Origin of the sequence: Tautonia sp. JC769 (assembly GCF_040717455.1) — a bacterium.
Classification (GTDB): Bacteria; Planctomycetota; Planctomycetia; order Isosphaerales; family Isosphaeraceae; genus Tautonia.
In genome coordinates, this window is record NZ_JBFEFH010000001.1 from 56,642 (window position 1) to 287,327 (window position 230,686).

The 230,686-nt window shown below is 67.7% G+C and carries 182 protein-coding genes, 2 tRNA genes, 1 other RNA gene and 1 riboswitch (1 of these 186 only partly in view); of the genes, 102 read left to right on the top strand and 83 right to left on the bottom strand.

Annotated features, from left to right (window positions below):
• Positions 1-47 precede the first annotated feature (47 nt).
• Positions 48-3,104, bottom strand: coding sequence for a proline dehydrogenase family protein (locus tag AB1L88_RS00245; RefSeq protein WP_367094614.1), 3,057 nt, complete (start codon positions 3,102-3,104; stop codon positions 48-50).
• 287 nt (positions 3,105-3,391) lie between these two features.
• Between AB1L88_RS00245 and AB1L88_RS00250 the strand changes: the two genes are divergently transcribed.
• The 7 genes from AB1L88_RS00250 to AB1L88_RS00280 all read left to right on the top strand — a co-directional run bounded on the left by AB1L88_RS00250 (position 3,392) and on the right by AB1L88_RS00280 (position 10,120).
• Positions 3,392-3,742, top strand: coding sequence for a hypothetical protein (locus AB1L88_RS00250; protein WP_367094615.1), 351 nt, complete (start codon positions 3,392-3,394; stop codon positions 3,740-3,742).
• Between the two features lie 213 nt (positions 3,743-3,955).
• Entirely contained in the window at positions 3,956-5,083 is a 1,128-nt protein-coding gene (locus AB1L88_RS00255) for an acyltransferase (protein WP_367094616.1), read from the top strand.
• 52 nt (positions 5,084-5,135) lie between these two features.
• Positions 5,136-5,286, top strand: a riboswitch (SAM riboswitch).
• Between the two features lie 295 nt (positions 5,287-5,581).
• Positions 5,582-6,856 (top strand): threonine synthase, encoded by a 1,275-nt coding sequence (gene thrC / locus AB1L88_RS00260; RefSeq protein WP_367094617.1) that lies wholly within the window; start codon positions 5,582-5,584, stop codon positions 6,854-6,856.
• 126 nt (positions 6,857-6,982) lie between these two features.
• On the top strand, positions 6,983-7,255 hold the full coding sequence (locus AB1L88_RS00265) for a ubiquitin-like small modifier protein 1 (protein ID WP_367094618.1): 273 nt from the start codon (positions 6,983-6,985) through the stop codon (positions 7,253-7,255).
• A gap of 150 nt (positions 7,256-7,405) precedes the next feature.
• Positions 7,406-8,458, top strand: a complete 1,053-nt coding sequence (locus tag AB1L88_RS00270) for a ThiF family adenylyltransferase (protein ID WP_367094619.1) — start codon at positions 7,406-7,408, stop codon at positions 8,456-8,458.
• Between the two features lie 83 nt (positions 8,459-8,541).
• Positions 8,542-9,699: an aminotransferase class V-fold PLP-dependent enzyme gene (locus AB1L88_RS00275; RefSeq protein ID WP_367094620.1), complete on the top strand. Its 1,158-nt coding sequence runs from the start codon at positions 8,542-8,544 to the stop codon at positions 9,697-9,699.
• Between the two features lie 160 nt (positions 9,700-9,859).
• Positions 9,860-10,120, top strand: coding sequence for a hypothetical protein (locus tag AB1L88_RS00280; RefSeq protein WP_367094621.1), 261 nt, complete (start codon positions 9,860-9,862; stop codon positions 10,118-10,120).
• Positions 10,121-10,504: 384 nt separating this feature from the next.
• On the opposite strand, the gene AB1L88_RS00285 is transcribed toward AB1L88_RS00280, so the two are convergent.
• The 6 genes from AB1L88_RS00285 to AB1L88_RS00310 all read right to left on the bottom strand — a co-directional run bounded on the left by AB1L88_RS00285 (position 10,505) and on the right by AB1L88_RS00310 (position 16,406).
• Complete coding sequence (locus tag AB1L88_RS00285; protein WP_367094622.1) at positions 10,505-11,254, bottom strand: BON domain-containing protein; 750 nt, start codon at positions 11,252-11,254, stop codon at positions 10,505-10,507.
• A 382-nt stretch (positions 11,255-11,636) separates the two neighbouring features.
• Positions 11,637-11,957, bottom strand: coding sequence for a hypothetical protein (locus AB1L88_RS00290; protein WP_367094623.1), 321 nt, complete (start codon positions 11,955-11,957; stop codon positions 11,637-11,639).
• Positions 11,958-12,295: 338 nt separating this feature from the next.
• Complete coding sequence (locus AB1L88_RS00295; RefSeq protein ID WP_367094624.1) at positions 12,296-13,402, bottom strand: hypothetical protein; 1,107 nt, start codon at positions 13,400-13,402, stop codon at positions 12,296-12,298.
• A 230-nt stretch (positions 13,403-13,632) separates the two neighbouring features.
• Positions 13,633-14,340, bottom strand: coding sequence for a CAAX prenyl protease-related protein (locus AB1L88_RS00300; RefSeq protein WP_367094625.1), 708 nt, complete (start codon positions 14,338-14,340; stop codon positions 13,633-13,635).
• 185 nt (positions 14,341-14,525) lie between these two features.
• Positions 14,526-15,188, bottom strand: a complete 663-nt coding sequence (locus tag AB1L88_RS00305) for a hypothetical protein (RefSeq protein ID WP_367094626.1) — start codon at positions 15,186-15,188, stop codon at positions 14,526-14,528.
• Positions 15,189-15,353: 165 nt separating this feature from the next.
• Entirely contained in the window at positions 15,354-16,406 is a 1,053-nt protein-coding gene (locus AB1L88_RS00310; protein ID WP_367094627.1) for a DUF1559 domain-containing protein, read from the bottom strand.
• 145 nt (positions 16,407-16,551) lie between these two features.
• Between AB1L88_RS00310 and AB1L88_RS00315 the strand changes: the two genes are divergently transcribed.
• A complete protein-coding gene (locus tag AB1L88_RS00315; protein WP_367094628.1) occupies positions 16,552-17,739 on the top strand; it encodes a tetratricopeptide repeat protein in 1,188 nt (395 codons plus the stop codon).
• Between the two features lie 43 nt (positions 17,740-17,782).
• Here AB1L88_RS00315 and AB1L88_RS00320 read toward each other — a convergent pair whose 3' ends face one another.
• Positions 17,783-18,253 carry a hypothetical protein gene (locus AB1L88_RS00320; protein WP_367094629.1) on the bottom strand — a complete coding sequence of 157 codons (471 nt, stop codon included), beginning with the start codon at positions 18,251-18,253 and terminating at the stop codon, positions 17,783-17,785.
• Between the two features lie 263 nt (positions 18,254-18,516).
• Here AB1L88_RS00320 and AB1L88_RS00325 point away from each other — a divergent pair, with 263 nt between their 5' ends.
• The 3 genes from AB1L88_RS00325 (at position 18,517) to AB1L88_RS00335 (ending at position 22,033) form a co-directional block, all read left to right on the top strand.
• On the top strand, positions 18,517-19,956 hold the full coding sequence (locus AB1L88_RS00325) for a redoxin domain-containing protein (protein ID WP_367094630.1): 1,440 nt from the start codon (positions 18,517-18,519) through the stop codon (positions 19,954-19,956).
• A 69-nt stretch (positions 19,957-20,025) separates the two neighbouring features.
• Complete coding sequence (locus AB1L88_RS00330; protein ID WP_367094631.1) at positions 20,026-20,835, top strand: PhzF family phenazine biosynthesis protein; 810 nt, start codon at positions 20,026-20,028, stop codon at positions 20,833-20,835.
• Positions 20,836-20,968: 133 nt separating this feature from the next.
• Complete coding sequence (locus AB1L88_RS00335) at positions 20,969-22,033, top strand: Ldh family oxidoreductase (protein WP_367094632.1); 1,065 nt, start codon at positions 20,969-20,971, stop codon at positions 22,031-22,033.
• A 96-nt stretch (positions 22,034-22,129) separates the two neighbouring features.
• Here AB1L88_RS00335 and AB1L88_RS00340 read toward each other — a convergent pair whose 3' ends face one another.
• From AB1L88_RS00340 to AB1L88_RS00415, 16 genes are all read right to left on the bottom strand, one after another.
• Entirely contained in the window at positions 22,130-23,890 is a 1,761-nt protein-coding gene (locus tag AB1L88_RS00340; protein ID WP_367094633.1) for an SPFH domain-containing protein, read from the bottom strand.
• Positions 23,887-25,560, bottom strand: coding sequence for an SPFH domain-containing protein (locus AB1L88_RS00345; RefSeq protein ID WP_367094634.1), 1,674 nt, complete (start codon positions 25,558-25,560; stop codon positions 23,887-23,889). The genes AB1L88_RS00340 and AB1L88_RS00345 overlap by 4 nt, the downstream gene beginning before the upstream one ends.
• Positions 25,561-26,218: 658 nt before the next feature.
• Entirely contained in the window at positions 26,219-27,076 is an 858-nt protein-coding gene (locus tag AB1L88_RS00350; RefSeq protein ID WP_367094635.1) for a serine/threonine-protein kinase, read from the bottom strand.
• A 192-nt stretch (positions 27,077-27,268) separates the two neighbouring features.
• A complete protein-coding gene (locus AB1L88_RS00355) occupies positions 27,269-28,006 on the bottom strand; it encodes a hypothetical protein (RefSeq protein ID WP_367094636.1) in 738 nt (245 codons plus the stop codon).
• Positions 28,007-28,041: 35 nt separating this feature from the next.
• Complete coding sequence (locus AB1L88_RS00360) at positions 28,042-28,884, bottom strand: sugar phosphate isomerase/epimerase family protein (RefSeq protein WP_367094637.1); 843 nt, start codon at positions 28,882-28,884, stop codon at positions 28,042-28,044.
• Complete coding sequence (gene rnd, locus AB1L88_RS00365; protein ID WP_367094638.1) at positions 28,881-30,119, bottom strand: ribonuclease D; 1,239 nt, start codon at positions 30,117-30,119, stop codon at positions 28,881-28,883. Before rnd ends, AB1L88_RS00360 begins: the two co-directional genes overlap by 4 nt.
• A 226-nt stretch (positions 30,120-30,345) precedes the next feature.
• Positions 30,346-34,125, bottom strand: a complete 3,780-nt coding sequence (locus AB1L88_RS00370; RefSeq protein WP_367094639.1) for a CHAT domain-containing protein — start codon at positions 34,123-34,125, stop codon at positions 30,346-30,348.
• Positions 34,122-34,895, bottom strand: coding sequence for an alpha/beta fold hydrolase (locus AB1L88_RS00375; RefSeq protein ID WP_367094640.1), 774 nt, complete (start codon positions 34,893-34,895; stop codon positions 34,122-34,124). Before AB1L88_RS00375 ends, AB1L88_RS00370 begins: the two co-directional genes overlap by 4 nt.
• A gap of 131 nt (positions 34,896-35,026) precedes the next feature.
• A complete protein-coding gene (locus AB1L88_RS00380) occupies positions 35,027-37,060 on the bottom strand; it encodes a hypothetical protein (RefSeq protein WP_367094641.1) in 2,034 nt (677 codons plus the stop codon).
• A 7-nt stretch (positions 37,061-37,067) separates the two neighbouring features.
• Entirely contained in the window at positions 37,068-37,442 is a 375-nt protein-coding gene (locus AB1L88_RS00385; protein WP_367094642.1) for a hypothetical protein, read from the bottom strand.
• A gap of 153 nt (positions 37,443-37,595) precedes the next feature.
• Positions 37,596-39,830 carry a S9 family peptidase gene (locus tag AB1L88_RS00390; protein ID WP_367094643.1) on the bottom strand — a complete coding sequence of 745 codons (2,235 nt, stop codon included), beginning with the start codon at positions 39,828-39,830 and terminating at the stop codon, positions 37,596-37,598.
• 57 nt (positions 39,831-39,887) lie between these two features.
• On the bottom strand, positions 39,888-40,889 hold the full coding sequence (locus tag AB1L88_RS00395; RefSeq protein ID WP_367094644.1) for an aldose 1-epimerase: 1,002 nt from the start codon (positions 40,887-40,889) through the stop codon (positions 39,888-39,890).
• Between the two features lie 99 nt (positions 40,890-40,988).
• Complete coding sequence (locus AB1L88_RS00400) at positions 40,989-41,486, bottom strand: hypothetical protein (protein ID WP_367094645.1); 498 nt, start codon at positions 41,484-41,486, stop codon at positions 40,989-40,991.
• Positions 41,487-41,566: 80 nt separating this feature from the next.
• Positions 41,567-42,739: a glycosyltransferase family 1 protein gene (locus AB1L88_RS00405; protein ID WP_367094646.1), complete on the bottom strand. Its 1,173-nt coding sequence runs from the start codon at positions 42,737-42,739 to the stop codon at positions 41,567-41,569.
• A 157-nt stretch (positions 42,740-42,896) separates the two neighbouring features.
• The gene (locus AB1L88_RS00410; RefSeq protein WP_367094647.1) at positions 42,897-44,084 is read right to left on the bottom strand and encodes an NAD-dependent epimerase/dehydratase family protein; all 1,188 of its coding nucleotides are present in this window, start codon (positions 44,082-44,084) and stop codon (positions 42,897-42,899) included.
• A 434-nt stretch (positions 44,085-44,518) separates the two neighbouring features.
• Complete coding sequence (locus AB1L88_RS00415; protein WP_367094648.1) at positions 44,519-44,935, bottom strand: response regulator; 417 nt, start codon at positions 44,933-44,935, stop codon at positions 44,519-44,521.
• A gap of 233 nt (positions 44,936-45,168) precedes the next feature.
• Here AB1L88_RS00415 and AB1L88_RS00420 point away from each other — a divergent pair, with 233 nt between their 5' ends.
• The 5 genes from AB1L88_RS00420 to AB1L88_RS00440 all read left to right on the top strand — a co-directional run bounded on the left by AB1L88_RS00420 (position 45,169) and on the right by AB1L88_RS00440 (position 56,060).
• A complete protein-coding gene (locus AB1L88_RS00420; protein ID WP_367094649.1) occupies positions 45,169-48,615 on the top strand; it encodes a PVC-type heme-binding CxxCH protein in 3,447 nt (1,148 codons plus the stop codon).
• Positions 48,616-48,739: 124 nt separating this feature from the next.
• Positions 48,740-49,405 carry a carbonic anhydrase gene (locus AB1L88_RS00425; protein ID WP_367094650.1) on the top strand — a complete coding sequence of 222 codons (666 nt, stop codon included), beginning with the start codon at positions 48,740-48,742 and terminating at the stop codon, positions 49,403-49,405.
• A 185-nt stretch (positions 49,406-49,590) separates the two neighbouring features.
• Positions 49,591-52,443, top strand: coding sequence for a VCBS repeat-containing protein (locus AB1L88_RS00430; protein ID WP_367094651.1), 2,853 nt, complete (start codon positions 49,591-49,593; stop codon positions 52,441-52,443).
• Positions 52,444-52,758: 315 nt separating this feature from the next.
• The gene (dacB, locus tag AB1L88_RS00435; protein WP_367094652.1) at positions 52,759-54,504 is read left to right on the top strand and encodes a D-alanyl-D-alanine carboxypeptidase/D-alanyl-D-alanine-endopeptidase; all 1,746 of its coding nucleotides are present in this window, start codon (positions 52,759-52,761) and stop codon (positions 54,502-54,504) included.
• Between the two features lie 179 nt (positions 54,505-54,683).
• The gene (locus AB1L88_RS00440) at positions 54,684-56,060 is read left to right on the top strand and encodes a cobyrinic acid a,c-diamide synthase (RefSeq protein WP_367094653.1); all 1,377 of its coding nucleotides are present in this window, start codon (positions 54,684-54,686) and stop codon (positions 56,058-56,060) included.
• Between the two features lie 21 nt (positions 56,061-56,081).
• Here AB1L88_RS00440 and AB1L88_RS00445 read toward each other — a convergent pair whose 3' ends face one another.
• From AB1L88_RS00445 to AB1L88_RS00465, 5 genes are all read right to left on the bottom strand, one after another.
• The gene (locus AB1L88_RS00445) at positions 56,082-58,145 is read right to left on the bottom strand and encodes a hypothetical protein (protein WP_367094654.1); all 2,064 of its coding nucleotides are present in this window, start codon (positions 58,143-58,145) and stop codon (positions 56,082-56,084) included.
• Between the two features lie 186 nt (positions 58,146-58,331).
• Positions 58,332-59,762: a DUF1501 domain-containing protein gene (locus AB1L88_RS00450; RefSeq protein ID WP_367094655.1), complete on the bottom strand. Its 1,431-nt coding sequence runs from the start codon at positions 59,760-59,762 to the stop codon at positions 58,332-58,334.
• Between the two features lie 49 nt (positions 59,763-59,811).
• Positions 59,812-62,361, bottom strand: a complete 2,550-nt coding sequence (locus AB1L88_RS00455; protein WP_367094656.1) for a DUF1549 domain-containing protein — start codon at positions 62,359-62,361, stop codon at positions 59,812-59,814.
• Positions 62,362-62,587: 226 nt separating this feature from the next.
• Complete coding sequence (locus AB1L88_RS00460) at positions 62,588-62,929, bottom strand: hypothetical protein (RefSeq protein ID WP_367094657.1); 342 nt, start codon at positions 62,927-62,929, stop codon at positions 62,588-62,590.
• Positions 62,930-63,199: 270 nt separating this feature from the next.
• Positions 63,200-64,255, bottom strand: a complete 1,056-nt coding sequence (locus tag AB1L88_RS00465) for a DUF1559 domain-containing protein (protein ID WP_367094658.1) — start codon at positions 64,253-64,255, stop codon at positions 63,200-63,202.
• Between the two features lie 520 nt (positions 64,256-64,775).
• Between AB1L88_RS00465 and rbsD the strand changes: the two genes are divergently transcribed.
• On the top strand, positions 64,776-65,174 hold the full coding sequence (gene rbsD / locus AB1L88_RS00470) for a D-ribose pyranase (RefSeq protein WP_367094659.1): 399 nt from the start codon (positions 64,776-64,778) through the stop codon (positions 65,172-65,174).
• Between the two features lie 441 nt (positions 65,175-65,615).
• On the opposite strand, the gene AB1L88_RS00475 is transcribed toward rbsD, so the two are convergent.
• Positions 65,616-66,287 carry a DUF1080 domain-containing protein gene (locus tag AB1L88_RS00475; RefSeq protein WP_367094660.1) on the bottom strand — a complete coding sequence of 224 codons (672 nt, stop codon included), beginning with the start codon at positions 66,285-66,287 and terminating at the stop codon, positions 65,616-65,618.
• 79 nt (positions 66,288-66,366) lie between these two features.
• A complete protein-coding gene (gene uvrA / locus AB1L88_RS00480; RefSeq protein ID WP_367094661.1) occupies positions 66,367-69,204 on the bottom strand; it encodes an excinuclease ABC subunit UvrA in 2,838 nt (945 codons plus the stop codon).
• Between the two features lie 128 nt (positions 69,205-69,332).
• Here uvrA and AB1L88_RS00485 point away from each other — a divergent pair, with 128 nt between their 5' ends.
• The 9 genes from AB1L88_RS00485 (at position 69,333) to AB1L88_RS00525 (ending at position 74,401) form a co-directional block, all read left to right on the top strand.
• Positions 69,333-69,614: a MoaD/ThiS family protein gene (locus AB1L88_RS00485; RefSeq protein WP_367094662.1), complete on the top strand. Its 282-nt coding sequence runs from the start codon at positions 69,333-69,335 to the stop codon at positions 69,612-69,614.
• Positions 69,615-69,689: 75 nt separating this feature from the next.
• Positions 69,690-70,130 (top strand): molybdenum cofactor biosynthesis protein MoaE, encoded by a 441-nt coding sequence (locus AB1L88_RS00490; protein WP_367094663.1) that lies wholly within the window; start codon positions 69,690-69,692, stop codon positions 70,128-70,130.
• A gap of 81 nt (positions 70,131-70,211) precedes the next feature.
• The gene (moaA, locus tag AB1L88_RS00495) at positions 70,212-71,207 is read left to right on the top strand and encodes a GTP 3',8-cyclase MoaA (protein WP_367095040.1); all 996 of its coding nucleotides are present in this window, start codon (positions 70,212-70,214) and stop codon (positions 71,205-71,207) included.
• A gap of 18 nt (positions 71,208-71,225) precedes the next feature.
• Entirely contained in the window at positions 71,226-71,645 is a 420-nt protein-coding gene (locus tag AB1L88_RS00500; protein WP_367094664.1) for a hypothetical protein, read from the top strand.
• 110 nt (positions 71,646-71,755) lie between these two features.
• On the top strand, positions 71,756-72,322 hold the full coding sequence (locus AB1L88_RS00505; protein ID WP_367095041.1) for a sugar O-acetyltransferase: 567 nt from the start codon (positions 71,756-71,758) through the stop codon (positions 72,320-72,322).
• 176 nt (positions 72,323-72,498) lie between these two features.
• Positions 72,499-72,921 carry a YkgJ family cysteine cluster protein gene (locus AB1L88_RS00510; RefSeq protein WP_367094665.1) on the top strand — a complete coding sequence of 141 codons (423 nt, stop codon included), beginning with the start codon at positions 72,499-72,501 and terminating at the stop codon, positions 72,919-72,921.
• Positions 72,918-73,490: a hypothetical protein gene (locus tag AB1L88_RS00515; protein WP_367094666.1), complete on the top strand. Its 573-nt coding sequence runs from the start codon at positions 72,918-72,920 to the stop codon at positions 73,488-73,490. The genes AB1L88_RS00510 and AB1L88_RS00515 overlap by 4 nt, the downstream gene beginning before the upstream one ends.
• Before the next feature lie 60 nt (positions 73,491-73,550).
• Positions 73,551-73,952 (top strand): HU family DNA-binding protein, encoded by a 402-nt coding sequence (locus tag AB1L88_RS00520; protein WP_367094667.1) that lies wholly within the window; start codon positions 73,551-73,553, stop codon positions 73,950-73,952.
• Between the two features lie 215 nt (positions 73,953-74,167).
• Positions 74,168-74,401, top strand: coding sequence for a hypothetical protein (locus AB1L88_RS00525; RefSeq protein ID WP_152051901.1), 234 nt, complete (start codon positions 74,168-74,170; stop codon positions 74,399-74,401).
• A 150-nt stretch (positions 74,402-74,551) separates the two neighbouring features.
• Here AB1L88_RS00525 and tal read toward each other — a convergent pair whose 3' ends face one another.
• Positions 74,552-75,703 (bottom strand): transaldolase, encoded by a 1,152-nt coding sequence (gene tal / locus AB1L88_RS00530; RefSeq protein ID WP_367094668.1) that lies wholly within the window; start codon positions 75,701-75,703, stop codon positions 74,552-74,554.
• Positions 75,704-75,826: 123 nt separating this feature from the next.
• A complete protein-coding gene (locus AB1L88_RS00535; protein WP_367094669.1) occupies positions 75,827-77,077 on the bottom strand; it encodes a VCBS repeat-containing protein in 1,251 nt (416 codons plus the stop codon).
• A gap of 314 nt (positions 77,078-77,391) precedes the next feature.
• On the opposite strand from AB1L88_RS00535, the gene AB1L88_RS00540 reads away from it, so the two are divergent.
• The gene (locus AB1L88_RS00540; protein WP_367094670.1) at positions 77,392-78,126 is read left to right on the top strand and encodes a peptidase; all 735 of its coding nucleotides are present in this window, start codon (positions 77,392-77,394) and stop codon (positions 78,124-78,126) included.
• A gap of 27 nt (positions 78,127-78,153) precedes the next feature.
• On the opposite strand, the gene AB1L88_RS00545 is transcribed toward AB1L88_RS00540, so the two are convergent.
• Entirely contained in the window at positions 78,154-78,489 is a 336-nt protein-coding gene (locus AB1L88_RS00545) for a hypothetical protein (protein WP_367094671.1), read from the bottom strand.
• 440 nt (positions 78,490-78,929) lie between these two features.
• Between AB1L88_RS00545 and AB1L88_RS00550 the strand changes: the two genes are divergently transcribed.
• Complete coding sequence (locus tag AB1L88_RS00550; protein WP_367094672.1) at positions 78,930-81,803, top strand: hypothetical protein; 2,874 nt, start codon at positions 78,930-78,932, stop codon at positions 81,801-81,803.
• Positions 81,804-81,926: 123 nt separating this feature from the next.
• Here the strand turns inward: AB1L88_RS00550 and AB1L88_RS00555 are convergent, their stop codons facing one another.
• Positions 81,927-83,240: a Gfo/Idh/MocA family oxidoreductase gene (locus AB1L88_RS00555; RefSeq protein ID WP_367094673.1), complete on the bottom strand. Its 1,314-nt coding sequence runs from the start codon at positions 83,238-83,240 to the stop codon at positions 81,927-81,929.
• Between the two features lie 119 nt (positions 83,241-83,359).
• Positions 83,360-84,400, bottom strand: a complete 1,041-nt coding sequence (locus tag AB1L88_RS00560; protein WP_367094674.1) for a glycoside hydrolase family 5 protein — start codon at positions 84,398-84,400, stop codon at positions 83,360-83,362.
• A 230-nt stretch (positions 84,401-84,630) separates the two neighbouring features.
• Here AB1L88_RS00560 and AB1L88_RS00565 point away from each other — a divergent pair, with 230 nt between their 5' ends.
• Both AB1L88_RS00565 and lpxA read left to right on the top strand, forming a co-directional pair.
• A complete protein-coding gene (locus AB1L88_RS00565; protein WP_367094675.1) occupies positions 84,631-85,677 on the top strand; it encodes a Gfo/Idh/MocA family oxidoreductase in 1,047 nt (348 codons plus the stop codon).
• Positions 85,678-85,862: 185 nt separating this feature from the next.
• Complete coding sequence (gene lpxA / locus AB1L88_RS00570) at positions 85,863-86,687, top strand: acyl-ACP--UDP-N-acetylglucosamine O-acyltransferase (protein ID WP_367094676.1); 825 nt, start codon at positions 85,863-85,865, stop codon at positions 86,685-86,687.
• Positions 86,688-86,793: 106 nt separating this feature from the next.
• On the opposite strand, the gene AB1L88_RS00575 is transcribed toward lpxA, so the two are convergent.
• Positions 86,794-87,204, bottom strand: coding sequence for a hypothetical protein (locus AB1L88_RS00575; protein WP_367094677.1), 411 nt, complete (start codon positions 87,202-87,204; stop codon positions 86,794-86,796).
• 220 nt (positions 87,205-87,424) lie between these two features.
• Here AB1L88_RS00575 and AB1L88_RS00580 point away from each other — a divergent pair, with 220 nt between their 5' ends.
• From AB1L88_RS00580 to AB1L88_RS00605, 6 genes are all read left to right on the top strand, one after another.
• On the top strand, positions 87,425-88,012 hold the full coding sequence (locus AB1L88_RS00580) for a hypothetical protein (RefSeq protein WP_367094678.1): 588 nt from the start codon (positions 87,425-87,427) through the stop codon (positions 88,010-88,012).
• Positions 88,013-88,216: 204 nt separating this feature from the next.
• Complete coding sequence (locus AB1L88_RS00585) at positions 88,217-88,711, top strand: hypothetical protein (RefSeq protein ID WP_367094679.1); 495 nt, start codon at positions 88,217-88,219, stop codon at positions 88,709-88,711.
• A gap of 17 nt (positions 88,712-88,728) precedes the next feature.
• A complete protein-coding gene (locus AB1L88_RS00590; RefSeq protein ID WP_367094680.1) occupies positions 88,729-89,844 on the top strand; it encodes a hypothetical protein in 1,116 nt (371 codons plus the stop codon).
• A gap of 23 nt (positions 89,845-89,867) precedes the next feature.
• On the top strand, positions 89,868-90,998 hold the full coding sequence (gene ribD / locus AB1L88_RS00595) for a bifunctional diaminohydroxyphosphoribosylaminopyrimidine deaminase/5-amino-6-(5-phosphoribosylamino)uracil reductase RibD (protein ID WP_367094681.1): 1,131 nt from the start codon (positions 89,868-89,870) through the stop codon (positions 90,996-90,998).
• Positions 90,999-91,204: 206 nt separating this feature from the next.
• On the top strand, positions 91,205-91,897 hold the full coding sequence (locus AB1L88_RS00600) for a redox-sensing transcriptional repressor Rex (RefSeq protein ID WP_367094682.1): 693 nt from the start codon (positions 91,205-91,207) through the stop codon (positions 91,895-91,897).
• Between the two features lie 77 nt (positions 91,898-91,974).
• Positions 91,975-92,046 (top strand) — tRNA-Gln (locus tag AB1L88_RS00605).
• A gap of 117 nt (positions 92,047-92,163) precedes the next feature.
• Here the strand turns inward: AB1L88_RS00605 and AB1L88_RS00610 are convergent.
• A complete protein-coding gene (locus AB1L88_RS00610) occupies positions 92,164-93,309 on the bottom strand; it encodes a sialidase family protein (protein ID WP_367094683.1) in 1,146 nt (381 codons plus the stop codon).
• 149 nt (positions 93,310-93,458) lie between these two features.
• Between AB1L88_RS00610 and AB1L88_RS00615 the strand changes: the two genes are divergently transcribed.
• The gene (locus AB1L88_RS00615) at positions 93,459-94,043 is read left to right on the top strand and encodes a methylated-DNA--[protein]-cysteine S-methyltransferase (RefSeq protein WP_367094684.1); all 585 of its coding nucleotides are present in this window, start codon (positions 93,459-93,461) and stop codon (positions 94,041-94,043) included.
• Here the strand turns inward: AB1L88_RS00615 and leuD are convergent.
• From leuD to AB1L88_RS00640, 5 genes are all read right to left on the bottom strand, one after another.
• A complete protein-coding gene (gene leuD / locus AB1L88_RS00620; protein ID WP_367094685.1) occupies positions 93,998-94,669 on the bottom strand; it encodes a 3-isopropylmalate dehydratase small subunit in 672 nt (223 codons plus the stop codon). The two genes, AB1L88_RS00615 and leuD, sit on opposite strands and share 46 nt — an antisense overlap.
• Positions 94,670-94,723: 54 nt before the next feature.
• Positions 94,724-95,329 (bottom strand): toll/interleukin-1 receptor domain-containing protein, encoded by a 606-nt coding sequence (locus tag AB1L88_RS00625; protein WP_367094686.1) that lies wholly within the window; start codon positions 95,327-95,329, stop codon positions 94,724-94,726.
• Positions 95,326-95,772 carry a toll/interleukin-1 receptor domain-containing protein gene (locus AB1L88_RS00630; protein ID WP_367094687.1) on the bottom strand — a complete coding sequence of 149 codons (447 nt, stop codon included), beginning with the start codon at positions 95,770-95,772 and terminating at the stop codon, positions 95,326-95,328. The genes AB1L88_RS00625 and AB1L88_RS00630 overlap by 4 nt, the downstream gene beginning before the upstream one ends.
• 44 nt (positions 95,773-95,816) lie before the next feature.
• Positions 95,817-97,226: a 3-isopropylmalate dehydratase large subunit gene (leuC, locus tag AB1L88_RS00635; protein WP_367094688.1), complete on the bottom strand. Its 1,410-nt coding sequence runs from the start codon at positions 97,224-97,226 to the stop codon at positions 95,817-95,819.
• Positions 97,227-97,458: 232 nt separating this feature from the next.
• The gene (locus AB1L88_RS00640) at positions 97,459-98,499 is read right to left on the bottom strand and encodes a DUF1559 domain-containing protein (RefSeq protein WP_367094689.1); all 1,041 of its coding nucleotides are present in this window, start codon (positions 98,497-98,499) and stop codon (positions 97,459-97,461) included.
• Positions 98,500-98,537: 38 nt separating this feature from the next.
• On the opposite strand from AB1L88_RS00640, the gene AB1L88_RS00645 reads away from it, so the two are divergent.
• Positions 98,538-98,915: a hypothetical protein gene (locus tag AB1L88_RS00645; protein WP_367094690.1), complete on the top strand. Its 378-nt coding sequence runs from the start codon at positions 98,538-98,540 to the stop codon at positions 98,913-98,915.
• Positions 98,916-99,001: 86 nt separating this feature from the next.
• Here the strand turns inward: AB1L88_RS00645 and AB1L88_RS00650 are convergent, their stop codons facing one another.
• From AB1L88_RS00650 to lipB, 3 genes are all read right to left on the bottom strand, one after another.
• Positions 99,002-99,178 (bottom strand): hypothetical protein, encoded by a 177-nt coding sequence (locus AB1L88_RS00650; protein ID WP_367094691.1) that lies wholly within the window; start codon positions 99,176-99,178, stop codon positions 99,002-99,004.
• A gap of 83 nt (positions 99,179-99,261) precedes the next feature.
• Positions 99,262-100,185, bottom strand: coding sequence for a lipoyl synthase (gene lipA / locus AB1L88_RS00655; protein ID WP_367095042.1), 924 nt, complete (start codon positions 100,183-100,185; stop codon positions 99,262-99,264).
• A 19-nt stretch (positions 100,186-100,204) separates the two neighbouring features.
• The gene (lipB, locus tag AB1L88_RS00660) at positions 100,205-100,939 is read right to left on the bottom strand and encodes a lipoyl(octanoyl) transferase LipB (protein ID WP_367094692.1); all 735 of its coding nucleotides are present in this window, start codon (positions 100,937-100,939) and stop codon (positions 100,205-100,207) included.
• Positions 100,940-101,433: 494 nt separating this feature from the next.
• Between lipB and purE the strand changes: the two genes are divergently transcribed.
• From purE to AB1L88_RS00685, 5 genes are all read left to right on the top strand, one after another.
• The gene (purE, locus tag AB1L88_RS00665) at positions 101,434-101,889 is read left to right on the top strand and encodes a 5-(carboxyamino)imidazole ribonucleotide mutase (protein WP_367094693.1); all 456 of its coding nucleotides are present in this window, start codon (positions 101,434-101,436) and stop codon (positions 101,887-101,889) included.
• Positions 101,886-103,055: a 5-(carboxyamino)imidazole ribonucleotide synthase gene (locus tag AB1L88_RS00670; RefSeq protein WP_367094694.1), complete on the top strand. Its 1,170-nt coding sequence runs from the start codon at positions 101,886-101,888 to the stop codon at positions 103,053-103,055. Before purE ends, AB1L88_RS00670 begins: the two co-directional genes overlap by 4 nt.
• 87 nt (positions 103,056-103,142) lie before the next feature.
• Complete coding sequence (locus AB1L88_RS00675; protein ID WP_367094695.1) at positions 103,143-104,159, top strand: VWA domain-containing protein; 1,017 nt, start codon at positions 103,143-103,145, stop codon at positions 104,157-104,159.
• A 70-nt stretch (positions 104,160-104,229) separates the two neighbouring features.
• Positions 104,230-106,041: a VWA domain-containing protein gene (locus AB1L88_RS00680; protein ID WP_367094696.1), complete on the top strand. Its 1,812-nt coding sequence runs from the start codon at positions 104,230-104,232 to the stop codon at positions 106,039-106,041.
• Positions 106,042-106,103: 62 nt separating this feature from the next.
• On the top strand, positions 106,104-107,471 hold the full coding sequence (locus AB1L88_RS00685; RefSeq protein WP_367094697.1) for a hypothetical protein: 1,368 nt from the start codon (positions 106,104-106,106) through the stop codon (positions 107,469-107,471).
• Positions 107,472-107,653: 182 nt separating this feature from the next.
• Here the strand turns inward: AB1L88_RS00685 and AB1L88_RS00690 are convergent, their stop codons facing one another.
• Complete coding sequence (locus AB1L88_RS00690) at positions 107,654-108,865, bottom strand: DEAD/DEAH box helicase (protein WP_367094698.1); 1,212 nt, start codon at positions 108,863-108,865, stop codon at positions 107,654-107,656.
• A 339-nt stretch (positions 108,866-109,204) separates the two neighbouring features.
• Between AB1L88_RS00690 and AB1L88_RS00695 the strand changes: the two genes are divergently transcribed.
• A complete protein-coding gene (locus AB1L88_RS00695) occupies positions 109,205-109,414 on the top strand; it encodes a hypothetical protein (RefSeq protein WP_152051877.1) in 210 nt (69 codons plus the stop codon).
• A gap of 260 nt (positions 109,415-109,674) precedes the next feature.
• A complete protein-coding gene (locus AB1L88_RS00700) occupies positions 109,675-110,007 on the top strand; it encodes a hypothetical protein (RefSeq protein WP_367094699.1) in 333 nt (110 codons plus the stop codon).
• Between the two features lie 298 nt (positions 110,008-110,305).
• Here AB1L88_RS00700 and AB1L88_RS00705 read toward each other — a convergent pair whose 3' ends face one another.
• The 3 genes from AB1L88_RS00705 to AB1L88_RS00715 all read right to left on the bottom strand — a co-directional run bounded on the left by AB1L88_RS00705 (position 110,306) and on the right by AB1L88_RS00715 (position 114,687).
• Entirely contained in the window at positions 110,306-111,121 is an 816-nt protein-coding gene (locus tag AB1L88_RS00705; protein ID WP_367094700.1) for a TatD family hydrolase, read from the bottom strand.
• Positions 111,114-111,605 carry a transcriptional repressor gene (locus AB1L88_RS00710; protein WP_367094701.1) on the bottom strand — a complete coding sequence of 164 codons (492 nt, stop codon included), beginning with the start codon at positions 111,603-111,605 and terminating at the stop codon, positions 111,114-111,116. The genes AB1L88_RS00705 and AB1L88_RS00710 overlap by 8 nt, the downstream gene beginning before the upstream one ends.
• Positions 111,606-111,801: 196 nt before the next feature.
• Positions 111,802-114,687 (bottom strand): VCBS repeat-containing protein, encoded by a 2,886-nt coding sequence (locus tag AB1L88_RS00715; protein ID WP_367094702.1) that lies wholly within the window; start codon positions 114,685-114,687, stop codon positions 111,802-111,804.
• Between the two features lie 730 nt (positions 114,688-115,417).
• Between AB1L88_RS00715 and nusA the strand changes: the two genes are divergently transcribed.
• The 9 genes from nusA to AB1L88_RS00760 all read left to right on the top strand — a co-directional run bounded on the left by nusA (position 115,418) and on the right by AB1L88_RS00760 (position 129,018).
• Positions 115,418-117,208, top strand: a complete 1,791-nt coding sequence (nusA, locus tag AB1L88_RS00720; RefSeq protein WP_367094703.1) for a transcription termination factor NusA — start codon at positions 115,418-115,420, stop codon at positions 117,206-117,208.
• Positions 117,209-118,666: 1,458 nt separating this feature from the next.
• Complete coding sequence (gene infB, locus AB1L88_RS00725) at positions 118,667-120,562, top strand: translation initiation factor IF-2 (protein WP_367094704.1); 1,896 nt, start codon at positions 118,667-118,669, stop codon at positions 120,560-120,562.
• A 132-nt stretch (positions 120,563-120,694) separates the two neighbouring features.
• Complete coding sequence (gene rbfA / locus AB1L88_RS00730; protein WP_367094705.1) at positions 120,695-121,144, top strand: 30S ribosome-binding factor RbfA; 450 nt, start codon at positions 120,695-120,697, stop codon at positions 121,142-121,144.
• 53 nt (positions 121,145-121,197) lie between these two features.
• Positions 121,198-121,992, top strand: coding sequence for an endonuclease (locus AB1L88_RS00735; RefSeq protein ID WP_367094706.1), 795 nt, complete (start codon positions 121,198-121,200; stop codon positions 121,990-121,992).
• Between the two features lie 264 nt (positions 121,993-122,256).
• A complete protein-coding gene (locus AB1L88_RS00740) occupies positions 122,257-122,733 on the top strand; it encodes a fasciclin domain-containing protein (protein ID WP_367094707.1) in 477 nt (158 codons plus the stop codon).
• A 323-nt stretch (positions 122,734-123,056) separates the two neighbouring features.
• A complete protein-coding gene (purL, locus tag AB1L88_RS00745; RefSeq protein ID WP_367094708.1) occupies positions 123,057-125,999 on the top strand; it encodes a phosphoribosylformylglycinamidine synthase subunit PurL in 2,943 nt (980 codons plus the stop codon).
• 22 nt (positions 126,000-126,021) lie between these two features.
• Positions 126,022-126,834, top strand: coding sequence for an NYN domain-containing protein (locus tag AB1L88_RS00750; protein WP_169973942.1), 813 nt, complete (start codon positions 126,022-126,024; stop codon positions 126,832-126,834).
• A 277-nt stretch (positions 126,835-127,111) separates the two neighbouring features.
• The gene (gene purQ, locus AB1L88_RS00755) at positions 127,112-127,873 is read left to right on the top strand and encodes a phosphoribosylformylglycinamidine synthase I (protein ID WP_367094709.1); all 762 of its coding nucleotides are present in this window, start codon (positions 127,112-127,114) and stop codon (positions 127,871-127,873) included.
• A gap of 20 nt (positions 127,874-127,893) precedes the next feature.
• Positions 127,894-129,018, top strand: coding sequence for a glycoside hydrolase family 18 protein (locus AB1L88_RS00760; RefSeq protein WP_367094710.1), 1,125 nt, complete (start codon positions 127,894-127,896; stop codon positions 129,016-129,018).
• A gap of 124 nt (positions 129,019-129,142) precedes the next feature.
• Here AB1L88_RS00760 and AB1L88_RS00765 read toward each other — a convergent pair whose 3' ends face one another.
• Positions 129,143-130,309 (bottom strand): NADH:flavin oxidoreductase/NADH oxidase, encoded by a 1,167-nt coding sequence (locus AB1L88_RS00765; protein WP_367094711.1) that lies wholly within the window; start codon positions 130,307-130,309, stop codon positions 129,143-129,145.
• Between the two features lie 143 nt (positions 130,310-130,452).
• Positions 130,453-131,379 carry an alpha/beta hydrolase gene (locus AB1L88_RS00770; RefSeq protein WP_367094712.1) on the bottom strand — a complete coding sequence of 309 codons (927 nt, stop codon included), beginning with the start codon at positions 131,377-131,379 and terminating at the stop codon, positions 130,453-130,455.
• A gap of 378 nt (positions 131,380-131,757) precedes the next feature.
• On the opposite strand from AB1L88_RS00770, the gene AB1L88_RS00775 reads away from it, so the two are divergent.
• Positions 131,758-131,964, top strand: coding sequence for a hypothetical protein (locus tag AB1L88_RS00775; RefSeq protein WP_367094713.1), 207 nt, complete (start codon positions 131,758-131,760; stop codon positions 131,962-131,964).
• A gap of 39 nt (positions 131,965-132,003) precedes the next feature.
• On the top strand, positions 132,004-132,240 hold the full coding sequence (locus tag AB1L88_RS00780) for an OsmC family protein (protein ID WP_367094714.1): 237 nt from the start codon (positions 132,004-132,006) through the stop codon (positions 132,238-132,240).
• A gap of 300 nt (positions 132,241-132,540) precedes the next feature.
• Here the strand turns inward: AB1L88_RS00780 and ssrA are convergent.
• The 5 genes from ssrA to AB1L88_RS00805 form a co-directional block, all read right to left on the bottom strand.
• Positions 132,541-132,910: a transfer-messenger RNA gene (ssrA, locus tag AB1L88_RS00785) on the bottom strand.
• Between the two features lie 190 nt (positions 132,911-133,100).
• Complete coding sequence (locus tag AB1L88_RS00790; protein WP_367094715.1) at positions 133,101-134,123, bottom strand: DUF1559 domain-containing protein; 1,023 nt, start codon at positions 134,121-134,123, stop codon at positions 133,101-133,103.
• A 284-nt stretch (positions 134,124-134,407) separates the two neighbouring features.
• On the bottom strand, positions 134,408-135,385 hold the full coding sequence (locus tag AB1L88_RS00795) for a DHH family phosphoesterase (RefSeq protein ID WP_367094716.1): 978 nt from the start codon (positions 135,383-135,385) through the stop codon (positions 134,408-134,410).
• 237 nt (positions 135,386-135,622) lie between these two features.
• Positions 135,623-136,234, bottom strand: a complete 612-nt coding sequence (locus AB1L88_RS00800) for a DUF4149 domain-containing protein (RefSeq protein ID WP_367094717.1) — start codon at positions 136,232-136,234, stop codon at positions 135,623-135,625.
• A gap of 57 nt (positions 136,235-136,291) precedes the next feature.
• On the bottom strand, positions 136,292-137,065 hold the full coding sequence (locus AB1L88_RS00805) for an SDR family oxidoreductase (RefSeq protein WP_367094718.1): 774 nt from the start codon (positions 137,063-137,065) through the stop codon (positions 136,292-136,294).
• 128 nt (positions 137,066-137,193) lie between these two features.
• Between AB1L88_RS00805 and AB1L88_RS00810 the strand changes: the two genes are divergently transcribed.
• The 5 genes from AB1L88_RS00810 (at position 137,194) to AB1L88_RS00830 (ending at position 144,896) form a co-directional block, all read left to right on the top strand.
• Entirely contained in the window at positions 137,194-137,697 is a 504-nt protein-coding gene (locus AB1L88_RS00810; protein WP_367094719.1) for a dUTP diphosphatase, read from the top strand.
• 138 nt (positions 137,698-137,835) lie between these two features.
• Positions 137,836-138,504: a Holliday junction branch migration protein RuvA gene (gene ruvA, locus AB1L88_RS00815; protein WP_367094720.1), complete on the top strand. Its 669-nt coding sequence runs from the start codon at positions 137,836-137,838 to the stop codon at positions 138,502-138,504.
• A gap of 153 nt (positions 138,505-138,657) precedes the next feature.
• Positions 138,658-139,653 carry a Holliday junction branch migration DNA helicase RuvB gene (ruvB, locus tag AB1L88_RS00820; RefSeq protein ID WP_367095043.1) on the top strand — a complete coding sequence of 332 codons (996 nt, stop codon included), beginning with the start codon at positions 138,658-138,660 and terminating at the stop codon, positions 139,651-139,653.
• 80 nt (positions 139,654-139,733) lie between these two features.
• Positions 139,734-140,741: a YihY/virulence factor BrkB family protein gene (locus AB1L88_RS00825; protein WP_367094721.1), complete on the top strand. Its 1,008-nt coding sequence runs from the start codon at positions 139,734-139,736 to the stop codon at positions 140,739-140,741.
• A gap of 1,293 nt (positions 140,742-142,034) precedes the next feature.
• Positions 142,035-144,896: a right-handed parallel beta-helix repeat-containing protein gene (locus tag AB1L88_RS00830; protein WP_367094722.1), complete on the top strand. Its 2,862-nt coding sequence runs from the start codon at positions 142,035-142,037 to the stop codon at positions 144,894-144,896.
• A gap of 178 nt (positions 144,897-145,074) precedes the next feature.
• Here the strand turns inward: AB1L88_RS00830 and AB1L88_RS00835 are convergent, their stop codons facing one another.
• Positions 145,075-147,321: a redoxin domain-containing protein gene (locus tag AB1L88_RS00835; RefSeq protein ID WP_367094723.1), complete on the bottom strand. Its 2,247-nt coding sequence runs from the start codon at positions 147,319-147,321 to the stop codon at positions 145,075-145,077.
• Between the two features lie 262 nt (positions 147,322-147,583).
• Between AB1L88_RS00835 and AB1L88_RS00840 the strand changes: the two genes are divergently transcribed.
• The 5 genes from AB1L88_RS00840 (at position 147,584) to AB1L88_RS00860 (ending at position 152,013) form a co-directional block, all read left to right on the top strand.
• Positions 147,584-148,309: a radical SAM protein gene (locus tag AB1L88_RS00840; RefSeq protein WP_367094724.1), complete on the top strand. Its 726-nt coding sequence runs from the start codon at positions 147,584-147,586 to the stop codon at positions 148,307-148,309.
• A 43-nt stretch (positions 148,310-148,352) separates the two neighbouring features.
• Positions 148,353-148,736, top strand: coding sequence for a hypothetical protein (locus AB1L88_RS00845; protein WP_367094725.1), 384 nt, complete (start codon positions 148,353-148,355; stop codon positions 148,734-148,736).
• Positions 148,729-149,265, top strand: coding sequence for an RNA polymerase sigma factor (locus AB1L88_RS00850; protein WP_367094726.1), 537 nt, complete (start codon positions 148,729-148,731; stop codon positions 149,263-149,265). The genes AB1L88_RS00845 and AB1L88_RS00850 overlap by 8 nt, the downstream gene beginning before the upstream one ends.
• A 163-nt stretch (positions 149,266-149,428) precedes the next feature.
• Positions 149,429-150,187 (top strand): hypothetical protein, encoded by a 759-nt coding sequence (locus AB1L88_RS00855; protein WP_367094727.1) that lies wholly within the window; start codon positions 149,429-149,431, stop codon positions 150,185-150,187.
• 59 nt (positions 150,188-150,246) lie between these two features.
• A complete protein-coding gene (locus AB1L88_RS00860; protein ID WP_367094728.1) occupies positions 150,247-152,013 on the top strand; it encodes a hypothetical protein in 1,767 nt (588 codons plus the stop codon).
• A 299-nt stretch (positions 152,014-152,312) separates the two neighbouring features.
• Here the strand turns inward: AB1L88_RS00860 and AB1L88_RS00865 are convergent, their stop codons facing one another.
• The 5 genes from AB1L88_RS00865 to AB1L88_RS00885 form a co-directional block, all read right to left on the bottom strand.
• Positions 152,313-154,475 carry a c-type cytochrome domain-containing protein gene (locus AB1L88_RS00865; RefSeq protein ID WP_367094729.1) on the bottom strand — a complete coding sequence of 721 codons (2,163 nt, stop codon included), beginning with the start codon at positions 154,473-154,475 and terminating at the stop codon, positions 152,313-152,315.
• 123 nt (positions 154,476-154,598) lie between these two features.
• The gene (locus tag AB1L88_RS00870; protein WP_367094730.1) at positions 154,599-157,046 is read right to left on the bottom strand and encodes a DUF1549 domain-containing protein; all 2,448 of its coding nucleotides are present in this window, start codon (positions 157,044-157,046) and stop codon (positions 154,599-154,601) included.
• A gap of 132 nt (positions 157,047-157,178) precedes the next feature.
• Positions 157,179-159,629 carry a PPC domain-containing protein gene (locus tag AB1L88_RS00875; protein WP_367094731.1) on the bottom strand — a complete coding sequence of 817 codons (2,451 nt, stop codon included), beginning with the start codon at positions 159,627-159,629 and terminating at the stop codon, positions 157,179-157,181.
• A 93-nt stretch (positions 159,630-159,722) separates the two neighbouring features.
• Positions 159,723-160,334, bottom strand: coding sequence for a Uma2 family endonuclease (locus tag AB1L88_RS00880; RefSeq protein ID WP_367094732.1), 612 nt, complete (start codon positions 160,332-160,334; stop codon positions 159,723-159,725).
• A 99-nt stretch (positions 160,335-160,433) separates the two neighbouring features.
• Complete coding sequence (locus AB1L88_RS00885; protein ID WP_367094733.1) at positions 160,434-161,735, bottom strand: DUF1501 domain-containing protein; 1,302 nt, start codon at positions 161,733-161,735, stop codon at positions 160,434-160,436.
• Positions 161,736-162,655: 920 nt separating this feature from the next.
• Between AB1L88_RS00885 and AB1L88_RS00890 the strand changes: the two genes are divergently transcribed.
• The 11 genes from AB1L88_RS00890 to AB1L88_RS00940 all read left to right on the top strand — a co-directional run bounded on the left by AB1L88_RS00890 (position 162,656) and on the right by AB1L88_RS00940 (position 176,818).
• Positions 162,656-164,635, top strand: coding sequence for a M1 family metallopeptidase (locus AB1L88_RS00890; protein WP_367094734.1), 1,980 nt, complete (start codon positions 162,656-162,658; stop codon positions 164,633-164,635).
• Positions 164,636-164,688: 53 nt separating this feature from the next.
• Positions 164,689-165,717 carry a cobalamin-independent methionine synthase II family protein gene (locus tag AB1L88_RS00895; protein ID WP_367094735.1) on the top strand — a complete coding sequence of 343 codons (1,029 nt, stop codon included), beginning with the start codon at positions 164,689-164,691 and terminating at the stop codon, positions 165,715-165,717.
• Between the two features lie 55 nt (positions 165,718-165,772).
• Positions 165,773-166,627 (top strand): MBL fold metallo-hydrolase, encoded by an 855-nt coding sequence (locus AB1L88_RS00900; protein ID WP_367094736.1) that lies wholly within the window; start codon positions 165,773-165,775, stop codon positions 166,625-166,627.
• A complete protein-coding gene (xylB, locus tag AB1L88_RS00905; RefSeq protein WP_367094737.1) occupies positions 166,624-168,162 on the top strand; it encodes a xylulokinase in 1,539 nt (512 codons plus the stop codon). Before AB1L88_RS00900 ends, xylB begins: the two co-directional genes overlap by 4 nt.
• A gap of 123 nt (positions 168,163-168,285) precedes the next feature.
• A complete protein-coding gene (locus AB1L88_RS00910) occupies positions 168,286-170,349 on the top strand; it encodes a glycosyltransferase family 39 protein (protein WP_367094738.1) in 2,064 nt (687 codons plus the stop codon).
• 154 nt (positions 170,350-170,503) lie between these two features.
• Entirely contained in the window at positions 170,504-171,739 is a 1,236-nt protein-coding gene (locus AB1L88_RS00915) for a hypothetical protein (protein WP_367094739.1), read from the top strand.
• A gap of 29 nt (positions 171,740-171,768) precedes the next feature.
• Entirely contained in the window at positions 171,769-172,461 is a 693-nt protein-coding gene (locus AB1L88_RS00920) for a hypothetical protein (protein WP_367094740.1), read from the top strand.
• The gene (locus AB1L88_RS00925; RefSeq protein ID WP_367094741.1) at positions 172,461-173,162 is read left to right on the top strand and encodes a Uma2 family endonuclease; all 702 of its coding nucleotides are present in this window, start codon (positions 172,461-172,463) and stop codon (positions 173,160-173,162) included. The genes AB1L88_RS00920 and AB1L88_RS00925 overlap by 1 nt, the downstream gene beginning before the upstream one ends.
• 72 nt (positions 173,163-173,234) lie before the next feature.
• Complete coding sequence (locus AB1L88_RS00930; protein WP_367094742.1) at positions 173,235-174,293, top strand: TIM barrel protein; 1,059 nt, start codon at positions 173,235-173,237, stop codon at positions 174,291-174,293.
• 463 nt (positions 174,294-174,756) lie between these two features.
• Positions 174,757-175,905 (top strand): Gfo/Idh/MocA family oxidoreductase, encoded by a 1,149-nt coding sequence (locus AB1L88_RS00935; protein WP_367094743.1) that lies wholly within the window; start codon positions 174,757-174,759, stop codon positions 175,903-175,905.
• Between the two features lie 67 nt (positions 175,906-175,972).
• Entirely contained in the window at positions 175,973-176,818 is an 846-nt protein-coding gene (locus AB1L88_RS00940; RefSeq protein ID WP_367094744.1) for a sugar phosphate isomerase/epimerase, read from the top strand.
• A gap of 35 nt (positions 176,819-176,853) precedes the next feature.
• On the opposite strand, the gene AB1L88_RS00945 is transcribed toward AB1L88_RS00940, so the two are convergent.
• The 3 genes from AB1L88_RS00945 to typA are packed head-to-tail and all read right to left on the bottom strand — an operon-like array spanning position 176,854 to position 179,734.
• Positions 176,854-177,258 carry an ACT domain-containing protein gene (locus tag AB1L88_RS00945; RefSeq protein ID WP_367094745.1) on the bottom strand — a complete coding sequence of 135 codons (405 nt, stop codon included), beginning with the start codon at positions 177,256-177,258 and terminating at the stop codon, positions 176,854-176,856.
• Between the two features lie 29 nt (positions 177,259-177,287).
• Positions 177,288-177,881 (bottom strand): hypothetical protein, encoded by a 594-nt coding sequence (locus AB1L88_RS00950; RefSeq protein WP_367094746.1) that lies wholly within the window; start codon positions 177,879-177,881, stop codon positions 177,288-177,290.
• 14 nt (positions 177,882-177,895) lie between these two features.
• Positions 177,896-179,734: a translational GTPase TypA gene (typA, locus tag AB1L88_RS00955; protein WP_367094747.1), complete on the bottom strand. Its 1,839-nt coding sequence runs from the start codon at positions 179,732-179,734 to the stop codon at positions 177,896-177,898.
• 372 nt (positions 179,735-180,106) lie between these two features.
• Here typA and AB1L88_RS00960 point away from each other — a divergent pair, with 372 nt between their 5' ends.
• The 5 genes from AB1L88_RS00960 (at position 180,107) to AB1L88_RS00980 (ending at position 185,282) form a co-directional block, all read left to right on the top strand.
• A complete protein-coding gene (locus AB1L88_RS00960) occupies positions 180,107-181,225 on the top strand; it encodes a polyprenyl synthetase family protein (protein ID WP_367094748.1) in 1,119 nt (372 codons plus the stop codon).
• A gap of 121 nt (positions 181,226-181,346) precedes the next feature.
• The gene (locus tag AB1L88_RS00965) at positions 181,347-182,891 is read left to right on the top strand and encodes a phytoene desaturase (protein ID WP_367094749.1); all 1,545 of its coding nucleotides are present in this window, start codon (positions 181,347-181,349) and stop codon (positions 182,889-182,891) included.
• A 14-nt stretch (positions 182,892-182,905) separates the two neighbouring features.
• On the top strand, positions 182,906-183,805 hold the full coding sequence (locus AB1L88_RS00970; RefSeq protein WP_367094750.1) for a phytoene/squalene synthase family protein: 900 nt from the start codon (positions 182,906-182,908) through the stop codon (positions 183,803-183,805).
• Positions 183,784-184,941, top strand: coding sequence for a hypothetical protein (locus tag AB1L88_RS00975; protein ID WP_367094751.1), 1,158 nt, complete (start codon positions 183,784-183,786; stop codon positions 184,939-184,941). The genes AB1L88_RS00970 and AB1L88_RS00975 overlap by 22 nt, the downstream gene beginning before the upstream one ends.
• A gap of 134 nt (positions 184,942-185,075) precedes the next feature.
• The gene (locus AB1L88_RS00980) at positions 185,076-185,282 is read left to right on the top strand and encodes a carbon storage regulator (RefSeq protein WP_367094752.1); all 207 of its coding nucleotides are present in this window, start codon (positions 185,076-185,078) and stop codon (positions 185,280-185,282) included.
• 29 nt (positions 185,283-185,311) lie between these two features.
• Here AB1L88_RS00980 and AB1L88_RS00985 read toward each other — a convergent pair whose 3' ends face one another.
• From AB1L88_RS00985 to AB1L88_RS00995, 3 genes are all read right to left on the bottom strand, one after another.
• On the bottom strand, positions 185,312-186,073 hold the full coding sequence (locus tag AB1L88_RS00985; RefSeq protein ID WP_367094753.1) for a hypothetical protein: 762 nt from the start codon (positions 186,071-186,073) through the stop codon (positions 185,312-185,314).
• A 109-nt stretch (positions 186,074-186,182) separates the two neighbouring features.
• Positions 186,183-187,025, bottom strand: a complete 843-nt coding sequence (locus AB1L88_RS00990; RefSeq protein WP_367094754.1) for an XRE family transcriptional regulator — start codon at positions 187,023-187,025, stop codon at positions 186,183-186,185.
• Positions 187,026-187,413: 388 nt separating this feature from the next.
• The gene (locus AB1L88_RS00995; protein ID WP_367094755.1) at positions 187,414-188,103 is read right to left on the bottom strand and encodes an FHA domain-containing protein; all 690 of its coding nucleotides are present in this window, start codon (positions 188,101-188,103) and stop codon (positions 187,414-187,416) included.
• A gap of 296 nt (positions 188,104-188,399) precedes the next feature.
• Here AB1L88_RS00995 and AB1L88_RS01000 point away from each other — a divergent pair.
• The 4 genes from AB1L88_RS01000 to AB1L88_RS01015 all read left to right on the top strand — a co-directional run bounded on the left by AB1L88_RS01000 (position 188,400) and on the right by AB1L88_RS01015 (position 191,756).
• Positions 188,400-188,471: transfer RNA gene (locus tag AB1L88_RS01000), tRNA-Gly, on the top strand.
• 130 nt (positions 188,472-188,601) lie between these two features.
• Positions 188,602-190,119, top strand: coding sequence for a trigger factor (gene tig / locus AB1L88_RS01005; protein WP_367094756.1), 1,518 nt, complete (start codon positions 188,602-188,604; stop codon positions 190,117-190,119).
• A gap of 218 nt (positions 190,120-190,337) precedes the next feature.
• Positions 190,338-190,988 carry an ATP-dependent Clp protease proteolytic subunit gene (locus AB1L88_RS01010; protein WP_367094757.1) on the top strand — a complete coding sequence of 217 codons (651 nt, stop codon included), beginning with the start codon at positions 190,338-190,340 and terminating at the stop codon, positions 190,986-190,988.
• A 153-nt stretch (positions 190,989-191,141) separates the two neighbouring features.
• Positions 191,142-191,756: an ATP-dependent Clp protease proteolytic subunit gene (locus tag AB1L88_RS01015; protein WP_367094758.1), complete on the top strand. Its 615-nt coding sequence runs from the start codon at positions 191,142-191,144 to the stop codon at positions 191,754-191,756.
• 119 nt (positions 191,757-191,875) lie between these two features.
• Here AB1L88_RS01015 and AB1L88_RS01020 read toward each other — a convergent pair whose 3' ends face one another.
• The 3 genes from AB1L88_RS01020 to AB1L88_RS01030 form a co-directional block, all read right to left on the bottom strand.
• A complete protein-coding gene (locus AB1L88_RS01020) occupies positions 191,876-192,298 on the bottom strand; it encodes a (deoxy)nucleoside triphosphate pyrophosphohydrolase (protein WP_367094759.1) in 423 nt (140 codons plus the stop codon).
• Between the two features lie 17 nt (positions 192,299-192,315).
• On the bottom strand, positions 192,316-193,131 hold the full coding sequence (locus AB1L88_RS01025; protein WP_367095044.1) for an enoyl-ACP reductase: 816 nt from the start codon (positions 193,129-193,131) through the stop codon (positions 192,316-192,318).
• A gap of 180 nt (positions 193,132-193,311) precedes the next feature.
• Positions 193,312-194,541: a hypothetical protein gene (locus AB1L88_RS01030; RefSeq protein ID WP_367094760.1), complete on the bottom strand. Its 1,230-nt coding sequence runs from the start codon at positions 194,539-194,541 to the stop codon at positions 193,312-193,314.
• Between the two features lie 558 nt (positions 194,542-195,099).
• Here AB1L88_RS01030 and AB1L88_RS01035 point away from each other — a divergent pair.
• From AB1L88_RS01035 to AB1L88_RS01060, 6 genes are all read left to right on the top strand, one after another.
• Positions 195,100-195,246 (top strand): carboxymuconolactone decarboxylase family protein, encoded by a 147-nt coding sequence (locus AB1L88_RS01035; RefSeq protein WP_367094761.1) that lies wholly within the window; start codon positions 195,100-195,102, stop codon positions 195,244-195,246.
• A gap of 27 nt (positions 195,247-195,273) precedes the next feature.
• The gene (locus AB1L88_RS01040; RefSeq protein ID WP_367094762.1) at positions 195,274-195,603 is read left to right on the top strand and encodes a hypothetical protein; all 330 of its coding nucleotides are present in this window, start codon (positions 195,274-195,276) and stop codon (positions 195,601-195,603) included.
• A 1-nt stretch (position 195,604) separates the two neighbouring features.
• Positions 195,605-196,282, top strand: a complete 678-nt coding sequence (locus AB1L88_RS01045; RefSeq protein WP_367094763.1) for a carboxyltransferase domain-containing protein — start codon at positions 195,605-195,607, stop codon at positions 196,280-196,282.
• A gap of 71 nt (positions 196,283-196,353) precedes the next feature.
• Positions 196,354-197,091, top strand: coding sequence for a 5-oxoprolinase subunit PxpA (locus AB1L88_RS01050; RefSeq protein ID WP_367094764.1), 738 nt, complete (start codon positions 196,354-196,356; stop codon positions 197,089-197,091).
• Positions 197,092-197,105: 14 nt separating this feature from the next.
• The gene (locus tag AB1L88_RS01055) at positions 197,106-198,044 is read left to right on the top strand and encodes a biotin-dependent carboxyltransferase family protein (RefSeq protein ID WP_367094765.1); all 939 of its coding nucleotides are present in this window, start codon (positions 197,106-197,108) and stop codon (positions 198,042-198,044) included.
• Positions 198,045-198,251: 207 nt separating this feature from the next.
• Entirely contained in the window at positions 198,252-199,547 is a 1,296-nt protein-coding gene (locus AB1L88_RS01060) for a hypothetical protein (protein ID WP_367094766.1), read from the top strand.
• Between the two features lie 5 nt (positions 199,548-199,552).
• On the opposite strand, the gene AB1L88_RS01065 is transcribed toward AB1L88_RS01060, so the two are convergent.
• The 5 genes from AB1L88_RS01065 to AB1L88_RS01085 form a co-directional block, all read right to left on the bottom strand.
• A complete protein-coding gene (locus AB1L88_RS01065; RefSeq protein ID WP_367094767.1) occupies positions 199,553-200,317 on the bottom strand; it encodes an amidohydrolase family protein in 765 nt (254 codons plus the stop codon).
• Positions 200,314-201,153 (bottom strand): amidohydrolase family protein, encoded by an 840-nt coding sequence (locus AB1L88_RS01070; RefSeq protein WP_367094768.1) that lies wholly within the window; start codon positions 201,151-201,153, stop codon positions 200,314-200,316. The genes AB1L88_RS01065 and AB1L88_RS01070 overlap by 4 nt, the downstream gene beginning before the upstream one ends.
• A 24-nt stretch (positions 201,154-201,177) precedes the next feature.
• On the bottom strand, positions 201,178-204,198 hold the full coding sequence (locus AB1L88_RS01075) for a PVC-type heme-binding CxxCH protein (RefSeq protein ID WP_367094769.1): 3,021 nt from the start codon (positions 204,196-204,198) through the stop codon (positions 201,178-201,180).
• Positions 204,199-204,263: 65 nt separating this feature from the next.
• Positions 204,264-207,845 (bottom strand): PVC-type heme-binding CxxCH protein, encoded by a 3,582-nt coding sequence (locus AB1L88_RS01080; protein ID WP_367094770.1) that lies wholly within the window; start codon positions 207,843-207,845, stop codon positions 204,264-204,266.
• 267 nt (positions 207,846-208,112) lie between these two features.
• On the bottom strand, positions 208,113-208,619 hold the full coding sequence (locus AB1L88_RS01085; RefSeq protein WP_367094771.1) for a hypothetical protein: 507 nt from the start codon (positions 208,617-208,619) through the stop codon (positions 208,113-208,115).
• A 620-nt stretch (positions 208,620-209,239) separates the two neighbouring features.
• Between AB1L88_RS01085 and AB1L88_RS01090 the strand changes: the two genes are divergently transcribed.
• From AB1L88_RS01090 to AB1L88_RS01100, 3 genes are all read left to right on the top strand, one after another.
• Positions 209,240-210,712, top strand: coding sequence for an NAD-dependent succinate-semialdehyde dehydrogenase (locus tag AB1L88_RS01090; protein WP_367094772.1), 1,473 nt, complete (start codon positions 209,240-209,242; stop codon positions 210,710-210,712).
• Positions 210,713-210,791: 79 nt separating this feature from the next.
• On the top strand, positions 210,792-211,373 hold the full coding sequence (locus AB1L88_RS01095; RefSeq protein ID WP_367094773.1) for a Uma2 family endonuclease: 582 nt from the start codon (positions 210,792-210,794) through the stop codon (positions 211,371-211,373).
• The gene (locus tag AB1L88_RS01100; RefSeq protein WP_367094774.1) at positions 211,370-213,073 is read left to right on the top strand and encodes an FAD-dependent monooxygenase; all 1,704 of its coding nucleotides are present in this window, start codon (positions 211,370-211,372) and stop codon (positions 213,071-213,073) included. Before AB1L88_RS01095 ends, AB1L88_RS01100 begins: the two co-directional genes overlap by 4 nt.
• 52 nt (positions 213,074-213,125) lie before the next feature.
• Here AB1L88_RS01100 and AB1L88_RS01105 read toward each other — a convergent pair whose 3' ends face one another.
• The 3 genes from AB1L88_RS01105 to AB1L88_RS01115 all read right to left on the bottom strand — a co-directional run bounded on the left by AB1L88_RS01105 (position 213,126) and on the right by AB1L88_RS01115 (position 217,173).
• A complete protein-coding gene (locus AB1L88_RS01105) occupies positions 213,126-213,926 on the bottom strand; it encodes an RNA methyltransferase (RefSeq protein WP_367094775.1) in 801 nt (266 codons plus the stop codon).
• A gap of 62 nt (positions 213,927-213,988) precedes the next feature.
• A complete protein-coding gene (locus tag AB1L88_RS01110; RefSeq protein ID WP_367094776.1) occupies positions 213,989-215,383 on the bottom strand; it encodes a sulfatase-like hydrolase/transferase in 1,395 nt (464 codons plus the stop codon).
• Between the two features lie 11 nt (positions 215,384-215,394).
• Complete coding sequence (locus AB1L88_RS01115; RefSeq protein WP_367094777.1) at positions 215,395-217,173, bottom strand: arylsulfatase; 1,779 nt, start codon at positions 217,171-217,173, stop codon at positions 215,395-215,397.
• Between the two features lie 189 nt (positions 217,174-217,362).
• Here AB1L88_RS01115 and AB1L88_RS01120 point away from each other — a divergent pair, with 189 nt between their 5' ends.
• From AB1L88_RS01120 to AB1L88_RS01140, 5 genes are all read left to right on the top strand, one after another.
• Positions 217,363-220,014, top strand: coding sequence for a PVC-type heme-binding CxxCH protein (locus AB1L88_RS01120; RefSeq protein WP_367094778.1), 2,652 nt, complete (start codon positions 217,363-217,365; stop codon positions 220,012-220,014).
• A 401-nt stretch (positions 220,015-220,415) separates the two neighbouring features.
• The gene (locus AB1L88_RS01125) at positions 220,416-222,242 is read left to right on the top strand and encodes a hypothetical protein (RefSeq protein WP_367094779.1); all 1,827 of its coding nucleotides are present in this window, start codon (positions 220,416-220,418) and stop codon (positions 222,240-222,242) included.
• Positions 222,243-222,400: 158 nt separating this feature from the next.
• The gene (locus tag AB1L88_RS01130; protein ID WP_367094780.1) at positions 222,401-223,078 is read left to right on the top strand and encodes a hypothetical protein; all 678 of its coding nucleotides are present in this window, start codon (positions 222,401-222,403) and stop codon (positions 223,076-223,078) included.
• Entirely contained in the window at positions 222,966-223,664 is a 699-nt protein-coding gene (locus tag AB1L88_RS01135; protein WP_367094781.1) for a protein tyrosine phosphatase, read from the top strand. Before AB1L88_RS01130 ends, AB1L88_RS01135 begins: the two co-directional genes overlap by 113 nt.
• A 28-nt stretch (positions 223,665-223,692) precedes the next feature.
• On the top strand, positions 223,693-224,097 hold the full coding sequence (locus tag AB1L88_RS01140; protein ID WP_367094782.1) for a thioesterase family protein: 405 nt from the start codon (positions 223,693-223,695) through the stop codon (positions 224,095-224,097).
• A 44-nt stretch (positions 224,098-224,141) separates the two neighbouring features.
• Here the strand turns inward: AB1L88_RS01140 and AB1L88_RS01145 are convergent, their stop codons facing one another.
• The gene (locus AB1L88_RS01145) at positions 224,142-224,618 is read right to left on the bottom strand and encodes a hypothetical protein (protein WP_367094783.1); all 477 of its coding nucleotides are present in this window, start codon (positions 224,616-224,618) and stop codon (positions 224,142-224,144) included.
• A 401-nt stretch (positions 224,619-225,019) separates the two neighbouring features.
• On the opposite strand from AB1L88_RS01145, the gene AB1L88_RS01150 reads away from it, so the two are divergent.
• Positions 225,020-227,764, top strand: a complete 2,745-nt coding sequence (locus AB1L88_RS01150; RefSeq protein ID WP_367094784.1) for a DUF1592 domain-containing protein — start codon at positions 225,020-225,022, stop codon at positions 227,762-227,764.
• A 2-nt stretch (positions 227,765-227,766) separates the two neighbouring features.
• Positions 227,767-229,110 carry a DUF1552 domain-containing protein gene (locus tag AB1L88_RS01155; protein WP_367094785.1) on the top strand — a complete coding sequence of 448 codons (1,344 nt, stop codon included), beginning with the start codon at positions 227,767-227,769 and terminating at the stop codon, positions 229,108-229,110.
• 130 nt (positions 229,111-229,240) lie between these two features.
• On the opposite strand, the gene AB1L88_RS01160 is transcribed toward AB1L88_RS01155, so the two are convergent.
• Both AB1L88_RS01160 and AB1L88_RS01165 read right to left on the bottom strand, forming a co-directional pair.
• Positions 229,241-229,696 carry a hypothetical protein gene (locus tag AB1L88_RS01160; RefSeq protein ID WP_367094786.1) on the bottom strand — a complete coding sequence of 152 codons (456 nt, stop codon included), beginning with the start codon at positions 229,694-229,696 and terminating at the stop codon, positions 229,241-229,243.
• 250 nt (positions 229,697-229,946) lie between these two features.
• On the bottom strand, positions 229,947-230,686 hold the 3' portion of the coding sequence (locus AB1L88_RS01165) for an NAD(P)H-hydrate dehydratase (protein WP_367094787.1). The gene runs 145 nt beyond the window's last position; 740 of the gene's 885 nt are visible here — the last part of the coding sequence; the start codon falls outside the window, past its right edge — the gene reads right to left on this strand; it ends in the stop codon at positions 229,947-229,949.

Here is a 230,686-nt window from a genome sequence, read left to right on the forward strand (position 1 = left end):
TGATTGCGGCTCGGGGGATGGGTCGTTTGAATCGGACGGGCATCGGCTCAGCGACGCGTCGGGGTCGGGGGTTCGCGATCGGCCAGCTCGTCGAGGTCGGGGGCGAAGCCGCGTCTCATCGTGTTCTCGGTGATCGAGCGGGCCAGCAGGAATTCGAGGAGATAGTCGGGGCCGCCGGCCTTGGTGCCGATGCCCGACATCTTGAAGCCGCCGAACGGCTGGCGATCGACGAGGGCCCCGGTGCAGGGGCGGTTGATGTAGAGATTGCCGACCCGGAGCGATCGGGAAACCCGATCGATGTGCGCGGGGCTCCGGGAGTAGAGGCCGGCGGTCAGGGCGTACTCGAGCTCGGAGGTGATGCGGATGGCGTCGTCGAGGTCTTTGGCGCGGATGACCGCGAGGATCGGCCCGAAGACTTCTTCCCGGGCGATCCGGGCCTTGGGGGCCACGTCGGCGACGATCATCGGGCCGACGTAGTGGCCGCGATCGACGAGCGGGCCGACGTCCAGCTCGGCGACGACGCGCCCCTCGGCTCGGGCAATCTGCTTGTAGGCGTTGATGCGATCGCACGCCTCGGCGTCGATGACCGGGGGGATGGCCGGGTCGGGGTCGTCGGCCGGGCCGACGGTCCAGGAGGGCAGGGCCTCGGCCAGCCGCTGCACGAAGGTGTCGTAGATGCCGTCGAGCACGACGGCTCGGGACGCGGCCGAGCACTTCTGGCCGGCGTAACCGAAGGCGCTCCGGAGCACCCCGACGACGGCCTCGTCGAGGTCGGCGTCGTCGTCGATGATGATGGCGTTCTTGCCCCCCATCTCGGCGATGACCCGCTTGACGTGGCCCTGGCCGGGCTTGGTGTCGGCGGCGACGCGGTTGATGCTCAGGCCGACGGCCTTCGACCCGGTGAAGGCGACGACGGCGGTCCTCGGGTCGTCGACCAGGGCGGCACCGACCTCCTCGCCGACGCCGGGGAGGTACTGGATGACCTCGGGAGGCGCCCCGGCCTCTCGGAGGATCTGGACGAGGTGCCAGGCGATGACCGGCGACTGCTCGGCAGGTTTCAGGACGACCGGGCATCCGGCGACGAGGGCGGCGACGGTCATGCCGCAGGGGATGGCGAGCGGGAAATTCCAGGGGGGGATGACCACGGCCACCCCCCGGCCGAAGTAGTCGAGCCGGTTCGTCTCGCCGGGCACGTCTCGGCGGCGGGGGTCGGCCAGGTCGAGCATCCGGCGGGCGTAGAACTCGCAGAAGTCGATCGCCTCGTCGATGTCGGCGGTGGCCTCGGCCCAGGGCTTGGCGCACTCGAAGACCTCCCAGGCGGCCAGCTCGAAGAGGCGGGATCGCATGATCGCGGCGGCCTTCAGCAAGACGTCGGCCCGGGTCCGGGCGGGGGTCGAAGACCAGGACGGGTAGGCCGATGCGGCGACCGTCAAGGCGCGATCGGCGTGGGAGCGATTGGCCTTCGCGGTCCGCCCGACGATGAGGGAGACGTCATTCGGGCTCTCTGAGGTGAGCCGGTCGTCGGTCCGGATGTCGTCTCGGCCGATCTGCAAGGGATACTCGCGGCCGAGCTGGGCGCGGACCTGGTCGAGGGCGGCGCGCATCCGTTCGCGATTCTCGGCCCGGGAGAAGTCGACGGGGGCCTGATTGGCGAAGGGGGGGAGCGTCCCTTCCGGCGGGGCCTCGGTCCGAGGCCGGGTGACGACGGCCCGCATGGTTCCGACCTCCAGGGGGTTGCGGAGGAGTTCCTCGACCGGCACGTCGCCGTGGGCACTGGCCCGGAGGAACGACTCGTTCGACGTGTTCTCGAGCAATCGGCGAACCAGGTAGGCCATGCCGGGCAGCATGGCGCCATACGGGGAATAGACGCGGACCCGGTGCCCTCGGCCGATCAGGGCGCGTCGGATCGGGTCGCCCATGCCGTGGAGGATCTGGACCTCGTAGGCGTCGATCGGGATCTCGCGGACCTCGGCGGCGGCCATCGCGTGGGCGAGGCTGCGGACGTTGTGGCTGCCGAAGGCCGGGCGGAGCCTCCGGTGATGGTCGAGGAGGAACTCGGAGCAGCGCTCGAAGCAGGCGTCGGTTTCCCACTTGCGGGAGTGGACGGGCAGGGGCCAGCCGACCTGCCGGGCGAGCAGGACCTCGTAATCCCAGTAGGCCCCTTTGACCAGTCGGATCGTGACGGGGGTGCCCCGGGCCTCGGCCCAGTCGCGGAGGGTGCGCAGGTCGGCCTCGGCATCGCGCAGGTACGCCTGGCAGACGATGCCGAAGTGGGGGTAGTCGCGGAACTCGGGCTCGTCGAGCGTGCTGCGGAAGATCGCGTAGGTGAGGTCCTTGTAGGCGTATTGCTCCATGTCGACGTTGACGAAGGCGCTGCGAGCGATCGCCTCGCGGAGGATCGGACGCAGGCGGCCGCGGACGCGGTCGGCCGTGGCTTCGGCGGCGGTCGGGTCGAAGCGGGGGGTGAGGCTCGTGAGCTTCAAGGAGAGGTTGACGCGGGGGATCGGGCCGAGGTGGTCGCGGTCGATCCTCGGGATCTCGGGTTCGGCGGCCAAGGGGGCTGCAAGCCCCCGGATCAGGTCGAGGCAGGTGCGCTGGTAGACCTCGGCCTCGCGGTCGGTGATGACGGCCTCGCCCAGCAAGTCGGCCGTGAAGGCCACCCCCTTGCGGCGGAGATTGAGGACGGAGCGGAAGGCTTCCTCGGGGGTGCTGCCGGTGATGAAGCGGCGGGCCATGCGGGTCGCGGCGGCCCGGGCCATACGGGCGAGCATCTTGTCGCCGACCGGCCCAGTCGGGGCCATCGACAGCGGGATGGACATGAGGCTCGGGACCCGGTCGCCGGCCTCTTCCAGATACTCGTTCAGGTGGCGGCGGACGGAGGCCGGTTCGACGAGCGTCGGCAGGGCGTCGATGAACCGGAAGAGCTGGACCTTGACCTCGGGGTCCTCCATCGTCAGGCCCATCAACTGGTCGTCCCACCAGGAGCGGTCGAAGGGGGAGGGGCCCCGGCCGATCTGGCGGAACAGGGTTCGGCCGATTTCCCGGGTGCGTTCCTCGACGGCGCGCGATCCGGGCACTGGTGGTGTTTTGACAACGGTCGCCATCTCAGGTCACCCCTTCCAGAGTCTTCGCCGGGCGGGCGTTATGAGGATTCTACGATTCGGGGAGGCGTTCGGATCGGCTCCGAGGGCGTTCGATGTCGAGAAGTCCGGGGGGAAAATCGTGCCAGGCCGGGGAAAATGCTCGCGTCCTCCGCAATCCCGGGGGTATGAATCCTGTGCAGGCCCTCTTGCCCGTGATGCGAGCCGGGGCGTCTTCTTCCCAGTCCGGGAGGAGCCCGGCCGATCGAGGGGGGAGGGATGCCGACCCTGTGGAGGCTCCGAGAATCCCAATGCGTACCCGACGATCCTGGCTGATGGTGGCGGCGACGGCGGGGGTTGCGTCGCTGGTGGCCGTGGTCCCGGCCCTGGCGGCCGAGCTGTTCGGCACGGTGAAGACGGTCAACCCGGGCGAGAAGACCCTCATCGTCGTCGAGAAGGAGACCGGCGACGAGGTGACGGTGACGGTCACCGACGAAACGGTCTTCATCAACGCCAAGGGGAAGCAGGCCAAGAAGTTCAATCTGAAGGCCTTCAAGAAGCGGGAGGGGAAGGCGAAGGTCGCGATCGAGCACGAGGACGGCGTGGCGTCGAAGGTCACCGTCACCCCCCCGAAGAAGAAGGAGGCCGGCCCGGCGGAGTGACCGGAGGGCCGGGGCTCCGGGCAAGTGCCCGGACCGACTGGCCTTGACGGTTGCGGGCGTCGCCGCGATAACCCGACGCGGCGGCGTCTGCGAACGCCGCGATGCCGGGCTTGCATGAATGCGCCTCGGGCCGCGCGACACGGATGGCGCGGCCGGAAGGGAATCCCTCGACCCGAATCGACTCGACGAACGCGCGACACGGAGGTCCCCCCGATGAGCACCGCGACGGCCCCTGCGATCGCCCCGCCGGCATCGACGAGCCCGGCGAACCCGAGGATGACCTGGATCGACACCTTCCGGGGGCTCTCGATCGTCCTGGTCGTGCTCGGCCACGTGCTCGGGGGCCTGGCCTTCGCGTCGTTCGTGCCCGAGGCGGGCAAGGAGCGGCTCTGGGCGGCGTACGACCTGTTCTACACGTTCCGGATGCCCGCCCTGTTTCTGGCCTCGGGCCTGTTCGCGGCGAGGTCGATCCGCAAGGGGTTGCCGCGATTCACGGGGGACAAGGCCCGGACCCTGGCCTATCCGTACCTGCTCTGGTCGTTGATCGCCTGGGGGAGCCATTCGCTGGTCTCGAGGATGACCAACACGAAGGCCGACCCCCTGACGCCGTTGAAGATGCTCTACGACCCGATGCAGGGGGTCTGGTTTCTCTACGTCCTGTTCGCGGTGATGATGGGCTTCGGCCTCTGGACGGCCAGGGGGGGGAGCCGCGCGGGATTCCTGGGAGTCGGGGCGGCCTTGCACCTCATCGTGCCGCTCTGGGGCGGTGCGCCGTCGATGCTGGTGCAGGTCGGACTGTTCGCCGTCTACTTCGGGCTGGGCCTGGTGCTGGCCGATCGGGTCCGGGGGCTGGGCGAGTGGCTGACGCCGAGGCGGCTCGTCTGGTTCGTCCCGCTGGCCTTCGGGCTGATGAAGGGGGCCGTGGCGCTGGGATGGGCCGAGCATGCGTGGCTGGATCTCGTCCCGGCATTGTTCGGGACACTTGGGATGTTCGGCGTGGCGATGGTGCTCGACCGCCTGCCGGGGGTCGAGTTGCTGCGGCATTGCGGCAGGCACTCGCTGCAGATCTACGTGGCGAGCGGCCATGCCTCGGTGGCGACCCGGATCCTCCTGTCTCGGGGGCTCGGCGTGGCGGGCCTGCCGATGCACATCGTCCTGGGGACCGCGGCCGGGTTGCTCGTGCCCCTGGCGCTGGTGGCGGCGTGCAAGGCGGTCGGGTTCCGCTACCTGTTCACCTGGCCGACTCCGGAGGGACACCGCGAGGGATCGAGGGCCAGGGCCGGGGCCCGGGGGCCGATCGGGGGCCATCGCCCGAGGGTCGTCGGCGCGCCGAGCCCTTGACTCGATCCCCTCCGTCGCGGTACTCTTGTGCAACTTTCTCAATCCGGCACGCATCTTATCCAGAGTGGCTGAGGGACGGGCCCTGCGACGCCACAGCAACCGATCCGCCGACCTGGGCGGATGCTGGTGCTAATTCCCGCCCACCGAGCGAGCGACCCCCGCCGGGTCGCCGTGTCGGCTGTTTTCTTGGGGAGAGATGAGATGGCCTCCAGAATCCTTCCGGCTCACGCCGCAAGGTGCTCCGGATCAGCCCTGCCCCATCGCCTCGACTCGCCTTCCTGCCCATCATTCGCTCTGGAATGAGACGGCGCTGCCGGATCGGAACGGATCATGGCACCTTGGTCCCGTCTCGGAACCGTTCCGAGGCGTGATGGCCGGTGCCCGGACCCGTGCCGGCGCTCCCGTCGTGCGGCCGAGACGCCCTCCCCCAATCAGGCGTCGACAGGGTGAAGCATGATGCCTTTGGGAGCTGCCGAGCCGACCTCGGGAGAATCTCCGGTGAGCTCCGAATTCGTCCGCGGCTTGACGTGTCGCCTCTGCGGTAAGCAGTACCCCAAGGAAGCCCTCAACTTTTGCACGGAAGACTTCGGCCCGCTCGAGGTCGAGTACGACTACGAGGCGATCGGCCGGGCATTGAGCCGCGAGGCGATCCAGCGCCGTCCCCGGACGATGTGGCGCTACAAGGAACTGCTGCCGATCGACGGCGAGCCGACCGTCGGCTTGCAGGTCGGCTGCACCCCCTTGATCAAGGCCAATCGCCTGGCCGAGGCGCTCGGCATCCGCGAGCTGTACATCAAGAACGACGCGGTCAATCACCCGACCCTCTCGTTCAAGGATCGCGTGGTGGCCGTCGCGTTGTCGAAGGCCGTCGAGCTGGGCTTCGACACGGTCGGGTGCGCCTCGACGGGGAACCTGGCCGGGTCGGTGGCCGCGAACGCGTCGGCCGCCGGCTTGAATGCCTACGTCCTGATCCCGGACAACCTGGAGCAGGGGAAGGTCCTGGGGGCGACGATCTACGGCGCGAAGGTCGTGGCGATCAAGGGGAATTACGACCACGTCAACCGGCTCTGCTCGCAGATCGCCTTCCGGTTCGGCTGGGGATTCGTCAACGTGAACCTCCGGCCGTTCTACGCCGAGGGGTCGAAGTCGATGGGCTTCGAGATCGCCGAGGACCTGGGCTGGCGGACGCCGGATCATGTGGTTGCCCCGATGGCCGGCGGCAGCCTGATCGGCAAGATCTTCAAGGCGTTCAAGGAGCTGGAAGGGCTGGGCTTCGTCGATCCGGTCAAGACCCGGATGTTCGGCGCCCAGGCGACCGGCTGCAATCCGATCACGAACACGGTGAAGACCGACGCCAAGCGCGTCAAGCCGGTCCGGGACCCGCAGACGATCGCCAAGAGCCTGGCCATCGGCGACCCGGCCGACGGCTTCTTCGCCTCGAAGCTGATGCGCGAGACCGGCGGCTGGGGCGAGGACGTGGACGACGACGCGATCGTCGATGCCATGAAGCTCCTGGCCGAGACCGAGGGGATCTGGGCCGAGACGGCCGGCGGCGTGACCCTGGCCGTGACCCGCAAGCTCATCGAACAGGGCAAGATCGACCGCGACGGGTCGACGGTCATCTGCATCACGGGCAACGGCCTGAAGACGCAGGAGGCGATCATCGACCGCATCCCGCTCCCCCCGGTCATCGCGCCGAACCTGGCCGAGTTCGAGTCGCTCGTCGGCGCGAGCACCCCCGCCGAGTCGGAACTGGCCCCGGTGGGTGCCTGAGTCTGGATGCGAGTTTGCTTCGGGTCGGGGCGGTGCCTCGGCCCGGATGCGCCCGACGCGAACGAGGCGTCGGCAGCGTTTTTCCCGAGATCTGTCGCAGTGCATTGAAGTGAGGCAGCGCCCCCGATGGCCAAGGTCAGCATCCCTACCCCGCTCCGTCCGTCAGCCGATGGCCAGGCGTCCCTCGAAGGCGCCGGTTCGACCGTCGGCGAGGTCCTGGCCGATGTCGGCCGCCAGTACCCCGACCTGCACAAGCGGCTCTTCGCGGGCGAGGGGCAGTTGCACCAGTATGTGAACGTCTTCGTGAATGACGAGGACATTCGCTTCATGGACGAGCTGGATACCCCGGTGAAGGAGAGCGACGAGATCGGCATCATCCCGGCGATCGCCGGGGGCTGACCCCATCGGACTTCCTTTCGAGGCCGGGCGATGACGGGCCGGCGGGGGACGGGGCCGCCCGTCCCCGCCGGGGTGATGGGCCCGGCCTGAGCGGCCGACCGCTTCGGAACACTTCTCTTCTCCTGAAAACGAGTTGAATCGACAACGACCATGCAACCCTTCGCCGACGTTCCCGCCGAACTCGAACGCTACAGCCGCCAGATTCGCTTCCAGAACCTGGGCGAGGACGGCCAGCGCAACCTGATCAACAGCCGGGTCACCATTTGCGGCTGCGGGGCGCTCGGCACCGTGCTGGCGAATCACCTGGTGCGGGCCGGCGTCGGCTTTGTTCGGGTCGTGGATCGCGACTTCATCGAGACGCACAACCTGCAACGCCAGATTCTCTTTGATGAGAACGACGTGGTGGACAACCTGCCGAAGGCTGAGGCGGCCGCCCGGAAGCTCCGGGCGATCAACAGCCGGGTGACGATCGAGCCGGTCGTGACGGACATCGATCATACGAACATCCTCGACCTTGTTTCCGATGCCGACCTGATCCTCGACGGCACCGACAATTTCGAGACGCGCTACCTGATCAACGACGCGGCCGTGAAGCTGGGCAAGCCCTGGGTCTTCGGCGGGGTGATCGGCAGCGAGGGGCAGACGATGACGATCCTGCCCGGCGAGACGCCGTGCCTGCGATGCGTCGTCGAGACGAGCCCCCCGCCGGGCATGACCCCGACCTGCGAGACGGCCGGGGTGCTCGGGCCGGCCGTGGCGGTGGTCGCGTCGTTCGAGGCGGTCGAGGCTATCAAGATCCTCGGCGGCAAGCATGGGTCGATCAACCGAGAGTTGATCATGTTCGACATCTGGGACTGGTCGTTCCGCCGCCTGAAGATCGCCTCGCTCAAGGGGAAGGTCGATTGCCCCTGCTGCGGGAAGCAGGACTTCGAGTGGCTCGAAGGGAGGATGGGGTCGCACACGACGGCCCTCTGCGGGCGGAACGCCGTGCAGGTGGCGGCCCGAAGGGATGCGCCGCTCGACTTCGCCGAACTGGGCGGGCGGCTCGCGCCGCTCGGGGAGGTGCGGCACAACGCGTACATGCTTCGGTTCGCGACCGAAGGATATGAGTTCACGGTGTTCCCGGATGGTCGGGCGATCATCAAGGGGACGAACGACATCGCCAAGGCCCGGACCCTGTACGCCCAATTCGTCGGGAGCTGACGACCGCCGAGGGGAGCCGCCCTCTCCGCCAGGCCGACCGCATCGCCGTCCTCGCCCGGACGATTTCTTCCTGGGAATCCCTGATGATCTATCTCGACAACGCCGCCACCAGCTTCCCCAAGCCCGAGTCGGTCTATCAGACGCTCGACCGCTTCGCCCGGACCCAACTGGCGAATCCGGGTCGGTCGGGGCACCGGATGGCGACGGAGGCCGAGCGCGCACTGGATCAGGCCCGGCACACGCTCAATCAGTTCTTCAACGGCGAGGAGCCGGAACGCTGGATCTTCACCCTGAATTGCACCGATGCGCTGAACATGGCGATCAAGGGGGTCGTCAATCCGGGCGACCACGTGATCACGTCGGATCTGGAGCATAACTCCGTCAGCCGCCCCCTGGTGGCGATGGAACGGGCCGGGATGATCTCGCTGACCCGGCTGGCCTCGCACGACGGCTACCTCGACCCCGACGAGCTGCGGGCGGCGATCACGCCGAAGACGAGGCTGGTGGCCCTGACGCACGCGGCCAACGTGCTCGGGACCGTCCAGCCGATCGAGGTCATCGCGCCCATGGTCCGGGAGGCCGGGGCGCTCCTGCTGGTCGACGCGGCGCAGTCGGCCGGGCTGGTGCCGATCGACCTGCGGAAGACGCCGATCGACTTGCTGGCCTTCCCCGGCCACAAGGGCCTGTACGGCCCGACCGGGACCGGGGCCCTCTACGTCGGTCCTCGGGCCACAATCCGGGTCTGGCGAGAGGGGGGGACGGGGGGCGATTCGAAGCACCCGGTCCAGCCGGAGGAGCTTCCCTATCGCCTGGAAGGGGGCACCCCGAACGTCCTCGGGATTGCCGGGCTGGCCGAGGGGGTCCGCTGGGTCGCCGGCCAGACGATCGAGGCGAATCGCCGGCACGAGGTCGATTTGTTGCAGCGGGTCGTGGACTGGGTCGAGGGGAACGGCGACGGCTGGCGGGTCGCCGGCCGATGGGATCCGGCCTCGCACGTCGGCGCCCTGTCGCTGATCCCTCCCGATCAGGACGTCTTCCCGTCGCAGGACCTGGCGCTCGGCCTGGACGCGAGCCACGGCATCGCCGTCCGGGCCGGCTTGCATTGCGCCCCTTATATCCACAAGGCGCTCGGGACCTATCCCGACGGGACCTTGCGGGTCAGCCCCGGGCCGTTCAACACCTCGGAAGACATTGAAACGCTGCTGAAGGCCCTGACCGAGATGACGGCCGGGGTCCTCTGATGCGGCCGACCGGCCGCGATTGCACGAAAAAGTTCGGGGTCGAGTCTTGCGAAACGCCTCTCAGGTGGCCAAGCTACTAGGCCTGGGGAGAGAGGAGACCACCTGGATTGGAACGGGTGGCGACTTCCCCGGATCGATCCTCGACTCAAGAAGGTGCACCGTGAAGGCTCTTACCTCCGGATTCTCGATCGCCGCGTTGTTTGCCGCCCTGGTCGTCCTGCCCGGTTGCGGCGGTGGCGATGAGGCGGTTCCTCCCGCCGATGACGCCGCCGTGACCGAGCCGATGCCCGGCGATTCCGCGATGCCCGGCGACGACCTGATGCTCGAAGGGACCGAGGACACCGGCGCGATGGAAGGTCCCGCCGGCGACCTCGACGCGCTCGACGCCCCGGTCGCCGAGCCGGAACCCGCGACCCCTTGATTTACCGACCGTGATTGGCTTCCGAAACCTTCGATCGATCGTTCTCTCCCCGGATTGATTGGACTGTTGGTGTCGGGACATCCCGGAATGCGAAACGGCCCGCCTCGGTCCTTGAGACCGGGGCGGGCCGTTTCGCGTGCGACCGCCTCGGGCCGGGAGGATGATTCCGGCGACCGATCGGGCGGATGATGATGAAAACGACCCGGAGGGCCGGGGCACCGCCGAAACGATGCCTGGCCCTCCGGGTTCGGAAGTGCCTCCCCCCGCCATTGCACGGGGCCCCGCACGGCAGACCGGTCCTTCGCCGAGGGCAAGCGGCCTGACGATCCGTCGGGAAACGTCTCGCCAGGCACAGGCTCGCCCGGTCGGGTCCGGGGTCCGATCTCAGTACGCGAACAAGCCGAACGGGTAGGGCGTGAAGAACGGCCGGGTGTAGTGCTTCTTGAAGTCGAGGAACCAGATGCCGTCATCCCACCGCAGCGTCACCGCGCGCCAATCGAGGGGGACTTCCGGATACGGATGGATCGGGCCGATGTTCGGCCACGCCTGCCAGGGGTAGGCCGTCGGGTAACCGACCGCCGAGAAGTTGGGGTAAGGGGCATAGCTCGGCCAGGCGTAGTTGGGGTAGCCGGGGGTCGAGGCCTGGGTGCCGCCGCCGAAACCGGCCGGGCCTTCGGGCAGCGGGCCGCCCATGCCGGCATCGCCCGCCATGGGAGCAGAGCCCATCATCGGGGCGCCGATCGGGCCGCCGTCGAAGGTGCTGCCCGAATGGAAGCCGCCGTGGGTGCCGCCGTGGGTCGCGACCTGGTACTGGGTCGGCTGGACGCTCTCGTCGTTGGAGACGAGGATGCCGTCGAGCACCGTGTTCACGCCCGGGAGATAGCGCACGCGTTCGATGGCGGCCGAACGCTGCGCGGCGTTGGAGACGGTGCCCGAGAGGGTCACCACCCCATCCTTGGCCGAGATAGAGAGTTGCTGGCCCGAGAGGGCCGGCAGCGACCGCAGGGCCGCGGCCACGTCATCGGCGGCTTGCTGGTTCGAGACACGGTCTCCGGCCATGGCCGGGGCCGCCGCGACCAGGGCCGCGGTCAGCACGCCCGATGCGATCGAAATCCGTTTCAGCATCGCGATCATTAGGTCCATCCTTTCCCGCCGATGGCCGATCGTTCTCCGGGCCCGGTCGTCGAGCGGGGAGACGACCGGTTCCCGTCGCACGCAGTCCCGGGAAGTCCGGGACTCGGCCCGGGCCGAGTCCGACGGCACCGCGCCGAGGTCGTAAGGCTCCATGTCGGGCTCTTCCGCGAATCCCTCTTGCAGACGCAGTCGCCGAGGACTGGCACCAGGAGAGCGAAAGGGAAGGACAGACGAGCCGACGAGCGAACGCTGGTGCATTGATCGGAACGAAACGGACGCGATCGGCGGGAAAAAAACCGGGGCCAGGCGGCCCCGATGAGGATGGGATCGATCAGGTAGACCTGTCCGGTCAGGGCGACCGCCTCGGCCCCCCTTTTGGGGATCAGGAGGTCGCGGTCCCCTCGGGGGCGATCCAGACCGCCTGGGATTCGGACGAGTCGCGGCCCCCTCCTACGGTCATCCCGATCAGCAGGGTCGTCATGGTCAGCCCGGCGAACAGCCCGAATTCGGAATCCTGATGGCCGCAGAAGGCTCCCGCGATGCCCAACCCCACGACCGCCACCACGAACGCCAACTGTCCGCGCTCGACCCACCGGGGTCCCGCGAATAACCGGGTCAAGCAGAGGGCGAGCACGCCGAACACCTGAAAGAGAATGACCAGCGAATCGAAGACGAAGCCGTGGTGGACCGGGATCAAGTCCATGCGCATTCCCTCCTTGGGCAGACGTTGGTCGGCGGACCGGGAATGACCCGGTGCGGACGTTCTGTGATCCGATTCCATCGCATCCTGCGTCGGAATGGCAAGAGGTGATGCTCGCCTCTCAAGCAGAGCCGGTGCCAAAGTGCGGGCGAACGCGGATTTCAGCCAGATCCCCGGCAGTTCAAGGGGAATTCTTGAGCAAAAAGAACCCCCTCGCCCGATTTATTGTCGGGGAGAGGGGGGGAATCCGAACAACATTCAGCGTCATTCTTTCAATCGATTTCACTCGGAAAAGCTGCGCAAACGTCCCGGGTTGCCCGGGCGGCCGGCTTACCTCATCCTCAGGGTCGATTCCCCTGGTTGCGGTTGCGGAGCTGTTCCATGGCCCGGCCTCCCATGCGCTTGATCTCGGAGACGCCGGTCACGTCGTTGACTTTCCACCCGCTGCGTTCCTTGCGGACATCGATGCGACGCTGCAGCGTGCTGCCGTAATCGCCTTGCTTGCGCAGGATGAAGCTGACGATGCCGGACGCGGTCGGTCGACTCATCTGGGCGACCTCGAAGCCCTCGAAGTCGTCGGCGATGGTGTTGAGTTCGTCCTCGGAGAGGCTCATCTCCCGGATGGCCTGGAAGGTCCGCCTCCGGCTGGACGTCTCGGCCTCGCGAGGCGCTCGGAGCGCGGTCGCATCGCTGAGGCCCTGGACGTCCTTGGCCTTGATGGCGTTGAGGAAGGCGTCGACGGCGCCGCGGGGGGAATCGAAATCGGCGGGCTCGGTCGAGCCGGCGGCGCCGGGGAAGCCGCCCTGTTCGCCCGGGAAGCCGCCCGGTCCCCCGGGAAATCCGGGGGGGCCGCCGGCCTCGAACCCACTGAACCCGCCTTGCGGGCCAGCCATGCCGGGCATCATCCCCTCCATCTCCATGGGAGGGGCGCCGGGCATGGCCCCGCCCTGACTCCCCATCATCGCCATCATGGGATCGGTCTGGCCGGGCTGGCCTGGGCCTCCCTGCTGAGCAGGGCCGCCGCTACGCCCTCGTTCGGCAGACGGGTCGTTCGCCGAGTTCACGGCGGCGAGCATTTCGTTCAGGGCGGCATCCCCCGCCAGGTTTCCGTCTGGAGAGGCGGTCAGGCCCCCGGCCATGGGAGAGACGGGAGGATTTTCGGCCCCCGGTTGGCCGGCGAGGGGGCTGGCCGCGCCGGGCCCGGAGCTGCCAGGACCCGGGGCGAAGCCGCCCGGGGCGCCCGGGAGAGGGGCACCTTGCGGCCCGGCAGGGGCGGCAGCCGGGGGCCCTGGGGCGGGGGGGGGGGCCGGGGCGCCGCCGAAATTCGGATCTCGCATGTCGACGACCGGGACCTCGTCATCTCCCCCCGATCCTCCGCCGCAACCCGTCACGCACAGGCAGAGGGCGATCGCCGGTAAGCCGGCCAGCCAGGCATCGATGCGTCTCATCGGTCTTCGTCCTCCTGCTCGATGGAGTGATCGGAGTCGGGAGAGCCACGGCAACGGGGAAGTGCCACGCGAGTCGTCGACTCGAACGATCGCGTGACGGTTGCGTGCTCGCCCACGTGCTCTATTATGCCGACGTTTCTGCCCGGGGAGAAGGGTTGAAACGACGATCGTCGCGTCGTCACAACGCGTTCCGTCGAGGAAGCGGCGTGATCGCGGGCCCGGGGCGTTCGTCACCAGAAATGATACTCGCCCGTGGACAGGACATAAATTCCCAGCACCAGATTGGCGACAGCATGGCTGACGACGCAGGCCGAGACGCTGCGGGTCAGGTGCAGCAACCCGGCCCAGGCGAGGCCCGTCAGCAGGGCCGGGAGCCATTCCGGGTGGACCATCATGAATGCGACGGAGGTGATGGCCGCGGCGAGGGGCGTGACCCGGCCGATCGGGACGCGACGGAAGTCATCGGGGTCGATCACCACTCGCATGAGGAACGATCGCCAGAACAGTTCCTCGAAGATCGGGACCAGGACCACCAGGCCGATTAACCGGACCGAGACGAATCCCCAGTAGGCCCCCGGGCTGAGGACATTCGGGTCGAACCCCTCACGAGCCCCTCCGCCCAGGAAGGGGAGCGGCGGATACCGTCCATCGAGTCCGACCCAGGCGGCCGTGACGACGACGCCGAGCACGATGGCCAGGAGCCAGCCGCCGACGGCGGGCGTCTTCCTCAGGTCGGCCCAGGCAGACCGGCCGAAGACCACCATGATGATCGCGGTCAGGACGGCCTTGAGGGCGTAGGCGACCGGGTACCACGTGGTTTGTCGGCCCTCCGGGATGTACGCCTCGAGCTGCGTCAACAGCAGATAGGCGAGCATCGGAGCAACGTAAGGCGCGAAGGTCCAGAGGCTCGCGACCTCGCTCTTCGAATCGGTGGACATCGGTCAATAGCCCCGCGGCGACCCTTGAACGGACAGTACCGCAGGGATCATGCGACGCAATCGACACTGGTGCAACACCCTGGCCGTCGATCGGGCACGATTGCGTCGAAGGGGGAACCGTGGTGCCGGGGCGTCCCTGCGCTCGGAACCGGAGGATGCTGGTCGGGTGGGGCGATCGCCCCGGTTCACGTCGCGGGGCTGGGATCGCCCTGGTCGGGAGGCGCATATTGGGGAGAGGCGAGCATGGCCTCGAAATGCTCGACGATCTCGGGGTGTGCCGCTCGGTGAGGCCCGAGCAGGTCTTCGGCCTGCTGGTGGATCACCCGGTTGCGACGCTCGATGATCTCGGCGACCTCGATTTTGATGAAGTCGTCGAAGGCGGCGGAAAACTTCTTCTGGAACTCGGGGTAGAACTGTTCCTCGCCGGTGCGGGCCGCGACGTCAGCCTTCAGGGCATCGATCTCCTCTCGGAGGTTTTTCCCGGTCTGGTCTTCCCAGCGTCGGATCACCTCCCGGAGATGGTCGAGTTCTTCCTCGGCGTCGAGGTTGGGCATGAACCGAGGGGGATCCTCGGTCGAGTCGCCGGCGAGGTAGGCCTCGTACCGGTCGAGGCGGTCGAGCAGATCTTCGGCGTAGTCGTACTCGAGTTGCTGATACGTCAGGCTGGTGGCGTTGATCAGCTCGCTGAGTTCGGCCTGCAGCTCGTTGAAGAGCTCGGGGTTCGATTCGATGGCCGCGGAACCGCCGGCGGACGGATCGTCATTCGCCTGCGGTCGGCAGCCGAGGGTCGGTACCAGGAGCGAGAGGAGCATCACGACGGTGGGCGATAGGGCTCGGAGAGGGCTCACGGCATGGTTACCTGAAGGCGGATGAGAGAGGTTGTGCGCCGAGGGAAAGGAGATCGACCACGACGACGGCGGATGACGGCGTTGTGGTCGATCAATCGCGCGGACTCTTGATCAAACGCGCGGGAATTCGATCGGGTTGGTCCTAATGTTTTCTCAGGATCGCGATCAATACTGATCGCTGGAGACCAGTTCGTTACCGGCTCGGGTGCTGAGCCATCGGTAGACGTCGCGATTGATGGTCTCCTTGATCCCCCGCACGCTGCCGTCGGCGAACAGGAAGTTGACGACGCCGGCATGCTGGCTGCGGTAGCCGAAGCCCACCCGCCAGTTCCGGCTGTCGCGGATCCCGTTCGCGTCGTCCGTGTGGTCGGTGACCTCGAAGTTGATGGGGACGTTGACCGTGGCGGTCGTCCCATTGGGATTCGGCCACGTGAACCAGTCGCACGATTCGAAGAGCGTCTCGCCGACGGCGAAGGTGTTGCTCGTGCCGTCGATGATGTCGCGAATGGAGGTCGTGCCCCCGGAACGATTCATGATTCCGGTATGCGTATTTCCCTCGCCGAAGCCATTTTCGCGGGCGACCGGGAGGCTGGTGGTGTACGGCCACCAGTTCGGGTCGTCGGGGTGATTGTCGCCGAGGCTCCCGACATAACTGAGCTTCGGGCCCGAGTTCAGCGCGGTGTTGTTCGTGAAGTTCCAGCCGACCCCCGTATCGACGCGGACGTATTGCGAGAAAGTGGGTGAGGGGTCGCTGGGGCACATCAACGTACTGATCGGCGTCATGGTCCCGGTGTGGTTCATCTGTGTATGCGAACCACCCGGGCCGCCGGCCACCCCGACGCTGAAATTGATCGCGTTGTAGACGGGCTGCTGTTCGAGATACGGCAGCGCCATGGCGACCCAGCTATGGCCCCAGCGCGCCTCGGGGTGGACGCCGGGAGTGGAGGCGTTGTAGACGGGCGTGGCCCGCCAGAACGAGGTGGGGAAGGCCCCCACGGTGTCGTGATAGTTGTGCAGGGCGATGCCGATTTGCTTCATGTTGTTGGTGCATTGCGCTCGCCGGGCCGCTTCGCGGGCGGCCTGGACGGCCGGCAGCAAGAGCGCGATGAGGACACCAATGATAGCGATGACCACCAGGAGCTCGATCAGGGTAAACCCGGGGGATCGAGAGGGGCTGGAGCCCGTCGTGGTCCGTCTTGGGAGAGGGGAATGGACCATGCCGAAGCGTCTCCTCTGATTCGCTTGTCAAGCCTTCATGCACGACTCATAATGAAAGGCGATTGTTATGCTGGGGTATGCGTCGACCCGAGTCAACAAAAAAGCTGTCTGAAAAATTCCTTTCCTGAGTTGGCGGATGTTCAAGATGTCGAAGGCACGATGGCTCGGATGCGCGGTCGTGACCGCGGGGGTCGTGACATGGTCGGTGGCATGGTGGCAAGGGCGGCCCGACCGGCATCTCGAGCGGGCCGAGCAATGGCTCGCGGGCGGGAATCCCAATGAGGCATTGCAGTGGCTCGATCTCCCGGCCGAGGTGCCGAGGACGCGCGATCGGGCCTTCTTGCTCCGGGCTCGGGCGGCGATCGAGCGGGGGCGCCCGTCCGACGCCGTCGGGCCGCTGGATCGGATCGATCCCGATGGTCCGCTGTCGGCCGACGTCTCGTTCTGGAAGGGCAGGACCCTGATGGCGGCGGGGCAATCGCTCCGCGCGGCCTCGTGGTTCCGGGATGCGCTGCGGAGGCGTCCCGAGCAGATCGAGACGCTTCGATGGCTGGCCGCGGCGTCTTATGAACTGGGCGACATCTCCACGGCGATCGATTCCCTCAGGGCCTTGACACGGCTCCGGCCTGACGACGCTCCCGCGTGGCGGACCCTCGGACTGATCCAGAACGAGCATGCCGAATACGAAGAGGCCCGAGACGCCTATCGGGCGTCGCTCGATGCGAGTCCGCACCAACCGGATGTGCGCATGGAACTGGCCGGAGTATTGATGGAACTCGGCCGCCATGACGAGGCGATTCGCCTGCTCGAGGCGTGCCGGGGGTGGGTCGACGAATCGGACCGGCTGGTCCTGCTGGCCCGGAGCCTGTACGAGGTGGGAGACCGGGCCGGCGCCCGGCAACACCTGGAGGAGGGGCTGGGCGCGGACCCGGGCGATGCGGCGATGCTCGCCGAGCGGGCCCGCATCGACCTGGCCGAAGGGGCGATCGTCGCGGCGGTGGAGGCGCTCGATTCGGCCCTCGCCCGGGAACCGGTCAATGCCGACTGGTTCTATCTCCGGAGCCAGGCGAACCGGCGATTGGGGGAGACGGAGCAGGCCGATCGGGATCTGGCCCGCTCCCAGGAACTCACCGAGGTGAGGACCACCATCTCTGACCTGATCCGAGCGGCCGACCGGGCTCCCGGCCAGGCCGAGGTGCGGTATCGGCTCGGGACACTCTGCCTCGAATTGAATGATTCGAAGATGGCAGCGGCCTGGTTCCAGGCCGCCCTGGCCTGCGACCCGAACCATGACGCAGCTCGGCAAGGGCTGCTCAGCCTTCAGGGGCCTTGAATTCGAGCACCCCGAGGATCTCGGCGCGGGGGCGGAACCATCCTCATTCGGTCAGGTCGATTTCGAACGTGTTCGAGCCGGGCTCGACCGTGTAGCGGAGCGGCGATTGCTCGGGATTTTCGTACTTGGCGGGGATCGCCGATCCCGCTGCGAGCGCATAGTTGAAGGTGATCGTGCCGTCGGGGTTCGGGGGGGGCGTGGTCTTCGGGGCGGTCTTGGCCTGGATGGTCACGACGTGCTGGCCGAGGACTGCGCCATCCCCGGTATTGAAGGTCGTCAGGACAAAACGGCCATTGCTGTCGATCTGGCCGATCGCGACATGGCCCGTGTCCGACCCCTTGCCCTGGGCGGGGGAGAAGACCACCGAGCCTTCCGTCAGCGGAGCACCGTTATGAGTCACCGTCCCGGAAACCTTCCCCATCGGAGGCCTCGGGCCGCCGCTCCCGCCGCACCCGATGATGGGAGTCGAGCCAACGAGGAAGAGGACCATCATCGCCGCCTGATGTTTGATCATCGCATGCGTCTCCTTCGGTCGAGCGGATCGAAGCAACCTGGCCACGAATCTATTGACCAGGAAAATTCCTCGCTGTCAACCAGCGGGCGGCCCGGCGGCGGTCGTGCCGGGGCGGACCCGCGGCGACCGATCACGGGTCGGGGAATCGCTCGGACTCGGGATCGTCTGCGAGGGACTTTGGTCTATGATAGAACCGCCGGATCGATCGTGCGGGTTTCGGCCGCACGGGGTGAGTCTGGAACGTCAGCGCTGGAGACCGTCGGATGTCCGTTGTCGAGCCGATGATCGGCCACCCCGCTCCGGAGTTCGAGCTGCCGTCTGTCTCGGCAAATCGGGGATCGGGCCGGGTCAGGCTGGGGGATTATCGAGGGCGCTGGCTGGCCTTGGTCTTCTACCCGAGGGATTTCTCGCTCATCTGCCCGACGGAGTTGACGGCCCTCGCGGACCGGGTCGATCAGTTTGACCGGATGAACTGCGCGATCCTCGGGATCAGTTGCGATTCCATCGATTCGCACCGCCGATGGCTTGCCACGGAACCGGATCGCGGGGGACTCGGGTCGCTCGCCTTCCCGCTGGCCAGCGACGAGGGAGGGCAAGTCAGCCGGCGATTCGGTGTCTATCAAGACCCCCCGGGGGTGGCCCTGAGGGGGTTGTTCCTGCTCGATCCGGACGGGCGTATTCAATATCAAACCGTTCATGCGCTGGGCGTGGGACGCCGGGCCGACGAGGTGCTCCGCGTGCTCGGTGCCTTGCAGAGCGGCGGCATGTGCCCCTCGGGGTGGGGCCTGGGAGACGAGGTGCTCGATCCGACCCGGCTGCTCGCTCCCGGTCGAGTGGTGGCGCAGTATCGGATCGAACGGCGACTGGGGGAGGGGAGTTTCGCGGCGGTCTTCCTGGCCGTCGACGAGACGCTCCGGCGCCGGGTGGCCTTGAAGGTGCTCAGGCCGGGGGCCGGTGCCCGGCCCCGGGCCTTGCTCGACGAGGCGAGGGTCGCGGCGGGGCTGAATCATCCCAATATCTGCACCGTTTACTCGATCGACGAGAGTGATGGGGTCCCGCTCATCGCCATGGAATATCTCGACGGGATTCGGCTCGACCGGCTGATCGCGTCGAGCAGGCTGACGATCGCCGAGGCGGTGGAGATCGCCCGCCAGGTCGCCCAGGGGATGGCCGCGGCTCACGAGGCGGGAGTCGTGCACGGCGACCTGAAGCCGCAGAACATCCTGGTCGATTCCTCGGGGCATGCGAAGATCGTCGATTTCGGCCTGGCGCATCGGGTTGAGCACCCGACCGATCCGATGGAGACGGTCGATCACGACGACCTCGCGGCCTCGGCCGGCCTGACCGGGACCCCGGGCTACATGGCCCCGGAACAGGTGCGCGGCGAACCGTCTTCGATGGCGTCGGACCTCTTCGCGATGGGGGCGATCCTGTTCGAACTCCTGACCGGTCGGCCGATCATCCAGGCGAGGACGATCCTCCAGGCGCTCGACGCGATCCGCAGGATCGACCCCGACTCCCTGGCCGCTCGGGTCCCGGCCCCCTTTGCTCCTCTCGTGCGAGCGGCGCTGGAACCGGAACCCGGCCGTCGCACGCTGACCATGCGGGAGATCGGCGAGCAACTGCCCCAGGCGCTCGACAGGTTTCTGACCGGTCAGCAGGATGAGGGCCCGGATCGCGAACCTTTCGGGGGCGAGGCGTAACCATCAATCACCGGGCGGGTGATAGGGACGCCCTCCGCGATCTTTTGCCGTTTCAGGAAACCAGAAGCGATGGGACAGCGAATCGTTCAGGTGGATGCGTTTGCGGATCGCCCGTTCGCGGGGAACCCCGCGGCGGTCTGCGTGCTCGACGGCCCCGCGGACGAGTCGTGGATGCAAAACGTGGCTCGGGAGATGAACCTCTCGGAGACGGCGTTCGTGTCCCCGGAGCCGACGGACGACGCCTCTGATGCCTATCACTTGCGATGGTTTACGCCAACGATTGAGGTTGATCTGTGTGGACACGCCACCCTGGCGGCGGCTCACGTGCTCTGGGAAGATCGGCATCTCCCCCTGGAAGCGACGGCGGTCTTCAACACCCGCTCGGGGCGTCTCTCGGCCCGGCGATCGGGGGATTTGATCGCGCTCGACTTTCCGTCTGAGCCGATCGAGGAACGTGAGGCGCTTCCGTCCTTGTTCGAGGCACTGGGAACGACCCCTCGATTCGTCGGGGGAAACCGGATGGACCTGCTGGTCGAGTTGGAGAATGAGGCCGAGGTCCGGGCGGTGGCCCCGGATCTGAAACGCCTTCAACGTCTTCCCATGCGGGGGTTGATCGTGACGGCGGCATCGGAGCGTCGGGGCGTCGATTTCGTCTCTCGGTTTTTCGCTCCGGCCGCGGGAGTCGATGAAGATCCCGTGACCGGCTCGGCACATTGTGCGTTGGGCCCCTTCTGGAGCGACCGACTGGGACGGGACACGATGATTGGTGAGCAGGTTTCGACCCGAGGAGGACGGGTGCATGTCCGGGTCTCGGGCGACCGGGTGGAACTGGCCGGCCGGGCGATCACGGTGATGCGAGGGGAACTGGTGGGGTCTTGAGGGTCCCGTTGGGGGTGGCGGGCAGGCGCCTTCCGGTGGCCGTTTGAAATCGCGGCATGGCCAAGTATGATCGAGGGCCTTGAGCGATGAGCGATGAGCGATCCCCCGCAAATGCCACCAGGGAGCCGATACCGTGCCGACGATCCGATCTGAGTCCCTCACCGAGTTCACCGTGCGGATCTTCGAGGCCGTCGGCGTGCCTTCCGAGGAAGCGAAGGTGGTTGCCGATGGCTTGGTGGGGGCGAACCTCCGCGGGCACGACTCGCACGGCGTGATGCGCGTGCCCCAGTATGTCGGGTTCGTCCAGGATGGGACGTATACGCCCGGCGTTCCTCTGCAGATCGAGAGCGAGGGGCCGGCCCTGGTCGTGGCCGACGGCCGCTGGGGATTCGGTCAGGTGCAGGCGCATCGATTGCTGGATCAGCTGATCCCCAAGGCCCGGGCGATGGGGATCGCCGCCGGGGCGGCGAAGGACTGCGGGCATGTCGGACGACTGGGCGAGTATGCGGAACGGGCCGCGGCGCTCGATCTCGTCTTGCTGGCCACGGTCAACAACAACGGCGCCGGCCAGCGGGTCTCCCCGCCGGGAGGGCTGGAGCCGAGGCTGGGGACGAACCCCCTCTGCGCCGCAGTGCCGACGGAGGACGGGCCGGTCGTGCTCGATTTCGGCACGAGCGTCGCCGCCGAAGGGAAAGTCCGTGTTTATCATATCAACAAGCAACCGGTGCCCGAGGGTTGGCTGCTCGACCATCAAGGGAAGCCGACCACGGACCCCAGCGTGCTCTACACGGAACCTTCGGGGTCGATCTTGCCGATGGGGGGGACGCAGGCGTACAAGGGATTCGGCCTGGCCCTGGTGCTCGACATGCTGGCGGCCGGGTTCTCCGGGGGGCGGGCCTGTCACGAGGGGGCGCCGCCGGCCCGCGGGAACAACCTGCTGTTCATCCTGCTCGATCCGGCCCGGTTCGTCGGGACGGAGTCGATGCTGAAGGAATCGACCTGCGTCTCCCGATTCGTCCGGGACACTCCCACGGCCGAGGGGGTGGACGCGATCACCTTGCCCGGAGATCCGGAACGCAGGATCATGGAGACCCGATCGCGCGACGGGATCCCGCTCTCGGACGGCCACTGGGCGAAGCTTGTCGAACTGGCCGAGGCGCTCGGCGTGGCCGTCCCTTCCCTGGCCCCCGAGGCTTGAGGATTGCCCCGTGAGGGGCGCGAAAAAACCTCGCCCGGAGCCAGAGACCCGGGCGAGGTTTGGAGGTGATTGGTGGAGCGTGGCGGAAAACGCGCCTCAGCGCTGATCCAGGCCCCGGATCGAGGCCGGTCGAGGCACGGCGGTGCTCGTTGAAGCGGGTTGGGTGTCGGGCAGGGCTTCCGGGGCGATCGAGTCGGACGCAAGCTTCCCGAGCATCGCCTGCTCGAAGCCGCGGAGGTCGGTCCAGAAGGTCCCGGGGCCGGCGTGGAAGATGCCGAGGCGGAGGGTCTCGGGCAGGTTCTCGGCGAAGAGGTACCGGTTGTACGCCTCGGGGCCGCCGAGCGTCTCGACGTAGCGCTGGTAACGCTCGGCCTCGGCGGCGTTCGTCAGCTCGACCTTCTTGGCCTCGGCCTCGCCGATCGTCGTGGTGATCTCCGCCTGGATGGCGGCGGTCTGGGCGTCGAGCTCGGCGACGAGTTTCTCGGTCTCGGCCTCGATCTGCCGGGCCTGCTTCTCACCCTCGGCCAGGGCGGAGGCAAACAGCTTCTCGGTCTCGGCGGCGACGCGACGTTCCTCGAGAGTCACCTTGGCCTTGGCCTCCATCAGGTCGCCTTCGGCCTCGGCGGTGAGCTGTTTCTGCTCGTTGGTCAACTTCACTTCCGTGGCGATCTTGGAGCGCTGGATCGGCTCGCGGACCTCGGCAGGGACGTAGATCTGGCGGGGCAAACCGAAGAGAAGCGTCATGTTCTTCTGCTTGAGGGACGCTTCCAGCTCCTCGGACGTGTCGGTCTGGAAGGCCTCCCGGCTGTCGCCGATGAGCAGATCGACGGCCCCATGCCGGGAACCGTTGATCCGGCAGATCGAGCCGATGTCCGGCAGGACGACCTGCTCCTCGACGACTTTCAGGACGTTCTGCTCCTGTTCGCTGGCCTTGCCGAAGCGTCGGATCACGTCGGGGGCCTGATCAGGGAGGATCCCCCAGATGGTCGTGAAGTCGAGGAAGATGTCGAACCCGTCCCGTGAAAGGAACCAAATCCCCTTGTCCTTGCGGTAGACCGGATCGCGGCCCAGGGGGGCTGCCGCATCGACCCCGACCGTCTCGACCTCCTGGTAGCGGGGCTTGCCGTCGGGGCCGAGCTCGGCCTCGACCGAGAGGGTCGTTTCGTTGAAGCCGATGCTCAGGATGTCGACCTGGGTGGCGTAAGGGTTCAGGTAATAGATCCCAGGTTGGAGCACGTCGTCGAGCGTCCCGCGCTGGGCGGACGTGCGGAGATCTTCCGAGCGATTGGTCACGACGCCGACATAGCCCGCCGGGATCAGCAGGGCGTCTCCGGCCTGGTGCTTGACGCCGCCATTGGTCTTCACGCAGGCCGAGACGGGGAGGATCTCGGTGTCATAGGCGTAGGAATTGATCCGGTATCGGCCCGGGGTCAACACCTTCCGCTGGATCCCGCGCTGGCCTTCGCGATCGGCGAGGTACTGGCCTTGCGGAAGCTGTTCCCCGAACTTGGCCGTGAGGACGCCGATCTCCCCCGGCTTCACGAGGGTGTCCTGAATCCGCTCGTACTTGTATTCGAGCGGATTGATGAAGTGTCGGCCCGGCCCGAGGAGGTTTTGCAGGATGCCGACCTGCTGCGGGCGGCCTCGCTCGTCCAGCTCGACGAGCGTCCCCGGGGGCGCGGTCGGGACCGAGCGGAGGGGCGGGAAGGGCCCTCGATAGGTCAGCAGGAGGCTCTCGCCGGGAGGGACCTCGACGCGGCAGACGACCCACTTCCAGGCGATCAGATAACCGCCGATGAAGAGGGCCGACAGGGTCGCGGCGGCCCCCAGCAGGCGTTGAAGCGTTCGGGGGTTCATCGGTTTGCCTCCGCGGTTCGGAAGGGATTGCTGGGGAGCGACTCGGATGCACCTGGGGCATTCCCGGCCAGCGGGTCGACGCCCGTAGATGGGTCGGGCGATCGGGGAGACGGCTCCGGAATCGGGGTCAGGTTGGGGGTCGGAGTGTCCGACACGAAGGAGCCGAAGAGTTCCATGAACGGCCCGTCGGAATTGGAGAGGATCGACTGGAACGCGGGGGCGAGTTTGCCGATGAGCACGTTCCTCGCGAGCGACCCGCCGTCTCCGCCGAAGGCCGTGACCCGCAAGGCCAGACCGGCCAGATCCGCCTCGTTCTTGAATCGGATGACGTCGGCCGAGGCCTGGGCCTCGGACCGCAGGGCGGCGGCCCGGTTCATGGCGGCTTCGAGCTGGGTCTCGGTGACGGAGAGCCGCTGCTCGGCCTCGGTCACGGCGACATCCTGGTCCTGCATGGCCTTGGTGGTCTTCTCCACGACTTCCTGCTCGGCCTCGATCAGCCGGGCCTTCTGCTCGGCGAGGAGGTTCTTGACCCGGAGTTCGGCCTGCGATTCCTGCTGGAGCTTCTCTTGCAGGAACTGTTCGAGCTGCTGCTTGGCGACCTCTCGGGCCCGGACCGGGGCCCGGATCTCCTCGGGGGCCGAGGCCGACGTGACGGCAACCTGGAGGATCTCGATGCCTTGATCCTCGCAGCGGGCCGAGAGGGTGCTCTCCAGATCCTGCTGGAACAGTTCACGGTCGTCACCCGAGATGAACTGCACGGCGTCGAGCTTCGACCCGTTCACCCGGCAGATGGATCGGGCGTACGGGGTGATGATCTTGGCGATGATCTCATCATCGATCGCGTCGCCGTTGAAATCCTCGTTGTAGAGGACGAACACCTCGGCGGCCCGCTCCTCGGACACGCGGAACGTCACGGCGCCGTCGAGCGAGATGTTGAAGCCGTCGGCCGAGAGGAAGGTGATGTCGGCGTCCTCGTTCAGCCCGAAGATCCGGGTCCGGCAATCGACCACGCTGATCCGCTGCTCGAAGGGGTTGATGAAATACTTGCCGGGGGGCAGCGTCTTGAGCTGCACGCCCCGCTCCCCTTCGTCCACCAGCACGACGTTCGGGTCCTTCTGCGACCGGCCGGAGAGCAAGGTGACGACCCCTCGGGACCCGGTCGGCACATCGACCGGGTCGAACACGAGGAACTCGGTCGCATAGGGGTTGTAGGCGACCCGTGCCCCGGCCTCGATGACGCCGGGGCGGATGCCTTTCTGGGTGTCGTCGGCGAGCACCCGGCCCTCGGGCAGCTCCTCGCCGACGAGCGAAACCATCACCGCGCACTTGCCTTCAGGGACCTGGAATTGATCCGTGATTTCCCAATCCCAGAAGAACGGGTTGTAGAAGAAGCGGCCCTCGGTCAGGACGTCGGGCTGGACCCCCTTCGAGTAGCCTCGGTCCTCGGTCCAGGCCGGGGCGATCTCCATGCCCGGTTCCAGGTTGTGCCCGACCTTGCGGACCAGGACGGCTTGTTTGCCCTTGCCGACTTCGATGCGGCATGCGCTGTAGAGGAACCAGCCGCCCACGACCAGGGCGGCGATCAGGCCGACCACCAGGCCGGACCAGCGAGAGGGTGCTCCTCTCGCACCACCACGGTCCATCGGACCGCGACGATCAATTGATGCCATCGATGTGCTCCGGGGTCGGACTCAGGAGCCAACGTGCCCCCCTCGGTTCGGGGTGAGGATCCGATCGGCTCTCGGCGGAAGTTCTTCGCCGGATGGACCAACCTATTCATCGCAACTCGATGGAATCGGCCCTCGTGGCCCGCCGAATCCGAAGAATCGACGGAATCGGAGGTCTGCGCGCAATGAAAAAGGCCCCGACACTCATCGACGGGGCCTCGCTCGGAATCAAGCGGTACGACGCGGGCAATTCGGCCGTGCCGTGACGACTCGGGGCGGCCGGTCAGAGGGGGGGCCGTCCCGATCGGATTACTTCTTGCGGTGACGGATCTTGCTGCGCATGCGGCGCTTCTTGCGACCGACCTTGCGACGGCCCTTGCCTCGACGGCGGCTAGCCATGAGCCCTCCCTTGGATTGTGTGAACGATCACCTTGGAAATCGGAGCAGAACAGGTCCCGAACCCCCTTAGCACCGAAGGGGAAGAGGTCTACTGTACCATGACGCACGGTTTCCGCTCAAGCGAGAGCCGAGGGGGTTCATCCCGATTCGATCGGACGGACCACCCCGCGGTCGGGTCGATCGGGGGAGGGAGACTCGGCGAGCGAGCGACCTCGGAGGGTTCCCGGGCGGCACGCTCGAAGCGACGGGGGAGGGACCGGGCCTATTCCAAGGCCGTCGGGTCCTCGGCCTCGGGGCCGAGTTCGGCGGCGATCGCGTCGAGGCGTTCGCGGACCTCGGACATCCCCGAAGGGCGGCGGTCGGGTTTCGGGGCGATGCACTGCATGATCAGGTCGCTCAACGATTTCGGAATCTCGGCGACCAGGGCGGCGGGGGCCTGCAATCGGGAGCGACCGAGTTTGCCGTTGTCCAGCCCCGGGATGCCGAGATTGGCATACTCGCCGGTGAACATGCGATACATCGTCGCGCCAAAGTTGTAGAGGTCGGTCTTCTCGTCTACGATCCGATCCGAAGCCTGCTCGGGGGCCATGTAGTAGGGGGTCCCCTGGACTCGGGCCTTGTCTTCGCCCCGGATCCAGGCCGTGCCGAAGTCGATCACCTTGACCTCGCCGGCCTTCGAGATCATCAGGTTGCCCGGCTTCAGGTCCCCGTGGTAGACCCCCCGGCGGTGCATGTGGGCCATCGCGTCGGCCACGCGGCGGAAGATGGCGACGAGCCTCGGGATCGGCAGCGACGCCACCTCGTCGAGCACGAAGCCGTCGACGAACTCCATCAACAATTCGATCCCCGTGGTCCGGAACCACGATTTCCGGGCCCGACAATCGAGGATCTTCAGGATGTTCGGATGGTTGAGCATCCGAGAAACCTTGAATTCCTGCGAGGCCTGATTGACGTAGATGTCGTCATCCGGCCCCTGGCGTCGGATGACCTTCAGGGCGTAACGGCGGCCGGTCGAGGTGTCTCGGATCAGCAGGATCGTGCTGCCCGCCCCGGTCCCGAGGGGGCGGACCACCTCGTAATCCATTTTCGCAAGTTGGGGAGAGGTGGTGGGTGTGGGCATGCGGTTGTGGGGCATTCGGGGCTCGGGCACTTCGCCAGCCGACGGTGCTCGGGGCGATCGGCAAGGCACGAACGAAGCCCGCCGAAGAAGGCGGATCTTACCAGAACGAGCTGCCCCGATCGAGACTCGAGATGCGTCCATGCCTCGACACACTCAGGAGCGAGGCGAAGGAGGACAGGGCGAGCGGATCGCTCAGGAGCCGATCAGCGGGTAGATGAGCCGTTCGGTCGGGTAATAGAGCAGGCGTTCGATCCAGAGGTCGGTCAGATCGTGCCCCCAGACGCCGTACGCCCCGGCGGATTCGTAGATTTTTCGGTACTGCTCGGCGAAGGCGCAGCAGATCTCCCAGGTGTTCCAGGGTTCCTCGCCGGTTTCGATCGCGAAGAGGGCCGGGATCTCGATCGGGTAGTCGATCAGGCCTCGGACCGCGACGGGGAGCGGCCGCTCGGCCAGCTGCCTGAGGTTCGGATCGACGGGCTCGCCCGCCTCGGCCGCCTGATCGGCCAGTTGCTGGAGCATCTCCTCGCGGTCGAAGTGGCTGACGGCCGCACGCTCGGCGATGCTGAAGGGCGGGAACGGGCCGGTGAAGAGATCGAACGCAGACGCCTCGGCCGCGGGATCCTCGACGAACTCGACGAGCCGGACCGCCTCCGGATCCGCCTCGAGCAGCTCCGAAGGCTCCGGCTCGATCGTCCGGTTCCAGGGCAAGGGGCCGGAGCGATCGCGCAGGAAGGCGTCAAGGTCCCCTCGATCGCTGCCGGCGCGTTCGACGAGCCGGGCGACTCGCACGGCCATCGGCTCGTCGCGGTCGCCGGGCGGGTCGAGCCCGAGGGCGCCATACGCCTGGATGATGGTCAGTTCGGGGTCGGAGGACGACCGGATCAACTGGGCGACGCGCACCGACATCGTCAGGATATCGACCGGATCCATGCGAGTGCCCCTCAATCGTCCCCGGTGGTCGCGGCTCAATCGAAGTAGCCGCACGCCTTCAGATGATCGACGCTGCGCTTGATCCGGTTGTGACGCTCGTCGAGGCCGGGCTCATCCTCGCCGCCGATCCCCTCGATCTCGATCGTGTAGGGCCCGGCGTAGCCGATGGCGTCGAGCTGCTCCCGGATCCGCCGGAAGTCGATCGCGCCGCCGTCGCCGACCGCGGGGAAGTACCAGTCTTCGGGCCGGCCGCGCGAGTCCTTCAGGTGGACGTTCCGGACGTAATCCTTGACCCGGTCGAGCTGCTCGTGCACGTCGGCGCCCGGGTTGTAATAGAGGATGTTCCCGGTGTCGTAGTTCAGGCGGACGGCGGGGTGATGGACCTCGAACATGAGGGTGAGCATCTCGTCGGCGTTCTGGGTCGGCCCCTTGTGGGTCTCCAGGGCGATGACCATGCCGAGTTCCTGGGCGACGTCGCCGACCTTGCGCAGGTTCTCGACGACGGCCCGACGCTCCTCGGGGGTGGTCGGCTGGCTGGCGCCGGAGACGACGATGTCGACGTCGAACCACTTGCGGGCGAACCGGATCCGGCGCTCGGTCAGTGCGGTCCCCTCGTCGGTGCGCATGTCGCCGCCGCCGACGTTGCAGCCGCTGACCTTGACGCCGAGGCGCTTCAGGTGGTCGCGGAACTCCGAGGCGGTGGCGTCGTCGGCCTTCTCGGTGACGACGACCTCCTCGGGGATGACCAGGCCGCCGAAGTTGTGGCCGCGGAGGGCGAGCTCCAGGTGCTCGATGCCGGCATCCCGGATCTTCTCGGCCGCGGTGCGGACGCCGGAGGGGCCGTAGCAGTTCGTGAAGCAACTGATGATGCGATTCATGGCGATCCGTCAGGCGGGTTCGATTCGAGGGACGGGTGAGAGACCACCGGCTCCAGGGCCACGGGGACCTCGGAGCCGAGGTCGTCGATGCGCAAGGCGAGGCGGCCCGAGAGGACGTCGAGCAACGCCCGGCCGCAGACCTCGGCCCGCCAACCCCGCAGGATGGCCGGCTCGCTGCCCCCGGGCTGCCCGTCGAGGTGCCAGCGGATCAAGGCCTTCAGGTCGCTGGTCGAGCCGACCAGCCCGGTCGAGATCTGATGACGGGCGGCGCAGTGGGCCATCGTGGCGTTGAGCAGGGAGGTGAGCATCGACAGGCCGGGCAGGTCGTCGGGGCGTTCTCCCGGCTCGGGCAGGCGATCCTCGGGGACGGCCAGGGCCTCGGCGATCACGTCGAGCAGCTCCCGGGACCGGGCGATCAGGGCCGGGCGGTTGAAGTCGCGCAGGGCTTCCAGGTCGCGTCTCGATTTCGGCTGGCGGCGGGCGATCCCGACGATCAGGTCATCGCGCATGATCTGACGGATCGGGCGGTTGCTGGCCCGGGCCTCCTCGACGCGCCAGTCGTACAGGCGACGGGCAATTTCCAGCGACCTGCGATTCAGGCCCCCGGCCCCGGGGAGCCGTCGCCAGCGATCCTCCTCGACCCGTCGGCGGACGGACTCGAGGAACGCGTTGAATTCGGTCTCGGCCCAGGAAAGTCGGTTGCGCTGTTCGAGCCGGTCGAGCAGATGGTCGGCCACATCGAGCAGGTGGGCGACGTCGTCCAGGGCGTACTGGACCTGGGCTTCGCTCAGGGGGCGGCGTCGCCAGTCGGTCCGTGTCTCACTCCCCGCGAGGGCGATGCCGACCGATTGATTGACGAGGTTCGTCAGCGACATCGGGTAGCCGAACCCGGCCAGCCCGGCGGCGATCTGGGTGTCGAACACGTGCTTGGGCAGGCGACCGGTGCGCAGCCGGCAAATGCGGAGATCCTCGCCCGCGGCATGCATGACGACCTCGACCGAGGGGTCGAGCACGAGTTCCCAGAGCGGATCGAGATTCAGGCCCCGCGCCAGGGGATCGACGGCGACCAGTCGCTCTCTCGAGGCGATCTGCACCAGGCACAGGACCGGCTCGAAGGTCTCCTCCGAGACGAATTCCGTGTCGAAGGCGAAGCGGCCCTGATCGCGGAGGTGGGCGATGAGTTCGGCCAGTTCGGCGTCGGTTGAGATCAAGGGTTCGAGGTGACGTCCCGGCATTGATCTTTTGGTCAGCGGTCCGTATCGGAGGGGGGTGAAGTGTCGGGGATTGCCGGCGGACGCGGTGACGATCGCTCCGACGCCGGCAAGTTCGCAGCGGAAGCGCGGCTTCCAGCATGTTTCAGGAGCCGATCTCGATCCGATGCTGGCCCGTTATCGCATGACGACGCCCCTCGTGCAAGGGCCGCACGGCATTGGCGCCGATCGGGAGCGAACGACGCTCGCATCATCGATCCGCGGGACCGGCTTCATAAAGCACGTAGCCGGCCCAGTGGACGGGGTCGGCCGTCGCGGACCGGGCCGCGAGGGTCCGGCGAGCCCGGTCGAGGGCCTCGGCGGGTGAGAGGTCTCGCGCGAGGCCTGCATGCAACGCCGAGGCGAACAGCGGAGCGGAGTCGGGCGGCGGATCCCAGAGGCTTACGATCACCGCCTCGGCCCCGGCGGCCATCCAGCAGGCGGCGAGGTCGCGCCAGGCGGTCGGCTCGGCGACCAGGGGTTTCGGCTGGTACTCCAGCCAGAGGAGAACGAGCGACCCTCGCAGATCCAGCCCGAGGATCTCGGACCCGGTCAGCCGCAATTCTTCCCGAGCGTCGGGGGCCGGGGCGTCGGAGCGGAGCACCAGTTCCGGCTCTCCGAGGCGAGAAGTGGCCGGATCGAGCAAGGCGATCGTGGAGAGATGGAGGATCCGAGGGACTCTGCCCCCCCGGATCAGCCGATCGGGGAGTCCCGTCGCATCGCTCAGGACCTCGACGCGAGTCGCCTCGGCCCCGTAAGCGGACCGGACGGCGAGCCCGAGGACCGGATCCGCCGTGGAGGCGACCAGTATCGATGCGCCGTCTGCCCCGGAGTCGCGGGGCTCGGCCCGGGACCGTCGGAGCAAGGAGAGGCTCGGCGCGTAGCGGAGCCCGGGGAGTCCTGGGGCAGTCGGGCCGGTCGCGAGTGCGTCAAGCGGCACGGCCGCCAGGGCATCATCGGGCACGACCACGAGCCGATCGACCCCCTTCATCGAGCCGAGAAACGGGCCGAGAACAGCGTCGATCAACGCCGACCCCGGCTCTCGGGCCGACTCCCGATCGGTGGGGTCCCCCCGCGTCGCCCGAGGAAGATCGGGTTCGGGGGCGAGGGCAAGTAGGGCGTCGGGCAGCGAGGCCCGCTCCAGCTCGTCGGGTCGGCCGGAGTCCCCGAGCGCGGCCCGCCAGAGCCGGGCAGCACGTCGGAGGCCCGACCGACCCATCGGGAGGGTCCGGACCAGGACGGGCTGATCGGGGCGAATCAGGAAGCCGGCCAGGGATTCCGGTCCGAGGCTCGACACGACCAGGACGGCTTCGCGATCGCCGAGGCGGAGTGATGAGAGGTCGAACGGTCGCGTCGGATCGGTCAGGGCCAATTCGCGATGCTCCGCGGCGCGACGCACCTCAAGCTGGCGGACCAGGGCATCGGCCTCCGAGTCGGCCGCCGATCGCGGATTCGCCCCGAAGGCCCTTCGTCGAGCGGCTGCGAGTCGAGGTGCCGTCGAGCCTCCCGCCGGGGCGACCAGGACCGAGGACCGGACGCGGGCTTCTCCCGACCGTTCGAACCAGGCGACCAGCGCCGCCTGATCGAGTGCTCCCAGGGCCCGATCGGGATGACCCAGGGCGAGCTGGCATCGGGCCAGTCCTCGGTAGGCCCTGCCGGCGGCGAAGCCGATCGGCCGGGAGGCCCCCCTCGTGCGGTTCTCGTCGATTTCGGTGACGAGGGTTCGGGCCGTCCGGGCGTGGAGCTCGAGGGCTTCCCCGGGACGGTCGAGCCGTTCCAGGGCCTCCGCCCGCTCCAGATCCGCCTCGATGGCCAGGTCCGATCGACCGGCCTGGCGGTGGGCCTCGGCCGCCTCCGCGAGGAGATCGACCCCGGTGGCCCGCGACGATTCGGAGGTCACGGCGAGCCGCCCGACGACGTGGAGCCTCGCGACCGATTCGGGGCCAAGGGTCGAGGTGTCTGCCGGGTATTGCTCCGGCTCCTCGAGGTCGAGCCCGGCCAGTCGTCGGACGGTGGCCCGCCGGAGCGTCCATTCGGGGTCGTCGGGGTGCTCCGACCCGAGTACGAGCGCGGCCTCGGTCCAGCGCCCCAGGGCGGCGAGGTGCCCGACACGTTCCAGGGCGGCTTCCCGGGCCAGGGCGAGCCGGTCTGTCGGAATCGGGTCCAGTCGACGAAGGAGGCGGTGGCTGGCCAGGTCGGCCGCTTCCCAGTCGCGTCGAGACACGGCAAGGGCCGCGGCGATCCGGTCGAACTCGGGGGCCTGACGGAGCACCGGGTCTTGCCTGGCGTACTGATCGACCGGGAGGAAGGCCGCCTGGGCCGCCTGCGGACGCCCCAGGGCGAGCAGCCCCCAGGCGGTCATCGCCTCGGCGATCCTGGCCTGGCGTTCCAGGCTCGGGTCGGCCTGGCGGAACAGGCCCGCGGCGCGGCGGAACTCGGCCAGGGCTTCCTCGACCCGGACGGGGCTGCCGGCCTCGCTTCGGCCGTCGAAGGAGGGGATCAGCAGGGATCCGGACCAGAGTCTCAGGTCGGCTTCGCGGTCGATCCGGCCCCGGAGCGTGAAGGATTCCCGGGCAAGCGCCAGGGGATGGCGGATCGCCAGGTCGGGCCACCCGGTTTCCTGGCGGACGGCCGCGGTCAGGGTGGCCACCTCGGCCGACGCATCGCGATCGAGGGCGGGGTCGGCTTCGAGATCGCGCACCAGGGGGCGCAGGGTGTCCAGTTCGCGGCGGTCGAGCAGGCGACGGGCCTCGGCGATGCGATCGGTCAGCCGCTGCGAGGTCGAGGTCTGGGGCGGGGCGCCCTCCGAAGCCTCGCGACCCGTCAGGGGCCGGGTGTGATAGGCTCGCCGCTGGAGGCGGAAGGCCAGGTCAGCGGCATTGTCCAGGGGAATCGGCGCGGCCGATCGCGCGAGTTCTTCCGCGTCGTAGACGAGGAGCCGGCCCGCAGCGTCTGCCAGGGCGACGCGGCGGCCGGACGGATCGGCCGGGTCGACGGCGACTCGGGTGGTCCCTTCGGCGGGAATGCCCCGGACTTCGGCAGGCCTCGGAGGGCCGTCGCGGGGGGGCCGCATGAGCAAGATCCGGTCTTCGCAGCAGACGATCAGGCCGTCGCCCCCGAGGACGGGGGCCAGGTCGACCCCCTCGGCGGGAAGCGGGAACCGCCAGGCGGGGGACCCGTCGGGCCCGATCGCTTCGAGGGCCGGGCCGTCTTCGGCCGCGCCCAGGATGCGGACGATGCGGTCGCGCACCTCCGTCACGGCCAGGGCCGGGCCGATGGGTTCGGAGGGGCCGTTCAGTTGCCTGGCCCTGCGCTCGCCCAGGCCGTCCTGGCGGAGGGCCACGATGGATCGGCCGCTGTCGAGGAAGGTCAACGCCCGGACTCCCGAGGCGCGCCCCGAGGATCGGGCTTCGGCCCGGGGGTCGCCGATCCGATCGCGGTCGGGGCGAAATCGGAGCAGGCGGCCATCTTCAAGGCCGACGAGCAGGTCGTTGGGCCCGATCGGTTCCAGGGCCACCGTGCCGACGGGGCCGCAATCGACGTGGTCGATGGGCCGGGCCATCGGCTGGGAGGTGTCCCAGAGCACCAACCCGGAAGCATCTCCCGTGACCACCCGGTCGACGGCCGAGACCGCCAGGCCGGCCAGGGCGCCTCGATCCGGGACGACAAGGCCGACGGACCGGGGGGCCGGCCCCGTGGAAGGGCGGTAGCAGGCGAACCGACCATCACCGAACAGGGCAGCCAGGCGGCGGTCGTCCGGTGAGCCGCCCCAGGCGAGGGCCTCGACGGCGGAAGGCCGACCGGCGGGAGGGGCCAGCGCACGGGGGTTCGAGACGACGAGGCCCTCGGGGCGATCGCGTGAGGCGGCATCGCCCGGGGCGCAGGCGAATCCGCCCGGCAAGGACGCCAGGATGAGCGAGATCGCCAGGATTGGCGTCCGGGCCGCTGGAGAGGAGGGCCGGCCGTCCTGGCCGGGCCGTGGGCATGTCATGTCAGTCGGTCCAGAAACGACCGGATCGCGGTATTGGTCGCGCCGGGGGCTTCCATCGGGGTGAGATGCCCGGCTTCAGGGATGACGATGAAGTCTGCGTGGTGAGCCGCCTCGGCCATCGCCCGGGCTTCGGGCTCGGGAACGATGGCATCGCTGGCCCCGGCGATGACGACCAGGGGGACGGCCAGGCGTCGGAGCACGTCGAGGCGATCGGGACGCATGGCCATGCCGCGGAGGGCACCGGCCGCGCCGACGGCAGAGGTCTGGCGGATCATGGCGACGACGTGATCGACCAGTTCCGGGCGCGAGTTCCTCGTCGTCTCGGGGATCAGCAGCTCCACCATGGCCGTGAGGGACTCGGTCGAGCCTTCCTGCTCGAGCGCGGCGGCCTTGGCCTGCCGATTGGCGGCGGCCTCGGGCTGATCGGCCCCGGCCCGGGTGTTCAGGAGCATCAACCCCCGGAGGCGATCGGGATGACGCTCCGCCATCGCCAGCGCGACGTAACCCCCCATCGAGAGGCCGCCAACGACATAAGGAGGCTCGACCCCGGCGGCGTCGAGCGTCTCGATCACGTCGTCCGCCAGATCCTCCATGGGGTAGGGGCCGGGAGGGGTCGGCGACTGACCATGTCCCCGCAAGTCAGGCGCGATGACCCGATGATGATTCGAGAGGATCCCCAGTTGCGACGACCACATGGAGCGATCGAGCGGGAATCCATGCAGCAGGACGACCGCCGGCCCCGTGCCTTGTTCGTCGAAGGACAGCCTCATGGTCGGGGCTCCTCCCCTCGTTGGCGTGCGATCGGCGATGACGACGGCCGGTTCGGCCGGTGTCATCGCTCGATCGGCGTTACGCTGGATTTCGACGGATCGCTGATTGTAGCGCGAACGGCTCGGGGCGGTCAAACATGGTGTGCCGGAGGTTCGTCCAATCCTGCCAGATCTGGCTTCGCGAAGTAGCGATCGATGAGCGACCGGGGCGGTTTCGGGGTGACCAGGCTTCCGAGAATCCCGAGGCCGAACGAGGCGACCAGTCCCCAGATCAGCGGATGGAGGCCGAACAGGTGAATCTCCTCGCTCCGCCAGCTGACATTCAACGCCGCCAGGGGGGCGGCCAGCAGCACCGGGGAGAAGAGGATGACCGTGGTGATGAATCCGCTCGCCATGGACAGCCAGGCACCGATGCGGGTCATCCGCTTCCAGTAGATGCCGAGGAAGACGGGGGCGAGGAAGGTCGCCGCGAAGCCGCCCCCGGTCATCACGATGAAGTCCTGCAAGAACCGAGGCGGGTTCAAGGCCATCAAGGTGACCAGGATGCCGCTGATGGCGGTGGTCGAGTAGCTGATGATCTTGACCGATCGCTCGGAGAGGTCGGGGTTGATGCTTCGCTGGTAAATGTCGCGCACCACCGCCGAGCTGATCAGGAGCAGGAACGAGTCGACCGTCGACATCACGGCCGCGAATGGCGCGGCGATCAGGATGCCGGCCAGCCACCAGGGGGCGACCCGGCTGGCGAGCTGGGGCATGATCTGGTCCGAGCCGGCGGTCAGCTCGGCCGGGTGGATGATCTGCTGCGCGGCCGTGAAGAGGAAGATGATCGGCAGGTAGATGCAGCCGAAATAGATCGTCACGGTGAACATCGCGTAGCGCAGGGTCTTGCTGTCGCGGAAGGCCATCAGGCGGACCATGGTCCCGGGCTGTCCTGCCCCGGAGATGGCCCACATGAAGAAGAACGAGATGGCCATGCCGATCGGGTGGAACGGGTCGCCCGCCCCGTTGCCCTTCTGCTTCAAGCCGGGGCCGAAGACCAGGTCGCTGCCGGCCCGGAGGTGGTTCGGCTCGTCCATCAAGGGGGCGGTCCCGTTGCCGGCCAGGTCGGGATAGCGATCGAGCTTCGGGATCGCGGCGGTGACCCACGCGCTGGCCTCGGGAGAGGCGTTGACGGCCTCGACCACGTCGCGAGCTGTGGCCTCGATCGTCCCCATCGGGGCGGCCAGGTTGACGTCGATCTGGATGCGGCCCTGGTCGTCTTCGACGACCTCGACGGTCAGGGGCGGGGCACCGAAGTCGGGCGCGACGGCAGGGGGCAAGGTCGTGTGATGAATGATGACGTCGGCCCCGGCCTTGCCATAATACTCGATGGCATTGTCCCGGGCCGCCAGCCCGACCACCAGGCGGGGAGGGCGTTCGGCCAGGTCCCTGGTGGCCTTGTTCAACCCGCCGACGGCCGCCATCGTGAAGGGGATCAGGATCAGGACGCCGATCCCCATGACGATCCCCTGCATCACGTCGGTCCAGACCACGGCCCGGAAGCCGCCGTACGACGTGTAGAGGATGACGGTGAAGGCGAAGAGCAGCAGGCCAAGCACATACCCGGTGTCGGCCCCTGCGATGGCGAGCAGCGGTGAGAGCAGCCCGGTTTGCTCGACCCAGGGGACGATTTGATCGCGATAGCCGGGAGTCCCCTCGAGGAGGACGTCGAGGATGATGCCACCGGCCTTGAATTGCGCGATCAGGTTCGTCAGCGTGAAGAAGACGATCACGATGGAGGCGAACAGGCCCAGGCCGGGCGAGGCGAACCGCTCGCGAATGACATCGGGGATCGTGAGTGCCCCCGCTCGCCGGGAGACCTGATTGAGCCGCTTGCCCATCAGGCCCATGGTGACCACGGGCACGATCATGTAGCTGCCGATCCACAGCGCCACGATCCAGCCGTAGGTATACACCAACGACGGGTACCCGGTGAAACTCCCCCCGCTGGCACTCGTCGCCGCGAAGGTGAAGGCCAGGGCCCAGACACCGAGGCCCCGACTCCCCAGGAAGTACTCCGCCAGGAACGATTTCTTCTGCAAGAGCCGGTTCGACAGGATCGCCAGTCCGAAGACCCCGACCATGTAACCGAGGAAGACCAAGCCGGTGGCCAGTTCGTGGGTCATGTGCGTCTCAGTCCTCGACGGCCGGATCGACCAGGTGTTCGTCCTCGCCCCGGTCCTGCGGTTCGGGGTCGTCGGTCATGTACACGAAGCAAAACCAGGCGCTGAAGACGACACACAGAATCCAGGGGACCACGATCCCCCACAACGCCCAATCGGGGATGCCCAGGCCCAGCGGCAGCGTCAGGGAGTCGGGCGTCCGGTTGTGCTGGTCGAGCGTCGGCAGCAGCGCCGAGACCTCTCCCGGCACGCGGTCGTGCCGGGTGTAGCCGTTGAGGTAGCAATACGAGACCGACCAGACCATGCAGGTGGCCCAGGCCAGCAAGATGATGAGGGCTTCCCGCTTCGAATCGCGATAAACGGGGTCGTCGTCCGGTTCGGCCATCGGCGGGCGTTCCTCGTCCTGGATGGGGGCCGGGGTCGTCGTGGGGGAGGGTCGTCTCGGGCCGGTCGGGGGAGCGTCCGGCGATTGGTTTCACACTTCTCTCACAACCAGACCGGCGATGCAATGCCCCGCCGTCACAAATGATCCGACGGCTTATTCCCGGCCCAGGTGCGTCTCGAACCACGAGGCAGTTCGGCCGAGGATTGCCCGGCGATTCTCGGCCTTGCGGGTCGAGTGGCGTTCGTCCGGGATCGGCAAAACCTCGAAGGGCTTGCCGGCCCGGATCAGCTGCGCCACGAATCGGGCCGAGTGGCGGAAGTGGACATTCTCGTCGAGGAGCCCGTGGACGAGGAGCAGGGCGCCTTCCAACCGACCGGCCTTGTCGAGCACGGTCGATTCGGCGTAGCCGTCCGGGTTGTCCTCCGGGGTCCCCATGTAGCGCTCGGTGTAGCCGGTGTCGTAGCCGTCCCAGTCCGTCACGGGGGCGATCGCCACGCCGGCCTCGAAGGTCTCGGGGGCCAGCAAGAGGCACCGGATCGTCATGTAGCCGCCGTAGCTCCCGCCCGTGATCCCGACCCGCCGCGGATCCGCCTCCGGGTAGGCCGCGGCGACGAAGCGGACGCCATCGACCTGATCGTCGACCTCGACGGTCCCCATCCTGCGATTCAAGGCCGCCTCGAACGCCAATCCTCGACGCGAGGCCCCCCGGTTGTCGCATTTCCAGACGGCAAAGCCTCGGGCCGCCAGGAACTGCGCCGTCAGGTCGGCAGTCAGTCCCCAGGAATCGGTCACGCGCTGAACATGAGGCCCGCCGTACACAAGCACGACCAGGGGCGTCGACGCTCCCGCGGGGATCGCGGCGGGTGCGTAATAGGCACCGTAGAGCGTGATGCCGTCCCGGTTCTTGAACCGGGTCAGTTGGGGTGTCGCGAGCGTCAGCTCGGCCAGTTGCGGGTCGTCACCGGCATCGGCGAGCGTGGCGAGCACCCGGCCGGATCGATCGCGGAGGGTGGTCACCGGGGGCTGCTCGGAACTCGAGACGGTCACGACCACCCTGGTCCCGTCGGGAGAGACGATCGCATCACTGCAGAAGCCTCGCCCCTCGGTGAACCGCTCGATCGGCCCGCCATCGAGCGAGACCCGGTACAGGTCGCGCTGCAATGGGGACTCCCGACCGGCCAGGAACCAGACCTCCCGGCGTTTGGCATCGAGGTGGACGACGGCATCGACGGGCCATTCGCCCGAGGTCAGCGTCCGGATCGCCTTGCCGAAGCGATCGAGCACCATCAAATGCTTGAACCCCGATCGCTCGCTGGCCCAGAGGAGCTCCCGGGTGCCTGGCACCACGGTCAGCTCGTCGTGCAGGTTGATCCAGGAGTCGGCGGTTTCCTCGACGAGCGTCGCACGCTGGCCCGATTCCAGGCCAATCCGCACCAGGCGGAGCGACCGCTGGTCCCTCGGCAAGAGTTGCACGAGCAGGTGATGCGCGTCTTCCCAGTCGACCCGGGCCAGGTAACACTCCTCGCCATCCTCCGGGAGATCGAACCAGCGGGTTTCCCCTCCCGACGAGGGGACGACCCCGAGGCGTACCGTGGCGTTGGCCGCCCCGGCGAACGGGTAGCGGTGGGTCTCCGAGACGATCTCCGCATCACCCTGATGAACAATCGTGAATTCGGGGATGGCCCGCTCGTCGGTTTCCTGATAGGCGATGTGCTCGCCGTCGGGAGACCACCAGTAGCCGGTCGCTCGCCCGAGTTCTTCCTGGGCGATGAACTCGGCCAGGCCGAAGGCTCGCCCGTCGGTGGCTCCTCGCGTCAGTTGGGTCTCGGCCCCGGAGGAGAGGTCGAGCACGAACAATTCTCCCTCGCGGACGAACGCGACCCGGTCGCCGTCGGGCGAGAATTTCGGGTCGATCTCGGGGGCCTCCGAATCGGTCAGCCGCCGCAGCGGTGCGGTCCCTTCCAGGAGGTAGAGGTCACCCTTCAGGGGGAGGATGCTCCGGTCGGCCTGGGGGGCACGGACGATCTGGCTGATCCCGGTGTCTCGAAGCCGGAGGCGTTCTCGACGGAGCGCTTCCTCCTGAGAGACGTTCTCGTCGGTATTGCCTTCATCGAGGGGGCGGGCGATGACCTCCGGAGCGGCGTCGCCGGTCGCCGAGGCTCGCCAGAGGACCCGGGCCGTCCCTTCACCTTCGGGCAGGAGATAGGAAACGAATGCCCCGTCGGCGGAGAACGCCAGGGCAGAGGGGACCGTCGTCCCGGGCGCCGGGTGGTGTGCCGCCGCGTCCAGGTCGACAGGCCGCCTGGACCTGGTCGAGGCGTCCGCCATCGCGAGCGATGCGGTGAGAACCAGGGCGGCAAGCGCGATCGGGGCGAGCATCGGCGTCATCGGCGGGTCTCGGAAGGATGGTCTCGCGGGTCGGGGACAAGGTCGGGGGGGCCTGGATCAGCACTCGGCCGTCTCCATGGTGATGCGCATGCTCTCCTGCTGCCCAGGTTTCAGGATGCGGAGCCCGGCATCGACGCCTCGCTGTTGCAGGTTGATCGCGTCGGTCGTCTGGGTATAAGGCTCGATGGCGATGATGTCGTCGCCGAACGGAGGGGTGAAGACGACGATCTCCCGGAACGGGATGGCATCGAACCCGATGCGGAACTCGGCGCCCAGGGACTCATCGATCAATCGGCAGACGACGAACCCCTCGGCGTTGTGCTCCAGGCCGGTCAGGACGGCATCGACCCGGAGCCCCTGCATCGACTTGCCCCGGCGGAAGTCGAGCGCCTCCGAAACAGGCCGGACCTCTCCGGTCGGGATCGTCTCGTCGAGGACCCACGCCTGAGACGCCGGGATCACGACCTGCGTCCGCGACAGGCTGCCGCCGCTCCCGAACGGCAGTCGGAAATACGGATGGAAGCCCAGGCCATAGGGGAGATCGCCGTCGGACTCGTTCGCGACCGTGGCGTCGAGGACGAGGGTCCTCCCGTGAAGGGCGTAGCGGAGGTCGAGGTAGCCCTCGCTCGGCCATCGAGGGCTGCCATCAGGGAAGGTCTTCGCGAGCCGATACCGGCCGCTGAGGAAGGCCCCGTCCGGCCCCTCTCCGTGGTCGGTCACTTCCCAATCGGCATCGAGCGCGAACCCGTGGATGGCGTGCGGCGGCTTGGTGAGCGGGAGTCGGTACGACGTCCCTTCCCAGTCGAAACGCCCGTGGCTGATCCGGTTCGGGAACGGGAAGAGCACGGGAAAACCATGCTTCGCCGGGTGCTGGGGGGCCTGTTCCCAGCCCGGCTCGGCCACGACCAGCGGCCGCAGCGCCCCGGCCGCCGGCAACTTCAGGTCGAACAGGTTGAACCCGAACGACGGCAGGATCGAGGCGGAGGCTTCGGAGTCCGTGTCGTTCAAGATCCAGACGGTGCGGCCACCGCGTTGTTCGGTGCGGACGTGGCAATCCATCGGGCGATCCTCCGGTGCGGTCACGAAACTCGGGTTCCGAGGCGCACTCGATTCCAACCGCCCGGGCTCGCGATGGCAAGACGATCGTGGTCGGGTCATTCAATCGAGCGAGCCGGCCGAGCTTCCCTGGAGAAACCGCTGGCGCCAGGCGTTGAGTTGCTCGACCAGGTCCTGGGCATCGAGTCCGTACGTGTCGGCCAGGCTGACCTCTCGCCGTCGACTCCGGCGGACCCAGAGGGGGATCCCGGGGTCGTCGCGATCGGCCAGGCGATAGCCGACCCAGACATACTTGCGCGGGAGCGGGATCAACTCGAACCGATCGACCTCGGACCATCGCACCCGCCGTTTTCGGAGGGGAGAGCGTTCGATGAACCCGTCGGGCCCCAACTCGATGTGGCATCGCTTGCGGTCGAGCGATTGCAGGCAGTTGACCGATCCGAGCAGGAAGAACCCGGCGCCGAGGGCCGCAGGCACCGAGGTGCCATCAGCCACGACCTTCATCAAACACGCCAGGCCGAGCATGGCACAGCCGATGGCCAGGAGGACGAACTTCCCCCGGTCGGGGAAATAGCGGACCACGTCGAAGCCTCGATCCATGAGGGAACGCCTCCTACGTCCAAGGCCTGCGAGACTGGGAATCCGGCCGGGCATCCGGGGACGCGACGCTCGCACGCCGGTCATGAGCCGGAATGGGCCGGGGGGACGGACGACTCCTCTTGCGATCGCGTCGCGATCGGCTCTCCCGAGAGGACGGACCGGTAATAGGAACGCAGCGCGTCGGTGGCGGAGGCCCAGCTCCACCGCTCGGCCTCCGACCGGGCACTTTGATGGAGTTGATCGCGATAGGAGGCCGAATCGAAGACACGTCGCGTGGCACGGGTCAAGCCATCGGGATCGGCCGGGTCGAACAGACAGCCGTTGACGCCATCGGTCACGATATCGGGAATGCCCCCCGCCCGGGCGGCGACCACCGGGCATCCGGCGGCCATCGCCTCGAGCAAGACCAGGCCGAGCGTCTCGGTCCGAGAGGGGAAGAGCAGGGCATCGGCCGAGGCGAAGGCCGACGCCAGGCGCTCCCCCCGGTAATAGCCGAGGAACCGCGTCCGGGTCCCCTGGAAGTGGCGCTTCAGCTTCTCCCGCGCCGGCCCGTCGCCCACGAGGGCGAGCGTCGCCTCGGGCATCGCCTTCAGGACGGGCCGGATCTGTTCGATCTCCTTTTCGGCGGCCAGGCGCCCCACGTAAAGGAGGAGAGGGCCGTCGGATTGTCCTCCCGCCAGCTCCGCCCGCATGGCGTCCGACTTCAATCCCGGCCGGAACAGGTCGGTGTCGACCGCCCTGGGCCAGAGCGCCAGGTTGTGAAACCCCCGGGCGTTCAGCTCGTCGATCATCGCCGTCGAGGTGCACAGGTTCAGGCGGGCCTTGTTGTGCATCGAACGGATCAGCTTCCAGCAGAGCCCTTCCAGCGCGCCGAGCTTGTAATGCTTCAAATATTTCGGCACATGGGTGTGATACGAGGCCACCAGGGGCCGGTCCCGCTTGATCGCATGCGCGACCCCGCAGGCGCCGAGCACGGCGGGATTGACCACGTGCACGATGTCCGGCTCGAACTTCACGAGCCGACTGCCGATCTTCTTGCCCGTGATCGCCAGCTTCAGCTCGGGATACAGGGCGAACGGGACCGCCGGCACGCCGATCACCCGCGCCCCCTCGAACCGCTTCGGGGCACCCGCCGGGGCGATGACGAGCACCTCGTCCCCCGCCCGTTTCAGGTGGGTGATCGTCTGCGTCAGCCGCGTGACGATTCCATCGATCTTCGGCAGGAACGTCTCGGTGAACAGCGCGATTCGCATGGGAGTAGACACATGGGGACGGTGAAACGACGGCCCGTCGATCTCGAACCGGGACCGCCAGGCCGGGCCTTGCATCGCGGACCGAGGCGGCACGCGGGCGAGGTCCAGGTGCCTCCGTCGCAAGACTCGACTCGGGCACCTGTGGCGGTTCGGCTGGTTAGCTGACCTTGACCCCTGAACCGATCTCGGCCGCCCCCGTCTTCCAGGAGACCTTCGGCAGGATCTCTTTCATGTCCACCCGATCGCGATACTTGATGGCGACATTCAGGAGGGAGTCGAGCAGGGAGTCGGACAGGTAGTGCGGCTGGAGTCCGAGGTCGAGGAGCTTCGTGTTCTTGGCGTTGTAGTAATGCTCCTCGCGCTCGACGCGGGGGTTCTCGACGTGCTCGATGGCCACGTCGAGGCCCAGCTTCGCACCGGCTTCCTTGACCTTCTCGGCCAGCTCTCCCACCGAGAATTGCTCGGTGAACTGGTTGTAGACGCGGAACTCGCCGGCGTCGGCCGGGTTGTTGCACGCGATCTCGATGCAGCGGACGGTATCCCGGATGTCGAGGAAGCCTCGGGTCTGACCCCCTTTGCCGTAGACGGTCAACGGGTGGCCGATGGCGGCCTGGATGCAGAAGCGGTTCAGGGCGGTGCCGAAGACGCCGTCGTAGTCGAGCCGGTTGATGAGGAGCTCGTCCATCTCCGTTTCTTCGGTAATCACGCCGTAGACGACCCCCTGATTCAGGTCCGTCGCCCGCAGGCCCCAGATGCGGCAGGTGAAGTGGATGTTGTGGGTGTCGTGCACCTTGCTCAGGTGATAGAACGAGCCGGGCTGCTTGGGATAGGGGAGGGTATCCTTGCGGCCGTTGTGCTCGATCGTGATGTAGCCCTCCTCGATGTCGATGTTCGGCGTGCCGTATTCGCCCATCGTGCCGAGCTTCACCAGGTGGCAATCGGGCACGATGTCGCGCATCGCGAAGAGGATGTTCAGGTTGCCGACGACGTTGTTGACCTGCGTCTCGACGGCCCGCTCCCGGCTGATCATGGAGAAGGGGGCCGAGCGCTGCTCGCCGAAGTGGACGATCGACTCGGGCTGGAAGCGGCGGATGGCGTCGGAGAGGAAGGGGTAGTCGCAGCAGTCCCCCTGGAACAGCTCGATCGGCTTGCCGGTCAGTTGTTCCCAGCGTTCGAGCCTTCGCTGGAGCGGGGCGATCGGCGTCAGGGTCTCGATGCGGAGCTGGTTATCCCAGTGCCGGCGGATCAGGTTGTCGAGGATGGCCACCTCGTGGCCTCGGTTGGCCAGGTGCAGCGCAGTGGCCCAGCCGCAGTAACCGTCTCCACCGGTGACAAGAACGCGCATGGCGATCGCTCATTCGTTGATCGACGGCCCCGAGCAGCAGAACGGGGCGAGTCGGAGTGTGATTGATTGAGAGTGAGAGAGGGTCCGGGAGATCAAGGGTCGCGCCGCGAGGTGCCGTCGGGGACTCGGCCGGGAGTCTGGAGTCTGCGACGATGCCGAGGGGGTGGACAACCTCCAGGGAGCCGGAGAGACGCGATCCCGCAAAGGCTCGCACGAAGACCGTGCCGAAGACGCAACACCTTGCAAAGAGCATCCGGATCGCGATCAATGTTGGAGCATTATGCTAGAGATCGGCTGCGGCTCTTGACAAGGCGTGTTCCGGGGGCGGACGAAACGCCCTCGAACGATCGGCGGCGTTCGTCAACGCTCGACGTCTCGCGAGGCGTGGCCGAGCGGACGCCCCGATCGCCGCCTGTCCTGACCGGTCTCGAGCCTTAGCCCTTGGACTTCGTCTTGGCCGCCCCGGTGCTCTCGGTGCCCTGGAGGATGGCATCGACCGAGCGGAGCAGCTTCTCCATCGCGAAGGGCTTGCGGATGTAATCCTTGACCCCGAGGAATTCGGCATAGGCCCGGTGCCGACTCCCCTCGTTGCCCGTGATCATGATGGTCGGGATCAGGCCCTCGGGGCGGGTCCGGAGCTTCTCCAGGACGAGGAAGCCGCTCTTGCGCGGCATCATCATGTCGAGGATGATCAGATCCGGTTCTTCCCGCTCGGCCACGGTCAGGCCGGCATTGCCGTCTCGGGCGACGAGGACCCTGTAGCCCTTGCCCTCGAGGACCGTCCGCATCGAGTCGATGATCTCGGGGTCGTCGTCCACCAGGAGGATTGTCTTGTGGGCGGTCGCGGGCATCGTCGATCGGGCTCCGTCGAGGGAAGAAACGCTCCACCGCCGGGAAGCGAGGCGCGGTTGTTGAAAGTCCCATGATAGACGTTCCGGTCGATGCCGGGCAAGGTTACGGGGGGGTGGGAGTTCACCAGAAGTGCCGTTAAGATCGAATCATTCCGCCGATCCCGGCCGGTGACGACGATCCTCCAGGTGGCCGGGAGCCCCCTCTCCTTCGCGTGATCGAGGCAAAGCGTTCCATGCATCGAGTGACGACGTCTCGGGCCTTCGCCTGCGGGCTGATGATCGGACTGGTTACCTTGACCGGCTGGAGCGGACAGGTCGGCGGCCTGGCCGTCGCGAGCGACACCGACGCGACCGGGCCGGACGCCACGCCCGCCGCCGACGAGCCGACCCGGGCCATCGCCGGGTTCCGCGTGCCTGACGGGGCCTCGATCCGCCCCTGGGCGGCCGAGCCGTTGCTGGCCAACCCGGTCGCCTTCGCGGTCGACGACCAGGGCCGGGTGTACGTCGCCGAGACCTTCCGCCTCCATGAAGGCGTGACCGACAACCGCAGTCATATGTACTGGCTCGACGACGACCTGGCCCTGACGACCGTCGAGGGCCGCGTGGCGATGTACCGCAAGCACTTCGACGACGCGACCTTCCAGAGCTACGGCGTCGCCACCGACCGGCTCCGTCTGGTCGTCGATTCCGACGGCGACGGCTCGGCCGACAGCTCGACCGTGTTCGCCGACGGCTTCGACGACGTGGCCGCGGGCATCGGCGCGGGGGTGATCGCCCGAGACGGCGACGTCTGGTACACCTGCATCCCCGACCTCTGGAAGCTCCGCGACACGACCGGCGACGGCGTGGCCGATGTCCGCGAGTCGCTCCACACGGGCTACGGCGTCCACGTCGCCTTCCTCGGCCACGACCTGCACGGCCTGATCTTCGGGCCGGACGGCAAGCTCTATTTCTCGGTCGGTGATCGCGGCCTGAACGTCGAGACGAAGGAGGGGACCCGGCTGGAGCTGCCCCACACGGGGTCCGTCCTGCGATGCGACCCGGACGGCTCGAACCTGGAGGTCGTCGCCACGGGGCTGCGCAACCCCCAGGAGCTGGCCTTCGACCGCTTCGGCAACCTGTTCACGGTCGACAACAACAGCGACGGCGGCGACCAGGCCCGCCTGGTCGACATCGTCGAGGGCGGGGACAGCGCCTGGCACATCGGCTGGCAGTACCTCACCGAGCCCGTCGCCCGGGGCCCCTGGAACGCCGAGAATTTGTGGAAGCCCGAGTCGGAGGGGAACGACGCGGCCTACCTCCTCCCCCCGCTGGCGAACTTCAGCGACGGCCCTTCGGGGCTTGCCTTCAATCCCGGTGCCGCTGGCCTCCCCGGCCGCTACGACGACCACTTCTTCCTGGCCGACTTCCGCGGCACCCCCGGCAACAGCGGCGTGCGATCGTTCGCCGTCGAAGCCCATGGCGCGAGCTTCAAGCCCGTCGATCAGCACGAATTCCTCTGGTCGATCCTCGCCACCGACGTCGAGTTCCCCCCCTCGGGGGGGATGTACGTCAGCGACTGGATCGAAGGCTGGGGCCAGCCCGGCAAAGGGCGGATCTACCACCTGACCTTCGAGAACCCGGACGACGCCGCGATCGCCGAGGTCGCCTCGTTGCTGGCCGAAGGATTCGACGGTCGATCGACGGACGAGCTGATCGGATTGCTCGGCCACGCCGATCAGCGGGTCCGGCAGCGGGCGCAGTTCGCCCTGGCCGATCGCGGAGCCGAGGCGATCGAGCCTCTGAAGAAGAGACTCGGCGACGAGGACGAGATGGTCCGGCTTCACGCACTCTGGGGGCTCGGCCAGATTGCTCGGACGGATTCGAAGGCGTTGGTCATGCTCAGCCTGCTCGACGACCCGTCCCCCCACGTGCGGGCCCAAGCGGCGAAGCTGATCGGCGACCTGTTCGTCAATCCGCCCGACGTCCCCGGCACGAGGGGTCCCTCGGCCACGAGAAGACAGCAGCAATATGCGGTACTCAGCCTCGTGGAACGCCTTGCCGACGAGGAGCCCAGGGTCCGGTTGCAGGCGGCGATCGCATTGGGCAAACACGGAGCGATCGAGGGGTTCGAGGGTCATTTCGGCGCCGTCGATGGGCTTGCTTCTATGATCCGCGAGAACGCCGACGCCGACCCCTACCTCCGCCACGCCGGGGTGATGGGCCTGCTCGGTATCGCCAATAACGAGGCGTTGGGCACCCTGGCGGAAGACGAATCCGCCTCGGTCCGGCTGGCGACCTTGCTCGTCTATCGGAGACAGCAGAATCCCGAGATCGCTCGGTTCCTGGACGATCCGGAGCCTCGGCTCGTCCTCGAAGCCGCCCGGGCGATCAACGACGCCCCCATCGACGGCGCGGCGGCGAAGTTGGCGGACCTGACGGTGAACGCCGAGATGCCGTTGCCCCTGCTGCGGCGGGTCCTCAATGCCAACCTGAAGCTCGGCGGCCCGGACGCGGCGGATCGGCTCGCGCAGGTCGCGGCGAATGACGGCATGCCGGAGACGATCCGCGTCGAAGCACTGGCCATCCTGGCCGACTGGGCCGACCCCCGCGGACGCGACCGGATCGTGGGCCTCTGGCGTCCCGTCCCGGGCCGACCGGCGGAGGAGGCGGCCGACGCCATCCGGCCGGTCGTCGCGGATTTGCTGGAGACGGGGGCCGATCCGATTCGGCTGGCCTCCGCCCGCGCGGTCGCCTCGCTCCGAATCTCTGAGGCAGGGCCGGCGCTGTTCGAACTGTTCGCGGACGACCAGGTCGAGGCCGAGGCCCGCGTCGAAGCCATCCGGGCACTGGACGCGATCGGCGACGGACGCCTCGCCGACGTGGCCCGACGGGCGACGACCGACCCCGAGGCCGCGGTGCGCACCGAAGGCTTGCGACTGCTCGCGAACCTCGACCCCGACGAGGCGCTCCCGATCCTGGAGTCGGTCCTGGAGCAAGGGACGACGGCCGAGCGTCAAGGGGCCTTCGAGACGCTCGGCCGAATGGACGCGGATCGGGCCGACGAGGTGCTGGCCCTCTGGCTCGACCGCTTCCTGGCCGGCGACCTCCCCGGCGAGGTCCAGCTTGATCTGATCGACGCGGCCGAGCGGCGGTCGGCCGAGGCCGTCCGCGATCGGCTGGCCCGGATCGAGGCGTCCCGCCCCGAGGATGACCCGCTGGCCCCGTATCGCGAGACCCTCCTGGGGGGAGACGTCCGCCGGGGTCGCGAGATCTTCTTCGAGCGGACCGAGGCCCAGTGCCAGCGCTGCCACGCGATCAACGGGCAGGGGGGGGAGGTCGGCCCGGAACTCTCGGACATCGGCGCCCGGCACGACCGGGCCTACATCCTCGAATCGATCGTCGCCCCCGACGCCCGGATCGCCGAGGGGTTCGAGACGCTCGTGATCGCCACGACCGACGGCCAGATCCTGACCGGGATCGTCAAGGACGATTCGGGAGACTCGATGACCTTGATGGATGCCGACGGCAAGACCTTCACCATCGCCACGACCGCGATCGAGGAGCGACAACGCGGCATTTCCGCCATGCCGGTCGACCTGCTCAAGTATCTTTCAAAACGCGACCTCCGCGACCTGGTCGAGTATCTTGCTCGACGGGACGGGACCGGGCCGGGGGCCCGCCGGGGGCACGGACGCTAGACGGCACGCCCCATGCGTGACTCCTCACGGACCTGCTCGCCGCCCTCCGGCGAGCACCCGGGAAGAGCTGAGCCGAGATGCTCGGGGATCGTCACCATTCGATTTCGGAAGCGAGTTGAAACTCATGCATCGACTCATCGAAGGATTGCACCGGTTCCGCGAAAGCGTTTTCCCCGACCGCAAGGCGTTTTTTGAATCGCTGGCGCAGGGGCAGAATCCGGATTTCCTGTTCATCACCTGCTGCGACTCGCGGGTCCAGCCCGACGTGGTGCTCCAGTCCAATCCGGGCGACCTGTTCATCCTGCGGAACATCGGCAATCTCGTGCCGCCCCATGGTGCCGACAACAGCGTGGAGGCGGCCGTCGAGTATTCGATCCGGGTCCTGGGGGTCAAACATATAATCGTGTGCGGACACTCCTATTGCGGGGCGATGGAAGCGTTCCTGAACCCGCAGAACCTTGCGATGTTGCCCTCGGTGGTCAAATGGCTGCAGTACGCCGACTCGACCCGGCAGATCATGGCGGAGAATTACGGGCATCTGGAAGGCAAGGAGCGGCTCGACAAGGCCATCGAGATCAATGTCCTGGTCCAGCTCGAACATTTAACGACGCTCCCCAGCGTGGCTCCCCGCCTGATGCGCGGCGAGTTGGATCTGCATGGATGGGTTTACCGGTTCGAGTCGGGTGACCTCTCTGCGTACGATCCGGAAGCCAATTGCTTCGTCGATGTCGAGAAGGCTCACCTGCCGTCCATCCGGCCGGTCCACTCCACCCCGACCGCTCCGGGATGATCGCAAAGGGGGGGATCGCGGGCGGATCGAGAAGCATTTCGAGCGCGATGCTCGATTGTCCGAGTTGGCATGTGCGTTTTCGGTGGCACTTGGTTGTTGATGCGGTGATCGGCAACTAGAGTTGGAGGGTTCGCTCCCGCTGTTCTTGCTTCCCCTCTTCCAACGAGCGTCCCTGGGGACGAGTCATGATGGCCAAGCATCGCCAACGTCGCCGCCTGCTGCTTGAGACCCTGGAGCCTCGACTCGTCCTCAGCACGGCGTTGCCCCCCGCCTTCCCCGGGGCCCCGTTGGAGATCCCGCAGTCCGGGGCGTGGGGGAACACGCCCTTCGTCGGCTCTCCCGTGGTCGCGGATCTCGACAACGACGGCCGAGACGAGATCCTCACGCCCGCCGCCGGAGGCCGCCTGATCGCCTACTCGACGGGGAGCGACGGGCGGCTGCGCGAGTTCCGCCGCTACGAGACGAACGCCCTCACCGATGTGAAGTCGACGCCGATCGTCGTCACGCGCCGCGACGGCTCGAAGATGATCGTGGCCGGGCTCAGCCGCGACGAGTTCGCGAATCCCGGTTCCCAGGAGGATGGGCGGGTTTACGCCTGGGATGCCGCCACCGGGCAGTTGCTCCCCGGGTGGCCCCAGCAGGCCGGGGTCGGCGGTGTCACGTCGCCGCTGGCCTCGGGCGACCTGACGGGGGACGGCGCATCGGAGATCATCGCCATCTCCTACTTCGGCGACGTCAGCGCGTTCCGGCAAGACGGCTCGCTGCTCTGGCGGTTCCGCAACGACGATACGATCATCTCCGGCGCCGCGATCGGCGACATCGACCGCGACGGCCGGGCCGAGGTGGTCTTCGGGTCCGACATCAGCGACAACCCCTATTTCTCGGCCGGTGGCTTCGTCAATATCCTGAACGCCAACGGATCGGCCAAGTTCCGGATCCCGACGAAGGAGGTGATCTGGTCATCTCCGGTCCTGGCGGATCTCAACGGCGACGGGTTCCTGGAAATCGTCGTCGGCACGGGCCTGAACTTCTCGAAGGTCGAGCCGGTCGGCCCGACCTTCACCGCGGCTCGCAAGGCAGAGGCCCGCCTCTTCGCCAACCAGGTGCTCGCCTACGATCATCGGGGGCAGCTCGTCCCCGGGTGGCCGTACCGGACCTGGGCCGACGGCTCGGCCGACCGCCAGGTCTACGGCTCTCCGGCCGTGGCAGACCTGACCGGAGACGGCCAGCTCGAAGTGGTGGCGGTCGATTTCGGCGGGTTCGTGCACGTGGTCCAGCCCAACGGGCAACCCTTGCCGGGGTTCGAAGGGGGCCGGCGAATTGCCCCCCCGGAGGGGTTGCTGGTCGACACCTTCACCTCGCCGATCATCGCCGACGTGAACGGGGACGGCGCCGCGGACATCCTGGTCGCGACCGACCAGTATCTCGTCGCCATGGACCGATCGGGATCGCGGCTCTGGACGCTCCAGGCCCCTCGGGGACGGAACGGGCTCCCGGGGGGGCACCCCAACGCCGCCGCCATCGGCCAAGTCGACGGCCTCGGCGGCCTCGAGCTGGTCACGGTCACTCACGTCTACGGCGAGCCGAACCCGCCGGGCATGCTCGGCGTGTACCAGCTCCCGGAGAGTCCCCTCACGCCTCCCTGGCCGATGCACCGCAAGACCCCCAGCGGTCAGGCCGCGTCTCACAGCCCGGCATTCCTGGAACGCTATGTCCGGGCGACCTTCCGGGCGCTGCTCGGCCGAGAGGCGAGCGCCTCGGACCTCTCCTTCTTCCCCCGCCTGATCCAGGCCAACATCTGGACCCCCAAGACCCTGGCCGAGACCGTCGCCCTCACCGCCGAGGCGCGTTCGGTCGTGATCCGGCAGCTCTACCAGAGCTACCTCCAGCGATCCCCCAGCCCTCAAGAACTGGCCGAGGGGCAGCAGCGGCTCGCCCAGGATCGGGCGGAGGAGCTCGCGCGATCGTTGCTGCTCTCGGACGAGTCGCTCGCCAAGACGGACGGGTCGATCGCGGGGATCCTCGGCCGATTCTACCAGACGATCCTCCGGCGGCCGATCACCGCCCGGGAGGTGGGAATCCTCGAGCCAGTCGTGCAGCAAGGTTACGTCTCGCTGCCGGAGATCGCCCGGATGCTGCTGCGATCCGAGGAGTTCGTCCTGCTGGAGATCGCCGCCCCGACGGTCATCGCCTACCGGACCGAGTTCCCCGACGCCCCGTTCGACGAGGCCGGCGTTGCGGCCGTCCTGATGGATCGCCAGGGAGGCCGGCGCGAGGAACAGATCCGGGCCGGATTGATTGCCAGCGGCGGCCGCTACGAACGGACCTCGGTCGCCGCCGGCCTGGTCCGCTCGATCTACGGCGACGTCCTGCTGCGCGAGGCGAACCCCGGCGAGGTCGCCTCCTGGATCCGGGGCTTCACCACCGGCAAGATCACTCCCCAGCAGTTCATCGCCACGATCCTCAACAGCGCCGAAGCCCGGAGCATCTACGTCCGCGACCAGTTCCGTGCCCTGCTCGGCCGAGAGCCCGACCCCGCGACCGTCGCGTCGCTGGTCAACTATTCCAGTCGAGAAGAGCTGAAACTCCTCCTGATCGGCTCGCCGGAGTACTTCGCCCGCCATGGCGGCACCAACACCGGCTTCGTCCGGGCGGTCTTCCGCGACCTGTACGGGGTGGATCCGGTCCCCCAGTCGGTCCTGGAGAACGAGGTCAGGGTCCTGAATCAAGGGCGGCAGACCCGTCCCGGGCTCGCGAGGAGCCTGTTGTTCAGCGCGATCGGCTATGAGAAGGTCGTGATCACCCAGCTGTTCCGCTACATTCCGGCCGAGGACAAGGGCGTGCTCCGCTTCCCGATCGAGAATCCCACGAGCCCGCCGAACAACCCCGATCCGGCCCTGATCCAGTCCCTCGTGGGGGCGATGCAGGCGGGAGCGACCGAGACGGACATCATTCAGTTCATGCTCGGGTCGCCGACCTATGTCGGTAAATCGGCCTACATTCGGGGGCTCTATCGCAGCCAGGGGATCCGCTTCTAATTCGCGGGCCGACGCCCTGCTTGGTGCGTGCGTCCTCGCCCCCGAGTCCCCCGATGATCCGCTGCGATTCGCGACTCTTCCCGGCCGAGTCCGGGAGTCGATGACCGGCGCCGGCGCGTCGAACCTCATCCTGGGCCGAAAAAAAACGGCCCAGGATCGGACTCCCCGAGATGGCCCACCCGAGTAAGATGGGGGCGACGGATGCCGGACGACCCCCCGTGACCGCCGGCGCTTCGCCAGCATTCCAGCATCGGCGGCCGGTACGGGTCGGGACGACGCAGGGACCAAGAGTATCCGACCCAGGGAGGAGACGACATGCGACGCAATCGCGAGGCGTGGGGAGCCTGGCTCGCGTTGCTCCTGGCGACTCCGGTGATGGCCGGGCCGGACGCGACCGCCGATCGAGTCCAGAAGATCCTGGCGACGCCGGGCTTCGAGATCGGCCATTGGGGGGTCCTGGTCGTCGATCGCGGTTCGGGGGAGGTCGTCTTCGAGCATCAGGCCGACCACCTGTTCGTGCCGGCGGAGGTCGGCCAGCTCTTCTCGGCCGCCGCCGTGCTGGAGGGCCTGGGGGGGGATTACCGATTCCAGACCCCCGTGCATCGTCGGGGCGACGTCGGGCCGGACGGCACGTTGCACGGGGACCTGATCCTCGTCGCGGTCGGCGACCCGAGTCTGGGGGGCCGGACGAGCCCTCGGGACGGCTCGCTCCTCTATCGCGACGTCGACCACACGCGAGCCGGCTCGACCCAGGGGGCCATGCTCGTCGAGGCCGACCCCCTCGCCGGCCTCGACCACCTGGCGAGGGAGGTCAAGGCGGCCGGGATCACGGCGATCACCGGCGAGGTGATCGTGGATGACCGCGCCTTCCCGGAGATCGCGATCGACGGCGGGTTGCCGTCGAAGGTGTCGGGCATCGCCGTGAACGACAACGTGATCGACGTGGTGATCACCCCCGCAACGGAGCCGGGGATGCCGGCAGGGATCACGACCGTGCCCGCGCTCCAGTTCGATGCGACCGAGGCCCGCGTCGACACCGTCGCCGAGGGAGACGCCCCCCGGATCGAAATCCGGCGCGAGGGAGCGAGGCGTGTTTCGATCCGAGGCCAGGTCCCGGTCGGCCATCCGCCGATCGTCCAGGTGTACGAGATCGAGCGTCCGGCCGACTACGCCCGGGCGGCCTTCATCGAACAACTTCGGGGACGAGGGGTGCGGGTCCCCGCGTCTCCCCTGAGCGACAACCCCTCGGGCCGTCTCCCGGCTCGGGCCGAAGTCGACGCATTGCCGAAGGTCGCGCAATACACGTCCCCGCCGCTTCGGGAATATGTCCGGGTGATGCTCAAGGTCGGCCATCATGCGCACGCCGGGCTGCTGCCCCTTGTCTTGCCTCCGGCCGACGAGGCTCGCACCCTGGCCAACGGCCTGAGGCGGCAGGGGGCGATCCTCCGGCAACTCGGGGTGCCGGGAGAAGGGATGAGCCTGACCTCGGGGGTGGGAACGCATCGATCGGACCGGCTCTCTCCCCGGGCGGTGGTGGCCCTGCTCAGGGCGATGCAGGCGCGACCCGCGGCCCAGGCATTCGAGACGGCCCTGCCGGTGATCGGCCGAGAGGGGACGGCGCTGGACATCGTGGCCGCCGAGAGCCCCGCCCGGGGGCACGGGAGGGCCCATGCCGGCACGGCCTGGACGGTGGACGAAACCTCGGGAAAGCCGTTCCTGCTGAGCAAGGCGCTCGCGGGGTATCTGGAGACCGCCTCCGGCCGGGATCTGGTGTTCGCCATCTTCGTCAACGATGTTCCGAGTTCGGGGACGACCGCCGAGCGAGGGGTCACGAACCTCTCCGCCTCGCGGGTGCTCGGCGCGCTCTGCGAGGCCTTCTACGAGGATCAGCAGCCACCCCCGCAACCGGCGGCCGTGTCGCAGGCTCGGCCGCGGTCCCGACCGGCCGACCCGCCGTCGCCGGGGCGGACCACGGCGAGTCCCGGCCGCCGGCCGGACGCGATCGAAGCGAGCGGGCGGACGGGGCGGCCGCATGGGGCCGGGCGCTCGCGGCGATCTTGACCGGGTCGGCGATCGCTCTATCATTGATGTGGCCGGGTGGCTTATTGGAGAGAATCCGGTTGATCCCTCTGTTTGACCGAGACGTGTCATCCCCCTGAGGCTTCCGCGCGGGAGGGAGTGCCAGTCGTTTTGGCAATCCACGCCCGGCGGTGCCCTCGGCGATCCTGATGAGTCCATTGATGACTCGATTGGCCCTGGCGATTCCCGGTTCCGGTCCCGATCCCGCGGCAGTCGGGATTGCGTTACTGGCCTCGATGGCCGAGCAGGGATTGCGGGTCCAGCATTTCCGCTCCTGGGCGTGCCCCATCGGCACCCGGGCGATCGGCGCCCTGACGGGCCTGCCCGGCCGCCATCTCGATGCCTGGTTGATGCCCCCCGAGGTGTGCCGGTCTGTCTTCGCCAGGGGGAGCCGATCCGCCGACCTGGCCATCATCGAGGGGACCATTGAGACGATCCCCCGACCCCTGGCCGCCTCAAGTTACGAGGAATCATGCACCTCGACCTGCGGTCGCCCCGGGGCCTTGATGCCGCTGGCCGAGGCGCTCGATGCCCCGATCGTGGCCGCGATCTCGTGCGACTGGCTCAGGCAATTCCACCTGCCGCACCTCCCGGCCCGCGTCGAGGCCGTGATCCTCGACGGCCTCTGCGACCGTCGCGAGTTCCCCGACATGCGCCGCATGGTCGAGCTGGTGCTCGGCCGCCCGGTCCTCGGCGCCTTGCCGGCCCTCCCCGAGGTGCGGGCCGCCCTCCAGGACGCCCCCCGCGATTGCCCGCTCGACCCCGATTGCGTCGCGGCCCTGGTCTCGGGGTTCCGGCAGTTCTCGGACCTCGATGCCCTGCGGCACCTGGCCTGCTCGAGGCCCTTGCCCCCCGGTTTCGAGACCGATGCCCTCGTCCCGACCGGGCCGAGGTTCAAGGTGGCCTATGCCCATGACGAGGCCTTCGGCGACTACTTCCCCGACACGCTCGAGACCCTCGAAGCCCTCGGTGCGGAACTCGTCGAGTTTTCCCCGCTGAGCGACGGGGATTTGCCGCCCGGGGTGGATCTGGTCATGATCGGCTGCGGGTTCCCCGACCGTTTCGCCGAGGAGCTGTCGGCCAACGCCTGCCTGATCGCCGCCCTCCGGGCCTGGGTCTGTCGAGGCCGGCCGATCTTCGCCGAGGGGGGAGGCTGTGCCTATCTCGGCCGATTGATGCGGCTCGGCGATCGGAACGTGCCCGGAGTGGGGGTGTTCCCGTTCGATGCGGCCCTCTTGCCGAATCCCGAGCCCCCCGCGCCGGTCTCCCGCGCCCTGATCCGATCGGGGCTGCTCGGGGAGGCCGGTACCGTCCTCCGTGGGTATCACTCGAATCGCTGGCAACTCTTGCCGGCCCCCGAACCGGACGATTGCCCGGCTCGGTCCGGATACCTGACGGCCGAGCATGATGTGTGCTTCCGTCGCAACGCGATCGGCAGCCTCATCCACCTGCACCTGGCGGCGATGCCCCAGCTCGTGTCCGGTTTCGCCGGCCTCGGTCGCCATGGGCAGACGGCTCCCCTGTTCGGCGGCCCCTGACCGATCCGATCGACCGCCCGGTCAATCCTCCTCGCCGTCGAGACGAGCCTGCTCCTGGTCGATGACCTTGATCAGGCTCTTGCGATCGAGGGACTGCCTCGCCGCCCGGAGCAGCGAGCGCCACTCCGCCAGCCGATCACCCCGATCGTTCGAGGGCCGGACCCGGTCCGTCAGCGATCGGAGCAATTCGGCCGAGGGGCCAGAGCGGACGATCTCGATCCAGATCGACGAGGCCTCCGACCAGTCATCCTCGTCCAGGGCCCGCTGGAGCAATCGCACCCGGGCCGACTCCAGCCATCGCTGCGCCGGAGGACCGAGGGACGAGCTGGGCCATCGGCCGAATTCGTCGCGGATCGCCTCGAACCGATTCCGTTGCGCCAGGGAGTCGGCAATCAGCATGTCGCGGACCGCTTGAAACGGGCCTTCGAACCGACCTCGATCGATCGCCCGGAGGGCCGAAATGGGTTCGTTTGGCGTCGGCTCCCCGCGTCGGGCCGCGTCGAGTGCGACCTGGACCGCCCAGCTCAGCACGGCGAACGGGTCGTCGAGATTCGAAGGGGCGTCGGGCAGGCCGTAGGCGGGCCAGTCGGCCAGCGGCCCCCACCGGTCGAGCCTCGGGCGAGGCGGGTTCGGGTCGAACCGAAACAGGGGATCGCCCAGATAGGCCAGTCGCCAGCAATTGCCGAAGGGAGGCAGCTCCTCGGGCATCATCCGCACGGCGGCGCCGAGGGGGACCCCGCGGGCCATCAGATCGACCAGCAGTCCCGGAGTCCGGAAGGATTGCAGGTAAGGCTCGTGGGCGGAGCCGAAATAGAGGAAGGCGCCGTTGGCCAGCCATCGGCCCGCGATGGTGCTGGCATCCGCCGGGTTCGCGGCCGAGAAACTGTGGACCTTATAGACGATCGCGGGCTCGGTCAGGGGGACGTCCCACGTCCAGCCGGTCTGCGATCGGCCGATCTTGAACTGGCGAGGGCCCCCGGACGAATTGATCATCACGAGGCCGGACCGATTGACCGGCTCGAACGCAGCGTGCCATCCCGTCAGGCCCGCCTGATCTTTATTCCGGAGCGTCGTCGGCATGAACGGCTTCAACCGATCGGCGGCCGGTGCGTGAGTGTAAGCCCCGAATTGGCGGCCGTTGGTGTCATAGCTATTGATCAGGGTCGCGCGATCGGGCTGGAGGAAGAGGCTGCACATGGCGGCGTAGGCCGAGCGGACCTCGTCGCCCAGAAGTCGGCCCGCGAACGCCCAGCGCATGCGCACCTGGTTGGGCTGGGCGACATCGAGATCACGGCCGATCAGGTCATCGAACGCGGCCGGACCCGTTTCGGCAGTGACCCCGTCCCCCTCATATCGGTAGGGGATCGGCACCGCCAGCGTCAGGAAGTCGCAATCGTCCCCAAGTCGTCGATACGAGGGGACGGCTCGGCCCACGATGGCCTGAAGCTCTCGGGCCAGTGCCTGGGCATCGGCGTTGGAGAGCAGGGTGTCGAAGCGGCCCTCGGCGTCCCATCGGATCAAGGCTTGGAACCGGCCGGCGGCCAGGGCGGCCGCGCCGGGGAGCGACCGGGACTCGGGGTTGGAGATCACGACGCCGGGCGGCGGCCGTCGAATCGTGGTCGGGGGCCGGTCGCCGGCGGTGGCGTCGCGGTCGTCTCCGGAGGCCCAGGAGCGACCGACGGCAGTCGTCGCGGCGGACCACGGGTCCGCCCCCGGGGCTGGCTTGAGCGAACCCGGGGCACGAACGATCCGGGAAGGGCGGAAGGCACGGAGGAACTTGGAGGTGTACTCCACGTCCTCGATTAAGATGGGGAACCAGTGGTCCTGGTCCCAGGTGCCGAGCACCTCGAAGAACGTCGCCGCGTCGGGCACGAGGCAGACGACGTCGACCACCTCGCGTCGTGGCCCGGTCCTCAGGTCCCAGACCGCCGCCGCCCGGCGAAGCCGCGCGAGCCTGGGGTCGTCGAGCGAGTTCGCCGGACTGGCCGTCTCGTCCTGAATCCCCGGGGCGGGCGCGACCAGCATCCCCAGGAGCAGGACGGCGAGCAGGCCCCTTCGGCATCGAATCCAGCGATCCACGGCCATCCGCGTCCCTCCGAGCCGGGCGATCCTCCGTACTGCCTCGACCACGCCCCGAGGCGTGAACACTCGGTCGAGTTTACGCCATCACCCCGGCGGTGTCTTGCCGTTGCGTTCGGAGAATCGGGCCACGCGTCGCCCCGCATCGAGCTCGGGGCGACGACGTCCCGCCGATTCTGAGGGGAGGGCGGCTCAGCCGATCAGGTCGAGCACCGGTTTGCCGAGGCCGTCCTGGGTGACGTAGAACGGGCGTTCCTCGGTCAGGATGCCGTATCGGGGAGAGATGCCGAGCAGGTGGCAGATGGTGGCGTGGAGGTCGGTCACGGTGACGGGAGGGGTGATCGAGGTGTACGGCTTCTCGTCGGAGGTCTCGCCGTGCACATACCCCTGCTTGGCGCCGCCGCCGAAGAGCAGGACCGACCCGGCGCCGGTGAAGTGCCGGTGGTGGCCGAAGTGGGCCAGTTCATTGATAATGTTCGGCTGATCGACCTGATTCGGCACGAGCTTGTCGGCCTTCCCCTCCACCAGGACCGATCGGCTGAACTCGCTGGCCAGGACGATGAGGGTCCCGTCGAGCAACCCGCGTGCTTCCAGGTCGAGCACGAGCTGGGCGATGGGGGCGTCGATCTGCTGCTTCATCTCGGCGGCCCGGGTGTGGCCGTTGTCGTGCGTGTCCCAGTTGAGGAAGGGGATATACTCGCTGGTGACCTCGACGTAACGGGCCCCGACCTCGACCAGTCGGCGGGCGAGCAGGCATCCCAGCCCGAAGCGGCCGGTATTATAAGTGTCATACGAGGCTGGGTCTTCGGTCGAGAGGTCGAACGCCCGTGAGGCCTCGGAATTGAGCAGGCGGTCGGCGTTCTCGAGCGATCGCAGGAGCGACTCCTTCTGCTCGTCGGAGCCGAAGGAGTTGACCGGGCTGGCGGCCAGCAGCTTCTGATACGCGGCGTATCGGTTGCGGAAGCGTTCCTCGGTCATCCCTGCGGGCGGGCGGACGCTGGCGACCGCGTCGGTCGGGTTGGGGACGCGGAAGGGGCCGAACTCGGTGCCGAGCACGCCTCCCGTCTGGAAGGCCTTCAGCTCCTCGGCCTCGCCGTTGCCCTCGTAACGCTGGCCGATGTCGATGTACGCCGGGACGGCCGGGTTCTGCGGGCCGAGGGCATGGGCGATCCAGGCCCCGAGGTGGGGCGCCGCCACGCTGACCGGGGGCTCGTAGCCGGTGTGCCAGTGGAACTGGTGCCTGGAGTGCAGGATCGCGCCCAGGTCTGCCGCGATGTGCGTCCGGATCAAGGTGCCGCGATCCATGACCCGGCCGATCCGCTCCAGGCCGGCGCTGAGGGAGAGGCCGTCGACGACCGTCGGCACGCTGGGGAAGGTGCTCTCGACGTCGTCGGCCTTCATGCCGGGGCGGAAGGGCGTGTGGCGCTTCGGGTCGAACGTCTCGGCATGGGCCATGCCGCCGCCCATCCAGAGCACGATGACCGCGTCGGCCTTCGCCTGGCGGCGGGCCGTCTCCAGTTCCTCCTGGCCGAGCAGCGATCCGGGGCGCTGGGCGGCCAGGGAGGCGAGGGTTGCGGCACTGGCCGTTTTCAGGAAGTCGCGTCGGGAACGGTCGGCTGCCATGATCGAATACCCCAGCGTCTGGATTCCAAAAGGGGGGGAGGCGTCGGGATCAGGGGATCAGTTGGAATTCCGGCAACATCAGGATGGCCCAGAGCAGGTCTTCCACCCCTTCGGGCGAGGGAGTCGGCCCGAGGAGCTGCCGGGCGATCCCCTCCTCCTCGGCCGTCGGCGTCCGACCGAACGATCGGCGGAACAGATCCAGGACGATGGCGTCCGGGTCGCCTTCGAGGCGGTCGAAGACGGCCTGTGCGCCTTCGGCGAGTCGGTTCGCGAGGGTCTCCCCATTGGTCATTTCGAGGGCCTGGATCGTCGAGGCGAGCGAGTCGCGACGCGTCACGACCTGCTCGCGGTTGGGACGGCCGAGGGCGGTCAGGAGTGGGTCATTGAAGGTCAGGACGGCCCGAATGGGTTCGTTTCGTTCGGGAGTCGTCTCCAGGAGCGTGGCCGAGAGGTCGATCCCCGGGTAGGTCCGAGGCGCCAGGGGAAGGACGACGGCATGCTTCCAGGAGGAGTCGTCGAAACCGGGCCGGGTCCAGTCGCCGTCGTCGGAAGGCGACCAGAGCCAGGATTCGTCCGAGCCGAAGGACCAGGCCATCTCCGAGCCGTTGAGGCCGCCGACCCAGGCGAGGAAGGCCGCCGGGTTGGGACCGGTCGCCTTGCGGACGCCTCGGCCGCGCCCGGGGTCGGGCCAGTTGGTGGCCTCGGCGGCGATCACGTTCTCTCCCCGGCGGAGGAGATGGCCGATGTCGGCGGCGACCGGACGGCTCCAGTCGTCTCCCCGGGCGACGCGCTGCCCATTGACGTAGAGGACCAGCTCGTTGTCGCAGGTGCCGGCGATCAGGGCACGCTCGGGAAGCTCATCGAGCCGGATGACTTTCCGGAGGAAGATCGTGCCGCCGGGGTCGTTCAGGTGCCGGTCGTGATGCCAGATCCAGCTCGCCGTGACGGGTGGGGCGACCGGTTCTGCGACGGCCTCCGCCCCCTCGGCCCGGGCGATCGCGGCGCGGACGGCCTGGAGCTGTCCCCCCTGGCCGCGGCCATCGACCTTGAGCATCTCGCCGGAGGCCTCCGGCCACTCGCCGGTGACGGTCGAGAAGGCGTCGAGGAATTCCTCGGCGGTCATCCGCTTGACCGACGGGCCCTGGAACGTCGAGGGTCCTCCGGCCTCCGGCTCGCCCGAGCGTTCGGCGGCGGCGAGTTGGTAGGCCCGGGAGCTGGCGATGACGGCCATCGTATGCTTCAGGTCGTGGCCGTGTCGGACGAAGTCCGAGGCCAGCCAGTCGAGGAGATCCTGGCTCCAGGGTTCCTGGTCGAGGTCGTCGAGCGGTTCGACAAGTCCCCGGCCCATCAGGTGGGCCCAGAGGCGATTGACGACCGTCCGGGCGAAGCGGCCGTTCTCGGGCATGATCAGCAAGTCGGCCAGCCGCTCCATCCGGTCGCTTCGGGGGGCGTTCGGGTCGATCGTCCCCAGTTCCGGGTAGATGAAGCCCGGCCCGGCGATCTGGCCGATCGGCCGGTCGCAGCGGTGGATCTCCAGCGACTCCTCGGCGAAGACGGCGGCCAGGGCATAGGCTTCTTCGAGTTTCCAGTGGTTGACGAAGCTGTCGTGACAGCTCGCGCACTTGAGATTCGTGCCCAGGAAGACCTGAGAGACGTTCTGGGCCGCCTGCACCGGGGGGGCCTGGCTCGCATTGACCACCCCTCGCCAGATGATCCCCTTGGTGAACCCTTCGGAGCCCGGGACCGGGCTGACGAGCTGGTGGGCGAACTGGTCGTAGGGGAGGTTCTCGTAGAGGGCCCGGTAGAGCCATTCGGTGATGGTCGATCGCCCGTCGTCGATGAAGCCGGTCCCGCGGTATTCGTTGCGGAGGACGTCGTTCCAGAAGGTCAGCCAGTGGTCGGCGTAGGCGCGACGATCGTCGAGCAGCCGCTCGACCAGCCGCTCCCGCTTGTCGGGGAGCGTGTCCTGCTCGAAGGCGTCCAGGGCTTCCGGGTCGGGAAGGAGGCCTACCAGGTCGAGCGACACCCGTCGCATGAAGGTCCGGTCGGGGACCGGCGTCCAGTCGATCGACGATCCCCGTTCGGCCAGGTGCTGGGCGATGAAGCGGTCGATGGGGTGGTCCGACGCGACCGCCTCGGAGGCAGGGGGGACTTCGGGCGATCGCGGGGCGAGCGAGGCGCGCCGGAAGCCGAAATCGACCCCCTCGGGCCAGGGAAGGCCATGCTCGATCCAGTCGCGGAGCAGGGTGACTTCCTCGGCCGAGAGGGGTTCGTCGTTGGCGGGCATCCGGTCGAGCTCGTCCTCGGAGGTGACCCGAAAAATCAGCTCGCTGTTCTCCGGGTCGCCCGGGATGGCGGCCGGGCCGCCCTCGCCTCCCCGGAGGATCGCCTCGCGATTCTCCATGGAGAAGCCGCCCCGGTACTTGCCCTGCCCGTGGCACTTGAGGCACTTCTGCTCGATGATCGGGCGAATGGTGGCCGAGAATCGGCCGTCCGCGGGGTGTGCGTGGCCCTCCTGGGCATGAACGGGGCGGGCGTCGGGAAGCCCCAGGGCGAGGCTCACGAGCAGGCAATGGCCAATGCGGAGAGAGTGCTTCACCGTCGTACCTCAAGTCTCAGTACGCAGCCCGCGGGCGAGGGGTCCGGGGAGTGGATTCGAGACGCCTCGGCAAGGTCCGTATGACCAGGACATTGTACCGAATCGGGGGCGTCTCGTCCGGATGAACGTCGGCCGGAGTGGCGGGGCGATGGGTGACTTCCTCGAATCATCCAGGAGCTTGCCGGGCGAAGAGGCGGGAGGCCAGTAGGTCATCCCGGCCGGATGTTCACTCGAGGTCGAAGTCGAAGGTGTTGCCGCCCCGCTCCACCGTGCGGGTGAGCCCGGACGTGGTGGGGCTCTGATACTTCGGGGGCAGCTTCGAGGTCAGCTCCAGGGGTTCTCCGGGCAGTGCGGTGTTCATGGCGTTGGGGTCGATGTCGGAGACGACGATCTGATATTCCCCGAGCTCGGCGCCGTCGGACGGTTCTCGGGTCTGGAGCTCATAACTCCCCCCCGGGCCGATGGTGCCGTTGGCATTCGGGCGGGCCGGATCGGTCGAGATGAATGAGATCGTCCCCGATTCCAGGGGCTGCCCCTGATAGGTGACCGTGCCGGAAACCCGTGCCATTTCCGGGCCGCTGCTCCCGCATCCCGAGAGCAGGGGCATCAGGAGGGCGAGGAAGGACGCAAGAGTGGCAACATGCCGTCGCAGTCGCTGTCCGAACATGAACGCGCGCACGAGCAAACACCTCCCAGAAGAGTGACGAAACCACCCCGGCCCCGACAGGCACGGGACCAGGGCGGGCCTTGCCAGATGACGCGAGGCAGGACAGGCCCGGAGGCATGCTGCCCTGCGCCCGCTTGATTGTGGCCTCACACGCAAAGACGACGCTCAAGATCAGTAGGCATCGGCCGAGATGATTTCTCCCTGCCGGCGGGTGCTCAAGGCCTGGTAGATATTGAAATTGATCGTGTCCTTGATGAACTTCACCGAGCCGTCGGCCATGGCGAAGTTCGCGCCGCCGGGGTGGTAGCTCCGGAAGCTGATCTGCCGGGTCCAGTTGTCGACTTGCGGCCAGGCGCCGTTGGCGCCGACCTGGCGGTAGTTGAGCGGCACGGCGGTCGAGCCGACCGACTGGTTGGCGTGGACCCAGGAATTCCATCGGGTGACGCGGCGGATCTGCTCGCCGGCGAGGAAGGTGTTCGAGGTGCCGTCGCGGACGCTTTCGATCCCGACATTCGACCCCCAGGCCCAGAAGATGCCGCTGCCGGCGGTGCCCCCGTTCTGCTGCTGCTGGTCGGAGAGGCGGTTGTGGCCCAGCTGGGGCAGTCGGCACAGGCGGCCGGTGTCGGAGCAGAGGATGAGCTGGCCGTTCCGGGAGTCACCCAGGCTGCCCGAGCAGGCCAGGCAGTTGTCCCCCATGTTGCCGACGTAGGAGGTCCCCGCGGCCGGGGAGTTCCAGATCTCGTCGGCGTTGGTCGTGTCGATGTTCTCGCTGTCGTCGCTGGGGCAGATCAAGGAGTTGATCACGGTGGTCCGGACCGTGGAGTTCTGCTGGCCCAGGTAGATCGGATTCCAGCGCCAGCCGCCGCCGAGGTTCTCGCCCCACATGATGCTGAAATTGACGGCGTTGTAGATCGATTGCTGTTCCATTTGTGGGAGCAGCAACACGAGCCAGCTCGAGTTGTTCCAGGCGAGGCCGGTCGAAGGGCCGAAGACCGGGTGCAAGTACATGCCGGTTGGGAACTTGCCAACCTGGTCATGATAGTTGTGCGCCGCCAGGGCGAGCTGCTTCAGGTTGTTGGTGCACTGGGCCCGGCGGGCCGCTTCTCGGGCGGATTGGACCGCCGGCAAGAGCAGGGCGATCAGGACGCCGATGATGGCGATGACGACCAGGAGTTCGATGAGGGTGAAGCCGCCCGAACTCGAACGCTTGCGAAACCCACTGACCATGGTCGGTTCCCTTCCTCTGCTGTGGGAAGGCCCCCAGGAGGATTGATCAGACGGGTGGGTCGACCGACATCCCGTCGGATCAGGACGCAATTCGTCGAAGCGATGTCGCGTTCCCACGATCACCGAACGAACAACGAACCCCCCTAGGCCTCTCACAAGATACGAGAGATAGGATATGTGTTTGAAGTGCCTGAATTTCGACCCAATGGAAATTAAACAACAAGCCGAGGCGGAACGCAAGGCGCGTGAGCGTGTTTTCGGTTGCCCGGTCGGCGCGTCGCGTGGCAAGCGTTTCCGGCACGATGCGACGGTGTTTCGTCATCCCCGGTCGGTGGCGGATCCCCGTCGGGCGGTCGATGGGTTGGCGGGGGGATTCGACCCGGATCGGCGGCGGGTCGAGGATGGAGAAATGGGCCGAAACTCGTTAGACTCGAACGGACCTTGAACGTCATTTTCCTGCGCTCGCGCCCCCCCGGCGTGCAGTGGCTGCGTCGTGCGAAGAGACGAGGAATCGAGACCGATGAAGAAGCGCGGCATCCTCAATCCGGCGATCTGCTCGTTACTGGCCGAGCTGGGCCATCTGGACGAGCTGCTCATCGTCGACGCCGGATACCCGCTGCCGCCGGATGGGCATGTCATCGACCTGACGCTGACCCCCGGCATCCCCCGGTTCCTCGACGTCCTCAAGGCGATCGCCGATGAGCTGGTGATCGAGGCCGTGACCGTGCCGTCGGAGATCCACGACTACAGCCCCGAGATGTATCAGCAGATCCTGAACGTCCTGGGAAGCGACATCGACGTCGATGAGGAGCCGCACCACGAGTTCAAGGAGAAAGGGCTCGAGGCCAAGGGGATCATCCGGACCGGAGAATTCACCCCCTACGCCAGCACGCGGGTCCTCTGCGGCAGCCCCTTCTGACGGTCGGATCGAGGCATGGCCGTCCCCGGAATCGACCAGCCTCTCGGGCCGTTGTTCGGCGTGCTGTCGAACTCTTTGCCGAGCGATTTGAGACGCGAGGGGGCTGATCGGGTCGGTCATTCCGACGGACGAGGCCTTTTTGCAACGCGGGTCGAATCGACTGTCGCAGCGATCAACGGATTTCGGTGTCTCCTGTATGGGTCGGTTGCTGCTAGCGCCCTGACCCATACCCCGATCGGAGCGGCTGTTGCTAGCACCCCGCTCCATTTGATCGATCGATTCGCACACGACACACCCCCGGTCCGATCGGGACGACCGGCCGGGGTGTGCCCGTGTGTGTGCCTGCCTGATGAACCTTCAGGGGCGCAAGGTCCTTCTACGTCGACCCGTCAGACTGCGAAGAACGCCGGATGTCGATCCCGGGCGGATCGACTCTCGTGTTTAGAGTGATTTCAACAACACGCGGCGGAACTCGATCCGGTAGCCCTCCGCCTCGAGACCGACATGGCCGTTGCGAACCTCGCAGGCATCCCACTCCGAGGTGACGGCCCCGTTGACCCAGAGGGCGATCCGGGGGCCGTCGAAGCTGATTTCGTAGACATTCCACTCGCCGGCGGGTTTGACCCGCTGTTCGGTCATGTCGTCTCGGGTCGAGACGCGTTGCACCTGACCATCCACGAGCGTTTGCGCGAACAGATAGCCGCCGGACGCGCCGCCGGTCTGGGCCTGGTGCCAGAGGCTACCGTCCTCGGAATTGCGGACGTAGACGCCGGAGTTGTAGCGGTCTGGCCCTTCCGTGACGGGGACGAAACGCCACTCCACGTGGAAGACGCCGTCGGTGGTCGGCCGGTCCCATCGGAGCCACTCGTGCCCCCTGTCTCCGGTGCAGACGAGCATGCCGGTGTCCGGGTCGAGCACCCACTGGGTCTCGGGGTCGAGGTCCCCCTCGGGAGGGATGGGCAGGCGGGTCCAGCCCTTCAACTCGGGTCCGGCCTCGGCGAGCAAATCAGTCCAGCCCTCCGGATCGTCCTCCAGCGCGCTCGGGGTTTCCTGAGGCAGCGACGAGAGGAGGGCCAGGATCGAGCCGAGGGTCAACGGGACGAGAATGGTCATCGAGCGGTCCCCGGGAGGTCAAAGGGAGGGATGGGTTGACGCCAGGAGGGCCCCGGTCGCGACTCGGCGGTCGAGCCGGTCAGAGGGATCGGCTCGTATGGCCGATCCCGGCCGCGGCGACGTCCTGGGGGGGGCTCATGGCGACGACGGTGCCCCCATTCTCTCCGGCATCGGGCCCGAGGTCGATGAGCCAGTCCGCGGCGCGGAGGACCTCGGGGTTGTGCTCGATCACGACCACGGTGTTCCCCAGGTCGGCCAGGCGGTTGAGGAGCCGGAGCAGGTTCGCCACGTCGGCGAAGTGCAGCCCCGTGGTCGGCTCGTCCAGGAGATAGAGCGTCCGGCCCGTGGCGACCCGGCCCAGCTCGGCGGCGAGCTTCACCCGCTGGGCCTCGCCGCCCGAAAGGGTGGTGCTCGACTGGCCCAGCGTGACGTAGCCCAGGCCGGCCTCGTGCAGGGAATCCAACCCTCGGGCGACCCGGGGGACGTTGTCGAACAGGTCGCGTGCCTCATCGACGCGCATGAGCAGGACCTCGCCGATCGATTCTCCTTTGTATCGGCATGCGAGCGTCGCCCGATCGAAGCGGAGCCCGCGGCAAGCCTCGCAGGGGATGTCGAGATCGGGCAGGAAGGTCATCTCGACGCGGCGCACCCCCTGGCCGTCGCACACCCCGCAGCGCCCTCCCTTGACGTTGAAGCTGAACCGGCCGGGTCCGTAGCCGCGCACGCGGGCCTCCCGGGTGGTCGCATAGACCCGGCGAATGTCGTCGAACAGGCCGGTATAGGTGGCCGGGGTCGATCGCGGGGTGCGGCCGATCGGCGACTGGTCGATGACGATGAGCTTGTCAACGTGTTCAAGCCCGGTGATCGCTCGATGGGCTCCGGGTTTGGGGCCGGCCTGTTCCAGGGCCCTGCGCGCCGCGTTCGCGAGGATCTCCAGCACGAGCGTGCTTTTCCCCGAACCGCTGACCCCCGAGACGCAGGTCAAGGTTCCCGTCGGGATCTCGACATCAATCGACTTCAGGTTGTGTTCGGTGGCCCCCAGGATGGTGATCGACCCGGGGCTCCGGGAGAGCCGTTCCCCGGACGATGGGGCGGGGGAGCCGCCCCCGACGAGATAGGGCAGCGTGACCGACGCGCCCGGCTCGGATTCGACCAGGGCATCGGGCGGTCCCTGGGCGACGATCGTGCCCCCTTCGGGTCCGGCCCCGGGGCCGAGGTCGAGCAGCCAGTCGGCGGCCCGGATCATCGACTCGTCGTGCTCGACGACGAGGACCGTGTTGCCCCGGTCGCGGAGGTCAACGAGGCTCTGGATCAGGCGCTCGGTGTCCCTCGGGTGGAGTCCGGCGGTCGGCTCGTCGAGCACGTAACAGACCCCGACCAGGCCCGAGCCGATCTGCGTGGCCAACCGAACGCGCTGCAACTCGCCCCCCGAGAGCGTGTCGGCCGGTCGGTCGAGGGTCAGGTAATCGAGCCCGACCCGCTCCAGGAACGTCAAGCGGCCGACCACTTCGGCAATCAACGGGGGCCCGACGCGATCCAGAGGCGGCTCGAACCGAAGCGTCTGGAGCAAGTCTCGACACCGGCCTGCCGTCAGGGCGGTGAGGACGTGGATCGGGGTTCCGTCGAGCGTGACGGCGCGTGCCTCGGGCCGGAGGCGGGCCCCCCGGCAGGCGGGGCAGGGGAGGTCGGATCGGAAGGCGTTCAGCGCGTCGCGTCGCCGCTCGTTGACCGCCTCGTACACGGCCTGCAATTCGGCGAGGATGCCGGGGAAGGGCGGTTTCCCCTTGCCGGTCGGGCCTCCTTCGAGGAAGGCGCGGAGCGCGCGAGCGGGCCAGGAGGCGAGGGGCGTCTCGTCGGTCAACGCATGGTGGTTCAGGAATGCGATGAGGCGATCGTCCGCCTGGACCTCGGCCCGGGATTTCGGCGGCAAGGCATTCCAGGCGGCGACGGCCCCCTGGGCGAGGGATCGTTCTCGGTCCGGGAGGACCAGCTCCGGATCGAACGCCGAGACGACGCCGAGGCCGTCGCACGAGGGGCACGCGCCGTAAGGGCTGTTGAAGCTGAAGGTCCGGGGCTCGATCTCGGGCAAGCCCAGGTCGCAGCGGGGACAGGCGAGGCGGGTGCTCAGGGAGCGATCGAGCCATGAGCCGTCGTCCTGCTGGATCATGAGGATGAGCGAGCCATCGCCGAGCGAGAGGGCCAGGTCGACGCTGTCGGCCAGGCGGGCCCGGATCCCCTCGCGGACGACCAGGCGATCGACCACGGCCTCGATGTCGTGCGTCTTCGTCTTGGCGAGCTTCGGCGGCTCGTCGGTCAGCTCGATCGTCTCGCCGTCGACGCGAGCCCGGATCAGGCCGGCCCGGCGGATGGCCCGGAAGGCGTCGAGATGCTGCCCCTTGCGGCCTCGGACGATGGGGGCGAGCACGATCACCTTGCGCCCGTCTCCCAGGCCGAGCGCCGAGCCGACCATCTGCTCGGCCGTCTGCGATCGGATCGGCTCGCCGCAGTCCGGGCAGTGGGGCGTCCCGGCCCGGGCGTAGAGCAGGCGGAGGTAGTCGTGGATCTCGGTGATGGTGGCGACGGTGCTCCGGGGGCTGGCGGCGCCGGATTTCTGGTCGATGGCGACCGTCGGCGGCAGGCCGTCGATGAGGTCGACCTCGGGCGGTTCGAGCTGTTCGAGGAACTGCCGGGCATAGGCCGAGAGCCCTTCGATGTAGCGGCGCTGCCCCTCGGCGTGCAGGGTGTCGAAGGCCAGCGAGCTCTTGCCCGATCCCGAGACGCCGGTCAGGACGACGAGCCGGTCGCGGGGCAGGTCGACGTCGAGGTCTCGGAGATTGTGGACCCGCGCCCCTCGGACCAGAATGGCAAGTTCCGTGTCGATCTCGGCCCGCTCCGTCCCCCCGCTCCGCTGCATCATCCGTCCGCGACTCCCGAAGGGCGATTGAACCTGACCCGGAATCGGTTCAGACTAGCCATCCGGGAATCGGGGCGGCAAGAGATCGCCCGAGCCGACCTTTCGCCGATCGCAATGCCGGAGCCGACCCCGTGACCGTGACGATCCGCCTCTTCGCCGTCGCCCGACAGCGGGTCGGAGCCCCCGAGATTCGCGTCGATCTGCCCGAGCCGGCCACCGTCGGGGACCTGAGGCGGGCCGCGGGCGAGCAGTACCCGGAGCTGGCGTTGCTGTTGCCCGCCATGATGGTGGCGGTCGAGAACGAGTATGTCGGCGACGCCGTTGCGGTCGCCGAGGGGAGCGAGATCGCCCTGATTCCCCCGGTGAGCGGGGGCTCGGCAGCGTTTGCAACCCCGCCGGCGGGGACGCAATGATCGAGCATCCGGTTTCGGATTTGATTTCCGGTCCCTGTCTTCCCGACTGGCCCCTTGCCCACGCCGTGACGACCCATGATCGCCATTACTGACCAGCCGATTGACCATGCCGCCGTGACCGACCGGGTCCGATCGACCCGAGCCGGGGCCGTCTGTACCTTCCTGGGGACGACCCGCGAATTCACCGGAGGTCGGACGACGAACCACCTCGACTACGAGGCCTATCCCGGGATGGCCGAGCGGACGCTCGAAGATCTGGAAGCCCAGGCCAGGCAGCGCTGGGACCTGATCGAGGTGGCGGTCGTGCATCGGGTCGGCCGCGTCGAACTGGGGGAGATCAGCGTGGTGGTCGCCGTCAGCTCGCCGCATCGCGTCGCCGCGTTCGAGGCCTGCCAGTGGCTGATGGATACAATCAAGCAGGTCGTGCCGATCTGGAAGAAAGAGATCTGGGCCGACGGCACCGAGGAGTGGGTCCATCCGGGCCTCGGCCCCGAATCCGGCCAGGCCGGTCCGTGAATTCTCGGCACGGATCAGGTAAGCTCGATTCAATCGAAGCACGACGTGAAAGACCGCGACCCGAACCGCGAGCTCGACGCCATGGCAACCGATCGGCTCATCGACCGCTTCGGACGGCTCCACAACAACCTCCGCATCAGCGTCACCGACCGCTGCAACATCCGCTGCACCTACTGCATGCCCGAGCAGGTGCAGTTCCTCCCGCGGGCGGACCTGCTGAGCTTCGAGGAGATCGAGCGCTTCGTCCGGGTCGCGACGACGCTGGGCATCACCAAGCTCCGCCTGACCGGCGGCGAGCCGCTCGTGCGGCGGGACCTGCCGGTCCTGATCGAGAAGTTGGCCCGGATTCCCGGCATTGTGGATGTGGGCCTGACCACCAACGGCATCCTCCTCGGGCCGATGGCCCGGACCCTGCACGGCGCGGGCCTGAGGCGGATCAACGTCAGCCTCGACACGATGGACCCCGAGCGCTTCCAGCGGCTGACCCGTCGCCCCGGATTCGAGAAGGTGATCGAAGGGATCCTCGCCGCCAGGGAGGCCGGGTTCGACCCGGTGAAGGTCAACGCCGTGGCGATCAAGGGGGAGACGGACGAGGATGTCGTCCCGCTCGCCCGATTTGCGCGTGAACACGGCCTGGAACTCCGATTCATCGAGTACATGCCCCTCGACGCCGGCAACGCCTGGGAGCGGGGCAAGGTGCTCTATGCGTCCGAGATCCTGGAGTTGCTTGCGAAGGAGATCGGCCCCCTCGCACCCGCCCCCGATCAGGACCCGAGGGCCCCGGCGGTCGATTACGATTACGCCGATGGCGGAGGCCGGGTCGGCCTGATCGCCTCGGTCAGCCGCCCGTTCTGCGGCAGTTGCAACCGCGTGCGGATCACGGCCGACGGGAAGCTCCGCAACTGCCTGTTCGCCCTCGACGAGACCGACATCCGCGCCTTGATTCGCGGCGGGGCCTCGGACCTCGACCTGGCCGTCGCCCTGCGAGACAGCGTGGCCGCCAAGTGGGAAGGACATCAGATCAATGCGGCGAACTTCATCAAGCCGGAGCGCCTGATGCACTCGATCGGCGGATGACCGCCCGGGGGTGTTGTGATGAGGCGTCGGCTCGCGAGGATTCGACGAAGGCCGATCTCCCTGGCGATCGCGGTCGTGGGGACCTTCGTCGCGGCCGGTCTTCTCACTTCAAGTAACCGGGGAGGTCGGACCGGCGCAGACCTGTTGCTCCTGGTCGGGTACGGCCTGTTCCTCGCCTGGTTCGGAACGGGAATTGCACTGGCTGCGAGGCTTCCCGCGTTTCGCCTCTACCTGGCGTCGGCGCTACTCCCGGTGGTGGGCCTCGTGATCTTCGGCCTGGGATGGCTCATCAGCCCGGAGGGGATGTTCCGGGCCTGGTCCCTGGTCGGGGGTCTGTTGCTCCTTATTCTGGGAATCAGTGCCGTCATCGGGTTCGTGACCGCGAGCATCGGTTGGTGCCACGGGTTCCGCGGCGATTGTCTCAGGCGGTCGCGATGACGATGGCCGGGGCGGCAATCACGCTTCCCGGCAACGATCGCAGATCGAGATGTGTCCCCTTCCTGGACTGGAGGAGATCCTTGGAATCGAACCGGACCGAACGCGAGAAGATGCTCGCAGGCGAACTGTATCTCGGTTTCGATCCTGACCTTGTGGCGGCTCGGAAGCAGGCCAGGGTCCTGATGGCCGCATACAACAGCTCAGGGCCGTTTGAGGAGGAGAGGCGAGGGGAACTCCTCCGACAGTTGATCGGGAAGGTGGGGGCCGGGGTCTGGGTCGAGCCGCCCTTCTCCTGCGACTACGGGGAGTTCATCGAATTCGGCGACGGCGTGTACCTGAACTTCCACTGCATCTTCCTCGACTGCAACTGGATCCGGGTCGGCGACCGGACGATGTTCGGGCCTGCGGTCCAGGTGTATACCGCGACACACCCGGTCCTGGCGGCCGAGCGGCGCAAGGGGCCGGAGATGGCGTATCCGGTGACGATCGGCAGCGATGTCTGGGTCGGCGGCGGGGCCATCATCTGCCCGGGAGTCACGATCGGGGACGGTTCGACGATCGGCGCGGGCAGCGTCGTGACGAAGGACATCCCCCCGAACGTCCTGGCGGCGGGCAATCCGTGCCGGGTGATCCGGGGACTTCCCGCTGAGGGCGTCAGGGGTGATTCGCCGTCGTGACGGGAATCGAGATCGTCGATCGGGCAACCTGGGAAAGAGACCGCCGCACGCAAACTGCTCCGAATTGACGACTTGTGATGATCGGACTTGAGCCGGGACCGCGCGATTGATATGCTCGGATCGCTGAACGTTCCGCCCGAGAACGCCTCCTCGACGCGCACCATCCCGGCCCGACCATGAACTCCGAAACCGGCGCACCCTGGTATCGAGACGGCCTGCGGTTCACCTGCACCCAGTGCGGCAACTGCTGTACGGGGGCACCGGGCTACGTCTGGGTGAATGTCGAAGAACTTCAACGCCTGGCCGACCATGTCGGGCTCTCGCCCGAGCAGTTCGGGCAGGAGTACGTCCGCCGGGTTGGCCGCCGCTACAGCCTGGTCGAGCGGCCGAATGGCGACTGCATCTTCTGGGATCGTGCCGGCGGCTGCACGGTCTACGAGGCTCGGCCGATCCAGTGCCGGACCTGGCCCTTCTGGTCCGAGAATCTCGAAACCCCCCAGGATTGGGAGGAGGTCCGGCGGACCTGTCCCGGATCCGGAAAGGGGCAATGGTTCAGCGTCGAGGAGATCGAGGCCGCCGCGTCGCGGACGGCCTCATGAGCCATCACGAGCAATCGTGCGACGAATCAACCCCGATGATCGACCCCGACCTCGTCCGGGGGCCTCTCCAGCAGCTTTATGCCGAACTCGACTCGGAGGTCGCCCGGCTCGGGCCGGTCTGCGAGCTGAGCGGTCGGTGCTGCCGGTTCCAGGAGTATGATCACACGCTCTTCGTGTCTGAAGCCGAGGCGGCGGTCCTGATCTCCGACGCCCCTCCGCCGGCTCGCCCGCTCGATGCGGGGGAGACCTGCCCCTGGCAGGATGGACACGGCCGTTGCGGCGCCCGGGCCGCTCGGCCGCTGGGCTGTCGCGTTTACTTTTGCGACCCGAAGTTCGACGGCCAGGCGGGGCCGCTGACCGAGCGCTATCTGGCTCGGATCCGGCGCCTGGTCGACGGGCTCGGCCTGCCCTGGAATTATGCAAGGATGCATACGCACCTCCACGCCGCCGTGGCCTCGGGACGACTGCGCGTCGAGCGCGCGGATCGTGGGCCTGCCGAGGCGGAGCCTGACCGCCCTGATGCGGTTCCCGTCTGGGAAGCGCTTGACATTAGTCCAAGTGACCAATAAAGTTGAGCCGAACGTCCCCCTTGGGGTCGGGCCGAGCTGCTCCCGCTGGAGACCGCCATCGTGACGAAGAAAGAGATCGTGAAGAAGATCTCCGAGGAGATCGGGCTGACGCAGCTCAAGACCAAAGACATCGTCCAGCGGACACTGGACGAGATCATCAAGACCTTGGTCGAGGAGGGTCGGATCGAGCTTCGCAACTTCGGCGTCTTCGAGGTCAAGCGACGCGCCCCGCGCAAGGCGCGCAACCCCCGGACCGGCGACAAGGTTTCCGTCCCGGCCAAGAATGTCGTGACCTTCAAGCCGGGCAAGGAAATGGAAGAACTGGTCCGCAAGATGGACCCTTCGAAACTTCCGCTGGAGAAAGACGACGGAGATTCCGATTTTGAAGGTGACGGGTCCGTCGATCCGGGTTCGAAACCCCCTCGGGTGCATTCATCCGCCGGGGCCGACGCGAAGCGCTGAGCGGTTCGCGGCGATCGGGCCGGGTCGGGACGGACAGGACGCCCATCGGGCGGTGGGCGTGCGTCGCGATGGGCGAGACCGGCTCCAGCCGGGTCGCGTCCCGATTTCGGAACGCCCCCACCGGACCGGCTCGGCTGTTGCCACGCGGTAGCAGCCGGGTGCAGGAGGATCGCCCCGGTCCGGTCGATCCCGAACGGAGGCGGGAGGTATCTCTCATGCGGAAACCGTATTTGGCCCTGGCCCTGCTGGGGGCGGTCCTCGTCACGAGCGAGGGTTGTGCGCCCGTCCCCCTGCCGCGCTACGCGGCCTATCCGCCCAGGCGAGTCGAGCAATTGCTCGTCGACTCGGAAAACCTGCGGCAAATCGGCGATGAGTGGGAACGGTTCTGGTTCCTTGACCAGCCGTCGCACATGACGCCCTTCCGGACGCACGGTGGCCTCGGTCCCTGATCGCAATGGGATCGGGTCCACCTCGGATTCGCTGTCGCACACGACGACGGCCGGCACACCTCCCAGTTCCCTGGGGGGTGGGTCGGCCGTTTCGTATGCGCCATGCGAGGGGTGATGGCCGGGTGCTTCGGCCGCGACCCTGCGATCGGGTCAGCGGGCGAATTGCTCGCGCTTCGCCCGGACGGCGGCGTAAAGGTCGTCGAAGGACTGGGCGAATTTCTCGACGCCGTCCTTCAGCAGGAAGTCGGTCACGTCGTTCAGGCCGATTCCGGCCTCGGCCAGTTGCGCGACGATGCCCTGGGCATCGGCCATCGCGGCCGTCAGCGTGGGCTGCTCGACGACGCGGCCGTGATCGCGGAAGGCGTTGTACGTCTCGGGGGGCATGGTGCTGACGGTGTCCGGGCCGATCAGCTCGTCGATGTAGAGCGTGTCCGGGTAGCTCGGGTTCTTGGTGCCGACCGAGGCCCAGAGCAGCCGCTGGACGCGGGCCCCCCTGGCGGCCAGGGCGTCCCACTCCGGCCCGGAGAAAATCCGCTCGTAGACGGCGAAGGCGTTCTTCGCGTTGGCGATGGCAGCCTTGCCCTTGAGCGATTCGAGCTGGGCCTTGCGGCCCTCGTCCGATTCCTTCGCGATCAGGGCATCGAGCCGCTTGTCGACCTCGGTATCGATCCGAGACACGAAGAAGCTGGCGACCGAGGCGATGTGATCGACCGGCTGGCCCGCGTCGACCCGGCGCTTCAGGGCGCGGACGTACGCCTGAGCCACCGCCTCATACGCCTCGACGCTGAACAGCAGGGTGACGTTGATATTGAGGCCCGCCGCCAGCGAGTCCTCAACAGCCGGGACGCATTCGGGGGTCCCGGGGATCTTGATCATCGCGTTCGGCCGGTCGAGCCGCTGCCAGTAATGCCCGGCCTCCTCGGTCGTCTTCTCGCGTTCGTGGGCCAGCAGCGGCGAGACCTCGAGGCTGACGTAGCCGTCCAGGCCGTCGGTGCGGTCGTAGACCGGGCGGAACAGGTCGAGCGCGCCCTGGATGTCGGCGACGACCAGATCCTGGTAAATCGTGTCGACGTCCGCCCCTTCGGAGACCAGGCGCCGGGTGTCGTCGTCGTAGTCGGCGCTGTGGCCGATGGCCTTTTCGAAGATCGTCGGGTTCGAGGTGGCCCCTTGCAGGCCGTCCTCTTCGATCAGGCGGGCGAGCTCCCCCTGGCGGACGAACGCGCGGCTCATGAAATCGATCCAGACGCTTTGCTTCTGGGCCTGGAGCTTTGATAAGGGGGACGAGGCAGAGGCGGTTGCCATGATCGGAACACTCCCGGTCGCGAAATTCCATCGAAGATCAGTTCCTCGGATCACCCCCCACGATACCGTAAGAGGCGACCCGAGGCGAAGGCCGGACGCGTCGAATTCGGCCGGGTTGCCGCGTCAGGGCGTCCGCGGATTTTCGAGCCAGTAGAGGCCGCTCTTGCCGGGGCAGAGCAGGTCGAGGTCGCCGTCGTCGTCGAGGTCGACGGCCATCATCTGCAAGCCGGTCCCGGCGGTGCCCCGGGGGAAATCGTTCAAGGCGTTCCGATCGCCGGCCCGGTCGGGGGGAGGGGCGTCGGTGGCCGGCTCGCCCTGATAGAGGAGCGATCGGGTCCACTGGCCCGCGTCCCGGTCGAAGCGATAGGAGGCGATGATCGGCGCATCGGTGTCGCCCGGCTCCACTTCGTGGCCGTAGATGCGGGTGCCGGTGACCAGGTGATTCCCCCGGCCGCTGCCGTCGAGGTCGGCCCAGAGCAGGGTGTGGGCCTGGTGGATCGTGTCGTCGATGAACATCGGCTCGGACCAGCCGCGGCGTCCCTCGGCGTCCTGCTGCTGCTTGATCCAGTAGAGGCCGTAGTTGTGCCCCATCCCGTAGATCACGTCGGAGAGCCCGTCGCCATCGACGTCCTTCGCGAGGATCTGGATGCCGGTGGCCATGTCGTTCGGGCGATCGGCGTGGCCGCCGAGCAAGGACCATTCGCCGTGGAAGGTCCAGGACTCGCTCAGGGGATCTTCCGGGGATTCGAACCAGCCTTTCGGCGTGAGGATGTCGACCCGCCCGTCGCCGTTCACGTCGCCGGAGCCGACCCCGTGCCCGGCCTGCTCGGTCCCCAGCTCGACCTTCGTCCACGAGGCGTTCGGGCCCGGATCGTCGAGCCGGTAGAAGACCACCACGTTGACCGGGTTCGGCAGGACTTCGGGCTGGCCGTCGCCGGTCAGGTCGACCATCCAGGCGGCCTCGCTCGGCCCCGGCAGGTCGATCTCGTGATAGGTCCAGGGCGCACCGGCCTCGCCGGGGTTCTCGACCCACCCCACGTCGCGCCCGAAATAGGAGCAGGTGACGTAATCCATCCGGCCGTCGCCGTTCACATCGACCGGCAGGGTCGCGAAACAGTTGAAGTAGGTGCCTTGCTGGGTGACGTCGCGGACCTTGTACGAGGCCTGGAAATCCGGCCCCTTGTACCAGGTCTCGCCGCAAACGACGTCGAGCGTCCCGTCACCATCGACATCGAACGCCCCGGCCGCCTCGAACGGGCTGCGGTCGTTGATCGTGTGCTTCGTCCACGCCGTCGCGTCGATCGTGCTGGAGAGGTTCGGAGAACCGACCAGCAGCGCCGCGAACATCGCCGCCTGAGAAATCAGAGCTGTCATGTGCGGAGTCCTCTCGGGTTGGTCAACGCGCTCGATCTTAACGGCTCGCCCGGCGGATTGCATCGATCGAATCGAACGCGTCGAGCGTTTGTTTCTCCCCGGCCGGCAACTCCCGGGCGGATCCGGACCCTCTGCCCGGCCGCCCTGGCTTGCGAAGCCTGGCGGCCCCGTGGTATTCAGGTTCGCGGGAGCGGCGCGAGTTCAAGGGCGCGGCGCGAGACCTTGACGGGCGGCGGTCGAGAGGCCTGTCGACGCCCGTCGGGGGGCATTCCGAGGCGATTGAATCAGCCGAGACGGCGGAGGGGACGGCGCGGATGACGTACTGCCTGGGGATTATCACGAAGGACGGTTTCGTCGTCGCGTCGGACTCGCGGACCAACGCCGGGTACGACCAGGTGAACGTCTGCAAGAAAATGCACGCGTTCGAGACGCCCGGCCAGCGCGTGTTCGTGCTGATGACGAGCGGGAGCCTGTCCTGCAGCCAGTCGATGGTGGCCTTGCTCCGGCAGGATTTCGAGCAGGGGGGCGGGCTCGCCTCGTGCGAGACGATGTACGACGCCGCTCGGGTGGTCGGCGAGAAGGTCCGCCGCGTGGCCGAGCTGGATCGCGAGGCCCTGGAACAGAGTTCCTACCGGTTCAACGTCCATACCGTGCTCGCCGGGCAGATTCGGGGCCAGCCGCACGACCTGTACCTGATCTATCCCCAGGGCAATCCGCTCCGCGCCTCGGAGGAATCGCCCTACCTGCAGATCGGCGAGTGTAAATATGGACGGCCGATCCTCGATCGAGGGGTGCGATACGAGCGGACCACGCTCGACGACGCGGCGCTCTACGCCCTGATCTCGCTCGATTCGACGATGCGATCCAACGTGACCGTCGGCCCGCCGATCGACCTCGTGCTCTACTCGCGAGACGACCTCGAAATCCGCCGCCGTCGTCGCTTCGCCGAGCGAGACCCGGACCTGGCGGCCATCCACGACCAGTGGGAGCAGGCCTTGCAGCAGGCGGTCCAGGCGTTGCCGGGCATCCGGTTCGAATCCGAATCGTGAGCATCGTCGGCCGGGCGGAGGGGGCACTCACGCCCCCTCGTCGTCCTCGTCCTCGGTCTCGTGGACTTCCCAGTCCAGGGCGTCGGCGGCCCGTCCCAGCAGGTCGAGGGCGTTCGAGGGGTCAGGGCCGTCGATTTCGGCGTGCAGGGCGACCAGGGTCGAGCCCTCCATCACCGCCAGCAGGCGGGTCCCGATCGGGTCGAGGACGATCCAGAGTTCCTCCGGATCCCTGCGATCGATCACGGGAGGGTCCCCGAGCTGTTCGAGCTGAGCGTTCCAGTCGTCGACCGATCGGGCCGGGGCATTCCAGGCGGGAATCAAGAGACGCTCGATCACGGGATTGGTCTCGTGGGTCAGGGGCATCGGGACGAGGTGCCCCAGCTTACGCGATCCTCGTACAGGAGTCTCGGGCATCCGGGCGGGGCCAAACCGGATTTCGACCCGCCGTGGACGTTCGCGGATGGCCCCGGGGTCGTCGGTCCCGGAGAACGAGGGCTTCGCCTGGGGTGGGTGTGTGCGAGCGACGAGGCGGTGGTGCCGACCTCGTTGAATTGCGGTGAAACAGATTGAATTGATGAGAATTCTCAATCAACATTGAGACGGGTTCTGGTCGATGCTTCGGGTGCGACGTTTCAAAAAGTGGTCAAACGGCCTCGCGCATTGAGACCAGAGTCGTGTCGTCGGCCCGGCGCGTTCGTTTTCCCCGCCGGGCGAATCGACGGCATGGCGGCCCTGGAATCCTTCCGGACGTGTGGCGGTGCTCGCCTTTCTCCGCCCGTCTCGCCTGATTCGGGAATATCTTGATGAATGCCTTGCCGACCGGCCCGGGCCTGGTTCGCGAACGGTTCAGCAGCCGCAGGGATCGCCCGCGCCCTCGCCCTCGCCCTCGGACGCAACTCCGACCCGCGCTGCAAACGCTGGAAGGGCGTACGCTGCTCGACGGCTCCATCGATCTCGGCTTCGGTCGGCCCGACCTCCCCGGCCGGGGGACGGCGGCGATCGCCGACCTCGCCGAGATCAGGGACATGGCCGTGGATGCCGGACGCGGCTCGGTGCTGGTGGGCACGGTCAGTCGAGGGGGGAACGATGACTTCGTCGTCCTCCGGTTCGCGTCGGACGGCCAGCTCGACACCGGCTTCGGCACGGCGGGGATGACCGTCATCCCCTTCGACCTCGGCTCGAACGCAAGCGATCGGGCTCAGGGGGTCGCGGTTCAGGCGGATGGCAAGATCCTGGTGGTCGGGGCCGTCGAGCAATCCGGCGGTCAGCGTGACTTCGGGATCGCGCGACTGCTTGCCGATGGGCGGCTCGATCCCCACTTCGGGAGGGGCGGCCGGGTGGTCGTCGGCTTCGACCGGGGTTCGACCGTGATCGAGCAGGACGAGGTCGCCCGGGATGTCGTCGTGCAGCCCGACGGCAGGATCCTGGTCGTGGGGTCGGTCGACGACGTGGGAGACAAGAACGATTTCGGACTGGTCCGGCTCCACCCCGATGGGAGCCTCGACGCGAGCTTCGCCGAGGGGGGCCGGGCCGTCGTCGCGTTCGATCTCGGTCCGTCGGTCGAGCAGCAGGATGATGACGCGACCGGTGTGGCGATCCTGCCCGATGGCCGGATCGTGGTCACCGGTTCGGTCGCGACCGCGGCGCGGCACCGCGACTTCGGGTTCGCCCGACTGCACCCGGATGGTCGTCTCGATCCCTCGTTCGGCCAGGGCGGCCGGGTGGCCCTCGGGTTCGACCTCGGGACCACCGCCGATCGCCGGCACGACGACCCGGCCGCCCTCGTCCTCCAGCCGGACGGCAAGGTCGTGGCGGCCGGGACCGTCCTCCGAGACGACGGGCAGAGCGATTTCGGCATCGTCAGGCTCAATGCCAACGGGACGCCGGATCAGGGGTTCGGCCAGGACGGCCGTGTCCGGGTCGACGTGGGGACCGGGGCGCGTGACATCGCCGTCGCGTTGGCCAGGCAGGGGGATGGGCGTCTCCTCGTCTCGGGAGAGGTCCAGAGTGCCGAGGGAGATGCAGACTTCGGGGTGATTCAACTGAGTTCCACGGGGCAACTCGTCGGCACCTTCGGCGAGCACGGCCGCGTCTTGATCCCCTTCGATCTCGGACCCCGGCCCTTCAACTCGGATCGGGCTCGAGGTGCCGCCCTGGACGGCCAGGGGGCGCTGCTGGTGGCCGGCCAGGTAGACGACGGGCAGGGCGGGCTCCTCTCCGGAATCTCCCGGATTTTCGTGGACCGGATGCCGACCACCATCGTCCGGGTCGGCCCGGTGGTGCCGAACGCCAATCGGGTCCCGGTCGCCTCGGTCGAGGTCCAGTTCAGTGAGCCGATCGTGCCGGGGAGCTTCCAGGTCTCGGCGCTCCGCCTGCTCCGAGACGGCCAGTATGTGCCGCTCGGCCCGGGAGTCAGCCTGACGACCGTCCCGCAGTCGCCGACGATCTACCGGATCGACGGCCTCGCGGACGCGACCGCCCTGTCGGGGTCCTACGAGCTGTGGGTGGATGCCGGCGGCGTGCGAGACCTGGCCGGGAACCAGGGGGTCGGCACGGCCTCGACCCCCTTCTCCGTCCGCCGCAGCGCGGTCCCGGCCGATTACGACGGGGACGGGAAGACCGATGTCTCGACCTATACCGTCATCGGCGGGGTGGGACGCTTCGAGATCTGGCGGTCGTCTGACCAGTCGTTCCGGGTCGAGGAACTGGGAGCGACGGGGGATTTCCCCGTCGACGCGGACTTCGATGGGGACGGGATCGTCGACCCGGCCGTCTTCGGTTACGACCCGTCGCGTGGTTATGCACGGTTCCTCTATCGCCGATCGACCGATGGGGCGACCCGGTCGGTTCCCTTCGGCGGCCCGTTCGACTTCCCCGTGCCCGGCGACTTCGACGGCGACGGCTTCACCGATCTCGCCGTCTATGGATTCAGCCCGAACGAAGGATTGAGCCGATTCGGAGTGATCCTGTCGGCCTCGGGCCAGGCCTTCAGCCGACCCTTCGGCGGCCCGTTCGACTTCCCGGTGCCCGGCGACTTCGACGGCGACTGGCGGACCGACCTCGCCGTGTATGGATACAGTCCAGCCGACGGATTCAGCCGCTTCGCCATCCTCCCCTCGGGCCAGAATGACCCGACGTTCTCCCAGGCGTTGGGCGCCTATCCGGTCCCGTTCGGGGGCCGGGACGACTCTCCCGTGATCGGCGATTTCGACGGCGATGGCCGCGCCGACCCTGCCGTCTACGGCTACAGCCCTCGGAACGATTACTCGAGGTTCGGGATACTCTTCAGCACCGGTCGCCCCACCGTGACCTTTCCCTTCGGGGGAGCGGGGGACGTGCCCGTTGCCGGCGACTTCGACGGGGACGGGCGGACCGACCTGGCGGTGGCCGGCTTCAGTCCCGACAACGGGTTTCACCGCTTCGGAATCCTCCCGTCGGGGGGAGCACCGGCGAGGACGATCCGCTTCGGCGGCCCTGGGGCAATCGGCTTGCCTGCCTTCCCCGGTTTGTTCCCCCTCTCGGGACGTGCCGCGACCCTGGCGTCAACGGCCTCGGACGGCAGCCTCGCCGCCGAACTGGATGAGGTGCCCCGGGCCCCTGATTGGTGGACGCGGTGGGCTTCGTCTCGCCATCGCAACCGCCTCCGATGGCTCGGGGGGATCGAGCGATCGGGTTGAGGCGGGGAGGGCACCCGGCGAGGCTGCCGGGCGCCGACAGGGTGAAGCGGCCCCGAGCCTCCGACGCGATCAAGGGCTCGGGGGGAGCTGGTTTGCGGCGCGAGCTGCCCGGGCGTGGCCTGCTCAGACCTCCGGCAATGCCCAGGGCTTGCGGTACTCCTCCCGGAAGAGGTAGCCGTTGGCGTCGTCGGAGTTGGTGAAACGTTCGGCGTCGCTGTCCCAGGTCAGGGCCTCCTGGGTCCGGAGGGCGATGTTGCCGAGGTGGCCGACCGCGGACAGCTCGTGGCCGTAGCGGAAGTTGCACGAGCAGAGCTCGCGGGACTTGATCTTGTTGAGCCACTCGCGATGGTGCCCCGGCGATCGCGGCAGGGTCGGCTCGGGCTCGACGATCTCCTCGCCGGGATTCGGGATGATGACGTAATCGTTGTAGTGTCCGTGCAGTGTCCCCTTGGTCCCCACGAATTCGATGCCGGAGGATCGGCCCCGGAATCCGTGCGGTGCGCTCGTCTGGAGGCTCCAGATGAGCTGCCAGTCGGCCGGGAACCGGTAGGCGACTTCGAGCGTGTCGGGGGTCTGGCCGTTGTCGTCGAGCGCGTAGCGGCCTCCGCTGGCGACGATGAATTCGGGGGCCGTGGCCTTCATGCCCCAGAGGACCGGGTCGACCAGGTGGCAGACGAAGTCGGAGAGGAACCCGCCGCCGTAATCCCAGAAGAAGCGCCAGTTGAAGGTGAACCGGTTCGGGTTGAACGGCCGATCGGGGGCCGGTCCGAGCCACATCTCGTAATCGCAGCCGGCCGGGGGCGTGCCGTTCTCCGGATTCCCGAGGAAGTCGCTCTTCCCGTCGCGGACCATCCAGACGCGGGCCTTGGTGATCTTGCCGAGGCAGCCGGACTGCACGATCTCGGCGATCCGGTGGTAGTTGTCGGTCGCGTGGATCAGGTTGCCCATCTGGGTGACGCGATCGTGCTTCTCCGACGCCTGGGCCACGCGGCTCCCCTCGCCGATCGACCAGGCGAGCGGCTTCTCGCAATAGACGTCCTTCCCGGCCTGGCAGGCGAGGATGCTCGGGATGGCGTGCCAGTGGTCGGGCGTGGCGATGACGACCGCGTCGATGTCCTGGCGGTCGATCACGCGGCGGAAGTCGTCGTAAACGTCCGGGTTCGCGCCGGAGGTGGAGACGGCCTCGAGCGCGTGCGGCTCGTAGACGTCGCAGACGGCGGCGATCCGGACGTCGTCGAAACGCCTGAACGTGTTGATCAGGCCGCGGCCCATGCCGCCGGTGCCGATGAACCCGAGCGTGATCTGCTCGTTCGGCCCGGGGTTTTGGGGCCTCGGGTGCGGCCCGGGGGCCGCTCCCAGGGACGTGCCGGCGGCGAGGGCACCGCCGGCCAGGGCCGTGGAAGCGAGGAAATTGCGACGCGAGATCGGATCGGTCATGGGAGTCCTCCTGGGATGAAGCTGCCCTCATAATCCCGCGCGAATCCGCCCGGGGAAACCCGCAACCGCCTCGATCTTCGAGCGAGTGATTGCCGGGTGAGACTGCTGATGCGATGGGATCACGGGCGATTCCGAGGCCCGGTCGCGGGAACCAGTGCCCGGAGTAATCCCGACCGCCACTGCCCTCGCTCGCGATCGAACGCGCCGAAGCCCGAGCCGAATTCCCAGTAGGCCCACGAGAAGCCTCGCTGCTCCGCCTGCCTGGCGATGAACGCGGTCCATTGGACGCGAGAATTCAGGTCGGCCCGAGAGTAGGCGCCGAACTCGCCGAGATAGATCGGTCGGTCGTGCTCCTTCGCCCACCCGGCCACCTGGTCGAAGGCGGTCGTGACGTCTGCCCGTTCCGAGTCCGAACCCCCCCAGGTGGTCCCGAGCCACGGATCGGAGTTCTCGACCCATTCCGCCCCTTGATGCGTGAACTGGAAGGGGTCGTAGTAATGGAAGGTGACGATGATCCGGCGGTCGTCCCCGGGCAATTGCAATGTGTCGAGGGCTCGGTAATTGTTCCAGCTCGCCGGCCCGACGATGACGATCCGATCGGGGTTTGATGATCGGATCACCCCGAGCGCCTCGACGAGCAGGGTGTTCCACCGGGCGTCGTCGAGGTTGCCGTGAGGTTCGTTGAGGATCTCGAAGACGACCGAAGGGGGGAGGCTTCGATACCGCTCGGCGACCTGCTCCCAGAGGCCCAGGAACCGCGTCCGCTCGGCCTCCGGCGCCTCGTAAAGCTCCTCGTAGTGGTGGAAATTGATCACCATCTGCAACCCGCGGGACGTCGCCTGGCGAATCGCCCAGTCGACGCGACCGAAGAACTCGGGGTCGATGGTGTAGGGGGCCTCGCGCATCGCGTGGTTCGACCAGCGGATCGGCAGGCGCACCGAGTCGAATCCGGCCTCGGCGATCGCGTCGAAATACGAGGCTTCCAGGACCATCCCCCACTCGCCCTCGTTGGGGGCTTCGAGCGCATTGCCGAGGTTGATGCCGCGACCCAATCGGCGATTCTGCTCAACCGCGGGATCCTGGGCCCGGGCCGGATGGGCGGCGACGACGGTCGCCGTGGCCGAGCAAATGATGATGACCAGTTGCGGGAATCGAGTCATGGGCGAAGGCTCCCTTGGGGTCCGACCCCTCGGTTTCGGGGTCTGGGGGTTGGGACGGGCATTGTCTCATGCAATTTGAGGGGAGAGAAGTCGTCAGGAGCGGCGTCCCCCGGCCTTGTCAGGGGGTCGAGGGCGTGCTATGGTGCCCTCCACAATAGGTCAGGGCTTCCTCGATCGGGGACCTTGTCCGGTTCGAATTCGTCTCGCGACTCTTGGGTTGGGGTGGTGCGATGGTCGGGATCGGGATCGCCGGCATCGGCTTCATGGGCATGATCCACTTCCTGGCGGCCCGCAAGCTCGCGGACGCCGGCGTGGTCGCCATCTGCAGCCGAGACCCCAAGAAACGATCGGGCGACTGGACGGGCATCCAGGGGAACTTCGGCCCGAAAGGGACGCAGATGGACCTTTCGGGGATCCATGCGTACGCCGAATTCGACGAGATGCTCGCCGACGATCGCGTGCAACTGGTCGACCTCTGCCTGCCGAACGAGCAGCACGCCGACATGGCCATCAAGGCCCTCGAGGCCGGCAAGCACGTCCTCGTCGAGAAGCCGATCGCGCTGTCGACCGACGATGCCGACCGCATGGTGGCCGCCGCCCGGAAGGCGGGCCGATTGCTGATGGTCGCCCACGTCCTGCCGTACTTCCCGGAATTCGCGTTCGCCCGCGAGGCGGTGGCCTCGGGGCGATACGGTCGGCTCAAGGCCGCGCACTTCAAGCGGGTCATCTCCAAGCCCGACTGGTCGAGCGGCGTGGCCGATCTGCAGCGGAACGGCGGGCCCGCGATCGACCTGCACATTCACGACACGCACTTCATCGGACTCGTCTGCGGCGTGCCGAAGGCCGTGCAGAGCAGAGGGGTGTCCGAGGACGGCGTGGCGCTCCACCTGACCACCCAGTACCTCTACGACGACCCCGACCTGGCCGTCTCGGCCGTCTCGGGCGCCCTGAGCCATTCGGGCCGGCCGTTCACCCACGGCTACGAGCTGTATCTGGAAGGGGCGACGCTGGCCTTCGAGGCCGCGACCCTGGGCGACCATTTCCACCTGGCGATGCCCGTCTCGGTGATCCTGCCGGACGGGAAGGTCGAGCACCCGGAACTGGGCAGCGGCGACCCGATCGACGCATTTGCCCAGGAGATCGGGGCCGCGGTCGCCGCGGTCCAGTCGGGGCAGCCCGCGGCCGAACTCTCGGGAGAACTGGCCCGACAGGCCCTCGTCCTCTGTCATGCCGAGGTGCAGAGCGCCCGTTCGGGCCAACCCGTCTCGCTGTCATGAGTGGAGCAGGGACGGGCCGATTGAAGGTGACAATCCCGTTCGGTCCTTCGCCGCGTGTCCTCCACCCGACCTCGACACGCGCTTCCGTCCAAAACAATCGCAAATCACGGTGGTCGGACTGCCGATGATTTCTTTCGCACAGGGCGACAGGATGTTGCCCGCGGCCGCAGCAGGAGGCACTGGCAATGCCGATGACACTCGCGGACTCGGAACTGATCCACCCGACGGCCGTCATTAGCGCCGAGGCCGTACTGGCCCCCGACGTCCAGGTCGGCCCCTTCGCAATCGTGGAAGGGCCGGTCTCGATCGGCCCGGGCTGCGTGATCGAAGGCCATGCCTGCCTGACCGGCCCCATGGAACTGGGGCGCGACAACTTCATCGGTCATGGCGCCGTGCTGGGCAAGGCCCCCCAGCATCGTCGCGATCCCGGCGATTCCACCCGCCTGATCGTGGGTGATGGGAACGTGATCCGGGAATACGTGACGATTCACCGGGGGACCTCGGCCCGGGGCGAGACCCGCATCGGCCATCGCAATTACCTGATGATCGGCTCCCACATCGGGCATGACGCGATCGTCGGGGACGGCTGCACCATCGTCAACGGCGCCCTGATCGGCGGCCATGCCGAGCTGCAGGACGGCTGTATCCTCTCGGCCCATGCTGCCGTGCAGCAGCACGTGCGGATCGGCCGCCTGGCGATGATCGGCGGGCTGGGCTCGACGACCAAGGATGTGCCGCCGTTCGTGCTCCTGCAGGGGTACAACGCGGTTTCGGGCCTGAATCTGGTCGGCTTGCGTCGGGCGGGCTTCTCGGTCAAGGCCATCAATGCCCTCCGCGACGCGTACCGGATCCTCTACAAGGAGGGCCGGACCCGGACGACCGCCCTGGAACGCATCGAGGCCGATCTCGGGCAGGTCCCCGAGGTGGCCGAGTTCGCGGCGTTCATTCGAGAAAGCAGTCTCGGGATCAATCCCGCCCGAGATGCCGACCGGATCCACCGGACTTTTTGAATCGACGATCGAGCCGGCGGCGAGAACCGAGGTTCGATGACTGACCAGGGTTCCTTCGACGAGCATCGACGGCGATCACTCGTCCGGGGGAACCAGGCGATCCCGATTACTCTGAACGAGGCAGGTCAGGCCCTTCGTCTTTGCTCGCACGTTCATCGGCGTGATCCGATGTCGGAGTGGTTCCGGCGTGTCGAGGGGCGGTTCCCGGATGCTCTCCGACATCGGTTCCGGACGCTGTTTTCAAGCGGGAGTGGCCGGCAATCTTGAGGGGGGGAGGGGCCTGCCCTCGATCGAGCGCGTCCTTGATCTGGCGGTACTCGTCGGTGTCGATCTCGCCCGATTCGTAAGCCTCGCGGAACAGCTCGGCCTGCTCTTCCCTGGAGTCGGATGACGGGCGGGTGAGCCGCCGTCGGTAGACCGTGATCAGCTGGATTCCCAGGGCGACGATGGCCAGCACGATGGCCATCAGGAACATTGCCTTGAGTAATTCCCAGGTCTTGTCGTCGAATGCTGGCATCGGTCCTGGATCTCGATCAGGAATGACCCGCTCGTCCCGCGCCATCGGTGCGATCGGACGACTCGGACCCGGGGACCCCTCATCGCGGGTGGTTGGCCTCGGGCGGGGTGGGCGATATACTCAAAATACCGAGCGTTGCTTGAATCGGCGAGGCTTTGCAACCGGGGATGGTCCCCGGCCGATTGCCCCTCCCGCCTCAAACTGAGAAGAGGTGGCTGTAATGTCACGATTCCGGATCGGTCTCGTCGTCGCCATCGGCTTGCTGGCCATCTCCCCGTCGGCTCGGGCTCAATTCGTCCCGAACCTGCCCCCCGGGTTCGGCTCCGGGCAATTCGACCCGTTCAGCGCCTATTACGGGTACTACCTGCCGAGGAACCAGGCCCTCGCCGCGCAGATGGCCGGTGGCTCGAACGAGGCGATCAACCTCTACTCCCAGGCGCGTCGGGCCAATGCCGAGGCGGCCCGGGCCAGCACGATCTACGAGATGGACGACCCGTACCGGATGGTCCCGCTCGAAGATCGGCCGTACACGCGGCCTCCCACCGTGCTCCTGCCCGGTCAGGCCGCCGGCCCCGGCCCCAGCGGCTATTTCGGCCGATCCCAGCGCTATTTCTACGGCGCCCGCACCGGAGCCCCCGGAGAAACCCGGGCCGCCTCCTCGGCCCGGCTCCCCCAGGCCCGTGGTGTCGGCCGCATGGGAGGTGGCCGCATGGGAGGGATGGGCGGTGGTCGGATGGGTGGTGGTATGGGTGGCGGCATGGGTGGTGTGGGACGCGGGATGGGAGGCTTCGGAGGCGGCTTCCGTTAATTTGAGACGAATTGGTCTTCCCGTCTGACCCTTGGGGGCGGGACGGGAAGGCAGATTCACGCGATCACATCCGTGCCCGGCACGGATGGAGGATTAAGCCGCTCCCCCTGGCGTCCGATGCCGTAGTCGATCGAATCGCGGCCGGGCAACGAGGGCGAGGCGTGCTCGGAGCGTCCCTGTGAACGGTCGCGAGGCGGGTGCACCATGGCGGATCATCTCAGGCTGACTGCCGACGAACGAGCCGACCTCGTTGCGTACCTCGATGGTGAACTGGCCGAGGATCGCGTTCGAATCCTCGAGGAGAAGCTCACCCGGAGTCTCTCGGGTCGTCGTGAGATTGATTCGCTCAGGTCGACCTGGGATCTCCTCGACCTTCTCCCCCGACCTCCGGCGGATGACGCCTTCACGGAGCGAACCCTCACTCTCGCTTCGGAGCGCCCCGACGGAGATGACCGCCTGGTCGGAGCGGCCCGGGTCGTCGTGCGTCGGCTGGTCAGTCTGGCGGTCGCGCTGGTGGTGCTCGCGCTCGGCGGTGTGAGCGGGTACGCCGCGACCCGTTGGATCTGGCCCGACCCGACGGCCCGGCTGGCTCGCGATCTGACGATCGCCGAACGCCTGGAGGATTACCAGGCGGTCGGGTCGTTCGAGTTTCTCCGACGCCTCGACGATTCCACGCTGTTCAAGGAGGCGTCGGACTGACCGGCGACACGGGTGTGATGGTCCTCGGCTCGCGGTTTCTCGCCCTGATGACGCTCTCGGCCATGACCTTGCCGGTGGTGGTCGGGTCCGTGACCTCAGGCCTCGCGCGCCTCGCCGAGGTGCCGCCGCAGGCCCGGCATGCGTTGTCGTCATCGCTCGATCGCTTCGACCGGCTGCCGGACTCCGAGCAGCAGGCGATCCGAGCTCTCGACCAGGCGATCGAGCGTCTCGACCCCGAGGAACGCAAGCGCCACCTCGACCTCTTGCGCCGCTTCGGGGCCTGGTTTCGCAGGCTCGATGAGGAATCCCAACGCACCTTCCTCTCGGCCTCCGCGGAACAGCGTTTCGCGATCCTTCGGCAACACCTGGGTCCAGACTCCACGCCCGAGTCGCCCGGCCTTGACCTGGCCCTCTGGTTTCGGGCCGACACCTTCAATCCCATCCCGCTGTACGACGCCGCCAGCCTGCTGCGGGTTTGGGCCTTGCTGGACGATCGGGACCGTCGCCAGGCGGAATCCGCGCGATCCCTCGACGAGGTGATTGCGATGCTTCGCGAGTTCGCCCGCGATCGGCAGATCGAACACGCCCCCGGCGTCCGCGAGGCGTTTCGAGCCATCCTGGACGAGCAGGGCAGGCTCGGGCCCCGGGGGGGGCGCCTGATGCCGGAGGTCGCGGATCTGAGTGCCTGGCTCCTGGATGACGCCGGGCCGCCGGGCAATCGCCCCTTCGGCGGAGGGCCGGGCAGCTTCGTGAGGCGGGCCCCCGGGGCCTCGGGGCCTCAGGGGGAGGGATTGCGGGCCAACGCCAATGCGGCTCGGCTGGACGCGGCCCGGTTATCCCTGCTGCGGATGGCCGAGATGGAATACCTTCGGAGGCTCCGAGAGCGTCCCGATGGCGCCTCTCCGGCCGATCTCGCCGCCTTCGAGGCCCGGTTGCCGCATTGGTATCGCGACCTCCTGGACCCGCTCCCTCCCGAGGTGGTTCGATTGCGGCTGAGAGGGCTTCGGCAGCTCGCGCTCAGCGACCCGGATCTGACTCGCTGGCTGGAAACCGCCCGGCCCGCGACTCCGCCCGTGCCCGGGGCCTCGTCGCCCCCTGCCGAGGGGCGCCCGTCGCTGGTCAATCCGTTTTGAACCGTCCGGAGATTGGTGCGACCGTGTCAATCGCGACCGAGGAAGACCGTCACTGGATGCGCCTGGCGCTGGCGGAGGCCGCACGGGGGCTCGGAGCGGTCGAGCCGAATCCGATGGTCGGCGCCGTGATCGTCCGCGAGGGGACGCTGGTTTCGGTCGGGCATCATGGCCGCTATGGGGGGCCTCATGCCGAGGTGGTCGCCCTGCAGGCCGCAGGGGAGGCGGCTCGCGGGGCGACGCTCTACGTCACGCTGGAGCCGTGTTGCCACGTCGGCAAGACGCCGCCCTGCACCGAGGCGGTTCTCGCGGCCGGGGTTTCGAAGGTCGTGGCCGCCATGCGCGATCCCTTCCCTCGGGTCGACGGCGGGGGATTCGCCCGCCTGGCCGCCGCGGGACTGGGTGTCGTCTCGGGTGTCGAGGAGGCGGAAGCCCGGGCCTTGAACGCCCCGTACCTGAAACGACTCGCACTCGGCCGCCCGTTCGTCACGGCCAAATGGGCCATGACGCTCGACGGGAAGACCGCGTGCCGCTCCGGAGACAGCAAGTGGATCTCGAATCCGAGATCCCGGGGCGTCGTCCACGCCTTGCGCGGTCGGATGGACGGCATCCTGGTCGGGATCGGCACCGTGTTTCTCGACGACCCCGAGCTGACGGCGCGGCCGAGCGGCCCGAGATGCCCGGCCCGCATCGTCCTCGACTCGACCGCCCGCCTGCCCCTCGATTCGAAGCTCGCCCAGACCGCTCGTTCGGTCCCGGTCTGGTTGATGGTGTCCGGGGCGGCCCCGCCCGACCGGGTGCAAGCCCTTCGGCGGTTGGGCGTGGAACCGATCGTCGTCGGCGAACGAGGCCCCGTTCCAGTCCCCGAGGTGCTCGATGAGCTGGGGCGCCGCGGCCTGACGAACCTCCTGGTCGAGGGCGGGGGCCGGGTGCTCGGCGCGTTCCTCGACGCGGGAGAAGTCGACGCGGTCGAGGTCTTCATCGCTCCGACCCTGGAAGGGGGCTCGCACGCCTACTCCCCCTTTCGCGGCGAAGGGGTCGCCCGGATGGCCGAGGCGATCCGACTCGCTCGGCATCGCGTTTCCGTCCTCGATGGCGATGTGATGCTGAGCGGACAGATCGTTCGCCCGTGGTGGCGAGCGTCCGATGACGCTTGACCACTTGACAGACTTCCCGATAATCTCAGTAGGGTGGATGTCTGGGAAAAGGATGGTTTTGACCGATCGAACATGACGTTTTGGCGGCGGAAAGGCGGTTTTGAGTCGTTTCCGAAATCTCCGGCGAAACGATGCCCTCGCAAGCGGAAGTCCAGAACCGACTTGGTCCTCGGTCGCCCCGTCCCCAACCAGGAGGGTCCGGTCTGGTGCGGGAGCCTCAGCACGACAATCCGTCGCCGAAGCCTGCCCCCAAGGCGGTCGTCGGGCGTTTGAGCCTTTACCTCCGGCAACTGGAGACATTTGCCCGCCAGGGGAGAGAGACGATCTCGAGCAGCCAGCTCGGCAAGTCGTTAGGGCTGAACGATGCGCAGGTCCGCAAGGATCTGGCGTATTTCGGGCAGTTCGGCCAGCCCGGCCTGGGCTATCGCATCGCGGATCTGATCACCGAGCTGCGGACGATTCTCGGGGTCGATCGCGACTGGCCGACCGCCCTGGTGGGGCTGGGGAACCTGGGTCGAGCCCTGCTCGGCTACAAAGGGTTCCGGGTCCGACGATTCCATCTGGTCACCCTGTTCGATAATGACCCGAGGAAAGTGGGCCAGTGTATCGAAGGCCTGACCGTCAAGCACCTCGACGATCTCCCCCAGACCGTCGCCTCCGAGGGGCTTCGGCTGGCGATGATCTGCGTCCCGGCCGAGTCGGCCCAGCGCGTGGCGGATCAGTTGGTGGCGGCGGGGATCCGGGGCTTGTTGAACTTCACGCCCACGGCCCTCTTCGTGCCGCAGGACGTGAGCGTCGTCGCGGTCGACCTGAGCGTCCAGCTCGAACATCTCGCCTACTCGGTCCACAACACCCAGTCCGCGAGCCGAGAGGCCGGCGACATCCCGGCAGTAAGTTGATCGAGGAGACGCGGTCGAACCTTTTCGACGCTCGCGTCATCTGGTACACTACGTCAGTCGATCGAACGACCGCTGTTTACCCGGTGGTGAAATTGGTATCACAACAGGTTTTGGTCCTGTTTTTCCAGGTTCGAGTCCTGGCCGGGTAGTTTTTTCGATCGCTCACCTCTCTCGCTGCTCGGCCGATTGCCTCCTCGGCCAATCAACCTCGATCGACGTAAGGAAACCCAGCGAGCACTCACTGGCCTCGCTGGGTTGGCCCGTTCCTAATCGTTCATGGCGTCGAGTTCGTCGAGCGAGAAGCGGACGCTCACGATGTAGGGGGCTTCCCCTTCGGCCCAGTGGCCGTACGTCGTGGTGACGAACGTCCCATCGGGGAGGATTTCGACGCCGGGGTAGGCGCAGTCGGCCCCCCGATGGTTCTCCATGAGGCGGACGCGGTACTGGCCCTGACGCCCGTCGACGAGATCATCGTAGGTGCCGACCCAACCGACCCAGTCGCCTCGGGTCGGGCTTTCCCGCGTCGTGTCTCGAAACGAGAGGAACAGGCGGCCGTCGGGAGCGTATTTCCCGACATGGCGGTCGCCCGTCAAGGCCCCCGGCAGCTCCCTGGGCTCGCTCCAGGTGGCCCCTTCATCGTCGGAGACGATGAGGAAGGAATTGTGTTGCCTGCTATTCTCGCGGAGCAAGACGGCGATCTGGGAGCCGTCGGGGGATCGGATCAGGCCGGGTTCGCACAGGTGGGCGGTGGGGTGCTCGGCGATGACTTCCGGCTCGCTCCAGGTCAGTCCGCCGTCGGTGGAAAGGGTCTTGAAGACCTGGAACGATTTGACCTGCCCGTCCCCCCGGAGAAAGCGGCCGTCGTCGTGGAAGAGGGCCATGTACGAGCCGTCGCTCAGGCGTTCCAGCGAAGACATCGCGACGATGCCGCCGAAGTCCCCGATCGGCTCGAGCGGGGTCCAGGTCTGGCCGTCGTCCTCGCTGACCGCCATTCGGATGGGGTAAAGGCCCGAGAAGAGGATCAGCCGTCCGGTCCCCTCGCGATCGACGACGCGGTGGATCGTGGGGGTTTCCTGAGACGTCGCCCAGTTCTCGGGGACGGGCAGGCGATCGGACCACGATCGGCCGCCGTCCTCGCTCCGCTTCATCACGATCGGGCCGCGCCCGTGCCCTTTGGGGTAGACGACGATCATCGTCCGGCCATCGTCGAGCAGGACGGTCGTCGGGTGCCCGAGATATTGCCCCGGCTCTCGATCGACGACCACCTGCCGATCCGACTGCCCGGCCAGATCGATCAGCGGAATATCGTAGCCCGGTGCCACATCTGAAGGCTCGTCGGCTCGGGCCGACGTCGTGATCGTGAGCGCTGCCAGGGCAAGCGTGAGGCGTTGCAGGGTAATCCGGTGAGGCATGCCCGATTCTCCGAACGTTCTGGGGAGTGGTTGAGGGTTGATGGTAGCGACAATCGGGCGACGCTCGCTACCGGCTGACCTCGGGCTTCGTGTTAAAGTTCGAGAGTGAACGGTTGATCCAACTCCATTCCCTGGGGGCGTGAGGTTCCATGACGACGATCGAAGACCACACCCTCGATTCCCGGAATCCGATCGTCCTGACGTCGAGGCGGATCGACACCCCGATCGGTCCGATGCGCGCCGGAGCGTCGGATCAAGGGCTTGCGTTGCTCGAGTTCGCGGAGCACGACCTGCCGGGCAACGAACGGCGCGCGATGGGGCAGGGGCGAACCGTCCTCCTGGAAGACGGGGATCACCCGTTGCTGGAGCGGCTCTCACGCGAACTGGCCGACTATTTCGAGGGCCGCCGCAACGCCTTTACGCTCCCACTGACGTTCATCGGCACGCCGTTCGAGCGTGACGCCTGGGAGGCCTTGCGCACGATCCCCTTCGGCGAGACGCGGACCTATGCGGAACAGGCGAGATCGATGGGGAGGGCGACGGCCGTCCGCGCGGTGGGGCGGGCGAACGGCCGGAACCGGTTGGCGATCGTGGTCCCGTGCCACCGCGTGATTGCGTCGGGAGGACGCCTATGCGGCTACAACGGCGGGCTCTGGCGCAAGCAGTTCTTGATCGAGCTCGAGGCGCGTCACGCCCCCGGGGCCCCGGCCCAGGCCGGGGCCTGCTGCTCGTAGGAGGCGATCTGCGCGTCGTGCTGGAGGGTCTCGCCGATGGCATCGAGGCCGAGCAGCAGGCGATGGCGGTCTCCTTCCGAGACGTCGAAGGAGATCGCCGCAGGCTCGCCCCCCTGCGACGGATGGAGCTGGATCGTGCCTGCCTTCAGGTCGATCGTGGCGTGCAGCTCCGGGTCGGATCGGGAAATGTCGGCGATGGTCTGCCAGTCGGCCTCGGGCAGCTCGATGGGCAGGAGGCCGTTGTTGTAGGCGTTGCCTTCGAAAATATCGGCGAACCCTTCCCCCTTGATCGGTGCGATCAGGGCCCGATAGCCGGCCTGCTGGACGGCCCAGACCGCGTGCTCGCGGCTCGATCCGCAGCCGAAATTGCGGCCGACGACGAGGATGGTGGCCCCCTGGGCCTCGGGCCGGTTCAGCGGGAAGTCGTCGGCAATCGGGCCGTGCTGCTCGGGGGCGTCCGGCTCGGGGGCGCCGCCGGGGGCGTACCGCTTGTCGGCGAAGAGCAGGGGGCCGTACCCGGTCCGCTCGACCCGCTTCAGGTAACGGGCCGGGATGATCAGGTCGGTGTTCACGTCGCTCCAGTCGAGCAGGGCGACCTTGCCGCGGTGGGTGGTAAACGGATCCATGATCTCGGAAAAAGTTAGGGTGATGAAAAGTGCCACAGACGGCAGGTACCTCGCTCAACCTGTTTTGCGGTTAAGTTTGGGAAGCCCGCCTCGTTTCCGAAGTCGAATCAATTCCTGGAGAACACGCTCCGGCGAAAAGGAGCTGCCGAGACGTTTGTTGAATCGATGAGTCAGTTGATCGAGTGCCGAGGGCCTGTTCGCAAGTTGATCTGTCGGGACTCCCACTGCGGCGTACAATTCAGACAAGACACCTGCTTGCTCAACGGTTACAGGCTCAATGCTCTTCTCGATTTCTTTGATCGCGTCTGCTAACTTCGAGGCAGGGATAGAGCGATAACGTAGTAGTGCACTCGGAAGCTCTGCCGGTCCGATACCCTCCAGCAGCAGATAAATTGCTTTCCCCCATGCCATCGCGGCGCCAAGTTCGATGGCAATGGATGGAGAATTCATTGACAACCGAGAGAGAACGGCCACGAACACTCTAGCATCTGCCATTGCTGACCTGATGACGTCTTCAGACGGTGCGCCGACCTTCAAATTTTCCGCTGAGAATACGCTCAAGCCTCTATCTTCGATCGCGCGACGGACAACCATAGCAACGCCGCGGTCGGCGGCTGCCGATGAGAGAAAGACGTCGTAACTTTCAGCGGGATTAGTCATCGGGAATGCTTCTTGACTCGCTTCTCGACTTCGGCGAGATAATCGTCAAGGTCGTTAAGAAAAATCGCCTTCTTCGACTTAAGCATCTCTGGGATTGGATCGACGTCAACGTGGTAGAGCACGACTACGATCCGCAGGTTTTTACTCCAACCCCAAGCGGCACCGATTTCGAGAGTGACCCACGTGCGATCGACCGATTTCGGTGTTAATAAGACAACGAGTTCTTTGGATCTCTTGATTTGAAGTCGAATGGCCTCCGGGATGTCATCTCCCCCGTCGATATCTCGATCGTCTCGGAAGGTTGTCGCACCAATGGATTCTAACTTCTCGCAGAGGATCCTGGCGATCCATTTGTCTGCTGTGGCGTGACTGACAAAGACCTGGTAATTCTTGTCTGGCTCACGTGGCCCTCGTCTCCCGGAACCGCTCATCGCCTTTGCCATCAGGTCATCCCGCTCGAAAATTGGACATTGGGATGCATGGCGGATCAAGCTGAACCGAGTAGTTTGCGAACATCGGTAAAGTGGCCGGCGACGGCGGCGGCGGCGGCCATGGCGGGGCTGACGAGGTGGGTGCGACCGCCCGGCCCCTGTCGGCCTTCGAAGTTCCGGTTCGAGGTGCTGGCGGACCGCTGGCCGGGGGTGAGCTTGTCGGGATTCATGGCCAGGCACATCGAGCAGCCGGACATCCGCCACTCGGCCCCGGCCTCGGTGAAGACGCGGCCGAGCCCCTCGGCCTCGGCCTGGGCGCGGACGGCCTCGCTGCCGGGGACGACCATGGCGCGGACGCTCGGCGACACCTTCCGCCCCTTGAGCACGGCGGCGGCGGAGCGGAGGTCCTCGATCCGGCCGTTCGTGCACGAGCCGATGAAGACGACATCGACCGGGATCTCGCTGATCGGCGTCCCCGGCTTCAGGCCCATGTAGGCCAGGGCCCGCTCGGCATCGTCGCGAGAGGCGAACGGGACCTCGCTCGGGTCGGGGATCACGCCGGTCACGTCGACGGTCATGCCCGGATTCGTCCCCCAGGTGACCTGGGGGACGAGCGACGAGGCGTCGATGGTCAGGTGCTTGTCGAACGCCGAGGGGTCGTCGGTCCGCAGGGCCTGCCAGTCCTCGACTGCGGCGTCGAACGCGGCCCCCCTGGGGGCGAACGGCCGTTCTTCCCGGGAGAGGAAGGCGAAGGTCGTGTCGTCGGGGCCGATCATGCCCGCGCGGGCCCCGGCCTCGATCGACATGTTGCAGATGGTCATCCGGCCTTCCATCGAAAGGGCCTCGATCGCCGGCCCGTAGTACTCGAACACGGTCCCCGTGCCGCCGCCGGTGCCGATGGCCCGGATGATCGCCAGGATGATGTCCTTCGGCTCCAGGCCGGGCGCGAGGGTGCCGGTCACCTCGATGCCGTACGACTTCGGCCGGAGCCCTTGCCAGAGCGTCTGGGTGGCCAGGACGTGCTCGACCTCGCTCGTGCCGATGCCGAAGGCGAGCGCACCGAAGGCGCCGTGGGTGCTGGTGTGGCTGTCGCCGCAGACGATGGTCAGGCCGGGCAGGGTGATCCCCAGCTCGGGGCCGACCACGTGGACGATCCCCTGGTGGCCGCTGCCGACGTCGTAGAGGCGGACGCCGAACTCGCGGCAGTTGGACCGCAGGGCCTCGACCTGCCGGCGGGAGAGGGCGTCCTTGATGTCGAGCTGGTCGTCGGTCGGGATGTTGTGGTCGGGGGTGGCGAATGTCAGGTCGGGCCGCCGCACCTTCCGGCCGGTGAGGCGGAGCCCCTCGAAGGCCTGGGGGCTGGTGACCTCGTGGACGAGGTGCCGGTCGATGTAGAGCAAGGTCGCGTCCTCGGTCGAGGTCACGACGTGGCGGTTCCAGACCTTCTCGAACAGCGTCGCGGGCATCGGGCGGGTCTCGATCGTTCAGGCTGGCTTGGGATCAGTGGCTCGGGATGAGCCGACGGACGGAGAACAACGAAGCCAAGAGACCATCATACCGAACTGGCACGAAGGATTCATCTAGCAGAATGAGTTCGGCGCTGCCTGGTTCGCGCATGACGACGCCGAGACGACCCCGAAGGCCGTCCCGGCGCGACGTTCAACCCAACGTTCGGAGGACCCGAATCAGGCGAGCCGATCAATATTGATCGGCGCTGATGACCTCGCCGCCTCGGCGGGTCGAGAGGGCCTGGTAGACGCCGGGGACGGCGGCTCCCTGGGTGTAGTAGGTCCAGCTCCCGCAGGTCTGGGCCTGATGGCCGATCGGCATGCCGTCGGTGCCGAGCTGCCAGGTGTTGATCGTGTCCTTGATGAAGCGGACCGAGCCGTCGACGAAGGCGAAGTTGGCCCCGCCGGGGTGGTAGCTGGAGGTCGCGGTCACGCTGTGCCAGCTATGCGCGGTCTTGCCGGGGCCGGCCTTGTTGATCGGGGCGGTCGTGTCGAAGAAGGCGTCTTCCATCCAGCCGGAGTGCCACCAGCGATTCCAGTACTTGCGGGAGTCGGGCCAGAGTTCGCCGAAGGCCGCTTCACTGAAGAGGAAGGTGTTGCTGGTGCCATCCCGCACTTCCGAGAGCTTGACGGCGCTGCCGTCGAAGATGGTGCCGGTGGCCGTGCGGGTCACCGGAGCATAGCACGGGTCGAGGGTGTTGTAGCGGAAGTCGGTCATCCAGAAGGTGCCGCGGTTGCCGACGTAGCTCCGAGCGGCCTGGGTGAAGCCGGGCGGCTGGAAGTCGTACCAGGGGTGCAACGGGTTGAGTTCCGAGACTTCCGGGTCGCTCGGGCACCAGAGGACCGAGAGGTTCGTCGCCGCGGCCGTGACGTTGGCCCCGTCTCGCATGGAGAGGTCGAAGTTGTACGCCTCGAACAGCGAGCCGGCCTCGACGAAGGGGAGCATGAGGGCGAAGCTGTTGATGCCGGTATACCAGACGTTCCCGCCGCCGGCCCATCGCTGGTTGAGGTTGCCGGACGGAAGGCTCCCGTAGGTGCTCTCGTACGTGTTCGCCGCGAGGGCGAGTTGCTTCAGGTTATTGATGCACTGGCTCCGTCGGGCAGCCTCACGAGCGCTCTGGACGGCGGGCAGCAGCAAGGCGATCAGGACACCGATGATGGCGATGACGACGAGCAATTCAATCAGCGTGAAACCGGATCGTGTGGGCCGGTTGCGAACGGCAGCGTTCATGGTTGCCTCTTGGAGCACGTTTGGGCGGAAGATGGGACATGAAGGTCAGGGAAGGAGCGAAATGGCGAGTCGCGTCGGCGGGCTTACTTCTGGCTGTAATCGACTTTCAGCTCGGCTTTTTCCTCGGGCGTCGGGACAGGAGGCTCTCCATCAACCGGGGCCCGTCCCGACTCGGAACCGCAGCCGGGGAGCAGAAAGGCCAGGAAGAGTACGTTTGTGGTAATGAGCATTACCAGCATTTTTCTGAACATCGTCGCTCACTCACTCGCCGGCTGGAAACGAAGGATCGCAGTGATCCCGAAGATGGATGGCCGTCAACGGGACTGCGCAAGCCTCAAATCGAAGCCTTCCACGATCAATTTATCTCGGCAGCAGTCAGATTACCACGTTCAAGCCAGAATGTTGTGTGCGAATGACGAAGATTTCGTGAAGCCGGCCTCGCCCGCGGAATTCTTGCTCCTCGAGAAACCAATCAATCGCGTGGGCGAGGTGAGCCCACCCCTCAGCCCTGACCCGGATCGGCCCCGAGTTGGTCGAGGGGCGAGTCGTCGCCCAGCTTGAGCGGTTCGTCCGAGGGCGCGGCAGCCGGCGCGGGGTCGTTGCCCCCGCAGCCCGACAGGACCGCCACCGGCGAAAACAAGGCCAGCACGAGGGTCGATGATTTCAGGGGAGGAGTCATGGCCGGGTTGGCTCGTTCCTTGGGGGAATTCGAATCCGGGTCAACGCGAGCGACACGCCGGGAAGGCATCTCCCGGGCCGGCCTCATCCCTCCGAGGCCGGCCCGGAGGACGACATGGCCATCCGGTCGGCATGGTAACTCGATCGCACGAAGGGGCCACTGGCGACATCCGAGAAGCCGAGCGACCGGGCGATCCGACCCAGGTCGTCGAATTCCTCGGGGGGCAGGTAACGCTCGACCGGCAGGTGCTTCGGCGAGGGGCGGAGGTACTGGCCGATCGTCAACAGGTCGCACCCCACGTCGCGGAGGTCGCTCATCGTCTCGACGACCTCCTCGGTCGTCTCGCCGAGGCCCAGCATCAGGCCGCTCTTGGTCAACAGGTCGGGCCGGGCCTGCTTCGCGTGCTTCAGGACGGCCAGGCTCACGGCATACTGGCTCTTCCGCCGCACGTAACGCTGCAACCGGGCGACGGTTTCGAGGTTATGGTTGAACACCTCGGGAGAGGCCGAGAGCACGATGTCGATGGCCGTCGTGTCGCCGTCGAAGTCGGGCGTCAGGACCTCGACGACGGCCCCGGTACGCTCCCGGACGGCCAGGACGCAGCGGCGGAAGTGGTCGGCGCCGCCGTCGGGCAGGTCGTCCCGGGTTACGGACGTGATGACGACGTGCTTCAGGCCGAGCCGGGCGCAGGCCTCGGCCAGGCGGTCGGGCTCGTCGATCGCCGGGGCGTCGGGCTTGCCCCGGGGGACCGAGCAGAAGCCGCACGGGCGGGTGCAGACCTCGCCGAGGATCATGAACGAGGCGGTCTTGCGGGTCCAGCACTCCGAGCGATTCGGACACTTCCCCGACTCGCAAATCGTCTCCAGGCCGAGTTCTTCGATCAACTGCGCCGTGGGCCCCATGCCGCCGGACGCCGGCAAGGGGCGTTTCAGCCACAAGGGCAGCCGACGATGCGGCACTTCCGCGACGGCCCGACCGTCGGGGCCGACGATCGGCAATGCGGGCATCGAGGGGCGTTCGGCCGGCTTATCCGAGGCTTTGAGCGTAGGCATGCAATCGGGCCTTGCGGCGGACCATCGGGTGATCGGTATAGACGTGATGCCGGCTCATCCCGAACGTCGACTCCAGGTGCCGGATCAACGATTCCCGAACTTTCGGCATCGGGGCGGGCCGCTGGCGCTGGGCCTCCAGCGAGGTGAGCCGGAGGGAGCGACCCTCGGGGCCCGGCTCATCGAGAATCTGGAACGGCTCCAGGAACGGGCCCACGTTCAGTGTCAACCCATGATAGGCGATCCAACGCTTCACGGCCACGCCGATCGACGCCACTCGGGCGTTGCCGATGAAGACGCCGGGCGATGGCGATCGGGTCGTCCCCTTCAGGTCGAACTCGGCCAGCAGGTCGATCAGGGCCTGGTGCAGCCCGTGGACATAGGCCCGCAGGTCCAGGCCGGCCCGCGAGAGATCCAGCGCCAGATAGGCGTTGAGCTGGCCGGGAAGGTGGAGATGTGTCCCTCCACCGCGGTTGACCCACCGCACTTCGATGCCGAGCCGCCTGAGTTCGTCGTCGTCGGCCACGATGTGTGCCCGGCTCCCGGAGCGGCCGATGCTGATCATCGGGGGATGCTCGCAGAGCACCAGGGCCCCGGCGGCCTCAGACTCTCCCAGGTCGTACACGAGCCGTTGCTGGAGCAACTGGGCCTCATCGAAATCGATCAGGCCCAGGAGATAGACCTCGAGCGGAGGGGAGTGATCGGTCGCCATGTCCGGTCGTTGCACCCCTCTGAAGAGCGTTCACGCGGAAGACCCAATCCGAACGATGAGCGGCGGGCGTTCAGCCCGATTCCGGCCGAGATGAGCGTTCGAATCACCAACAATACGGGTAACTGTACACCTCCGGCTCCGGCTCCGGCAAGGGCGATCGAGCCCGGAGACGCCCGGCGTCGGGTGCCGTCGGACCCGGGCGACTGGCGGTGTCAGAACTTAGCGAAATTGCGCCTCCACCCTTCCGGGCCGGACGCCCCGACCGAGGACCGTTCCCAGGCCACTCGCGAGGGCTGGGCGCGAGCATTCCGCCGACTTCCTGCTAGAATCAAATCAGGAGAACCCCGAACTCGTCGCGTCGAAGGGCTTCGGTGGGCCTTCGACGGGCGGCGGCGTCTCGGATCGGCCCCGAATCGAGCAGAGCAGGCAATCGGCAATCGCACATGGGCGAGCACACGTTTTCGAACGCATCGAATCCGCTGGTGGGTGTCGTCATGGGCAGCACGTCCGACTGGGAGACGATGCGCCATGCGTCGGAACTCCTTTCGAGTCTGGAGGTTCCCCACGAGGTGCGCGTCGTCTCGGCCCACCGGACCCCCGATCGGCTGGTCGCCTACGGCCGGGAGGCCGAGGGCAGGGGGCTCCAGGTGATCATCGCCGGGGCCGGGGGCGCGGCCCATCTGCCGGGCATGCTCGCGGCGGTCTCGGAATTGCCCGTGCTCGGTGTGCCGGTCGAGTCGAAGACGCTTCGAGGGGTCGATTCGCTCCTCTCCATTGTCCAGATGCCTCGGGGGATTCCCGTCGGGACCCTGGCCATCGGCGCCGCCGGCGCGGCGAATGCGGCGTTGTTGGCCGCGGCGATTCTCGCGAGACAAGATCCCGCCATCCGATCGGCCCTCGCGACGTTTCGGGCCTCACAGACCGAGTCGGTCCCGGAGTCGCCGGTATGAGTGCTTCGCTCGGCACCGAGGTTCTCCTGCCCCCCGCCTCGCTCGGGGTGGTCGGCGGCGGCCAGCTCGGCCGGATGTTCATCCAGGCGGCACAGCGCATGGGCTATCGGGCCGTCGTGTTGACCGATGAGGCCGATGGCCCGGCCGCTCAGGTCGCGCACGAGGTGGTCAAGGGCAAGGACGACGACCTCCGGACGCTCCAACGCTTCGTGACCCGGGTCGAGGCGATCACCGTCGAGTTCGAGAATGTCTCCAGCTCCGCCCTCCGATGGCTCGCGGCCCGCATGCCGACCCGGCCCGACTGGAGAGCGGTCCGGATCAGCCAGAACCGCTTACGGGAGAAAATGTTTCTCTCGCGGCACGGGCTGCCGACGGCCCCGTGGAAGCCGGTTCGATCGGACGAGGAACTCGCCCTCGCCTTGGCCGAGGTCGGCCCGCCCTTGATCCTCAAAACCGCGTCCTCGGGGTACGACGGCAAGGGGCAGGTCCGGGTCGACGAGCCGGGCCAGGCACGACCCGCCTGGGAGTCGCTCGGGCGGGTGCCCTGCGTGGCTGAGGGGGTTGTGAGGTTCTCGGCCGAGCTCTCCGTGCTCGTCGTCCGAGGGCGAGATGGGCAGATGGAAACGTTCCCCGTCGCCATGAATCGGCACGAGCGGCATATTCTCGACGCGACGATCATGCCCGCCCCCGTCGGCCCGATTGTCTCTCAGGAGGCCCGAGATCTGGCCCGGACTGTCGCTGAGGCCATGGGATATGTCGGTGTGCTGTGTGTCGAGTTCTTCCTGGCGGGCGACGGGACGCTGCGGGTGAACGAGATCGCCCCCCGGCCGCACAACTCCGGACACCTGACGATCGAGGCCGCGACCACCAGCCAGTTCGAGCAACAGGTCCGGGCGCTGTGCGGACTCCCGATCGGGCCGACGACCCTGAGGTCGGCCGCGGCGATGGTCAACCTGCTCGGTGACCTCTGGACCGACGGCCCGCCCGACTGGTCGAACGCCCTGAGGACCGAACCGGCCGCCTCGCTCCATCTTTACGGCAAAGGGGCCGCGCCGATCGGCCGCAAGATGGGCCATCTCACGGTCCTCGACTCCGACCCGGAGATGGCGCTCGCCCGGGCCCTGGCCGCTCGGCAGGCGACCGGAACCGGGCGAACGACGGGCTGATGTTCTTTTGGCATCAGGAACCGGGCGATCAGGGGCCGTCGTGAACGCCGTCCCAGCCCGATCCTGTCGCCGCAACCTGTTGAAACCATGCGACTTGCCGACCCGTGGTGCTTGATCTTGCTGGTGTTCGCGGCCATGCCCTGGGTGGCGGAGCGGTTCCGGCCGCGCCTGGTGTGGTCGTCGCTCCGGATCGTCCCGCCGCGATCATGGAGGCCGGGAGGGTCGGGATGGCCTCGCCAGGCCGGTTTGTCGCTGCAGGCGCTCGCGATTGCCTGTTTGGTGGTGGCCCTGGCCAGGCCGCAGACGGTGGCCGGTCGGACGGTCATCGCCGGTCGAGGAGTCTCCATCCTCCTCGCGGTCGACCAGAGCCTCACCATGACGGCCGAGGATGTGCCGATCGGTGACGGGACCAATGTCTCCCGGCTGGAAGCCGCGAAACGAACGATGGATCGGTTCATCCTCGGCCGCCCCGACGACCTGATCGGGCTGGTCGGATTCGGCACCTATCCCGATCTGATCTGCCCGCCGACGCTCGATCACGACACGCTCCGCTCGCTCCTGGCCACGCTCGGGCCGGCTCGTCCGGGCGAGAACGCGACCAACCTCGGTGATGCGATGGCCTGGTCCCTGCAGGCGATGCTCGACTCGGAGCCCTCGGAACGGGTCATCGTGCTCCTGACCGATGGGCAGAACGAGCCCGACGCCGCCGCCACGCCCGATTGGCTCGACCCCGACGAGGCGGCCACGCTCATCCGGCGGCTTGGGGCCCGCCTTTACACCATCGGGATCGGGTCGCCCGGCGGTCTGGTCCGGATCGACGTGCCCGGCACCGGCATCTCCTATCCTGAACAGCTCCAGGAAGGCTACGATCCGGTCGCGCTTGCCCGATGGGCCGACCTGGGAGGCGGCGCCGCCTTCTCCGCCGGGAGTGCCGAGACGCTCGATCGGGTGTTCGACCGCATCGACTCGCTGGAGAAACGGCCATTCACCGGAGAAATCCTGACCCGTTATCGTGAGGAGTATCCGCCCTGGGTTGCCGCCGCCCTGGCCTTCCTCGCGATCGACCGCCTCGCGGCCGCGACCCGGGCGCGACGGCTTCCCTGACCTCGGACGCGACCATCAACGGCGAGCGATCGGTTCGAGTAACCCCCGAGTCAACGCCTGAGGCTCGACCTTGGATTTCGCACAGCCCCAATGGCTCTGGTGCCTGATGGCCTTGCCGATCGTCGGCGGAGCGAGCTGGATCGCCGCCCGCCGCCGCCGATCGGGCTGGTCGCTGCTCGCGCAGTCGGGACGCCCGCCGGGGGATGGCGGGGGAGCATGGTCGCTGGCGATTGCCTTGTCCGTGGTCGCGTTGGCCCAGCCCCGATGGGGTCGAGCGCCGGCGGAGCCGCTGCCCCCCGGCAGGGATGTGATCCTGGCCATCGACGTCAGTTGGAGCATGGCGGCCGAGGACGTGGTCCCCAATCGGCTCGGCAATGCCGTGCAGATTGCCGGGGAATTGACGCAAGCCATCGGCCGAGAGCCGGGCGACCGGGTCGGGGTCGTCGCCTTCTCGGGCAGGGGGGTGATCCGCTGCCCCTTGACGGCGAACCTGGGGGCGGTGGTCGAGGTCCTGCGAGCGCTCCGTCCGGGGGCCGTCGAGCCGACCGGCTCGGACCTCGGCGCGGGGCTCGAGACCGCGCTCGACGCCTTCGACGACCAGCCCCGAGACGGCGGCCGGGTCGTCATCATGATCTCCGACGGCGAGGACCATGAAAAACACTGGGAACGCTTGGTGGAGCGGGCCCGGACGCTCGGCGTGGTCGTCCACACCCTCGCCCTCGGGGACCGGGACCAGGGCCACCCGATTCCGGTTGGCCCGGCCCGGGGCCCGGATCGTCCTCGATTCCTGTTTCGGGGCGAACCGGTCGAGACGCGACGGGTCGACCTGGAACTCCGGGGGGTGGCCCTCGCCACGGGCGGCGCCTTCTTGCCGATCGGGCTGGCCTCGGCCGACCTGGGCGACCTGTATGAACGGCACATCGTTCCCGTCCAGCAACAGGCCCGGGACGCGTTCCGAAGGCCGGAACGGCCCGAGCGGTTCCGGCTGTTCCTCGCCGTCGGACTGGCCATCGGGCTGGTCGGAGCCTGGCCATGGCCCCGGCCCATCCCGCGCCGGAAACCCTGGTGGACATCCTGGATGGTCGTGATCGGGCTGACGGCGGTTTCGCTCGGGATGGTCCAGCCCGGGTCCGAGGACCCCCGATCGGCGGCCGAGGCGATCGCCTCTGGACGCTCGGCATTTGATCGAGGCGATTATGCCGCCGCACTCGATGCCTTCGGGCGGGCGGAGGGTCTCGACCCCGAGTCCGCGATCCCCGTGTATAACGCCGCCGCGACCCTCTATCAACTGGGCCGGTTCGAGGAGGCCCGCGACCGTTACCGTGCGGCCCGAGGGCGCGCCGACGAGGGGCTGACGCTCAAGATCGATTATGCCCTGGGGAATTGTTCCCTCGCGCTCGGCGCCTTCGAGGCAGCGATCGGCCATTATGACGACTGCCTGGAGTCGACCGCGGCCGGCGAGCATTACGACGTGGTGCGCTCCTTCGCTCAGGAGAATCGGTCGTTTGCGATCCGTCGCTCCGAAGCGGATGCCGTCCCCGCCGAGGGTGACGATCCGGGTGGCGCGGCCGAGACTCCCGGCGAGCCGGACGGGGAACGATCCTCCGACGACCCGGACGAGCCTCCCGGCGAGAACGACCGAGACGGGTCGGATTCTCCGAATGCCGGATCGGCGGGGCTCGACCCGGAGGACGCCCCGGCGCCGACCGGGACGACCGCGGCCGCTGGCACCGGCACGGCCTCGGGTCGGCCCTCCCGCCAGCCCGATTCGCCAGCCGACCGGCTGGCCCGGGCGCTCGACTCCATTCGAGCGGCTCGCGATCGGCGATTCCCCGATCTGCCTCGCGAACCGGCGTCCCGACGAAACGAACCCAATTGGTGACGGATGCCGGCGACGAACCCCGTCGAAGCCTTGCCCGCGATTGATTCCGGAGGCCGTCTGGAGTGGCAAACCCTTCGATCGACTGGCGGATGGCCCGAATCCTCGCAGGGGTATGGGTGTTGGGGTTGTTGATTGGCCCGGGAGGCTCCGCCGCTCAGGAGGGCCGCTTGCCGGTCCGGCTGGAGGGCATCCCGGAGGGGCCGCAATACCTCGGCCAGGCGATCCCGATCCGACTCTTCGTGACGGCGGGAGCAGAACCCCCGACGCTCGACCCGCCGGACGTGCCCCAGGCGGACCTGTTCCCGGTCGGGACCGATGTCCGGCCGATCACGGCGGGGGCGATCGGGACGATCGTCCACGAGACGAACCTGTATCGCTTCGATTTCGTGCTGGTGCCGAGAGTGGTCGGCAATCCGTTGATCCCGGCGTTTCGGGCAAGAAGCGGCGATCGGCGGGGGGCGAGCCCGCCGATCCGGCTGAACGTCATCACGCCCCCGTCATTCGGCAGGCCACCCTGGTTCCTCGGAGGGGTGGGGCCGATCGAGGTCGAACTGGCCGCGCAGGCCGAGGCCATCCGACTGGGCGACGCCGCGCTGGTCTCGGTCCGGATGACGGGGCAGGGGGTGTTCGGATCGACGGCCCGGCCGACCCTCCGAGGGCAGGACGGACGGACGCTCGCCGCGGCGATCGAGCCGGAGTCGACCAGCCTCGACGCCGCGCCGCCGACCCGGACCGTCTCCGTTCGCCTTCGGCCCTCGGAGGCCGGGACGCTGAGGCTGGCCCCGGTCCTGGTCGCCTGGTTCGATCCCGAGGCGAGGCGTTATCAGACCGTCAGTAGCGGGAGTCTCTCGATCCGGGTGGAAGATCCCCCCCCGTTCGACCCTTCCCTGATCGAGGTGGCTCGCCTGGGGGAGGAACTCAAGGGGGGGCGCGACGACCAGGACCGATGGATCTCCGGCTTCGTGATCACGGCCCTGGGTGTTCTTCTGCTCTGGGGCGCCTGGCGGACCGTCCGGCGTTGGAATCGCTCGCCGCGTCGTTTGGTGGTTCGGGCGGCTCGTCGACTCGATGCGATGCATGGGCCCGAGCGGGCCGACCTCGCCGCGACGGCGGTGGTCGGCTTCCTCCACCTGGCGACCAATCGACCGAAGGGGGCGTTGACGCCTCCCGAGGCCCGAGACGCCGTCGAGCAGTTGACGAAAGACTCCGCGCTGGCGGATCGGGTCGGGGAGATGATCGAATCGTGTGACGTGGTGCGCTATTCCGGTCGCGGCTCCGGGCAGCAGGATCGCCGGCAAGTGCTGGACGCCGCCCCCGAGATCCTGCGGTCCCTCGCCCGTGCTCGATGGGATGGACCGCCCGCACGCGTGGGCGCGGAGCGATTGCCGACGGGCGTCAAGGGGCCGTCAGACCGAGGAAGGGCCGGTTGAAACCGGGTGGGGGCCACCCGAACGACGTGAAAGGCCCCCACGACAGTCGAGGGCCGATGGCTCGATCGCCTGGCGGTATCACGAGGGAGCCGCCGGATCAATCATCGGCCCGCAGGCACAGAAGGTCTCGAACGGCGGCAAGAATCGCCGCCAGGAGCAGGCAGGTTCGGTGAGACGAATGCTCAGAGGTAGCTGAACAACTCTTTGAACGCACCGCGCTTCTGCTGGGCCTTGCCCGAGGCATCATGGGCCTCGAACTCGCCGAGCGGCAACGGCGGGATGGTCCGGTTCATGAGCATTTCGATGTTGGTGAGCGGTTCGCCCTGGTCGGGGGTGACGAACAGGTAGGCGACACCGTTGCGGCCCATGCGGCCGGTCCGGCCAATCCGGTGAACGTAGTTCTCCGGGTCGTCCGGGATATCATAATTGATGACGTGGCTGATGCCGTCGACGTCGATGCCGCGACCAACCACGTCGGTGGCCACCAGGACGGGGATATCGCCGCTCCGGAAGGCTTTCATGACCTTCTCGCGGGCGCTCTGGGGCAGGTCGCCGTGAATCACGGCCACGCCCTTGACCACGCGCTTGATCCGGTCGGCCAGCTTATCCGCGCCGCGCTTCGTGCGGGTGAAGACGAGGCATTGCTCGGGCTTTTCCCGGCGGAGCAGGTGGAGCAGCAGCTCGGTTTTCTTCTCCTGGTCGACCGTCACGTAGAACTGGTTGACGGTCTCGGCCGAGACTTCGTCTTTCGAGAGCAGCAGTTCGACCGGCTTGTACATGTACTTGTCGGCCAATCGGCGGATTTCCGCGTCGAGGGTGGCCGAGAGGAGCAACGTCTGGTGCGGGTCGGGGACCCGCCGGAGGATTTTCTCGATGTCGGGGCGGAACCCGATGTCGAGCATCCGGTCGGCCTCGTCCAGGACGACGTGGACCACGTCACCCAGGTAGAGGGAACCGCGACGGATGTGGTCGATGATGCGACCGGGGGTGCCGACGACGATGTCGACGCCGCGCTGCAATGCCCGCAACTGCTTCTCGATCGGCTGGCCACCGTAGACGGCGCAGATGGCCGCATGGTGGTTCGCGGCGAGTTTCTGCATCTCGCTGACGATCTGCTGGGCCAGTTCCCGGGTCGGGGCGAGGATCAGGGCCTGGGGCCCTTTGCCGCGTTCTTCCAGCATTTCGATGAGAGGAATGCCGAAGGCCGCGGTCTTCCCGGTGCCGGTCTTGGCCTGGCCGATGACGTCGTTCCCTTCGAGGGCTTCGGGGATGACGGCGGCCTGGATCGGGGAGGGAGTCACGTAGCGGACACGTCGCAAAGCGTCGAGCATCTCGGGGCCGAGCCCCAGGTCGGAGAAGCCGAGCTCGGGCTCCTCAACAGCTCGCTGAATCAAACAAGACCTCCTCGTGGGGATGGTCGGGATCGACAAATCGAAGATGAGGCGCACAATGCCCCATCCAAAAAGGCGGATCAGATCAATTCTTCCACACTATCGGGCCGGCGCCCAGCGGTCAAGGTGGTTCATCGCGGATCATGACGCCGCGCCACCCCCGGATCGGGAGGGTCGGCCTCTTGCGAGGCTGCCATCGGCGGCGATAGGCTTGGCACCTGTTACGATGGATCGACGCGGACGGTTCGGGCCCGACCTCGGCCTGGGCCGATTGCCCCGCCCGATCGCGTCGCGTCACGTCACGTCACTTGTCACATCGACCCCATTCGGAGCGACCGCGCCATGGCCGACCAACCGACCCCCGGCGGTGACATTCAGCAGAAATACCGTCAATTCCTCGATCTCCTGCCGCTGACGATCTCGCTGGCCGGCCTGCCGCCCAGCGAGGGCCGTCTCTTCAATGAAGAACAAATCGAGGCCCGCGCGATCACGGTGCGCCACGCGTACCGAGTAGCCAAGTCGACCGTCCGGGACCTCTTGGGCGGGTCGTAAGAGGCATGAGCAGGGTTCCGCCTTGTTCCGGTCAGGAGGGCGGAATCCCGTGCCCCGGCACTGGCCCGTCGCCGGTGGGGAGCCGATATGAAACCCGTGGCGGTTCCGCTCGCGACGCGACACCCTTCTTCCCACGAAGGGAGTTGCGTGCGAGGGACGACTGCCTGGTGGTTTCCGAGACCGACTTCCCACTCGTGAAAGGCCGACCTTTGATGACGATGCACCCCCCGGGGCACCGGCCCCGTCGACGGATGCGCGCCATGCTGCTCGGGCTGGGCCTCGATGACTCCGATTCGGACGCGCCCCGTCGCATCATCAATGGCGAGCAATGCCTGATCGTCGGCGGCTCGGAACAGGCTCATGCCGAGACGCTCGAAATGGTGCTCCGGCTCGAAGCCGAGCTGGAGCGGCGCGGTCAGGCCCTCGGCGAAGTGTCCCCTGCCGACCTGGTCGATATCGCCTGGCGCATCGACTCTCCCGAGCTGCACCGGGTCGCGCTTCGCCTGCACTTCGAACTCCGCCGACGTGGGCTGAGCTTCCATGAAGCGACCCCCGAGCAACTGACCGAACTCTCGCTCGGGGAAGAACCCTGACCTGAGCCGATCCCCCCGGTGTCTTCGCAGGGGCGGCGACGCCGCGTCATCGAGGCCATTGCCGATCGCCATCCACGTCCGATCCCATCGGGCGGCCTGGCGATCGGCAATGGCCTCGCTCGTTCCCTGGCGAAGGTCGGCCAGCCACTGGGCGTGTTCCAGCGGTTCTCGGGCCGTCCGGCAACGCGGCGGAGACGCTCCCCGAGTGACCTCGCCGCCCGGGCCGATTCACGCCGGCTCGCCTTGAGACGCGCCGCCGATGCGGTCCCGAGCGACGGGTTGCGGTCGAGCGGGCGGCTCAGATCGGATCGGCACCCTCGATCCCGAACAGGCGGGCCGCATTGCTGGTTGTCTGGACGGCCAGGGCGACCGGCTCCATCCCCCGGAGCTCGGCGATCCGCCCGCAGGTCAGGGCGACCCGGGCCGGCTCGTTCGTCTTCCCCCGGAACGGGTGGGGGCTCAGGTAGGGGCTGTCCGTCTCGACCAGGAGCCGATCGATCGGCATTCGGGCCGCCACCTCGCGCAACGGATCGAGCGACTCGTTGCGGAAGGTGACCATCCCGGCGAATGAGAGATGGAGGCCGAGCGCGAGGAACGCCTGGGCGTCGTCCCAGTTGCCGGTGAATGAGTGCAAGATCCCCGAGACGGGCCGTCCCAGCCGTTCGAGCTGGGTAATGATGTCGGCCTCGCACTGGCGGCAGTGGATGACCACGGGCAGGTCGTGCTCGAAGGCCAGGGCGAGGTGACGGTCGAACAGATCTTGCTGGAGTGGGAACGGCGAGCGATCCCAGTAGCGGTCCAGGCCGGTCTCCCCGATGGCGACGACCTTCGGGGCCGTGACCAGGTCGACAATGCGCTCCCAGTCGCCCGGCTGGGCCTCGGCCACGTGGTTCGGCTGGATGCCGATGGCGGCGAAGAGGCCGCGGTGGGCACCGGCCAGGGCCACCGTCTCCCGCGACGAGTCCGCCGTGGTGCCGATGGCGACGACCTGCGTCACCCCGGCCTCGCGGGCTCGTGAGAGGACCCCCCCGAGGTCCCGGGCCATCCTCGGGTCGTCGAGATGGGCGTGGGTGTCGATCAGGGGGCCGAAGGCAGTCGTCGCGGGCTCAGCCAAGGCGTCCGTTCTCCTCCGGGTCGTCGATCCGATTCGTCGGGCAGTCCTCGAAGTAGCCGACCACCTCGAGGCGGTAGCCGGTGACGCGGAAGCCCCGACGGCCGAGCCGATGGGCCAGGCCGGGATCGAGCGACTTGATCAGGTCGGGATCGTAAGGGGTCGAGAGGTCCGCAACCGCCCCCGAGCGGAGACACCGAAGGTGATAGTGCCCCTCGGCCCTCCCGTCGTAGCGGATGGAGCCTTCGCTCGAGGGGAGCTTCATGACCAGGCCGGCATCGGCCAACGCCTCGAGCGCATTGTAAACGGTTGCGAGGCTGAGATTCGGGATCGACTGCCGGACGGCCTCGAACACCTGCTCGGCGGTCGGGTGGTCCTCCGAGCGGAGCAGGTAGGCGTAAATCGCCTCGCGCTGGCGCGTCGATCGGCGGCCGGCCGACTCCAGGACCGACCGCATCCGGTGGAGGTCATCGTGATCCACTGCCATCACTTCACCGGGACGCCCGGTGGTTGGGGTCGATGGACGCTCAAACCGCCACGAGCGGGGACCATCGTCGGGCGCAAGCTCCTCGATCGCTATTGTGGGAATCGCGGACAATCCGTGTCAACCGCCGACGGGCCGGGCAGAAGGCCCGGCCCGTCGGCACGAGAATCCCGGGACGTCTCCGATGCGACAGGAGGCGTCAGGCCAGCGGGTCGTCCATCAGAGAGTCGATGGCCGAGTCGATCAACCCGCCCCGCTGCGATCGGAGCGACTCGATCGGGGTGGACGAGGCCGAGGCCGAGGCCCCCGAGTCGAACAACAACAGCCCGTCGCCGCGACGGGACGATTGCGCCGCCACCGCGACCCCGGTGGCCTGATTCGGCAGGTTGCCCGACGCCTGCAGTCGGAAGAACAGCGGCGAGAGCACCGGCACGGCCTGCCCCAGCGGGTGATTGAACGCGATGGTCTGGCTCGCGCCGTTGGTCCCGCTGCGGATGGTCCAGACCCCGGTCGAGCGGTTGAACACGGTGAGGTCGGGGTTCCGGTCCCCGTCGTAGTCCGAGACCGCGGCGATCTCTCCGGCGACGCCGAAGGTCGACAGGAATCCGTTCGCGAAGCTGGGAGCGGGTTGGGCCGACGGCAAGATGAACCAGTCGGCGGAGCCGGGGTTCAGGTCGCTGTTCGACCGGAATGCCACGATGTCGGCGCGGCCGTCACCGTTGAAATCGGCCGGAGAAGGCTGGTCGGCATTGCCGGAGGCGCCGAACAGGATGCGGAACGCCGAGTTTCGCTGGCTGAAGGTCGCGTCGTTGGGGATCGACGGCAGGATGAACCACTGGGCCGCGTCGGGGACCCCTCCCGTCACGTCCTGCGACGTCCGGACCGGGCGGAAGGTCACGATGTCGGCGCGGCCGTCGCCATCGTAGTCGTCGGGTGCCGGCAGGTCGGTGCCTCCCGGGGCCCCGAAGACCACGTCGAAGGCACTGTTGCTTTGCGACGGGAGGATGAACCACTGGGCGGCGCCGGGGACGAGATCGCTGGTGGCCCGGAAGGTGGCGATGTCGGTCACGCCGTCGCCGTCGAAGTCCGCCGGGGCCGGCCGATCGAGGCTGCCCGGCCCGCCGAAGGGCACGCGTCGCAGCGAGTCGTCCGTCGAGAGCCGAATGATCCACTCGGTCGCGTTCGGCGACCCGCTGTTGAAGAGGCGGGCGAACGGATCGACCACGGCCACATCGGTCTTGCCGTCGCCGTCGAAGTCCCCCGCGATGGGGATCACGTTCTCGTTGACATTCGGGATCGAGCGGGAGACCTCGATCGGGCTGCCATTGTTCGACAATCGGATCCGGAATGCCGCCGCTCCGGCCGCCGAGTCGTACTGATAGAGGGCGAGATCGGCCACGCCGTCGCCGTCATAATCGCCGATGATCCTGTTCGGATCTTGCGGATCGGGATCGGGGTCGGGATCGGGATCGGGATCGGGATCGGGATCGGGATCGGGATCGGGGTCGGGATCGGGATCGGGATCGGGATCGGGATCGATTGCCTGATAGGTCAATCGCGACAGGAAGACGTTCTGAGTCTCGGACGCGGGGTTCGCGAGGGTGCGATCGGCGATCTGGAACTCGTCGCCAGAATACCAGCCGGAGACGATCAACGTGTCCGCGGCCGGGCTGGAGAAACCGGTCAGGACCGACGAGGCCGGACCTCCGAACCGGAAGGACCGCTGGTAGACGCCATCCCCGTCGAAGATCGCGTAGTAGCTGTTGGTGCCCTCGGAAACCCCGCTCTGGGAGACCAGGACATCTCCGCCGAGTGAACTAAGGTTGAGTGTGCCCTGGAAGTCGCCGCCGACGACGACGTTCCCGTCCGGAGTGATCGCCACGCCCCCCGTGGGGGCAGGATAGACGTCTTGAGCGTTCCCGATCGAGTACGCCCAGTCCACCTGCGAGAGGTCGGGCGACCAGCGGCCGAGGACCGTGTCGAACCGGCCCTGGCTGGTCAGCGTGATCGGGGAATTCTCCAGGGCCAGGGAGAGATTGAAATTCCCGGTCGCGACAACTCCCTCGACCGTCGACCCCGACTCGATCAGGACGACCTTGGACATCAGCCCCGAACCGCTCCCGGTCAGGGTCGTGACATTCTGGTAGGTCCCGTCGCCGGTAAGGCGGAGGAGGAACAGGTCGGTTGTTCCCGAGCTGGAACGCTCCTCTCGATCCACGGAGTCCGGATCGAAGTCGACCGTCCCCCCGTAGGAACCCGCCAGGTAGAGGTCGGAGGAACCGGACGCGATGGCGAGGCTCTGGATCCGAAGGCGGTTGGCCGCGGTCCCCGGATCCGACTCCAGGATGATGACGTCGTCGAACGTCCCGTCGGGATTCAACGAGACGATGAAGGAGTCATTGCTCCCCGCAACCAGTTCCTGTCCCTGGCCAGGGTCGAAGTCGGTGGTCCCGCCGTTCAGGGTGCCGGCGACGAAGACGGTGCCCGCCGCGTTGACGCCCACGGCCTGCGGCAGGTTGTTGGTGGCGTCCCCCCCGAGGTCCCGGAATCGGGCCACCGATTGGAATTGCCCCAGCTCTCCATCGACATTCAGCAGGAATCCACCCGCGTCGGACGGGGTGCCATTGCCCGGGGCCGCTCCGCTCAGGTCGACGCCCGAGGTGGACGCGCCCACCGCCAGCAGGTCGCCGCCGGGCGAGAGCGCCAGGTTGGTGAAGGTGATCGAGTCGCCGTCCGGGACGTGGACCTGATAGACCCAGTCCAGCTCTCCATCGGCCGAGTACCGGGCCAGGAAGCCATCCGCAGGCCCCGAGGTATTGGTGATCACGGTCGACGGCTGGGTGAGATCCGGGTTGAAATTGACCGAACCGTCGACCTTGCCGGCGAGATACAACCGCCCCTGGGCGTCGGTGAACGAGGCCTGGATCGAGCCTCCCACCGAGAAGAATGGGTCCTGAGACCCGCCAGAACCGACCAGGGCCTCGGCGAACTGGACGTTCGGAGCCCCTGCATCAAGGAGTGTGCGCCCTTCCAGATGTTCCAGCGAAAACCGCTGCTGGGTTCGTTTCCGGATCACTCGACTCATTAGCCCGACCCTCTGGTTTGCTCGATTCGACCGTTGGCCCACCGACTGACCCTTCGTCCGTCAACCATCATCGACCTCCTTGCCGAGCATGAAGACGGTCCATGCTATCAGATCGCTCGCGCGATTTCTCAGCGACGTTGACCAGACACCACACCACGAGAATGCGGTCGGCATCGCTGTACGTTAACTGATCTGGGGGGAATAGGCAACTTGCGCAAGCCGGGTTCGGTGGGGTGTCGCGTTAAGATTTTCCGCCGGGGGCCTTTCGCAAATGGCGGTCCAATCGCCCGGGGGCCGGCGAGCCGACGGGCATCGAGGACCGGGGCGACCTCGCCTCGCCGCGATCGAGAAATCGAGGCGGCCCAGGGGGTCGGTGGAAGCTCACGGGAGCCTCGCTTGACAGTCTCCTCGGATCATCGGTAGAGTGATTCACAGGCTGGGGTTCGGATCGCGAATCTCGGACCTGGGTCGGGGCGCATCTGGTTTCGGGTCGCGTACGCCCTTGCTTCTGCAATTGCGGAAGGACGGCGGGTGTCGTGGCAACGGTCGGGTGGTGAATCGCCCGGCCCTGGGCCCGGAGCGGTCGAGGTCCTGCGACGTCGCGCCAGCGGCGTTCGGTCGCGAAAGATTGGTTCGGGCTTTCGCGAAGAAGCCCGACCGATGTTTCGTCACCGGAGGGTCGGGCTGCCCCTTTGTGCAGGCTGCCCGCCACTCGCCTCGGAGGAGTTGGATGAGCGTCGATCTGGTCCGGATTGTCGAGAGCATTCATCGGGAAAAGAACATCCCGAAAGAAGTCCTGTTTGACGGGCTTCAATCGGCACTCGCCACGGCCGCGCGCAAGCACTATCCGGACGCCCAGGACATTCAGGTCACCATCGACCCGGACACCGGCCGGATTGCCACCCTGAAGGATGGCGTCTCGGTCGAGCCGCCCGACTTCGGCCGGATCGCCGCCCAGACGGCCAAGCAGGTCATCATCCAGAAAATCCGCGAGGCCGAACGCGACACCCTGTTCGACGAGTTCGAGGTCCTGCGCGGCGAGATGGTCACGGGGACCATCCAGCGGTTCGAGGGTGGGGCGGTCACGGTCAATCTGGGCAAGACCGACGGCCTGCTCCCTCGCAGCGAATCGATCCCGGGCGAGAGCCATCATCCGGGCGAGCGGGTCCGGGCGATCGTGCTCGACGTCCGCAAGGTCGGCCAGCGGGTGAAGATCATCCTCAGCCGCACCCACCCGGATTTCGTGCGACGCCTGTTCGAGCTGGAAATCCCCGAGATCGCGGACCAGACGATCCAGATACGGGCCCTCGCCCGGGAGGCCGGCTACCGGTCGAAGGTGGCCGTCAGCTCGCTCGACCAGAAGGTCGACGCGGTCGGGGCGTGCGTCGGCGTCCGGGGGACGCGGATCAAGAACATCGTCGACGAGCTCGGCGGCGAGCGGATCGACATCGTCCGCTGGAATGAAGCCCTCCAGGTGCTGATCCCCAACGCCCTGCAGCCGGCGGAGATCGAGGAAGTCCTCCTCTGCAACCTCCTCGGGCGGGCGATCGTCCTGGTCCGCGACGATCAGCTCTCGCTGGCGATCGGCCGGCGCGGTCAGAACGTGCGGCTGGCCTCGAAGCTGGTCGGCTGGGACATCGAGATCATGACCAGCGAGGAGCTGGACGAGCTGATCGACAAGGCCGTCGGCCTCTTCTCGGCGCTCGAGGGCTGCGACACCGACCTCGCCAACCGCCTCGTCGAGCAGGGCATCCTCAGTTACGATGACCTGTCGATCATGGAGATCGACCACCTGGTCAGCACGGTCGAAGGCTTCGACGAGCCGTTGGCCCGAAGCCTGGTCGCCCAGGCCGAGCACCTGGCCGAGCTGGCCGAACAGGACGAGACCCCTCGTCGTAAAGGTGCAAGGTCGCTCGCAAGTGCCGCCTCGTCCGAACCCCGAGACGAATCGTCGGCCGGCGTCGAGCCGTCCGAGTCTGAGCTCGAACCCTCGCCCGATGGCGAGCCCGCCGCGGGCGGTGACGAGGCCGATGCCGACGCCGATCCTGCCGCGGTCGCTCTCGACTCCGATTCGATCGCGAGTCCCCCGGAGGCCGAGGCGGTTGTCGACGACCAGGGCCATGCCGGGGAGCCGGAGGCCCTCGAAACCGAGGCTGAGGCCCCCGAAACCGAGGCTGAGGTTGACGCCGAAGCCGACGCCGACGCGAGCTACGACTCGCATGACCTTGACCTGGCCGACGAGGCAGGTCATCTTGAGCATCGCGGTCACGAGGTGACCCATGCGCCGATTGATGATGAGGAAGACCCCGACGAAACCGACGTCCCGCCCTTCGACATCCGTATTGGTCGCGTTGTCCCACCCCCGGCCGAGGCTGAACCTCAATCCGACGCCCCCGTGACGGATCCCGAGGAACCCCCGGCCTCCCCGCCCTCTGCCCCTGAATCCTCGACGGCCGATTCGGCCGAGATTTCGGGGTCGGACTCTCCGGAGCCCTCTGCTATGGACCGCGAAGAACCATGATCCCCGCGACGGTCCGGCCAAGACCGCCGCGTACCGGCCGAGTCGCCGCCCCTGCCGTTCCCTCCTCCTGATCCGCCTGTCCCGGGCTCTCCCGGCCGGCATGCGGCCTGGAGGTCCCGGAGAATTGGCCTGGCACGACCGGTCGGTCGAAACCACACTACCGACCGGGACATCCCGATGGGCTCGGATGTCCCAAGCCAGGAGGAGGAGCCGTTGTCGATCCGTGTCCACGCGTTAGCGAAAGAACTTGGGCTTGATAAGGCCCAGGATCTCATCGATCGTATTCAGGAATGGGGCCTTGATGTCAAAGCGAGCCCTCTGGCGAGCGTCGGCGACGACGTCGCGAATGAGATTCGGCGGCGCATGATCGCATCGACCTCGGGTCCGACCCCCCACGCCACGCCATCCCCAACCCCGCCCCGGCCCACGCCGGAACCGAAATCGGAATCGGCACCGAAGTCCCCGACCGCGGAGGCCCCCGCCATCAGCCCGACCGCCGCCTCTCCCAAGACTGCGGCCGCCGACTCGCTCGATTCGGCCCCGCCTCAGGCAGCCACCCCGCCGCAGCCGACCAAGCCCGCCTCGGCCCCGGCCGCTTCGGCACCCCCGCCGGGACCGGGCTCGGCTCCCGCTCGTCCCGCTCCGTCCGCTTCCCCATCCGCGGGTTCTCCCGCATCCCGTCCAGCCCCCCCTATGTCGCAAACTCCTCCTGCGTCGTCTCAGGCATCCAAACAGGCCGGTCCGCTCGCCGGGCACACCCGGGGGACGACCGTCCGCCCCGCGGGGCCCGCGCCGGCCACGCCTCCCTCGGCCGGTGCGGCGCAGGAACAGCGTCCCCGCCCGGGCCAGGGATCGCAGCCGTCGCGCCCGCTCGATCGGAGCGACTACATCGGCCCGGCCGGCACGCGTCCCGGCGCGACGGGGCGGCCGGCCTCGCAGCAGCCTCCCCGCCGTCCTCCCGCCGAATCGGGCGAGGGTACGGGACGGCGTGAGGGGCCTCGGCCGGGTGGGCGTCCCTTGCCCCCGGTCGCTTCCGGCGGCGGCGGCGGCCGTCCCTTGCCCCCGGTCGCCACTCCCGGTGGCCCTCCCAAGCGGCCCCCGGGGCCTCGGCCCGCCGGCCCCCCCGCGGGAGGGCACGTGCAGCCCCAGCAGCGGTTCACCCGCGAAGAAATGCTGGAGATGATGCGCCGAGGGCAGCTTCCCACCGCTCCCCCGACCGGTCGGGATGCCGCTACGACCCGCGGTTCGCGGCCGGAAGGGTTGCCGACCGGCCCCTTGCCCACGGGCCCGACGGCCCGAGGGGGTGTCCCTGGTACGACATCCCGGAAATCGGGGGCCGATTTCGAGGAAGAGGAACGCAAGGGCAAGGGCGGCCCTGCTGGCCCCGGTGGTCGATTCGGCGGCGCGGCCGACCGCGCCGGGCGCCGGAAGGCGCGTCAGGAACGAGCCAAGGACCGCGTGGTCTCCCCCGTCCCCGCCGCGGCCCTGATCGACGGCGACGAGGACAGCGGCCGTCGTCGCGGCCCGAAGCGGCACAAGAGCCGCGGTCACACCATCGCTCCCCGGAAGACCAGCGCCGAGATCGAATATCCCATCACCTTGCGCTCGCTTTCCGAGGCGATTGGCATCAAGGCCAACCAGCTCATGCGCCGGATGATGGATCTGACCGGGCAGTTGGTGACGATCAACACCTCGCTCGAAGAAGACGCCGCCATCGAACTGGCCATGGAGTTCGGCGTCGAGCTGTCGATCGCGCACGAGGAAACCGCCGAAGACGAGTTCGATCGGCTGCTCGAGGATGCCCGGGGCGGTGAAAACGCCTCCGAACATCTTCAACTCAGGCCGCCGATCGTCACGATCCTCGGCCACGTCGACCACGGGAAGACCTCCTTGCTGGACTACATCCGCAAGGCGAACGTCGTGGCCAGCGAGACCGGCGGCATCACGCAGCACATCGGCGCCTATCAGGTGGATCACGACGGGCACCCCGTGACCTTCGTCGATACCCCGGGTCACGAGGCCTTCACGGCCATGCGGGCCCGCGGGGCCAACGTCACCGACATCGCCGTGGTCGTCGTCGCCGCCGACGACGGCGTGATGCCCCAGACCAAGGAGGCCATCGCCCACGCCAGGGCGGCCGGCGTCCAGATCGTCGTGGCCCTGAACAAGATCGACCTGCCCGGGGTCGAGGCCAATCTGAACCGGATCCTCGGCGAGATCAGCGCCGAGGGGCTCATCCCCGAAGAGTACGGCGGCGATGTGCCGGTGGTCCGCACCTCGGCCGTCTCCGGCCTGGGCGTCGATGACTTGCTGGCGACCCTCTCCACCATCGCCGAGGTCTACGAGTACAAGTCCAACCCCGATCGCCCGGCCACCGGCACCTGCCTGGAGTCCGAGGTCTCCGAGGGGCGTGGTGTCATCGCCACGGTCCTGGTCCAGGACGGGACGCTGCGGGTCGGCGACGCCCTGGCGTGCGGGGAAGGCTTCGGGCGAGTCCGGGCCCTCTTCGACGACAAGGGGCAATCGATCCAGGAGGCCGGCCCCTCGACGCCGGTGGAAATCTCCGGGCTCGACGCGGTGCCGACCGCCGGCGAGAAATTCGCCGTGCTGGAGGACATCGGCCAGGCTCGCGAGGTCGCCGAGACCCGTCGGACCCGATCGCGCGGCGTGAACCTCGGGGAGACCAAGGCCATCACGCTGGAGAATCTCTACAGCAAGATGGCCGAGCAGAAGGTCAAGAGCCTCAACGTCATCCTCAAGGCCGACGTGCAAGGCTCGCTCGAGGCCCTGCTCAAGGAAATCGAGAAACTCGAGAACGACGAGGTCCCGGTCCGAATCCTCCACAAGGGCGTCGGTGGGATCACCGAGAGCGACGTCATGCTGGCCGATGCCAGCCAGGCGATCGTGATCGGCTTCCGCGTCGCCCCGGAAGACCGGGCCGTGACGCTCGCCGAGGAGAAATCGATCGACATCCGTCGGTACGACATCATCTATCAGGTGTCCGACGAGATCAAGCAGGCCATCGAAGGTCGGCTCGAACCGGAGATCAAGGAGGTCCACCTCGGCCGGGCGGTCGTCCGCCAGGTCTTCAAGATCTCCCGGGGCGGTGCCGGTACGGTGGCCGGCTGCTTCGTCACCCAGGGGGTGATCGAGCGCAACGGCCAGGCTCGCGTCATCCGAGAAGGTCGGGAGATCTACAAGGGTGCCATCGAGGCGCTCCGCCGCTTCAAGGACGATGTCCGCGAGGTCCGGGAGAACTTCGAGTGCGGTATCAAGATCGCCAAGTTCGATGACATCAAGGTGGACGACGTGATCGAGGCCTACCGGGTCGAGGTCATTCGTCGGACGCTCTGAGTCCCACGCGTGCTCTCGCCGGCCGCCCCTCGCTCGCTTCGGTCTTCGAGCGTCCGGGGGGTGGCCGCGACGGTTCGTGATCGCCGCGTCGCGTGTCCCCGCCGGCTTTGATTCCGATCGAGGTTCGCATCCATGCCCTCGCACCGCATCGAGCGCCTGAACGAGGCAGTCCGCGAGGTCGTCTCCTCGGCCGTGCTCTTCGAAGTGGCCGACCCCCGGGTCAAGGGGGTCACCGTGCTGGAGGCCGAGGTCGCCTCGGACCTGAAACACGCGACCGTCTTCGTCTCGGTGATGGGGGACGAGACCCAGCAACGCCTCGCCCTCCGAGGGCTCCAGTCGGCCTCTGGCTTCCTGCAGTCGCGGCTCGCCGCCCGCCTGAAGACGCGATACACCCCGATCCTCCGGTTCGAACTCGATCAGGGTGTCAAGAAATCGGTCGCCATGTCCCGGTTGATCGACGAGACCCTCGCCGCCGACCGGCTCGCCCGCGGGGAATCGCCCGAAGCCCCCGGGCCCGACCCCGACGACGATGAACCGTCTCGCGATGCACTTGGCGAGGAACACCCCTCCTCGACAGACTGATCGTGACCGCCCTTGCTCTTCACCCTTTCTCTCGACTGAACCTGAACACACACATGGCCGCACCCAGCAAATCGCAGATGCTCGACAAGATTCAGCCCCTGCTGGCCAAGCGCTACAAGCCCGGCCCGCGCGAGGCGAAGCTGTCGGTGCTGGAAGCGGTACTGTTCGGCATCTGCCACGAGGGCACCACACGCGACGACGCGACCAAGGCACTCGATCGTTTTCGCGACGCCTTCTTCGACTGGAACGAATTGCGTGTCAGTTCCGTGGGCGAGATCCAGGACGCGATCGCCGGCCTCCCCCAGTCCGACCTGAAAGCGCAGCGCATCCGCCGCTTCCTTCGCCAGCTCTTCTCCCGGACCTACAAGTTCGATCTCGATCATCTCGGGAAGAAACCCCTGAAGGAGTCGATCAAGACGCTTCAGGAGTTCGAAGCCATGCAGTCGGACTTCGTCCTGGCGACGGTCATCCAGCAAGCCCTGGGCGGTCACGCCATGCCGGTCGACGAGCCGATCCGTCGCTGCCTGGTCCGGCTCGGCTTCGCGGAGGAAGAGACCCCGCCCGAGGCCATCCGCGCCACGCTCGAGCGGGCGGTCCCGAAAACACGAGGCCCCGAGTTCGTCGATCTGCTCGAAGGGCTCGCCCACGATACATGCGTTGAAGTCGATCCGCTCTGCCCGGATTGCGTCCTCGTGAAGCTCTGCCCGACGGGTCAGCGGAACCTGAATCCCGAGAAGTCGGTCCCCGCAGGGGGCCGTGATTCGGCTCCGAGCGCTCGGCGTCGCGGCTCCTCGCCGGACGAGGCCGCCCCCAAGCCGTCGCGGAGCCGTCCCCCGCGCTCCAAGTAAGCCGATCGGCCTCGGCGCCACCGATCGGGTTGAGTTCGCGACGACAGGCTTGCACCCCGGCCGGGGTGCAAGCCTGTCGTCGCGCGCCGCACGACCCGCGGGTCGAAAGAAAATGCCAGAAAAATGGGGCGGCAATCTGGACGGGTCCGCGGTACGGACTACAACACCGTCGGCCGATCGTGAGAGACGTATTCGAGTATAAAGGCTCGAACGCGATTCAGAGAGATTCCCGCATCAACACAACTCGGAGCTTTACCCATGCGTATGCTTGCCGCCCTGACCTTGTCGCTGGTCCTCGGTTCTTCGGCGATCGCTGCGGACAAGACCATCGTCGAGACCGCCGCCGGGAACGAATCGTTCAGCACGCTGGTCGCCGCCGTCAAGGCCGCTGACCTGGTGGAGGTGCTGTCCAGCGAAGGCCCGTTCACGGTGTTCGCCCCCACGGACGAGGCCTTCGCCAAGCTGCCCGAAGGCACCCTCGAGACCCTGCTGAAGCCTGAGAACAAGGAAACGCTCGTCAAAATCCTGACCTACCACGTGGTCCCCGGCAAGGTCATGGCCGCCGACGTCGTCGAGCTCGATGGCGAGCAGGTCGAGACGGCCGCCGGTGCCAAGGCCACCATCTCGGTCGCCGGGAGCACGGTCATGGTCGACAAGGCCAAGGTCGTCAAGACCGACATCGAGTGCTCTAACGGCGTCATCCACGTCATCGATGCGGTCATCCTGCCCCCGACCGAATAATCTGCCGATCCGACTCGGGTCGCTTCGACCTCGGAAAGCCCTCCCGGCACCCCGCGTGCCGGGAGGGCTTTCGTCGTGAATCGGCCCCACTGAGACCTTGACGCGAAGACTCCCACTCACCGATACTCGAATGAATTCCCTGCTGTCCGAACGGCGACCTGGACACGATCTCTGTCTGCATCGATCCTTCCATGAACCGTTTCGAGCCATGCGTCTGGATGCTCTCGTGCGGCAATTCGATCCGGGGACGACGCATGAGTCGGCGTCATCGATCGAAACACTTGCCGATTTGAACGACTCTGACCTGGAATTGCAACGACTCCATGCTCTGGCATCTTCAGATCGATCCCGCACCCGGCCTGGCCGATTCCGAGGGCCGTCGGGTTTCGGCTGAGGCCGCCGACCTCGGGCTCGGCGGCCCCTGGGCGGTCCACTCGGCCCGCGGATTCCTGGTCGAGGGCGACCTTTCGGAATCCGATCTCCGGCTCGCCGCCGAACAGGTCCTCGCCGACCCGATCGTCGAGACCTTCACGATCCGCCCGACCCCGGGGGATCCGCAATCGCGGGGGGCGTCTGCGCCCCCGGCCTCCGGCAACGCCCCGGTGCATGTCTTGCCCAGGCCCGGGGTGACCGATCCCGTCGCGGAGAGTGCCCGGGCGGTGCTCCGCGACCTCGGGCTCGACGTCTCCGAGGTCCGCTCGGTCCGCACGTACATGATCGACGGGCCGGCCGGCTCCCTCGATGCCCTGATCCGGCGGGTCCTGGCGAACGACGCCGTCGAGCAGGCGATCGTCGGGCCCCTGGCGCTCGACCATCTCGGGCAGGGTCGCCCCTATGCGTTCCGTCGCGTCGATGTCCCCCTGCTCGGCATGGATGACGATGCCTTGATGCGCGTCAGCCGCGAGGGCCAGCTCTCCCTCTCGATCGACGAGATGCGGGCGATCCGGGCCCACTTCGGCGAGCTTCGACGCGACCCGACCGACATCGAGCTGGAGACGCTCGCCCAGACCTGGAGCGAGCATTGCTCTCACAAGACGCTCCGAGGCCGGGTCGAGTTCGAAGGCGAGGTGATCGAGAACCTGCTCAAGCAGACGATCTTCAAGGCCACCAAGGACCTCGAGGCGGATGGCCTCGACTGGCTCGTCTCGGTCTTCGAGGACAACGCCGGCGTGATCCGGTTCGACGACGAGCATGACGTCTGCTTCAAGGTCGAGACGCACAACCATCCCTCGGCGATCGACCCGTACGGCGGCGCGAATACGGGCATCGGCGGCGTCATCCGCGACCCCATGGGCACCGGCCTGGGGGCGAAGCCGATCTGCAACACCGACGTGTTCTGCGTCGCCCCGCCCGACACCCCGGCCGATTCCTTGCCGACCGGGGTTCTCCACCCCCGACGCGTGCTCAAGGGGGTGGTGGCCGGGGTCCGCGACTACGGCAACCGGATGGGTATCCCCACGGTCAATGGCGCCGTGGTCGCCGACGAGCGCTACCTGGCGAACCCTCTGGTCTTCTGCGGCACCGTGGGCGTCTTGCCGAAGGGCATGGCGTTCAAGTCCGTCAGCCCGGGTGACCGCATCGTCGCCGTCGGTGGCAGGACCGGGCGAGACGGCATCCATGGCGCGACGTTCAGCTCGGCCGAATTGACCGGCGAGAGCGAGCAGATCTCCGGCGGGGCCGTGCAGATCGGCAACGCCATTACCGAGAAGATGGTCCTGGACGCCCTCCTGCAGGCCCGATCCCGGGGGCTCTATCGCGCGATCACCGATTGCGGGGCGGGCGGGTTCAGCTCGGCCGTCGGCGAGATGGGGGCCGAGCTCGGCGCCGAGGTCGACCTGGAACGCGCCCCCCTCAAGTACGAGGGGCTCTCGTACACCGAGATCTGGATCTCCGAGGCTCAGGAGCGGATGGTCCTCGCCGTCCCTCCGGAACATCTCGATGCCCTGGTCTCGCTCTGCGCCTCGGAGGGGGTCGAGGCGACCGATCTCGGGCAATTCGTCGACACGGGCCGCCTGACCCTCCGCTATCACGGGAACGTGGTTGGCGATCTCTCGATGCATTTCCTGCACGAGGGCCGGCCCCGGGTCACGAGGAAGGCCGCCTTCACGCCCCCGGCCGAATCGGCCCCGACCCTCCCCGACCGAGACCACTACACCGCCGACCTCCTGGCGTTGTTGCACGACTGGGATATCTGCTCGAAGGAGTGGATCATCCGCCAGTACGACCACGAAGTGCAGGGCCGGACGGTGCTCAAGCCCCTGGTGGGCGAGCACGAGGAAGGGCCCGGGAACGCCTCGGTCGTCCTGCCCGTCCGCGGCTCCTCGCGAGGGCTCGCGGTCGGCTGCGGTCTGAACCCGCGCTACGGAGACCTCGACCCGTACGCCATGGCGGGCTGCGTCATCGACGAGGCGATCCGGAACGTGGTGGCCGTTGGCGCCGATCCCGCCCAGATCGCGCTGCTCGATAACTTCTGCTGGGGTAACCCGGAACGGCCCGAGACGCTCGGCTCGCTCGTGCTGGCCGCGCAGGCGTGTCACGACCTGGCGCTGTCGTATCGGACGCCATTCATCTCCGGGAAAGATAGTCTGTATAACGAATACACGCATGAGGGTGAGAGCCTGGCGATTCCCCCCACCCTGCTCATCTCCGCGATGGGCCAGGTCCCTGACGTGCGCCGGTGTCTGACGATGGATGTGAAGGCCGCGGGCAACGCGTTGCTCATCGTCGGCCAGACGCGGAATGAACTGGGCGGTTCGGCATATCTGAAGCAATTGGGAATGGTCGGTGGCCGGGTCCCTCGGGTTGATCCTGTACTGGGGATGGCGATTTTCAAGGCGATCTACGAGTGCAATGGCCGCGGTTGGCTGCAATCCTGTCACGACCTGAGCGAGGGGGGCCTGGCGGTGGCCCTGGCCGAGATGTGCCTGGCCGGTGCGCTGGGGGCCGAATGCTCCCTGCGCGACGTCCCCTGCCTCGATGACGCGGCCAGCGACCCGGTCCTCCTGTTCTCCGAATCCCCCTCCCGCTTCCTTCTGGAAGTCCGCCCGGAGCACGTCTCCGAGGTCCTCGACCGCTTCGAGGGATTGCCCGTGGGTCGTCTCGGAACGGTGGTCGCCGCCTCGGAAGGCGAGCCCCGCCTGCATGTCCGTGGCCTGCCTGGCCGAACGGTGATCGATGCGCCCGTCGCCGAGATTCGGGCGCGATGGCTTCGTCCGATCGATGATCATGGTTTCGATCCTGTTAATCACCACCTCTTGAACCGGTGACCCGCCCGGAAGGAATGCGCAGATGCAGCGCTTCGTCACCTTTGTCGATGGCTCGAACCTCGACGGTGTCCTGAAACATCTGAACCTTCGCGTCGACGATTACGGATCTTTTTATCGCTATATCTTTGAGCAGAGTGTCAGCCACTGGGGGCGGACCTTCGCCGAGGGGGCTCCCTGGGAATCCGCGCAACACGCCCGAATCTACTGGTACGTCGTCGGCAAAATGGATGAATGGGACCTGAACGATCCCAAGGCGGAGAGCCGGCTTCGAAACCGTTTCGAACTGAATCCGAGGCTCCGCGACAGCTACGTCGAGGACGTGATCCGCAAGACGCCCGACATCTCCCCCGAGCGTCGGCTCGACGAGGCCTGGGGCCTCTGCTTCGCCGAGACGCGCGAATGGTACGAGGGGAAGCGGCGGGCCCTGGAACGCAAGAAGCGGTTCTATCACGGCGTGCAGTCGGCGACCGACTTCGTCGAGATCCGCCAGGAAGGCCACTGGAAGGTCGACCTCCTGCACCACAACCTCACCGAGAAGGGGCTCGACACCAGCATGGCGGTCGACATGGTCGCCCTCCAGGATACGTACGACGTCGCACTCCTGATCTCCGGGGACGCGGACGGGATCCCGGGGATCAATTACGTGAAGAACAAGGCCAAGCACGTCGGCGTGGTCGAGTTCCGCCGCGGTTCGCGCGACGAGTCGCTCAAGGGGGCCAGCTCTCGCCTGAAGATCGCCGCCGACTTCGTGGTGCAAATCTACGAGGCCGATCTGATCCGCCGCGACCTCTCCTACCGGGCGAATCCCGAGTACGACAATACGGGCGATTACTAGAGAGCTGCCCCGAATCGCTACCGCTACCGGGGGTTCGACTCGAACTTCGATCTCGATGACAACGATCGAGACGATGATTGAAATGGCCCTCGGTCGCGGTAGTCGCCGGTTCGGGGTTCTCGCGGAGGAGGCGGGGCCGACGCCTCCCGGGCGGTCGGCCCGTCCCCGTTTCCTCGATGGGTGTCGGGGGAGATGACCCCTCCCCCGACCTGTCCTCCTTGATCCAGACCACGACCGATTCGACTCGTCGGTCGGCCCTTTTCCCCCCCGTGGAACCATGTCCTTGCCCCGCGCAATTGTCCTCCGGGCCCCGGGTACGAACTGCGATGAGGAAACCGTCGCGGCCTGGCAACGTGCCGGGGCCGATGCCGAGACGGCCCACATCGACCGTGTCCTCGAGCGCCCCGCCTCGCTCGATGCCTTCCAACTGCTGACCATCCCCGGCGGCTTCAGCTACGGAGACGACCTGGGCGCCGGTCGCATCCTTGCGACCCGCTTGAAGGCGCTCGAAGAGGCGCTCCGACGCTTCCACGACCGAGGAGGCCTGATCCTCGGCATCTGCAACGGGTTCCAGGTGCTCGTCAAGGCCGGGCTGCTGCCCGGGGGGCCTCGGGCGACGATCACGCACAACGATTCCGGCCGATTCGAATGCCGGTGGGTCCGGCTCCGGGCCACCTCGCCGGGGCGTTCGCCGTTTCTTCCCGACGGCGATCCGATCGAGCTGCCCGTCGCTCACGGCGAGGGGAAATTCGTCGCCGAGAGCCCGGAGGCGTTCGACGCCCTGGCCGGGTCCGGGCAGCTCGCCCTCCGCTACGTCGACGGCTCGAACCGGCCGACCGAGACCTATCCGGCCAACCCGAATGGTTCGTCGGCCGGCGTCGCCGGCGTGATCGACCCGACCGGCAGCATCTTCGGCCTGATGCCTCACCCGGAGCGGTTCATCGAGTTCATCCACCATCCCCGCTGGACCCGGATCGACCACCGCCCCGAGGGGGACGGCCTCCGGATCTTCCGGGGGGCGGTCGACGCCGTCCGCTGAGCTTTCCCCGAGGACCGACCATGCCTCCAATCGACCTGAAGCCCCGATCGGCAGTCATCGCCGCCCTCGTGCTGTCCGGCCTGGTCGGCCCCACCCCCTCGATCGCCCGGCCCGCCGATGACGCGGTCGACGAGCGGGTCTTCGTGGGCTACCTCTTCGGCCGCCCGGACGACCTCGATTTCTCGCTCTACACGCATCTCTGCCACGCCTTCGTCACCGCCGACGAATCGGGACGCATCCGGCCGAGCCGGAACGTCCCCGACGCCGACCTGACTCGCCGGGCCCACGAGGAAGGCGTGAAGGTGCTCCTGTCGCTCGGCGGATGGGGCTGGGACGAGCAGTTCGCCGCCATCGCCGCCGACCCCGACGCCGAAGACCGCTACGTCGAGGCCGTCCTCACCCTCGTGGACGAGAACGACTACGACGGCATCGACTTCGACTGGGAATACCCCGACACCGAGCAGGAGGTCGAGGGCTTCGAGCGCATCTCCCGCAGGTTCCGGGCCGGCATCGACGCGATCGGCCGGCGCAAGGGTCGCCCGATGCTGCTGACGATGGCCGCATCCTCGAACCCCGGGACGCTCCGCTGGCTCCGCACCGAGTTCCTGCTGGAGGTCATGGATTGGGTCAACGTCATGACCTACGACTTCGCCGGGGACTGGACCGACTATGCCGGCCACCATTCCCCCCTGTTCGCCTCCTCGAAGGTACCGGGCGGGCGCCGACCGTCCACCGAAGCCACCATGCGGTACCTCCTCGACGAGCGGATGATGCCGGCCGACCGCCTGGCCGTGGGCATTCCCTTGTATGGCCGAGGCTTCGCCGTCTCGGAGCCGTACGCGTTGACCGAAGATGCCCCGGAACTCCCCATCCCGCGGGGGAACTACACCAACCTGCATCGACTCCTGCTCGAGGAAGGTTGGAGCCGAATCTGGGATGAGGAGACGCGAACCCCCTGGCTGGTCGCACCCGACCGCTCGATCGTGATCGGCTACGACGACGCCGAGTCGGTCACCCTCAAGACGCAATGGGCAATCGACCGGGGATTTCGCGGCGTCTTCTTCTGGCAGGTCGCCGCCGACCGCCTGCCCGACGGCGGCCATCCGCTCCAGGAGGCCGCCCGCAAGGCGTTCACAGGACGATGACGGTCGGCAGGCGCCTCGATCCGGCTCGGGTGGACCGAAGGCGGGCCTTGCGAAAGCCGGTCTGCAAGGCCCTGGGCGATGCGCCGAGCCTCTCGCGGGTGCAAGGGAAGGCACCTTGCCCCGATCACTTCATCCGACGTTTCACGGCATAGCCGTACGGGACCGGCCAGGACGGTTCCCCGCCCAGATCGTGCTGGGCCCGGATCGCCCAGTAGGGGTCCCGGAGCAGCTCCCGGCCGATGAACGCCAGGTCGGCATTGCCGGCGGTGATGATCTCGTTGGCGTGCCCCGGCTCGGTGATCAACCCGACCGCGCCGGTCATGATCCCCGCCTCGTCCTTGATCCGACGAGCAAACGGGACCTGGTAGCCCTTCGACACCGGGATCTGCGCCTTCGGCACCAGGGCGCCCGACGACACGTCGATCAGGTCCACCCCCAGCCCGTTCAGGTGCTGCGACAGGACGACCGACTGCTCGATGTCCCATCCCCCTTCGACCCAGTCGGTCGCCGAGATGCGGACGAACAGCGGGTACTCCTCCGGCATGACGCCCCGCAACCGCTCTGCGACCCCCAGCACGAGCCGCATCCGATTCTCAAGGCTGCCGCCGTAGGAATCGTCCCGGTGGTTGCTCAGGGGGGAGAGGAACTCGTGCAGCAGGTACCCGTGCGCCGCGTGGATCTCGATGACCTCGAATCCCGCCGTCAACGCCCGCCGACAGGCCGCCTCGAACGCGTCAATGATCCCCTCGATCCCCGCCTCATCGAGCGGTTCGGGCACCGGATCGCCGTCGAGGAACGGGATCGGGCTCGGCCCGACGACCGACCAGCCGCCCGCTCCCGCCGCGGTGATGCTGGCCCCTCCCTTCCAGGGGGGCTCGCAACTGGCCTTGCGGCCGGCGTGCGCGAGCTGGATCCCGGCGACGGCCCCCTGGCCCTTGACGAATCGGGCGATCCGGGCGAGGGGCTCGACGTGCTGATCGCCCCAGATCCCCATGTCGGCGGGCGAGATGCGCCCCTCGGGGGTCACGGCGGTGGCCTCGACCAGGATCAGCGCCGTGCCTCCCACGGCCCGGCTTCCGAGGTGGACGAGGTGCCAGTCGTTGGCCAGCCCGTCCTCGGACGAATACTGGCACATCGGCGACATGACGACCCGATTGCGGAGGGTGACTCCCCGGATGGTCAGGGGGCTCAGCAGGTCGATCTCGGGGACCTCCCGGTCGTGGTCGGCATCGGCGATCCCGCCGTGGGAGGGGCCGGAGAGGGGGTTCGGTCGGGGCGAGTCATCAGCCATCGCGAGTCTCTTGCGGGTCCTGGGCGGTCCGGGCCGTGTCAGAAATGTCGGCGAATCCTACGACGCAGGGCAATCCGGCCGGCAGGCCGCTCCCCCCGTGCCGGGCAGGCGGACGGAGCCGAGTCATCGCGTCCGGCGACGGATCATCGGCCCGAGACATCCAGGTGCGTGTCGAACCAGTCGGCGAACGCGTCCAGGTCCTCGGCGATCGTCGGCCAGCCATGCCCGGCGTCCGGCTTGACGACCAGCTTCGCCTCGACCCCGGCCTCTTCCAGCGCCTCGAGCATGACCTGGGACTGCTGCAGCGGGACCAGTGCATCCCGGTCGCCGTGGACGAGCAAGGTCGGGGGGTCGTCCTCGCTGACGTGGGTGATCGGCGAGATCTCGGCCGTGATCTCCCGCAGCCGGCCCTCGTCGGTAATCGGCTCCAGCAGGTTCGACTCCTCGTCTCGCTCGAAATAGTCGAAGGCGGGGCGGAACGGCCTGGCGTGGTCGCCGGCGTGGAGCTTCTCCTCGCCCGCCGCCCCGAAGTTGAGGAAGTCGGTCGGCGGGAAGAAGCAGGCCACCGCCTGCACCCGGCTCGACGCTCGATCCACCTCGTCCCTGGCGTTGGGATCGCCCTCGTCTCCTGCGGTCCCCAGCATCAACGAGAGGTGCCCCCCGGCCGAGGCCCCGGTGACGCCGAGGCGGTCCGGGTCGATGCCGTAATCGTCGGCATGATGGCGGATGAACCGGACGGCCCGGTTCATGTCCGTGATGATCTCGGGGACGGTGTAGCGGGGCTGGCTGCCGTGGACGACGGCAAACACGGCGTACCCCCGGTCGACGAACGGCGTCACGAAGGCGGGATTGATCGCCTCGTGGGAGGAGAAGAAGCCGCCGCTGACGACCAGGATGATGCCCGCCCCGTTCGGCTCCCCCCCGGGCCGGAACACGTCCATGGTAAGTGCTGTGCCGTCCTTCCGCCCGTAGATCACGTCTTCGGTCCGGGTAACGTCGGCGTCCTGGGCGATCGCGACGAATGGCTGACAGGCGATTCCCAGCAGGAGGATCAGGGTGCGGTGTCTCATCGGCGTGGATCTCGGTGAGCGTCGGTACCAGTCGAAGACCGAATCACGATCGGTCGAAGGTCGTCGAACCTGACCGGGCGAACGGCCCGGCACGGGTGAGAAAACCGTTCGTCCCAGGATAACGCACGCGAGCGGCCGGCTCACGGCCCGGCCGGGTTGTTGGGAATACGGTTGCGTCTCCCGGTCCTTCTGCCCGACAACCCTGGAAGGAAATGCGGGTCGTCACCACACCGCGCCGCGACCGAGCCAATTGGCTCCGATCTTGCGGGCATTGTCTCCCCCCGGGGCATCGTGCAAGATCGGACCTCGGCGTCCCTTCGGGGAATCGGAATCCGACCATTGAACCTCTTCAACCGTCAACGGGGTGGGGCCATCACCATGGGCGTTGTCCACACGAGCAAGCTGCGGGTCGAGAAGCACGAGGGGCCGCACCGCACCGCGCACCTGCAGGGCTTCGGCGAGCCGATTCCCTTCGGCATCCACGGCGGCATCAGGCACTTCTACGGGCAGAAATATGGCCGGGAATTCACGGGGCCGGAGTACCCCGCCACGCTCGACTACATCATCGCCGGGGTCGCCGGGTGACTGCTCGGCACGCTCGGGTCCGCACTGGACGTGCGGCAGGTGCCCTCGGCGAACAACCTGACGGCGGAGGTCGAGGGTGACATCGAGGACGTGAACGGCGTCCTCAAGATCACCCGGATCCGCCTGCGATACCGCATTGATGCCCCGGCAGGCAAGCGAGCGGCAATCGAGCGCCTCCTCGACCACTACGCCGAGGCCTGTCCGGCATATCAGAGCGTCAAGGGCTGCATCGACTGCTCCTGGACCGCCGAGATTGCGGAAGGCCCAGAAGGCTGACTCTCGCGTTGAAGAGCGGGTTCCCCCGAACACCGCCCTGCTACCTTGTCCTTCTCATCCGCTCGGCGTCCCCGTCGATTGACCCTCGCCCTCGACGACTCGGAGGGCGACGAGGCCGCTCCGTCCCCCCGATGACGTCGCCAAGGCCCGGTCATCCTGCCAGGACGAATCGAGCCCGAAAATCGCCCGAAACCAGGCAGCCATCCAGGCTCCTGAGCGATTTCGAGGCGAACATGCTCTCACGGATCGTCGCAGCCCAAAAGAAAACGCCCGCGTGCGACGCATCGCACGCGGGCGTTCCAGTGGAGGCGGCGGGAATTGCACCCGCGTCCCGAGATCCGTCAGTGAAGGCGTCTACATGCGTAGTCGTTCTTTGAATTGTCGGCCGCGAAGCCCCAAACGACAGGGTCTTCTTTGGCTTAGCCCATCATGAGTTTAACCTGATTCGCAACGGGCGGTTGAATCAAGCGAGCCCACTGTGTCGACGTCGGCCATGACCCGTGGACGAAGTCATGACGCGACGCAGCTTACCGCGGTCAGGCGGCGAGGCTGTAGGAACCAACGTTGTTGTTGGCAGCTAATGTTTTGATCGGCTTTTTACGAGGCCAGCCGACCAACCTCGGCATGCAGCCAGACACCTCAGCAATCCGGTCGAACCTAGATCGCCCCCGAATTGGGAAAGAGCGTCGGGACCCGACATGAGTCACATCAGGTCCGACACCCTTCATTATCAGAGTACCTCCGGGGAAGGTCAAGGTGCCCCGGGGCGATTTCGAGGTCCGATGCCCCGCAATCGCGGGACGCGAACCGAGAGGCTCTCGACGGATGGGAGACGATCGGGTCGCGATGCGGTCCTCGTCTCAATAGGAGTCCGCGCTCAGGACCTCACCGCCGCGAATGGTCCCGAGGCCCCGCCAGACGAGGCCATCGACGGTCTCCTTGATGAACCGGACCGAGCCATCGCCGAGCAGGACGTTCACGCCCCCCGGGTGCCACGAGCGACTGGTGACGCCGGCGAAGGTCGGCCCGCCCTGGCCCTCGCGCTGGCCATTGATGTCGAGGTCATGCTGGCCGTCGCTGCTCATGATGCGGCGGTTCGGCGTCCATGCGGTGGTGAAACCGGATTGATGCACATGGCCGTCGACCCACTCGGTATGACCGCTGGAGTGCAGGCTGCCGCACGATCCGCCATATTCGGGCACGAGGGACAGGGGATCGGCGCCGGGAGGATAGGCGCCGTTCGGGTCGTTCACGCTGGCCAGGCCGCCGCAATCCCGGTAGTAACGCTGATACGTCTTCACCTCCGAGGCCATCAGGGTCTGCGTCAGCCCGTCCCGGAATGCGGAGATCGGCCGGCTCCGATTGACGGTGAAGGCCGATCGGTTCTCGGCGCCGTTGAACCCTCCCCAGACGTACCAGTCTCCCATCGCGAACCCGTAATTGGTCGTGCCCGCGGGGCCGAAACTGTGCGAGGAGACCTCGGTGTTGACCTCGCTCGGGCAGAGGAAGACCTCCAGCATCTGCGCCGTCACGGTCAGGTTCTGGCCGTGCGAATACGACGTGGCGAAGTTGATCGCGTCGAACATCGGCCCCTGCTCCATGTAGGGCAGGATCCGGCCGTGGACGCTCCAGCCGCCGAACCAGGAAACCGAGTTGCCGGCACCCGACAGGATCAGGGCCGGGGGAAACACCCCATTGGACCCCTCGTAATTGTGGAGACCGAGTCCCAGTTGCTTCAGGTTGTTGGAGCACTTCATCCGCCGGGCCGCCTCGCGGGCGCTCTGCACGGCGGGCAGGAGGAGCGCGATCAGGACCCCGATGATCGCGATGACCACCAGCAATTCAATGAGCGTGAATCCCGCTCGACTCCGTCGGACGAACATCAAAAGGGCCTCGGCAAGGAAGGGGAGGTGTTGCTCGGATATTGAGACTCTGTCTCATTTTGTCCGCATACTCTGACACCCCGGCGTCCCGCTGTCAACGGGCCGGAGTCCCGGAGGCCTTCGAGCGGAGGCAACGGTCGATCGCCGCGTCCTGGGGCCGGACGAGAGGCCGGGGTGGCCAGCGGTTCCGGAGCTTGCCGGCGTACGGGCGTGGAGATTGGTCAATCCCGGGGGGAACGCTGGGGGCGAGATGAGGACCGGGGGAGGCTCCGGCGGTCGATCGTTCAGGGGATCTGGATGGTCGGGCAGGTCTGGAGCAGGCGACGGCCCGAGGCGTCTGTCAAATGAAGCTGGTCGAGCAGCCGCTGGCGAAGCTCCCGGAGCAGGGCGTTGATGGCGTCGGGGCGGCGATCGCTCACCGGGATGGCGCCGCCGGCGCGTTTGTCGTGGCCGCCGGCGGTCCCCAGGCCGTCGACGACCGAGCGGAGCATCTCTCCGCTATGAGCGTTCAGCGTATCCGTGCGGGCGGAGAGTCGGAGGTGATCGCGGAAGAGGCCGATGGCCACGACCCAGTGGGCCTGGTCGAACCGGATGAAGAAGTCGGCCAGCTCGGCGATGATGTCGGGCTGAGGGACCTCGCCGCACCAGCAGAACAGGAGGTCGTCATACAGGAAGGCGTTCGCCAGGGCGTGCTGGGCGGTGGCGAAATAGCTCTCGGGCAGCCTCGGGTTCCGGATGCGGGCCATCAGGTCCTTGTCGGCCCGGGGGAAGAGCCAGACGAGGGCGCCGTCGTCGGTCGGGCCGGCCTCCCGGGGGTAGCCGATGCTCTCCGACTCGATCCCGTAGAACAAGGCGGTGGCGAGCCGCTCGGTCAGGGGCACCCCCTGTTCGAGGAGGTAGCTGGTGACCATGGTCGAGGTCGCCCCCATGTCCGGGCGGATGTCCCGGAAGGCGACGCCGCCGAGGTCACCGCCGGTCTCGTGGTGGTCGAGCACCGCGACGGGGGTGACGGTTTCGCTGGCCCGTCGTCCGGTATGCGGCTGGGTATCGACCATCACCACCGCGACCCCCGGCCCGGTCGGGGCGTCTTCCACGGGGACGAGCGGGATCTCCAGGTACTCGACCATCGCCCGGTTCTCCGCCCTGGCGAGCATGCCGTCGAGTGTCAGGGTGACATCCGCGTCGGGCCGACGGTGTTCGAGCAGGGCACGCAACCCGAGCATCGATGCCAGGGCATCGGGGTCGGGATTCACGTGAGACACGAGCACGATGCTCCGGTAGGGCGCAAGGGCCTCGACCAGTCGGTCGGACCGACTGCGGCGGGCAACACCGGGACGGGCTGAAGGATCGGCCTTCATCGCGGGAAGATCCCCGGGACGACGGGGGCCGGTTCGAGACGAATCTCGGGGCTCGGCCTGGTTGATGACGCTTCGGGTCGAGTCTACGGTGCCGGGCCTCACCAATTCCAGCGGTTGCCGATCGGAAAGGGCCCGAATCGCTCAGGGGCGGTCGGCCCGATCCGGGCGGCCCGGCTCGGCGGGGCGCCGGCCGTCTCGCCCGGCCTCCGAGCGCTCCTGCCAGCGATCGGCGCTGCGACGGGCCCGCTCGGCGGGGGTGGGTTCGGTGATGCCCGGCCCCTGGGGTTCCGGCCTGAAGGCATGGGCAACGACCAGGACGACCCCGAAGATCAGCATCAGGCCGTTGAGCCGGACGCTCCGCCGATGGAGCCGATCGAACCGAGCCGAGTGCCCGGGGCCGGCGTCCCGGGCCGCATTGATCCGAGGGGTCAGGGCGTTGCCGCAGTAGAGGTTGATCACGATTCCCGAGAGGACCAGCAGGATCTGGGCCAGGGCCCAGGGCCCTCGATATTCGGGTCGGACCAGGATGCCGCTGGTCAGCGACGCCAGGGCGAGGGTCGCGCCGGTGGTCCCCCAGGCGTAGTAGCGGGGGAAAATCGCCCGGACGAATCGGGCCGCCTGGGCCGGCTCCAGGACCTTGAAGATGACCGGCGCGATGCCGAACGAGAAGAACAGGATCGCCCCGAGCCAGGCCGTCATGCTCAGCAGGAAGAGGGCGTCGAAGACCATCAGGAGCGTCTTGGAATCGATCACGACTGCCGACTCGTCCGCCGAGGAAGAATGGGGGAAACGACTGGCCCGAGGACACCATTATCCCCCGCGGCTGGCCCGAGGGGGAGGGGTCCCCGCGCCGAGTCCGCCGTCGACCCCCCAGACCTGCCCCGTGATCCACGAGGCCTCCGGGCCGAGCAGGAAGGCGGCCACCGCGGCCGGTTCCTCCGGCAATCCGACGCGGCCGAGCGGGTGCATCGAGGCGCTGAAGGCTCGCGAGGCCTCGTTCTGGAGCAACGAGGCGGTCAACCCCGTCTCGGTCAGCCCCGGGGCCACGGCATTGAACCGGATGTTCGACCGCGCGTAGGAGACGGCCCCGGCCCGCACCAGCCCCTCGATGCCCGCCTTGGCCGCGGCAATCCCTTCGTGATTGTTGATGCCTTGCTGGACCGCCACCGTGCTGAAGAGCACGATCGAGCCGGAGTTCTGCGACCGCAAGGGCTTCAAGGCCGCCTTGACGGCGAGGAACGCGGTCCGCAGGTTGATGTGGATCGCCTCGTCGAATTCGTCGAGGCTGAGCAGGTGGAGCGGCTTGATGACGACCGACCCGATGCAGTGGGCCAGGCCGTCGAGCCGGCCGAACTGCTCGACGGCGGTCGAGACGGCCCGCTCCAGATCCTCGGCCTTGCCGGCGTCTCCGGCCACGGCGAGCGCGACGGACTCCCCACCCAGGTCGTCGGCAACCTGCCGGAGGCGGTCGGCATCGCGGGCGAACAGGACGACCCGGTCCCCGCGTTCGACGAGCGTTCGGGCCAGCGCCGAGCCGATGCCGCCGGATCCTCCCGTGATCAGGACGGTGTGCGATTCGGGCATGGTAGGCATCTCCTGGGAAGTTGCATCTCGGTCTCGGTTCGTGTCGATGAATGAGGGGGTGTTGTAGGCCGAGCCCCCGGCGGGTCAACCCGGCCGGGCTCGGCCCCGTTTCGAGTGGAGGACTCCCCGTGCAACTCCGGGTCCGTCGCCTGATCGACCGCGCCATCCTGCCCTCGCGTCACAACCCGCGAGACGCCGGGCTCGACCTCTTCGCGACCGACGACGTGATCGTCCGACCCGGCCAGGTGATCAAGGTGCCGACCGGCATCGCGATCCAGCCGGGGTCGACCCCCGACGGGCCCGAGGCGATCGTCTCCCTCGTCTGGGACAAGAGCGGCCGGGCCGCGATGGGCCTGAAGACGATGGGGGGCGTGATCGACGAGCCGTACACGGGGGAGCTGCTCATCGTCGTCACCAACCTCAACCACGGGCCCATTTTCGAGGCCCTGGCCCGGGGAGACGCGGCCGGGGTCGGCCGGGCGATGGACGACGCGACCATCCGCATCCCCTACGGCAAGGCGATCGCGCAGTTGCTCGTCCAGTCGGTCCGCCTGGCCGATCCGATCGAGGTGGGCGAGCTGGACGCCACCGACCGCGGCGATCGGGGCTTCGGTTCGAGCGACAGGCCGTGAGCGTTCCGGCTCCCGAACCTCCTCGGCAGAAACCGAGCAGGACGCCCTTGTCTTGAAGCCTTCGATCGGGCATGATGGTGTACAAATTGTACGGACGATAGATCTGGACCTCGACCGAACCGGGGCGGGCGACGCGCGATGATTACGCAGATTCGGGGCAGATTGCGGTCGGTGGCCGAGGAATCGTGCATTCTCGTCGTCGAGCCTTGCCTGGACCTCGAAGTGCTCATCCCCGAGTACGCCCGCCGGCAGTTGCAGGCGAAGCTCGACGAGCCGGTGGTCCTGCACACGGTCTTCGACATCGAGGGGAACCAGATGTCGGGCCGGATGCGGCCGAGGCTCATCGGCTTCCTCTCGCCCGTCGATCGGGAGTTCTTCGACGTCTTCTGCTCGGTCGACGGCGTCGGCGTGCGGAAGGCCCTGCGGGCGATGGTCCGGCCGGTCCGCGAACTGGCGAGGATGATCCAGGATCAGGACGTCCGCACCCTGGCGACCTTCCCGGGCATCGGCGAGGCGACGGCCGAGCGGATCGTCGCCAAGCTCCGGCGCAAGGTGAGCAAGTTCGCGTTGATGGTCGGCCCGGCGGCCGATGACCCCTCGGCGGTCGGCCCGCAGGAGACCAACGGCGAGGTCTCGAACGCCGAGCCGGACGTGATCCGCGACACCTACCACGCCCTGCTCTCCGTCGGCCACTCCGAGGCCCAGGCCCGCCACTTGATCGACCAGGTCCTCTCCGGCAAGAAGAAATACAAGACGGTGGATGCCATGCTCATGGCCATCTACCAGAACGAGACCCCCGGATCCTGATCCCGACGCGCCGAGCCCCGTCTTGAGAATGGAAGGAGCGGACCGATGAGTGCGAGGGAACCGATCATCACCGGCGGCGGGCCCCCGAACGACGACGAGGCCCCCCGCAACCGCGAGGTCCGGGACGACCGCGTCCCCGCCCCGAGCGAGGGGATGGACGAGAAGCTCCGCCCGCAATCGCTCCGGGAGGTCATCGGCCAGCGATCGGTGGCCGAGCGGCTCTCGATCGCGCTCGAGGCCTCGCGGAAGCGGGGCGAACCCTTGCCGCACATCCTCTTCGACGGGCCGCCCGGCCTGGGGAAGACGACCTTCGCCACGGTCCTGCACAACGAGCTGGGGGTCGAGCTGGCCATGACCAGCGGCCCGGCCCTGGCCAAGAACGCCGACATCCTGCCGTACCTGACCAACGCCTCGGCCGGCTCGATCCTGTTCATCGACGAGATCCACCGGCTCCCCCGGGTGGTCGAGGAGTTCATCTACCCGGTGATGGAGGACTTCCGGGTCGACATCGTCCTGGGAGAGGGGATGAACGCCAGGACGGTCAACCTGCCGTTGAAGAAGTTCACGATCATCGGGGCGACGACCCGGAGCGGGATGCTCTCGGGCCCCTTGCGCGACCGCTTCCACCTGCACGAGCACCTGGAGTTCTACGACGTCGAGGACCTGGCCCGGATCGTCGCCATTAATGCCGGCAAGCTCCGGACCACGATCACCCCCGATGCCGCCGAGGAACTGGCCCGACGTAGCCGGGGAACTCCACGATTGGCCAACGCCCGGCTCCGGTGGGTCCGGGACTTCGCCGTGGCCCGCGCCGATGGACACATCACCCGGCCGATCGCGGTCGATGCGCTCGACATGCAGGAGGTGGACGTCGAGGGACTCGATCGGCAGGACCGCCGCTACATCGAGACCTTGATCCGGGTCTTCCGAGGGGGGCCGACCGGCGTCGAGGCGCTGGCGGCGACCATGAATATCGCCATCGACACCCTGACCGACGAGGTCGAGCCGTTCCTGCTCCGTCGCGAGTTCATCGTCCGGACCCCTCGGGGCCGCCGGGCGACCGCGCTCGCCTACGAGCACCTGGGGCTGGAGGCCCCCGAGCCGGATCCGCCGTTCGACCTGCTCGATCAGCCTCGCTTGTTCGAATGACGGAAGGGGCATGGATTTGGTCCCGAAGTTGCGTGACCTCTCCCCCAAACCGTTGTGGAGCAAGGGGAGGAGGGGTTGCGGTGGATTTGACACCTGTTCGGTTGCGGTCTGCGTTCAATCTGGGCGGCCTGACGGCGAGGCAATTGGCGTCTCGGACCTGGTGCCAGATCTCGAAGAATTCCCTCATGAGCCGGGCCGCGGCCGTTGCCTTCTATGCGATGCTGGCCCTGGTTCCCTTCCTGGCATTGATCCTGACGCTGACGGTCAAGGCCCTGCCGGAGCTCTCGGAGACGACGGGTTTTGTTCAGGGGAAAGACCTGGGCAACCAGGCCGTCTCGGAATTTGAACGCACCCTGGCGCAATCCTTCCCCGCCGAGGCGGAGAGTCTGATCAAGGGGCAGATCGAGCAGATTCAGGAGCAAGGGCGGATTGATCTGCTCTCGTTCGGCCTGCTGGTGACGATCTGGCTGTCTTCGACCCTGTTCCTGGAAATCATGGATGCCCTGAACGCGGTGCACGGGGTGTCCGAGTCTCGGCCGATCTGGAAGCTCCGGCTTCAGGCGATCGCCTTGACCCTGGTCCAGGCGACGATCTTGATTGCGGCCCTGGTGTCGATCGTCGCCTGGCCTCAGATCATCGAGGCGATCGGGCTGGGCAGCGGGCCGGCCTCCTTGATCTCGGCGGTCCGGTGGCTCCTGATCGTCTTCATGCTGCTGTGCAGCTTTGCGATGGCCTTCTATTTCGGGCCCGACGCCGATACCCGTTGGGAGTGGATCACGCCGGGCAGCCTGTTCGGCACGGCCGTCTTCCTGGTCGCCACGCTCGGGTTCCGGGTCTATGTGCAGAATTTCGCCAATTACAACGAGACGTACGGCACGCTGGGCGGGGTGATGGTCCTGATGTTCTGGTTCTGGATCTCGGCCCTCGTCTTGCTCGTGTCCGCGCAGGTGAACCGGGTCATCGAAGACGCCTCTCCCGTGGGCAAGAAAACGGGTCAGCGGGGCGACCCGACCACTCCTCCCGATTTCGAGGAGATCGATCCGGAACCCGCCGCGGATTCCGACGAGCGCCGGAAGGCTCGCCGATAGTTGGCCTCGGGTCGGGGGGCGACTCTCTCCCCGACCGCCGGCGATTGCTCCGCTGCAAATGGTCCGGCGTCGCTCCTCGATTCGGACCCGTCCGGCGCGTCGGCCGAGCCGAGCGGCCTGTTCTTCTGGTCGGGATTCGTCGAAGAGTCTCGATCGAGGCAACAGATCGGAGTGCGCCCTGGGTGCGCGGCCTGGTGCGCTTTGCGTGTGCGGCCTGGTGCGCCCTGGGTGCGCCGCGAGTTCTCATCGGTTGTCCTGTTCTGGATTGAGGTTCCGTCGAAGGAGCTCGGTTCGTTTCGGGAACGACGCACCGGGCATGCGGGGTGGCTCGGGTGCGTATTTCAGGTCCGGTGATCCCGAATCGCCCGGATCAGTCTTCGCTTGCAGGGGCCGCTGGGCGGGCCGACCCCTCGAGCCTGTCGGGAGATCGGTCCGCACCTCAGACCCTACGAAGGCAACCCTTCCGGGCGATTCGGGATGAGGTGCGCCAGAGGGTGCGCCAATGGGTGCGCCACTGGGTGCGCCTCGGGTGCGCCCGGGAAAGACGGGGTGAACTTGTCGTAAGTCTCTCATTCAAATGAGGTTCGGTTGGTCGTGTTTCGGTTCGTTTCGTCAGCGAGGGTGTGAAGCTTGGCTCGTTTCGTCACGAACCACGCGGCGGATTGGCTTTGTTTCGTCGGACGCAGACTGGGGATAAAGAGATGGATTGCTCAAGGGGGACGTTTGATCGTCAAAGAGCAAGGGCTTGAGAGGGAATATGCGAGGGTGATTGCGTGATGTTGTGGGGTGACGAATCGGGTATGGGGATGAGGGGAGTTGACGAGCCCTCGCTCGAAAGTATCAAGAAATTGGGGTGGGGCAGTCACTCGAAATCGAGAAATGTCGGGACCGGGATCGGAAGGGACAGGGGAGGGGCAAAGGGGCTGGGGGATCGAGTCGGGGGGAGGAGGGAGGTCATCATTTTTTGAGACGAGGAGGAGAACGGTGTTCTAGAGTCCTCTGACGCCCGTCGGTCGGGGTCGGGTCTTTGTGGACGAGGGGAAACGGGATTCCGAGGTGAGATTCCTCGAAGCCGTTGACCCGAGCCATTGATCGAGACGCGGCCGCCGGCGGAGTTGGGGCGTGGCTCGGGACGCGGTGTCCTGGGGGAACGCAGGTCCGGCGCGTGATCCACCCGACGGGTCCTTTACAGCAGGGCAGGTCTCCATGAAGGTCCAGGAAGATCGAAGTCGTTGGTTCCGATCGGTGGCCACGCGATTCGGGGCTCGCTCGGCCCGGCGGGGCGATCGGCGGTTGCGTCTTCGGACCGTCGAGCCGCTGGAGGACCGGCAGCTCCTGGCGACGTTCGCCGTGACCAACCTCGAAGCCTTCGGCGAGGGGTCGCTCCGACGCGCGATGCACCTGGCGAATCAGACGGAGGGGCCGGACACGATCACCTTCGAGGTCGCCGGGACGATCCGGGCGGGGAGGGCTCCCCTGCCGGTCCTGACCGATCCGGTGACGATGGATGGGGCCTCGGTTCCGGGTTTCGACGGCAACCCGATGGTGACGGTGAACTTCGCCCATCAGCGGGGCCTGGTCTTCGGCCGGGGGGCCGACGGGTCTCGGCTTTCCTCGCTGGCCCTGATCGGTGCGGAAGGGGCGGGGGTGACGCTCCAGGCCTCTCGGGTGACGGTCGACGGGAACTGGATCGGCCTGGACGCCGACGGCCGGGCAGGGCGGGGCAACAGCGGAGACGGAATTCGGATCTTGCCCGGTTCGGGGGGGAACGTGATCGGGCAGGTCGATCCGGTGATGGGGGCCAATTATTTCGATGCGTCGGGCGTGTCGATGCAGCCGGTTTCGGGATGGCAGGGGATCCGCGCCTGGACCGAGCCGGGCGCGTACATCATCACCGGGACCTCGGGCTCGAATGGCCTGCTGTACCTCGGCCCGATCTCGGGGAGCGGCGGGACGAGCTACTCGGTGAACATGCCGGGGGCGGCCACGACGAGCGTCTACGGGCCGGATCTGCTGGAGAACGGCGACATCCGGTTGGTCGGCAGCTACCGCACCGGCGACGATCAGGTGCTCGGGTTCGTGTATGAGGGGGCGCTCGACGACCTGGGTGTCGCGGGGAACTACCGGACGGTCGCCTATCCCGGCGCCCAGTTCAATTATGTGCACAGCACGATGGGGCGGTTCGCGGTCGGGAACGCGGACGGCCCGGAGGGGAACCTGCCGATCGGGACCGGGCACGCGTTCCTGTATGACCTGGAACAGGACGTGTTCCTGCCGGATCTGGTGTATCCGGGGTCGACCTCGACCACGGCGTACGGCATCTGGCACAACGGCGAATCGCGTTACACGATCGCCGGCGGGTACTCGATGCTCGGTCCCGGGTCGGGGGTGACGATCGGGCAGGGGTACCTGGTCGACTTCGACGCCGAGACGGGGACGCTCTCGAACTGGACCTCCTTCGAGCCGCCGGGCGGCCTGGTCGGCCCCGACCTGGTGACGCACTTCGAGGGGATCAGCGGCGAGGAATCGGGCGTTTACACGATCAGCGCCGACGCGGTGACGCTCGGCTCGGCCGATCCGGGGCAGGGGTACTGGCTCACGATCCGGCGGAACACGGACGGCACGTTCGGACAGGCGGACTGGACGCCGTTGACCTATCCCGGCTCGAGCGGGATCACCAGCGCGAATTCGGTGGCGGGTAATCAGGTGATCGGGATCGTGATCGCCGAATCGGGGACCTTTTCCTATCAATCGACCGTGAACGTGGGGTATCAGCGGTCGAACGTGATCAGCGGGAACGGCGGGAACGGGATCGCGATCATCGGATCGCATGACAATGTGATCGCGATGAATCAGGTCGGGACCGACGTCTCGGGGACGGTCGCGTACGGCAACGGGCGGAACGGGATTTTGGTGACCCGGGGGGCGTCGGGGAACCTGATCGGCGGGAAGGCGACGGGCGGGAATGACCCGACGGCCGGCGTCTTCGTGCGGCCTCCGCAGGGGAACTTGATCTCGGGGAACCGGGGGAACGGGGTCCTGATCAACGGCGGGGCGACCCGGAACACGCTGAGCGGGAACTTCGTGGGGACCGATGCCGGCGGGTCGGCGTCGCTCGGGAACCGGCTGGACGGGGTCGCGATCGTCGGGGCGCATGGGAATGCCCTGATCGGTTGCGAATTCCAGAACAGCCCGTTCGTGTATTACAACGTGCTGAGCGGCAACGGCGGCAACGGCCTGCGGATCACCGACGCGAACGACACGACGGTGCACGCGAACTTCATGGGAATCGGCGCAGACAATGCCGCGAGCGTCGGCAACGGCCAGAACGGGATTCTTGTTTCGGGACGCTCGCGGGACACGCAGGTGGGCGGGGTGATTCCGCTCGGGAACGTGACCTCGGGCAATGCCGGGAACGGGATCGAGGTGCGTGACCGGGCGACCGGTTTCATCTCGTTCAATACGTTTGCCGGGATCGCCGCGTTCGGCGATGCGGTGCCGAACGGGCGGAACGGGATTCTGGTGACCTCGGTGGGGGGGGACAACCTGATCCGGACCTCGATCGTCGGCGGGAACATGGGCCACGGGATCGAGATCGGCGGCCGGGCGACCGGCGTGCAGGTGACCGACACCGGGGTGGGCACGAACACGAGGCTCGACGCGGCGATCCCGAACGGCGGCAGCGGCATCCGGATTTCCGGGTATGCTCATGGCAACGCGATTGGAGGATTTCAACCGTCGATTGAGCCGAGGATGACGATCTCGGGGAACCTGGTCTACGGGATCGAGGTCGTCGGCCGGGCGCGCGGGAACCGGATCTTCAACGCGGCGATCGGCACGGATGTCCAGGGGAATGAACCGATCGGCAACGGGCTGGGTGGCGTCTTGCTCGGGCCGGGGACGTCGGGGACGGTCCTTGGCGGCGAGGCGGAGCCGTTTCGGACGGTGATTCGGAGTAACGCAGGGAATGGGGTGACGATCCTCGGCTCGCGGCGGAATGCGGTGATCGGCAACGCGATCGAGGAGAACGGCGGGATCGGCCTGTTCGCCGCCGGGGACGTGCTGGGGACCGTGGTCGAGGGGAATGCGATCGCGGGGAATGAAGAGGGGGATGTGGATGTGTCGGACGCCCGGGGGATCATCGTCCTGCCGTGAGCGGCCGGGCATCTGGCGGGAGGAGGGGTCGCCGTGCGTCGCGTCCGGGCGGCGGACCCCCTCACCCGGCCTTCGGCCACCCTCTCCCCAAAAGGGGGCGAGGGTTGGGGAGGCTCGGGTGAGTATGGTGATGGGTCGACTCGCTTGGGGGGAGGGGGGGGCCGGTCGCGTCGGAGGCTCATTCGGTGCTGGCGGCGACGGGGGCGGGGATGCGGCCGAGGAGGCGGTTGATGCGAGAGAGCTCGGAGACGACGAAGTCGACGTCGAGGAAGGGTTGCCAGGAGATGTCCTGGTAGCGGAGATTGCCCTGGGAGTCGATGAGGAAGGTGCCGTGCAGGGGCATGTCCTCGAAGTCGTCGAAGGCGCCGTAGCGGCGGAAGGCGACGAGGTCGGGGTCGGAGAGTAGGGGCATGGTGAAGTCGATCTCGCCGTTGTCCTTCAGGGCGGTCGTGCGTTCGAGGTCGTCGGTGCTGACGGCGAGGACGACCGTGCCGGTGTCCCGGATGCGGTCGATCTCCTTGCTGAATGCGATGAGCTGCTCCATGCAGTGGGCGCAGTCGCCGCCGAGGTAGAAGAGGAGCAGGACGTTGCGGCCCCGGTAGTCTTCGAGGCGGTGGGTGGTGCCCTCCGTGTCGACCCCTTCGAGCGGCTCGGCCGGGAAGGGGGACCAGGTGAGGGGGCCGACGGTGTCGAGGTCGATCCGGGACGCCGCGGCCAGGTCGGTGCGGGGCTCGAGCGCGGGGGGCTGCCAGCCGTCCTGATCGGCCCAGGTGGCGAGCAGGGCGTCGATCCGTTGCAGGGCGGGCAGGTCGGGGTCGGCCTCGCGGGCAATTTCGCGGAGGGAGAGGTAGGCGGCGCGGGCCTCGTCGACCCGGCCGGCGGCGGCGAGGATCTCGACCTGGGCGGCGAGCGGGGCGACCTCGTTGCGGGAGCGGTCGACGGCCTGCCTAGCCTTGGCGACGGCCTCATCGGCCCGTCCGGCGGCCATCAGGAGGCGGGCGAGGGACTCGCGGCGCATGCCGTTGGCCCGGCCGAAGCGCTCGAAGGCGGCATCAGGGGCGCCGTCCAGGAGGAGGCGGTGGCCTTCCAGCTCGGCGAGGGCGGGGTCGAGGCCGGGGGGCTTGCGAGGGCGTCGGCCCTCGGAATCGTCGTCACCCTCCGAGTCGTCGTCGGATTCGTCGGGCTGGGGGGGGATCATGGCCTTGAGGGCGTCGATCTGCTCGTCGAGGGCGTCGCGGTTCCCCAGGTGGGCGTGGGCGAGGCCGAGGGAATGGGCCCGCTTGACCCGTTCGACCGGCTCGTCGGACCAGTCGAGGGCGCCGGAGGCGTTGGCGTCGAGCAGGTCGTCCCAGCGTTCGAAGGCGATGAGGGCCTCGGTCCACCGGCGACGCCCCTCGCGCTGGGGGTGGCCGCCGGACTTGGCGTTGTTCTTCCTGGGGTCGCGGGGCTGCTCGACGAGGTCGCGGGCGACGAGGACGGCGTCGGTGAGGCATCCGGTCTTGGTGAGGCTCTCGGAGAGCCACTGGTTGTTGTGGGAGTAGTTGTGGATCATGAAGGGCATGACGCGGTCGCGGATCATGTAGGCGTGATCGACGCGGGCGGACCCTTCTTGCTGGTAGGAGGCGTCGGCGTAGCGCTTCAGGTTCGTATAGGTGTGGCCGGGCATGTGCCAGGCGTGGGCGATGCCGGGGGATGCCTCGGCGAATTTGGCGGCCGATTCGAGGGCCTGGGTGTCGTCTTGCTTGTCCCAGAGGTGGATCTTGTAGTGGTGGGCGCCGGGGTGGAGCGGGTTCTTGGCGATGATCGAGTCGATGAGCAGGCTCACGGCCTCTCGGCTGCCGATGCCGTCTTGCCGGCCGTTCTGCCAGGCGACCATGGCGAGCCAGGCGCGGGCGTCGAGGTCGTCGCGAAACTCCTGGACGATTGTCTCAAGCCCCTTGAGCCACCCCTGGCGTCGTGATTTGTCGTCGCCGTCCTCCTTGTAGAAGGCGCCCAGGGCGTCGAGATAGAGCTGCTCGCGGCGGGAGATCTCGGCGTTCTCGGCCTTCTCGCGGGCGACCTTGAGGAACCCTTTGGCGCGGTCGGCGTTGTTGGCGTTGGACATGGCCATGCCCCAATAGGGCATCGGGTTGTCCGGCTCGATGGTGCTGGCCTGCCGGAAGGAGCGCTCGGCCTCGAAGTAGAAGAAGACGTGGAGCTGGGCGACCCCCTGGTTGACGAGCGCCTGGACCTCGGGCGAGCTGGTGGTGATGGGGAAGTCGACCGATCCCTGGCCTTGCATCAGATAGCCGGCCTGGCGGGGTCCCTCGTTGAAGGCCTCGCCGTGGTTGGAGTGGCCTTCGGGGATCGATTCGTCCTCGTCAGCCCGGACGATCAGGCCGACACCGAGCAGGAAGGCGAGCGAGAGCGTCAGGCGAGCGAGCATGGCGAGAGGCTCCGGGGTCGGTCGGCAAAGGGGGGGGAATCTACTCGGAGGATCGGGGGCGCGGGTTCAATCTTAATTGGAGCAAGGGGGGCGATGCCAGGGCCGGATCGTCGGCAACCGCGGGGAGGAAGCGAATCCGAGAGGGCCGTCGGCGGCGGGCTCGTCGCCTCGCTTTTGGTTTTGGGAGGAGGGCGTGTACAATGACGAGATGCGCCGACGAGGCGTCGTGCCGCCTGGTTTTCCTTCGAGCCTGGAGCGACCGTTGAGTGCCCCGATCCCGCTGCCCGTTGCCGGCTCGCGTCATGATCACCGCTTGAAGCCGTTGCTTGCGAAGCGGGCGGGCACGCTGGTGGTCCACGAGGTCTATCGGAGCCTCCAGGGGGAAGGGACCTGGGCCGGCCTGCCCTGCGTGTTCGTCCGGCTGACGGCCTGCCACCTGCGCTGCTCGTATTGCGACACGCCGCACGCCTTCCACGGGGGCGAACCGATCGCCCTCGAAGATCTGGCGGCGCAGGTGCTCGCGCTGGCCCGGCCGGGCGACCTGATCGAGGTGACGGGGGGGGAGCCGCTGCTGCAGCCGGAGGTCTTCCCCTTGATGGGCCGCCTGGCCGATTCGGGCCACCTGGTGCTGCTGGAGACGAGCGGCGCGTGTGATATCGGGCCGGTGGATCCGAGGGTCCGGATCATCCTCGATTTGAAGACGCCCGGCTCGGGGGAGGAGGCGGCGAACCTCTGGGAGAACCTGCCGAAGCTCAAGGCGACGGACGAGGTGAAGGTGGTCGTGTGTGATCGGGCCGACTTCGACTGGACCGTCGGGCATGTGCGATCGCACCGATTGACCGAACGTTGCGAGGTCCTGATCAGCCCGGCGCACGGCAGGGTGGAGCCGGCCTCGCTGGCGGACTGGATCCTGGAGAGCGGCCTGCCGCTCCGGCTTCAGGTCCAGTTGCACAAGCAACTCTGGGGGCCCGATGCGCGAGGGGTCTGACGGGGACGAACCGGCCGGCGGGGCCTCGGGCCGATCGCGGAAGGTGCCCTTAGTGGTCATCGCCGTGGTGCTGGGCTGGCTCGTGCTCTCGGGAGGGTCGATCCCGTCGCCGTCGGTGCTCTGGCAGGCGGTGCCCGGGACCAAAGGCTTGTTGACGATCGCCAACGGGGTGATGCTGACCTTGATCCTGGTGATCCTCAATTTCGTGCTGCGGATGCCCCGCGAGGGCGGGCCGATTCAGGGCGAGGACGCGGACTCGGCCCGGCATACTCCGGGAGATCGGGGGGCAATCGCGGCGGAATCCGCCGAAGAAATCCGGCCGGGGGACGAATTTGCTGAAACGGGATCCCACGGAGTCGGGGTAGATGATGATGACCGGCCCGCCGGGGACCTGAGGTCGATCAAAGGGCCGAGCGGCGATGGATGACGATCGAGGACTGGTCGATGCCCTGCGAGCCGGTGACCCATCGGCCGCCGTTGCGCTGATCGAGCAGTACCAGGGGGTCGTCTTCGGGCTTTGCGTGCGGATGCTCGGGCATCGACAGGACGCGGAAGACGTGGTCCAGGAGACATTCGTTCGCGCCTTGCGGTCGGTTCACGCGTTCGATTGCGAGCGGCCGTTGCGGCCCTGGTTGCTCGGGATCGCGGCCAATCGGTGCCGGACGGCCCTGGGGCGTCGGGCGCGTCGGCCGGCCCCGATGGAACCGCCCGACGACCAGGCCGATCACCGGCCCGGGTTGTCGGACCCGGACGACCTGGCCGGGGAACTGTCGCGGGCGATGGAGCGGCTCCGGCCGGATTACCGATTGGTCTTCAGCCTGTATCATGAACAGGGCCTTCCGTACGAGGAGATTGCTCGGATTATGGATCGCCCGATCGGCACCGTGAAGACCTGGCTGCATCGCGCCCGGGCCGCGCTGGCCGAGGACCTGACGCGACGAGGGGTGATCTGTTGATCCGATCGGGTCCGGGCGCTTCGCCCCCGCAATGCCGTCCGGGACGCTGCCGAGGCGGAGCGATCGGGTCGCCCGAGGGCGGGTTGATGACGACCATGCCGGGCCCTGGCGGTCGGCAGCAGCCGCCGGCGAAGCGGCTTCGCCTGGTCTGGGAGCGTGAGCGATGACGTGTCGAGAGGTCGAACACTTCTGGGAGCTTCGCCTCGATGGCGTCCGCCCCGGCGCCTTGCCGGAGGCCACCGAGGGTTTGCCCGCGGAGCTGGCCGCGCACCTGAGCGTTTGCCCTCGGTGTCGGACGCGGACGGCGGGGTTTTCGACCCTGGCGCAGGCGATCGGCGGGTTGGAGGCCCCCCGGCCCTCGGCCGGGCTCCCGGCCCGGGTGCTCGCGGCGGTCCGGGCGGATCGCGAGCCGGTGAGCGTGCCGATGCCGACGCGGCCGGGGCGGTGGCGGTCGGCGGGCCCCCTCCTGGCCCGGCGGTTCGCGGTGGCCGCGGCGGTCGTGCTGGTCGTCTTCGGGATCCGGGCGATCCGATCGCCCCGCGAGGGGGGCGGCGTCCCGGACCCGGGCCGGCTCCCGCCGCAGGCGGCCCCGGTCGTGACGGTCGAGCAGCAGGCCCGCCCCCTGACCGAGACGGTGGCCGAGGTGGCCGAGGTGACGGTGGCCATCGCGCGTCGGACGTCTGAGCCGGCCGCCAGGCTCGGCCGGGAGATGCTGGAATCGGCGACCGAGGCACCTTCCCTGACCGAGGCTGCCGTGCCGACCGAGGGCGAGGGGGCGGCCGATCGCATGGTCAAGGGGATCGGCACCCGCCTCGAAGCCGGGGTCAAGCCCTTCTCGCAGCCGACCCGGAGCGCCTTCAGCTTCCTCCTCCCCAGCTTCCCCCCGGCAGAGGACTCGGAGATCCCCGAACGGGGAGTCTAGCCGTCCTTCCTGCTCTCCTTGTCCCGTGATCGATCGCCCGAGGCCGGAGAACCGATTCGATGACCGTTCGCCCCTGGATCCGGTGTGTCTCGTTGCTGGCGGTCGGGCTGGCGGTCGCGGGCGTCCCCGGCCTCTCGCTGGCCGAAGATCCGGCGGGCCGATTGCTCGATCGCGTGCCGGCGGGAGCCTCGATGGCCCTGGTGATCGAGGAGCTCCCGGAGCAGATCGAGCGGATTTCGGCCTCTCCGCTGGCGCGGGGGGTGATGGCGCTGGGGCCGGTGCAGGCCTGGTTCGAGTCGGACGAGGGCGCCACGATGCGGAGGGCTCGCCGCGACGTCGAGGCGGCCATGGGCGTCTCGATGACGCAGTTCGTCGAGGGCCTGCTGGGGGATGCGGTGGTCCTGTCCTTGCACCTGCCGGCCGATGAGCCGCCCGACGCGGCCCGGGGGCTGCTCCAGACGGTGGTGACGGATCGGGACTTGCTGGAGCGATTCATCGGGGTGGCCAATGGCGCGGAACTCGCCTCGGGGAAACTCCGCGGGGTTGAGGACCGCGCGTACCGCGGGATTGCCTATTCGGTGCGGACGTTCCGGGACGGACGCCCCGAGGAGTCCTACGCCGTGCTCGACGACGACACGTTCGTCTGGACCAATCGGGAACAGTTGCTCCGGGCGGTGATCGACCGGGAGGCCGGCGGCGCGATGCCGCGATCGACGGCCCCCTCGGCCCTCGATCGGGTGCGGGATCACCTGCCGGATCGGGCGATGGTGTCGATGTTCATCGACCCCGAGTTCGTGGCCCGATTGATCCGGGCCAATCCGGATGATGCGTCGCTCGACGGGCTGCCCGAGCCGGTGGCGCAAGCGTTCTCGGCGGTCGAATCGCTGGGCGTGGCGCTGGAGTGGCGCGAGGGGCCGGTCGTGCACCTGGTCGAGGTGCTCGACGCCGATCGTTTGCCCGATCCGGTCCGGTCCTGGGCCTCGCGGTCGGGGGGCGGTTCGGAGCTGATGGCCCGGATCCCCGACGCGGCGATGCTCGCGGTGGCGGGGCAGGTGGACGGACCGGCGTTGCACGACCTGGTGATCGCCTCGGTCCCGGGCGAGGACCAGGGTCGCGTGGGGACGGTGCTGGAGCTGTTCCGCGGGCTGCTGCTCGGCCGCGACCTCCGCGAGGAAATCCTCCCGGCGATGGGTCCGGGGGTCGTCGGCTGGATCCACCCGCCGAAGGCCGATCAGGCGATCCGGCACGCTCCGGCGGTGCTGGTGGCCTCGATCGCCGACCCGGACGCGGCCGGGGCGGTCGAGAATGCGCTCCGGACTGTGCTGGCGTTCGTGAGCCTGGACGAGGACCGCAAGCCCCCGATGCGCATGGAGGACCAGTGGCGGGAAGGGGTCCGGATCTCGGGGCTGATCGCGGGCGATGAGGGGGGATCGCCCCGATTCGCGTTCGCCGTGGCGCGGGGCCTGATCGTGCTGGGGACCGATTTCGACGCGGTGGCATCGGCCCTGGCAGATGGGAGCGCCGGCGGGTCGGATCGGCGACCGACGTCGGCCCTGGCGGCCCGGGATCGGTTGTTCCCGGAGGCGTCTACCTTCGCGTATCTAGATCTCGCCGCCCTGCATCGGATCGCCCTGGAGCGGAGGGACGACCTGGAAGCCTTCATGATGGCTCGGGCCGGGCAGGATCAGGAGGACGCGCCGACCCGAGAGGACCTGGAGCTGCTCTTCGAGCTGCTCCCCCTGTTCCGGGGGGTGTACGCGACCTCGTCGATCTCGACGGATGCGACCATCGCCCATCAGCGGATCGGGCTGATCGTGGCGGAGTGACCCGGCCCGGGACGTTCGGGGCCGGACGCCCCGGGGCAACACAACGGCCGGCGGGCGATGACTCCCGCCGGCCGTTGTGTTGTCTCGGATGAGGTGATGGCGGCTCGGCCCCGGTGCAAGGGGAGGGCGGGGCGTGACCGCGTTCGGGCGAATGGCCCGACCGCGAGGTGAGACAGGATCGCCCGGATTGGTCGCGCCTCGCGAGGCCCCTTCGTGCGGGCCGATCTCCCCCTGTTCTGGGATCGATCGGTCGGCACGCGGCGGGCCGGTCGAAAGCAACGAGGCCGGGCGATTCGGCATTACTCCTCGTTCGCGGCGGCGGCGGCCGCGGTGGGTTCGGGCTCTCGGGCGTTCAGTTCGGCGACGAGGGCGTCACGCTGGGCTTCGAGACGCACGGCGGTGGCGACGAGGGTATCGACGGCGGGGGCCTTCTCGGCGAGGGCGGCGTCGGCGGCGGCCCGGGCCTGCTGGGCCTGCTCGACGGCGGCCTTGAGGGGGCCGAGGGCGTCGGCCGCGACCTGGGCCGCGGATCGGGCGTCGGCCAGGGCCGTGTCGGCCGATTGCTTGCGGGCGAGGGCGTCGGCGAGGGGGGCGCGGGCGGCGGTGACGGCCTCGGCCGAGGCGATCACGGCGGCCAGCGCGGGGACGACGGCCTCGGTGGCCTTGGTCCGCTGGGCGAGTGCGGCCTCGGCCTCGGGCAGCGCGGAGGGATCGCCCGCGGCCTTCTCGGCGAGGGCTCGGGTCGACTCGGCGGCCGCGGCAACCGCCTGCGAGGCGTTGCTGAGCGCCGCGAGGGCCTGGGCATCGGCCTCGGCGGCCTGCCGGAAGGCGGCGAGGGCGGCCGAGTGGGCGGCGTCGGATTCCGCGGTCGCGGCCTCGGCGGCGGTGACGGACTCGGCGGCCTGGGTGGCGGTGGCCTCGGCGGCCTGGAGCTGCTGTTCGGCGGCGGCGAGGGCCTCGGCGGCTGTGGTCGCGGCCTGGCGGAGCGGTTCCAGGGCGGCGAGGGCGGCGTCGGCGGCGGTTCGGGCGGCCTCGGCCTCGGGGCGGATGGCTTCGAGCCGGGAGGCGACGGTCAGCGGGTTGGCGCGGAGGTCGCCGAGGGGGCTGGCGTCCTCGGCGTTGAACAGGCGGACCAGGCCGTCGAAGGTGCCGGCGATGATGGTCTTCTCGTCGTGCCCGATGGCGGCCTGGAGGGCCAGGTCGCCGAAGCCGCCGAAGGCCTTCAGCTCCTTGCCGTCCTGGTCCCAGAGCTTGACGGCGCGGTCGCGGCCGCTGGTGACGACGCGGCCGTCCTTGGCGAATCGGACCGAGGTGGTGCCGCCGTTGTGGGCGTTCCAGCTCTTGAGCTGGTTGCCGGTGAACATGTCCCAGGTCTTGACCGAGCGGTCCTGGGAGGCGCTGACCAGGACGTTCGAGTCGAGCCGCCAGTCCATGCTGGTGACCATCTCGCCGTGGCCGGGGAGGATGTAGAACTCTCGGCCGGTGCGGGCCTCCCAGACGAGGGTGCCGCCGTTGCGGTCGCCCGAGGCGAGCAGGACGCCGTCGGGGCTGAAGGCGACGGAGGTGACCCACTCGGTATGCTTGCGCGACTCGTAGACGAGCGAGTCGTCGTCGGTCCGGTAGACGCGGAGGACCTTGCTCGGGCCGCCGAGCGCGATGAGGGAGCGGTCGGGGCTGATGTCGGCCGCGAGGACGAGGTCGTACTCCTGGCCGGCCTCGATCAGGCGCTCGCCGGTCTTCACGTCCCAGACGACGACGCGGCCGGACTGGCCCCCCCGGCCGCCGCCGGCGAGCAGCAGGTCGCCGTCCCGGGAGAAGCGGAGGGCGTGGACGTCCCCCTCGTCGAAGGGCAGGACGGCGGCGAGGCTCTGGGTCTCGGAGTTGTAGAGCAAGACCTGCTTGTGCTGGCCGATGGCGACGAGCGGGGCCCAGGGGCTGGCCGCCAGGGCGACGATGGCGCCCGGGCGGTCGTTGACGAGGACCGGCTCGGTGGGCAGGCCCCGGGGCATGGCCGGCTCGCCCGTCGGCTTGCCGAGGGTTGAGGGGTCGAGCTGGAACTCCATCTTCGGCTTCTTCTTGACGGTCACGACGCTGCCGGAGTTCTCGGGCGCCCCGGCCTCGATCCACTTGCGGAGGACGTCGATCTCCTCGTCGGGGATCTTCGGGGCGTTCGGGGGCATGGTCGGGGTCTCGTCGTGGTTGACGAGCAGGAAGAGCCAGCTGTCGTCCGGCGAGCCGGGCTCGATGACCGAGCCGGAGCCGCCCCCCTCCATCATGTTGGCGTAGGTGGTGAGGTTCAGGCCGCCGGAGGCCTTGTCGGCGTTGTGGCAGGTGTTGCAGCGGGCCTGGAAGATCTTGGCGGCGTTGTCGGTGAAGGTGAGCTTGGCGTCCTGGGCCGAGGCCAATCCGGCAGAGACGCCGAGCAGCAGGGTCAGGGCGGTGGAGAGCGGAAGCGGTCGCATCGGCGAAGACACCTCAAAGACGTCGGCGGGTCCAGTCCGGGATGGATCGAAGGGGCGGGAGCCTCGCGGGCCGAGCCGTCGGGTTCGTCTCGACCCGCGAGGGTGAAGCGTCGGCGGATCGGATCAGTGGTTGAAGATGAACTCGCGGCTGTTGAGCAGGGCCCAGAAGACGTCTTCGAGCGCCTGCTGCCGGTCCGAGCCCTCGCCGAAGAGGGGAAGGAGCTGGTCGCGTTCCTCGGGGGTGGGCTTGCGGCTCAGGCAGCGGACGTAGAGGTCGGTGATGAGGTCCTCGGGGGGCAAGTCGCTCTCGACCAGGGACTTGAGCACGGGGCTGGAGCGGATCTTGGCGTTGGTGGTCGAGCCGTTGAGCAGGTGGAGCGACTGCGAGAGGGTCGGCTCCATCTTCACCTCGCACGAGCAGACGGTCTCGCGGGTGGCGCGGCCGAAGGTCGTGAGGAAGTAGTTCGAGGAGCGGCCGTCGGCGATCTGGACGGCCCGGGCGCCGAGCGGGAGCCCCCGGAACTTCTCCTGGGTGTCGGTGACCTGGCTGATCACGTCGAGGAGGTTCTCGGCCTTGATCCGCCGGAGGTTGGCGCGGGCGAAGTTGACCGAGTCGTGGGCGTTCGAGTCGTTGGCGACCGTGTCGCGCTGGTAGGTCCGGCTGTTGCAGATGTCCCGGACGAGGGACTTCAGGTCGTAGCCGGAGTCGGTGAAGCGGCGGGCCAGCTCGTCGAGCAGCTCGGGGTTCGAGGCGGGGTTCGAGACGCGGAAGTCGTCGACCTGCTCGACGATGCCGATGCCGAAGAAGTGGGCCCAGACCCGGTTGACGAAGCTGGTGGCGAAGAACGGGTTGTCGGGGGAGGCGAGCCAGTCGGCCAGGACCTCGCGCCGGTCCTTGCCGCGCACGTCGGGGATCTCGCCGCCGAGGAACTTCGGCGGCATGTTGCGGCCGTCGACCGGGTGCTTCGTCTCGCCGCCGCCGGAGTTGAAGATGATCGTCTCGCGGTAGTCTTCGCCCTGCTTGCGGCCGATCTGGGCGAAGAAGGCGACGAAGCCGTAATAGTCATCCTGGGTCCAGCGGTCGAACGGGTGGTTGTGGCACTGGGCGCACTGGATCCGCATGCCCATGAAGACCTGGGCCACGTTCTCGGCCATCAGGAGCTGGTCGTTGGTCCCCTGGTAGTAGTTGGTGGCGGGGCTCTGGAAGGTGCCGCCGCTGGCCGAGAGGAGGTCTCGGGTCATGACGTCCATGGGGACGTCGTTGGAGAGCTGCTCGACGAGCCAGTTGTAGTAGAGGTACATCCCCTTGTATTCGATCCGGTTCTGGACGGTCCGGACCTGGAGCAGCTCGGCCCACTTCTGGACCCAGATCTCGGAGAATTCCTTGCGGGTGAGCAGCTCGTCGATGACCTTCGAACGCTTGTCGGGGTCGGGGTCGTCGAGGAAGGCCCGGTACTCGTCGGGGGTGGGGACGAGGCCGACGAGGTCGAGCGAGACGCGGCGGAGGAAGGTCTCGTCGGAGCAGACCTCGGACGGGGCGACCCGGATCTTCCGGAGCTTGTCGGCGACGAGGGTGTCGATGTAGTTGGCCTCGGGCTCGTCGGGGTACTCGAACTCGAGCCCCTGCGGCAGGACGAGGAACTGGGAGCCGACGGTGAAGGTCTCGAAGCGGGCCATGACGAAGGCCTCGCCCCGCTCCCCGGCGGTGACGAGGCCGGCCCCGTCGACGACGGCCGAGTTGTCGTTGTTGGTGCTGAAGACGGCCAGCGAGGTGACGTCGCGGTCGGTGCCGTCGGAGTAGACGGCGCGGACGGTCATCTGCTGGGTCGAGCCCTTGCCGTCGAGCACGGCCCGGCTGGGGTAGAGCTGCACGTCGGTGAGGGTCGGCAGCTCCTCGACGGTGTCGTTCGGGGCGCCGGCGGCGATCCACTCGCGGATGGTCCCGTAGAGCTCGCTGTCGGTGCCGAAGAGCTGGCCGCCGGAGTGGGGGACGAGCCCGGCCCCCTTTTCGAGGACGGTGCTGGCCTCGGGCACGGAGAGGTTGACGCGGCGGCCGGGGAGCTCGCGGAGCAGGCGGTGATAGTCGCCCTCGGGGTCGAAGCCGAAGAGGGAGAGGCGGAACCCGTCCTTGCCGCGGGCGGCGCCGTGGCAGCCGCCGGAGTTGCAGCCGGCCTTCATGAAGACGGGCATCACGTCGAGCCGGTAGCTCAGGGGGGGGATCTCGCCGGCCCGGGCGACGGTGACGGGGACCTCGACCGATCGATCGCCGAAGGCGACGGTCAAAACGGTCGAGCCGTCGGCGACGGGGTAATACGTGTGCGACTCGTCGACCCGGACGAGCGAGGGGTCGGCCAGGGCGAAGGTGGCCTCGGCGGTGACGTCTCGGGTGGTGTCGTTGGTGAAGTTGGCCTGGACGACGATCGACTGGCGATCGCGGTCGGTGGTGAGATTGACCTGGGGGGGGAAGACCTGGAGCTCGGCGATCGCCGGCCCGTCGGCGCTGGCCGCCCCCGGGAGGGCGAGCAGGGCGATCGAGGCGGCGGTCAAGCAGGTCCGGATCGAGGCGGGCATGGCTGGCGTCTCCTGCCGTCGGCTGCGCGGGTCGGGCTTCGATGGATTCGGTTCGGAATCCAGGAGGGCGGACATCGAGCAGAGGGAACGGGTTGGTCTGGTCCTGGTGGTGCGAATACGCGCGAGCGGGGATCAGCCTTGCTGATCGTCGGCGTCTCCGGTGGGCTCGGTGGTGGATTCGGTCCGCTGCTGCTCGTCGAGGCGGAGCTGCTCGAGGCGGCTGAGCGGCTTCTTGGTCTCGGCCGGGGCGGGGGCGGGGGTCGGGGCGGCGGCCTCGGCCTTCGGTTCTTCCTTGGGCAGGGGCTTGTCGACCCGGAGCTCGGTGGAGCCGAGGTTGTGCTGGATCGGCTCGCCGTCCTGCGTGATGACGACCTGGCAGAAGAGGTTCTTGTGGGTCCCCTCGGGGGTCTCGGCGGCGGTCTGGATCGGGAAGATGATTTCCGAGGTGTCCTTGGTGATGGTCGTCGGCTCGACGGTCGCGGCGTTGGGCAGGCCGACGAGGGTGACGGTCGCCTCCCCCTCGAACGGGGTGAGCTGGTTGACCTTCACGAGCAGGGGGGCCTCGCTGCCCTGCTCGGCGGCGGCCCGCTCGAACTCGAAGGTGAGGAACTTCTCGGCGATCGTCAGGGGCACGAGCTGCGAGCTGACCGTGACCGGGCCGTCGGGGCCAGTCGAGGAGCCGTTGACGACGATCTTCCAGGTCGCCAGGCCGGCGTTGTCGGCGGCGTTCAGGGGGATGAGGGCCTCATTCTGGCCTTCGGGGATCGAGACGCCGCCGGCCGATCCGATGCCGGGGGGATTCCAGGGGAGGGCGACGGCGATCGGGGCGGTGAACCCCTCGGCGCGGGTGGCCACCACCTTCAATTGCATGGCTCCGTTGCGGACGAGGGGGACCTTCGGCTCGACGACCTCGATGGAGAAGGGGGATTCCTCAGACACGCTGACGGCCAGGCGGTCGACGGATCGGGTCCAGAAGGGGATGTTGTTGCGCCCCTGGACCAGCTCGACGGTGTGGGCCGTTTCGGAGGGGACCGCGAGGGACTCATCGGTCGGGCGGCCGGTCAGCTTGGCGAGCGAGCCGGCGACCGGGGCGTCGGGCGCGGCCGAGAGGAGCAGGGGCATCTGGGCGATCCCGGCGGCCATCGTGTCGGCGTCGAGGGCGATACCTTCGGGCAGGCCCTCGGCCGAGAAGGCCAGGTCGCCGCCGAAGTCGGCCCGGGAGGCGTTGACGAGCATCGCGAGGCGGTTCCCCTTCGGGACCGAGGCGGTGACGACGCCGATCTGCGGGTTCTCGTTCTGCGGGCTGATTGTCAGCTTCGGCTCGACGGGGGTGACTTCGATCCGGTAGAAGTGGCTCGGGCTGCCTTTCCGGAGGTGGTCGCGGATGCTGATGAGGTACTCGCCGTCCTCGGGGGCGGTGAAGCGGTAGGAGCTGTCGGGGCCGCCGCTGTCGTCGTTCGCGCCGACGTTCCCGCCGCCGACCTTCGAGACGACGAGGACCGAGTCGAGCGGGGAGCCGAGCGCCCGGGCGAAGACGCGGACGTCGAGGACCTGGCCGCCCTTGGCCTCGAAGCGGAAGCGGTCGGTCTCGCCGTCCTCGCGGATGACGCCGTTGAGGCCCATCGGCGGGGCGAAGGGGGTGGGCTCGGCGGTCGAGCCGGACTCGATCACGTTGCCGAACGGGCTGAGGCGGAAGGCGTACGGGGCGGGGGAGACGCCGCGGTCGTCCTCGGCCAGGAGGCCGAAGTCGGGGTCGGCCTGGTTGGGGAGGGTGACGGCCTGGGTGCGGTCCCCTTCGATGTCGCCGATCCACTGGACCTCGACCGTCTCGCCGATCGGCCCGCCGGCCGGGACGAGGGCACTGGGCCGGGGGAAGTGGCCGACGTGCAGGCGATAATGGCAGTTGCCGTTGCCCTGGTAGGCACTCTCGCGGACCTGGATGATGTACTGGCCGTCCTCGGGGGCGATGAGCTGGACGATCGGATCTTGCCGGACGAGGCTGGCGTCGTCGCTGCGGACGAGTTCGAACCGCTGGGGGTTGAGGATGGCGACGTAGGGGTCGAAGAGGGTCTTCCCGAGCCGGATCCCCTCGACCTCGGCGGTGATCCGGTCCCCTTGCTTCGCCTCGATGACGTAGAAGTCGTCGTCCTCGTTCTCGGCGACGCCGAGGACGGTGACGTTCAGCGGGATCGGCTGGGGCGATTCGAAGTTGCTGTTGGCGTCGGCGGCCTCGGCGATTTCGGGATAGGCGCCGACGCTGAAGGTGCGGAGGTGGCTGATGCCGGTGGCGGTGCGGACCCGGAGGTCGTACAGGCCGAGCCGGGCATCCTCGGCGATGCGGACGGTCGCCTTGACGGTGTTGGCGTCGGCCGGCTCGAGCGCGATCGTCTCGATCCCCGGCTGATACCAGAGGATTTCCTGCGCGTCGGCGAGCCGATCGCCGGAGAGGGTCAGCTCGACCTCGGTGCCGCGCTGTGCCCCGGCCGGCAGGATCGCATTGAGGACCGGGGACGAGGCCGAAGCGGCCGAGGCCACCAGAAGAAGCACCAGGGCGGCGGTGGGAAGGAGGCGATGAAGACGCATTGGTGGTTCTCGCGGGGGAAGGAAGGCGGCGGCGGCAGAGCGAGGGTCGGAGGCGGAGCGAGACGAGGGAGGAATCAAGGGCGTCGGGTTCCGTCAAACGGACCAGCGGGCACCGTCGAGGCGGACGACTTCGATGGTCGGTCGCGGTTCACCGGGAACGAGGCGGAAACGGAGTGGAAGGACGGCGCTGGCGATCGGTTCCGGGTCGTCCGGGCTCGACGTCCCGGCCAGGAGGAACCGATCTTCGAGGCGGCGATGGAGTTCTAGCCGCCAGGGGTTGCGATCGACGATCAGGACTTCTCGGACGCCGACGTTCGCATAGAAGGGGAGCTTGCGGCGGGCACGGTCGCCGGGGCTGAGGATCTCGACCAGGAAGTCGGGGCCGCCCAGCCAGTAGGCTCCTCGGTTTTCGGCCGGGTTGCCGGGGAGGAAGACGGCGGCGTCGGGGCAGCGGAAGTTCTTCCGCCAGCGATCGGGGCGGTCGGAGATGTTGATTGAGGGGTAGATCAAGGCTTCGGGATCACCGACAAGGGCAAGTCGGAACACATGATAGAATTCCCCGGCAAGCCCCTGGTGCTGGATGTCCGGATCGGGAGACACGACGTACACTCCGTCCCAGACCTCATCCCAGCGGTAGGCGCCCGACTCCTTTCGCCTGCGGATGATGCGCCGGAGCTGTTCCCGAGAGAGAAGCACGTTCGGCATCGCCTTGAAGCCTCGATCGAGGAACGGGTGCGACGAGGGGAGGGGGGCCTTGTGCGGGGCACCCCTCCCGGTTCCCGTTCGATTGTCGCCGGAGCGGGATCAGGCGAGCAACTCGTCGACCACGCGGCCGCCGTCGACGATCTCGATCGGGCGATCGCCGGGGGCCATCAGTTCCTTGTCGGCGACGATGCCGAGCTGGTGGTAGACGGTCTTGGCCAGGTCTTCGGGGCCGACCGGGTCGCGGTCGGGGTCGCTGGCGGTCGAGTTGCTGGCGCCGTGGATGTAGCCGCGCTTGAGTCCGCCGCCGGCCAGGGCGACGCTGAAGACCTTCGGCCAGTGGTCGCGGCCGGCCGTGCGGTTGATCTTCGGCGTGCGGCCGAATTCGCTGGAGACCATGACCAGGGTGCGGTCGAGCAGGCCCGTCCGGTCGAGGTCGTTGATCAGGGCGGCGAACGCCTGGTCGAAGGAGGGCATGAGGCGCTTCATGCCTCGGGTGACCTGGTTGTGCATGTCCCAGCCGCCGTAGGTCAGCGTGACCATGCGGACGCCGGCGGCGACGAGGCGGCGGGCCATCAGCATGCGCTGGCCGGCCTGGTTCATGCCGTAGGCGTTGCGGACCTCCTCGGGCTCGGCGTTGATGTCGAAGGCGGCTCGGGCGTCGGGCGAGCTGATGAGGCTGTAAGCCCGGTCGTAGAAGGAGTCCATCGCGGTCAGCTCGTCGGACGACTCGCGCCTGCGGAAGTAGTCGTTGACGGCGTCGAGGGCGGAGCGCCGGGTGGCGAACCGGGAGTCGTCGACCCCGCCGGGGAGGTCGAGATCCTGGACGCGGAAGTTGCGCCGGGCCGGGTCGCTGCCGAGGGCGAAGGGGGAGAAGGCCGAGCTGAGGTAGCCGGTGCCGGCGTACTCGTTCGGCATGTTCGGGACGCAGACGTACGGCGGCAGGTTGTTGCGGGGGCCGTACTCGTGCGAGATGACGCTGCCCATGCTCGGATACTGCAGGGCCGGGCTGGGGCGGTACCCGGTGAACATGTTGTGCGTGCCGCGCTCGTGGGCGGCCTCGCCGTGGGTCATCGAGCGGATGACGGTGAGCTTGTCGGCGATCCGGCTGGTCTGCGGGAGCGTCTCGCTGAAGCGCTCTCCGGGGAGGGCCGTGTCGATCGAGCCCATCTCGCCGCGGTACTCGATCGGGGCGTACGGCTTGGGGTCGAACGATTCCTGGTGGGCCAGGCCGCCGGGCAGGAAGATGTGGATGACCGAATCAGCCTTGGCCTCGATCGGGGCGTAATCCTTCTGCTCGGCCCGGGCCCGGAGGCGAAACAGGTCGCTCAAGGTCAGGCCGAAGCCGCAAGCGCCCACCGTCAGGAACCCACGGCGGCCGATCGTGCGGAGCGGAGGGGTCATCAGACGTCTCCTTGAGGGATGAGGGATAGTGGAGGGATCAACCTCCGGCGGGCATCCGGGGCCTTTGAAGCGCTCCATCAGCTCGAAGGATCGCGGACAGCCGGGCCAAGCGGGAGGAAACCGGGATGGAGTCGCACAGTGGAACGAGCACGCCAGGGGGGGATGGAGGATGGAAAGGAGGGCGGAGATCCGACCAAAATGGGTCTCAGCATCACGCGCAATGTCGGCGACTTGTTTAACAGAGAATCCGTCCGAACATACCGAGAGTTACGGGATGGATGCAAGACAACGTTGGGTCTTTTTGGAACGGCGGTGTTTTTTTCGGTCGACGCGGGTCGGCCTTCGTGACGAAGGTCGTTGCGGCCAGGGGAGATAGCGTCACGGCAGGGGGGGGGCGGAGGACGGTCGCGGAGAGGGGAGGTTTCGGGGCCCATCGGCCGGAGGCGGCATCGGGCTCCGAAGCGACGACCGCCCTGGGCCGATCGGCCGAGGGGTTCGATCGCGACTCGTCGGCCGGGGCGCTCTCTGGAGGAGCAGGGGCGGGCAGGTTAGAGTCGTCATTGAAAAACCACGGGGAGGTCCTCGCCTCGGGGCGCGTGGGGCGGCGTTGGTCAGCGGAGCGGGGCACCATCGATCGGGTGATCTCGGAGGACAACGGGGCCGGGCGCGTGTCATCGCTGAAGCACCCGGCGTGATTGCCGAAGGGGGCGGGCGGCACGCTCGCTCGGACACGATCGACCGCACTGAGACTGAGATCGAGGGAGAACGGGCAGTGACACCCGATCGAAGCCTGGGCCGGCGAGGGGGCTGGTCGGACCCGTCGGGATGGAGTCCCCGGGACGGCTCGGATCGCTTACGAAGGGGGAAGGCGGATGCGGCGCGGGCGGATCGGCAACGGGGCGGTTCTGGGGGGGATTGAGATGCCTCTGCTTCTTCTGGTGCTGACGATGCTGCTGGGAGGGGGGCCCATTGCGGAGGGGCAGGACGCCTTCCGGCCGCCGTCGCGGGCGGGCCTCGCCCCGGGAGCCGTCGACGTCCACTCGTGGGGGAATCCGCATCAGGTACGCGTCAGCGCGGTGAAGCTCGCGCTGGAGGTCGACTTCGAGGCGCATCGACTCGCCGGGACCGCCCGGCTGTCGATTGATCGCGCCCCTGATTGCCCCGAAGGGGCGGCGTTGTGGCTCGATACGAACGGGCTGGAGATTGAGCGCGTCCAGGGGGTGGTGGGGCTGGGCACCCTGGTCGATTTGCCCTTCGAGCTGGTGAGGACGGAGGTCCCGGAGGCGGAACGGACGCTCTTTCCCGAGGGGAACCGATCGGACGGGACGCCGATTCACGGGGTGCCCTTGGTGATCCAGGTCGGGGATCTGCTCGAGGTGATCGTGACGTACCGGACGGACCCGGCGGCCTCGGCCCTGCAATGGCTCGAACCCGAGCAGACGGCCGGGGGGAAGCTGCCGTTCCTCTTCTCGCAGAGCCAGGCGATTCACGCGCGATCGTGGATCCCGCTCCAGGATTCGCCCGGGGTGCGCGTCCTGTACGACGCGGAGATCCGGGTCGATCGTCCGGGCCTGAAGGCGGTGATGAGCGCGCTCGGGAATTTCGGCACGAATCCGACCCGGCCGGCCGACGACCCCGCGGAGCATGTCCCCTTCAGGTTCTCGATGCCGAGGCCGATCCCCCCCTACCTGATCGCCCTGGCGGTGGGCGACCTGGAGTTCCGGACGCTCGGGGAACGCTCGGGGGTGTATGCCGAGCCGGCCCTGATCGAGGCGGCGGCGTTCGAGTTCGCGGACACCGAGGCGATGATCGAGACGACCGAGGAGCGGTTCGGGCCGTATCGCTGGGGGCGGTATGATTTGCTCGTCCTGCCGCCGAGCTTCCCCTACGGCGGGATGGAGAATCCGCTGCTGACCTTCGCCACGCCGACCATCCTGGCCGGCGACCGCTCGCTCGTCTCGTTGGTGGCGCACGAGCTGGCGCATTCGTGGTCGGGGAACCTCGTGACTAATGCCACCTGGGACGACTTCTGGCTCAACGAGGGATTCACCTCGTACATCGAGCGGCGGATCGTCGAGGACGTGTACGGGCCGGATCTCGCCGCGATGGAAGACGTGCTCGCCCTGGCCGGGCTCCGTGCGACGCTCGACGAGCTGGATGAACGCGATCAGATTCTCAATATCGACCTCTGGGGCCGAGACCCGGACGACAATGTCACCTCCGTGCCGTACGACAAGGGGGCCTTGTTCCTCAGGACCCTGGAACAGGCCTTCGGCAGGGAGCGGTTTGATGCGTTTCTCCGCGGGTACTTCGACCACTTCGCGTTCCAGAGCATCACGGCCGAGCAATTCGAAGATTACGTGATGAAGGAACTCGTGGCCGACGATCCCGAAGCGGCCGAGCAAGTCGATCTCCGCGCCTGGCTGGATGCCCCGGGGCTGCCCCCCATCCGGGAGCCGAAGTCTGATCGCTTGGCCGCGGTCGATCGTCAGGTGCAGTCGTGGGTCGATGGTGAAATCGAGGCGGACGAGTTGCAGGCGGAGGACTGGTCGACCCAGGAATGGCTGCACTTCCTCGGGGCCTTGCCGAGGGACCTGGCCGTCGATCGCGTGGCCGAGCTGGATCGGGCCTTGATGCTGACGCAGCGAGAGAACGCCGAGATCGCCTGTCAGTGGCTCGAGCTGGCGATTCGGACCGGCTACGGCGAGGCCGATGCCCGGCTCGATCGCTTCCTGACGACCATCGGCCGTCGGAAATTCCTCATGCCCCTGTACGGGGCGATGGTCGAGGCGGGGGAACTCGAACGCGCCCGGGTCATCTACGCGATGGCCCGACCGAAGTACCACCCGATCGCGGTGGAGTCGCTCGATCGCTTGCTCGGGACGCCGGATGATCGTTGAGTTGACGGGACCGGCCCTGGATCGCGAACACCTCTTGTCCTGGTAGACTGATCATGTCTGAACCCTTGATTCCCGCGACGGTGATCGGGAGCTGGTCGTTCCCCGGCTGGTACGAGGCGATCGTCGCCGAGATCGCCGCGCATCCGGATCGCTTCGGCCTGCTCGATCGCGAGGAAGCCGTGCGAGACGCCGTGCGCGTGGTGGTCGACGACCAGCTCCGGGCGGGGCTCGACCGGATCACCGACGGCGAGGTGCAGCGGGTCGACTTCAACCTCGGCTTCTATGATTTCCTGGAAGGGATCGAACCCTTGCCGACGGCCCGCCTCTGGGGGGCTCCGGCGCACGACCAGCGGAGCAAATATCGCTGCGTCGCGCCGCTCTCGGCCCCGAAGGGGCTGGGGACGGTCGAGGAGCTGCGCCGCTTCCGCCTCGTCACCGAGGCCCCGACGAAGATGCCCGTGCCCGGCCCGTTCACCCTGGCCGGCTGCATCAACGGTGGGGAGGTCTACCCCGACCGGATGGGGGTGACGGAGGCCCTCGTGCCGATCGTCAACGCCGAGCTGAAGGCGCTGGTGGCCGAGGGGGTGGACTTCCTCCAGCTCGACGAGCCGAGCTTCGCCTGCCATCCGGACAACCCGGAGGTGTTCCTCGACATCGTGGCCAGGACCGTCGAGGGGGTGGATGCGTACATCAGTATGCACATGTGCTTCGGCAACTACCGGGCGAGGGCCGTCGGCTGGCGGTCGTACCGGCCGCTCTTCCCGCACATCGGCAGGGCGAAGGTGAACCAGCTCGCCATGGAGTTCGCCAGCCGGGAGATGGCGGAGCTGGAGCTGCTGGCCGAGTTGCCGGAGTCGATGGACGTGGCGGTCGGCCTGGTGGACGTGAAGAATACGTGGATCGAGCCGAAGGAACTGGTGGCGGACCGGTTGCGGTCGGTCCTGAAGCATGTCGATGCCTCGCGCGTCTCGGTGACGCCCGATTGCGGCTTCTCGCAGACGGCCAGGCACGTGGCGGTGGGCAAGGCGAAGGCGATGGTCGAGGGGGTCCGCCTGGTTCGCCGCGAACTGGGCAAGGAGTAACTTAGACACTCGACGGGACACCCCGGCCGACGCAATAACGCAATCGAGCATGCCGATGTCTGAATTGATTCAGCCGAAGAAACGCGGGGCCGAGCTGGCCGCCGAGATCCGCGAGACGATCCCCGAGCCGGGGACGCTGGCCGTCTGGTGGCTCGGGCAGAGCGGGTTCCTGTACAAGTCGCGGTTCGGGACGTTGGTGATCGACCCGTATCTGTCCGAGTCGCTCACCGCGAAATATGCGAACACGGACAAACCTCACATCCGGATGACCGAGTGCCCGATCCGGGGGAACGAGTTGTCGGGGATCGACCTGGTGCTCGGGAGCCACAAGCACACCGACCACATCGACGGCGAGACGCTCTCGCCGCTGCTCGGGGCCAATCCGGCGGCGGAGCTGTGCGTGCCGGAGGCGCTCATCCATCACTGCGAGAAGCTGGGCCTGCCGAGCAAGCGGCTGGTGGGGCTGGATAACGGCTGGGAACACGAGCGGGCCGGGTTCACGGTCCGGGCCTTGCCGTCGGCCCACATGGACCTCGATACGGACACGTCGGGGCTCTGCCTGTACCTCGGGTTCGTGGTCGAGGTCGATGGCTTGAGGTTCTACCACAGCGGGGATTCGGTCGTTTACGATGGCCTGGTCGAGAACCTGGGGCCGGGGCCGTTCGACGCTTTCTTCCTGCCGATCAACGGCTGGGACCCGCGGCGGAAGGTGGCGGGGAACATGTCGGCCGAGGAGGCGGTGGAGCTGGCGAACCTGTGCCGCCCTCGGTTCCTGGTGCCGCATCATTACGACATGTTTACGTTCAACACCGTGCCCATCGGTGACTTTGAAGAGGCGGCGAAGGGGCTGACCGCCGGGGTCGAGCCGGTGGTGAAGCGGTGCGGCGAGCGCTGGGAGATCACGACGTGAGTGTCACCTTGGGGATCGATGTCGGCACCTCGGGCACGAAGACCCTCGCCGTCCGGGAGTCGGGGGAGATCGTCGCGAGCGCCTCGGCCGAGTATCCGTGCTCGTATCCGAAGCCGGGCTGGTCGGAGCAGGATCCGAAGCTCTGGTGGGACGCGACGATTGCCACCGTCCGCGAGGTGCTGGCGAAGGGGAATCTCAGGCCGGAGGACGTCTCGGGGATCGGCCTGAGCGGCCAGATGCACGGCTCGGTCTTCCTCGATGAACAGGGGGAGGTCGTCCGTCCGGCCTTGCTCTGGAACGATCAGCGCACCGGAGCCGAGAGCGCCGAGATCGAGGCGAAGGCCGGGGGCCGCGAGGCGCTCGTCCGGATGGTCGCCAACCGGGCGTTGACCGGCTTCACGGCGCCGAAAATCCTCTGGGTCCGTGCCCACGAGCCGAAGCACTGGGAGCGGGTCCGCACGGTCCTCTTGCCGAAGGATTACATCCGCTACAGGCTCTCGGGCACGTTCGCGACGGAGGTGAGCGACGCCTCGGGCACCTTGCTGCTCGACGTGGCGAACCGCAGGTGGAGCGACGAGCTGCTCGGGAAGCTCGACCTGGATCGCTCGCTCTTGCCCGATTGCTTCGAGAGCTTCGAGGTCTCGGCGCAGGTCAGTGCGAAGGGGGCCGAGGCGACGGGTTTGAAGCCGGGCACACCGATCGTCGGCGGTGGCGGCGATCAGCCGGCCGGGGCGGTCGGCAACGGGATCGTCCGGTCGGGCGCCGTCTCGGCGACGATGGGGACCTCGGGCGTCGTCTTCTGCCACACGGATGAAGCGGGCTTCGACCCGGAAGGACGCCTGCAACGCGGTTGCCACGCGGTGCCGGGGGCCTGGCACGTGATGGGGGTGGTCCTGGCGGCCGGCGGGGCCTTGCAGTGGTTCCGCAACGAGCTGGGCAAGGCGGAGGTGCTGGCGGCGAAGGAGCAGGGGGTCGATCCGTACTTCCTGCTGACCGATGAAGCCGCGACCGTGGGACCCGGCGCGGAAGGTTTATTCTTCCTGCCGTATCTGACGGGGGAACGGACGCCGCACTTCGATCCGAACGCCCGAGGAGGCTGGATCGGCCTGACCGTCCGGCATGGTCGCGCCCACCTGATCCGGTCGGTCATAGAAGGGGCGACCTACGCCATGCGCGACAGCCTGGAGCTGATCCGGGAGATGGGGGCGGCGATCACCCAGATTCGCCTCTCCGGCGGTGGCGCCCGCAACGCCCTCTGGCGGCAGATCCAGGCCGACATTTATGGTCAGGACGTATGCATGATCAATGCGAGCGAGGGGCCGGCCTTCGGGGTGGCCCTGCTGGCGATGGTGGGGACGGGGGCCTATGCCTCGGTGGCCGAGGCGTGCGACGCGACGATTCAGGTGGTCGAGACGACCCCGGTCGATCCCGCGACCAAGGCCTTGTACGACGCGGCCTACCCGATTTATCGCGGGCTGTACGGCGACCTGAAGGATCGCTTCGCCGCGATGGATGCCCTGGTCCGGGGCGCCTGACCCCTTCGCCCCGGAGTTGCGCAGATGCCCCGCCGCAAGCCCCGATCGGCCCCCCGGACTCGCAGCTCGACCGGGGGGAATGCTTCGCCGTCAACGCCATCCGCCTCACCGTCGCCTCCGTCGATGGAGGAGGGGGCCGGGCGATCGCTCCTCACGCGGCCGAGACTGGTCCTGATCGTCGGTCTGCTTCTGATCGTGCAGTGGTCGCTGGCGGTCATCAGCCTGCTGGGGGAAACCCCGACCGTGGATGAGGTGGTCCACCTGCCGGCCGGGGTGAGCTACTGGGAGATGGGGACCTTCCGGCTCTATCCGCACAATCCGCCCCTCATCAAGCTGCTGGCGGCCTTGCCGGTGTTGCAAGCCGGGCCCGAGACGGCCCCACTGTACCGAGAGGCCCGCTGGGGCTGGCCCGACGCGAACAAGGCGGCGTTTGCGCATGGGTTCATGCTGCTCAACGCGCCGAGGTTGTTCGAATTGATGGCACCCGCGCGGTTGATGATGCCGATTGCCGCCGTTATCGGAGGGTTGGTCATCTTCGACTGGTCGCGGAGGCTCTGGGGGCCCTGGGGAGGGTTGATCAGTCTGACGCTTTGGACCTTCTGCCCGAACATCCTGGCGCATACGCGGCTGATCACGACGGACGTCAGCGCGACGGTGATCGGATTCGCGGCGACCTATGCGTTCTGGCACTTCCTGAGGCGGCCGACGTGGGGCCTCGTCGTGGTGGCGGGGCTGTTGCTCGGGATCGCGCAACTGACCAAGTTCAGCCTGCTCCTGCTTTACGGGCTCTGGCCGTTGCTCTGGCTGATCCAGGAACTCACGCGAGGGGAACGGGCCGGGCGGGTGCGTCGGGTGGGGCGATCGGCGGTGCAAGGGGTGGCGATGGTCGCGTTAAGCGTTTTGGTCATCAATATCGGCTATGGCTTCGAGGGGACGGGGAAGAAGCTGGGGGATTTCGCGTTCACCTGCCAGACGTTGACGACGGAACGCGAGACGCCTCGGCCGTTGTTCCGGACCGATCCGACCCGCCAGGGGCCGGACCTGAAGGCGGGGGTGCTCCAGTTCCGCGAGAATCGGTTCCGGGGGACGCCGCTCGCATCGTTGCCGGTGCCGCTCCCGGAATACTACGTCTCCGGCTTCGACGACCAGAAGCTCGAAGCCGAGGGGGTTCCCGTCCGGGCGATGATGTTCGCCGATGATTGGATGAACGCCTCGATCCCGCCCGATGCCATCTCGGGCTATCCCGTGTTCCTCGACGGCGAGCTGAGCAACGAGAGCTGGTGGTATTACTACCTGATGACGCTCGTCTACAAGGTGCCGGAAGGGACCTGGGCGTTGCTGCTGCTGGCGATCGCGGTGATCCCGATGGCGAGTCGGAACCGGGCCGAGGCGGTGGACGAGGCGAGCATCTGGATCGTCCCGGCGGTGGTGCTCGGGGTGATGAGCTTCGGGACGAACATCGCGATCGGCTTGCGCTACGTCCTGCCGATCTTCCCGTATCTGTTCCTCGGGGCCGGACGGCTCGCCCCGTGGGCATCGGGGCTGCAAGGGGGGGCGCGGACGGCGGCGATCGCGGGCATCGGTGTCGGCTTGCTGGCGACGGCCTCGGCGGCCTTATTGATTCACCCGCACTATCTTGCCTATTTCAATTGGGTGTCGGGCGGGGCGAAACGGGGGTCGGAGCACCTGATCGACAGCAACCTCGACTGGGGCCAGGATCTCAAGGGTTTGCATGACTGGCTGGAGCTGAATGCGCCGGGGGAGCGGGTGGGGATTGCCTACTTCGGGCAGGTCAATCCGGAGGTGTTCAACATCCGGGCGCAGGTGGATGACCCGTCGATCGGGTCGGGGAGGCCGCTCGACTGGTTCTTGCCGCCGGTCCTGCCGGGGACGCTCCCCGAACGGCCGGGGCAGGATGCGGGGCCTCCGGAGCCGGGACTTTATGCCGTGAGCGCGTCGTTGATGCGGGGCTTGCCCTGGCGGGTCTACGCGCCGGATCGGTGGGCGCCGATGTCGGCCCGGCTCGGGGCGTTCCGGTACTTCGAATCGCTGGAGCCGATCGGGCAGATTGGCTACTCAATCCTCCTGTATCGGGTCACGCCCGCCGACGCGACTCGCCTGGCCAGTCGCTGGCAATCGGCGCCGGTTGAGCCGGGCATGCCGGCGAACCCCTCGATGGGCGACTGAAGGTGCTTGCGTCGGCCGATCGTGGGGTTTACAACCGAAGGCCTTGTCTGCTGTCGATGACGCGAGGCACCACCGACCGCTTTTTGAGCACAAAGGGGCCGGCGATGGTCCGTTCTTCGCCGTGCGACGGCCCCCGCTGGAGAGTGCGAGTTCCATGAGCGATCAGAATCTCGATTCCCGCGCCCGCAAGGCGCTTGACGACGGCGAGGGGATCCTCCGCCTCGCCCCGACCTGGGTCCCTCGGTCGTTCCTCATGCCGGGCGGGCGGTTGAAGCTGGCCCGCGAGGATCTCTATGCGCTGGGCACCCACCGGGGCGGCATCGACGAACGATGGTTCTCCTCGACGACCCCGGCGGCCAACGAGGGGGCCCCGCCGGATGAAGGGCTCTCGTACGTCGTGGCCGAGGGGGGGGACCGCTTCACCCTCCGCGACGCGATCGCGGCTCACGGCGCCGAGATGATCGGCAAGGAGTTGTGGGACAAGTACAAGAAGTGGCCGGTCTACTCGAAGTTCTTCGATAACCTCGGGCCGATCCCGCACCACATGCACCAGAACGCCGAGCAGGCGGCCAAGCTCGGTCTGGAAGGGAAGCCGGAGAGCTACTACTTCCCCCCGCAGCACAACTGGACCGGCAACAACTTCCCCTACACCTTCATGGGGCTCGAGCCGGGCACGACCAAGGCCGACATCAAGCGCTGCCTGGAACGGTGGAACGAGGGGGATAACGGCATCCTCGACTACTCGAAGGCCTACCGCCTGAAGCCGGGCACCGGCTGGCTCATGCCGTCGTGCGTCCTGCACGCCCCGGGGTCGCTGGTGACGTACGAGCCGCAGTGGGGGTCGGACGTCTTCGGCATGTATCAGTCGATGGTCGAAGGCCGCCGGGTCCCCTGGGAGCTGCTCGTCAAGGACGTGCCCCCCGAGTATCACCAGGACCTCGACTACCTGATCGATCAACTCGATTGGGAGCAGAACCTCGACGAGCACTTCAAGGACAACCACTACCTCGAGCCGGTCGTCCGCTCCGGGGGCCCCGGCCGAGGGTATGTCGATAAGTGGGTCGTCTATGGCCACATCAACGGCGAGCAGTGCTTCAGCGCCTGCGAGCTGACAATCGAGCCGGGCTACTCGACCAAGATCACCGACCCGGGGGCCTCGGGCCTGATCGTCACGCAGGGCAGCGGGACCATCGGCTCGCTGGAGGTCGATTGCCCGGTCTACATCCGTTACGGTGAGACGACCAAGGACGAGGTGTTCATCACCGCCAAGGCCGCCGCCGACGGCGTGACCTTCACCAACACCGGCAGCGAGCCGTTCGTCAGCCTCCGCTACTTCGGCCCGGACGTCCACAAGGACCTGCCGAAGGTCGGTGCGTACAGGGCGAGCTGAGCCGAATCTTCCTGGTGGAGTGATCGTCGATGGACGAGCCCCAGCCGCCCGAGATCGAGGACATCCTCGCCGAGTTGCAGGAGGATGCCCGAGGCCGAATCAAGGAGGAGCTGCTCCCCGGCGAGCGGCTCCTCTGGGCGGCTCGCAGCGAGCAGGACCCGTTCCGGGTATCGGGGTATGTCCTGAACCTGGTCTTGCTGCTGAGCTTCGCCGGCGGATCGGTCATCCTGTTCCGTCAGGTCGGACTGGCAGACCGAGCAGGTCCGCCCAGGAATGTCGATCTCCTGGTCGCGCTGGGGGTCGTCTGCGGGATTGCCGCGGTGATCTCCGGGATCTTCCTGCTGTCCTCGCTCAAAGGGGCGATCAACACCCGCTGGACCCGGTCGCAACACCTCTATGCCATCACGAACCGCCGGGTGATCCTGCGGACCCCGACGTTCGACCGGCAGGGCATCGAAGTGAGGGCCATCGACCTGCACACCGTGGGGAATATTCACCGGACCGAGTACCCGGGCCGGCTGGGGACCCTGACCTTCTCGGTGGAGGGCCCCGGCCCGAAACCGAGCGTCGTCGACCCGGAACACGGCGTGGTCGAGCCGTTCGACTCGTACCGCCTGGAGAAGATCCCGGACATCCGCCGCGTCGAACTCCTGCTCCGGCAGACCGCCGCCGAGTGCCGAGCACAGCGGGCCGACGCTCCCGCGCCGAGGGACCTTGCCTGATGGCCGCGACCACAACCACAACGACACCCTCGAACGCTCCCGCGAACGCCGCCGATCCCGGCCAGTTCGTCGAGCTGGTGGATATCGGCTGGGACCAATATGTGGCCATCTCCGAGGCGATCGGCGAGCGACCGAATCCGCGACTCATTTACTGCGACCGGAGATTGGAGATCGTGGTCACGTCGCGTCGGCATGATTGGTTCGCGGAACGACTGGGTCAGCTCGTCGTCGCGGTCGCATCCGGATGCGGCATTCGATGGGAAGATGCCGGAACTGCGACCTATCGGCGGGCTGACGAGGAAGTCGGCGTCGAGGGTGACAAGACGTTTTACCTCGGGCCACACGCCGAGCAAATGAAGGGGGCGGTGGACATCGACCTGGACTCGCAGCCGCCGCCCGACCTGGCGATCGAGGTCGAGGTGTCGCACTCGGCGAATCAGGCGTTGAAGGTCTGGGGGAGGCTGGGCGTGCCGGAGGTTTGGCGGTTCGACCCGCTCAGGGACCGGGTGACCTTCTGGAGGCGGAAGGACGACGGGACCTACGAGGCGATCGACCGGAGCCGGGGCTTGCCCGCGCTGACCCCGGCCGATGTCCTCGAACAACTCAAGCTGGCTGATGCGATCGGGGCGGGGGAGTGGTTCGCCCGGCTGAACGACTGGGTCCGCGACGTGATCCGCCCCCGACCCGATCAGGCTCGGTGAGCAGGCCGAATCGACCTCGACTGGATCGAAACATCCGTATGGGCTTTGCCCGAAACCTCGAAGGAAGGTCACATGAGCAACGGCCACACGAACACGTTCCCGAAGCTGCACAACGCCGCCTGGCCCGGGGTCGTCGGCAAGGGGGGGGAGGGGAACGACCCGCCGATCGAGCTGGATACCCTGCTCGACCTGACCGCCGCGGCCGAGGTCGACGGGGTCAAGTTCGACGGCGTCGACCTGTTTCTGTTCGCGCCTCATGTGGACATCGACGCCGGTGACGACGAATTGAAGGCCCTGGCCGACAGGGTCCGGTCCCGAAACCTGGTGATCGGCTCGGTGGTCGCACCCGTCTGGCCGCCGACCGGCGGCGGGCCTGCGCACGATCCGGGCGAGGGGCGGGAGAAGTTCCTGACCCAGGTGCGCAAGGCGTGCGGCATCGCGAAGAAACTGAAGGAACTGGGCGTCCGTCCGTACGGCGTGGTCCGGATCGACTCGGCGTGCTCCCCCGCCGACTGGGCCGCCGACCCGGAGACGAACCAGGCGAACATCGCCGAGACCTTCAAGCAGGCCGCCGCGATCGCCCGCGACCACGGCGAACGGCTCGCCGCCGAGGGGGAAATCTGCTGGGGAGGGATGCACTCCTGGAAGACCATGGTCGACCTGCTCGAACGGGTGGGCGAGCCGGAGACGGTCGGCTTCCAGGCCGACATGGCCCACACGTTGCTTTATACGTTGGGTGAGAACGCCCCGGATGACCGGATCCTGCCCGGGGATTTCGCCTGGGGCGATCGCGACGCGCTCGACTCGGCCCTGAAGACCCTGACCGATGCATTGCGTCCCTGGACGATCGATTTCCACGTCGCCCAGAACGACGCCACCGTCTTCGGCTCCGGGACCCACGACCACACCGGCCGCCACTGCCTGCCGAACGACCCGAACGGGAAGCTCGACATCCCGCACCACGCCGGATTCTGGCTGCGGGACGCCGACGGCAACCTCACGAAGAAGTTCCAACATATCTGCTGGGACGGGTGCATGTTCCCGAACTCGGTGATGATGCAGCCCCAGACCTGGAAGGACATCCTCGCCAAGATGATCGCGGTGCGCGATCACCACGGCTGGCAGGGCTGAGCCGGGAGCGAATCGTCGACGACCGATCCCTCGTGAGCATACGGGAGCGCAATTGTGACCGATCGATCCTCGCTCGTTGCGGCCTTCGCCCTGGGGGCGTTGGTCTCGGCCGCCGCAATCTGGTCCGCTCGGCCTGGCGTCGCCCAGCCGCGGCCCGAGGCGGCGGTTGAGGCGGGCGAGCCCGGTCGGTACCGGATGGCGATCAGCGACTCTGGTACCAGTGTCTTCGTCATTGACAGCGCAACCGGACAATGCTGGCGAAACTCCGGCACTGGTTGGGGCGACTTCGGCTCTCCGATCAACGGCCGGGACTGAGCCGATCGGTCCGATCGGGACCGGTCGCCGACCAGACCTCTGGACGGAAACGCACTTGGACGGGTGGGCATCGCGACCGCTCACCACCTTCCTTCTCGTCGGCAGGTGAATCCCACCCGACGCACATCATCATTCGATCAGGTGTCACATGGCCTCGAAGAAAGAACTCCGCATCGGTATCATCGGCTACGGCTTCATGGGCCGGACGCATTCGAACGCGTACAAGCAGGTTCCCCAGTTCTTCGACCCCCCCCTGAAGCCTGTGTTGAAGGCCGTCTGCGGGCGGGACGAGAACAATGCGAAGGCCTTCGCCGAGCGCTGGGGCTACGAGTCGATCGAGACCGACTGGCGCAAGCTCATCGCCCGGGATGACATCGACGCGATCGACATCTGCACGCCGAACAATACGCACGCCGAGATCGCCATCGCCGCCGCCGAGGCCGGCAAGATGGTCCTCTGCGAGAAGCCCCTGGCCATGGACCTGAAGCAGGGGCAAGAGATGGTCGATGCCATCGAGAAGTCCGGCGTGCCCAACACCGTCTGGTACAACTACCGGCGTGTCCCGGCGGTGAGCCTGGCCAAGCAACTGATCGACGAAGGGCGACTCGGCAAGATCTTCCACTACCGGGCCAACTTCCTTCAGGACTGGACCATCTCGGCCGACCTGCCGCAGGGCGGTGCGGCGCTCTGGCGGCTCGACGCCGCCGCCGCGGGTTCGGGTGTCACCGGCGACCTGCTCGCCCACTGCATCGACACGGCGATCTGGCTCAACGGGAAGATCACCGACGTCTCGGCGATGACGGAGACGTTCATCAAGGAGCGCAAGCATAGCCTCACAGGAAAGGTCGAGAAGGTCGGCATCGACGACGCGTGCTCGTTCCTCTGCCATTTCGAGAACGGTTCGCTCGGCCTGTTCGAGTCGACCCGCTACGCCCGGGGGCACAAGGCACTCTACACCCTCGAGATCAACGGCGAGCACGCCTCGATCCGGTGGGACCTGCACGACCTGCACCGCCTCGAATACTTCGACCACCGCGACGATTCCCTCGTCCGGGGCTGGCGATCGGTCCACATCACCGACGGCGACATGCCCTACATGAAGCACTGGTGGGTCCCCGGCCTGCAGATCGGCTATGAGCACACCTTCATCCACCAGTTCGCCGACTTCCTCGACTGCGCCGCCCAGGGCAAGCCCTGCCCCCCGACCTTCCGCGACGCCCTGGCCACCCAGGCCGTCTGCGATGCCGTGCTCGACTCGGCCGAGCAGCGGAAGTGGGAGGACGTGGTGCCGGTCTGATCCCCGACGCATCTGGCCGCAAGTTCATATCTCATGACTGACAGGAACCCCGAGGGAAACGACCACGATGAAGATCGGGATGAACCTCTTGCTCTGGGCCGATACCGTCACGCCCGAGCATGACCCCCTGCTCGAAGAACTCAAGGCGATGGGCTTCGACGGCGTCGAGATCCCGATCTTCAACGGGGCCGACACGGCGCCTTACGAGCGGCTCGGGAAGCGGTTGAAGGAGATCGGCCTGGGGGCGACGGCCGTCACGGTGATGTCGCCTCAGGCCAATCCCATTGCGCTCGATGAAGGCGTCCGCAAGGCGGCGGTTGAGCACCTCGACGGCGTACTCGCCTGCTGCGCCGCGGCCGGGGCTGAGGTGCTCTGCGGGCCGATTCACTCGGCCCTGGGGCACTTCTCGGGGGCGGCGCCGACGGAAGAGGAATTCAAGCTCGGCGTCGACACCCTGCAGAAGGCCGCCGAGAAGGCGCAGGGGCATGGGGTCTTGCTCGCCTGCGAATACCTCAATCGGTTCGAGAACTACTTCCTGACGACCGCCGAGCAGACGGCGAAGTTCGTCGATGCCGTGGGGCATCCGTCGTGCGGGATGATGTACGACAGTTTCCACGCGCACATCGAGGAGAAGTCGCAGAAGGCGGCGATCGGCTCCTGCGGCAAGAGGATCATCCACGCCCACGTCTCCGAGAACGACCGGGGGACGCCCGGCACCGGGCAGGTGGACTGGGACGGCTATTTCTCGGGACTTAAGGACGTCGGCTTCGACCGCTGGTATACGATCGAGGCCTTCGGCCGGGCCTTGCCCGCCCTGGCCGCCGCCACCCGCGTCTGGCGCGACCTGTTCCCCGACCCGATGGGCCTCTGCCGCGAGGGGCTCGCGTTCATCAAGCAGCGGACAGGGGCCTGACGCCTCGGGAGGCGTTTCCTTCCTCCTCGGACCGTTCAAACGTGCTGAACGCTGTGCCCGGCCAGGAGGAGGGAGGCGATTGCGTGATCGAAACGTCGATCGGGCACGAGGATGAAATCGGTCTCGAAGGTCGAGATCACGAAGATGTTCACGCCTTCCTCGGCCAGGGGATCGGCAATCGATGCGAGGACGCCCGTCATCTCGAAGGGCAGGGGGCCTTCGACCTCCAGGAGGCGCCAGCCTCGCTCTGCCCTGACCTCCGGCGGCACGCAATCCGTCGGGCAGACGATCGAGAGCTCGGCGGGGGTTCGGGTCAACGAGACGAGCCCGGCGGGCTGGTCGACCGCCCACGAAGGGGTCGGCGCATCGGGTCCGAGCCGGGCGACGGTATACTCGCCGGGGTGGACCACCAGGGACAGCCGGGATGGCGTTGGCGTCACAACGGTTCCGCTCCGCGGACCTCGGACGGTCAGGCGTCCCGGAGTTCCGCCCGAAGGAGGCCGAGCGGCGCGGCCACGGCCGCCTGCCAGATCGGGAAAAAGCCGAAGATCCAGAGCCCGAAGAAGGCATTGCCGAGCCCGAAGACGATCGGGAGCATGAACAGGAGACCGATGGCCGTTCCGGCGCCCACCATCGCCCCGAGAAGGCCGGGGCGATCGAACCGCCCGAGGGCCGCGAGCAGGCCGACGCCGGCGACCAGGGCGGAGGTCACTCCGGCAGCGACCACGGAGAGATACCCTGTGCTCTCGGCCGCGACGATGCCGGAGACGTGTGCCATCCCGCCCGTCGCGGCTGCCAGAAGGGCCCTCGGCCACCATGCGCGGACCAGGCCCCGGAAGGGGATCACGGAGGCGATCCCGAACGGGATTCCGGGCAGCACGAGCGCCTCAATCACGGTCGTCCTGCCGGTCGGATCCAATCGGAAGGCCGCGTAGTGGAGGGCGATCGCCAGGAAACCGGCGAGGCCCCCCCAGGCGGAGAGCACGAGCACATCCGGGATCGGGCTGGGAAGGCTGGGGAGTTCCAGGGTCTTCGGCGCGTTGACGTCGTCGATGCGGCTCATGATGGCCCCGATGCTCAGGCCCCGACGGCCTTCTTGCGGTCCTTGGCGGAGCGATCGGCACGCTTGCGGTCCTCCTCGCGGAGGACCTTCTTGCGGAGCCGGATCTGGGAGGGGGTGACCTCGACGAGTTCGTCATCCTCGATGTATTCGAGGGCGATCTCGAGGGTCAGCTCGCGGGGCGGCTTGAGCAGGATGTTCTTGTCGGAGCCGGAGGCCCGCATGTTGGTGAGCTTCTTCTCCTTGCTCGGATTGACGACGAGGTCGTTGTCCCGGGCGTGCTCGGCGACGATCATCCCTTCGTAAACCTCGTCGCCGGGGGCGACGAACATCACCCCGCGCTGCTGGAGGCCGTCGAGGGCGAACGCGATCGCCTGCCCCCGGCAGTTGCTGATCATCACGCCGTTCGGGCGGCGGGGGATGTCGCCGCGGAACGGGCGGAACTCGTGGAAGTTGTGGTGCATGATCGCCTCGCCCTGGGTGGCGCTCAGCAACCGGGTGCGGAGGCCGAGCAGGCCGCGGGCGGGGATGACGAATTCCATGTGGGCGTAGGTGCCCTTCAGGTCCATGTTCAGGAGTTCGCCCCGGCGGTTGCCGACGAGTTCCATGGCCGGGCCGCGGTGCTCCTGGGGGACGTCGATGACGAGGTACTCGTACGGCTCGTGCTTGACGCCGTCGATCATCTTGGTGACGACCTCGGGCTTGCCGACGGACAGCTCGTACCCCTCGCGACGCATCGTCTCGATGAGGACGGAGAGGTGGAGCAGGCCGCGGCCGGAGACCATGAACGAGTCGCGGTCCTCGGTCGGCTCGACGCGGAGAGCGACGTTCGATTGCAGCTCGCGGTCGAGGCGGTCCTTCAGGTGGCGGGAGGTGAGGTATTCCCCCTCGCCGGTCAACGGGGAGTCGTTGATGGTGAAGAACATGCTCAGGGTCGGCTCGTCGACCTCGATCCGGGGCAGGGGGGTCGGGTCGTCGGCCGAGGCGATCGTGTCGCCGATGTCGACCGCCGGCAGCCCGACCAGGGCGACGAGGTCGCCGGCCGAGGCCGATTCGACCTCGACCCGGCCGAGCTTGTCGAAGACGAGCACCTGATTGACCGTGCTCGGCAAGACCTTCTCGCCGGCCTTCACGAGCGAGGCCGATTGGCCTTTCTTGACCGTCCCGGAGGCGATCCGGCCGATGGCGATGCGGCCGACGTACTCGGAGAAGTCGAGCGTCGTGCAGAGCATCTTCAAGGGGCCGTCGGGGTTGACCTCGGGGCCGGGGATCTTCTCGACGATCAGGTCGAGCAGGGGGCGGATGTCGCCCGATCGGGCCTCGGGGTCGTGCGAGGCGTAGCCGGACCGGCCCGAGGCATAAAGGTAGGGGAAGTCGAGCTGCAGGTCATCGGCCCCCAGCTCGATGAAGGCTTCGAAGACCTCGTCGAGCACTTCGAGCGGTCGGGCGTCGGGGCGGTCGATCTTGTTGACGACGACGATCGGCCGGAGCTTGTTGGCGAACGCCTTGCGCAGGACGAACTTGGTCTGCGGCATCGGCCCTTCGAACGAGTCGACCAGCAGGAGGCAGCCGTCGGCCATCTGGAGGGTGCGCTCGACCTCGCCGCCGAAGTCGGCGTGGCCGGGCGTATCGATGATATTGATTTTCGTTGCGCCGTAGCCGATGGCGATATTCTTGGCGAGAATCGTGATGCCTCGCTCGCGCTCGAGATCGTTCGAGTCGAGGATGCAGTCGCCCATGAGCTGGTTCTCGCGGAACGAGCCCGACTGGCGGAGCATGGCATCGACGAGGGTGGTCTTCCCGTGGTCGACGTGGGCGATGATCGCTACGTTTCGGATGTCGTCGCGTCGGGTCATGTTCGTGGAAATCTTCCGGAGGGGGGCTGGGTCGACGGTCGGGAGGGTTGCGAGGCGAGACGTGGAATTGGCGCGTGCATTCCCACAATACGGTTTCCCTCGGTCTCCCGACAAGGCCGACCGGATGGGCTTTGTTCACCTCGGGCCGAGGAACGGGTCGATTCGGCGGGTTGAGCGAATTTGCAGGAAGCATCCCGGGAGCGATCCGAAGGGGGCTGCACGGTCGCCTACAATGTCGCCAAGCACGGCCGGGGCCGGGAAATACCCTGGTTTCGGGCCCTCGAGTGTCAAGGGTCGATCCGAAGGGGGATCGGCCTCCGGCAGGCTTTTCAATCCAATCGATCCTTCATTCCTTCGAGCCGAGGAGTTCCCGTGATCGAGGTCGCACGCCCCGCCCCGGTCATTGATTGGCTCGCGCCGCCGAGCGATCGTGATCGGATCGATCGGTCGCTTCAGGAGTTCCTCGCCGAGTCTCGGCGAAGGCATCTCGGCAACACGCATCTGTCGAGCTTGTACGAGCGGATGTGCCAATGTGTTCTGAACGGGGGGAAGCGGATCCGCCCTCGGCTCTGCCTGGCGAGCTACCGGATCCTGTCGGGGGGCGAGGAGCCCCCGCCGCGGCCGGTCTGGCAGGTCGCCGGCAGCCTCGAAATCTTCCACGCCTTCATGCTGGTCCACGACGATCTGATCGACGAGAGCGTCGTTCGGCGCGACCAGAATGCCTTGCACGAAGCCCTGCGGAAGGAGCACGACCGGCCCGAATCGGACCGGGCACGTAAAGTTGGCCGCGATCTGGCCCTGCTCGGCGGAGACTTGATGTTCGCCCTCGGGATGCGGATGGTCAGCCGGTCGGGGATCGACCCGGAGGTCGCGCCCCAGATCCAGGCGCTGCTCTCCGACATGCTGCTCGAGACGGGCCTGGGCGAAGCCCTCGACGTCCTGTACGACGATCGCCCGCTCGATCGCATGACCGAAGGCCAGATCGTCGACGCCTACATCCGGAAGACGGCCCGCTACAGCATCTCCGGCCCCCTGGTCCTGGGCGCGATCCTCGCCCGGGCGCCTCGATCCGTCTCGAGGGCGCTGGATCGGTACGGCGACCTGCTGGGCCTGGGATATCAGATCCGCAATGACCTCGACGCGATGGCCGTCGGGCCCGACGCGGACGATCACCCCGACCTCGACGGTGCGAAGCGAACCTTCCTGCTCTGGACGGCTTACCAGCGGCTTGCCCCGGCCGGTCGGCGGGAACTGGAGCAGACGCTCCCTTGCTCGCCGACTCGGGAGCGTCGCCGCCGACTCGATGCCTTGATCCGCGAAAGCGGCGCGATCGAGGCCTGCGAGGATCGCCTGCGAATGCTCCAGGAGGAGGCCCACGCCACGCTGCTCGACTCTCCGCTGGACCCGCTCCAACGACGATCGTTCCTGGCGCTGGTGGACTTGCTGCCCGGGGGAGTCTCGAACCCTTCCCCCGACGCGGTCGCGGGCTGACGGCGGCAATGACGCTTCATGACATGGCGGGCCGTGGGTTCGGCGTGTCGTTCGAATTCGTGTTGATGAGGCCGGGCCGTCGTCGCCCTCAGGTCGAGGTGTTTCCGAGATGAGCATGGGAGTGGCTACCTCGTTTGACCCGGACACGACCCCGACGGGGCTCGGTGACGGCGAAGGGGCTCGGCCGAAGGCGGTCGTGATCGGCAGCGGGTTCGGCGGCCTGGCCGCGGCGATTCGCTTGCAGGCGAAGGGGTACGCCACGACCATCCTCGAGATGCGCGACAAGCCGGGCGGGCGGGCCTATGTGTTCGAGGACGAGGGCTTCGTCTTCGACGCCGGCCCGACCATCATCACCGTGCCGTTCATCTTCGACGAGCTTGCCGAGGTCGCCGGCAAACGGCTGAGCGATTACGTCTCGATCGTCCCGTGCGACCCTTACTATCGCATCTATTTTCACGACGGGATGACGTTCGACTACGTCGGCGATCCCGAGCGGTTCGAGGCGGAGATCCGCAAGTTCAACCCCGCGGACGTCGAGGGTTATCGTCGGTTCGCCGACTACACCCGTCGCGTGTTCGACCGGGCCTTCACCGACCTGGCCCACCACTCGTTTCACAGCGTCTGGGAGATGGCCAAGGTCGCCCCCGACCTGATCAAGCTGCGGGCCGAGGTGCCGGTGTACCGCCGCGTCTCGCAGTTCATCCAGGACCCTCGCCTGCGGATCGCCCTGTCGTTCGAGCCGCTGCTGATCGGGGGCAATCCGCTGCGATCCTCGTCGATCTACGCGATGATCCACTATCTCGAAAAGACCTGGGGCGTCCACTTCGCGATGGGGGGGACCGGGGCGCTGGTCAACGGCCTGGTCCGGATGTTCCGGGACATCGGCGGGACGGTCGAGTTGAACGCCCGGGTCGAGGAGATCGAGGTCGAGAACGGCCACGCCCGGCGGGTCCGGCTGGCCGACGGCCGCCGATTCGAGGCAGACGTGGTGGTCTCCAACGGCGACGTCGCGAACACCTACCGCAAGCTGATCCGCCCCGAGCACCGCCGCAAGTGGACCGATCGGCGGCTCGAACGGATGCGATACGCCATGAGCCTGTTCGTGATCTACTTCGGCACGGATCGGACGTACGAGCACCTGCCGCACCATTCGATCCTCCTCGGGCCTCGCTACGAAGGGCTCCTGCGGGACATCTTCGACCGCAAGATCGTGGCCGACGACTTCTCGCTCTACCTCCACGCCCCGACGCGGACCGACCCGAGCCTGGCACCGCCCGGCTGCGAGGGGTTCTACGTGCTCAGCCCCGTCCCTCACCTCGGCGGCGGACAGGATTGGGACGCGATCAAGGACGAGTACGCCGACCGCATCCTCGGCTCGATGGAGCAGGACCACCTCTTGCCGGACGTCCGGAAACACCTCGTGACCCGTCGGATCTTCACGCCGAAGGATTTCGAGACGCAGCTCGACGCCTTCATGGGGACGGCCTTCCAGTTCGAGCCGGTCCTGACGCAATCGGCCTGGTTCCGTCCGCATAACAAGAGTGAGGATGTCGAGGGCCTCTATTTCGTCGGGGCCGGGACCCACCCGGGGGCGGGGCTCCCCGGGGTCGTCAGCAGTGCCAAGGTGCTCGACCACTGGATTCCGCCGGTCAACCGCTCGGTCTAGGTTGGGAGCTGTCGATGGGATCGAGCGTGACCGGCCCGCGAGAACTGGCAATCGGACGACGGCGCTGCCGTCGCATCACCCGACACCACGCCAAGACGTTCTTCTTCGCCTCGCACTGCCTGCCCCGGGCGGTCCGCCGACATTCCTACGCGGTGTATGGCTTCTGCCGGTGGGCCGACAACGCGGTGGATGAGGCGGCGGACCTCGCCGATGCCACGAGGCGGCTCGATCATGTCCGGGCCGTCCTGGCGTTGGCGTATGCGGACGATCCGGCCCCCTCGGGAGTGCTGGCGTTCCGGGAGACGTTGCGCGATCGGGCGATCCCTCGACAGCTTTTCGACGACCTGCTGGACGGGATGGCGATGGACCTGACCGAAGATCGCTACCCGGACTATCCGGCGCTCGACCTCTATTGCTATCGCGTTGCCGGCGTCGTCGGGTTGATGATGACGCACGTATTCGGGTATCGTGACGACTGCTGCCTGCCTCATGCGCTCGCACTTGGCCGGGCGATGCAACTGACCAACATCCTCCGAGATATCCGCGAAGATCGCGAACGGGGCCGCGTTTACCTGCCGCAGGATGAGCTGGCCCGGTTTGGCGTCTCCGAGGAGCAGTTGGCCGAACAGCGTGTTGATGACTCGTTTCGGGCCTTCATGCGGTTCCAGATTGATCGGGCCAGGCGGGCCTATGCCGAATCCGAACAGGGGATCCCGTTCCTGATCGGCGCGGCCAGTCGCCTGACGGTCCGGGTGATGGGACGGCTTTATGGCGGCATCCTCGACGAGATCGAGCGACTCGATTACGACGTCTTGCAGACCCGAGCCCACGTCTCGACACCCCGGAAACTCCGGCTGCTGGCCGACTGCCAGCGCGAGACGATGAGCGAGAGTTGGCGACGCTCCTGGAGCTGAGAGTACCAACCGTGTCCGTCATCACCCCGTCTCCCCGCCCGACCCCCCCCGATCCGGCCCTCGATCCCGATCGCTTCTTCAACCTGCAGACCCCCGGCTCGCAGGAGTGGTGGTATTTCGACGCGATCAGCGAGGACGGCGAGGATGCGCTGGTCGTGATCTTCTTCGCCGGCTTGCCGTTCAATCCGGCGTATGGCACGGCGGCCAGGCGCCATCTTGCGAACCCGGGGAACGCCCCGGCCCCCCATCCGCTCGATCATTGCGGGGTGGCCTTCAGCTGGTATCGACCCCGCGGGGCGAGCGTGAAGCGCAGGGGGAGGGGGAACCCCGGCCATCGGGCCCAGGCCTACGCGCTGAACGGTCATCGACGCGAGGACTTCTCCCACGACGCCGAGCCGTTCCGCCTGACGATCGGCGGCTCTCGGGTGGAGCGCGACGCCGAGGGCTACCGGATCAGGGTCGAGGCCCCCGACTGGGATCCGACCCGGAGGATCCAGGCCGACCTGCGTTTTCGGCCCGCGGCCGGGACCGAGCCGTTCGAGGTCAATCTGGGCGGCGAGGGCTCCCCGCACCACTGGATCCTGGCCGCGGCCGATTGCCGGGTCGAGGGCTCGCTGGCGATCGATGGGCCGGGAGGCGCGTCGATGACCTTCCGAGGTCGGGGTTACCACGACCACAACGCCGGGGCCGAAGAACTCTCGATGGCCATGACCAGATGGCAGTGGGGCCGGGTCCACGACGAGGACCGGGCCGAGATTTACTACATCGCCCAGCCCAGGAAGGGGCCGGCGCACTCCCTCTGGATTTCCTGCCGGGACGGCAAGCCTGAACTGATCCGGGACCAACCCGACGTCACCGTCTCCCAGCGCTGGAACAACTGGTTCTTCACCCCCTACCACGGCGCCATGACCTTCAAGGACGGCGAGGGGCAGCGGTTGCAACGCTGGATCGACCACGCGGTCGATTCGGGGCCGTTCTATCAGCGCTGGCTTGCCGAGTTCCGGGGGCCCGGGTTCCGGTCGAACCGGCTCGGGATCGCCGAGCAGCTCGATACCGCCAAGCTGAACCATCCGCTCTACAACTGGATGGTCCCGTACCGGCTGAAGCATCCCGCCCGGTCGTCATCGGGCGGATGACAGGCGGGTGTCGCGTCCTGGCGGGGAATTCCGACTGACTGCTCGAGCACCCAGCGATGGGAGGCGGGGCCGAGGATCGCTCTCGGCCCCGCGGCAGCGTAACGGATTTCGAGAGCCAGATTGAGGTGGCATCGATGCTGGTACTGGGTCGCAAGCCGTCCGAGCGCATCCTGATCGGAAGCGAGTTGCGGATTACCGTGATCAGCCTGGAGGGGAAGCAGGTCCGCCTCGGGATCGAGGCTCCCGCCGATGTCGGGATCGTCCGCGAGGAAGTGGTCCTGAAAGATCGCCGCGCCGTCGCCGTGAACCAGGAACAGGCCAGGCCGTCAAGCTCCCCTTGAGCGGCCTGGCCGGTGCACTCGGAGGGCGGTCAGAACGCGACCGCGGAGCCTCCACCGGCTCCCGAGCCCGAGGCACCCCCCACCTGATCGGGTCGCCCGCTGAACCGAGAGGCGGCACGTTGACCCACCGCGAAGGTGCCGAGCGTCAGATCCACCGGGTTGGGGCTGGCCGTGGGCGCCTCTCCCGAGGGGAATTCCCAGATGAGCGCGGCCTCGTAGGAGGCGTCCCCCGACTCTTCCTTGTAGAAGTACAGGTGGATGAGCTGGAGGTTGCGGTCGGTCAGCGTCAGCCGCTCGAACGTGATCGTCGGGGCTACGTCGTTCCGGGGCCAGACGGTCTTGTTCACCGGTTCCAGGGCGGCGGAGGCGATGTCGGGGCCGTAGACCTGGGCCAGGACGTTGATCACATCGGTCCGGAAGTCTCCCCTGGGCGCCCGGGCCGGTTGTTCGGGGTCGGGCGGTTCCTGGGAATCGCGACGGGCGAGGATGTGCAGCTTCGAGTTCGCCTCGGCGGACTGGGGGCTGAAACTGGCCGCGACCTCGAAGGCGTCGGGATTCAAGGCGATCAGCTCGAACTCGGGCTGCTGGGCCATCCCCTGCGGGACGCGCAGGTAGATGGAGTTCTCCGCAAATTCACCCTGAGCCGCGCTATAGAGCTGCTGATTGAGGATGATGTCGTCCTTCAGGCGACCCTGGGTCGCTTCAAGCCTGGCCTCGTAGCTGGTATAGCCGCAGCCGAGGACCGGGAGCGAAAGGACGGCGAACGTTGCGAGGGCCGGGAGGCGTCTCATTCGGGACCTCTGCGGGTGGTCGCAGGAGTGGGGGGCCGATCGGGACGGCGGCCCCCAGGGAGGATGATGTCGCGTTGCGAATGAATGGTCGAGCGTTTCGGCCCGGCTGTCAAGAGACTGGCGCGACATGAGGCGTGCACGACCAGAGGACCCGGCGGAACGGGATCGTCTCGACGCCCCCATCCTCGTCGTCGGCGCCCGACGGCACGATCACCGGCTCGAAGGCGGGATTCTCGGCCCGGAGCAGGACCACCTGGCCGGCGACCTGGAGCCACCGGATCATCACCCGGTCCTCGATCCGGGCCGCCACCAGCGACCCATTCAGGACCTCGGGAGGCTCGGGACGCTCCGCGATCCCCACCACCGCGCCGTCGGCCAGGACGGGCATCATGGCCGTCCCCTTGACCTTCAGGCAGTGGAAATTCCGAGACTTGTCCAGCCATTCACGCTTCATCGGCAGGGTCTTGAACGCGGCCCGGTCGGCCTGCTCGTCCCCGTCCCCTCCCACGTCCTCGACGTGGACGAGGACCTGGTCGGCTTGCTGGTCCAGCTCGATCCCGCGAGAGACCAGCGGCCGAGACGCCAGGGTGCCTTCGCCCCGATGCTCGAGGATCGAAAGCACCTGACGGAGCAGGTCGGCCACGGAGCCGGTCGGCTCCGGGCCCGAGAGCCGGTCGCTCGCCATCGGCCGGCCGCGCCGGAGTTTGGCACCCTCGCCGTGCAGAAGCCACCGGGGCTCGACGTCCGTCAGCTCGATGAATCGCAGCAGGACCTCTGAGGGGACCGTGACCCCTGTCTCGTAGTTGTACCAGGTCCGAATGGGCAAGTTCAGCCTCCGGGCCAGCTCGGGACCGCCCCGATCTCCGTACTGCTCGGTTCGGATTTCTTTCAATCGATTGGCCAGTTCACACTTCGTGCGAACGACCTCTGGAGAACTCTTGCAGCGTGCCATCGGTGCAGATTCCTCCTCCCCGGGAGACATCTTGGGTGAAACACGTCAAGTGACTCCCTCACGACGGGACGGGTGCCAAACTTGGTTGAAGAACCTTAGTATAGCAATCGGTAAAGGTAAAGCAAAGCGAGAAACGCAATGATGCATTGTTGCATCATTGGCCCCGGTTCGTCCTCTGTCGCAATCCGACGATCGTCGCTCGATCCTTCGCCACCCTCGCGTCCCCGGGATCCCTGGAGGGTGTCAGGGGGGGGGCCCATGTGCTGGGTTCGGGGCATGACCCGCCGACGGGGACGGTTGGCGGCCGGCGCCGGCTGTCGGCGTTCAGACTGCCACGATCAAGGCCGCGAGGCCGGGCATGGTCGGGGAAATCGGGCGGCGTGTGTCGTCACCGACGGTCGTCTTCGTCGATCTCGATGCCCATCAGGAACTCGGCGATGGCCTCGTCGGCACCCTCGTCCTCCCCGCTCGATTCGCGTTCAGGCTCCTTCTTCGGGGCCGCAGGTTTGGGGGCAGGGGCCTTGGCGGCCGTGTTCGCCGGTGGCTTCGGCGAGGGTTTGGCGGCGGGGGCGGCGGGGGCGGCCGGTTCGGGCTTCGGTGGGGCGGCCTTCGCGGCGGGCTTCGGTGGGTCGTCGTCGTCACCGATGACGAATTCGAGCACGTCGTCGTCGTCGAGGGCGATCGGCGCCTCGACGGGTTCGGGCACGGCCGTGTCGGACGCCTTGACCCCCGCCCCGGAGCCCGAGGCGATCTCTCGGGCCTCGACCGCGGAGCTGGCACCGGAGGTCAGGGACTCGATCCGGAACTCGATGGGGCCGACCATGAGCACGTCGCCGGGCTCGAGGACCCGCTGCTCCTCGATCCGCTTGCCGTTGACGAACGTCCCGTTGGCGCTGCCGAGATCCTTGACGAGGAGCAGGCCCTTCTTCTCGAAGAGCTGGCAATGCTTGCGGCTCACCTGCGACGACCGCAGGGTCAACTCGCATCCATCCTGGCGGCCGATGGTCGTGACGCCATCCACCAGGCGGAGAGTCTTCGCGGCGCTTCGACCTTTGAGGACGACGAGCTGGTAATCCATGTGACACACCTCAGCGTCGAGAGCACAGGGGTCGATTCCCCCCAGCTCACGGCAATCCGAGCCCCAAAGACTCTTTTCGCGGTTTTCGGTAAGGGTTTCCCCTATCAAAGGATAACACCCGATTGGAGCGGGGGGCAATCCCGGCTGAGGCGCCAATCGCTTCCTCCCCTTCGGAAAGTTTTCGGGGGTTGACCCCTTGCTTTTGGCCGGATGGCTTGGGTATAGTGCTCGTGTCCTGCTGATGCGGGGCACACAATTCGAGTCCGATCGGCCTCACCTGCCGATCTGCGACACGGGCGGGAGTAGCTCAGGGGTAGAGCACCACGTTGCCAACGTGGTTGTCGTGGGTTCAAATCCCATCTCCCGCTCCTTTTTTTATTGATCGCACCATCACCGACCCCCGGGCTGGCGGCCGACGCTCGAGCAGATCGGGTTGGACGGGGTATCCCGGATTTGCCCCCAGCCCACTCGAATGCCTCAGCGGAAGGATCGTCCTCGATGAGCACCGGGGAGAATGAGCGCGACGAACTCCAGACCGATGCCCCCGTCGCCGATGAGGCCGAGGGCGCTCAGGATGCGGACGCTTCCAAGCGTCGGCTGAATCTGGATGTTCAGATTACCGACGCCGGGCCGTGCAAGAAGCACCTGAAGATTGCGGTCCCGCGCTCGGATATTGACCAGCAGTTCGAAGAGTCGCTGGGAACCTTCCGCCGCGAGGCCCTGGTTCCCGGGTTCCGTCCGGGCAAGGCCCCGACGCAGCTCGTTCAGCGCCGCTATCGCAAGGAAGTGGCCGGCCAGGTCAAGTCCGCCTTGCTGATGGCCTGCATGGAGCAGCTCGACGAAGAGCACAAGCTCAACCCGATCACGCAGCCGGACTTCGATTTCGACGCCCTCGAAATCCCCGAAGACGGGCCGATGGAGTTCGAGCTCGAGGTCGAGGTCCAGCCCGAGTTCGAGACGCCTGAATACAAGAATCTGGTCGTGAAGCGTCCCGTGCGGAAGATCGCCGACGCGGACGTCGACCGCCAGTACCAGGGCTTCCTCGAACGGTACGCTCAGGTCGTGCCGAAGCTCGAAGGCGGGGCCGACCCCGGCGACTTCGTCGTGGCCGATCTGGCGTTCCAGAATGAGGGGCAGACCCTCAACGAGGTCAAGGAAGTCCAGTTCCGGCTGCAGCCGCAGCTCCGATTCCAGGATGGCGTCATCCCCGACCTGGCCACCGCCCTGGCGGGGGTCAAGCCGGGTGAATCGCGATCGACCAAGGCCGAGATCGGCACCTCCTCGCCCGACGCCGCCTTGCGAGGCAAGACCGTTGACGTGACCATCCAGGTCCACGACCTCAAGACCATCCGGCTTCCCGAGACAGATCAGGCCTTCTTCCAGGGCATCGGCTTCGACAACGAGGCGGATTTGAAGGATGCCCTGCGGTCGGTCCTGGAACGTCGGGGGGAATTTCAGGCCCGTCAGGCTGTTCGTCGCCAGATCGTCGAGCAATTGATCGAGCGGTGCCCGTTCGACCTGCCGACCGACCTGGTCAAGCGGCAGGAAGTCTCGACGCTGCGGCGACTCGTCAGCGAGATGCGCGAGGCTGGCTACAGTGATTCCGAACTCCGGGCCCGCGAGGCCGAGATTCGGGCCAATGCTCACGACGTCACCCTGAGGAACTTGAAAGAGTTCTTCCTGCTCTCGAAGATCGCCGACGCCGAGGAGATCAAGGTCGAGGATGACGACCTGGCGGAGGAAATCAGCCTGATCGCCATGCGGTCGGACGAGACGCCGCGTCGCGTCCGGTCTCGCCTTGAGAAGGAAGGCCAGCTCGACAACCTGGCGACCCAGATCCTCGAACGCAAGGCGATCGATCGGATCCTGGAATACATCACCGTTGAGCTGGAGGAAGTCTCGACTCCCGAAGAGGAGCCGGACGCCGACACCCTCGATGAAACGGCCCTGCCCGCGTCGTCCGAGGAGGCCGAAGCGGCCTCGGAGGCTGCGGAAGGATCGTCCGAGCAGAAATGACCGGATGCTCCTCGGGCGGTTCGCGTGCTCGACCGGCCGCCCGAGGGCCAGACTGTCTGAGCGGATCACCTTCGCATGTTCGGGGGTCTGCGGTCCGTCTTGGTCGCTGCCCCTGGTCGACCTGCCATCGGGCCTGAGGGCCTGGTGGCCGGCTTCGCCCTCGGCACCGATCGGACCCGCCCCACGATCCGTCCGAACCGACCCGAGGACCACGTCCCATGATCTTCGACCGCGTTCCCTTCGACGCCGACCCCATGGCGCCTGTCCTGCAGCGCAACCGGAACTACGCCAGCCAGCGTCAGATGACGCTGAGCGACTTGCTGCTGGAAAACCGGATCGTTTTCCTCGAAGGCCCCATCAACGACGGGATCGCCAACATCACGGTCATGAAGTTCTTGTACCTCCAGTACGAGAACCGGTCGCAGGGGATCAGCTTCTACATCAACAGCCCCGGCGGCTCGGTGACGGCGACGATGGCCATCTACGACACGATGCAGTTCATCGACTGCCCGGTGGCGACCTATTGCATCGGCATGGCGGCCTCCGGCGCCGCGGTCTTGCTGGCGGGCGGGACCAAGGGGAAGCGCTACGCCTTGCCGCACTCGAAGGTGATGATTCACCAGCCTTACGGGCAGGTCGGCGGCCAGATCTCGGACATCGAGATTCAGGCTCGAGAGATCATCGACACGAAGCGAGAGATCAACGAGATCCTCTCGAAGCACACCGGCCAGCCGTTCGAGGTGGTCGCGCGAGACACCGAGCGAGACCGTTACCTCAAGGCCCTTGAGGCCCGAGATTACGGCATCGTCGATCATGTGGTGGGTCACATTCCCAAAGATGAGTCGAAGAAGGGCGAGCCCTCGAAGTGAGTTGACGGGGGGAGGGCAGTCGGCGGTCGGCAGGAGGCGTATTGCAGGTTCGACCGTCGTCCTGTCGGTCCCGAATCGCGTCTCAATTCCCGCCCCGATCCGCCGATGAACCCTCCGCCTCCTGCCGCTCGAGTCGCCCAAGGAGCCCGACCGATGCCTTTGATCCCGATCGTGATCGAGCGTTCCGGCCGCGAAGAGCGGGCGATGGACATTTACTCCCGCCTGCTCCAGGACCGGATCATCATCCTCGGCACGGCGATCGACGACACCGTGGCCAACCTCGTCGTCGCTCAGATGCTCGTGCTCGCCCACCAGGATGATAAGGCCGACATCCACCTCTACATCAACAGTCCGGGTGGGAGCGTCACGGCCGGCATGGCGATCTATGATACCATGCAATACGTTCCGTGCGACGTGGCCACCTACTGCATGGGCCAGGCCGCGAGCATGGGCTCGCTCTTGCTCGCGGCCGGCGCCGCCGGCAAGCGGAACGCCCTGCCGCACGGGCGGATCATGATCCACCAGCCCTTGGCCGGCATGGAAGGCACGGCGACGGACATCGAGATCCATGCCCAGGAATTCTTCCGCATGAAGCGGCAGCTCAACGAGATTTACCAGAAGCACACCGGCCAGACGCTCGAAAATCTCGAAAACGACACCGATCGCGACCGATTCATGTCCCCGCAGGAGGCCAAGGATTACGGCCTGGTGGACAACGTGCTCGACCGAGAGATGCCGATCCCCCCTCGGAATCCCGAGGCGATCTGACCGGCTCGCTTATCTGACCGGCTCGCTTAAGTGACCTCTCCTCGCCGGAATCCCTTGCTCGAAGCAACACGAAGATGCCCCGGGGGAATCGTCGATTCTTCCGGGGCTCTTTCTTCGTATCAACTCCGCTGAGCGAGTCGGGCCAGGTCGTCGAGGATCGGCCCGTTGGCTTCGGGGAAGGTCAAACCCGGCAATTCCTCGACCGGAACCCATCGAAAGCCGGAATCGGCCGAGGGGTCGGCGGAGGGGTCGGCCGCTTCGGCGTCGAAGTAGTGCAACTCGACGAAGCCATGCGGATAGCGGTGCGAAACCACTCGGCGGCAGGTGCCGAGGATGACCGTCAGGCCGGTTTCCTCCTCGCATTCCCGGGCCGCGGCCTGTCCGGGAGATTCCCCGGGCTCGCACTTGCCGCCCGGGAATTCCCAGACGCCGGGCATCGGCGAGCCGGGCAGGGGGGGGCGGCGCCGGATCAGGTACGCGCCCCCGCGTCGGATCAGGCCGATCCCGACGCGGATCGGATCGCCGTCCTGGGATGTCGCCATCGGAATCTCGCGAGGGATCAGGCCGGAGCCTGCTGTTCCAGGGCCTTCTCGAAGGCGTGACCGGGCGACCCCATCGCGTGATAGCCACAGTCGACGTGCAGGATTTCCCCCGAGATGCCCCGGGCCAGATCGGAGAGCAGGAACATGCCCGAGGAGCCGACCTCCTCCCGCGTCACGTTCCGCTGCATGGGAGCGATGGCCTCGTACAGGCCGGACAGCTTGTCGAAGTCGCCCACCGCCGAGGCCGCCAGCGTCTTCACCGGGCCGGCCGAGACGGCGTTGACCCGGATGTTCTTCGGGCCGAGATCATAAGCGAGGTACTTCACCGAGGCGTCGAGCGCCGCCTTGCAGACGCCCATCAGGTTGTAGCCGGGGACGACCTTCTCGCCTCCGTAGTACGTCATGGTGACGATCGAGCCGCCGTCCGGCATCAGCTCGGCGGCATGTCGGGCGACGCTGACCAGCGAGTAGACGCTGATGTCCATGGCCAGCTTGAACCCGTCTCGGCTGGCCTGCACGAACGGGGACTTGAGGTCCTCGATCGGCGCGAACGCGATCGAGTGCAAGACGAAGTCGAGGGAGCCGAAGGTCTCCTTCGCCTTCGCGAAGGCCGCGGCCACGTCCTCATCCTTCTGCACGTCGCAGGGGACCAGTAGCTTCGGGCCAATCGGGTCGATCGCCTTCCGGACCCGTCGTTCCATCTTGTCGCCCGGCAGGTGCGTGAAGCCGAGCTCGGCCCCCTCGGCGGCGAGCTTTTCCGTGATCGACCAGGCGATACTGTAGTCGTTGGCGACACCCAGGATCATGCCCTTCTTGCCCGAGAACAACCCCATCGCCAGATCCCCTGCTTCGGTGTTCGATTCGGGGTCCGCGGCCCGATGAGCCATCGGCCTGCCCGGCTGCCGGGCACGCTGCGATTCTCAGGGCGAACGGCCGGAATCGTGGAGGTCGCGACATCGGTCGCCGCGAGCACAACGTTTGATCGCAAAGCATAACGCTTCGGGGCGATTCGCTCAACGCGCAGCGCCATCGGGAGATTCGGGCGGTCCGGGAGTCCGGCGGTCGATCCGCAACGCGACCGAGTTCAGGTCGGCCTCCAGGGCCGTCCGGGCCTGGTTCAGCGCAAGCTGGGTGGCCGCCCCCACGGCCAGACCAAGCTGCTGGGCCTGGGGGTCGCTCCGGCCGAGTCCGAAGCCTTGCAGCAGCCGCATGGCGGCCTGGACCTGCGGATCCTCCGCCAGGCGTCGGCCGTCCTGGGCTGGGACGTCGGCCGATCGGACCTCGGCCCGTCTGCGAGTCCCCGTCTCCCAACGACCCGGCCCGGTCCGGATCAGGAGAATCGCCTCGACCGCGACCCGCTCGAATCCGGGCGAGAGGTGCAGCACGGTCACCACCACCCCGATCCGGCCTGACCGCTCGATCCGATCCAGGTACGGTTTGATCGGGTCGACGGCCGGCCTGTCGCCGAGGAGTTGCCCCGCAATGTTGCCGACCGCGTCGGCCATCTGCGACGGATCGAGGGGCTTGCCCGGTCCGGGTTCGGGCAGCACGAGGTCGCCAAAGCGAATGAGCCGCAGGTCGGCATCGGTCAGCGCCTCGGTCGAGGCCCGCCGGGCAAGCCAGCGGCGATCTCGCTCGGCCGGCACGGGCAAAAGGTCGTCGATCGGGGCCGGATCGCTCGCTCCCTGGGCGAACCCCCGATCCTGCAGGCCCGCCCGGAGGCGATCTTCGGTCATCGATTCGACCGCCTCGAAGCCGGCTCGCCACCCTTGCCGGAGCATCCGTCGGCGGTGCTCGGGCTGCTCGTCGATGCTTGCGACCTCCCTTCGAGGAACCGAGACGACCATGAGTGGGAATGGTTGCTCGTCCTCCGGCCGATCGAGCCGTGACAGCTCGGCGTCGATCCACGAGCGAATCGGGTCCGCCCGGCCCTCGTCGGCGACTCGACGCTCAAGACGCCATTGCCCGAGCCGTCGAACCCGGGCCTCCTGAGCCTGTCGGCGAGCGCGGCGGTCCCGATCGGACCACGCTTCGGCCCGATCGGGGAGATGCTCCTCGACCCAGGACCGCCGGACGACCACCTCAACCTCGGCGGAGGGGCCCGGCCGGACCTGACCGAGGAGGATCGTCCCGTCACGCAAGACAACCCGGTCGGCCACGCGATCCCCCGCATCGTCCGGAGTCAAGGGGCCCTGGATCGGAGCCAGGGCGAGGAAGAGGGCAGGGAAGACGGCTGTCATCATCGGGCCTCGGTCGACGGTTGAGTGGTAGCCACGCCGTGAGCGATCGGCGCGCCCACCATGACGGGAACAGTCATTGCAAGTGCCGTGCGCACTCTCGACGAGGGAGGACGAATGCGGCTGTCTCCATGGGTTTTTCGGCGCCTGTCACTCCTCGCACCACCCCGAGGTGATCGGGACGGGAACGCGCGGGGTCGGGGATGCGGCACGCCTCATTGCGTGCAAGTCTAACCGCGTGGAGATGAATCGACAAGCGTCGATTGTTGCCGGATGAGACGCTCAAGCACGTCGGATACCAGGGGGATACGCTTGCGTTCCTTCGCCAGGCGATCCGATACTTGATGGTCGTCACTCGTCTCGCACCTTGACGAGGATCGTCTGCGTTTCGGGGATGGCCCGTTCCGTCGCGGATGCGGACTCGCAATCGACGGCTCGCGAACCTGGGGAAATCTCATGGCCCGTATTCGTTGGGTTCCGGAATCTGCGGCCACCGGCCCCCTTGCCGAGGCGTATCGCGATTGGCAGGCCGCGAACCCGCGGCGCTCGGAGATTCCGGCGATCTTGAAATGCTTCAGCCTGCGGCCCGATTTCTTTCGGGACGTGGTCGCGTTCTCCGATCGCCTCCACTTCTCCGAGGGCCACTTAACGCGCCGGATCAAGGAGATGATCGCCACGTATGTATCGGCCCTGAATCAATGCCCTTACTGAACGGGTTCTCATGCGTTTTTCCTGCAGTTGCAGGAATCCGACCCGACCGTCCACGAGCACCTGGCCAGGGCCGACCTCGACGCCGCCCCCATCCCCCGAGTCGAATACGCGCTGCTTCGGTTCGTCGAGACCATCACCAGGCACGCCTACCGCGTGACCGACGAGCAAGTGTCGCAATTGCGCGACATGGGATGGACCGACGAGCAACTGGCGGAATGCGTGTACATCGCCGCGCTGTTCGCCTTCTTCAACCGCGTGGCCGACGCCTTCGGGCTGGACGACCCGAACTATTTCCAGGCTCCTCCCCCCCGGGGCGGAGAACCTCTCGCTGCCGAACCCCCCGAGGAAGGCACCTGATGTGATCCAAGCGGATGCGGATGTCGACCTCAACCCCCTGGGAGATCGGGCGTGGCTGGCCCGATTCCCGTCGGATGCCCGGGCCGCGTCGTGGGCTGAGGCGGTCCGCCGCCGCTCCTGGGCGGGAGCGGTCGAGGTGGTCGTCGCCTATCACGCGGTGGCCGTCCTGATCGATCCGTCGAAGGTCGATCCCGAAACGATCGAACCACTGCTCCGGCAAGTGCGCCCGACCGAGATCTCTCCCCGGATCGGCCGCGAATTCCGCGTGCCGGTCGCCTACGAGGGGGAGGACCTGGTCGAGATTTCAGCCACGATCGGTCGTCCCATCGGGGAAATCATCGCTGCTCATTCCGGCATCACCTATTCGGTCCGGGCCATCGGCTTCCTGCCCGGGTTCCCGTATCTGGGAGAGCTTGCCGAAGCCCTGGCCGGTCTGTCGAGGCGGCCGACCCCCCGGACGAGCGTCCCGGCCGGGTCCGTGGCGATCGCGGGGCGGCAGACGTGCATCTATCCCGAAGCCTCACCGGGGGGCTGGCACCTGATCGGGCAGACGCCCCTGGTCCTGGCCGACCTGGCAAGCGGGTTCCTACCCCTGGCCACGGGCGACCGGGTGCGATTCGAGCCGATCGGCCGGCGCCGGTTCCAGGAACTCCAGGGGTGCCGCCTCGGCGAGGTCTGACAATTGGCTTGATGAATGGGAATCGGATGCTGTCGAGAGATTTTGGTGATCCTCGTGATGGAGTGTTCGCCGTGAGCGAGATCCCTCCCGTCCCGCGTCGGACGATCGACCTCAATGCCGACCTCGGCGAGGGGTTCCCGGACGACGAGGCGTTGCTCGATCGCATCAGCTCGGCCGGGATTGCCTGCGGTGGCCATGCCGGAGACCGGACAATCTGCCTGAGGACGATGGAGCTGGCCAGGGGCAAGGGGGTCGTCATCGGGGCTCATCCAGGATACCCGGATCGCGAGGGATTCGGCCGTCGAGAACGGCACGTGACCGCTCAGGACGTGACTCAAATTGTCGAGGAGCAACTCGCGAGGCTCGTCTCTTGGGCCGCCGAGGTCGACGCCTGCGTGAGGTTCGTGAAACCGCACGGAGCACTCTATCATCAGGCCCAGCGAGAGCCTGAACTGGCCAGGGGGTTGGTCATGGCGGTCATCGATCGGGGCTTGCCGGTCCTGGGGTTGCCCGGAGGGGCCCTCGAACGCGAGGTCCTTCTGGCCGGCCTGACGTTCATTCCCGAAGGCTTCGCCGACCGCCGATATCGGCCCGATGGTTCGCTCGTGCCTCGATCGGAGCCGGGGGCCCTGATCGACGACCCGAGCGAATCCGAGCGACAGGCCCTCGCGTTGATCGACCGGGGGCTTCGAACCCTCTGTCTTCACGGAGATGACCCGAGGGCGCTGGCGAAGGCCGATCGCTTGCGGACGGCGCTCGGTCGTGCGGGGATCCTCATGCGGAGCTTCGCGGGAGACGTGCAAGTGTGAGCGAGTCAGGTGGCGTGATTTCCCAAGCCTTGACCGTCCTCCGCGCAGGCGCAAGTTCGACCGTGCAGGATCTGGGGCGGCCCGGCGGCCGATCGCGGGGCGTCCCGCTGGGAGGTGCGTTCGATCGCTCCGCGCACGAACTCGCCAACGCCCTGGTGGGGAACGATCCCGAAGCGGCGTCGGTCGAGCTGACCCTCATGGGCGGCACGTTCCGCGCCGAGGCTCCGCTGGCGTTGGCCCTCGCCGGAGCACCCATGCCGGCCGTCAGGCAACGCCCCGACGGGGTCCGGGAGCGTTTCGAGGTTCCCATCGCCTTCGGGCTTGAGCCGGGCGACCTTCTCGAGCTGGGAGGGACCGCGACCGGGGTCCGGACGTATCTCGCCGTCCGGGGTGGCTGGCGGACGCCCCCGGTCCTGGGCTCCCGATCGACCGAGCGCGTCCTGCGGGCGGGCGACTGCTTGCCCGCGATCCCGAGCCGCTCGGCGGTGCGTCGGATCGACCCGAGCTTGGTCCCCCGCATCGATCCCGACGTCCTCATCCGGATCATGCCCGGGCCGGACATCTCGCTCGTCCGGGACGATTGCTGGCATCGCCACGCTTACACGGTGACGAGGGAAAGTAACCGGATGGGGGTACGGCTCGACGGCCCTTTGATCGAGGTTTCGGGACCTCCCGATCGCCTCTCCGTGCCGGTGACTCCCGGCGCGGTCCAGGTTTCGGGGGGCCGCTTGATCGTCCTGGGGGTGGCGTGCGGCACGATGGGAGGCTACCCGTGGGTGGCCCATGTCGCGTCGTGCGACCTCGATCGGCTGGCGCAGGCCAGGCCAGGCCGGGAGCTCCGATTCCGGTGGGTCGACGTGGGCGAGGCCAGGAGGCTCGATCGCGCGGGGCGGCGACGCCGCGAGCGACGCAACCTCACCATCGCGACGCTGGCCCGTGATGCAGAGGTGTAACGACTTCGCGCGCGGAGGATCCTTCGCATTCCGGCCCGGAAAGGGCTGGAACTCGGAACGGGAGTTGAAACCGAGCTTGCCCGAACCGACGGAATCGGTAAGCTCTCGGGTCGATCCAGTCTCCGGACATCGGTCTTGTGCGGGTCTCGGTCAAGAGGCACCCGGACCGATCCTTCGGTCGTCTCGTAGCTCGGCAAGGACGCCACGATGCTCACGGTGGCCCCGATCTGGCGCGTCGCGGCGCTGATGATTCCGCTGGCCTCTCTGGTCGGTTGCGACTGGTTGCCGGTCCGTCGCCGCATCGATCCGGCGCTGTATCCGGTGCCGGCCCGGCCCGACCCGGCCTTGATCCGAGGTCAACGGAAGCTGTCGCCCGTCCATCCGGAATCGACTCCGCGTCCGACCTCGCTCGCGGGGATGCCCGCCGACCGGCCGGTTGCCGCCTTGCCGGAGCTGGTTCCCATGTCGCCCGAGGAGGTGTTTGGCCCTCCCGACCCCACCCCGATGCTCGACGCCGCGCTCGTCCGGGCCCAGGCCGTCGAGACGGCGGTCTTCGACGGCGAATCGGGCGGAGTGCCCGCGTCGGGAGAGTCGACGCCGGCGCCATCGGTGCCTGGGTTGGACGATCCATTCTCGGGGTCGATGGCCGCCGAGCCTGCCCAGGGAACGCCGGCGGAAGCGACCCCCGGGCCTGCTCCGACCGAGACCGTCGAGGTCCCGCCCATTCCCAGCACCGAACCCGAATCGCGAGCACATTCGGACGCGATCGGGCCCGATCCGGGGCCTGACTCCTTCGACCCAACGGTGCCGGGCACACCGATCGAAACCGAGGACTCGCCCTCGCCCGAGGCTGGTCCCGAGGATCAAGACGTGGCCTCGTCGGAGCACCTGCCGGGAGCGACGGGCGGGCAAACCGTACCTTCGGCAGCCAAGGCCGAGGCGGTCGATGCTCGTGATCAACTCCTGAACCGGGTGGCCATCGCCCAGGCTCAGGGACGAGGAGATGACCCAGGATTGTGGCAGACCGTGATGCTCCTGCTCGCCGAGTCGGAGTCGGGACCGGAAGCGGACGCGCCGCCGGTTGACGACGAACCTGCCGCGGATCACGGCCCCGCGTTCCGGATCGCTCGCATCGCCTTTTGCCGCGAGGTGCTGGGATTCGACCGGATCAAACCCGTCGATCCGGAAGCACTCGAAGCGGGCGAGAAGGTCTTGATTTATGCGGAAGTCGAAGGGGTCCACTACCTTCCCGAAGCCGACGGCCACATCTCGCGGCTTTCCACGACGCTCGAAATTCTCGACGATGGGGGCCTGCGGCCGCTCTGGACCGATGTCTTGCCGGTCGAGGATCGTTGTAGCCGGCCGCGTCACGATTATTTCGTCGGCTATCGACTGGCGCTGCCCGAGTCACTCCCTCCGGGGCCGTATCGACTTCGCGTGTCGCAGCACGACCTGCTCTCGGGCCATGAGGACGCTGCCGAAACACCGTTCGTGATTCGCTGACTCGCCTATCCCCGGAGGAGTCGCAGCGCATTGCCCCGCGTGATCGCCTGGAGGATGGCGGGAGGAGGCGCGGACTCGCGGAGTTTCAAGACCGCCGATTCGGGCACGAAGAACGGCGCATGCGTCCCGAAGTGGATGCGATCGGCACCGAGGTTTTCGACCAGGCGATCGACCGCTCCGACGCCTTCCATGGAGGCGATCTCGATCGAGATGGACCCTGAACCGAGCACCCGTTTCGGTGTCAGCCCGAGCAACCGGCCCGCATTAAGCAGCATGAGGCGAAGCTGGGGCATCCGAGACGCGATCGCGATGACCGGATCGAGATTGACCGGGGTCAGCTCAAGTCGCGGGTGTTTCGTCCGGGGGTCTTCCATCTGGACGGCGACCTGGACGATCAGCGATCGGGAGGCCGCGGCCGCCAGCAACGCGGAGACGACGGGATCGCCGAGTTCGTATCCGTGAATGTCGGGATGCAGCCGGATGCCCGGCATCCGGTGGACCTCGTGACATCGCCTGAGGTCCTCGGCCCAGTCGGGGAGCGTGGGATTGATCGCCCCGATCGGGAGGAAGAGGCCGTCTCCCGATCGCTCGCAGGTTTCCGCGAGGCGGGCGTTGACCGCGGCGATGTCTCGGTGCAAGAGGGCGTCGAGATGACCCGCCCAGGCGCGTTCGATCCCGAGCGCTCGGAGTCGTCGGGCAAGGGCGTGCGGGTCGTCGAGCGGGAGGCGTCGGAACGGCCAGTGGCCGAGCGAAACGTTGGTGTCGATCACGGGTGAAGCCCCTTGGCCGCGAGGATCGGACGCAGCAATCGCCTGAGATTCCCGCCGAAGATGGCCCGGCGGTCCTCCTCGGCCAGCTCGGCGCCGAGCACCTTGGCCAGTTGCGAGGCGAAGCTGCGCCCCCCCGCGTCGCTGCCGTACAAGACGCGATCGGCCCCCAGCTCGCGCACCGCCATTTCCACGAACCCGGCGGTCGGGTCCGACCCGGCAAGGTCGATGAAGATCTTCGGATGATCGCGCACCATCCTGATGCCGCGTTCCCAGTCTCCTCCCGTGTGGCCGCAGACCAGGGGCGTGTCCGGGAACCGTCGGGAAAGCGTGACCAGGTCCTCGGGCGACGACTCCCCCGGGAGGTTCCCCCCGGCCTTGAGCCAGGTGTGCTGGAAGGTCAGGGCGTTCAGCTCATGCGTGAGACTGATGATGGGATCGATCGCCGGGTCGGAGCAGCGGCGTGCGACCCAGAGCTTGATCCCGACCATCGGCCCGTCGCGCACGCACCGATTGATCTCGTCGAGGCTGGTCTCGACATGCGCCGGGCTGACGTAGGCAAGCCCCAACGCGCGATCATTCCAATGCGTCAGGGCCTCAAGCACCTGGTCATTCTGGCGTCTGAGGTCGTCGGCCGCCGGGTCCGTCGCCCACGGGAAGCCCATGAAGACGAGGATCCGCTCGATCCCCATCCGGTCGGCGAACGCGATCAACCGGGCCATGCGCTCGCTCGGCGTGCGGCCCTCGACGCCCGAGAGGTGGCAGTGCAGATCCCAGACGCGGTAGGGGGTCGGATCTGTCGCAGCCGTGCCCTGATCCGTCGCGGTGCGAGCTCGCATCGAATCGCCTCCGTTCGTCCGAGGTCAGAGGGCCTGCAGTCGGAGCAGGAACGCGATGAGGTCGGCCATCTCGGCCGGGGTGATCTCCTTCTCCAGGCCTTCGGGCATCAGCGATCGGCCGGTCGAGGAGAGCTCCTCGATGTCGAGCCGCAGGAGCGTTTCCTGCTCCCCGCCGGGACGGATCAGCGTGAGCGACGCGGCCGATTCGGACTCGATCATGCCCGACGTGACGCGGCCGTCCCGCAGGGCCACGACGTACTCGATCGCATCGGGAGCCACTTCCCGGTTCGGGTCGAGGATGTGGGTGAGCAACTCATCGGGGGTTCTTCGGGCGACCGAGACGAGGTTCGGGCCGACCGCGTGCCCGGCGTCCCCCAGGCGGTGGCAGGTGGCACACGTCCGGTCGAAGACCGACCGACCCGGCCCTGCATCGCCCGGGGTCGCCAGCGCTTCGAGGTAGCGGCTCAGGACCTCCGGGCCCGGGCCTCCCTGCGTCTGATCGAAGTGCCGGGCGGCGCGGTCACGGACCGATTCGACCCTGCTCCTCAGCAAGGCGGAACGACTCGCCTGGGGAATCTGACCGGCGGGGACCTGCCCGGCCTCGATCGCATCGACAAGTGCCTCGGCCCACGACGGACGAGCGATGAGCGCGGAGAGGATCGCGGCCCGCACGCTCGGCGTCGCGGCGTCCCATTCGGAGAGGAGCAGGGGGGCCACCCCGGGTTCATCCCCGAACCGGGCCAGCGTGGCCACGGCGGCGAGACGAACCTCGACCGGCTGATCCGGCCCGATCAGGGGGGGGAGCAGCGCCGCGGCCTCCTCGAACGGTCGATGAGCGACCAGCGAGACGGCAAGCACCCGGTCCGCCGCATCGGCCCCGCGATCCGTCAGCGCCCGGCGCGACGCGGCAAGCCAGTCCCCCAGCATGCTCGTCGCGTCACCCGTCACCTCCAACGCAAACAGGCCGGACCCGCGACGGATCAGGCCGTCGCCGAGCCTCATGGCGATCTGAGCCTGTTCCTTCGCGTCAGGAGCGGGCGATCGGGCCAGGATTTCCAACGCCCGTGCCGCGTCCTGATCGGTCAGCCCCGCCCCGATGGCGAAGGCAAGCGGGTCGAGCATCGCCCGGAGCGCCGAGACCGACCCCGGCCAGGGTTCGCGGAGCAGGGCCTCGAACATCCCCATCGGTTGCGCCCCGGCCGACGCGAGGAGGGCCGACCGCATCCACGGATCGTCATGGTCGCGACGAGCGATGCGAGCCAGGCTTGCCGGGACCGCGGGATCGTCGATCCCACCCAGCGCCAGGGCGTGGCGGAATCGCACCCGGGCATCGGCCTGGTCGCCGAGGTAAAGCACGAACGACCGCAGCTCCCCCGATCCCTCCAATCGAGTGGCGGCAATCGCCAGGAGATGTTCTCGCACGCGAGCTGCGTCATCGTGTTCCACTGCGAAGGCGGCCATGAGCGACTCATCGTCGAGTGCTCCCAGCCCTTCGAGCGACCAGAGGGCATGGACCCGGCCCAACGCCGAGGTCCCCCGGAGGAGCATCCGTTTCAACGGGGCGATCGCATCGGCATCGTGCCGCTCGAAGATCAGGCGATGGGCGGTCTCGCGATGCCAGGCGTTGGGATGTGCGAGCAGCGCGACGAGGTCGGCCGTGGCGGATGCGTCCAGATCCGGGGCCGGTCGGGCCTCGAAGTCGGCAGGGACGAGCCGGTAGATGCGTCCTCGGTCCTCTCCGCTCCGTAGGTCAAGCCGGTCGCGGATGTCGTCGGGAATCGACCAGGGATGCTCGATCGTCTCCCGGTACATGTCGAGGACCAGCAGCGACCCGTCCGGGGCGTTGACGAAGTTGACGGGCCGGAACCAGGTGTCGGTCGAGGCCACCGCTTCGGCCCCCTCCTCGGCTCGGCTGGCGGAGAAGGTGATGCCCTGCGGTTGGACGGCCATGCGGTGGATCAGGTTGTTCGCCACCTCACCCAGGATCAGGTTCCCCCGATACGATTCCGAGAAGGCGTCTCCACGCAACACGGTGATCCCGCTGGAGGAGGTCAGGTAGCCCGCCCCGACCAGCTCGCTCCGGGGCAGTTCCTTCCCGACCTCGACCCATCGCCTCGCCCGCAGCTCGCGCCAGGGTTCGGCGGGGCTGATCCGGTGCATGATGATGGTGTCGCCCGCCTCCGCCGCGTCGTGCAAGGGCGTCGGCAAGGGGAGCAGCGGATTCCTGGCCAGGTCGCGGTCGGGCAAGACGACGTGTTGCGCGGGGTTGCGGATGTTGCAGAGGAAGCGATTGCCCCAGTCGTCGAACGTGTTGCCGAAGCGTGCGCCGCCGCTGATGGGTTCGAACGCGAGCGATCGGGGGTCGAATCGGAAATCGCTGCGGAGCAGGGGGATCGTCTCGGCCTCGCCCTCGGGAAGCTCTGCCCGGCGGATCTGGCCGCCGTTGCTGGAGCCGGCCCCGTAGATCCGGTGGTCAAGGCCCCAGATCAGGTTGTTCATGACCGCTTGAATGTTGTATTTCCGGAAGCCGGTGAAAATGCGCTCGCGGACGTCGGCCCGATGGTCGCCGTCGGTGTCCTCCAGGTACCACAGGTCTGGCGTGGCCGCGACGAAGATTCCCCCCTTCCAGGGCGCGATCCCGGTCGGCCACGAAAGCCCCTCGGCGAACAGGTGCGATTCGTCGAAGACGCCGTCGCCGTCCCGATCGATCAGCAGCCGCACCCGACCGATCGGCGGGTCGCCGGTGTTGTCCTGGAACGGTTGGTCGTTCTCCTGGTCGACGTGCGGATAATCGGCCATCTCCGCGACGAAGAGCCGCCCCTGGGAGTCGAACGCCCCTGCCACGGGGTCAAGAACCATCGGCTCGGCCGCGAGCAACTCCATCCGCAGCCCGCCGCTCGTCCGGAAGGAGGCGAGCGCCTCCTCCGGTTCCAGCGCTTCGAAGCGGGGGAGCGGCTCCGCCCCGGGGCACGGCTCGTCCGCGATCACCGGGACCTGCCAGACCAACACGCAGACGACACACAGGCTCAGCCAGGGACGATTCACCGCAGCTCCTCGGAACGTATCAGGGGGGTGATTTTTGAGAGAATCGTGGCGTATTCGGGGGTCGATCAGTTGGCAAGCGGTTGCGTGCTCCGCAGGTACGCGAACAGGTCGCGCACCTGTTGGTCGGTCATCGCGTCGAGCAGCCCGGTCGGCATCACCGATTGGGGGACACCCTTGAACTCCTCCAGCTCCTCGCGAAGCAGGACCTCGTTCCGGCCGTCGGCCCCCCGCAGGACGACGACGCGGTCGTCCTCGGCCACCAGGAAACCGGTCGCGATGCGGCCGTCGAGCAGCAGGGCGAGATAGGTTTCGTATCCCTCCCGGATCTCCGCGTTCGGGTCGACCACCGCGACGAGCATGGATCGCAGGTCGTCGCGCTGATAGCTCGTGAGGACCGGGCCGACATCGCCCCCTTCGTCGAACAGCGTGTGACACTTGCCGCAGTGCTCGACGTACAGCTCCTTGCCGGTGTACGGGTTGCCGGTCCCCGAGGCGATCATCCGTTCGAGCCGTTCCAGTTCCCCCCGGAATTGCTCGGCCGACGCGCCCCCGATCTCCCCCCAGACCTCCCGCACCGACGCGGCCAGGTCCGGATCGTCCAGCAGGAGAATCGACCGGGCGGTCGATTCCGAGACGAGGTCCCGATTGACGGAGCCCGATGCCATCGCTTCGAGCAATGCCGAGGCAAAACCGCGGCGGCCGGCCAGCACGGCCTGGGCGGCCTCTCGGGCCTCGGTCGGCAACGCGTCATGCAACGCGATCAGCGTCTCGGGGATTTCCGGGGTGTCGAAGGGCCTCAAGGCCGAGATCGCGGCGGCCCGGATCGTGTCAGGGCCCTCGGCCGAGGCGAGGGCTAGCAGGGTCGGCAACCCTCGACGGTCGCGAATCTCGCCAATGGTCCGGATCAATTCCAGGCGAAGGGCCCGCTCCGCGTCGGGGGCGGCCATGATCCGCAGGGCCTCGGCCACCGCGTCGTCGTCTCCCTGGCGGACGCGGAGCGGCAGCGAGCCGCCCCCCGAGGCCGCGATGGCCTGCACGAGCCGATCGGGCAAGACGGAGAGCGACCGCCCCTCGAAGGCCGCCTCGAACCCCTTCATCAGGGTTTCGGCATGGGTCCTGTTCGGGGATCGTTCCAGCAAGATTGCGCAGGCGATCAGGTCGGCCCGCGTGCCGGCCTGGGCGAAGCGACGCATCAGGCGATCGGTGAGCGTCTGGGCGACGATCGCCTCGTCCCAGAGGCCGGCGTCCTCGAATAGCGTCAGGACGGCGTTCGGATCCTCGCCGACCTTCGCCTCGATGGCCCACCAGAGCAGGAGCGGCAGGTGCGGGTCGGTGGCGTCCTCGGCTCGCGTCAGCAGGGCCCGGACGATCGGCAAGGCCTGGCCCGCCGGCAGGCGGCGGGCGGAGCAGGCGAGCTGGCTGCGGACCTCGACATACGGCTCCCGGGCCGCCAGCCCCGCGAGCGCCTCGGCCACGTCGTCGCCGACCTCGAAATCTTCGCACAGGAGGCGCACCGTCCAGGCCCGCACGTAAGGGTCGGGATGGTCGATCAGGGCGATTCCGGTGGCCTCGTCGAGCCCCCCGCAGAGGTTCAATGCCCAGAGCAATTCGAGGGAGCGGTCCTCGGCCTGCCCCGCTCGCAACTGCGATCGGAGGCCGGGGATCAACGATTCATCCTTCCGATCGCCGAGGATGCGCAGGGCCTCGCGACGGAACCAGCGGTTCGGGTGGTCGAGAATGCCGATCAGCTCTTCACCCGACAGCCCCGCCAGATTGAACGGGACGCTCGGCCCGGCCTCGCCGGGGAACCGTCCGGGGGGGGCGTCGGCGGCCCGGAGGCGGTAGACCCGGCCGTTCGTCTTGTCGACCCGGCCCGCGTAATGGCTGCTGTGGTCGATGCGCTGCTCGTACATGTCGGAGATGTAGAGGGCACCGTCGGGGCCGAGCGTGATCGCAACCGGCCGGAACCAGGGATCCTCCGTCGCCAGCGGGCGATCGAGGTCCTTCGACTGGAAGGTCGAGCCATCGGGCGTGACCTCGCTCATCACGATCTGCCCCTGGAGCGGCTCGACCCCGAACAGCTTCCCACGATACGGGTCGGGCAAGGCCCCTCCCTCGGCGAACACGAAGTTGTGCGTGAAGCGGGGGACGCTGTGGTGCGCCATCGGCAGGAAGTAGCCGAAGGTGTAGGGGTTCGAGAGGGCCCCGTGCTTGGTGAACCCTTTCTGGTAGTAGCCCCCCTGGACGTAGTGGAACCCCCTCGTGTCGCCGCCGTTGTGACCGGAGTAAACCCGACCCCTGGCATCGATCTCGACCCCGTGCGTGTTGCCCCCGCCCTCGGCGAAGATCTCGTAACGCTTCAATTCGGGATGGTAGCGCCAGATGAGCTGGCCCATCGAGTGGACGATGGCGTCGTCCGGTTCCCCGGGGCGTCGAATCCGGCCGGTGACGGTGCTCCCCTGCGCCCCGTAGAGCCAGCCGTCGGGTCCCCAGCAGAGGTTGCTGGCGATCGAGTGGCTGTCTTCCAGCCCGAAGCCCTCCAGGTGGACTTCCGGGTCGCCGTCGGGCACGTCGTCGCCGTCTCGATCGGGGTAGAACAGCAGGTAAGGGGGATTCAGCACCCAGACCCCTCCGCGTCCCCGGGCGATCGAGGTGGCGAGGTTTAGGTTGTCGAGGAAGGTGGAGTGCCGATCATACTGGCCGTCGCCGTCCGTATCTTCGTGGATGGAGATGCGGTCGATGCCCGGCGTTCCGTGCGGGGGGGGCTGGGGGGTGCGGTCGTAGACGGTCCTCAGGAACTTGTCCCGGCTGACCATCGTCAGGCCGGCCGGCTCGGGATACTGGCGATACTCGACCACCCACATGCGTCCCCGCTCGTCGAACGAGACCTGGAGCGGCTGCGCGATGATCGGATCGGCCACGGCCAGATCGACCTCAAGCCCCTCGGCCACCGCGAAGGCGTCGCGGGCGGCCTCGGGGGAGAGCGGTGCCGTGTCTCCCTCGCGAAGGCGGAGGTAGGTGTCGAGGTCGTCGAACCGATCGACGCGATCGTACGAGGCGTCGCCGCTCGACACGGGGCCGAGCGCCCAGGAAGGATCATCGCCGGCCCGGTATTCCCACGGGCCTTCCATCTTGATCCCCTCGCCCTCCTCGGCGTCGAAGAGCGTGGGGGCGGCCACCGCGAAGTTGCTCCGGCCGTCGGAGTAGTAGACCCGGACGGCGATCACGTTCGCCTCGCCGGCTCGGATCACCCCCTCGGGGAGGCGGTATCGGCCGGATTCCCCCAGGCCGCTCCGATAATTCGGCGGGAAGGTCCCCGCGGCCCCGACCTGCACCCCGTTGACGAAGGCCGCCCGGGCGTCGTCGACCGGCTCGACGTGGAGTTCGAGCGACCGACCTGCCCAGTCGTCCGGGACCAGCACCGAGGCGCGATACCAGGCGAACCCGTCGCGGCCCGAGTTGGTCCCCTCGGCCGGCCGCACCCGGGGCGGTTCCTTCCAGGTGTCGGGGATCGGGACCGTTCGCCATTCGTCGGGCGCAGGCGCATCGGCCTGCGGGGTCGGCCCTGCCTCGACCAGGGCGATCGCGCCCAGGACCGCGATCGCAGTACCGGCGAACCACCCAAGCACTCCTCGTCGTCGCTGCATCGCTGATCCATCCCCGGCCTGTCGTCCCCGGACGCAATCCAACGCTCGAGGCTCGCCGTCCGACGAGCCTCCGTGTTGAACAATCGAGGGTAGGGGATGGATCGCCCGTTGAAAAGAGGCAGGCCACGGGAGAATGCCCCCAAGGCCGCAAGCGGGCTGTCGAGAGTCCTGGTGGCCAGATTTCCACGAAACGAGGCCGTGCCCGGCTGCCGATCGGGCAGCCGGGCACGGCCTTTTTGTTCCGCAGGATGATCCCTGATCCTGGGTCTAGCGTGGTTTCCGCCGTCGCCGATTCAGGGCGAACGAGCCTCCCACGGCGACCGCGGCCCAGAGGGCGAACGCGCCGGGCTCTGGGATCGGCACCTGGGGGCTCGGGCGGCCTCCCCCGAGGATCGGCCCCGGGACTTGCGGGGTCGTGGGGGGGATGATCGGGACCCCCGGATCGGTCGGGACCGTGACCGGCGGCATCGGGATCGGGCTCTGGTTGCGCACCAGGCGATCCCGCTCGAGCGCCGGGCCGATGAAGGGGTGGTTCCGATCGAATCGGGTCGGGTTCAGGTTTCGCCGCCACCGCAGGTAGTCGAGCGTGCTCGACTCCGCGAGCAGGCCCGAGACGTCGGGCACCAGCAGCACATCGAGGAATTGCGGGCGAGGGACGCGGGTCATCCCCTGTTCCAGGGCCCTGGCAAAGAAGGCCTCCTGCCGTTGGAAGGCCTGCGAGGAGAGGATCGACTCGCTCCGGAGCTGCACCGATTGAGCTCGGGCCGCGAGCATGTCTGCCCGCATCGTTCCTGCGTTTGGCGAGAGAAGCGCGTTCTGGGCTGCCGTCCGTGCCACGACGAGCTGGGCTCGATCCGAGATCGGACCGGCCCGAGCGGGCGTCGGGGCCAGGGCCAGGGTCAGCGCGGCGAGGATCGCCAGCCGACCAAGGCCGGGCAGCCATTCCAGCCGCCTCGAAATTCTGCGAGTCGTATCCATGACGAACCCACCAGTCTGGCTCCGGTCCAGTACGAATGCCGGTCGAGCACTATGCCAGATTTCCTTCCTGGCACAATGGGAATATCGGAGGTCGGGCCGCCGGGCTTGAAATGATCGGCCGGGTTGTCGCGGAGAGATGGAATGTTTGACGAATTCCGTCAACCCCAATTCCGACCGGGCCGAATCGCCACCCCGGGCGCGGGCGAGCCGGCCGCGCCGGGAATGGCCCGGGGCCCCGAGGACCGACGCCGGGCGCCGATGCCCCCCGGCCGTCGATGCGTCGGTTCGATTGCAAGGGGCCGACGCCGCCGGGTATCGTGAGGATCGACGGGGGAGTGGGCCACCCGCCCGAGTCCGGTGGGCCCGTTTCCTGATCGTTCTGCTCTGAATTGCCCCGCGACTCCCGAGGGTACACGATGTCCACGGCCACCGCTCCCAAGTTGACCTGCCCGACCCGCACTCAGATGTTCATCGGCGGATCCTGGTGCGACGCCGCCGAGGGCGGCCGCCTGGCCGTGATCAACCCGGCCGACGAGTCGACGATCGCCGAGGTCGCCTTCGGCGGCCGGGCCGACGCCGAGCGGGCCATCGACGCCGCCGCCAAGGCGCTGCCCGGCTGGCGGGCGAAGACCGCCTACGAGCGGGCCGAGTTCCTGAACAGGACGGCGGACTTGCTCCGCGAGCGGGCCGACGCGATCGCCCGGACCCTGACCCTCGAACAGGGCAAGCCCGTCCCCGAGGCCCGCGCCGAGGTCCTCCACACCGCCGCCACCTTCGACTGGTTCGCCGAGGAAGGGAAGCGGGCCTACGGCCGGATCATCCCCCCGACGATGGCCAACAAGCGGCACTTCGCCATCTCGCACCCGGTCGGCGTGGTCGGCACGATCACCCCCTGGAACTTCCCCCTGACCCTTCCGAGCCGGAAGCTCGCCCCGGCGCTCGCCGCGGGGTGCACGGTCGTCAGCCGGCCGGCCGACCAGACCCCGCTCTGCGTCGTCGCCCTGTTCGAGGTCCTCGAGGAAGTCGGCCTGCCCCCCGGGGTTGCGAACCTGGTGATGGGGGACGCCCCGGGGATCGCCGATGCCTTCTTCGCCCGGCCCGAGATCGGCAAGGTCAGCTTCACCGGCTCGACCCGGGTGGGCAAGGACCTGATCCGCAAGTCGGCCGACGGCGTCAAGCGCCTCAGCCTCGAACTGGGCGGGCATGCTCCCTTGATCGTTTTCGAAGACGCCGACGTCGAGCAGGTGGCCAAGGCCGCCGTCCTGGGCAAGTTCCGCAACAACGGGCAGGTCTGCATCGCCCCCTCGCGCTTTTATATCCACGAGAAGCTCTCGAAGCAGTTCACCGAGGTCGCCGTCGAGGAGACGAAGCGCCTGAAGCTCGGGCCGGGCTGGGAAGACGGCGTCACCGTCGGCCCCATGTTCGCCGAGCAAGGGCTGGCCAAGGCGATCGAGCTGATCGACGACGCGAAGGCTCGCGGGGCCTCCATCCTGGCCGGGGGCGGGAAATCGAGTCGCTTCGACAAGGGCTATTTCTTCGAGCCGACGATCCTCCACAACGTCGACGGCTCGATGCGGCTCATGACCGAGGAGCCGTTCTCCCCCGTCATGCCCCTGGTCGACTTCTCGAAGGTCGATGAGGTCATCCATGCCGCCAACGACACCCCCTATGGCCTGGCCGCCTACGTCTTCACCAACGACCTGACCATCGCCACGAGGATGGCCGAAGGGCTCGAAGCGGGGATCATCGGCATCAACGACCCCGTCCCCGCCACCCCCCAGGCCCCGTTCGGCGGCATGAAGCAATCGGGCCTCGGCCGGGAGCTGGGGATCGAGGGGCTCGAAGCCTACCTCGAGACCAAGTCCGTCTCGATCGGCCTGCGCGGCTGATCCAGCCCCATCGGGGCCGGACTCGTGCCGGCCCCGACTCGATGGCTCTCCCACGTTGTTCCCCGGGGATTTCCTTCCGATGAGTACCGCGACCGCCCCGCTCACTCCCCCGACCGCCCCCTCCAGCGCCGACGACCTGATCGCGATGCCCGACGACGACGTCCGTCGCGAGATCATCCGGGGAGAACTCCGAGAAACCCCCATGACCCGACGGAACAAGAATCACAGCCGAATCGAAGCCACGATCGTCAAACTCCTGGGTTACTGGCTCGACCAGCAACCCCTCCCCCGAGGCCGGGTGCACTGCGGCGAGGCCGGTTTCCGCATCCGTCGCGATCCCGAGACGTTCGTCGGGATCGACGTGGCCTACGTCTCCCCCGAGTTGATCGCCGCCGATGACCCCAGCCGCCCGTATTACGACGGCCCTCCCGTGCTCGCGGTCGAGGTGCTCTCCCCGTCCGACACGCACGGCGCCGTCGTCGAGAAAGTCCGCGCGTATCTCGACGCCGGCGTCGTCGCCTGGGAGGTCGACCCCGACTTCCGGACCATCCGGATCCATCGCCCCGGCCAGGCGCCGGTGATGCTCAACGTCGAGCACGAGCTGGCCGCCGATCCTTACCTGCCCGGCTTTCGCGTGTCCGTGGCGAGCGTCTTCGAGTGAGTGACCCCGTTCGGCATGAGGAGCGGCGGACGATGCGAGGCGGCCAGGGTTTGAACTCCGGATCATTCGGGGCTGCTCCCGTGCTGATCGTCGGTGCCGGCCCGGTCGGCCTGACACTGGCCGTCGCGTTGCGACGGCTCGGCGTCGCGTCCCGGATCATCGACGCCGGAAAAGGGCCGACCCCGGAAGGCGAATCGCGAGCCCTCGGCGTGCAGGCCCGGACGATGGAAGTGTTCGAGGCGCTCGGAATCGCCAGACCGCTGCTCGATCGCGGTCAACCGGTCCTCGGCGCGATTGCCTCCTGGGGCCGGCGTCCCCGGTTCGGCATCGAGCTGGAGTCGCTGGCCCCGGAGACGGCCTTCCCGTTCATCCTCTCGGTCCCTCAGGGGGTGACCGAACGCATCCTGATCGATCGGCTCGTTACGCTCGGAGGCCGGGTCGAATGGGAAACCTCCCTGACCGACCTCCGGCAAGGCGATGGCGAAGGTAATGTGCTCGCCTCGATCTCCTCACCCGAGGGTGAGCCGACCGAGGGACGCTTCGCCTGGCTCGTCGGCTGCGACGGTGCCCGGAGCACCGTGCGAAATCGGCTCGGGCTGCGGTTCGAAGGGGCCTCCTACCCCGAGCGATTCCTGCTGGCCGACGTGACCCTCGACTGGTCGATGCACCACGATCGCGCACACCTGATGATCGCCCCCGAAGGGCTCATCCCGGCCATCCCCCTGCCCGGAGCCCGGTCCTGGCGCCTGATCGACACGACCGATCGGCTCGACTCGGACGACCCGGCGGCCATCATCGGGCGATTCGCCCGCTTGCTCCGCGACCATGCCCCGGATCGCCGGGCCAGGCTGATCGAAGCCCATTGGACCTCGTCCTTTCGGGTGCATCGCCGGGCCGTCGATCGGCTCCGGGTCGGCCGGTGCTTCGTGGCCGGAGATGCGGCGCACATCCACAGCCCGGTCGGCGGCCAGGGGATGAACACCGGCGTCCAGGATGCGTTTAACCTGGCCTGGAAGCTTGCGCTGGTGGTTTCAGGACGGGCATCGGAGTCGCTGCTCGACTCCTACGATGCCGAGCGACGGCCGGTGGCCGAGTCGGTCCTCGCCGCGACCGACCGGGCGACCCGCCTGATCACGCTCCGCAATCCGATCGCTCGCCAGTCCCGCAACCTGGCCATTTCATTCGCGACCAGGCTGCCCGGCGTGCGTCGGCGACTGGCGAGGGGGGTGGCCGAACTGGCGATCTCCTACCGAGGCGGCCCCCTCTCGGTCGACGACGGCCCGGCCCGGCTCCGGGCCGGCGACCGCCTGCCCGATGTCCGTCTCGATGCCTCGGGCCGTTTGCACGACCTGACCCGAGGCCCCTGGTTCACCCTGCTCGTCTTGACCGGGACCAGGCCGCTCTCGGACGCCGCCTGGGACGAACTCCGAGCGTGCCTCGAACAGGTCACTCGGCTCCTCGGGGGACTCGTGGCGCCGATCGTGATCGTCGGATCCGATCCCCTGGCCGGGGTGTCCGCGCCGACCTTGATCGACGACCGCGAGGGCCGCCTCCATCGTCGTCTCGGCGTGTCCGGGCCGGAGCATCTGCTCATCCGACCCGATGGTTACGTCGGCCAACGCGCCCGATCGCTCGATCCCGCGAGGATCGTGGGATACATGCAGTCGGTTGTCGGGCTTGGGAAAACCGTTGGCGGTTGATCGCGTTGTGACCGGCCAGGCCCTCTCGTGCGTGGATTGCCGGCACCGGCGCTCATTCGTCAGGGTGGGCGAGATGGTAGAGGAGAATCCCGGCGGCCACGGCGACGTTGAGCGACTCGGCCCCGGCCCGCATCGGGATCGTGATCCGATGGTCGCATCGGGCAACCCAATCGGGAGAAAGTCCGTGGGCCTCCGAGCCCATCACAACGGCCAGCCGGTCGGGACGCCCGAAGCGTTGAAGCGGCTCGGCGTCGGGATCGGTCACGGTCGCCGCGAGCCGAAGCCCCTGGTCGCGTTGCCAGGTTTCAAGCCGATCGGCCAAATCATCGAGCACAATCACCGGCAGATCAAGAACGGTTCCCATCGACACCCGGAGCACCCTGCGCGAGAGCGGGTCGGGGCAAGTCGGCCCGACCAGCACGGCATCCACGCCGAAGACGTCGGCCGTGCGGACGATCGTCCCGAGGTTCTCCGGGTTGTGGACGACCGGACAGACGACCAGGGTCACGCGGTGCCTCGCGTGGTTGACGATCGAATCGGGATCGATCTGCGGCAGTCGGACCCCGACCGCCATGGCCCCCTGATGGAAGTTGAACCCAACAAGCGTGCTGATTTTCTTGTGATCGACCACGAACGCCGGCACCTCCTCGGGGATCCTCGGCCCGATCCGATCGGCGTGGCGATCGGACAGCAGGACCGACTCCATCGGATACCGGCTCTCGCGGAGCTGATCGACGAGCTTCTCCCCCTCGACCACGAACCGGGGCAGATGCCTCGTCTCATTGGTCGCCTTCAGGTGGCGATAGGAAACAAGGCGAGGGTCGTCCAGGTCGTCGAGGGGGATCAGGGGCATCGGTCGTCGGCCGTTTCACGAAGAAGGTGCGATCTGAAGGAAATAAGCATGCGAGCAAATGCTCAGAAGCTCGATTCCGACTTCCACCAGTCCGGCCCGTCTCCCAAAATTGAGGCGTTCAGCTCCAGCAGTTGCTCGGTCATTTGCCGGTATCGTTCCGGCTCCTGCGCGGAGAGGTCGGTCGTCTCCCCCAGATCCTCCTGCACGTTGAACAGGAGGAACCGGGTCAGATTCACGTTCCCCACGACTTTCCAGTCGCCGATCCGCATGGCAACCCGGCTGTCGGGGCTGGAGATGTGCGTCCGCCAGTAGAGCGGGATCGGGCGATCGACCGGCTTCCCCGCGAAGGCCGGGATCATGCTCACGCCGTCGATCACCCGGTCATCGGGCAGGGGGATGCCGACGATCTCGCAGATCGTGCTGAAGATGTCGGAGCCCACCACCGGCACGTCGCTGACCGATCCCGCTTCGATCCTCCCGGGCCAGCGGACGATGCCGGGGACGCGGATCCCCCCTTCGAAGTCGTCGCGCTTGCGGCCCCGCAGCCCCCCGGTCGACCCCTGGTTCCGGTTGCGTTGCGATTCGGGATGGGCGGGATCCCCCAGACCGTCCCCCTCCGGGCCGTTGTCGGACGTGAAGAAGACGATGGTCGAGTCGGTCAACCCCTGGCGGTCGAGCTCCGCCATCACCATCCCGAACGCATGATCGAGCTGGGTGACGTTTCCGTGATGCTGGAGGACCCCGGGGTCGTCGGTCTGGTCCTCGTAACGGGCCATGAAGCGCGGGTCCGACTCGATCGGCAAGTGCGGCTCATGCGTCCAGACCTGGAGATAGAATGGCGCATCGGGATCGCGATGGTCGCGGAGCCACTCGATCCCCTCCTCGGCCACCAGGACGGCCGAGAACCCGTCGAGCTGCCCGGCCGGTTCGCCGTTGCGGACGAAGTTCTCGGGATTCTTGTGCGTCGGCGCGGCGTTGTTCTGGGTGGCGAACCAGTAATCGAAGCCGTGGTCGTCCGGCTGGGGCTGTTCGGGGGCATTGAACATCCCGTTCAGGTGCCACTTGCCCACATGACAGGTCTCGTACCCTTGCCCCTTGAGCAGGCGGGCGATGGTGATTTCCGAAGGACGGAGATGCACCTGGTGCCCCTCCGGGATCCATCGGAAGACCCCGTTGCGATAGGGGGTGCGTCCCGTCAGGATGGCCGACCGCGACGGCGAGCAGACCCCGCAGGCCGCATAGCACTGCGTAAACCGGACCCCTTGCTCGGCGAACCGGTCGAGGTTGGGCGTCTCGATCATCGGATGACCGTAGCAGCCCAGGTCTCCCCAGCCGAGGTCGTCGGCCAGGAACACCACGATGTTCGGAGGCCGTTCGTCCTGGCCCGCGACCGGAGCCCCCCAACCCAAGCCAATCCCAAGCAGCAGAAAGACCGGCGGAATCGCGTTGCGAAACATGTGCATCTCCTTCACGGGGTGTCGCGGCGGACGCTGACGAAGTAGGCCCCCCGCGATCCCTCGGGGCCTTCGAACCACGTCTGCAGGGCGGCCGGGCCGGCCTCCAATTCCGTCCGGAAGGCCACGACCACGTCTTCCGGGCCGACAGGGAGCGACGCCTCGAACTCCCCGATCTTCAGCCTCGCGTCGTGCGCCATCGGCCCGGGGCCGTCGTTGATGGGCCTCGGCTCCCGTTCCGGCCACCGGCGCAATTCGATCGTATAAACCCCGGCCCGATCGACCTCGATCTCCCAGCGACCGTTGCGCACCAGGCCCTCGCGGATCATCGTCTGGTTCCACGGCGGATCCTCATCCGAGCCGGTCCAGTCGTGGCAGGTCAATCGGCTCGGGTTCTCCGCCTCGGAGCCGACGACAATCCGGGCCACCCGATCGTGGTTCCGGGACACATCGTCCCACCACTCATCGTAGATCGATCTCAATGAGGCGACCGTCTCGGGCTGTCCGGCGGCCAGGTCTTCGCTTTGGCCGGGGTCCTCGCCGATCGCGTACAGCTCCGACCCGTTCACGAGCCGCCAATCCTCGGTCATGACCGCGCACTGGCGGTACTTCTGCGGCACATCAACCCGCTGCGACTCGACCACGATGGCCCGTTCCGGCCATTCGATCGCCTCGCCCCGGAGCAGGGGGGCGAGGCTCCGGCCGTCGAAGGCGACCCCGTCCGGACGTTCCAGGCCGCACAGCTCGATCAACGTCGGCAACAGGTCCAGGTGCGCCGACAGTTGCGGCACATCCTTCCCGCCGCCGATGCCCCCGCGAGGCCACCTCACGAAGCAAGGGACCCGGTGCCCTCCGTCGTACGGGCTTCCTTTCCGGCCCCGCATCCCCGCGTTGTAGCCGAGGTCGCCCCGCACCCCGGCCGCGGTGCCGTTGTCGGTCATGAAGACGACGATCGTGTTCTCACTCAGCCCGCGGTCATCCATCGCCGCGAGTAACCGACCGACATTCTCATCAATGTTCGTGATCATCCCATAAAAGGCCGCGTTGGGGACGTCCGGGTTGTCGGAATAGCGGGCCTCGTAAGCCTCGGGGACCAGATACGGTGCGTGCGGCGCATTGGTGGCGAGATAGCAGAAAAACGGCTCCGGCGATTCGCCCCGTTCCGCGAGAAACCGGATCGCCGCGTCAAACCAGACGTCGGTGCAGTAGCCGAAGGTCGGCCGAGGCGATCCGTGTTCGAGGAACACATCATCAAAATAATCGTTTCCCCAGGCATCGGGCGTCTGGCCGACCCCGCCTCCGCCATGAATCAAGGATTGCGAGAATCCGAAATCTTGAGGCCGAGACGGGTAGTTATCTCCCAGGTGCCACTTGCCGAAGATCCCCGTCGCGTAGCCGGATCGGGCGAAGACCTCGGCCATGCCTGTCTCGTCTCGGTGGAGGATTGATCGCCCCCGGATCGTGTGCCACACTCCGACCCGTCCCGAATACCGCCCGGTCATCAGGGCCGATCGCGTGGGGGAGCAGGTGGGATCGACATGAAAATCGGTCAATCGCACGCTCTCGGCATGCAAGGCATCGAGATTCGGGGTCTGGATGATCGTGTTCCCATGGCAGGCCAGGTCGCCGTACCCCTGGTCGTCGGTCATGATCAGCACGACATTCGGCCGTCGATCGGGCGCTGCGTCCTGCCCCCGGGCGGTCGGGCCGACCGCGAGCAGGGTCGCCGCCACGACCCCGAGCGTCGTCCCTCCGATCCCCCGCAAACGGTTGCGATTCAATCGGTCCATCATGCTTGCTCCCGCGTCCGATTGCGTCTGAACCTCTGGACCCGTCAGCCAGACGACCTCGTGGAGTCCCGCCCCGGGCGGAGTATAATAGGCGATCACCGAGGCCGTCCACCGGCCAACGTCCGGGCGTGAGTCCATCCGACTCCACGTCTCCTCTCCTCTCCGAAATCAACACACCGCGAGACGAACACCATGAGAGCGACCGCCTTGATCTGGTCTGTGATGGCCCTGGCGACGCTGGCGTCGCCGCCGGTAACCACCCCTCGGGCAATCGCCCAGGCCGAAGCCCCAGAGCGGTTGATGCTCGAGAAGGGGGACCGGATCGTCCTGATCGGCAACACCCTGGCCGAGCGGATGCAGTACTTCGGCCACTGGGAGACCCTCCTCCACAGCCGATTCCCCGAGCTGGAGCTGGTGGTCCGGAATCTCGGCTGGTCCGCCGACGAATTGACCCTCCGCCCCCGCTCGCAGGACTTCCAGGACCACGGCCACACCCTGCAGGACCACAAGCCCGACGTGGTGATCGCCGCCTTCGGCTACAACGAGTCGTTCGCCGGCCCGGAAGGCCTGGACGGCTTCCGTCGCGACCTGGAGGCGTTCATCGATGAGACGACCTCCACCGCCTACAATGGCGAAGCGCCGCCGACGCTCGTGCTGCTCTCCCCCATCGCCCACGAGGACCTCGGCTCGCGGACCCTCCCCGACGGCTCGGCCAACAACGAGAACCTCGCCCTCTACACCGAGGCCATGGCCGACGTCGCCCGCTCCAAGGGGGTCCTGTTCATCGACCTCTTCCATCCGACCCGCGAACAGTACGAAGGGGACGACGAGCCCTGGACCTTCAACGGGGTCCATTTGACCGAAGACGGCGAACGCAAGCTCGCCCCGATCCTCGACGAGGCCCTCTTCGGCCCCCGCCCCGGCCCGGATTCGATCGCCGCCGACCTGGACGCGCTCCGCGCCGAGGTCCAGGAAAAGAACAAGCAATTCTTCTATGACCATCGCGCGGTCAACGGCTTCTACATCTACGGCGGCCGCAAGGAGCCCTTCGGCGTCGTCAATTTCCCGGCCGAATTCGCCAAGCTCCGCAAGATGATCGAGGTCCGCGACGGCCGCATCTGGGAAGCCGCCCGCGGCAACGAGCTCCCCGACGAGATCGACGACTCCGGCACCGGCGAGTTCGTCGAAATCGAGAGCAACGTCCAGGGACCCATCAAGATCACCTCCCCCGAGGAGGCGCTGGAGAGCTTCACCCTGCCCGAAGGGTTCGAGATCAATCTCTTCGCCTCCGAGCAGGATTTCCCCGACCTGAAAAACCCCTGTCAGTTCGCCTTCGATGCCAAGGGACGCCTCTGGGTCACGACCATGGAGTCGTACCCGATGTACCTGCCCGGCAAGCCCGTCGACGACAAGGTCCTGATCCTCGAAGACACCGACGGCGACGGCAAGGCCGACAAACAAACCATCTTCGCACGGGGCTTGCACATCCCGACCGGGATCGAACTCGGAGACGGCGGAGCCTATGTCGCCCAGCAACCCAATCTGGCGTTCATCAAGGACACCGACGGCGACGACATCGCCGACGACTACTCCTACCGCCTCCACGGCTTCGACTCGGCCGACTCGCACCACTCGATCAGCGCCTTCACCTGGGGGCCGGACGGCGCCCTCTACTTCCAGGAAGGCACGTTCCACCACTCGCAGATCGAGACCCCTCACGGCCCGACCCGCGTCAAGAACGCCGGCGTCTTCCGCTACGAGCCCTTGACCGAGAAGCTCGACATCTTCGTCTCCTACCCGTTCGCCAACCCCTGGGGCCACTACTTCGACCGCTGGGGCCAGAACTTCGTGGCCGACGCCTCCGGCGGCGCGAACTACTACGGCACCGCCTTCTCCGGCGACGTCGATTACCCGCGCAAGCATCCGAGGCTCGAAGAGTTCCTCGTCAAGCAGTGGCGGCCGACCTCCGGTTGCGAGATCGTCTCCAGCCGCAATTTCCCCGACGACTGGCAGGGGAACTACCTGCTCAACAACTGCATCGGCTTCCACGGCGTCCTCAATTACACGATGCGCGAGGAAGACTCCGGCTTCGCCGCCGACCCGGCCGAGCCGCTCGTGCGGTCGACCGACACCAACTTCCGGCCGGTCGACCTCGAATTCGGCCCCGACGGCGCGCTCTACCTCGTCGACTGGTTCAACCCCCTGATCGGCCACATGCAGCACTCGATCCGCGACCCGAACCGCGACGCCGTCCACGGCCGGATCTGGCGGATCCACTACACCGGCAAGCCCCTCGTCGAGCCTGCAAAGATCGCCGGCGAGCCGATCCCCGCCTTGCTCGACCTGTTCAAGGAATACGAGGACCGCACCCGCTACCGCGCCCGGATCGAGCTGCGGACCCGAGACACCGACGAGGTCATGTCCGCCCTCGATACCTGGGTCGCCAACCTCGACCAGGACGACCCCGAGTACTGGCGACACATGCTCGAAGCCCTCTGGGTCCACCAGCAGCACGACGTCGTCGATCAGGACTTCCTGCAAACCCTCCTGACCTGCCCCGAGCCGAAGACCCGCGCCGCCGCCACCCGGGTGCTCGGCTACTGGCGCGACCGGCTCGACGACCCGCTCGCCTTGCTCCAGCAGCAGGTCAACGACGATCACCCCCGCGTCCGGCTCGAAGCCGTCCGCGCCCTCAGCTTCTTCGAGGGTGACGACGCCCTTCGCGCCCAGGAGATCGCGCTCGAATCGCTCCTGCACCCCCAGGATTACTACCTGGAGTACACCCTGAACGAGACGAACGCGACCCTCAGCGAACGCATCCTGAATCTCACCGCCGGGGAGTGACCCTTCGTCACTGCATCGCCCCTCCCTTCACCCGCTCCCCCGCTTGCTGGGGAGCGGGTGTCCGAAGGCCGGGTGATTGGGGCTGTGACTCGAACGCCACGGCTCGCGACCCGGCCGAGGGACCCTTCACCCCGGCCCTCTCCCCGTGAACGGGGAGAGGGTGCAATCTCCGACCCTCACCCCCATTTGGGGGAGAGGGTGGCCGCAGGCCGGGTGAGGGGGCCCCGTCCGAACGCCATGCCTTGCAATCCGACCGGCTCCCCTTCATCTCCGCCTGCTCGCGGGGAGCGGGTGACGGCGCAAACCCCACGCGACCCGCTCCGTCCCCGGTCCCCGACCACCAGCCCCGCCCGACCGCCCCTCGCGTTGAACCACCCTCGAAGCCCGACCGAGGTCTCCCGATGATCCCGACTGTTTCGCCGCCCCCCGAACGAGCGACGTTCCGGCATGTTTCGATGATCGCGGCCCTGATGCTCCTGCCCAGTCTCCCGGTCGCCGTGCATGCCCAGGACCAGGAAAGCGCGATGGTCCGGATGCTCCGGAGCGGCCGGGTCCCCGACGATCGCCAGGGCACGCTCATCACCCTGATCGGCCGCCAGGGGTCTGCCACCGACCTCGGCTTCCTGCTCGAACTGGCCACCGATCCGGAATTCGCGTCCGACGCCAATCGCCGCCTCGCCCTCGATGCCCTCTCCCAGGCCGCCCGCAACCGCAGCGTCTCCCCCGAGGGCGACCGCTCCCGGATCGCCGCCCTGATCCAGGGGGACTCCGCGCCCGACGATGACGAGGCCCGGCTGTCGGCCATCCGGCTCGCCGGCGCCTGGAAGGTCGAGCAGGCGAGCGACGCCCTCGCCGCCATCGCCTCCAGCCCCGACGAATCCCAGGCCCTGCGCGAGGCGTCGCTCAACGCCCTGGCCGAGATCGGAGGCCCCGCCAGCCGGAAGGCGATCGAATCGCTCGCGAGCCCCGAACAGCCGGCGTCCGTCCGCGTGCCGGCGATCGCCGCCCTGGTCAGCCTCGATGTCGATGCCGCCGCCGAGCGGGCCGTCGCGACCCTGGCCGACGGGATCGGCGACCTCGACGACGTCGCCCCCCTGATGACCGCCTTCCTCGACCGCCAGGTCGGCCCCGAACGGCTCGCCGCCGAGATCCGCGAGCGAGGGCTCGCCGCCGACCCGGCCAAGCTCGCCCTGCGCTACCTCTACTCCGTCGGCCGGACCGACGCCCCGCTCGTCTCCGCCCTGAGCGACGCCGCCGGCATCCTCGCCGACCCCGAGCCGATGTCCGAGGCCGAGATGCAGCGATTCATCGCCGACGTCCGCGAGCACGGCGACCCCGGGCGCGGCGAACGCATCTTCCGCCGCGAGGACGTCAACTGCACCAAGTGCCACGCCCTCAGCGGGGCCGGCGGCAACGTCGGCCCCGACCTCAGCGCGATCGGCGCGAGCTCCCCCCCCGATTACCTCACCCGGTCGATCATCACCCCCGAGGAGGCCGTGAAGGAGGAGTACGGGGTCAAGACCGTCCTGACGATCGACGGGCAGATCTTCCAGGGGGTCGTCAAGGAGTCGAGCGCCGAACGCCTCGTCCTCCGCGAGGCGACCGGGGTGGACCGCGTCATCCCCGTCGACGACATCGAGGACGAGAAGTCGGGCGGCTCGCTCATGCCGGCCGGCCTGGTCAACTTCCTGACCCGCGACGAATTCGTCGACCTCGTCGCCTTCCTCGACCAGCTCGGCAAGCCCGGCCCGTACGCCATCCGGGCCACCCCCTCGATCCAGCGATGGGGCGTCCTCCCCTGGCCCGACGCCGGCTCCGAACTCGATCCCGACACCACCGCCTCGACCGACGTGGCCGAGCTTCCGCCCTCGATCGCGTCGGCCGACCCCGCCGACTGGCGACCGATCTACGGGATGACCGGCGGCACCCTGCCGCTCGACGAAGTGACCCGGATGGCCGACGCCCCCACGGTCGCCCTCCGCGGCGAGGTCGACGTGACCCGGCCCGGCGCCCTCACCTTCGCGTTCGACTCTGCCGAAGGGCTCACCCTCTGGCTCGACGGCCAGCCGATCGACGCGGCCGACGGCGTCTCGGCCGAGCTCGACCCCGGCCGCCATGCCCTCATCCTCCGGGTCGATACCGAGGAACGTGACGCCGACGGGATCATGGTCGAGGTCACCCGATCCCCCGGCTCCCGGGCCGATTTCACCGTCGTCGGCGGCCCCTGAGCGACGAACCCTTCCTCTCGGGTCGCTCCCAATCGGGCGAGCCGGGCCCGCACCCGCCCGGCTCGCCGACCGACTTCCGCTTGCCCGATCGACCGACTCGGCTACAATCCGAGGCCGTTTCGGAGCAGACGCGACGCGAACTCACGGAGGATTCGCCGGTGAGCGGGCGCAAACGCCGAATCCTGGCGCTCATCGTCCTCGCGGCCCTCTGCGGGGTGGCGATCGACCGTCGGCACGAGGTCTTCGAGAAGCGGGTGGCCGTGATCGCCCCCGGCCAACTGGTGCGGGGGGCCTGGCAACGCTCCTGGCCCTTGCGGCGGCTGATCGACCGCGAAGGGGTCCGCACGATCGTCACCCTCACGGCGATCAACACGCACGACCCGAAGTACGTCATGCAGCGCAAGGTCGTCGACCGGGCCGGCATCGACTGGGTCATCGTCCCCATGCGGGGCTCGACCGCCACGATCGACCAGCTCGCCGAGACCGCCGACCTGCTGGCCGACCCCGATCGGCAGCCGGTCTTCTTCCACTGCGTCGCCGGCCATCACCGGACGAACCTCGCCCTGGCCGCCTACCGGATCCGACACGACGGCTGGTCTGCCGAGCGGGCCTGGTCCGAACTCTTGCAATTTCCCTGGACGCGGGCCGAGGCCGACGCCGACGATCTCCGCCTGATCGAGGCCTTCGCCGCGGCCCACCGCGGCCGGGGCAAGGAGTCTCACGATGTCCCGGAACCGGATGGTGCGCCCGATCGCCCGAACCCTGGCGATCCTGACGGTCTCGCTCGTCATCCCGATCGGCTGGCGATGGACGATGGGCAACGTCGGCACCGTTGAACCGGGGTCGATCTACCGATCGGCCCAGCTCGATGCCGACACCCTCTCCCGGCTCATCCGGGCCAAGGGGATCCGGACGGTCCTCAACCTCCGGGGGCCGAACCCCGACTCGTGGTGGTATCTCCCCGAGCGCGAGGCGACGCTCGACGCCGGGGCCACCCTGGTGGACGTGCCCCTCTCGTCCGACTACTGGCTGACCCCCGAGCAGGCCGACGAGTTGATCACGCTGCTCGACTCGGCCGAGCGTCCGCTCCTGATCCACTGCCAGTTCGGCGCCGAACGCACGGGGCTCGTCTCATCGATGGCCACCCTTCTCCGGCCGGGCAGCACCCTGGCCGAGGCCCGCTCCCAGTTCTCGCTCTATTATCTCTTTCTGCCACTGGAAGACGGGCTGGTGATGCAGGGGCACCTCCGGCAATATGAGCGATGGCTCGCCGCCGAAGGGCGCGAGCACCGGCCCGAGACCTTCCGCGAGTGGTTCGCCCGGTCCTACCGGCCGGGATCGCCGAACCGGTCGCTCTGGCCGTACAACCCGTACCCGCTCCAGGTCGTCACCCGGCCCTCGGATGCGGCGGCCCGCCACTGACGCGACCGATCCCTGGGAGCCCCGCACGATGCCGGAGAGTCACGAGATCGAGATCCGGGTCCGCTACGCCGAGACGGACCGGATGGGCCTGCTCCACCACGCCAACTATCTCGTCTACTTCGAGATGGGCCGGACCGAACTGCTCCGGAGCCGAGGGGTTTCGTACAAGGACGTGGAAGACTCGGGCTTCCTGCTGGTGCTCGTCGACCTCGGCTGCAAGTACAAACGCCCGGCCCGCTACGACGACGTGCTGACGCTCCGGACCTCCGTCGAGCGGGTCACCCACGTCAAGATCGTCCACCGCTACGAGTTGAGGCGCGCGGGCGAACTGCTGGCCGAGGGGCATTCCACCCTCGCCTGCATCGATCGCACGGGGCGCCCGCAGCCCTTGCCGCCCTTGCTCCGGGGGGGATCGCAGGCCGATCCGGCCTGAGCGATCGCCCTGCAATCGTCGCCCGGGCCAATCGAGGACGGCGATCAGGCCCCCTCGACCTCCTCGCCGAAGAAGGTCTCGGCCTCCTTGACCACCGAGGCATAGACCGCCTCCGCCTCGGCCTCGCTCAGGCCGACCAGGATGCGAGCCTGGTCGAGCTTGCGCCGTTCCCGCTCGGAGAAGACCCGATCGGCCACCGCCCGGCGCACGAGCAGCGCGAATTCCTCCCGCATCAGGTGCCCCATCCAGGCGTCGTCGAACCCCTTGGCTCGCCCTTCCCGCACGAGCTGTTCCCAGCGCGGCTCGGAATCCGGCAGCTCGTCCAGGATGTGCTTGAGCTTCCGGAGCCACTGGGCCCGGTCGTAATCCAGCGACGTCCCCTCGGCGGAGTACCGGGGGACCTGATCGTTGGCCACGTCGGCCTCCACCAGCCCCCACGCCTCGAGCAGTTTCGCCCGGGAGCGGTCATCGAGGGTCGAGGCCCGATCTCGGGCGCCGTGAAGTCGGTCAAACAGTCCCATCTCCGTTGCCCCCATCTTCAAGGCCGGGGCCGCCGTCCAAGGTCCGCGCCCCCGACCGTTTTTGGAATTCGACCGATCATCCCGCCCGCGCGGTCCGACCAGGATCGCTCAGGTCCGCACGAGTATACGGCCTCTCGCAAGCTCGGGCGCCTCGCTCGACCCGTCGACGTCGTGGGAGTCGCAGCCCGAGCACCCGCGCACAGCCCGCTCTCTCCAGCGATTCGCGCTCCCAATCGGCAAAATTCTCGGGAAAACACGTTGAATAAGCGTTCAACATCACCGATAATGCCATGCACGACACTCCCTGACCAGCCCTCCCTCCCCCGCGCTTGCTGCCCGACGCGTGCCTCATCCCGCCGGTTTGGTCCCCACCCCGATGGTCCCGAGGTCTTGCCAGTCTCATGAGTTATCGGCACCGACCGCCCCTGCTCGTCACCGCCGCGCTGTTCACCCTGCTGTTCGCCTTGCCGGCGGTTCGAGCCGACGATGACCCGGCTGCCGTGTCCGACGCGTACCGAGACCGCATCGTCCCGCTGCTGAAGACCTACTGCTATTCGTGCCACAGCAACGACAAGCAGGAGGCCGGCCTGAATCTGGAAGCCTATCCCGACGTGGACTCGATCGTGAAGGATCGCGCCCAGTGGGAGAATATCCAGTATTTCATCGAAGACGGCGACATGCCCCCGGTCGACGTCGAGCCGAGGCCCCTGGAGGAGGAGGCCCGGGAGCTGACCGAGTGGATCGAGGCCACGCTCTCGCAGATCGACTGCAACCTCGTCGAGCCGGGCAGCGTCACCCTCCGGCGCCTCAATCGGGCCGAGTACAACTTCACGATCCAGGACCTGCTCGGCCTCGACTTCCAGCCGGCCGACGACTTCCCGGCCGACGACGTCGGCTACGGCTTCGACAACATCGGCGACGTCCTGACGCTCGACCCCTTGCTCCTGGAGAAGTACCTCGCCGCCGCCGAGGAGATCAGCCGACGCGCCATCGACGCCGCCGGGCCCGGCCCCGGCAAGACGATCCTCTATTACAACCGCCTGATCCGGGACAAGGGGGCCGAGTCGCTCGGCGACGACCAGATCCTCGCCTCCAACGGCGAGCTGACCATCGAGCACGCTTTCCCCAGCGACGGGCGCTACATCCTGAAGGTCCGCGCCTACGGCCACCAGGCCGGGCCCGAGCCGGTGAGGATGGCCATCCGGATCGACGGCGAGACCGTCGAGGAGTTCGACGTCGAGGCGGAGGATCGGCACAAGACCTACACCGTCCCCCACGCCGTCTCGGCCGGGACGAGGCGCTTTTCCGTCGCCTTCCTGAACGACTACTACAGGCCCGACGCCGAAGATCCGGACGAGCGGGGCGACCGCAACCTGATCATCAACCGCCTCGAAGTCCAGGGGCCGACCGACCCGGTCGCCTCGAAGGATCTCGCCAAGCTCCCCGACGAGGCCGGCGGGGACGACTATCAGGGCGTCGGCCGCATCCTCGCCACCCACGGCGAGGTTGCCTTCGAGCACGACTTCGAACGCGACGGCGAGTACCGCGTCCGGGTCCGAGCCTTCGGCCAGCAGGCCGGCCCCGATCCCGTCCGGATGGGCATCAAGATCGACGGCGAGACCATCGACGTGGCCGACGTCACCGCGACCGAGGACGAGCCGGGCACCTACGAGGCCCGCGTCCGCGTTTCCGAGGGGAATCGCCCGGTCGCCCTGGCATTCCTGAACGACTACTACAACACCGACCATCCCGACGAGAGCCTCCGGGGCGACCGCAACCTGATCCTCGGCCGCGTGGAGATCGTCGGGCCGGTCGAGTCGTACTATGCCGCCCTCCCGGAGTCGCACCGCCGGATCATCGCCGAGCCGGCCCTGAGCGGCTCGTACGAGCAGGTCGCCCGCAAGAGCATCCGCCGCTTCGCCAATCGCGCCTTCCGCCGCCCGGCCTCGGAGCATGAGGTCGAGCGGCTCATGGACCTCTTCCGCCTGGTCCGTCGCGACGGCGGGTCGTTCGAGGAGGCGATGCAACTGGCCGTGCAGGCGGTGCTCGTCTCCCCGCACTTCCTCTTCCGCGTCGAGTACGGGTCGGCCCCCGACCCCGACGCCCCCGAGGGGGGCCGCCCGCTGAGCGACTGGGAGCTGGCCTCCCGACTCTCCTACTTCCTCTGGTCGAGCATGCCCGACGAGGCCCTCTTCCGGGCCGCCTTCGAGGGCAAGCTCCGCGACCCGGCCGAGCTGCAGCGCCAGACGCTCCGCATGCTCGACGACCCGAAGGCGTCGCGCTTCATCGAGCGCTTCGCCGGCCAGTGGCTCCAGATCCAGAACCTGAGCACGGTCAACCCCGACCCCGGCCAGTTCCCCGACTTCGACGACCCGCTCCGCGAGGCCATGCGGCGCGAGACGGAATTGTTCTTCGAGGCCGTCGTCCGCGAGGACCGCAGCATCCTCGACCTGATCGACTCGGAGGAGACGTTCCTCAACGAACGCCTCGCCCGCCACTACGGCATCCCGGGCGTCGCCGGCGACGAGTTCCGCCGCGTCTCACTGCCCGCCGATTCGCCGCGGGGGGGCATCCTGACCCAGGCGAGCATCCTGACGATCACCTCGAACCCGACCCGGACCTCCCCCGTCAAGCGCGGCAAGTACATCCTCGACCAGATCCTCGGCACGCCTCCTCCTCCCCCCCCTCCCGACGTCCCCGAGCTGGAGGAAGGGCCCGAGCTGACCGGGACGCTCCGCGAGCGGATGCAGCAGCACAGCGCCAACCCGTCCTGCGCCTCCTGCCACAAGCGCATGGACCCGCTCGGCTTCGGCTTCGAGAACTTCGACGCCATCGGCCGCTGGCGCGATCAGGACGGCGGGGCCACCATCGACGCCTCGGGCACCCTGCCCGGCGGCGATTCCTTCAACGGGCCGGCCGACCTGAAGGCCCTGCTCACAACCCGGAGCGACGAGTTCGCCCGGACCCTGACCGAGAATCTCATGACCTACGCACTCGGGCGCGGGCTCGAGTACTTCGATCGATGCGCCGTTGACCGCATCCTGGCCGACCTGGACCGGCACGACTCCCGGTTCGGTCGCCTGGTCGTGGACATCGTCACGAGCGACGCCTTCCGCATGCGGAAGAACGAAGGAGGCGAAAACTAATCATGTTCTCCCTGTCTCGACGCACCGCCCTGAAGGGGCTCGGAACCGCGATGGCCCTGCCCTGGCTCGAGGCCATGGCCCCGGCCGCCGGCATCGCCTCCCGCCCCGGGGGCAAGGTCGCCCCGACCCGGATGGCGTTCCTCTACGTCCCCAACGGCGCCCACATGCAGGAGTGGACCCCCGAGCAGCTCGGGGCCGACTTCTCCCTGCCCCGCATCCTCATCCCTTTGAATCCGTACAAGCAGGATCTGCTCGTCCTCAGCGGCCTGGCCCAGGACATGGCCCGCGCCCACGGCAACGGCGGCGGCGACCACGCCCGGTCGATGGCCTGCTTCCTGACCGGGGTCCACCCGGTCAAGACCAACGGCGCCGACATCCGCGCCGGCGTCTCGGTCGACCAGGTGGCCGCCGCGGCGATGGGCTACCACACCCGCCTGCCGTCCCTGGAGCTGGGCATCGACCCCAGCGCCCAGTCGGGCAACTGCGACTCGGGCTATAGCTGCGCCTACTCGTCGAACATCTCCTGGCGGACCCCCACCCAGCCGGTCCCGAAGGAGATCAACCCGCGCCTGGTCTTCGAGCGTCTCTTCGGCAACGACGACGCCGAACAGCTCAGCGAGCGTCGCCGCCGCTACAACAAGAGCGTCCTCGACCTGGTGTCCGAGGACGCGAAGCATCTCCACAACCGCCTCGGCGTCAACGACCGCCGCAAGGTGGACGAGTACCTCGGCTCCGTCCGCGAGATCGAGCGCCGCCTCGTCGCGGCCGAGCAGAAGCGGATCGAGGAGGTCGAGCGCCCCGACGACATCGTCAAGCCCGAAGGGGTGCCGAAGGACAATCAGGATCACATCCGATTGATCCTCGACATGCTCGTCCTCGCCTTCCAGACCGACTCGACCCGCATCGCCACGATGGTCTTCGCCAACGAGGGGAGCAACAAGTCGTACAACTGGATCGACGTCCCCGACGGCCACCACTACCTCTCGCACCACCAGGGTGACGCCGAGAAGCAGGACAAGATCGCCCGGATCAACCTCTTCCACGTCGAGCAGCTCGCCTACTTCCTCGGCCGGCTCAAGGAGATCCCGGAAGGGGACGGCACCCTGCTCGATCACTCGATGATCCTCTACGGCTCCGGCATCGGCGACGGCAACCGCCACAACCACAACGAGCTCCCCCTCGTCCTTGCCGGCGGCGGCTGCGGGATGATCAAGACCGGCCGTCACGTCCGCTACGACGAGAACACCCCGCTGAACAATCTCTATCTCTCGATGCTCGACCGCATGGATACCCCCATCGACGAGCTGGGCGACAGCACCGGGCGGCTCGATCGGCTCGACGGCTGATCGCCCGAATCGCACTCGCCGCCGAATCCGCCCACGCGAACAGCCGGCCCCGGAGGAATCATCTCCGGGGCCGGCTGTTCGCATGATTCAGTCTCGATCGAGACGACCGGGCCGACGCCCCATCGCTCGCTCAGGTGTTCGGCTTCTTCTGCGCCGCGGCCAGGGGCCGGAGGACCGCGAGCATCGTGTTCAGGTGGGCCAGCCTCGGGCCGAAGCGATCGACGAAGTCGGACAGGGCGAAGTCGCCGTCCACGAGGTTCTCGTGGTATTCGGCCACGTAATCGGTCAGGTCTCGGATCAGGGTCGAGTGGACCTGTTCGAGCATCCCGAGCGACTGCTTGCAGGTGTCGAGCACGTCGCCGTGGCTCGACTGCCAGCGCTCCAGGTCGGCCATCTGCCGGGCCCGCTGTTCCCGGGCGACCTGGGTCGTCTCTCGGATCATCTCAAGCTGCTGGCGCTGGTTCTCGAGCATCTGGCGCTGAAGCTCGATGGTCTGCGACTGCAGGTTGACCATCAGGTTCAGCAACGCCACCGGGTCGTTACTGGCCGGGAGGCCGGGCGCCTGACCAGTCGGGGTGATGTCCATCCGGTACGTCCACGGTGGCGAATTTTGATTATTGCTCGAAGACACCCCAACCTCCTCAATCGTCGTTGGAATCGCGATCGATTTCGCCCGCGGGATGACCTGTCATCGGCGTTCCGGCCGTCGGACGATCATCCGGAGTCGTCGTTCCGAGAAGTATACGAGTGGGGACCAACTCGGGACAGGTCAACCCTTGGAATCAACACGATCGTCACGGCCGGCCGGGAGGCCGTATCCACCACGCGACGGCCGATCAGCCGAGGGCACCGAGCGCCTCGAACGAATCCGCCAACGCGTCGACGATGTCCCCGGCGATCAGCCCGACCTCCCCGCTGTGCGACCGCGCGATGTCGCCGGCCAGGCCATGGGCATGCACGCCCAGCACGCTGGCGTCGAACGGCGAGAGCCCCTGGCCGATCAGCGCGGCGATCACGCCGGTCAGCACGTCCCCCGAGCCTCCGGTGGCCATGCCCGGGTTCCCGGTCTTGTTGACGAAGAGCCGCCGGCCGTCGGTCACGATCGTCCCGTGCCCCTTCAACACGACCACCAGATGCTCAACCCCCGAGGCGAAGGCGACCGCCCTCGCCTCGCGATCGGCCTGGACCTCGTCCGCGGTCGCGCCGGTCATCCGGGCGAACTCGCCCGGGTGCGGGGTGACGACGATCGGCCGAGAGACCTTGCGCAGCACCTCGGGCGTCTCGACCAGGGCATTCAGGGCGTCGGCGTCGATGACCGCCGGTTTGTCCCCTTCCTCGGCGATCCAGCGGACCATCGCGTCGAGGCCCCGCGACCGGCCCAGCCCCGGGCCGATGGCCAGCACGTCGGCCGGGTCGATCAGGCGGCCCAGGGTCGGGGCGGCGGCGGGGAAGTCGATCAACCCTTCGCTGTCCTGCGGCAGGGGATAGGTCATGTAGCTCGGCTCGAAGGTCGCCACCACCGGCTGCACCTCCGACGGCGAGGCGACCCGCACCAGGCCCGCCCCCGACCGCAATG

Excerpts from the sequence above, each read along its gene's own strand:
- moaA (WP_367095040.1), top strand. The coding sequence starts at position 70,212 with ATGGCAACCGATCGGCTCATCGACCGCTTCGGACGGCTCCACAACAAC.
- AB1L88_RS00580 (WP_367094678.1), top strand. The coding sequence starts at position 87,425 with ATGTCACGATTCCGGATCGGTCTCGTCGTCGCCATCGGCTTGCTGGCC.
- AB1L88_RS00425 (WP_367094650.1), top strand. The coding sequence starts at position 48,740 with ATGCATCGACTCATCGAAGGATTGCACCGGTTCCGCGAAAGCGTTTTC.
- AB1L88_RS01115 (WP_367094777.1), bottom strand. The coding sequence starts at position 217,173 with ATGATGGACCGATTGAATCGCAACCGTTTGCGGGGGATCGGAGGGACG.
- AB1L88_RS01150 (WP_367094784.1), top strand. The coding sequence starts at position 225,020 with ATGAGTTATCGGCACCGACCGCCCCTGCTCGTCACCGCCGCGCTGTTC.
- AB1L88_RS00415 (WP_367094648.1), bottom strand. The coding sequence starts at position 44,935 with ATGCCCGCGACCGCCCACAAGACAATCCTCCTGGTGGACGACGACCCC.
- AB1L88_RS00445 (WP_367094654.1), bottom strand. The coding sequence starts at position 58,145 with ATGGCCGTGGATCGCTGGATTCGATGCCGAAGGGGCCTGCTCGCCGTC.
- AB1L88_RS00395 (WP_367094644.1), bottom strand. The coding sequence starts at position 40,889 with ATGGATTGCCACGTCCGCACCGAACAACGCGGTGGCCGCACCGTCTGG.
- AB1L88_RS00505 (WP_367095041.1), top strand. The coding sequence starts at position 71,756 with ATGCTCGCAGGCGAACTGTATCTCGGTTTCGATCCTGACCTTGTGGCG.
- AB1L88_RS00315 (WP_367094628.1), top strand. The coding sequence starts at position 16,552 with ATGTCGAAGGCACGATGGCTCGGATGCGCGGTCGTGACCGCGGGGGTC.
- AB1L88_RS00420 (WP_367094649.1), top strand. The coding sequence starts at position 45,169 with ATGCATCGAGTGACGACGTCTCGGGCCTTCGCCTGCGGGCTGATGATC.
- AB1L88_RS00325 (WP_367094630.1), top strand. The coding sequence starts at position 18,517 with ATGTCCGTTGTCGAGCCGATGATCGGCCACCCCGCTCCGGAGTTCGAG.
- AB1L88_RS00245 (WP_367094614.1), bottom strand. The coding sequence starts at position 3,104 with ATGGCGACCGTTGTCAAAACACCACCAGTGCCCGGATCGCGCGCCGTC.
- AB1L88_RS00650 (WP_367094691.1), bottom strand. The coding sequence starts at position 99,178 with ATGACTCCTCCCCTGAAATCATCGACCCTCGTGCTGGCCTTGTTTTCG.
- AB1L88_RS00735 (WP_367094706.1), top strand. The coding sequence starts at position 121,198 with ATGGCCGCACCCAGCAAATCGCAGATGCTCGACAAGATTCAGCCCCTG.
- AB1L88_RS00490 (WP_367094663.1), top strand. The coding sequence starts at position 69,690 with ATGATCGCCATTACTGACCAGCCGATTGACCATGCCGCCGTGACCGAC.
- lpxA (WP_367094676.1), top strand. The coding sequence starts at position 85,863 with ATGCCGATGACACTCGCGGACTCGGAACTGATCCACCCGACGGCCGTC.
- AB1L88_RS00355 (WP_367094636.1), bottom strand. The coding sequence starts at position 28,006 with ATGGATCCGGTCGATATCCTGACGATGTCGGTGCGCGTCGCCCAGTTG.
- AB1L88_RS00855 (WP_367094727.1), top strand. The coding sequence starts at position 149,429 with ATGACGTGTCGAGAGGTCGAACACTTCTGGGAGCTTCGCCTCGATGGC.
- AB1L88_RS00970 (WP_367094750.1), top strand. The coding sequence starts at position 182,906 with ATGGGATCGAGCGTGACCGGCCCGCGAGAACTGGCAATCGGACGACGG.
- AB1L88_RS00310 (WP_367094627.1), bottom strand. The coding sequence starts at position 16,406 with ATGGTCCATTCCCCTCTCCCAAGACGGACCACGACGGGCTCCAGCCCC.
- AB1L88_RS00640 (WP_367094689.1), bottom strand. The coding sequence starts at position 98,499 with ATGAACGCTGCCGTTCGCAACCGGCCCACACGATCCGGTTTCACGCTG.
- AB1L88_RS00295 (WP_367094624.1), bottom strand. The coding sequence starts at position 13,402 with ATGAGACGCATCGATGCCTGGCTGGCCGGCTTACCGGCGATCGCCCTC.
- purQ (WP_367094709.1), top strand. The coding sequence starts at position 127,112 with ATGTCCTTGCCCCGCGCAATTGTCCTCCGGGCCCCGGGTACGAACTGC.
- purE (WP_367094693.1), top strand. The coding sequence starts at position 101,434 with ATGGGCAGCACGTCCGACTGGGAGACGATGCGCCATGCGTCGGAACTC.
- AB1L88_RS00695 (WP_152051877.1), top strand. The coding sequence starts at position 109,205 with ATGGCCGACCAACCGACCCCCGGCGGTGACATTCAGCAGAAATACCGT.
- AB1L88_RS00910 (WP_367094738.1), top strand. The coding sequence starts at position 168,286 with ATGGAGGAGGGGGCCGGGCGATCGCTCCTCACGCGGCCGAGACTGGTC.
- nusA (WP_367094703.1), top strand. The coding sequence starts at position 115,418 with ATGAGCGTCGATCTGGTCCGGATTGTCGAGAGCATTCATCGGGAAAAG.
- AB1L88_RS00790 (WP_367094715.1), bottom strand. The coding sequence starts at position 134,123 with ATGTTCGTCCGACGGAGTCGAGCGGGATTCACGCTCATTGAATTGCTG.
- AB1L88_RS00865 (WP_367094729.1), bottom strand. The coding sequence starts at position 154,475 with ATGCGACCGCTTCCGCTCTCCACCGCCCTGACCCTGCTGCTCGGCGTC.
- AB1L88_RS00320 (WP_367094629.1), bottom strand. The coding sequence starts at position 18,253 with ATGATCAAACATCAGGCGGCGATGATGGTCCTCTTCCTCGTTGGCTCG.
- AB1L88_RS00380 (WP_367094641.1), bottom strand. The coding sequence starts at position 37,060 with ATGACCCACGAACTGGCCACCGGCTTGGTCTTCCTCGGTTACATGGTC.
- AB1L88_RS00925 (WP_367094741.1), top strand. The coding sequence starts at position 172,461 with ATGGCCGCGACCACAACCACAACGACACCCTCGAACGCTCCCGCGAAC.
- AB1L88_RS00450 (WP_367094655.1), bottom strand. The coding sequence starts at position 59,762 with ATGGCAGCCGACCGTTCCCGACGCGACTTCCTGAAAACGGCCAGTGCC.
- AB1L88_RS01095 (WP_367094773.1), top strand. The coding sequence starts at position 210,792 with ATGAGTACCGCGACCGCCCCGCTCACTCCCCCGACCGCCCCCTCCAGC.
- AB1L88_RS00940 (WP_367094744.1), top strand. The coding sequence starts at position 175,973 with ATGAAGATCGGGATGAACCTCTTGCTCTGGGCCGATACCGTCACGCCC.
- AB1L88_RS01135 (WP_367094781.1), top strand. The coding sequence starts at position 222,966 with ATGTCCCGGAACCGGATGGTGCGCCCGATCGCCCGAACCCTGGCGATC.
- AB1L88_RS01025 (WP_367095044.1), bottom strand. The coding sequence starts at position 193,131 with ATGGGGTTGTTCTCGGGCAAGAAGGGCATGATCCTGGGTGTCGCCAAC.
- AB1L88_RS01110 (WP_367094776.1), bottom strand. The coding sequence starts at position 215,383 with ATGTTTCGCAACGCGATTCCGCCGGTCTTTCTGCTGCTTGGGATTGGC.
- AB1L88_RS00740 (WP_367094707.1), top strand. The coding sequence starts at position 122,257 with ATGCTTGCCGCCCTGACCTTGTCGCTGGTCCTCGGTTCTTCGGCGATC.
- AB1L88_RS00880 (WP_367094732.1), bottom strand. The coding sequence starts at position 160,334 with ATGCCGAACGTGCTTCTCTCTCGGGAACAGCTCCGGCGCATCATCCGC.
- AB1L88_RS01160 (WP_367094786.1), bottom strand. The coding sequence starts at position 229,696 with ATGGACATCACCCCGACTGGTCAGGCGCCCGGCCTCCCGGCCAGTAAC.
- AB1L88_RS00275 (WP_367094620.1), top strand. The coding sequence starts at position 8,542 with ATGATCTATCTCGACAACGCCGCCACCAGCTTCCCCAAGCCCGAGTCG.
- AB1L88_RS01060 (WP_367094766.1), top strand. The coding sequence starts at position 198,252 with ATGCTCACGGTGGCCCCGATCTGGCGCGTCGCGGCGCTGATGATTCCG.
- AB1L88_RS00300 (WP_367094625.1), bottom strand. The coding sequence starts at position 14,340 with ATGTCCACCGATTCGAAGAGCGAGGTCGCGAGCCTCTGGACCTTCGCG.
- leuC (WP_367094688.1), bottom strand. The coding sequence starts at position 97,226 with ATGCCCGCGACGCTGTTCGAGAAGGTCTGGAACCGCCACGTCGTGACC.
- AB1L88_RS00385 (WP_367094642.1), bottom strand. The coding sequence starts at position 37,442 with ATGGCCGAACCGGACGACGACCCCGTTTATCGCGATTCGAAGCGGGAA.
- AB1L88_RS01030 (WP_367094760.1), bottom strand. The coding sequence starts at position 194,541 with ATGATGACAGCCGTCTTCCCTGCCCTCTTCCTCGCCCTGGCTCCGATC.
- AB1L88_RS00590 (WP_367094680.1), top strand. The coding sequence starts at position 88,729 with ATGGTCCTCGGCTCGCGGTTTCTCGCCCTGATGACGCTCTCGGCCATG.
- tal (WP_367094668.1), bottom strand. The coding sequence starts at position 75,703 with ATGGCAACCGCCTCTGCCTCGTCCCCCTTATCAAAGCTCCAGGCCCAG.
- AB1L88_RS00750 (WP_169973942.1), top strand. The coding sequence starts at position 126,022 with ATGCAGCGCTTCGTCACCTTTGTCGATGGCTCGAACCTCGACGGTGTC.
- AB1L88_RS00645 (WP_367094690.1), top strand. The coding sequence starts at position 98,538 with ATGAAGGTCAGGGAAGGAGCGAAATGGCGAGTCGCGTCGGCGGGCTTA.
- AB1L88_RS01070 (WP_367094768.1), bottom strand. The coding sequence starts at position 201,153 with ATGCGAGCTCGCACCGCGACGGATCAGGGCACGGCTGCGACAGATCCG.
- AB1L88_RS00630 (WP_367094687.1), bottom strand. The coding sequence starts at position 95,772 with ATGGCAAAGGCGATGAGCGGTTCCGGGAGACGAGGGCCACGTGAGCCA.
- AB1L88_RS00835 (WP_367094723.1), bottom strand. The coding sequence starts at position 147,321 with ATGCTCGCTCGCCTGACGCTCTCGCTCGCCTTCCTGCTCGGTGTCGGC.
- AB1L88_RS00270 (WP_367094619.1), top strand. The coding sequence starts at position 7,406 with ATGCAACCCTTCGCCGACGTTCCCGCCGAACTCGAACGCTACAGCCGC.
- rbsD (WP_367094659.1), top strand. The coding sequence starts at position 64,776 with ATGAAGAAGCGCGGCATCCTCAATCCGGCGATCTGCTCGTTACTGGCC.
- AB1L88_RS01105 (WP_367094775.1), bottom strand. The coding sequence starts at position 213,926 with ATGCCCCTGATCCCCCTCGACGACCTGGACGACCCTCGCCTTGTTTCC.
- AB1L88_RS00775 (WP_367094713.1), top strand. The coding sequence starts at position 131,758 with ATGGGCGTTGTCCACACGAGCAAGCTGCGGGTCGAGAAGCACGAGGGG.
- AB1L88_RS00895 (WP_367094735.1), top strand. The coding sequence starts at position 164,689 with ATGTCTGAACCCTTGATTCCCGCGACGGTGATCGGGAGCTGGTCGTTC.
- AB1L88_RS00515 (WP_367094666.1), top strand. The coding sequence starts at position 72,918 with ATGAGCCATCACGAGCAATCGTGCGACGAATCAACCCCGATGATCGAC.
- AB1L88_RS00265 (WP_367094618.1), top strand. The coding sequence starts at position 6,983 with ATGGCCAAGGTCAGCATCCCTACCCCGCTCCGTCCGTCAGCCGATGGC.
- AB1L88_RS01080 (WP_367094770.1), bottom strand. The coding sequence starts at position 207,845 with ATGCAGCGACGACGAGGAGTGCTTGGGTGGTTCGCCGGTACTGCGATC.
- AB1L88_RS00765 (WP_367094711.1), bottom strand. The coding sequence starts at position 130,309 with ATGGCTGATGACTCGCCCCGACCGAACCCCCTCTCCGGCCCCTCCCAC.
- dacB (WP_367094652.1), top strand. The coding sequence starts at position 52,759 with ATGCGACGCAATCGCGAGGCGTGGGGAGCCTGGCTCGCGTTGCTCCTG.
- AB1L88_RS00535 (WP_367094669.1), bottom strand. The coding sequence starts at position 77,077 with ATGACAGCTCTGATTTCTCAGGCGGCGATGTTCGCGGCGCTGCTGGTC.
- AB1L88_RS00900 (WP_367094736.1), top strand. The coding sequence starts at position 165,773 with ATGTCTGAATTGATTCAGCCGAAGAAACGCGGGGCCGAGCTGGCCGCC.
- AB1L88_RS00405 (WP_367094646.1), bottom strand. The coding sequence starts at position 42,739 with ATGCGAATCGCGCTGTTCACCGAGACGTTCCTGCCGAAGATCGATGGA.
- AB1L88_RS00440 (WP_367094653.1), top strand. The coding sequence starts at position 54,684 with ATGACTCGATTGGCCCTGGCGATTCCCGGTTCCGGTCCCGATCCCGCG.
- AB1L88_RS00715 (WP_367094702.1), bottom strand. The coding sequence starts at position 114,687 with ATGAGTCGAGTGATCCGGAAACGAACCCAGCAGCGGTTTTCGCTGGAA.
- AB1L88_RS00430 (WP_367094651.1), top strand. The coding sequence starts at position 49,591 with ATGATGGCCAAGCATCGCCAACGTCGCCGCCTGCTGCTTGAGACCCTG.
- AB1L88_RS01125 (WP_367094779.1), top strand. The coding sequence starts at position 220,416 with ATGATCCCGACTGTTTCGCCGCCCCCCGAACGAGCGACGTTCCGGCAT.
- AB1L88_RS00285 (WP_367094622.1), bottom strand. The coding sequence starts at position 11,254 with ATGATCGCGATGCTGAAACGGATTTCGATCGCATCGGGCGTGCTGACC.
- AB1L88_RS00360 (WP_367094637.1), bottom strand. The coding sequence starts at position 28,884 with ATGAATCGCATCATCAGTTGCTTCACGAACTGCTACGGCCCCTCCGGC.
- AB1L88_RS00890 (WP_367094734.1), top strand. The coding sequence starts at position 162,656 with ATGCCTCTGCTTCTTCTGGTGCTGACGATGCTGCTGGGAGGGGGGCCC.
- AB1L88_RS00550 (WP_367094672.1), top strand. The coding sequence starts at position 78,930 with ATGAATGCCTTGCCGACCGGCCCGGGCCTGGTTCGCGAACGGTTCAGC.
- tig (WP_367094756.1), top strand. The coding sequence starts at position 188,602 with ATGAGCACCGGGGAGAATGAGCGCGACGAACTCCAGACCGATGCCCCC.
- AB1L88_RS00560 (WP_367094674.1), bottom strand. The coding sequence starts at position 84,400 with ATGACTCGATTCCCGCAACTGGTCATCATCATTTGCTCGGCCACGGCG.
- AB1L88_RS00770 (WP_367094712.1), bottom strand. The coding sequence starts at position 131,379 with ATGAGACACCGCACCCTGATCCTCCTGCTGGGAATCGCCTGTCAGCCA.
- AB1L88_RS00250 (WP_367094615.1), top strand. The coding sequence starts at position 3,392 with ATGCGTACCCGACGATCCTGGCTGATGGTGGCGGCGACGGCGGGGGTT.
- AB1L88_RS00980 (WP_367094752.1), top strand. The coding sequence starts at position 185,076 with ATGCTGGTACTGGGTCGCAAGCCGTCCGAGCGCATCCTGATCGGAAGC.
- AB1L88_RS00345 (WP_367094634.1), bottom strand. The coding sequence starts at position 25,560 with ATGGCATCAATTGATCGTCGCGGTCCGATGGACCGTGGTGGTGCGAGA.
- AB1L88_RS00500 (WP_367094664.1), top strand. The coding sequence starts at position 71,226 with ATGAGGCGTCGGCTCGCGAGGATTCGACGAAGGCCGATCTCCCTGGCG.
- ruvA (WP_367094720.1), top strand. The coding sequence starts at position 137,836 with ATGATTACGCAGATTCGGGGCAGATTGCGGTCGGTGGCCGAGGAATCG.
- AB1L88_RS00390 (WP_367094643.1), bottom strand. The coding sequence starts at position 39,830 with ATGACGCCGATGCTCGCCCCGATCGCGCTTGCCGCCCTGGTTCTCACC.
- typA (WP_367094747.1), bottom strand. The coding sequence starts at position 179,734 with ATGACCCGACGCGACGACATCCGAAACGTAGCGATCATCGCCCACGTC.
- AB1L88_RS00985 (WP_367094753.1), bottom strand. The coding sequence starts at position 186,073 with ATGAGACGCCTCCCGGCCCTCGCAACGTTCGCCGTCCTTTCGCTCCCG.
- AB1L88_RS00850 (WP_367094726.1), top strand. The coding sequence starts at position 148,729 with ATGGATGACGATCGAGGACTGGTCGATGCCCTGCGAGCCGGTGACCCA.
- AB1L88_RS00930 (WP_367094742.1), top strand. The coding sequence starts at position 173,235 with ATGAGCAACGGCCACACGAACACGTTCCCGAAGCTGCACAACGCCGCC.
- AB1L88_RS00555 (WP_367094673.1), bottom strand. The coding sequence starts at position 83,240 with ATGACCGATCCGATCTCGCGTCGCAATTTCCTCGCTTCCACGGCCCTG.
- AB1L88_RS00700 (WP_367094699.1), top strand. The coding sequence starts at position 109,675 with ATGCTGCTCGGGCTGGGCCTCGATGACTCCGATTCGGACGCGCCCCGT.
- AB1L88_RS00340 (WP_367094633.1), bottom strand. The coding sequence starts at position 23,890 with ATGAACCCCCGAACGCTTCAACGCCTGCTGGGGGCCGCCGCGACCCTG.
- AB1L88_RS00990 (WP_367094754.1), bottom strand. The coding sequence starts at position 187,025 with ATGGCACGCTGCAAGAGTTCTCCAGAGGTCGTTCGCACGAAGTGTGAA.
- AB1L88_RS01090 (WP_367094772.1), top strand. The coding sequence starts at position 209,240 with ATGTCCACGGCCACCGCTCCCAAGTTGACCTGCCCGACCCGCACTCAG.
- AB1L88_RS00870 (WP_367094730.1), bottom strand. The coding sequence starts at position 157,046 with ATGCCCGCCTCGATCCGGACCTGCTTGACCGCCGCCTCGATCGCCCTG.
- AB1L88_RS00290 (WP_367094623.1), bottom strand. The coding sequence starts at position 11,957 with ATGGACTTGATCCCGGTCCACCACGGCTTCGTCTTCGATTCGCTGGTC.
- AB1L88_RS00350 (WP_367094635.1), bottom strand. The coding sequence starts at position 27,076 with ATGCCCACACCCACCACCTCTCCCCAACTTGCGAAAATGGATTACGAG.
- AB1L88_RS01155 (WP_367094785.1), top strand. The coding sequence starts at position 227,767 with ATGTTCTCCCTGTCTCGACGCACCGCCCTGAAGGGGCTCGGAACCGCG.
- AB1L88_RS00475 (WP_367094660.1), bottom strand. The coding sequence starts at position 66,287 with ATGACCATTCTCGTCCCGTTGACCCTCGGCTCGATCCTGGCCCTCCTC.
- AB1L88_RS00950 (WP_367094746.1), bottom strand. The coding sequence starts at position 177,881 with ATGAGCCGCATCGACGACGTCAACGCGCCGAAGACCCTGGAACTCCCC.
- AB1L88_RS00625 (WP_367094686.1), bottom strand. The coding sequence starts at position 95,329 with ATGACTAATCCCGCTGAAAGTTACGACGTCTTTCTCTCATCGGCAGCC.
- AB1L88_RS00375 (WP_367094640.1), bottom strand. The coding sequence starts at position 34,895 with ATGAGGCTGTCCTTCGACGAACAAGGCACGGGGCCGGCGGTCGTCCTG.
- AB1L88_RS00400 (WP_367094645.1), bottom strand. The coding sequence starts at position 41,486 with ATGGATCGAGGCTTCGACGTGGTCCGCTATTTCCCCGACCGGGGGAAG.
- lipA (WP_367095042.1), bottom strand. The coding sequence starts at position 100,185 with ATGCCCGCATTGCCGATCGTCGGCCCCGACGGTCGGGCCGTCGCGGAA.
- ruvB (WP_367095043.1), top strand. The coding sequence starts at position 138,658 with ATGGACGAGAAGCTCCGCCCGCAATCGCTCCGGGAGGTCATCGGCCAG.
- AB1L88_RS00860 (WP_367094728.1), top strand. The coding sequence starts at position 150,247 with ATGACCGTTCGCCCCTGGATCCGGTGTGTCTCGTTGCTGGCGGTCGGG.
- AB1L88_RS00545 (WP_367094671.1), bottom strand. The coding sequence starts at position 78,489 with ATGCCCCTGACCCACGAGACCAATCCCGTGATCGAGCGTCTCTTGATT.
- purL (WP_367094708.1), top strand. The coding sequence starts at position 123,057 with ATGCTCTGGCATCTTCAGATCGATCCCGCACCCGGCCTGGCCGATTCC.
- AB1L88_RS00510 (WP_367094665.1), top strand. The coding sequence starts at position 72,499 with ATGAACTCCGAAACCGGCGCACCCTGGTATCGAGACGGCCTGCGGTTC.
- AB1L88_RS00675 (WP_367094695.1), top strand. The coding sequence starts at position 103,143 with ATGCGACTTGCCGACCCGTGGTGCTTGATCTTGCTGGTGTTCGCGGCC.
- AB1L88_RS00915 (WP_367094739.1), top strand. The coding sequence starts at position 170,504 with ATGAGCGATCAGAATCTCGATTCCCGCGCCCGCAAGGCGCTTGACGAC.
- lipB (WP_367094692.1), bottom strand. The coding sequence starts at position 100,939 with ATGGCGACCGATCACTCCCCTCCGCTCGAGGTCTATCTCCTGGGCCTG.
- AB1L88_RS00920 (WP_367094740.1), top strand. The coding sequence starts at position 171,769 with ATGGACGAGCCCCAGCCGCCCGAGATCGAGGACATCCTCGCCGAGTTG.
- leuD (WP_367094685.1), bottom strand. The coding sequence starts at position 94,669 with ATGGATCCGTTTACCACCCACCGCGGCAAGGTCGCCCTGCTCGACTGG.
- AB1L88_RS01145 (WP_367094783.1), bottom strand. The coding sequence starts at position 224,618 with ATGGGACTGTTTGACCGACTTCACGGCGCCCGAGATCGGGCCTCGACC.
- uvrA (WP_367094661.1), bottom strand. The coding sequence starts at position 69,204 with ATGATGCAGCGGAGCGGGGGGACGGAGCGGGCCGAGATCGACACGGAA.
- AB1L88_RS00370 (WP_367094639.1), bottom strand. The coding sequence starts at position 34,125 with ATGACATGCCCACGGCCCGGCCAGGACGGCCGGCCCTCCTCTCCAGCG.
- AB1L88_RS00585 (WP_367094679.1), top strand. The coding sequence starts at position 88,217 with ATGGCGGATCATCTCAGGCTGACTGCCGACGAACGAGCCGACCTCGTT.
- AB1L88_RS00255 (WP_367094616.1), top strand. The coding sequence starts at position 3,956 with ATGAGCACCGCGACGGCCCCTGCGATCGCCCCGCCGGCATCGACGAGC.
- AB1L88_RS00935 (WP_367094743.1), top strand. The coding sequence starts at position 174,757 with ATGGCCTCGAAGAAAGAACTCCGCATCGGTATCATCGGCTACGGCTTC.
- AB1L88_RS01120 (WP_367094778.1), top strand. The coding sequence starts at position 217,363 with ATGAGAGCGACCGCCTTGATCTGGTCTGTGATGGCCCTGGCGACGCTG.
- AB1L88_RS00465 (WP_367094658.1), bottom strand. The coding sequence starts at position 64,255 with ATGGTCAGTGGGTTTCGCAAGCGTTCGAGTTCGGGCGGCTTCACCCTC.
- AB1L88_RS00575 (WP_367094677.1), bottom strand. The coding sequence starts at position 87,204 with ATGCCAGCATTCGACGACAAGACCTGGGAATTACTCAAGGCAATGTTC.
- AB1L88_RS01010 (WP_367094757.1), top strand. The coding sequence starts at position 190,338 with ATGATCTTCGACCGCGTTCCCTTCGACGCCGACCCCATGGCGCCTGTC.
- AB1L88_RS00670 (WP_367094694.1), top strand. The coding sequence starts at position 101,886 with ATGAGTGCTTCGCTCGGCACCGAGGTTCTCCTGCCCCCCGCCTCGCTC.
- AB1L88_RS01085 (WP_367094771.1), bottom strand. The coding sequence starts at position 208,619 with ATGCTCGCGGCCCGAGCTCAATCGGTGCAGCTCCGGAGCGAGTCGATC.
- AB1L88_RS00760 (WP_367094710.1), top strand. The coding sequence starts at position 127,894 with ATGCCTCCAATCGACCTGAAGCCCCGATCGGCAGTCATCGCCGCCCTC.
- AB1L88_RS01140 (WP_367094782.1), top strand. The coding sequence starts at position 223,693 with ATGCCGGAGAGTCACGAGATCGAGATCCGGGTCCGCTACGCCGAGACG.
- AB1L88_RS00565 (WP_367094675.1), top strand. The coding sequence starts at position 84,631 with ATGGTCGGGATCGGGATCGCCGGCATCGGCTTCATGGGCATGATCCAC.
- AB1L88_RS00995 (WP_367094755.1), bottom strand. The coding sequence starts at position 188,103 with ATGGATTACCAGCTCGTCGTCCTCAAAGGTCGAAGCGCCGCGAAGACT.
- AB1L88_RS00525 (WP_152051901.1), top strand. The coding sequence starts at position 74,168 with ATGCGGAAACCGTATTTGGCCCTGGCCCTGCTGGGGGCGGTCCTCGTC.
- AB1L88_RS00885 (WP_367094733.1), bottom strand. The coding sequence starts at position 161,735 with ATGACCCCTCCGCTCCGCACGATCGGCCGCCGTGGGTTCCTGACGGTG.
- rnd (WP_367094638.1), bottom strand. The coding sequence starts at position 30,119 with ATGCCGGGACGTCACCTCGAACCCTTGATCTCAACCGACGCCGAACTG.
- AB1L88_RS00540 (WP_367094670.1), top strand. The coding sequence starts at position 77,392 with ATGACGTACTGCCTGGGGATTATCACGAAGGACGGTTTCGTCGTCGCG.
- AB1L88_RS01015 (WP_367094758.1), top strand. The coding sequence starts at position 191,142 with ATGCCTTTGATCCCGATCGTGATCGAGCGTTCCGGCCGCGAAGAGCGG.
- AB1L88_RS00875 (WP_367094731.1), bottom strand. The coding sequence starts at position 159,629 with ATGCGTCTTCATCGCCTCCTTCCCACCGCCGCCCTGGTGCTTCTTCTG.
- AB1L88_RS00710 (WP_367094701.1), bottom strand. The coding sequence starts at position 111,605 with ATGGCAGTGGATCACGATGACCTCCACCGGATGCGGTCGGTCCTGGAG.
- AB1L88_RS00805 (WP_367094718.1), bottom strand. The coding sequence starts at position 137,065 with ATGCCCGAATCGCACACCGTCCTGATCACGGGAGGATCCGGCGGCATC.
- AB1L88_RS00610 (WP_367094683.1), bottom strand. The coding sequence starts at position 93,309 with ATGCCTCACCGGATTACCCTGCAACGCCTCACGCTTGCCCTGGCAGCG.
- AB1L88_RS00615 (WP_367094684.1), top strand. The coding sequence starts at position 93,459 with ATGACGACGATCGAAGACCACACCCTCGATTCCCGGAATCCGATCGTC.
- AB1L88_RS01020 (WP_367094759.1), bottom strand. The coding sequence starts at position 192,298 with ATGGCGACATCCCAGGACGGCGATCCGATCCGCGTCGGGATCGGCCTG.
- AB1L88_RS00410 (WP_367094647.1), bottom strand. The coding sequence starts at position 44,084 with ATGCGCGTTCTTGTCACCGGTGGAGACGGTTACTGCGGCTGGGCCACT.
- AB1L88_RS00330 (WP_367094631.1), top strand. The coding sequence starts at position 20,026 with ATGGGACAGCGAATCGTTCAGGTGGATGCGTTTGCGGATCGCCCGTTC.
- AB1L88_RS00460 (WP_367094657.1), bottom strand. The coding sequence starts at position 62,929 with ATGGCACGGGTTTCCGGCACGGTCACCTATCAGGGGCAGCCCCTGGAA.
- rbfA (WP_367094705.1), top strand. The coding sequence starts at position 120,695 with ATGCCCTCGCACCGCATCGAGCGCCTGAACGAGGCAGTCCGCGAGGTC.